The 226,668-nt window shown below is 64.7% G+C and carries 203 protein-coding genes, 1 tRNA gene and 1 riboswitch (2 of these 205 cut by a window edge); of the genes, 99 read left to right on the forward strand and 105 right to left on the reverse strand.

Annotation, left to right across the window (positions count from 1 at the left end):
• The 3 genes from AC1DSJ_RS06660 to AC1DSJ_RS06670 all read left to right on the forward strand — a co-directional run.
• Positions 1–887 carry the 3' portion of a DMT family transporter gene (locus AC1DSJ_RS06660; protein ID WP_441371150.1) on the forward strand. Its footprint begins 28 nt before the window's first position, so the window shows 887 of its 915 coding nt (coding positions 29–915); its start codon lies beyond the left edge, outside the window; it ends in the stop codon at positions 885–887.
• Positions 888–1,045: 158 nt separating this feature from the next.
• Positions 1,046–2,098: a proline dehydrogenase family protein gene (locus AC1DSJ_RS06665; protein ID WP_441371151.1), complete on the forward strand. Its 1,053-nt coding sequence runs from the start codon at positions 1,046–1,048 to the stop codon at positions 2,096–2,098.
• A gap of 18 nt (positions 2,099–2,116) precedes the next feature.
• Complete coding sequence (locus AC1DSJ_RS06670) at positions 2,117–2,929, forward strand: helix-turn-helix transcriptional regulator (RefSeq protein WP_441371152.1); 813 nt, start codon at positions 2,117–2,119, stop codon at positions 2,927–2,929.
• Here the strand turns inward: AC1DSJ_RS06670 and AC1DSJ_RS06675 are convergent.
• A complete protein-coding gene (locus AC1DSJ_RS06675; protein WP_175169878.1) occupies positions 2,869–3,543 on the reverse strand; it encodes a flavodoxin family protein in 675 nt (224 codons plus the stop codon). The genes AC1DSJ_RS06670 and AC1DSJ_RS06675 overlap by 61 nt on opposite strands.
• Before the next feature lie 160 nt (positions 3,544–3,703).
• Here AC1DSJ_RS06675 and AC1DSJ_RS06680 point away from each other — a divergent pair, with 160 nt between their 5' ends.
• A complete protein-coding gene (locus AC1DSJ_RS06680) occupies positions 3,704–4,600 on the forward strand; it encodes a LysR substrate-binding domain-containing protein (RefSeq protein WP_175169879.1) in 897 nt (298 codons plus the stop codon).
• Here the strand turns inward: AC1DSJ_RS06680 and AC1DSJ_RS06685 are convergent.
• Positions 4,557–5,888 carry an MFS transporter gene (locus AC1DSJ_RS06685; RefSeq protein WP_441371153.1) on the reverse strand — a complete coding sequence of 444 codons (1,332 nt, stop codon included), beginning with the start codon at positions 5,886–5,888 and terminating at the stop codon, positions 4,557–4,559. The genes AC1DSJ_RS06680 and AC1DSJ_RS06685 overlap by 44 nt on opposite strands.
• A gap of 123 nt (positions 5,889–6,011) precedes the next feature.
• On the opposite strand from AC1DSJ_RS06685, the gene AC1DSJ_RS06690 reads away from it, so the two are divergent.
• From AC1DSJ_RS06690 to AC1DSJ_RS06705, 4 genes are all read left to right on the forward strand, one after another.
• Positions 6,012–6,902: a LysR substrate-binding domain-containing protein gene (locus tag AC1DSJ_RS06690; RefSeq protein ID WP_441371154.1), complete on the forward strand. Its 891-nt coding sequence runs from the start codon at positions 6,012–6,014 to the stop codon at positions 6,900–6,902.
• A 24-nt stretch (positions 6,903–6,926) separates the two neighbouring features.
• On the forward strand, positions 6,927–7,832 hold the full coding sequence (locus AC1DSJ_RS06695) for a LysR family transcriptional regulator (RefSeq protein ID WP_054422250.1): 906 nt from the start codon (positions 6,927–6,929) through the stop codon (positions 7,830–7,832).
• Between the two features lie 120 nt (positions 7,833–7,952).
• Positions 7,953–8,582 carry a glutathione S-transferase family protein gene (locus AC1DSJ_RS06700; RefSeq protein ID WP_054422249.1) on the forward strand — a complete coding sequence of 210 codons (630 nt, stop codon included), beginning with the start codon at positions 7,953–7,955 and terminating at the stop codon, positions 8,580–8,582.
• A gap of 41 nt (positions 8,583–8,623) precedes the next feature.
• Positions 8,624–9,604: a pyridoxamine 5'-phosphate oxidase family protein gene (locus AC1DSJ_RS06705; RefSeq protein WP_441371155.1), complete on the forward strand. Its 981-nt coding sequence runs from the start codon at positions 8,624–8,626 to the stop codon at positions 9,602–9,604.
• Here the strand turns inward: AC1DSJ_RS06705 and AC1DSJ_RS06710 are convergent.
• The 3 genes from AC1DSJ_RS06710 to AC1DSJ_RS06720 form a co-directional block, all read right to left on the reverse strand.
• Positions 9,588–11,018: a type VI immunity family protein gene (locus tag AC1DSJ_RS06710; protein WP_441371156.1), complete on the reverse strand. Its 1,431-nt coding sequence runs from the start codon at positions 11,016–11,018 to the stop codon at positions 9,588–9,590. The two genes, AC1DSJ_RS06705 and AC1DSJ_RS06710, sit on opposite strands and share 17 nt — an antisense overlap.
• Positions 11,015–11,848: a VRR-NUC domain-containing protein gene (locus AC1DSJ_RS06715; RefSeq protein ID WP_054422247.1), complete on the reverse strand. Its 834-nt coding sequence runs from the start codon at positions 11,846–11,848 to the stop codon at positions 11,015–11,017. Before AC1DSJ_RS06715 ends, AC1DSJ_RS06710 begins: the two co-directional genes overlap by 4 nt.
• Before the next feature lie 173 nt (positions 11,849–12,021).
• Positions 12,022–12,477 (reverse strand): winged helix-turn-helix transcriptional regulator, encoded by a 456-nt coding sequence (locus AC1DSJ_RS06720; RefSeq protein WP_054422246.1) that lies wholly within the window; start codon positions 12,475–12,477, stop codon positions 12,022–12,024.
• Between the two features lie 116 nt (positions 12,478–12,593).
• Here AC1DSJ_RS06720 and AC1DSJ_RS06725 point away from each other — a divergent pair, with 116 nt between their 5' ends.
• On the forward strand, positions 12,594–13,817 hold the full coding sequence (locus tag AC1DSJ_RS06725; protein ID WP_346552727.1) for an MFS transporter: 1,224 nt from the start codon (positions 12,594–12,596) through the stop codon (positions 13,815–13,817).
• Positions 13,818–13,849: 32 nt separating this feature from the next.
• Here the strand turns inward: AC1DSJ_RS06725 and AC1DSJ_RS06730 are convergent, their stop codons facing one another.
• The 6 genes from AC1DSJ_RS06730 to AC1DSJ_RS06755 all read right to left on the reverse strand — a co-directional run bounded on the left by AC1DSJ_RS06730 (position 13,850) and on the right by AC1DSJ_RS06755 (position 20,569).
• Positions 13,850–14,143, reverse strand: a complete 294-nt coding sequence (locus tag AC1DSJ_RS06730) for a hypothetical protein (protein ID WP_441371157.1) — start codon at positions 14,141–14,143, stop codon at positions 13,850–13,852.
• A gap of 1 nt (position 14,144) precedes the next feature.
• Positions 14,145–14,885, reverse strand: coding sequence for an ABC transporter ATP-binding protein (locus AC1DSJ_RS06735; RefSeq protein WP_346552729.1), 741 nt, complete (start codon positions 14,883–14,885; stop codon positions 14,145–14,147).
• The gene (locus AC1DSJ_RS06740) at positions 14,873–15,703 is read right to left on the reverse strand and encodes an ABC transporter permease (protein WP_441371158.1); all 831 of its coding nucleotides are present in this window, start codon (positions 15,701–15,703) and stop codon (positions 14,873–14,875) included. Before AC1DSJ_RS06740 ends, AC1DSJ_RS06735 begins: the two co-directional genes overlap by 13 nt.
• Positions 15,700–16,710, reverse strand: coding sequence for an ABC transporter substrate-binding protein (locus AC1DSJ_RS06745; protein WP_476760284.1), 1,011 nt, complete (start codon positions 16,708–16,710; stop codon positions 15,700–15,702). The genes AC1DSJ_RS06740 and AC1DSJ_RS06745 overlap by 4 nt, the downstream gene beginning before the upstream one ends.
• Positions 16,711–17,032: 322 nt before the next feature.
• Positions 17,033–18,802, reverse strand: a complete 1,770-nt coding sequence (locus AC1DSJ_RS06750) for an acyl-CoA dehydrogenase (protein ID WP_441371159.1) — start codon at positions 18,800–18,802, stop codon at positions 17,033–17,035.
• 39 nt (positions 18,803–18,841) lie between these two features.
• Positions 18,842–20,569, reverse strand: a complete 1,728-nt coding sequence (locus AC1DSJ_RS06755; protein WP_441371160.1) for an acyl-CoA synthetase — start codon at positions 20,567–20,569, stop codon at positions 18,842–18,844.
• Positions 20,570–20,737: 168 nt separating this feature from the next.
• Between AC1DSJ_RS06755 and AC1DSJ_RS06760 the strand changes: the two genes are divergently transcribed.
• Positions 20,738–21,448, forward strand: a complete 711-nt coding sequence (locus AC1DSJ_RS06760; RefSeq protein ID WP_175169892.1) for a Crp/Fnr family transcriptional regulator — start codon at positions 20,738–20,740, stop codon at positions 21,446–21,448.
• On the opposite strand, the gene AC1DSJ_RS06765 is transcribed toward AC1DSJ_RS06760, so the two are convergent.
• Entirely contained in the window at positions 21,445–22,188 is a 744-nt protein-coding gene (locus tag AC1DSJ_RS06765; protein ID WP_175169893.1) for an aspartate/glutamate racemase family protein, read from the reverse strand. The genes AC1DSJ_RS06760 and AC1DSJ_RS06765 overlap by 4 nt on opposite strands.
• Positions 22,189–22,204: 16 nt before the next feature.
• On the reverse strand, positions 22,205–22,663 hold the full coding sequence (locus AC1DSJ_RS06770) for a MarR family winged helix-turn-helix transcriptional regulator (protein ID WP_054422237.1): 459 nt from the start codon (positions 22,661–22,663) through the stop codon (positions 22,205–22,207).
• Positions 22,664–22,881: 218 nt separating this feature from the next.
• Here AC1DSJ_RS06770 and aceE point away from each other — a divergent pair, with 218 nt between their 5' ends.
• Complete coding sequence (aceE, locus tag AC1DSJ_RS06775; protein WP_441371161.1) at positions 22,882–25,575, forward strand: pyruvate dehydrogenase (acetyl-transferring), homodimeric type; 2,694 nt, start codon at positions 22,882–22,884, stop codon at positions 25,573–25,575.
• A gap of 156 nt (positions 25,576–25,731) precedes the next feature.
• On the opposite strand, the gene AC1DSJ_RS06780 is transcribed toward aceE, so the two are convergent.
• Positions 25,732–26,355: a LysE family translocator gene (locus AC1DSJ_RS06780; protein WP_175169896.1), complete on the reverse strand. Its 624-nt coding sequence runs from the start codon at positions 26,353–26,355 to the stop codon at positions 25,732–25,734.
• Positions 26,356–26,529: 174 nt separating this feature from the next.
• Here AC1DSJ_RS06780 and gorA point away from each other — a divergent pair, with 174 nt between their 5' ends.
• Positions 26,530–27,888 carry a glutathione-disulfide reductase gene (gene gorA, locus AC1DSJ_RS06785; RefSeq protein ID WP_441371162.1) on the forward strand — a complete coding sequence of 453 codons (1,359 nt, stop codon included), beginning with the start codon at positions 26,530–26,532 and terminating at the stop codon, positions 27,886–27,888.
• A gap of 156 nt (positions 27,889–28,044) precedes the next feature.
• Here the strand turns inward: gorA and AC1DSJ_RS06790 are convergent, their stop codons facing one another.
• Positions 28,045–28,866 carry a DUF72 domain-containing protein gene (locus AC1DSJ_RS06790; protein ID WP_054422458.1) on the reverse strand — a complete coding sequence of 274 codons (822 nt, stop codon included), beginning with the start codon at positions 28,864–28,866 and terminating at the stop codon, positions 28,045–28,047.
• Between the two features lie 228 nt (positions 28,867–29,094).
• Between AC1DSJ_RS06790 and AC1DSJ_RS06795 the strand changes: the two genes are divergently transcribed.
• Both AC1DSJ_RS06795 and AC1DSJ_RS06800 read left to right on the forward strand, forming a co-directional pair.
• Entirely contained in the window at positions 29,095–29,727 is a 633-nt protein-coding gene (locus AC1DSJ_RS06795; RefSeq protein WP_054422234.1) for a LysE family translocator, read from the forward strand.
• Positions 29,727–30,023, forward strand: coding sequence for a hypothetical protein (locus AC1DSJ_RS06800; protein WP_054422233.1), 297 nt, complete (start codon positions 29,727–29,729; stop codon positions 30,021–30,023). The genes AC1DSJ_RS06795 and AC1DSJ_RS06800 overlap by 1 nt, the downstream gene beginning before the upstream one ends.
• A gap of 129 nt (positions 30,024–30,152) precedes the next feature.
• Here the strand turns inward: AC1DSJ_RS06800 and pdxR are convergent, their stop codons facing one another.
• Positions 30,153–31,853 carry a MocR-like pyridoxine biosynthesis transcription factor PdxR gene (gene pdxR, locus AC1DSJ_RS06805; RefSeq protein WP_441371163.1) on the reverse strand — a complete coding sequence of 567 codons (1,701 nt, stop codon included), beginning with the start codon at positions 31,851–31,853 and terminating at the stop codon, positions 30,153–30,155.
• 123 nt (positions 31,854–31,976) lie between these two features.
• Here pdxR and AC1DSJ_RS06810 point away from each other — a divergent pair, with 123 nt between their 5' ends.
• The gene (locus AC1DSJ_RS06810) at positions 31,977–32,705 is read left to right on the forward strand and encodes a GNAT family N-acetyltransferase (protein WP_441371164.1); all 729 of its coding nucleotides are present in this window, start codon (positions 31,977–31,979) and stop codon (positions 32,703–32,705) included.
• Positions 32,696–33,586, forward strand: coding sequence for a DMT family transporter (locus tag AC1DSJ_RS06815; protein ID WP_054422231.1), 891 nt, complete (start codon positions 32,696–32,698; stop codon positions 33,584–33,586). Before AC1DSJ_RS06810 ends, AC1DSJ_RS06815 begins: the two co-directional genes overlap by 10 nt.
• A 124-nt stretch (positions 33,587–33,710) precedes the next feature.
• On the opposite strand, the gene AC1DSJ_RS06820 is transcribed toward AC1DSJ_RS06815, so the two are convergent.
• The 4 genes from AC1DSJ_RS06820 to AC1DSJ_RS06835 form a co-directional block, all read right to left on the reverse strand.
• On the reverse strand, positions 33,711–34,616 hold the full coding sequence (locus AC1DSJ_RS06820; RefSeq protein WP_441371311.1) for a DMT family transporter: 906 nt from the start codon (positions 34,614–34,616) through the stop codon (positions 33,711–33,713).
• A 68-nt stretch (positions 34,617–34,684) separates the two neighbouring features.
• The gene (locus tag AC1DSJ_RS06825) at positions 34,685–35,020 is read right to left on the reverse strand and encodes a thioredoxin family protein (RefSeq protein WP_006226863.1); all 336 of its coding nucleotides are present in this window, start codon (positions 35,018–35,020) and stop codon (positions 34,685–34,687) included.
• Positions 35,021–35,176: 156 nt separating this feature from the next.
• Positions 35,177–36,451: a Zn-dependent hydrolase gene (locus AC1DSJ_RS06830; RefSeq protein ID WP_175169900.1), complete on the reverse strand. Its 1,275-nt coding sequence runs from the start codon at positions 36,449–36,451 to the stop codon at positions 35,177–35,179.
• A 148-nt stretch (positions 36,452–36,599) separates the two neighbouring features.
• Positions 36,600–36,782, reverse strand: a complete 183-nt coding sequence (locus AC1DSJ_RS06835; protein WP_441371165.1) for a hypothetical protein — start codon at positions 36,780–36,782, stop codon at positions 36,600–36,602.
• A gap of 100 nt (positions 36,783–36,882) precedes the next feature.
• Between AC1DSJ_RS06835 and AC1DSJ_RS06840 the strand changes: the two genes are divergently transcribed.
• Positions 36,883–37,359: a hypothetical protein gene (locus AC1DSJ_RS06840; RefSeq protein ID WP_342066476.1), complete on the forward strand. Its 477-nt coding sequence runs from the start codon at positions 36,883–36,885 to the stop codon at positions 37,357–37,359.
• 888 nt (positions 37,360–38,247) lie between these two features.
• On the forward strand, positions 38,248–45,090 hold the full coding sequence (locus tag AC1DSJ_RS06845) for an autotransporter outer membrane beta-barrel domain-containing protein (RefSeq protein ID WP_441371312.1): 6,843 nt from the start codon (positions 38,248–38,250) through the stop codon (positions 45,088–45,090).
• Between the two features lie 126 nt (positions 45,091–45,216).
• Here AC1DSJ_RS06845 and AC1DSJ_RS06850 read toward each other — a convergent pair whose 3' ends face one another.
• The gene (locus tag AC1DSJ_RS06850; RefSeq protein ID WP_175169904.1) at positions 45,217–46,464 is read right to left on the reverse strand and encodes an MFS transporter; all 1,248 of its coding nucleotides are present in this window, start codon (positions 46,462–46,464) and stop codon (positions 45,217–45,219) included.
• A 57-nt stretch (positions 46,465–46,521) separates the two neighbouring features.
• On the opposite strand from AC1DSJ_RS06850, the gene AC1DSJ_RS06855 reads away from it, so the two are divergent.
• The 7 genes from AC1DSJ_RS06855 to AC1DSJ_RS06885 all read left to right on the forward strand — a co-directional run bounded on the left by AC1DSJ_RS06855 (position 46,522) and on the right by AC1DSJ_RS06885 (position 53,186).
• The gene (locus tag AC1DSJ_RS06855; RefSeq protein ID WP_441371166.1) at positions 46,522–47,514 is read left to right on the forward strand and encodes an AraC family transcriptional regulator; all 993 of its coding nucleotides are present in this window, start codon (positions 46,522–46,524) and stop codon (positions 47,512–47,514) included.
• 171 nt (positions 47,515–47,685) lie between these two features.
• Positions 47,686–47,808: a zinc-binding dehydrogenase gene (locus AC1DSJ_RS06860; protein WP_080564215.1), complete on the forward strand. Its 123-nt coding sequence runs from the start codon at positions 47,686–47,688 to the stop codon at positions 47,806–47,808.
• 202 nt (positions 47,809–48,010) lie between these two features.
• Positions 48,011–49,369, forward strand: a complete 1,359-nt coding sequence (locus tag AC1DSJ_RS06865) for an MATE family efflux transporter (protein WP_441371167.1) — start codon at positions 48,011–48,013, stop codon at positions 49,367–49,369.
• 120 nt (positions 49,370–49,489) lie between these two features.
• Entirely contained in the window at positions 49,490–50,440 is a 951-nt protein-coding gene (locus AC1DSJ_RS06870; RefSeq protein WP_006385423.1) for a GlxA family transcriptional regulator, read from the forward strand.
• Between the two features lie 128 nt (positions 50,441–50,568).
• Entirely contained in the window at positions 50,569–51,327 is a 759-nt protein-coding gene (locus AC1DSJ_RS06875) for an SDR family oxidoreductase (protein WP_441371168.1), read from the forward strand.
• A 57-nt stretch (positions 51,328–51,384) separates the two neighbouring features.
• The gene (locus AC1DSJ_RS06880) at positions 51,385–52,578 is read left to right on the forward strand and encodes an MFS transporter (protein ID WP_088589717.1); all 1,194 of its coding nucleotides are present in this window, start codon (positions 51,385–51,387) and stop codon (positions 52,576–52,578) included.
• Between the two features lie 68 nt (positions 52,579–52,646).
• Positions 52,647–53,186, forward strand: coding sequence for a carboxymuconolactone decarboxylase family protein (locus tag AC1DSJ_RS06885; RefSeq protein ID WP_441371313.1), 540 nt, complete (start codon positions 52,647–52,649; stop codon positions 53,184–53,186).
• Positions 53,187–53,274: 88 nt separating this feature from the next.
• Here the strand turns inward: AC1DSJ_RS06885 and AC1DSJ_RS06890 are convergent, their stop codons facing one another.
• The gene (locus AC1DSJ_RS06890; protein ID WP_441371169.1) at positions 53,275–53,859 is read right to left on the reverse strand and encodes a nucleotidyltransferase family protein; all 585 of its coding nucleotides are present in this window, start codon (positions 53,857–53,859) and stop codon (positions 53,275–53,277) included.
• Positions 53,860–53,970: 111 nt separating this feature from the next.
• Positions 53,971–54,837 (reverse strand): NmrA family NAD(P)-binding protein, encoded by an 867-nt coding sequence (locus AC1DSJ_RS06895; protein ID WP_441371170.1) that lies wholly within the window; start codon positions 54,835–54,837, stop codon positions 53,971–53,973.
• A gap of 251 nt (positions 54,838–55,088) precedes the next feature.
• Between AC1DSJ_RS06895 and AC1DSJ_RS06900 the strand changes: the two genes are divergently transcribed.
• A complete protein-coding gene (locus AC1DSJ_RS06900; protein ID WP_441371171.1) occupies positions 55,089–56,003 on the forward strand; it encodes a LysR family transcriptional regulator in 915 nt (304 codons plus the stop codon).
• A gap of 58 nt (positions 56,004–56,061) precedes the next feature.
• On the opposite strand, the gene AC1DSJ_RS06905 is transcribed toward AC1DSJ_RS06900, so the two are convergent.
• Together AC1DSJ_RS06905 and AC1DSJ_RS06910 are read right to left on the reverse strand one after the other, a co-directional pair.
• Entirely contained in the window at positions 56,062–57,684 is a 1,623-nt protein-coding gene (locus tag AC1DSJ_RS06905) for a putative bifunctional diguanylate cyclase/phosphodiesterase (RefSeq protein WP_175170019.1), read from the reverse strand.
• A gap of 319 nt (positions 57,685–58,003) precedes the next feature.
• The gene (locus AC1DSJ_RS06910) at positions 58,004–58,861 is read right to left on the reverse strand and encodes an enoyl-CoA hydratase/isomerase family protein (RefSeq protein ID WP_441371172.1); all 858 of its coding nucleotides are present in this window, start codon (positions 58,859–58,861) and stop codon (positions 58,004–58,006) included.
• Between the two features lie 137 nt (positions 58,862–58,998).
• Here AC1DSJ_RS06910 and AC1DSJ_RS06915 point away from each other — a divergent pair, with 137 nt between their 5' ends.
• On the forward strand, positions 58,999–59,985 hold the full coding sequence (locus AC1DSJ_RS06915; protein WP_441371173.1) for an SDR family oxidoreductase: 987 nt from the start codon (positions 58,999–59,001) through the stop codon (positions 59,983–59,985).
• On the opposite strand, the gene AC1DSJ_RS06920 is transcribed toward AC1DSJ_RS06915, so the two are convergent.
• Positions 59,910–60,674 (reverse strand): TetR/AcrR family transcriptional regulator, encoded by a 765-nt coding sequence (locus AC1DSJ_RS06920; RefSeq protein ID WP_054426314.1) that lies wholly within the window; start codon positions 60,672–60,674, stop codon positions 59,910–59,912. The two genes, AC1DSJ_RS06915 and AC1DSJ_RS06920, sit on opposite strands and share 76 nt — an antisense overlap.
• A 103-nt stretch (positions 60,675–60,777) precedes the next feature.
• Between AC1DSJ_RS06920 and AC1DSJ_RS06925 the strand changes: the two genes are divergently transcribed.
• The 9 genes from AC1DSJ_RS06925 to AC1DSJ_RS06965 all read left to right on the forward strand — a co-directional run bounded on the left by AC1DSJ_RS06925 (position 60,778) and on the right by AC1DSJ_RS06965 (position 71,262).
• The gene (locus AC1DSJ_RS06925; RefSeq protein WP_441371174.1) at positions 60,778–62,400 is read left to right on the forward strand and encodes an acyl-CoA synthetase; all 1,623 of its coding nucleotides are present in this window, start codon (positions 60,778–60,780) and stop codon (positions 62,398–62,400) included.
• Positions 62,401–62,541: 141 nt separating this feature from the next.
• Positions 62,542–64,398, forward strand: coding sequence for a phosphoenolpyruvate carboxykinase (GTP) (locus tag AC1DSJ_RS06930; RefSeq protein ID WP_054426312.1), 1,857 nt, complete (start codon positions 62,542–62,544; stop codon positions 64,396–64,398).
• Positions 64,399–64,567: 169 nt separating this feature from the next.
• Positions 64,568–65,197 (forward strand): class I SAM-dependent DNA methyltransferase, encoded by a 630-nt coding sequence (locus tag AC1DSJ_RS06935; protein ID WP_441371175.1) that lies wholly within the window; start codon positions 64,568–64,570, stop codon positions 65,195–65,197.
• Positions 65,198–65,384: 187 nt separating this feature from the next.
• A complete protein-coding gene (locus AC1DSJ_RS06940; protein ID WP_441371176.1) occupies positions 65,385–66,203 on the forward strand; it encodes an SDR family oxidoreductase in 819 nt (272 codons plus the stop codon).
• A 68-nt stretch (positions 66,204–66,271) separates the two neighbouring features.
• Entirely contained in the window at positions 66,272–67,522 is a 1,251-nt protein-coding gene (locus AC1DSJ_RS06945; protein WP_441371177.1) for a styrene monooxygenase/indole monooxygenase family protein, read from the forward strand.
• Positions 67,519–68,037 carry a flavin reductase family protein gene (locus AC1DSJ_RS06950; protein ID WP_054426308.1) on the forward strand — a complete coding sequence of 173 codons (519 nt, stop codon included), beginning with the start codon at positions 67,519–67,521 and terminating at the stop codon, positions 68,035–68,037. The genes AC1DSJ_RS06945 and AC1DSJ_RS06950 overlap by 4 nt, the downstream gene beginning before the upstream one ends.
• Positions 68,038–68,067: 30 nt before the next feature.
• Positions 68,068–69,690, forward strand: coding sequence for a phytoene desaturase family protein (locus tag AC1DSJ_RS06955; RefSeq protein WP_441371178.1), 1,623 nt, complete (start codon positions 68,068–68,070; stop codon positions 69,688–69,690).
• Positions 69,687–70,583 carry a SphA family protein gene (locus AC1DSJ_RS06960; protein ID WP_441371179.1) on the forward strand — a complete coding sequence of 299 codons (897 nt, stop codon included), beginning with the start codon at positions 69,687–69,689 and terminating at the stop codon, positions 70,581–70,583. The genes AC1DSJ_RS06955 and AC1DSJ_RS06960 overlap by 4 nt, the downstream gene beginning before the upstream one ends.
• Before the next feature lie 79 nt (positions 70,584–70,662).
• Complete coding sequence (locus AC1DSJ_RS06965) at positions 70,663–71,262, forward strand: LysE family translocator (RefSeq protein WP_441371180.1); 600 nt, start codon at positions 70,663–70,665, stop codon at positions 71,260–71,262.
• 52 nt (positions 71,263–71,314) lie between these two features.
• Here AC1DSJ_RS06965 and AC1DSJ_RS06970 read toward each other — a convergent pair whose 3' ends face one another.
• Positions 71,315–72,346: an AraC family transcriptional regulator gene (locus tag AC1DSJ_RS06970; RefSeq protein WP_054426303.1), complete on the reverse strand. Its 1,032-nt coding sequence runs from the start codon at positions 72,344–72,346 to the stop codon at positions 71,315–71,317.
• A 194-nt stretch (positions 72,347–72,540) separates the two neighbouring features.
• A complete protein-coding gene (locus AC1DSJ_RS06975; RefSeq protein ID WP_054426301.1) occupies positions 72,541–73,404 on the reverse strand; it encodes a pirin family protein in 864 nt (287 codons plus the stop codon).
• A 289-nt stretch (positions 73,405–73,693) separates the two neighbouring features.
• Here AC1DSJ_RS06975 and AC1DSJ_RS06980 point away from each other — a divergent pair, with 289 nt between their 5' ends.
• The 5 genes from AC1DSJ_RS06980 to AC1DSJ_RS07000 all read left to right on the forward strand — a co-directional run bounded on the left by AC1DSJ_RS06980 (position 73,694) and on the right by AC1DSJ_RS07000 (position 80,072).
• Positions 73,694–73,816, forward strand: a complete 123-nt coding sequence (locus AC1DSJ_RS06980; protein ID WP_276325561.1) for a hypothetical protein — start codon at positions 73,694–73,696, stop codon at positions 73,814–73,816.
• A 75-nt stretch (positions 73,817–73,891) separates the two neighbouring features.
• Positions 73,892–74,425 carry a DNA-deoxyinosine glycosylase gene (locus AC1DSJ_RS06985; RefSeq protein ID WP_346553111.1) on the forward strand — a complete coding sequence of 178 codons (534 nt, stop codon included), beginning with the start codon at positions 73,892–73,894 and terminating at the stop codon, positions 74,423–74,425.
• A 517-nt stretch (positions 74,426–74,942) separates the two neighbouring features.
• Positions 74,943–75,704, forward strand: coding sequence for a sulfate reduction electron transfer complex DsrMKJOP subunit DsrO (dsrO, locus tag AC1DSJ_RS06990; RefSeq protein ID WP_054426297.1), 762 nt, complete (start codon positions 74,943–74,945; stop codon positions 75,702–75,704).
• Positions 75,705–75,723: 19 nt separating this feature from the next.
• Positions 75,724–76,758, forward strand: a complete 1,035-nt coding sequence (gene nrfD, locus AC1DSJ_RS06995) for an NrfD/PsrC family molybdoenzyme membrane anchor subunit (RefSeq protein ID WP_342067336.1) — start codon at positions 75,724–75,726, stop codon at positions 76,756–76,758.
• A gap of 116 nt (positions 76,759–76,874) precedes the next feature.
• A complete protein-coding gene (locus tag AC1DSJ_RS07000; RefSeq protein ID WP_441371314.1) occupies positions 76,875–80,072 on the forward strand; it encodes a tetrathionate reductase subunit A in 3,198 nt (1,065 codons plus the stop codon).
• A gap of 66 nt (positions 80,073–80,138) precedes the next feature.
• On the opposite strand, the gene ccmI is transcribed toward AC1DSJ_RS07000, so the two are convergent.
• The 16 genes from ccmI to AC1DSJ_RS07080 form a co-directional block, all read right to left on the reverse strand.
• Positions 80,139–81,503, reverse strand: a complete 1,365-nt coding sequence (gene ccmI / locus AC1DSJ_RS07005; protein WP_054426295.1) for a c-type cytochrome biogenesis protein CcmI — start codon at positions 81,501–81,503, stop codon at positions 80,139–80,141.
• A complete protein-coding gene (locus AC1DSJ_RS07010) occupies positions 81,500–81,979 on the reverse strand; it encodes a cytochrome c-type biogenesis protein (protein WP_175170022.1) in 480 nt (159 codons plus the stop codon). Before AC1DSJ_RS07010 ends, ccmI begins: the two co-directional genes overlap by 4 nt.
• Before the next feature lie 62 nt (positions 81,980–82,041).
• Positions 82,042–82,563 carry a DsbE family thiol:disulfide interchange protein gene (locus AC1DSJ_RS07015; protein WP_054426293.1) on the reverse strand — a complete coding sequence of 174 codons (522 nt, stop codon included), beginning with the start codon at positions 82,561–82,563 and terminating at the stop codon, positions 82,042–82,044.
• A complete protein-coding gene (locus tag AC1DSJ_RS07020; protein WP_342067334.1) occupies positions 82,563–84,590 on the reverse strand; it encodes a heme lyase CcmF/NrfE family subunit in 2,028 nt (675 codons plus the stop codon). The genes AC1DSJ_RS07015 and AC1DSJ_RS07020 overlap by 1 nt, the downstream gene beginning before the upstream one ends.
• Positions 84,587–85,075, reverse strand: coding sequence for a cytochrome c maturation protein CcmE (ccmE, locus tag AC1DSJ_RS07025; protein ID WP_175169924.1), 489 nt, complete (start codon positions 85,073–85,075; stop codon positions 84,587–84,589). The genes AC1DSJ_RS07020 and ccmE overlap by 4 nt, the downstream gene beginning before the upstream one ends.
• Entirely contained in the window at positions 85,072–85,287 is a 216-nt protein-coding gene (gene ccmD, locus AC1DSJ_RS07030; protein ID WP_082387181.1) for a heme exporter protein CcmD, read from the reverse strand. The genes ccmE and ccmD overlap by 4 nt, the downstream gene beginning before the upstream one ends.
• Positions 85,284–86,057, reverse strand: a complete 774-nt coding sequence (gene ccmC / locus AC1DSJ_RS07035; protein ID WP_054426390.1) for a heme ABC transporter permease CcmC — start codon at positions 86,055–86,057, stop codon at positions 85,284–85,286. Before ccmC ends, ccmD begins: the two co-directional genes overlap by 4 nt.
• 56 nt (positions 86,058–86,113) lie before the next feature.
• Positions 86,114–86,779: a heme exporter protein CcmB gene (gene ccmB, locus AC1DSJ_RS07040; RefSeq protein ID WP_441371181.1), complete on the reverse strand. Its 666-nt coding sequence runs from the start codon at positions 86,777–86,779 to the stop codon at positions 86,114–86,116.
• Complete coding sequence (ccmA, locus tag AC1DSJ_RS07045) at positions 86,745–87,497, reverse strand: heme ABC exporter ATP-binding protein CcmA (protein WP_054426285.1); 753 nt, start codon at positions 87,495–87,497, stop codon at positions 86,745–86,747. The genes ccmB and ccmA overlap by 35 nt, the downstream gene beginning before the upstream one ends.
• Positions 87,484–88,119 carry a cytochrome c3 family protein gene (locus AC1DSJ_RS07050; protein WP_054426283.1) on the reverse strand — a complete coding sequence of 212 codons (636 nt, stop codon included), beginning with the start codon at positions 88,117–88,119 and terminating at the stop codon, positions 87,484–87,486. The genes ccmA and AC1DSJ_RS07050 overlap by 14 nt, the downstream gene beginning before the upstream one ends.
• Positions 88,120–88,135: 16 nt before the next feature.
• Positions 88,136–88,624, reverse strand: coding sequence for a nitrate reductase cytochrome c-type subunit (locus AC1DSJ_RS07055; RefSeq protein WP_054426281.1), 489 nt, complete (start codon positions 88,622–88,624; stop codon positions 88,136–88,138).
• Between the two features lie 19 nt (positions 88,625–88,643).
• Entirely contained in the window at positions 88,644–91,139 is a 2,496-nt protein-coding gene (gene napA, locus AC1DSJ_RS07060; RefSeq protein ID WP_054426279.1) for a periplasmic nitrate reductase subunit alpha, read from the reverse strand.
• Positions 91,123–91,437 (reverse strand): chaperone NapD, encoded by a 315-nt coding sequence (locus AC1DSJ_RS07065; protein WP_054426277.1) that lies wholly within the window; start codon positions 91,435–91,437, stop codon positions 91,123–91,125. Before AC1DSJ_RS07065 ends, napA begins: the two co-directional genes overlap by 17 nt.
• Before the next feature lie 21 nt (positions 91,438–91,458).
• Positions 91,459–91,617 (reverse strand): periplasmic nitrate reductase, NapE protein, encoded by a 159-nt coding sequence (napE, locus tag AC1DSJ_RS07070; RefSeq protein ID WP_054426275.1) that lies wholly within the window; start codon positions 91,615–91,617, stop codon positions 91,459–91,461.
• A gap of 270 nt (positions 91,618–91,887) precedes the next feature.
• Complete coding sequence (locus tag AC1DSJ_RS07075; RefSeq protein WP_054426273.1) at positions 91,888–92,742, reverse strand: beta-keto acid cleavage family enzyme; 855 nt, start codon at positions 92,740–92,742, stop codon at positions 91,888–91,890.
• Positions 92,739–93,701, reverse strand: coding sequence for a 3-hydroxyacyl-CoA dehydrogenase family protein (locus tag AC1DSJ_RS07080; protein ID WP_054426271.1), 963 nt, complete (start codon positions 93,699–93,701; stop codon positions 92,739–92,741). Before AC1DSJ_RS07080 ends, AC1DSJ_RS07075 begins: the two co-directional genes overlap by 4 nt.
• A gap of 122 nt (positions 93,702–93,823) precedes the next feature.
• Between AC1DSJ_RS07080 and AC1DSJ_RS07085 the strand changes: the two genes are divergently transcribed.
• The gene (locus tag AC1DSJ_RS07085) at positions 93,824–94,732 is read left to right on the forward strand and encodes a LysR family transcriptional regulator (protein ID WP_054426269.1); all 909 of its coding nucleotides are present in this window, start codon (positions 93,824–93,826) and stop codon (positions 94,730–94,732) included.
• Positions 94,733–94,736: 4 nt separating this feature from the next.
• On the opposite strand, the gene AC1DSJ_RS07090 is transcribed toward AC1DSJ_RS07085, so the two are convergent.
• The 3 genes from AC1DSJ_RS07090 to AC1DSJ_RS07100 form a co-directional block, all read right to left on the reverse strand.
• Positions 94,737–95,312, reverse strand: a complete 576-nt coding sequence (locus AC1DSJ_RS07090; RefSeq protein WP_441371182.1) for a hypothetical protein — start codon at positions 95,310–95,312, stop codon at positions 94,737–94,739.
• A 95-nt stretch (positions 95,313–95,407) separates the two neighbouring features.
• Positions 95,408–95,608 carry a hypothetical protein gene (locus AC1DSJ_RS07095; protein WP_441371183.1) on the reverse strand — a complete coding sequence of 67 codons (201 nt, stop codon included), beginning with the start codon at positions 95,606–95,608 and terminating at the stop codon, positions 95,408–95,410.
• A 110-nt stretch (positions 95,609–95,718) separates the two neighbouring features.
• On the reverse strand, positions 95,719–96,489 hold the full coding sequence (locus AC1DSJ_RS07100; protein ID WP_441371184.1) for a hypothetical protein: 771 nt from the start codon (positions 96,487–96,489) through the stop codon (positions 95,719–95,721).
• A gap of 190 nt (positions 96,490–96,679) precedes the next feature.
• Between AC1DSJ_RS07100 and AC1DSJ_RS07105 the strand changes: the two genes are divergently transcribed.
• A complete protein-coding gene (locus tag AC1DSJ_RS07105; RefSeq protein ID WP_175169930.1) occupies positions 96,680–96,916 on the forward strand; it encodes an AbrB/MazE/SpoVT family DNA-binding domain-containing protein in 237 nt (78 codons plus the stop codon).
• Positions 96,909–97,346 (forward strand): PIN domain-containing protein, encoded by a 438-nt coding sequence (locus tag AC1DSJ_RS07110; RefSeq protein ID WP_175170023.1) that lies wholly within the window; start codon positions 96,909–96,911, stop codon positions 97,344–97,346. The genes AC1DSJ_RS07105 and AC1DSJ_RS07110 overlap by 8 nt, the downstream gene beginning before the upstream one ends.
• 28 nt (positions 97,347–97,374) lie before the next feature.
• Here the strand turns inward: AC1DSJ_RS07110 and AC1DSJ_RS07115 are convergent, their stop codons facing one another.
• Complete coding sequence (locus AC1DSJ_RS07115; protein ID WP_054426262.1) at positions 97,375–98,058, reverse strand: GntR family transcriptional regulator; 684 nt, start codon at positions 98,056–98,058, stop codon at positions 97,375–97,377.
• Between the two features lie 52 nt (positions 98,059–98,110).
• The gene (locus AC1DSJ_RS07120) at positions 98,111–99,886 is read right to left on the reverse strand and encodes an IlvD/Edd family dehydratase (RefSeq protein WP_476760285.1); all 1,776 of its coding nucleotides are present in this window, start codon (positions 99,884–99,886) and stop codon (positions 98,111–98,113) included.
• Between the two features lie 222 nt (positions 99,887–100,108).
• On the opposite strand from AC1DSJ_RS07120, the gene AC1DSJ_RS07125 reads away from it, so the two are divergent.
• The gene (locus tag AC1DSJ_RS07125) at positions 100,109–101,104 is read left to right on the forward strand and encodes a Bug family tripartite tricarboxylate transporter substrate binding protein (RefSeq protein ID WP_054426258.1); all 996 of its coding nucleotides are present in this window, start codon (positions 100,109–100,111) and stop codon (positions 101,102–101,104) included.
• 338 nt (positions 101,105–101,442) lie between these two features.
• Entirely contained in the window at positions 101,443–103,440 is a 1,998-nt protein-coding gene (gene pdeR, locus AC1DSJ_RS07130; protein ID WP_054426255.1) for a cyclic di-GMP phosphodiesterase, read from the forward strand.
• Positions 103,441–103,574: 134 nt separating this feature from the next.
• Here pdeR and AC1DSJ_RS07135 read toward each other — a convergent pair whose 3' ends face one another.
• Positions 103,575–104,459 carry a crotonase/enoyl-CoA hydratase family protein gene (locus AC1DSJ_RS07135; protein WP_054426253.1) on the reverse strand — a complete coding sequence of 295 codons (885 nt, stop codon included), beginning with the start codon at positions 104,457–104,459 and terminating at the stop codon, positions 103,575–103,577.
• Positions 104,460–104,845: 386 nt separating this feature from the next.
• On the opposite strand from AC1DSJ_RS07135, the gene AC1DSJ_RS07140 reads away from it, so the two are divergent.
• The gene (locus AC1DSJ_RS07140; RefSeq protein ID WP_441371185.1) at positions 104,846–106,945 is read left to right on the forward strand and encodes a TonB-dependent receptor; all 2,100 of its coding nucleotides are present in this window, start codon (positions 104,846–104,848) and stop codon (positions 106,943–106,945) included.
• Between the two features lie 158 nt (positions 106,946–107,103).
• On the opposite strand, the gene AC1DSJ_RS07145 is transcribed toward AC1DSJ_RS07140, so the two are convergent.
• Positions 107,104–107,847 carry an SDR family oxidoreductase gene (locus tag AC1DSJ_RS07145; RefSeq protein WP_441371186.1) on the reverse strand — a complete coding sequence of 248 codons (744 nt, stop codon included), beginning with the start codon at positions 107,845–107,847 and terminating at the stop codon, positions 107,104–107,106.
• A gap of 117 nt (positions 107,848–107,964) precedes the next feature.
• Here AC1DSJ_RS07145 and AC1DSJ_RS07150 point away from each other — a divergent pair, with 117 nt between their 5' ends.
• Complete coding sequence (locus AC1DSJ_RS07150; protein WP_346553089.1) at positions 107,965–108,876, forward strand: LysR family transcriptional regulator; 912 nt, start codon at positions 107,965–107,967, stop codon at positions 108,874–108,876.
• Here AC1DSJ_RS07150 and AC1DSJ_RS07155 read toward each other — a convergent pair.
• From AC1DSJ_RS07155 to AC1DSJ_RS07185, 7 genes are all read right to left on the reverse strand, one after another.
• Positions 108,855–110,249 (reverse strand): GntP family permease, encoded by a 1,395-nt coding sequence (locus AC1DSJ_RS07155; protein WP_441371187.1) that lies wholly within the window; start codon positions 110,247–110,249, stop codon positions 108,855–108,857. The two genes, AC1DSJ_RS07150 and AC1DSJ_RS07155, sit on opposite strands and share 22 nt — an antisense overlap.
• Before the next feature lie 66 nt (positions 110,250–110,315).
• On the reverse strand, positions 110,316–111,125 hold the full coding sequence (locus AC1DSJ_RS07160) for an aminoglycoside phosphotransferase family protein (RefSeq protein WP_441371315.1): 810 nt from the start codon (positions 111,123–111,125) through the stop codon (positions 110,316–110,318).
• A 15-nt stretch (positions 111,126–111,140) separates the two neighbouring features.
• Positions 111,141–111,644: an NUDIX hydrolase gene (locus AC1DSJ_RS07165; RefSeq protein WP_441371188.1), complete on the reverse strand. Its 504-nt coding sequence runs from the start codon at positions 111,642–111,644 to the stop codon at positions 111,141–111,143.
• 156 nt (positions 111,645–111,800) lie between these two features.
• Positions 111,801–113,063 carry an ABC transporter substrate-binding protein gene (locus tag AC1DSJ_RS07170; protein ID WP_441371189.1) on the reverse strand — a complete coding sequence of 421 codons (1,263 nt, stop codon included), beginning with the start codon at positions 113,061–113,063 and terminating at the stop codon, positions 111,801–111,803.
• 136 nt (positions 113,064–113,199) lie between these two features.
• Complete coding sequence (locus AC1DSJ_RS07175) at positions 113,200–113,943, reverse strand: GntR family transcriptional regulator (RefSeq protein ID WP_342067753.1); 744 nt, start codon at positions 113,941–113,943, stop codon at positions 113,200–113,202.
• Positions 113,944–113,945: 2 nt separating this feature from the next.
• Entirely contained in the window at positions 113,946–115,562 is a 1,617-nt protein-coding gene (locus tag AC1DSJ_RS07180; RefSeq protein ID WP_441371190.1) for an AMP-binding protein, read from the reverse strand.
• Between the two features lie 3 nt (positions 115,563–115,565).
• Positions 115,566–116,606 (reverse strand): cyclase family protein, encoded by a 1,041-nt coding sequence (locus tag AC1DSJ_RS07185; RefSeq protein WP_054426240.1) that lies wholly within the window; start codon positions 116,604–116,606, stop codon positions 115,566–115,568.
• A gap of 169 nt (positions 116,607–116,775) precedes the next feature.
• On the opposite strand from AC1DSJ_RS07185, the gene AC1DSJ_RS07190 reads away from it, so the two are divergent.
• Both AC1DSJ_RS07190 and AC1DSJ_RS07195 read left to right on the forward strand, forming a co-directional pair.
• The gene (locus AC1DSJ_RS07190) at positions 116,776–117,783 is read left to right on the forward strand and encodes a Bug family tripartite tricarboxylate transporter substrate binding protein (RefSeq protein ID WP_441371191.1); all 1,008 of its coding nucleotides are present in this window, start codon (positions 116,776–116,778) and stop codon (positions 117,781–117,783) included.
• Positions 117,780–118,502: an SDR family oxidoreductase gene (locus tag AC1DSJ_RS07195; protein ID WP_175169939.1), complete on the forward strand. Its 723-nt coding sequence runs from the start codon at positions 117,780–117,782 to the stop codon at positions 118,500–118,502. The genes AC1DSJ_RS07190 and AC1DSJ_RS07195 overlap by 4 nt, the downstream gene beginning before the upstream one ends.
• Positions 118,503–118,670: 168 nt before the next feature.
• Here the strand turns inward: AC1DSJ_RS07195 and AC1DSJ_RS07200 are convergent, their stop codons facing one another.
• Positions 118,671–119,114 (reverse strand): hypothetical protein, encoded by a 444-nt coding sequence (locus tag AC1DSJ_RS07200; RefSeq protein ID WP_254600555.1) that lies wholly within the window; start codon positions 119,112–119,114, stop codon positions 118,671–118,673.
• Positions 119,111–119,998: a GlxA family transcriptional regulator gene (locus AC1DSJ_RS07205; protein ID WP_054426233.1), complete on the reverse strand. Its 888-nt coding sequence runs from the start codon at positions 119,996–119,998 to the stop codon at positions 119,111–119,113. The genes AC1DSJ_RS07200 and AC1DSJ_RS07205 overlap by 4 nt, the downstream gene beginning before the upstream one ends.
• A gap of 102 nt (positions 119,999–120,100) precedes the next feature.
• Here AC1DSJ_RS07205 and AC1DSJ_RS07210 point away from each other — a divergent pair, with 102 nt between their 5' ends.
• The gene (locus tag AC1DSJ_RS07210) at positions 120,101–120,775 is read left to right on the forward strand and encodes a DJ-1/PfpI family protein (RefSeq protein WP_441371192.1); all 675 of its coding nucleotides are present in this window, start codon (positions 120,101–120,103) and stop codon (positions 120,773–120,775) included.
• 23 nt (positions 120,776–120,798) lie between these two features.
• On the opposite strand, the gene AC1DSJ_RS07215 is transcribed toward AC1DSJ_RS07210, so the two are convergent.
• Complete coding sequence (locus tag AC1DSJ_RS07215; protein WP_441371316.1) at positions 120,799–121,266, reverse strand: Lrp/AsnC family transcriptional regulator; 468 nt, start codon at positions 121,264–121,266, stop codon at positions 120,799–120,801.
• A gap of 157 nt (positions 121,267–121,423) precedes the next feature.
• Here AC1DSJ_RS07215 and AC1DSJ_RS07220 point away from each other — a divergent pair, with 157 nt between their 5' ends.
• On the forward strand, positions 121,424–122,047 hold the full coding sequence (locus AC1DSJ_RS07220) for a LysE family translocator (protein ID WP_245636414.1): 624 nt from the start codon (positions 121,424–121,426) through the stop codon (positions 122,045–122,047).
• Positions 122,048–122,142: 95 nt separating this feature from the next.
• Here the strand turns inward: AC1DSJ_RS07220 and AC1DSJ_RS07225 are convergent, their stop codons facing one another.
• Positions 122,143–124,029: an ABC transporter ATP-binding protein gene (locus AC1DSJ_RS07225; protein ID WP_441371193.1), complete on the reverse strand. Its 1,887-nt coding sequence runs from the start codon at positions 124,027–124,029 to the stop codon at positions 122,143–122,145.
• Between the two features lie 473 nt (positions 124,030–124,502).
• A complete protein-coding gene (locus tag AC1DSJ_RS07230) occupies positions 124,503–125,753 on the reverse strand; it encodes a flavin-containing monooxygenase (RefSeq protein WP_054426225.1) in 1,251 nt (416 codons plus the stop codon).
• Between the two features lie 361 nt (positions 125,754–126,114).
• Here AC1DSJ_RS07230 and AC1DSJ_RS07235 point away from each other — a divergent pair, with 361 nt between their 5' ends.
• The 5 genes from AC1DSJ_RS07235 to AC1DSJ_RS07255 all read left to right on the forward strand — a co-directional run bounded on the left by AC1DSJ_RS07235 (position 126,115) and on the right by AC1DSJ_RS07255 (position 130,400).
• Positions 126,115–127,236: an ABC transporter ATP-binding protein gene (locus AC1DSJ_RS07235; RefSeq protein ID WP_175169944.1), complete on the forward strand. Its 1,122-nt coding sequence runs from the start codon at positions 126,115–126,117 to the stop codon at positions 127,234–127,236.
• An 82-nt stretch (positions 127,237–127,318) separates the two neighbouring features.
• A complete protein-coding gene (locus tag AC1DSJ_RS07240) occupies positions 127,319–128,317 on the forward strand; it encodes an NAD(P)H-quinone oxidoreductase (protein ID WP_054426223.1) in 999 nt (332 codons plus the stop codon).
• Positions 128,318–128,332: 15 nt separating this feature from the next.
• Positions 128,333–128,947: a glutathione S-transferase gene (locus AC1DSJ_RS07245; protein WP_175169945.1), complete on the forward strand. Its 615-nt coding sequence runs from the start codon at positions 128,333–128,335 to the stop codon at positions 128,945–128,947.
• Positions 128,948–128,957: 10 nt separating this feature from the next.
• Positions 128,958–129,428 (forward strand): type II 3-dehydroquinate dehydratase, encoded by a 471-nt coding sequence (locus AC1DSJ_RS07250; protein WP_441371194.1) that lies wholly within the window; start codon positions 128,958–128,960, stop codon positions 129,426–129,428.
• 12 nt (positions 129,429–129,440) lie between these two features.
• Entirely contained in the window at positions 129,441–130,400 is a 960-nt protein-coding gene (locus AC1DSJ_RS07255) for a 2-hydroxyacid dehydrogenase (RefSeq protein WP_054426217.1), read from the forward strand.
• Positions 130,401–130,443: 43 nt separating this feature from the next.
• On the opposite strand, the gene AC1DSJ_RS07260 is transcribed toward AC1DSJ_RS07255, so the two are convergent.
• The 8 genes from AC1DSJ_RS07260 to AC1DSJ_RS07295 all read right to left on the reverse strand — a co-directional run bounded on the left by AC1DSJ_RS07260 (position 130,444) and on the right by AC1DSJ_RS07295 (position 137,233).
• Positions 130,444–131,265, reverse strand: a complete 822-nt coding sequence (locus tag AC1DSJ_RS07260; RefSeq protein WP_054426215.1) for an ABC transporter permease — start codon at positions 131,263–131,265, stop codon at positions 130,444–130,446.
• A 1-nt stretch (position 131,266) separates the two neighbouring features.
• On the reverse strand, positions 131,267–132,121 hold the full coding sequence (locus AC1DSJ_RS07265; protein ID WP_175169947.1) for an ABC transporter permease: 855 nt from the start codon (positions 132,119–132,121) through the stop codon (positions 131,267–131,269).
• Positions 132,122–132,199: 78 nt separating this feature from the next.
• A complete protein-coding gene (locus tag AC1DSJ_RS07270) occupies positions 132,200–133,225 on the reverse strand; it encodes an ABC transporter substrate-binding protein (RefSeq protein WP_054426213.1) in 1,026 nt (341 codons plus the stop codon).
• Positions 133,226–133,250: 25 nt separating this feature from the next.
• A complete protein-coding gene (locus AC1DSJ_RS07275) occupies positions 133,251–134,036 on the reverse strand; it encodes an amino acid ABC transporter ATP-binding protein (RefSeq protein ID WP_441371195.1) in 786 nt (261 codons plus the stop codon).
• Positions 134,037–134,073: 37 nt separating this feature from the next.
• Complete coding sequence (locus AC1DSJ_RS07280) at positions 134,074–134,763, reverse strand: ABC transporter permease (protein WP_054426209.1); 690 nt, start codon at positions 134,761–134,763, stop codon at positions 134,074–134,076.
• Positions 134,753–135,466 carry an ABC transporter permease gene (locus tag AC1DSJ_RS07285; RefSeq protein WP_054426207.1) on the reverse strand — a complete coding sequence of 238 codons (714 nt, stop codon included), beginning with the start codon at positions 135,464–135,466 and terminating at the stop codon, positions 134,753–134,755. Before AC1DSJ_RS07285 ends, AC1DSJ_RS07280 begins: the two co-directional genes overlap by 11 nt.
• Before the next feature lie 122 nt (positions 135,467–135,588).
• Positions 135,589–136,380, reverse strand: a complete 792-nt coding sequence (locus AC1DSJ_RS07290) for a transporter substrate-binding domain-containing protein (protein ID WP_054426205.1) — start codon at positions 136,378–136,380, stop codon at positions 135,589–135,591.
• A 55-nt stretch (positions 136,381–136,435) separates the two neighbouring features.
• Entirely contained in the window at positions 136,436–137,233 is a 798-nt protein-coding gene (locus tag AC1DSJ_RS07295) for a maleate cis-trans isomerase family protein (RefSeq protein ID WP_342067766.1), read from the reverse strand.
• 318 nt (positions 137,234–137,551) lie between these two features.
• On the opposite strand from AC1DSJ_RS07295, the gene AC1DSJ_RS07300 reads away from it, so the two are divergent.
• The 6 genes from AC1DSJ_RS07300 (at position 137,552) to AC1DSJ_RS07325 (ending at position 142,111) form a co-directional block, all read left to right on the forward strand.
• Positions 137,552–137,965 carry a RidA family protein gene (locus tag AC1DSJ_RS07300; protein ID WP_054426203.1) on the forward strand — a complete coding sequence of 138 codons (414 nt, stop codon included), beginning with the start codon at positions 137,552–137,554 and terminating at the stop codon, positions 137,963–137,965.
• 20 nt (positions 137,966–137,985) lie between these two features.
• Complete coding sequence (locus AC1DSJ_RS07305) at positions 137,986–138,657, forward strand: DUF1028 domain-containing protein (RefSeq protein ID WP_054426200.1); 672 nt, start codon at positions 137,986–137,988, stop codon at positions 138,655–138,657.
• Between the two features lie 175 nt (positions 138,658–138,832).
• Entirely contained in the window at positions 138,833–139,858 is a 1,026-nt protein-coding gene (locus AC1DSJ_RS07310) for a LysR substrate-binding domain-containing protein (protein ID WP_245636413.1), read from the forward strand.
• Between the two features lie 47 nt (positions 139,859–139,905).
• Entirely contained in the window at positions 139,906–141,081 is a 1,176-nt protein-coding gene (gene argE / locus AC1DSJ_RS07315; RefSeq protein WP_342067768.1) for an acetylornithine deacetylase, read from the forward strand.
• Positions 141,082–141,220: 139 nt separating this feature from the next.
• The gene (locus AC1DSJ_RS07320) at positions 141,221–141,607 is read left to right on the forward strand and encodes a DUF6152 family protein (RefSeq protein ID WP_054426198.1); all 387 of its coding nucleotides are present in this window, start codon (positions 141,221–141,223) and stop codon (positions 141,605–141,607) included.
• Between the two features lie 18 nt (positions 141,608–141,625).
• Positions 141,626–142,111 (forward strand): DUF6644 family protein, encoded by a 486-nt coding sequence (locus tag AC1DSJ_RS07325; RefSeq protein WP_441371196.1) that lies wholly within the window; start codon positions 141,626–141,628, stop codon positions 142,109–142,111.
• A gap of 61 nt (positions 142,112–142,172) precedes the next feature.
• Here AC1DSJ_RS07325 and AC1DSJ_RS07330 read toward each other — a convergent pair whose 3' ends face one another.
• The 4 genes from AC1DSJ_RS07330 to blaOXA all read right to left on the reverse strand — a co-directional run bounded on the left by AC1DSJ_RS07330 (position 142,173) and on the right by blaOXA (position 145,897).
• A complete protein-coding gene (locus AC1DSJ_RS07330; protein WP_476760286.1) occupies positions 142,173–143,045 on the reverse strand; it encodes a PhzF family phenazine biosynthesis protein in 873 nt (290 codons plus the stop codon).
• 12 nt (positions 143,046–143,057) lie between these two features.
• A complete protein-coding gene (locus AC1DSJ_RS07335) occupies positions 143,058–143,411 on the reverse strand; it encodes a RidA family protein (protein WP_441371198.1) in 354 nt (117 codons plus the stop codon).
• A gap of 124 nt (positions 143,412–143,535) precedes the next feature.
• The gene (locus tag AC1DSJ_RS07340; protein WP_175169955.1) at positions 143,536–144,465 is read right to left on the reverse strand and encodes a LysR family transcriptional regulator; all 930 of its coding nucleotides are present in this window, start codon (positions 144,463–144,465) and stop codon (positions 143,536–143,538) included.
• Positions 144,466–145,006: 541 nt separating this feature from the next.
• Positions 145,007–145,897 carry a class D beta-lactamase gene (blaOXA, locus tag AC1DSJ_RS07345; RefSeq protein ID WP_441371199.1) on the reverse strand — a complete coding sequence of 297 codons (891 nt, stop codon included), beginning with the start codon at positions 145,895–145,897 and terminating at the stop codon, positions 145,007–145,009.
• 275 nt (positions 145,898–146,172) lie between these two features.
• Between blaOXA and AC1DSJ_RS07350 the strand changes: the two genes are divergently transcribed.
• Entirely contained in the window at positions 146,173–147,633 is a 1,461-nt protein-coding gene (locus AC1DSJ_RS07350) for a hypothetical protein (RefSeq protein ID WP_346553059.1), read from the forward strand.
• Here AC1DSJ_RS07350 and AC1DSJ_RS07355 read toward each other — a convergent pair.
• A complete protein-coding gene (locus AC1DSJ_RS07355) occupies positions 147,615–148,562 on the reverse strand; it encodes a LysR family transcriptional regulator (protein WP_476760287.1) in 948 nt (315 codons plus the stop codon). The two genes, AC1DSJ_RS07350 and AC1DSJ_RS07355, sit on opposite strands and share 19 nt — an antisense overlap.
• A 154-nt stretch (positions 148,563–148,716) precedes the next feature.
• On the opposite strand from AC1DSJ_RS07355, the gene AC1DSJ_RS07360 reads away from it, so the two are divergent.
• A complete protein-coding gene (locus tag AC1DSJ_RS07360; protein WP_441371201.1) occupies positions 148,717–151,320 on the forward strand; it encodes a penicillin G acylase in 2,604 nt (867 codons plus the stop codon).
• Here AC1DSJ_RS07360 and cydC read toward each other — a convergent pair.
• Positions 151,292–155,167 carry a thiol reductant ABC exporter subunit CydC gene (gene cydC, locus AC1DSJ_RS07365; protein ID WP_441371202.1) on the reverse strand — a complete coding sequence of 1,292 codons (3,876 nt, stop codon included), beginning with the start codon at positions 155,165–155,167 and terminating at the stop codon, positions 151,292–151,294. The two genes, AC1DSJ_RS07360 and cydC, sit on opposite strands and share 29 nt — an antisense overlap.
• 93 nt (positions 155,168–155,260) lie before the next feature.
• Between cydC and AC1DSJ_RS07370 the strand changes: the two genes are divergently transcribed.
• On the forward strand, positions 155,261–156,205 hold the full coding sequence (locus AC1DSJ_RS07370) for a LysR substrate-binding domain-containing protein (RefSeq protein WP_441371203.1): 945 nt from the start codon (positions 155,261–155,263) through the stop codon (positions 156,203–156,205).
• Between the two features lie 72 nt (positions 156,206–156,277).
• On the opposite strand, the gene AC1DSJ_RS07375 is transcribed toward AC1DSJ_RS07370, so the two are convergent.
• Genes AC1DSJ_RS07375 through AC1DSJ_RS07385 form a run of 3 tightly spaced genes read right to left on the reverse strand, consistent with a single transcriptional unit; the run spans position 156,278 to position 158,837 of the window.
• Positions 156,278–157,066, reverse strand: a complete 789-nt coding sequence (locus AC1DSJ_RS07375) for an ABC transporter ATP-binding protein (protein WP_054426187.1) — start codon at positions 157,064–157,066, stop codon at positions 156,278–156,280.
• A complete protein-coding gene (locus AC1DSJ_RS07380; RefSeq protein WP_054426186.1) occupies positions 157,054–157,824 on the reverse strand; it encodes an ABC transporter permease in 771 nt (256 codons plus the stop codon). The genes AC1DSJ_RS07375 and AC1DSJ_RS07380 overlap by 13 nt, the downstream gene beginning before the upstream one ends.
• A gap of 14 nt (positions 157,825–157,838) precedes the next feature.
• On the reverse strand, positions 157,839–158,837 hold the full coding sequence (locus AC1DSJ_RS07385; protein WP_054426184.1) for an aliphatic sulfonate ABC transporter substrate-binding protein: 999 nt from the start codon (positions 158,835–158,837) through the stop codon (positions 157,839–157,841).
• Between the two features lie 263 nt (positions 158,838–159,100).
• Between AC1DSJ_RS07385 and AC1DSJ_RS07390 the strand changes: the two genes are divergently transcribed.
• The 4 genes from AC1DSJ_RS07390 to AC1DSJ_RS07405 all read left to right on the forward strand — a co-directional run bounded on the left by AC1DSJ_RS07390 (position 159,101) and on the right by AC1DSJ_RS07405 (position 162,699).
• Complete coding sequence (locus AC1DSJ_RS07390; RefSeq protein WP_342067436.1) at positions 159,101–160,288, forward strand: NAD(P)/FAD-dependent oxidoreductase; 1,188 nt, start codon at positions 159,101–159,103, stop codon at positions 160,286–160,288.
• A gap of 4 nt (positions 160,289–160,292) precedes the next feature.
• Positions 160,293–160,862, forward strand: coding sequence for a HutD/Ves family protein (locus AC1DSJ_RS07395; RefSeq protein WP_441371204.1), 570 nt, complete (start codon positions 160,293–160,295; stop codon positions 160,860–160,862).
• 158 nt (positions 160,863–161,020) lie between these two features.
• On the forward strand, positions 161,021–161,770 hold the full coding sequence (locus tag AC1DSJ_RS07400) for an electron transfer flavoprotein subunit beta/FixA family protein (RefSeq protein WP_175169964.1): 750 nt from the start codon (positions 161,021–161,023) through the stop codon (positions 161,768–161,770).
• Positions 161,770–162,699 carry an electron transfer flavoprotein subunit alpha/FixB family protein gene (locus AC1DSJ_RS07405; protein ID WP_476760288.1) on the forward strand — a complete coding sequence of 310 codons (930 nt, stop codon included), beginning with the start codon at positions 161,770–161,772 and terminating at the stop codon, positions 162,697–162,699. The genes AC1DSJ_RS07400 and AC1DSJ_RS07405 overlap by 1 nt, the downstream gene beginning before the upstream one ends.
• 7 nt (positions 162,700–162,706) lie before the next feature.
• Here AC1DSJ_RS07405 and AC1DSJ_RS07410 read toward each other — a convergent pair whose 3' ends face one another.
• From AC1DSJ_RS07410 to AC1DSJ_RS07420, 3 genes are all read right to left on the reverse strand, one after another.
• Positions 162,707–163,720: a LysR family transcriptional regulator gene (locus tag AC1DSJ_RS07410; RefSeq protein ID WP_054426174.1), complete on the reverse strand. Its 1,014-nt coding sequence runs from the start codon at positions 163,718–163,720 to the stop codon at positions 162,707–162,709.
• A gap of 61 nt (positions 163,721–163,781) precedes the next feature.
• Positions 163,782–164,585: an N-formylglutamate deformylase gene (hutG, locus tag AC1DSJ_RS07415; protein ID WP_175169966.1), complete on the reverse strand. Its 804-nt coding sequence runs from the start codon at positions 164,583–164,585 to the stop codon at positions 163,782–163,784.
• 242 nt (positions 164,586–164,827) lie between these two features.
• Positions 164,828–165,763, reverse strand: a complete 936-nt coding sequence (locus tag AC1DSJ_RS07420; RefSeq protein ID WP_441371206.1) for a LysR family transcriptional regulator — start codon at positions 165,761–165,763, stop codon at positions 164,828–164,830.
• Between the two features lie 122 nt (positions 165,764–165,885).
• Between AC1DSJ_RS07420 and AC1DSJ_RS07425 the strand changes: the two genes are divergently transcribed.
• Positions 165,886–167,088 (forward strand): MFS transporter, encoded by a 1,203-nt coding sequence (locus tag AC1DSJ_RS07425; RefSeq protein ID WP_441371207.1) that lies wholly within the window; start codon positions 165,886–165,888, stop codon positions 167,086–167,088.
• 8 nt (positions 167,089–167,096) lie between these two features.
• Here the strand turns inward: AC1DSJ_RS07425 and AC1DSJ_RS07430 are convergent, their stop codons facing one another.
• Positions 167,097–168,491, reverse strand: a complete 1,395-nt coding sequence (locus AC1DSJ_RS07430) for a lysozyme inhibitor LprI family protein (RefSeq protein WP_441371208.1) — start codon at positions 168,489–168,491, stop codon at positions 167,097–167,099.
• Between the two features lie 106 nt (positions 168,492–168,597).
• On the opposite strand from AC1DSJ_RS07430, the gene AC1DSJ_RS07435 reads away from it, so the two are divergent.
• On the forward strand, positions 168,598–169,281 hold the full coding sequence (locus tag AC1DSJ_RS07435; RefSeq protein WP_054426164.1) for a MarC family NAAT transporter: 684 nt from the start codon (positions 168,598–168,600) through the stop codon (positions 169,279–169,281).
• Positions 169,268–170,290 carry an Lnb N-terminal periplasmic domain-containing protein gene (locus AC1DSJ_RS07440; protein ID WP_441371209.1) on the forward strand — a complete coding sequence of 341 codons (1,023 nt, stop codon included), beginning with the start codon at positions 169,268–169,270 and terminating at the stop codon, positions 170,288–170,290. The genes AC1DSJ_RS07435 and AC1DSJ_RS07440 overlap by 14 nt, the downstream gene beginning before the upstream one ends.
• On the opposite strand, the gene AC1DSJ_RS07445 is transcribed toward AC1DSJ_RS07440, so the two are convergent.
• Positions 170,287–170,922 (reverse strand): TetR/AcrR family transcriptional regulator, encoded by a 636-nt coding sequence (locus tag AC1DSJ_RS07445; RefSeq protein ID WP_175169972.1) that lies wholly within the window; start codon positions 170,920–170,922, stop codon positions 170,287–170,289. The two genes, AC1DSJ_RS07440 and AC1DSJ_RS07445, sit on opposite strands and share 4 nt — an antisense overlap.
• 188 nt (positions 170,923–171,110) lie before the next feature.
• Here AC1DSJ_RS07445 and AC1DSJ_RS07450 point away from each other — a divergent pair, with 188 nt between their 5' ends.
• Positions 171,111–171,314 (forward strand): hypothetical protein, encoded by a 204-nt coding sequence (locus AC1DSJ_RS07450; RefSeq protein ID WP_175169973.1) that lies wholly within the window; start codon positions 171,111–171,113, stop codon positions 171,312–171,314.
• 95 nt (positions 171,315–171,409) lie between these two features.
• Here AC1DSJ_RS07450 and AC1DSJ_RS07455 read toward each other — a convergent pair whose 3' ends face one another.
• From AC1DSJ_RS07455 to AC1DSJ_RS07465, 3 genes are all read right to left on the reverse strand, one after another.
• Entirely contained in the window at positions 171,410–172,546 is a 1,137-nt protein-coding gene (locus tag AC1DSJ_RS07455) for a porin (protein ID WP_054426155.1), read from the reverse strand.
• Between the two features lie 495 nt (positions 172,547–173,041).
• A complete protein-coding gene (locus AC1DSJ_RS07460) occupies positions 173,042–174,328 on the reverse strand; it encodes an LLM class flavin-dependent oxidoreductase (RefSeq protein ID WP_441371210.1) in 1,287 nt (428 codons plus the stop codon).
• 5 nt (positions 174,329–174,333) lie between these two features.
• Positions 174,334–175,116 carry a 3-oxoacyl-ACP reductase gene (locus AC1DSJ_RS07465; protein WP_054426378.1) on the reverse strand — a complete coding sequence of 261 codons (783 nt, stop codon included), beginning with the start codon at positions 175,114–175,116 and terminating at the stop codon, positions 174,334–174,336.
• Positions 175,117–175,223: 107 nt separating this feature from the next.
• Positions 175,224–175,329: riboswitch (TPP riboswitch) on the forward strand.
• A gap of 101 nt (positions 175,330–175,430) precedes the next feature.
• On the opposite strand from AC1DSJ_RS07465, the gene AC1DSJ_RS07470 reads away from it, so the two are divergent.
• Entirely contained in the window at positions 175,431–176,882 is a 1,452-nt protein-coding gene (locus AC1DSJ_RS07470) for a sodium:solute symporter family protein (protein WP_441371211.1), read from the forward strand.
• Between the two features lie 93 nt (positions 176,883–176,975).
• Here the strand turns inward: AC1DSJ_RS07470 and AC1DSJ_RS07475 are convergent.
• Positions 176,976–177,051 (reverse strand) — tRNA-Ala (locus AC1DSJ_RS07475).
• A gap of 68 nt (positions 177,052–177,119) precedes the next feature.
• Complete coding sequence (xth, locus tag AC1DSJ_RS07480; RefSeq protein WP_054426376.1) at positions 177,120–177,902, reverse strand: exodeoxyribonuclease III; 783 nt, start codon at positions 177,900–177,902, stop codon at positions 177,120–177,122.
• 541 nt (positions 177,903–178,443) lie between these two features.
• On the opposite strand from xth, the gene AC1DSJ_RS07485 reads away from it, so the two are divergent.
• Positions 178,444–178,857, forward strand: a complete 414-nt coding sequence (locus tag AC1DSJ_RS07485; RefSeq protein ID WP_441371212.1) for a type II toxin-antitoxin system VapC family toxin — start codon at positions 178,444–178,446, stop codon at positions 178,855–178,857.
• On the opposite strand, the gene AC1DSJ_RS07490 is transcribed toward AC1DSJ_RS07485, so the two are convergent.
• Positions 178,858–179,661 (reverse strand): FadR/GntR family transcriptional regulator, encoded by an 804-nt coding sequence (locus AC1DSJ_RS07490; protein ID WP_441371213.1) that lies wholly within the window; start codon positions 179,659–179,661, stop codon positions 178,858–178,860.
• A 410-nt stretch (positions 179,662–180,071) separates the two neighbouring features.
• Here AC1DSJ_RS07490 and AC1DSJ_RS07495 point away from each other — a divergent pair, with 410 nt between their 5' ends.
• Positions 180,072–181,508 carry an aldehyde dehydrogenase family protein gene (locus AC1DSJ_RS07495; RefSeq protein WP_391569192.1) on the forward strand — a complete coding sequence of 479 codons (1,437 nt, stop codon included), beginning with the start codon at positions 180,072–180,074 and terminating at the stop codon, positions 181,506–181,508.
• Between the two features lie 113 nt (positions 181,509–181,621).
• Positions 181,622–182,326 (forward strand): riboflavin synthase, encoded by a 705-nt coding sequence (locus AC1DSJ_RS07500; protein ID WP_054426143.1) that lies wholly within the window; start codon positions 181,622–181,624, stop codon positions 182,324–182,326.
• A 106-nt stretch (positions 182,327–182,432) separates the two neighbouring features.
• Here AC1DSJ_RS07500 and AC1DSJ_RS07505 read toward each other — a convergent pair whose 3' ends face one another.
• Positions 182,433–183,926: a M81 family metallopeptidase gene (locus tag AC1DSJ_RS07505; RefSeq protein WP_441371214.1), complete on the reverse strand. Its 1,494-nt coding sequence runs from the start codon at positions 183,924–183,926 to the stop codon at positions 182,433–182,435.
• Positions 183,927–184,221: 295 nt separating this feature from the next.
• Here AC1DSJ_RS07505 and speG point away from each other — a divergent pair, with 295 nt between their 5' ends.
• A complete protein-coding gene (speG, locus tag AC1DSJ_RS07510; protein WP_006218930.1) occupies positions 184,222–184,806 on the forward strand; it encodes a spermidine N1-acetyltransferase in 585 nt (194 codons plus the stop codon).
• 34 nt (positions 184,807–184,840) lie between these two features.
• Here speG and AC1DSJ_RS07515 read toward each other — a convergent pair whose 3' ends face one another.
• Positions 184,841–187,366 carry a heavy metal translocating P-type ATPase gene (locus AC1DSJ_RS07515; protein WP_441371215.1) on the reverse strand — a complete coding sequence of 842 codons (2,526 nt, stop codon included), beginning with the start codon at positions 187,364–187,366 and terminating at the stop codon, positions 184,841–184,843.
• Positions 187,367–187,464: 98 nt separating this feature from the next.
• On the opposite strand from AC1DSJ_RS07515, the gene cadR reads away from it, so the two are divergent.
• The 9 genes from cadR to lpdA all read left to right on the forward strand — a co-directional run bounded on the left by cadR (position 187,465) and on the right by lpdA (position 197,947).
• Positions 187,465–187,899, forward strand: coding sequence for a Cd(II)/Pb(II)-responsive transcriptional regulator (gene cadR, locus AC1DSJ_RS07520; RefSeq protein ID WP_054426138.1), 435 nt, complete (start codon positions 187,465–187,467; stop codon positions 187,897–187,899).
• A 125-nt stretch (positions 187,900–188,024) separates the two neighbouring features.
• On the forward strand, positions 188,025–188,618 hold the full coding sequence (locus AC1DSJ_RS07525) for a nitroreductase family protein (RefSeq protein ID WP_054426136.1): 594 nt from the start codon (positions 188,025–188,027) through the stop codon (positions 188,616–188,618).
• A gap of 16 nt (positions 188,619–188,634) precedes the next feature.
• Positions 188,635–189,153 carry a sigma-70 family RNA polymerase sigma factor gene (locus AC1DSJ_RS07530; RefSeq protein ID WP_175169978.1) on the forward strand — a complete coding sequence of 173 codons (519 nt, stop codon included), beginning with the start codon at positions 188,635–188,637 and terminating at the stop codon, positions 189,151–189,153.
• Entirely contained in the window at positions 189,150–190,118 is a 969-nt protein-coding gene (locus tag AC1DSJ_RS07535) for a FecR family protein (protein WP_441371216.1), read from the forward strand. Before AC1DSJ_RS07530 ends, AC1DSJ_RS07535 begins: the two co-directional genes overlap by 4 nt.
• Before the next feature lie 65 nt (positions 190,119–190,183).
• Positions 190,184–192,589, forward strand: a complete 2,406-nt coding sequence (locus AC1DSJ_RS07540) for a TonB-dependent siderophore receptor (protein WP_441371217.1) — start codon at positions 190,184–190,186, stop codon at positions 192,587–192,589.
• Positions 192,590–192,794: 205 nt separating this feature from the next.
• A complete protein-coding gene (locus tag AC1DSJ_RS07545; RefSeq protein WP_054426129.1) occupies positions 192,795–194,027 on the forward strand; it encodes a 3-methyl-2-oxobutanoate dehydrogenase (2-methylpropanoyl-transferring) subunit alpha in 1,233 nt (410 codons plus the stop codon).
• A gap of 2 nt (positions 194,028–194,029) precedes the next feature.
• Positions 194,030–195,073, forward strand: a complete 1,044-nt coding sequence (locus tag AC1DSJ_RS07550; protein WP_054426127.1) for an alpha-ketoacid dehydrogenase subunit beta — start codon at positions 194,030–194,032, stop codon at positions 195,071–195,073.
• Position 195,074: 1 nt separating this feature from the next.
• On the forward strand, positions 195,075–196,541 hold the full coding sequence (locus AC1DSJ_RS07555; protein WP_441371218.1) for a dihydrolipoamide acetyltransferase family protein: 1,467 nt from the start codon (positions 195,075–195,077) through the stop codon (positions 196,539–196,541).
• A gap of 2 nt (positions 196,542–196,543) precedes the next feature.
• A complete protein-coding gene (gene lpdA / locus AC1DSJ_RS07560; protein ID WP_342067420.1) occupies positions 196,544–197,947 on the forward strand; it encodes a dihydrolipoyl dehydrogenase in 1,404 nt (467 codons plus the stop codon).
• A 45-nt stretch (positions 197,948–197,992) separates the two neighbouring features.
• On the opposite strand, the gene AC1DSJ_RS07565 is transcribed toward lpdA, so the two are convergent.
• Both AC1DSJ_RS07565 and argH read right to left on the reverse strand, forming a co-directional pair.
• Positions 197,993–200,050: a PEP/pyruvate-binding domain-containing protein gene (locus AC1DSJ_RS07565; protein WP_441371219.1), complete on the reverse strand. Its 2,058-nt coding sequence runs from the start codon at positions 200,048–200,050 to the stop codon at positions 197,993–197,995.
• 495 nt (positions 200,051–200,545) lie between these two features.
• Positions 200,546–201,967, reverse strand: coding sequence for an argininosuccinate lyase (gene argH, locus AC1DSJ_RS07570; RefSeq protein ID WP_169272684.1), 1,422 nt, complete (start codon positions 201,965–201,967; stop codon positions 200,546–200,548).
• A gap of 148 nt (positions 201,968–202,115) precedes the next feature.
• On the opposite strand from argH, the gene AC1DSJ_RS07575 reads away from it, so the two are divergent.
• The 3 genes from AC1DSJ_RS07575 (at position 202,116) to AC1DSJ_RS07585 (ending at position 206,106) form a co-directional block, all read left to right on the forward strand.
• A complete protein-coding gene (locus tag AC1DSJ_RS07575) occupies positions 202,116–203,483 on the forward strand; it encodes a mechanosensitive ion channel family protein (protein ID WP_054426114.1) in 1,368 nt (455 codons plus the stop codon).
• 79 nt (positions 203,484–203,562) lie between these two features.
• The gene (locus AC1DSJ_RS07580) at positions 203,563–205,629 is read left to right on the forward strand and encodes an NAD(+) synthase (protein WP_175169985.1); all 2,067 of its coding nucleotides are present in this window, start codon (positions 203,563–203,565) and stop codon (positions 205,627–205,629) included.
• A 138-nt stretch (positions 205,630–205,767) separates the two neighbouring features.
• Positions 205,768–206,106 carry a P-II family nitrogen regulator gene (locus AC1DSJ_RS07585; protein WP_006218942.1) on the forward strand — a complete coding sequence of 113 codons (339 nt, stop codon included), beginning with the start codon at positions 205,768–205,770 and terminating at the stop codon, positions 206,104–206,106.
• Positions 206,107–206,279: 173 nt separating this feature from the next.
• Here AC1DSJ_RS07585 and gspF read toward each other — a convergent pair whose 3' ends face one another.
• A complete protein-coding gene (gene gspF, locus AC1DSJ_RS07590) occupies positions 206,280–207,485 on the reverse strand; it encodes a type II secretion system inner membrane protein GspF (protein ID WP_054426370.1) in 1,206 nt (401 codons plus the stop codon).
• Positions 207,486–207,686: 201 nt separating this feature from the next.
• Here gspF and gspD point away from each other — a divergent pair, with 201 nt between their 5' ends.
• Positions 207,687–210,074, forward strand: coding sequence for a type II secretion system secretin GspD (gene gspD / locus AC1DSJ_RS07595; RefSeq protein ID WP_476760289.1), 2,388 nt, complete (start codon positions 207,687–207,689; stop codon positions 210,072–210,074).
• Positions 210,071–211,498: a type II secretion system ATPase GspE gene (gene gspE / locus AC1DSJ_RS07600; RefSeq protein WP_441371221.1), complete on the forward strand. Its 1,428-nt coding sequence runs from the start codon at positions 210,071–210,073 to the stop codon at positions 211,496–211,498. Before gspD ends, gspE begins: the two co-directional genes overlap by 4 nt.
• A gap of 224 nt (positions 211,499–211,722) precedes the next feature.
• Here the strand turns inward: gspE and AC1DSJ_RS07605 are convergent, their stop codons facing one another.
• From AC1DSJ_RS07605 to gspG, 8 genes are read right to left on the reverse strand one after another with little or no spacing between them, the layout of a single operon-like run.
• Positions 211,723–212,481, reverse strand: coding sequence for a type II secretion system protein N (locus AC1DSJ_RS07605; protein WP_441371222.1), 759 nt, complete (start codon positions 212,479–212,481; stop codon positions 211,723–211,725).
• On the reverse strand, positions 212,481–213,086 hold the full coding sequence (gene gspM, locus AC1DSJ_RS07610; protein WP_441371223.1) for a type II secretion system protein GspM: 606 nt from the start codon (positions 213,084–213,086) through the stop codon (positions 212,481–212,483). Before gspM ends, AC1DSJ_RS07605 begins: the two co-directional genes overlap by 1 nt.
• Positions 213,083–214,075, reverse strand: coding sequence for a type II secretion system protein GspL (gene gspL / locus AC1DSJ_RS07615; protein WP_441371224.1), 993 nt, complete (start codon positions 214,073–214,075; stop codon positions 213,083–213,085). Before gspL ends, gspM begins: the two co-directional genes overlap by 4 nt.
• On the reverse strand, positions 214,072–215,109 hold the full coding sequence (gspK, locus tag AC1DSJ_RS07620) for a type II secretion system minor pseudopilin GspK (RefSeq protein ID WP_441371225.1): 1,038 nt from the start codon (positions 215,107–215,109) through the stop codon (positions 214,072–214,074). The genes gspL and gspK overlap by 4 nt, the downstream gene beginning before the upstream one ends.
• A complete protein-coding gene (locus AC1DSJ_RS07625) occupies positions 215,106–215,732 on the reverse strand; it encodes a PulJ/GspJ family protein (protein WP_054426102.1) in 627 nt (208 codons plus the stop codon). The genes gspK and AC1DSJ_RS07625 overlap by 4 nt, the downstream gene beginning before the upstream one ends.
• On the reverse strand, positions 215,729–216,130 hold the full coding sequence (gene gspI / locus AC1DSJ_RS07630) for a type II secretion system minor pseudopilin GspI (RefSeq protein ID WP_054426100.1): 402 nt from the start codon (positions 216,128–216,130) through the stop codon (positions 215,729–215,731). The genes AC1DSJ_RS07625 and gspI overlap by 4 nt, the downstream gene beginning before the upstream one ends.
• Positions 216,117–216,605: a type II secretion system minor pseudopilin GspH gene (gspH, locus tag AC1DSJ_RS07635; RefSeq protein ID WP_054426098.1), complete on the reverse strand. Its 489-nt coding sequence runs from the start codon at positions 216,603–216,605 to the stop codon at positions 216,117–216,119. The genes gspI and gspH overlap by 14 nt, the downstream gene beginning before the upstream one ends.
• Positions 216,577–217,005 carry a type II secretion system major pseudopilin GspG gene (gene gspG / locus AC1DSJ_RS07640; protein ID WP_054426097.1) on the reverse strand — a complete coding sequence of 143 codons (429 nt, stop codon included), beginning with the start codon at positions 217,003–217,005 and terminating at the stop codon, positions 216,577–216,579. Before gspG ends, gspH begins: the two co-directional genes overlap by 29 nt.
• Positions 217,006–217,047: 42 nt before the next feature.
• On the opposite strand from gspG, the gene AC1DSJ_RS07645 reads away from it, so the two are divergent.
• Positions 217,048–217,278 carry a hypothetical protein gene (locus tag AC1DSJ_RS07645; RefSeq protein ID WP_342067412.1) on the forward strand — a complete coding sequence of 77 codons (231 nt, stop codon included), beginning with the start codon at positions 217,048–217,050 and terminating at the stop codon, positions 217,276–217,278.
• A 190-nt stretch (positions 217,279–217,468) separates the two neighbouring features.
• Here the strand turns inward: AC1DSJ_RS07645 and AC1DSJ_RS07650 are convergent, their stop codons facing one another.
• Positions 217,469–217,912: a general secretion pathway protein GspC gene (locus AC1DSJ_RS07650; protein WP_054426095.1), complete on the reverse strand. Its 444-nt coding sequence runs from the start codon at positions 217,910–217,912 to the stop codon at positions 217,469–217,471.
• 227 nt (positions 217,913–218,139) lie between these two features.
• Between AC1DSJ_RS07650 and AC1DSJ_RS07655 the strand changes: the two genes are divergently transcribed.
• The 5 genes from AC1DSJ_RS07655 to AC1DSJ_RS07675 all read left to right on the forward strand — a co-directional run.
• Positions 218,140–220,119: a PhoX family protein gene (locus AC1DSJ_RS07655; protein WP_441371226.1), complete on the forward strand. Its 1,980-nt coding sequence runs from the start codon at positions 218,140–218,142 to the stop codon at positions 220,117–220,119.
• 365 nt (positions 220,120–220,484) lie between these two features.
• Positions 220,485–222,434 (forward strand): PhoX family protein, encoded by a 1,950-nt coding sequence (locus AC1DSJ_RS07660; protein WP_441371227.1) that lies wholly within the window; start codon positions 220,485–220,487, stop codon positions 222,432–222,434.
• Positions 222,435–222,581: 147 nt separating this feature from the next.
• Positions 222,582–224,591 carry a LamG-like jellyroll fold domain-containing protein gene (locus tag AC1DSJ_RS07665; protein WP_476760290.1) on the forward strand — a complete coding sequence of 670 codons (2,010 nt, stop codon included), beginning with the start codon at positions 222,582–222,584 and terminating at the stop codon, positions 224,589–224,591.
• A 21-nt stretch (positions 224,592–224,612) separates the two neighbouring features.
• A complete protein-coding gene (locus AC1DSJ_RS07670) occupies positions 224,613–224,807 on the forward strand; it encodes a hypothetical protein (protein WP_054426089.1) in 195 nt (64 codons plus the stop codon).
• A gap of 35 nt (positions 224,808–224,842) precedes the next feature.
• On the forward strand, positions 224,843–226,668 hold the 5' portion of the coding sequence (locus tag AC1DSJ_RS07675; protein WP_441371229.1) for a phosphocholine-specific phospholipase C. It continues 346 nt past the right edge of the window; only the first 1,826 of its 2,172 coding nucleotides appear in the window; it begins with the start codon at positions 224,843–224,845; its stop codon lies beyond the right edge, outside the window.

Consider the following 226,668-nt stretch of genomic DNA (forward strand, 5'->3'; position numbering starts at 1 on the left):
TTCTGTTCTGGGCGGGCAATGTCATCGTGTCGAAGATGGCCGCCAGCGCCATCTCGCCCACCGCCATTACCTTCTACCGCCTGGTGCTGGCGCTGTTTCTGATGGGCCTGTTCACGGCCCGCCCGGCCTGGCGCAACCGCAAGGTCATTCTTCGCCACTGGCCCAAGCTGGCGCTGTACGGCGCACTGTCGTCGGCGGTGTTTCAGGCGCTGTCGTATCGCGCGGCCGAAACCACCACCGCCACCAACATGGCCATCCTGACGGCGCTGATTCCGTTGCTGAGCATGCTGCTCAGCGTCGTGATCCTGCGCGATCCGCTGACGCTGGGGATGGCGGCGGGCGGTGTGATGTCGTTTCTGGGGCTGCTGTACCTGGTGGGGCAGGGCGACATGCTTAGCGTGTTTCAGCACGGCATTCACGTGGGCGACGGCCTGATGCTGCTGGCCGCCTTGTCTTATGCGCTGTACGGCGTGCTGCTGCGTCATTGGAAGGTGCCGGTCCCGGCCTGGCAGTCCACGTTCGTGCAATCGATTTTCGCGCTGCTCTACATGCTGCCGCTGTATCTGCGCGTGCCGGCGGCGCAGGCCGCGCTGGATGTGAACACGATTCCGCTCATTCTCTACGCGGGCATTTTCTCGTCGGTGCTGCTGTCGTACCTGTGGATTGAAGGCGTGCACCGGCTTGGCCCGAACCGTTGCAGCATCTTCATCAACCTGCTGCCGCTGTTCACGGCGCTGGCGGCCTACCTGATGCTGCGCGAGCAACTGCACGGCTATCACTTGCTGGGCGGCGCGGTGACCTTGGCGGGCGTGCTGTTGGCGCAGACGGTGCAACGCCCGCTGTTCGGCCGCCCGCCGGCCACGACGCTGGCCAGTGGCAAGGTGTAGGCGGAGGCGGTTCGATAACCGCGGCTGAACCACGGGGCGTCCCGCTGCACGAGCGTCCCGCTTCACGGGCGTCCCGATTAGCCGGGCGACCCATTCACGGGCGTTCAATACGGACGCCCGCCAGCCCGCCATAGTGGTGCTCTCTAGCGGGAGCACCCATGAGCATTTTTCAAAGAACCACTATCGCGCTGGCGCGCAGCCCCCTGATGGGCCGCACGATGCGGGCGATGGCGGCCCGGACGTCACTGGCGCGCCGCTTTGTTGGCGGCGCGGACGTCGATGCGGCCGTCCAGACCGCCTTGCGGCTGCGCGACGCGCACGGCATCCGCGCATCACTCTTCTATCTGGGTGAGTACGTGGCCGAGCCGGTCGCGATCAAGCACAACGTGTCGCAAGCCATCGAAGCGTGCCACGCATTGGGCGCGGCGGGCCTGGATGTGCATGTCTCCATCGACCCCACTGCCATCGGCTTCATGGCAAGCGACGCACTGGGCACGGAAAACGCCCGGCGTATTGGGGCGGCGGCTAGTGCAGCGGCCAGTGCGACGACTGGTGCGGCGGCCAGTGCGGCGGGGTGGGCGGCTGATGCGGCAGCTCGTGCGACAGCTGACTCGGCCGCTCCCCACATCGGCGGCGCCGCCCGCAATTGGGTTGTGCTGGACATGGAAGACTCGGGCATCCGCGACCGCACCTGCGCGCTGCATCGCGACTTGCTGCAAGCCGGGCTACCCGCCGGGCTGACCTTGCAGGCGCGCCGCCGCCGCACGCCGGAAGACCTGGCCTGGGCGATCCGGCAACGCACGTCGCTGCGTCTGGTCAAAGGGGCATTCCCCGAGCGCGCGCTTGACCACGCGGGCCGCGCGCGCATCGATCAGGCCTATCTGGATGCGGCCGGCATCATGTTGTCGCGCGAGGCCCGCGAGTCCGGCTTCTACCCCGTCTTCGGCACGCATGACGACCGCTTGGCGGGCGCCATCATGACGCTGGCGCGCGAGCGTGGATGGGCGCCGGACGCGTTCGAATTCGAGATGCTTTACGGCGTACGCCCCGACTGGCAACTGGCCCTGCGCGGCTTGGGCTATAACGTCAGGGTCTATCTTCCTTTCGGCGCCGATTGGTGGCCCTACGCCATCCGCCGGGTGGGAGAAAATCCTCGTAACGCGTGGCTGCTGGCCCGGTCGCTGACCTCCGACGGGCACTACTTCGGCTAGCCCCAAGATGGCGGTTTCATGGCGGTTTCCCAACATATCTGGCATTGCGGCGCGGGCCTGCCCGGCGACGTGCTGATCGCCGATCTGCGCGCGTATCGCTACGCGCCCCATTTTCACGACGCCTGGTCCATCGGCGCCATCGAACAGGGGCGCTGCTCGTTCACGGTGCATGGGCAAGCCCATGTGGCCGGCGAGGGCGATCTGGTGGTGATTGCGCCCGGCCAGGTCCACACCGGCGGCACGTCGGCCGCGCCGCTGGCGTATCGCATGGCGTATATCGACGCGGCCTGGTTCAACGACCATGCGCGCGCCTTGTTCGAAGGCGATGTGCAACTGCCCGGGCCGGTGATCAGCGCGCCCGCTTTGTGTGCGCAGTGGCTGGCGGCGTTGGCGCCGGATGCCATGGCCGGGGCGGAGCGGGGCAAACAGCTATCCGCCGCCTTGTTCAGCTTGTTGGCGGCCCATGCCCATTGCGCCGACACCGCTTCCACGGATACCCCCGACGTTTGCGAGCTGCTGCGCGCGCGCATGGCCGCCGATCCCGCTTGCGCGCCAGACTTGGAAGCCTTGGCGCGCGCGCAGCACCGCCATCGCACCACGCTCGTCAAACAGTTCGCGCGCCGCTATGGCCTGCCGCCACAGGCATGGCTGCGCAATTGGCGGGTGGCGCGCGCCCGCGTGTTGCTACGCGATGGCTTGCCGCTGGCGCAGGCGGCGCACGCGGTGGGTTTCGCGGATCAAGCCCATCTGACCCGCGTCTTCAAGCAGGTTTACGGCAGCACGCCCGGCGTGTTGCTGCGCGCGGGCGCGGCCGCTTCCCAGACGTTGTGAGGGCGGGGCGTTTCAACGCGGTAGTCTGAATACTTCCGTTCAAAGAACGACGCGCCCAATTGCTCGGCCGCCAGCAGCGGCTGGCGCGGGTCGGCCGCAATTTCACCCCGGTGGTTGCCCGCGCCATGCACGTAGCCAACAAAATCCGAATGCGTGTAGCGCGAAAATTCCTGCAACTGATGCACGATGCCCAGCGCTGCGCCGGGGTAGGTTTCCTCGGACGCCACCGCCAGCCCCAGCCGCTTGCCCGTCATGCGGGCCTTGACCCGTTCCGGCTCGGGCCCCGCGCCCGCGTAGTGGCTGAACGAGCGGTCAAAGAACGCCTTGGTCTGCGCCGACATCCCGTACCAGTAGATTGGCGTGCAGAACAACACGCCGTCGGCGGGCAGAAAATGTTCCAGGAATAGCTCGTCGTAGCGGTCGGCGGGCACGGGCCGGTGGCGCAGGTCGGGCAGGAAGCCCTGGATGTAATCGTCCAGGAACAACAGGCTGGCGGGCGTGCCGGCCGCCTCGGCGCCGCGTTGCGCAGCGGCGCCCAATGCGGCGCTGTTGCCGTCTTTCCGGGGGCTGCCCACCAGGATGAGCAGGCGCTTTGATTGATGATGTGAATTCATGTCGGGGTCCTTGGTTTCGTAAGGCGCGCCGCGAAAAGGGGCGGGATGCCTTGGTGTCGATGAATCAATATCGATGCCCCAATGTAGAAAACCCGGTCCGCCGCGACAAATGACGATTCCTTGATTAAGATGAATTCACTTCATCTATATAAGCCGCCTCATGTTCGCCTCATTGCCCGTGACCGCCTTGCGCGCTTTTGAAGCAGCCGCCCGGCTGCGCAGTTTCAAGCTGGCGGCGGCTGAGCTGTCGGTCACGCCGACGGCGGTATCGCATCAGATCAAGGCGTTGGAGCGCCAGGCGGGATGCGCGCTGTTTGACCGCGTGCCGCGCGGCGTGCGGCTGACGGACAAGGGCGCGCGCCTGTTTGTCAGCGTGCATGGCGGCTTGCTGGACATTGCGCAGACGCTGGACGCGCTGCGGCCCGCGCCGGCATCGGGGGCGTTGACGGTATCCACCACGCATTCGTTTGCAGCCTTGTGGCTGGTGCCCAGACTTGGCCGCTTCTATCAGGCCTTTCCGCAGTACCAGCTGAATCTGAATGCCAGCGCCGAGCCGGTGGATCTGCTGCAAGACGCCAGCGTGGACGTCGCGGTGCGTTACAGCCCGCATAGCTACCCGGCGTTGCACACCGCCTGTGTATTGCAGGAATGGTTTGGCGTCTACGGCGCGCCCGCGTTGCTTGCCCACATGGGCAAGCGCAGCGCAAATCGCGCACCCGCGTTGGTGACCGTGCGCTGGCGTGATTCCGAGCTGTACGAACAGGGCTGGCAGGCATGGTGCGGTGCAGCCGGCTTGCCCGCCTGGCGCAAGCCGTCGGCCGTGCATGCCTATGCGGAAGAGCACTACGCGTTGCAGGCGGCCATTGCCGGGCAGGGGCTGGTGCTGGCCAGTTCCGTGATGGTGTCTGACAGCGTGGGCGCGGGCACCTTGGCCGCCGTGCGGCCAGACGTGCGCGTGCCGGGTTCGGCGTACACGGCGCTGTGCGCGCCGGGCCGCGAACGCCATCCGCCGGTCAAGGCGTTTCTGGGCTGGCTGAACCAGGAATTTCAGGCGTAGCGCGCGATCGGGCAGGCGCGGCTGGCCGGGGCAGCAAGGGCAACGCGGCCAGCATGCACAGGCCAGCCACCGCCCAAACCAAGGGCCACGAACTTGCCGCAACGCCATGCGCAATGGCAAGCGGCGTCAGGAACAAACCCAGGTAGACGCAGGTGTTGGCCAGCCCCAAGGCGGTGCCTGCGCGTTTGGCACCCGCCAGCGTTGCCAGTTCCGTGTACGCCACCCCGTGCCAGGCCGACGCGCAGATGCCCGCCACCGCCAGCAGGCACGCCACTGCCGTTACGGCCAACGGCGCCGATGCCGTGTCGTTGATGGCCCAGGCCAACGCGCCCAGCGCGGCAAACAATACAAAGCTCAACTGCACGCATCGGCGGAGAAAGGCGCGCCGGTTGCCATGGCGGTCGGTCCACCGGCCCGCGGCAATGCGCGCCACCATTGCACCCAGTTGGACGGCCACCATCACCGCCGTCAATGTGCCGATGCCGGCGTGGCTGAAGTCGTGGAGGAAGACGGTGGCGAAGGTCAGCACGGCAAATTGCGGGCAGCACATCACTCCGATGGCGACGGCCGCCCGCCAGACGCGAGCATCGCGTAACGGCGAGGCAGGGGCGGGGCCTGCATCGCGTGCTGACGTGGCGGTGGGCGAGCCGCCGTCAGAGGGCGCCACGCTGCCCGGCCTGACGGGTTCGCGCAGCCAGCAGACCGCAAGCAGCGCCGCCGTGGCGCACATCCCGGCCAGCACGCCATACACCGCCGCGAAGCCGGCGTGCGCCGCCAGCCACGGCAGCAACAACGCGCCCAGGCCGCCGCCCAACGGCACGGCGGTTTGCCGGATGCTCATCGCCAGGCCGCGTTCGCCTTCGTCGAACCAGGCCATCACCGCGCGGCCACTGGCGCCGTTGACGCTGCCGCCCAGCATGCCCACCAGTAACAGGCCCAGCGCCAGCAGCCACAAGCCAGGCACGTCGGCGCCGGCCGGGGCGGCGTACAGACTCATCCAGGCCAACGCCGCAGCGGTGGCGCCCAGGCCGGTCAGCAGCACCGGGCGGTCGCCCCAGCGGTCGGTCAGCAATCCCCATGGCAGTTCGAATAGCGCCACGCCCAGGCCCATCAAGCCCAATGCCAAGCCCAGTTGATCGTTGTCCAGCCGGTAGCCGGCGCGCATGTACACGGCGGTGGTCGGCAAGCCTGCGGCGGCGGCGGAAAAGGCGGCGTTGGCGGCCACGCCCACGGCCAGCACTTTCCAGCGGTGGGCGGGGCGTTCGGCGGGGTCAAGGGTGAGAGGCATGCAAGGCTCCAGCAGACAAATCAAAAAAAGACCCGGCCAGTCTGCGCCTCTGCTATCGTTCTGAAAATCAGGAAATATTGATTCAATAGTTTTGAAAACCAGGACTATTCATTGAGGACAACCATGCGGCAGATCACTTTCGACCTGGACGTGTTGCGCAGCTTCGTCGCAGGCGTGGACCTGGGCAGCTTCGGCCGGGCGGCGGATCGGCTGGGCCGGTCTACGTCAGCGGTCAGCGCCCAGATGAAGAAGCTGGAAGAACAGGCCGGCGTGCCGCTGCTGCGCAAAGAAGGGCGTGGCCTGGCGCTGACCGACGCCGGTGAAACGATGCTGGCGTATGCGCGCCGGTTGCTGGACTTGAACGATCAGGCGGCTCGCGCCGTGCGCGGGGTCGAGCTGCAAGGCATCGTGCGCCTGGGCTTGCAGGAAGACTTCGGCGAAATGCTGTTGCCCCAGGTGTTGGGGCAATTTGCGCGGGCGCATCCAAAAGTCAGGATCGAAGCGCGGGTCGCGCGCAACACCGACTTGCTGGAACGCATTGCGCTAGGCCAGTTGGATCTGGCGTTGGCGTGGGATCACGACGCGCGGGTGCCGCACGCGCAGCATTTGCTGGACTTGCCGATGTGCTGGATCGGCCCCGCACAACCCGTGTCCGCGTCGCTGCGGGACGACGCAGGCGAGGTGCCGCTGGTGGCCTTCGAGGCGCCTTGCCTGTTCCGCAACTGCGCGACGGGCGCGCTGGACCGCGCCAATCAGCCGTGGCGCGCGGTCTACACCAGCCCCAGTCTGGCGGGGTTGTGGGCGGCGGTGGCGGCGGGCCTGGGGGTAACGGTGCGCACCCCGCTTGGGTTGCCCGCATCGGTACGCGCCTTGGCCCCGGGCGAGCACGATTTGCCGGCGCTGTCATCCATAGCGCTATCGCTGTATCGCAGCCAGGCGCAGCCCGATTCCGTTGCGGCCGCGTTAGGCGATATCGTTCGCCAGAGCATCCAGGACAGCGCCGCCCGCCTGTAGGCCGCGCAAGACCGAGACCCCACCATGAATCAATTCCATGAAATGACCGTGTTCCTGGCCGTGGCCGACGCGCAAAGCTTCGCCGCCGCCGCCCGGCGTCTGGCCATGTCGGCGCCGACGGTGACGCGCAGCGTGGCGGCGCTTGAACGGCGGCTGGGCGCGTTGCTGCTGGTGCGCACCACGCGCAGCTTGCGTCTGACCGAAGCGGGCCAGCGCTATGCCGCCGACTGCCGCCGCATTCTGGACGAGGTCGAGCAAGCCGACGACGCCGCCGCCGGCGTGATGGCCGCCCCGCGTGGCGCGCTGCACATCACCGCGCCCGCGCTCTTCGGCGAGCTTCACGTGATGCCGGCGGTGCTGGGCTACTTGCGCGCGCATCGCGAAGTGTCGGTGCGCACCTTGCTGGTGGACCGCGTGGTGAATTTGATGGACGAGGGCGTGGACGTGGCCGTGCGCATCGGCCCCTTGCCGGATTCGTCATTGACGGCGGTGCCGGTGGGGCAGGTGCGCCGCGTGGTGTGCGCCTCGCCTGCCTTCCTGCGCGAACACGGGGTGCCGGAAGATCTGGAAACGTTGCAACGGCGCTGCACGATCACCGCCGCCATGGAAGGGCGCAGCGCGCAATGGCGCTTCATGCAAGACGGCGAACTGCACCGTCTGAGCATGGAGTCGCAGCTGACGGTCACGTCGTTTCAGGCCGCTGTGCTGGCCGCGTGCGAAGGGTGGGGGCTGACGCAGGTGGTGTCGTATCAAGTGGCCCGCCACCTGCAAAGCGGCGCCTTGCAGGTGGTGCTGCGCGAATTCGAAGCGCCGCCCATGCCGGTGCATGTGGTGTATCCCGAGGGCCGGCGCAGCTCGGCCAAGGTGCGCAGCTTTGTGGAATTCTGCGTTGAAGCCTTGCGCCGGGATCTGGCGGCGCTGCCGGTATAGGAGCCGCGCGTCCGGCGTTCTTTCAGTTTCTGTAATAGTGTCTTGCCGCCGCTGGCGGTTCACGGCAGGCGCGCATCGGCTCAAGATGCAGACATCGCTTATCCATTTGGAAACTACGCCATGTCTGCCGCTCCGTTGACCTTCTACAGCTTCCCCTTGTCTGGCCACGCGCACCGCGTCGCGCTGATGTTGTCTTTGCTTGACGTGCCCCATCGTTGCGTTGACGTCAATTTGCGCCAGGCCGAACAGAAGCGTCCCGAATTCCTGGCGCTGAACGCCTTCGGCCAGGTGCCGGTGATTGACGACAACGGCACCGTAGTGGCAGATTCCAATGCCATCCTGGTCTATCTGGCCAAGCGCTACGGCGGGGCTGCGTGGTTGCCCGAAGACGCCGTGGGTGCGGCTGCGGTGCAGCGCTGGTTGTCAGTAGCGGCCGGCCCCTTGGCCAACGGCCCCGCTACGGCCCGCCTCGTGACCGTGTTCGGCGCGGCATTCGATATCGACGCCACGCTGGCGCGCGCACATGCCTTGCTGGCGGTGATGGACAGCGAACTCAGCCGCCGCGACTTCCTGGCGGGCGACACCCCGACCATCGCGGATGTGGCCTGCTACACCTATGTGTCGCATGCGCCCGAAGGCAATGTGGCGCTGACGGGGTATCCGAACATCCAGCAGTGGCTTGCCCGCATCGAGTCCCTGCCGCGCTTCGTGCCGATGGCGCGCACGGCGGCCGGCTTGCAAGCGGCTTGAACGGCATGTACCCCGGCCCCCGCGCCGGCAAGGAGCGCATCATGATTCCCGCTGATTCCCTACCCGAAGCCTCGCCCTGGCATGCCGGCGAACGCGCGCTGCATGCGCATGTCGGCATGGCCGAACGCATGGCGCAGATCGGCCCCAAGCTGCTGCGCGACTACATGCCGGACCAGCACCGCATGTTCTTCGCGCAACTGCCTTTTCTAGTGATGGGAACGGTGGACGAGCAGGGCGACCCCTGGGCGGGCGTGCTGGAAGGCCAGCCGGGGTTTGCGATGTCGCCGGACCCCCACCTGCTGCGCGTGGCGGCCGTGCCGGATGCCGACGACCCGCTGCGCGCGGGCCTGGCCGATGGCAAGTCGGTTGGCCTGCTGGGCATAGAACTGCATACCCGCCGGCGCAATCGCATGAATGGCCGGATCGCAGCCTGGGACGACAAGCGTTTCGACGTGGCGGTGGCGCAGTCCTTCGGCAATTGCCCGCAGTACATCCAGTCGCGCGAGTTTTATTTTTCGCGCTCGCCCGCATTGCGATTCGCCGCCCCGCCGCAAGAAAAATCGCAGCTGGACGACGCCGCCCGAGCGCTGATCCAGGCGTCCGACACGTTCTTCGTGGCGACCTATGTTGATGACGCGAATGGCGGCCGCTCGGTCGATGTGTCGCACCGGGGCGGCAAGCCGGGCTTCGTGCGCGTAGACGGCAACGTGCTGACCATTCCCGATTTTTCAGGCAACCGGTTCTTCAACACGCTGGGCAACATCGTGGCGAACCCGCGCGCGGGACTCGTCTTCATCGACTTTGAACGCGGTGATGTCTTGCAGGTGTCAGGCCAGGCGGAAGTGGTGCTGGACAGCCCCGAGATCGACACCTTCGCCGGCGCGGAACGGCTCTGGCGTGTGGACGTGCGCCGCGTGGTCCGGCGGCCCGGCGCGTTGGCGCTGCGGTGGAAATTCGACGCGTATTCGCCGACGTCGCTGGGGACGGGGGCGTGGCCAGCGGGCCTTATCGCAGGAATTTGACCATGGCCCAGCAGACGTCGCGGCCATTCACCTGCGGCATCGGGGTTTGGTACGCGAAGGGTTGCGGGGCGCCGGGCTCGTCTTCACAGACCCAGATTCCCGGATAAGGGCAGGGCTCGCCTGAGCGTACGCGAACCGCGCCAGGCGACGCCAGACTTGGCGGTTCAGCCTTCGCGGCGTCTTGATCGATGTCGCGTTGCCAGATGACTCGGCCCCGTGATGCGCCCTGCGAGATTTGCGGGGCTAGATCGCCTGCCTTGAAATGCTGGCGCGAGCCGTGCTTGGCCAGCGTGTACCACCAGCCTTTGGTCGGGATCGGTTCCCCGGCGATGACGTGTGAGGGCGTAGGTTCGATCAAGGGGTCGCGGGGCGCCAGGCCACGAATTTCCGGTGTGGGCCAATCGCTGTCGTCGTCGAATCGGGCAAGCCAGCGTTGCGTATCGCGGCGGTTGAAGCGTTCGTTGGGGTCCCCATCCCATTCGCCGGAACCGATCAAATCCAACTGCGGATGGCGGATGCGGCGCAGCATGCGATTGAGCATAACGGGCAGCTCGGGCAAGCCATTTTCAACGGGATAGAGGTCGGGTTGCTGGCCGAGCTCTATCCATTGCCCGGCGCTTAGCGTGTCGATGCGGATACGCGAGTCGTGCAAATGGGCGGCCACGTCCTCGCGTGTCATCGAGAGTTTTTTTCGCCACACGTCAGACAGGAAGAACCCCCACGTGGGCGGGCGGATGCCAGAAGGCAGGTCGGGCGTGAACATCATGCCGAAGGGATAGTCGGTGTCCAGCCCATAGAAGTGCGGGGCCAACGCCCGGTCCCAGACCGCGACCTCCGAACGCATGCCGAATTCCAACGGGTTTGCCATGGAGAAGCCGCTGTAGACCTGCGCGGGTTTCAATCGGGCGATCGTGTCCAGAACGAATTTGCGCCACGCCTCTTTGTTGTCCAGCCACCATTGCCAGCGGTAGTAGAACTGGATTGAGGAGTAGCACTGCTCACGTTGTCCAAGAGTCGGTTCGCGCCAAAGATAGGCGGCATGAGTCGGCGAGCTTTGATGGTTTTCTTCGTCTGTAAATTTGACGGTGAATGTCTCTTCCACGGGTGTCTTTTTTATCCACTCCCGCAGGTCTCCCAGCTTCTTTGATCCGTAGGGATGCGGACGTTCAGAGTCCGGGTGGGTAGCGATCAAATACGGATTGCCCAGTAATGCTTCGAAGGCCGTATGGACATCGACCATATCCAAGGTGGCTTGTAGGAAATGTACGGGCTCGTAGGTGAAATAGAAGGTGAGGTAGGGCGTGACCGCGAGTTCAAAAGGGCCATGGTCAATCGCTACGTTGGGCCACCGTTTCAGGTCGGTCACCATGCCCGATAGGTCGTCTTCGTCTAGCAGAGGATGGCTGGTGCTCATCGGTCTCTCCGGGGGCGCGCGCCGCGCTCGGGTTTTCCATCGGCGCTGGGCTTATATCCCGTGCAATCTTCTGGAACCCGCAACAGGGCCACTTTGGTCTTGTCTTCGTTCATCAGACGCGCGTAGTCTCCCATCTGCTTCCCTTTCACCCAGTCATTCGGAAACTTGATCTCGATCGCAGCAAACACGTTGTTCACCTCAAACGGCTGCTGCCGATACTCGACGATGACGAGGTCCGGCGCCAGGCTGCCTCTGGGGCGGGGCCAGAAGGGGAAGTATTTGCTGATCCGCTTGGGGCGTGTCGCCGGTTCGCCCAGCAGCGCTACGCGAGACGCCGCGTCGTAGTTCGGCTCTGCCTTGAGCGGGCTTTGCCAAGTCAGCAAGTCATCTACCGCTTCAAACACCAGTGACGCGGTGGTCTGCTTCAGCGCGATATCGATCGTGGTTTCAATGACCTCGCCAGGAATTCTCTTGCGTATCCGGCGAGGCACTTTCAGCGGCGATTTCAACGCCCATTGGCACACGGTGCTGATGATGGGACGGAATGGAATCTTGCGTTCTATGTATTGCCGATAGGTCACGTTTTCGCTTCGGCCGCGCGACACCGTGACGTTGCCGCCGGTACGGACGAACGTGGAGCTTTTGATGTCGATCTCTTCCTTCATGCCTTTGATGACATCCTTCAGAAGCGCCTCAACGTCTTTCTTGCGCTGCTGAATCTGCGCCAGTGTTTCCGCCGATTCGATGGCGGTCTGTGCGGTTTCGTAGGCGGCGTAAGCGCGATAGGCCCGGTAGCCCCAGATCAGCGCGGCCGCAACGGGGGCGGCCATCAGGCGTCCCCGAGCTGGGGAGAAAAACGCAGGTCATTGAAATGCGATGGCACGGCCACCCCCTGACAGGACAAGGCGGGAGAGGCAATCTTGCGTTGCGGGGTGCGCGCGCGTCTATAGAAGAAGTCTGATATTGAAAGCGCGGGGCCGCAGTTGTCAGCGGCTTAAGCCACCTACGCCGGCTGCGCTGTCTTCTGCACCAGCGTGTCGTCCGGCTCCAGCAAGCGTCCGTCTTGCGCGCGGATTTCCAGGCGGCGTACCGGCTGGCCGCGCTTGCGGTCGATCAGGGTGGAATGGGCTTCGGACGGGCCGTAGTAATGGTCTTCGCCCCATTGGCGCAAGCCCACGATGACGGGGAAGAGCGCGCGGCCTTTGTCCGTGAGCACGTATTCCTGATAGGCGCTGCCGTCCGACGCGGGAGCCACGGCAAGGATGCCGTGGGCGACCAGGGTGCGCAGCCGGTCGCTCAGGATGTTCTTGGCCACGCCCAGGCTTTTCTGGAATTCGCCAAAGCGCCGCAATCCATCAAACGCATCGCGCACGATCAACAGCGACCACCAGTCGCCGATCGCGTCTAAGGAACGCGCCACCGGACAGGCGGCGCCTTCAAGGCTGGTGCGTTTGACCATGTCGAACCCTTAAGCAAGTAGAAGACGGGGGACTGCGCATCGGAGTTAACGGTTGCATTATAAAACCTTAAGATCTAGCATTCTGGTTTCGTAATAAAACCACAAGAGGAAACCTGATGCTGCCCCAATCTGACCCTGCAAGGGGGGAACCCGAGGTTCGCCTGCCCACGTCGACGGTGATGCTGCTTGCCGTGGCTTGCGCGTTGAGCGTGGCCAACGTCTATTACGCGCAACCTTTGCTGGATGCGATCGGGCGCGAGTTCGCGCTGGACGACGCCGCGGTGGGCGTCGTTGTCACCGCCACGCAATTGGGCTGCGCACTGGCCTTGCTGTTCGTCGTGCCGCTGGGTGATTTGCTGGACCGGCGCCGCTTGATGATCGGGCAATTGGGCTTGCTGGTGCTGGCGTTGATGGCGGTGGCGCTGTCGTCCAACACGCCCTGGCTGCTGACCGGCATGGTGGCGCTGGGATTGCTGGGAACGGCGATGACGCAGGGCTTGCTGGCGCTGTCTGCCGCGTTGGCCGCGCCGGGTGAGCGCGGGCGTGTCGTGGGCGCGGCGCAGGGCGGGGTGGTGATTGGTTTGCTGCTGGCGCGCACGGTGGCGGGCGTGGTGGCGGATGCTGCGGGATGGCGCGCCGTGTATGTCGTGTCAGCGGTGATGGCCGCCGTGCTGTCGATGGTGCTGATGCGCCGCTTGCCGCAACGCCGCTTGCCCACGGCGAACCTGTCGTACTGGGCGCTGCTGCGTTCGCTGTACACGTTGCTGGCCACCGAACCGGTGCTGCGCGTGCGCGGCATGATCGCCTTGCTGATGTTTGCGGCTATCAGCGCATTCTGGACGGCGCTGGTGTTGCCGCTGAGCGCGCCGCCGCATGGCTTGTCGCACACGGCGATTGGCGCGTTTGGGCTGGTCGGCGTGTTGGGCGTGTTGATGGCGGCGCGGGCCGGGCGTTGGGCTGACAGTGGGTTCGCGCAGCGCACCACGGGCGCGGGCTTGCTGCTGTTATGCCTGGCGTGGGCGCCCATTGCGTTGCTGGACCACAGCCTGTGGGCGCTGGCGCTGGGCGTGCTGATTCTGGACGTGGCGCTACAAGCGCTGCACGTGACCAATCAGACGATGATCTTCAGCATCAGCGCGCAGGCGCACAGCCGCCTGGTCGGCGCCTACATGATGTTCTACGCCGTGGGCAGCGGGCTGGGCGGCATTGCCTCCACGGCGGTGTATGCGCGCGCAGGCTGGCTGGGGGTGTGTGCGCTGGGCGCGGGCATCAGCGCGGCGGCGTTGCTGTTCTGGGTGGCGACCTTGCCGCGCAAGGTCTCGCAGCCGCTGCGGTGCTGAATCAAGCCCGTGATTTCAAGCCCGCATGTACGTCAAGCCCGCATGTACGCCCAGCCGTCCGCCTGACGCTGCGCGATATGCAGCACCGCGGCAGGCGCCGTTCGCACATGGACCGGCGCGGTGGCGCCCGTCGCGGACAGYGTGTTCTGGCACAGCACCAGATGTTCGTCCGTGGGATGCGGTTCGGCCAGCGCGGCGGCCACGGCGCCGGCGTTGGCTACGATCTCCACCCGGGCTTGCGGGTCGGCCTTCTTCAGGTTCGCGGCGTTGCGGCGGGCGCGGTCCAGCGAGGCGGGAGTCGGGGCGTGTATCAGCAGTTGAATCATGTCAGTGGTGTTCCAGCGTGTGGGCGATGGCCCCCACCTGCGCGGCGAAGGCCGCCGCGCCACGGTCGCGGGGGCGCGGCAGGCCGATATCGTAACTGCCCACGATATTGGCGGGGTGCCCGCCCAGCACCACGACCTTGTCGGCCAGGAACACCGCTTCTTCGATGTCGTGCGTCACGAACAGCACCGCCGCGCCAGAAGCCTGCCAGACGCGGATCAGCTCTTGTTGCAGGTTGCGGCGCGTGATGGCGTCAACCGCGCTGAAGGGTTCGTCCATCAGCAGCAGGTCGGGCTTGACCGCCAGCGCGCGGGCAATGCCCACCCGCTGCGCCTGGCCGCCCGACAGCTGATGCGGCCAGCGCCGGCCGTAGTCGGCCATGTCCGTCAGTTGCAACGCCGAGGCGATGCGTTGCGATTTTTCTTCGCGGTCCAGCCCCAGGCCTTCCAGCCCATAGCCCACATTGCCGCCCACCGTGCGCCACGGCATCAGGCGGCTGTCTTGAAACACCACGGCGCGTGTGCGGCGGCCCGGGCGCGGCTGCGCCTGGAACTGGACGTCGCCGGAGGTCGGCTCGGTCAGCCCGGCGGCCGCACGCAGCAGGGTGGACTTGCCCACACCCGAGCCGCCCACCACCGCCACAAAACTGCCCGCTTCAATCTGCAACGACAAGCCCTGGATGACCGGCGCGGCCGCGCCCGGATGCTGATAAGACAGCTTCGAAAACTCAATTACGGACGCCATTGCAGCACCTTGCTTTCGACGGCGGAGAACGCCAGGTCGCAGATTGTGTAGACCAGCGAAATGATCAGCATGTAGACGACGACGGCGTCGTAAGCGCCGACGCCTGCCGCAGCGTTCATCTCTTGGCCCATGCCCGGCACGCCCAGCAGTTCGGCCGCGATCAAGGTCATCCAGGCCTGGCCGATGCCGGTGCGCACGCCCGACAAGGCGCCGGGCGCGATGGCGGGCAGCGTCACGGAAAACGCGCGCGCCAGATAGCCGCCGTGGCCAAACGCGCGGGCCAGTTCGTAATAGCGCGGGTCTACATTGCGCACGGCGCTGTAGGTGGCGAAGTAGTTCACCCAGAACACGCCGATGGCGATGACGAAGGCCGCGCCCGCGTGGCTGACCTTGAACCAGGCAATGGCGAACACCACCCAGGCCAGCGGCGGAATCGGGCGCAGGATGCGGGCCAGATACGCCTGCATCAAATCAAAGCGCGGCAGCGTCGCCGCGGCCAGCCCCACGCCGAAGCCCAGCGCAGTGCCCAGCGCCAGCCCCCAGAAATAGTGCACCAGGCTGGACCCGATGGCGGGCAGTAAACGGCCCGATTGCCATTCCTGCGCCAAGGTGCCGGGCAGCGCGAACGGATCGGGCAGGGTGCCGCGCGGCGCCCATTCCCAGATCAGCGCGGCTTTCCAGATGCCTATGAAAATGATCAGCCCCGCAATGCCATAGGCCGCCCGGCGCGCGGCGGCCAGCCAGGGCGGTGGGCCGTTGCGGGGGGATGACCGCGGCGATGATTGCGGTGTGGCGATCGCGTGCGCGCCCTGGCTCATGGCTTGGCGGCCTTGTCGTAGTAGCGGGTGTCGAACAATTGCTTCACATCCACGGGCGGCGCTTCCACCGTGCCAAGCGTGGCCTGGAACGTTTGCAGCTCGGCCGTCGCATTGACGATGGCGTGCGGGTTGGCCTCGAATTGGTCGTGCGAGCTGCGGATGGCTTTCTCGACCAGCGCGCGGTCCAGGCGGCCGCCACCCACGTATTTCTGTACGTAGCCTGCGGCCTTGGCCGGGTCGTTCTTCAACAGCGCCGTGGCCGCCAGATGCGCGTTCACCAGTTGCTGCACGGTGTCGGGATGGTCGGCGATGAGCTTTTCACGCACCAGCAGCACAGCGCCCGGCTGCTTGGGAAACAGCTCGGACCCCCGCGCCACCACGCGCGATTCCGGGGCGCGGGTCAGCACGGTGGTGACGGTGGGTTCCAGGATGGCCGCGCCATCAATGGCGCCCGTCAGCAGCGATTGCTGGATCTGGGCTTCGCCTTGATAAATGAGTTCGACGCTGGCCGGGTCAGCCTTGATTTGATTGCGCAGCCAATATTGCAATGCGGCTTCCGGCACGGCGCCCTTGGGATAGCTGGCGATGACGGGCTTGCGGCCGTGATCCTTGGCGAAGCGGGCGAAGGCGGTGGCCGGATCGCCCGACGCGAAGTAGGGCGCCAACGGGCCCAGCGCCACCACGTTGACCTGTTCAACGATGTTCGACGCCACGACCTTGATCGGCGCGCCCTKGGCGCGCGCCACCAGCGCCGGCCCAATGCCCACGTAGGCGGCGTCCAGCTGGCCGGCGATCAGCGCTTGCGTCAGCGCCGGGCCGCTCTGGAATTGCACCAGCTTGGGCGCGGGGGCGCCCTTGGCTTGCAGCGTGCCTTCTTCCAGTCCGACGAACAATTGCGCGTCGGGCAAGATCGGCAGATAGCCGATTTCCAGGACGGGCGGGGCGGACAGGGCGGGGGCAGTGGCGGCAGCGGAAAGCAGGGTGGCAATCAAGAGCTTGCGGAACATGGGGAATCCTGTGAATCGCGCCTTGATACGGCTGGCGCTTTGCCTACGGGCAAAGGGTTTTCCGGTGTCCGTTTAATGATTTTAAATATGTTTATTCTCGTTCTTTATTCTTTCTGGTTATATGCTTAATGACGGGGCCAGAGCGGATTCTGACCGCCCGCGCATGCAAAGAGACCGCCCTGAAGGCGGTCTCTTTGGGTAGCACACGCTGTCACGCTGGCTATTGCGCTCGTTGTCGCACGAGGGGCAAGCCAAGTGTCCAGCTGCTGCGCTCGTTATCCTTCCGGGCGCAAACCCCGTGCCGAGCCGGCCGCTTGCTGGCTTAAGGCTGGACCTCGTAATCCTTCGAACCCAGCACCACCGCTGCCAAGCCCGGCGCCTGCGTCAGCTTGTGCAAGGCGTAGCACTGCACGGTGGCGATCTTGGCGTCGTGGAACGCCGGGTCTTCCTGGCGATGGTCCAGGCTCGCGAGCAACGCGCGCGCCATCTGCCAACCGGCCAGCGTCGTGCCCGCCAGCAGCAGATACGGCACGGCCGAACCGAAGACGGCGTTGGGCGCGCCGGCCGCGTTGGCCAGCACGAAGTCCACCACATTCGCCAACGCCATCCGTGCCTGGCGCAGCGGCTTCAGCACCAGAGCAGCGGCCGGTTCGCTGCGCGATTCCAGCTCCTTTTCCGTTTGCTGGATGCCGGCGAGCAAGGCCTGCGCCACCGCGCCGCCATCGCGCAAGGTCTTGCGGCCGACCAGATCATTTGCCTGGATGGCGGTGGTGCCTTCATAGATGGTCAGGATGCGGGCGTCGCGGTAGTACTGCGCGGCGCCGGTTTCCTCGATGAAGCCCATGCCGCCGTGCACCTGCACGCCCAGGCTGGCGACGTCGATCGACATTTCGGTGCACCAGCCTTTCACGATGGGCACCAGAAATTCCTGGATGGCCAACTGGTGTTTGCGTTCGGTGGCGTCTGGGCTGGCGTGCGCCAGATCGGCATGGCCGGCGGTCACATAGGCCAGCGCGCGGCCCGCTTCGGTCAGGGCGCGCATCGTGCCCAGCATGCGGCGCACGTCGGGGTGCTGGATGATGGGCACGGCCTCGCGCGATGAACCATCAACCGGGCGGCTCTGCACGCGTTCGGCGGCGTAGGCCAGCGCATGCTGGTACGCGCGGTCAGCGATGGCGATGCCCTGCACGCCCACCGCGTAGCGCGCGGCGTTCATCATGATGAACATGGCGTCCAGCCCGCGGTTTTCCTGGCCGACCAGATAGCCCAGCGCGCCGCCCGCATCGCCGAATTGCAGCGTGGCGGTGGGGCTGGCCTTGATGCCCAGCTTGTGCTCAATCGACACGCACTCGACGTCGTTGCGGGCGCCCAGCGAGCCGTCTTCGTTCACCAGGAACTTGGGCACCAGGAACAGCGAAATGCCCTTCACGCCTTCGGGCGCGTCGGGCAGCCGGGCCAGCACCAGGTGCAGGATGTTCTCGGTCAGATCGTGGTCGCCATAGGTGATGAAGATCTTGGTGCCGGACAGCCGGTACGTGCCATCGCCTACGGGCTGTGCGCGCGTGCGGATCATGGCCAGGTCGGAACCGGCCTGCGGCTCGGTCAGGTTCATGGTGCCCGTCCACTGGCCCGAAATCATGGGGCCGATGAAGCGCGATTTCAGTTCGGGCGAGCCGGCCGTCAGCAGGGCTTCGATGGCGCCGTTGGTCAGCAGCGGGCACAGCGCGAACGACAGGTTGGCGGCGTTCAGCATTTCAGAGCAGGGCGAGCCGATCAGGCCGGGCAGGCCCTGGCCGCCGTACTCAACGGGATGCGACATGCCCTGCCAGCCGGCTTCCGTGTATTGACGGAAAGCCTGCTTGAAGCCGGGCGAGGTCGTGACCTTGCCGTCGCGCCAGGCGCTGGGTTCGCGGTCGGCGGCGTGGTTCAGCGGCGCCAGCACATCGGCGGCGAAGTGGGCGGACTCTTCCAGCACAGCTTGGGCGGTGTCGGGCGTGGCCTCCTCGTAACCGGGCAGCGCGGCAACTTGCTGCAGGCCGGCCAGATGGTTCAACACGAACAACATGTCTTCCACGGGGGCTTGGTACGTCATGGCCTCGGAGCTCCTGATTAGGGTTGTTGGCGCCGGCGTTCAGACGGCTTTCTTGGGATTGGCCACCGCGGTGGCGTCGGGATTGGCGTCGGACTTCGCATCGGACTTCGCATCAGACTTCGCGCCAGGATTGGTCACATCAATGGCCTGGGTCGCGCCGACCGCGGCGCGCAGTTCAAACTTCTGAATCTTGCCGGTGGACGTCTTGGGCAGTTCGCCAAAGCGCACCGCGCGCGGGACCTTGAAGCCCGGCAGCAGCAGCTTGCAGTGCGCGATGATTTCTTCGGCGGTAGCCGTGAACCCGGGCTTCAGTTCGACGAAGGCGCACGGCGTTTCGCCCCACTTCGGGTCGGGCATGGCCACCACCGCCACGGCGGCAACCGAAGGGTGGCGGTACAACGCGTCTTCAACCTCGATGCTCGAGATGTTCTCACCGCCCGAAATAATGATGTCCTTGCTGCGGTCTTTGATGCGCACGTACCCGTCCGCCGTCATCACGCCCAGGTCACCGGTGTGGAACCAGCCGCCCGCAAACGCATCGTCGGTGGCGCGGTCATTCTTCAGATAGCCCTTCATGCAGATGTTGCCGCGGAACATGACTTCGCCAACGGTCTGTTCGTCGGCGGGCACTTCTTCCATGGTCTCGGGGTTGCGCACCGACACGCCCGCCTGCAAGTGATAGCGCACGCCCTGGCGCGCGGTCAGCATTGCGCGTCGTTCGTCGTCCAACGCGTCCCACGCTTCCTGGCGGGCGCAGACGGCGGCCGGGCCATAGACTTCCGTCAAGCCATAAACGTGCGTCAGCTCGAAGCCGATGTCGCGCATCTTGGCAATGACGGCCGGCGCGGGTGCGGCGCCCGCGACCATCGTGCGCACGGTATGCGTGATGCCGGCGCGCATCTCGGCGGGCGCATTCGCCAGCGCGCTTTGCACGATAGGCGCGCCGCAGTAATGCGTGACGCCTTCGGCACGGATCAGGTCGAACACGGTCTGGGGATCAAACTTGCGCAGGCACACGTTCACGCCCGCGCGCGCGGCCACCGTCCAGGGGAAGCACCAGCCATTGCAATGGAACATGGGCAGCGTCCACAGATAGACCGCGTGCTTGGGCATGTCCCATTCCAGGATGTTGCTGATGGCGTTCAGGTAGGCGCCGCGGTAGTGGTAGACCACGCCCTTCGGGTCGCCTGTGGTGCCTGACGTGTAGTTCAGCGCGATGGCGTCCCATTCATCAGCGGGCGGCTTCCAGTCGAACGTGGCGGGCGCGTCGGCCAGGAAGGCTTCGTAGTCGGTCGCGCCAGGCAGGGTGGCGGGCGCGGACACCAGGTCGTGCACGGACACGATCTTCAGATGCGGGAATTCGGCGCGGGCGCGCTGCGCGACGTCGCCGTATTCGGTGTCAACGATCAGCGCGCGGGCTTCGCCGTGGCCCAGCATGAACAGCACGCTGGGCGTATCGAGCCGGGTGTTCAAGGTGTTGAGCACGGCGCCCAGCATCGGCACGCCAAAGTGGGCCTCGACCATGGCGGGAATGTTGGGCAGCATGACGGCGACGGTATCGCCGCGCTTAATGCCGGCCTGCGCCAGCGCGTTAGCCAGCCGCTGGGCGCGTTCATAGGTCTGGCCCCAGGTGCGGCGCACGTTGCCATGCACCACGGCCAGGCGGTTGCCGTAGACCTCGGCGGCGCGCGCGATGAAATCCACGGGCGTCAAGGCTTCGTAGTTGGCGTCGCGGCGCGCCAGGCCATGGTCGAACATACTGCTCATGCGTTGTCTCCGAATGGAACGCACAAGGCGCCCCTTATTTATTTCGGGGAAAAGGTTGATCCCCGTCGCTTGCGTGAGCGTAGGGCCGGCCGGAAAATACTGTCTGTCGTCTGCATGACAGACCGCCGTCTGAGCCCGCAATCTTCCAGTTTTACACGGTTTCCACCCATGTCCGATGTTTTAAACCCTGTTTCCGCCACGGAGCTTGCCCGCCTGTTTCGGGCCTGTGCCTGGTTCGGCGCGCTGGACGCCCGCCACCAGGATCTGGTGCTGGCGACGGCGCGCGCCGAACACGTGGGAAGTGGCGCATGGATCGCGCGGCGCAATGCGCCGTCTGATTACTGGCTGGGCGTGCACACGGGCTTGCTGAAGCTGGCGATCTACAACGAATCGGGACGCAGCTGCACATTTTCCGGCGTGCCGCCGGGCGGCTGGTTTGGCGAAGGCAGCGTCATCAAGCGCGAGCTGCGCAAGTACGACGTGGTGGCGATTCAGCCGTCGCTGGTGATGTCGGTGCCGGCCGCCACCTTTCACGCGTTGCTGGCGGCCAGCCTGCCGTTTTCGCACTTTGTCATCGGCCAATTGAATGACCGCATGGGCGAGTTCATTGCGTCCATCCAGAACCATCGGCTGTTGGATGCGGATGCGCGCGTGGCGCAATCGCTTGCGCAGTTGTTCAACCCGCAGCTGTATCCGTCTACGGACTTGACGCTGGCGATTTCGCAGGAAGAGCTCGGCTATCTGACCGGCCTGTCGCGCCAGCGGGTCAACCAGGCGTTGCAGCTGCTGGCTGACCTGGGCATCCTGGCGCTGGCGTACAACCAGATCAAGGTGATGGACTTGAGCCGGCTGCGCCAATACGGCCTGGACCAGATTTAGCCGCAGTCAGCGAAGGAGTGGGCGCCGGGCAACGCCGAGTTGATGGCCGCCGTGAGCGCCGCGCGCGCCAGCAGCCGGGTGGAATCCAGCGTGGGCAGCTCCGAATTCGTGTCGTTCAACACCAGCGGCAGTTCCGTGCAGCCCAACACCACCGCATCGCAACCGGCATCGCGCAAGTGTTCGATGATGGTTTGCAGCCGCGCCACCGACTCCGGCTTAAACTCGCCATAGACCAGCTCGTCCATGATGATGCGGCCCATCGCGATGCGGTCGTCTTCCGAAGGCCGCACAGCCTCCAGCCCCACCGCGCCCAGTTTTTCCGGGTAGACCTCGCTATCCACCAGCCAGCGCGTGCCCAGAATGCCGATGCGCCGAAACCCGCGCGCCACGGCGTCGGCGGCCACCGCTTCGGCGATGTGCAGCCAGGGCAGCGGCGACGCCGGCAGCACATGGCCCAGCGCCTGATGGATGGTGTTGTCGGGGCAAATCAGGAAATCGGCGCCGGCACGCGCCAGCTTGCCGGCAGACGACAGCATCAGCGCGCCCACGCCGGGCAGGTCGCCTTGATCCAGGCAGACCACGTAGTCGGCCAGTGAATGCGTGTGCAGTGAAATTTCCGGATGCGCGTGCGGCCCCATGCGCGCGGCGCCCTCCGCGCACAGCGTGCGATARCAMAGCGCCGCGCCTTCGGCGGAGCAGGCRACGATGCCAATATGCAGCGGGCGGGCGTGGGAGGTCATTGCGAGAATTCCTGGTTCACATTGTGGGTGGTGCGCTTTTGGCCCGCACGTGGCGGGCGATGTGGCGAAAGCTCTCGGCCATGGCGGCTTGTTGCGCTTCGGGCAATTGCGACAGGAACAGCTCGTCGATGGCGGGGCCGTAAACCTTCCACATTTCGCGCCGCAGAGCGCGGCCCTTGGGCGTCAGCCGCGCATAGGTTGCGCGCCGGTCTTCGTCGGAACGAAAGCGTTCGACCAGGCCAGCCGCTTCAATGCGGTCCATCAGACGCGTCAGGTTGTAGCGCGCGATCACCATGCGTTCGGCCATTTCGAACATGCGCGCCGTGCCATCGGGCGCGCGTTCCAGCGCCCACAGCGCGTCGTACCAGGCCAGCGGCGGCAGGTCGGCGGCCGACAGCCGCTTTTCAATTTCCTCGACGACCAGCGCATGCGCGGTCAGAAAGAGGCTCCACGCGTCAGGCTTGCCCGTGGCCATGCGATCCATTCCTTTTGATTCAGAGGTGCAGCGGCGATTGTAAGAGGCTGGCGTTCGGCCGTCCGCGCAGATTTGTCCTGAAGTAGTTGCACTTGCAATTGTTCAAGAACCTTTTTACGATTGCAATTGCACATTATGCAATTGCAATTCACGATGTGAAATGCGAGCGCCGTTGGACCTGATCCCGGCGCCGCCCACGCACCCGAAGGAGGACGCCCATGGATACCCCGCTCGACCCGATTGACGCTGACCCGATAGCCGCTGACCCGATTGACGCCGACCCGCAGGAAACCCAGGAATGGCTGGAAGCCATGCAGGCCGTGCTGGCGCATGAAGGCCTGCCGCGCACGCACTATCTGCTGGATCAACTGATCAATCAGGACCGCGCCGCCAACGGGCGCTATGCCGCGCCCGGCGTCACGCCCTACGTGAACTCCATTGCCCCGGCCGCGCAGGGCGCGTTCCCGGGTGACGTGGGCATCGAGCTGCGCCTGGACGCCTACCTGCGCTGGAACGCCATGGCCATGGTGCTGCGGGCCGGCAAGACCTCGGGCGTGGGCGGGCACATCGCCACCTACGCATCGGCCACCACGCTGTACGAAACCGGCTACCGCCATTTTTTCCGCGCCGCGACGCCGGAATTTCTGGGCGACATGCTCTACATCCAGGGCCATTCGGCGCCCGGCATCTATGCCCGCGCCTACCTGGAAGGCCGCATCTCGGAAGCCGAGCTTGACCGCTTCCGGCGCGAGATCGGCGGGGGCGGGCTGGCCTCGTATCCGCATCCGCGCACCATGCCGTCGTTCTGGCAGTTTCCGACGGTGTCGATGGGGCTGGGGCCGTTGATGGCGGCGTATCAGGCGCGCTACATGCGCTATCTGGAAGACCGCGAACTGATCCCTGCACAGGGCCGAAAGGTATGGGGCTTTCTGGGTGACGGTGAACAGGATCAGCCTGAAACGCTGGCGGCGGTGGCCATGGCTGGCCGCGAGAAGCTCGACAATCTGATCTTCGTCGTCAACTGCAATCTGCAACGGCTGGATGGGCCGGTGCGCGGCAACGCCAAGATCATCCAGGAACTGGAAAGCGTGTACCGCGGGGCGGGCTGGAACGTCATCAAGGTGATCTGGGGCGCGGGCTGGGATGCGTTGCTTGCCCAAGACCACGACGGCCGCTTGCGCCGCCGGATGATGCAGTGCGTGGACGGCGAATACCAAGTGTTCAAGGCACGCGGCGGCGCTTATGTGCGCGAGCATTTCTTTGGCGCCGACCCGGTGCTGCGCGAACGGGTGGCGCATCTGTCCGACGACGAGATCGGCGCGTTGAACCGCGGCGGGCACGACCCGGCCAAGGTTTACGCGGCCTATGCCTCGGCAGTGGCGCATCGCGGCCAGCCTACGGTCATTCTGGCCAAGACGGTCAAGGGCTACGGCATGGGCGCGGCGGGCGAGGCCGCCAATACCAACCACCAGCAAAAGAAAATGGCCGACCCGGCCGTGCGCGCGTTTCGCGATCGTTTTTCGATTGCCGTGCCTGACGACCAACTGGAACAGATTCCTTACATCAAGCCTGCGCCGGGCAGCGCCGAACAGGCCTACTTCGATGCAGCCATCGCGCGGGCGGGCGGCCATTTGCCGCGCCGCGCGGCGGGCCCCGGCCCCTTGGTCACGCCGTCGCTGGACGCGTTTGCATCGCACCTGAAAGGCAGCGACGGCCGCGAGTTTTCAAGCACGATGGCGTTCGTGCGGGTTTTGGCGCAACTGCTCAAAGACGCCGTGATTGGCCAGCGCGTGGTGCCCATCGTGCCGGATGAGTCGCGCACGTTCGGCATGGACGGCATGTTCCGCCAGGTGGGTATTTATTCGCATGTGGGCCAGCTGTATACGCCACAGGACGCGGACCAGCTAAGCGTCTATCGCGAAGACCGCAAAGGGCAGATCCTGCAAGAAGGCATCAATGAGTCGGGCGCGATGTCGTCATGGATTGCCGCCGCCACCGCGCACAGCACCCATGGCGTGGCCACGATTCCGTTCTACATCTTCTATTCGATGTTCGGTTTCCAGCGCGTGGGTGACCTGGCCTGGGCCGCAGGCGACATCCGCGCACGCGGGTTCCTGTTAGGCGCAACGTCGGGGCGGACCACGCTGGAAGGCGAAGGCTTGCAGCATGACGACGGCCACAGCCAGGTGCTGGCCTCGGTCATTCCGTCGTGCCGCGCGTATGACCCGGCCTACGCCTATGAAATTGCCGTGATCGTGCAGGACGGCATGCGCCGCATGTATCAGGAGCAGGAAGACGTCTTCTACTACCTGACGCTGATCAACGAAAAGACCGCGCACCCGCCCATGCCGGAAGGCGCGCAGGACGGCATCCTGCAAGGCATGTACCGTTTGCGCGAAGGCGCGCCGGGCACGCTGCGGGTGCAACTGTTGGGCAGCGGCGCGATTCTGCGCGAGACCCTGGCCGCGGCCGATTTGCTGCAACAGGATTTTGGCGTGGCCGCCGACGTCTGGAGCGTGACCAGCTATTCGGAGCTGGGCCGTGACGGGCAGGAAGCCGAACGCTGGAACCGTCTGCATCCGCTGGAAGACGCGCGGCGCGGTTACGCCGAAACCGCGTTGTCAGCCAGCAGCGGGCCGGTGGTGGCCGCCACCGACTATATGAAGACGGTGCCTGAACAGATTCGCCCGTTCATGGCCGGGCGGCGGTATGTGACCTTGGGTACCGACGGTTTCGGCCGGTCAGACACGCGGCAGGCGCTGCGCGCGTTCTTCGAGGTAGACCGCCACCACATCGCACTGGCGGCCTTGAAGGCGCTGGCGGATGACGGCTTGATCGACCGGACTCGCGCCGCCGAAGCCATCACCCGTTACGGGATCGACCCTGAAGCGGTGTCGGCGGCGCTGCCGTAACGAGAGGGCAGTGCACTGCCGCCGTGCGGCGGTGCAGTGCGGTGCAGCAGTGCAGCAGTGCAGCAGTGCCGCAATGCAGCAGTGCAGCAATGCAGTCGTGCAGCAATGCAGCCGTGCGGCGATGCGCTGCCCGCCGCGCCGTCCGCGGTTCGCCTTCTACACCCGCCGCGCCAGCATCGCCCAGACGCCGGCGGCTGACAGCATGGCGCCGCCGCCCAGGTTGAAGCCACGCTGCGCGCGGGGCGACGACAGCAAGCGGCGGGCCGATCCGGCAAACACCGCATAGGCCGCGGCGTTGATCCCCGCGCAGGCGACAAACGTGGCCGACAGCATCCAGAGCTGGCGCGTCACGTCGCCTGCCGGGTCGATGAACTGCGGCAGGAAGGCCACGAAGAAAATCATGCCCTTGGGGTTCAGCGCCGTCACCAGATAGGTGTTGGCGAACAGCTTCCAGCGCGAGCCCACGGCTTCCGTCTTGGGCAGGGTGGCGGGGGCCACGCCCGCGCGCAGCAGCTTGAAGCCCAGGTACAGCAGATACAGACCGCCCACGGTTTTCACGACCGTGAACCAGAACGCGGACGCCGCCAGCAGTGCGCCCAGGCCCAGCAGCGACAGCACAAGCGCAGTGGAATCCCCCAGCGCCACGGCCAGCACCAGCGGCAGGCGGGCGCGTTTGCCATGGGTAATGGAATAGCTGATGACGGTAAGGATGGTGGGGCCAGGCAACATCACAAGCAGGGCCGACGCGCCTAAAAAGGCCAGCCAGGTTTCAAGCGACATGAGTGAAACGCTCCGGTGATTGGGGCGGCGTGATGCCACCGTGGCAACGACTGTAGGCCAATCGTCATACCTTGGGAATGCCCGGCGTGACCAATCCGCCACGCCGGGTAGTGTTAAATACGGTTTTCCCGGACAGTGAACGCGGGCCCGCAAGGCGCACGCGAAGGAAACAACATGGCATTCGATTTTGATCTGTTTGTAATCGGCGCGGGCTCGGGCGGCGTGCGCGCGGCCCGCTTTGCGGCAGGCTTTGGCGCCCGCGTGGCCGTGGCGGAAAGCCGTTACCTGGGCGGCACCTGCGTCAACGTGGGTTGCGTGCCCAAGAAGCTGCTGGTCTACGGCGCCCATTACAGCGAAGACTTCGAACAGGCCCACGGTTTTGGCTGGACGACGGGCAAGCCGTCGTTCGATTGGCCCACGCTGATCGCCAACAAGAATCGCGAAATCGAACGTCTTAACGGCATTTACCGCAACTTGCTGGTCAATAGCGGCGTGACGCTGCTGGAAGGCCACGCCCGCATCGTCGACCCGCACACGGTCGAGATCAATGGCCAACGCCACACGGCCGCCAACATCCTGGTGGCAACTGGCGGCTGGCCGCAGGTGCCCGATATCCCCGGCAAGGAACTCGCCATCACGTCCAACGAGGCCTTCTTCCTGAAGGCGCTGCCGCGCCGCGTGCTGGTGGTGGGCGGCGGCTACATCGCCGTGGAATTTGCTTCTATTTTCAATGGCTTGGGCGCGGACGTCGTGCAGGCTTATCGCGGCCCGCTGTTCCTGCGCGGCTTTGACCAGGGCGTGCGCGAACACCTGCGCGACGAGCTCGTGAAGAAGGGCGTCGACTTGCGCTTCTTCACCGACCTGACGCGTATCGACAAGCAGGCCGATGGGTCGCTTGTGGCCACCTTGAAGGACGGCTCCGTCATCGAGACCGACTGCGTGTTCTACGCCACCGGCCGCCGTCCGATGCTGGACAACCTGGGCCTGGAGAACACCGGCGTCAAGCTGAAAGACGACGGCTTTATCGACGTGGATGACGAATACCGCACGGCCGAACCGTCCATTCTGGCCATTGGCGACGTCATCGGCCGCGTGCCGCTGACGCCGGTTGCGCTGGCCGAAGGCATGGCGGTGGCCCGCCGTCTGTTCCGCCCCGAGGAATACCGCAAGGTCGATTACAAGCTGATCCCGACGGCCGTGTTCAGCCTGCCGAACATCGGCACGGTGGGCATGACAACCGAAGAAGCGCGCGAGGCCGGCTACGAGGTCAAGCTGTTCGAAAGCCGCTTCCGTCCCATGAAGCTGACGCTGACCGAATCGCAGGAAAAGACGCTGATGAAGCTGATCGTGGACGCCAAGACCGACCGCGTGTTGGGCGTGCACATGGTCGGCCCGGACGCAGGCGAGATCGTGCAGGGCATTGCCGTGGCGTTGAAGGCCGGCGCCACCAAGCAAGTGTTTGACGACACCATCGGCATCCACCCGACGGCGGCTGAAGAGTTCGTCACGCTGCGCACGCCGGTCGCGCAGTAAGTGGCGTAATCCACCGTGCAATAAGCGGCGCAATCAGCCGTGCAATAAGCGGCGCAATCAACCGTGCAGCAAGCGGCGCAATCCACCGCGCAATAAGCGGCGCCATCAACCGCAGCATCGACGGTGCAATCGCGGCGGCCATGATGGCCGCCGCCGTCACGAAAGCCGTTCAATCATCGCGCGCGCCGCTGCCGGCGCGCGTTCTTTTGCCCCATTGATGAAGAACGCGTACACGTCTTGCGGCCGCGCCGTACCCGATGGCGGCTGGCCGATGCACGGCAAATCCGCCGGATCGGCCCCTCGCGCCCACGTGCGCAGGCGGTCGGCCCAGGCGTCCAGCACCTTGGGCGCGTAACCGGCCTTGAACGTGGTGCTGGCCCGCATCAGGCGCGCGTAGACGAAGTCGGCGGTGCGGTCGGCAATGGACGGAAAGTCTTCACTGTCGGTGTAAACCGTGGCCACGCGGTGTTTTCGCGCCAGCGCCAGATAGTCTTCGCAGGCAAAGCTGGCGTGGCGCACGTCCACCACATGGCGCAGCGGCAAGCCGTCGACCTTGTCTGGCAATAGCTCAAGAAAGGCGCCGAAGTCGGCCGCGTTGAACGTTTTGGTAGGCGCAAATTGCCACACCACCGGCCCCAGCTTCGGGCCGAGTTCGGCGATGCCGCTATGCACGAAGCGGTGGATGGAATCTTTGGCGCCCGCCAGTTCGCGGCGGTTGGTCGCGTAGCGCGACGCCTTCAACGAAAAGACGAATCCGTCAGGCGTTTCGTCGCGCCATTTGGCGAACGTGGCCGGCTTCTGCGTGCTGTAGTAGGTGCCATTGATTTCGATGGCGCTGAGCTGCTGGCTGGCGTATTCCAGCTCCCGAGCGTGGGGCAGGCCTTCGGGATAGAACGGGCCGCGCCAGGGGGCAAACGTCCAGCCGCCGATGCCGACGCGGATGATGGGGGAAACGTTGGGCCGATGACGATGCGGCATGTCCAGGCGCTCCATGCAGACGAACGAACCGGTTCACTGTATTCCTGTGCAGAGGCGGGCGTAAAGCCCACGCCGCGGGATTCGCACCGCTTGATCCGGGGTTTGTCGTAGCGGTGATACGGACCGTTGGCCGTTGCCGCCGTGCACAAAAAAACACCTGTTTCGATACAGTTTTGCGATAACGTGTGCGAATCTCTTCCGATATCGCCCGGCGCGCGCCGGCTCATCATGCCCGATCTGACTCATCTGCTGACGTTCGCCCTGGTTGCGCTGGGCATGGTGCTCACCCCCGGGCCCAACATGATTTACCTGGTGTCCCGTTCCATCTCGCAAGGCCCGCAGGCTGGCTTGATTTCCCTGGGGGGCGTGGCGGTTGGCTTCATCTTCTATGTGTGTTGCGCGGCGTTCGGCATCACGGCGCTGCTGCTGACCGTGCCGGTGGCCTATGACGCGCTGCGTATCGGCGGCGCGCTGTATCTGCTGTACATGGCGTGGCAGGCGATCCGGCCCGGCGGCCGCTCGCCGTTCCAAGTGCGCGAACTGCCCAAGAGCAGCCCGCGCACGTTGTTCACGATGGGGCTGGTGACCAATCTGCTGAACCCGAAGATCGCCGTCATGTATGTGTCGTTGCTGCCGCAATTCATTCAGCCTGATCATGGCAGCGTCTTCACGCAGTCGCTTGTGCTGGGCATGACGCAGGTTGCCGTCAGCCTGTCGGTGAATGCCGTTATCGCCATCACCGCCGGCTCCATCGCCGGTTTCCTGGCGGGCCGCCCCTTGTGGATGGTGATTCAGCGCTGGCTGATGGGCACCGTGCTGGCCGGTCTGGCCGTGCGCATGATCATGGACACGCGCCGCTGATGCCGAAAGAAGACGGTTTCTTTGCATCGCTGGGCGTCATGCTCGGCGAGGCCCTGCGCGCCATCGTCGCGGGCATCAAGTGGTTGCTGGGCGGCCTGGGCGGCGCGTTGGGCGACTTCTATTCCGGCTTGTCCAAGGCAATGGGCATGAGCCCGTCGCTATTCAACTTTGTGCTGCTGGTGCTGGGGCTGATGTTCCTGTGGGCGGCCGTCAAGGCATTGCTGCGCCGCTCCATCGTGGGCTTTCTGTTCTGGCTCGTGCTGGCCGTGCTGGTGCTGGGCGGGCTGGTCGATTAGGACCGGCAGCCGGCGTTCGCGACGGCCGAGTCGATTAGGACCGGCAGCTGGCGTTCGCGACGGCCGAGCCGATTCGGACTGGCAGCCGGCGTTCGCGACGGCCGAGTTGATTCCGACTGGCAAGGGCGCTCAGGCCGTTCTCCGCGCCTGACGCGCCACGTCACCCAGCCGCTTGATCAAGGCAGGAAAGCGGTCGGCGCTGGTGTTGCCATAGCCGATCACCACGCCGTTATCTTCGGGCCGTGGCGTCACGGCGAACGACGACAGCGAACTGGGGTTCATGCCCAGCTTGCGCGCGTCGTCCACAATGCGCTGATCGGGAAATTCAGGCGGCAAACGCACCGTCAGATGCAGCCCGCTATGCCCGCCCAATACCTCATGCTCCACGCCCAAGTGCGCCGCCAATGCGTCGCGCAGCGCCGTCTGGCGCTGGCGGTACAAACGGCGCATGCGGCCCAGGTGGCGTGAGAACTGCCCGTTCTCAATGAAGGCGGCCATCGTCAGCTGCTCCAGCCGATGGCCGCCGCGCAGCATCTCGATGATGGACGGCATTGCGGGCTTGGCGATGGCTTCGGGCAGCACCAGAAAGCCCAGTCGCAGAGCGGGGAACATCGTCTTGCTGAAGGTGCCCACGTACAGCACGGGCGCGTCCGGCAGCAGGCCCTGCATGGCCGCGATGGGTTCGCCTTGATGGCGGAATTCGCTGTCGTAATCGTCTTCGATAATCCACGCGCCCGCCTGCCGCGCACGTTCCAGCAATTCCAGCCGGCGCGCCACCGACAGCACCGCGCCCGTCGGATATTGATGCGTGGGCGTGGTCTGGATCAGGCGCGGCGGGTTCGACAGCCACGCGTCAGCCGGGATGGCAATGCCGTCGGCATCCACCCGCATGGCCACCACGTTCAGGTCGCCGGCATTGAAGGCGGACTTGGCGCCCCGATAGCCGGGTTCTTCGAGCCAGGCCGTGTCGCCCGGGTTGGTCAGCAACTGCACGCAGAGCGCCAGCGCCCCTTGCGCGCCTTCGGTGATGATGATGCGCGAGGCATCGCAATGCACGCCGCGCGACACGCGCAGGTATTGGGCGATGGCTTCGCGCAAGGCGGGTTCGCCGATGGGATGGCCGTAGCCCAAGGTGGCTGCGGGTGCGGCTTGCAGGGCGCGGTCTTGCGCGCGGCGCCACGCGTTGATGGGAAACTGGGTCAGCGCGGGCGTGCCGGGCGTCATCGGCAGGGAACTGTCAACGGGTGAACGCGTGGAGACGATGCGGGACAGCCGGGTGGCGGTCGCCAGCGCGTTCGCGGCTGGCGGCGATGAGGAGTCGGGCGTGCGGGCGGCGCGGGCGGCACGACCCGCGGGTTCGCGGGCGGCGGACAACGCGGCGGTCGATACCGCGGCGGTCGATACCGCGGCGGTCGTCACCGCGGCGGTCGATACCGAGGGGGTGGACAACGCCGCGGTGGACAACGCGGCGGTCGACACCGCGCCGGTCGTCACCGCTGCGGCCGACAAGGGCGCGGCCGACAACGCCGCAACCCGTGTTCCTTGCCGGTCGGCGATGACGTAGCCTTCGGCCGTCAACTGCTCGTAGGCAATCAGCACGGTGTTGCGGGAAATCTCCAGGTCTTCGGATAGCGCGCGGGACGAGGGCAGCTTGCCGCCCGCAGGCAATTGGCCGGCCAGGATGGCCTGCTTGAGCCGCTGGATCAACTGGCGCTGGCGTGGCGGCGCGCCGGGGCCGCGCTGCAATGGGCTGGAAAGCAGGGGGCTGGACCGCAGTGGGCTCGCAAGCGCAGCAGGGTCGGCAGGATGGCCCGGGGGTGAGGGTGTCATGGCCCTATTAAATTCAGTCGTCGTGGTGCTTTTTATGATGCCACGATTCCGATATCGTGAGGCCATGCGTGTTGCGTCCGCCACGGCCGGCGGCGCGCGCTAACCAGGATGAGGCTCCGTCGCATGCAACCCCGCGTCAATGCATTTCAACAACCGATTGGCCCCGATCTACCCGGCTGGACCCCGCGCGCGCGTCCGCCGCTGACCCCCGCCGTGGGCCGGTATTGCCGGCTGGAACCCTTGTCCGCCGAGCGCCACGCGGCTGACTTGTACCAAGCGTTCAGCCAGGCGCCGGACGATAGCGACTGGACTTACATGGGCGTCGGCCCCTTTGCCGACGAGGCCGCGTACCGCGCGTTCGCCGAGTCCGCTCAAGCGGGCAACGACCCGCTGCACCACGCCATCATCGATCTGGAAACCGGGCGCGCCATTGGCACGCTGGCGCTGATGCGCATTGACCCGGCCAACGGTGTCATCGAAGTCGGCTTCGTGTCATTTTCGCGCCAGCTCAAGCGCACCCGCATCGCCACCGAAGCGCAATTTTTGCTGATGCAGCGCGCGTTCGATGAACTGGGCTACCGCCGCTACGAATGGAAATGCGACAGTCTGAACGCGCCGTCGCGCAAGGCGGCGGCACGGCTGGGCTTTCAGTTTGAAGGTGTGTTCCGCCAAGCCACGGTCTACAAGGGCCGCAGCCGCGACACGGCGTGGTTTTCGATCATCGACACCGAATGGCCCGCGCTGCGCGCCGCCTACCAACGCTGGCTGAGCCCCGAGAATTTCGATGCCGAAGGCAATCAGCGCGTGGGTCTGGCTGAACTGGCCGCCAAGGAAAAGGCCGCGTGCGCCTGATCCCGGTTGCGCTCGCCCTGTTCTGGGGGCTGAACTGGCCGGCGGTGAAGATCATCCTGTCGATCTTCCCGCCGTTTACGTTGCGGCTGCTGGGCCTGGGCAGCGGCGCCGTGCTGCTGTTGTTGCTGGCGGGCGCGAAGCGGGTGGCCTTGTTGCCACCCCGCGCGTCGTGGCCCGGCATTATCGTCGGCGGCGTGCTTGCCGTGGCGGTGTTCAACCTGGCGGTGGCCTGGGCGCAGCTCAGCACCAGCACGTCGCGCGCGGCGGTGCTGACGTTCACCATGCCCATGATGTCGGCACTGCTGGCCTGGGCCGTGCTGGGCGAACGCCTGGACCGGCGGCGCGCGCTGGCGTTGCTGCTGGGCGCGATGGGCGTGGCGATTCTGGCGTGGCCGGTGCTGCAGGCGGTCTTCGGCGAACATGACCCGGCAGCCGCCAAGGGGCTGGTGTTTCCGCTGGTGGCGGCATTTGGCTGGGCGGCTGGCACCGTCTATCTGAAGCGCTGGCCGGTGGCGGGCAACCGCATCGTCATCACGGCATGGCAATTGGTTGTGGGCGCCACCTGCGCGCTGGCGGGCATGCTGATCGCGGGCGAATCGTTTCCCACGCAGGGCTGGAATGGACGGGTCGTGGCGGCGCTGGCGTTCCACATCATCTTGGGAACGGCGGTGGCGTATTGGCTGTGGTTCGTGCTGAGCGAACGCGTCAGCGCGACGGTTGCCGCGTTGACGACGCTGATGGTGCCCGTGGTGGGCGTGCTGGGTGCGATGGCCTTGGTAGGCGACCGGCCCGGCGCAGCGGATTGGTGGGGGTTTGCGCTGGTGTTGGCCGGCGCGGCGTTGATTGTGTTGAACCTTGGGGCGGTGCAAAAACGCGCCTGAGGTGGGTTTGACCCGGGTCCGCTGCGGGCCTGACGCGGCGGTTGCCTCTGGCCTGAAGCGGGCCTGCCTCGGGTCTGAAGCGGGTCTCGCCTCGGGCCTGAAGCAAGCCCGAGGGATATCCACTTCACCGCCTGCGCAGCTTCTCGCGCAGCAAGCCCGCGCCGCTGACCAGTGTGATCCCCGCCAGCACCATGACCGCGCCCAGCACGAAATGGCGGTCCAGCGGTTCGTCCAGAATCAGCACGCCAAAGCTCACGCCAAACAACGGTGTCATGAACGACAGGATCGACAGGCGCGACGCCAGATACCGGCGCAGCAGCCAGAACCACGCCAGATAGCTCGACAGCGCCACCACCACCGACTGAAACGCCACGCTGAGCACGGCGGCCTGCGTGTAGCGGATGCCGTGCTGGCCCGTGAAGGCCGCGTAGGCTAGAAGCACCACCGAGGCCACGGCCATTTGATAGAACAAGGTCTTCGACGGCGCGGCTTCCGACAGCGAGGTCTTGCGGATGGCGACCGTGGTTGCGCCCCACAGCAAACCCGCCGCCAAGCCCATGGCGTCGCCCAGCAGCATGTTGATGCCGGCCGCCGCAGTGCTGCCCGCCACAGTGCCGCCCGCCGCATCACTGCCTCCGCCCAGGAACGCCACCCCAATTCCCCCGAACGCCACCGCCACGCCCAGCCATTGCAACGGCTGCATGCGCTCTTCGGGCAGCAGCCAATGCAGCCCCAGCGCGGCGAAGATGGGCGCGGTGTACAAGAACACCGACATATGCGAGGCCGTCGTGTACAGCAACCCCTGCGCCACAAACAGGAATTCGCCCGCGAACAGCAGGCCCACGATCAGGCCGGGCAGGGCAGTGCCGTCGCGGAACGCGCGTCCGCCTTCCGCGCGGCCCACCACCACCGCCAGCACCAGCGCCGCGAACGTCGAACGCAGGCCAATCTGCATGATCGGCGCGATGTCGCCCGCGACGAGCTTGATGGCGATCTGTTGAAAGCCCCAGCACACGCACAGCGCCAGCATGCCGGCGGTGGCCAGCGTGTCCAGCGGCAGACGCAGCGGTTTGGAGGAGGGGGCTGAGAGCGGCGCGCTCACGGCAGTTCGGCGGGGTAGCTGTCCAGCGCCAGGCCGATCTGCTGCCGAAGATCCCATTCGGCAAGCGTCGATTGCACCGGACCAAAGAAAGCGCCGTCGCGCGTGACGAACATGGCGGGCAGGTGGAAGACTTCGTAGCGTTCCACCAGGCCGCGGTTGTCGCCTGCATCCACCCAGCAAACGCGTTCGACGGGTAATTCCAGCGCAGGCAATTGCTCACGCGCGATGCGGCAGGTGCCGCAGGTGCGGCTGTGAAAGACCAGCAGCGTCAGGCCGGGGGCGTCCAGCAGGAAGCGGTCGGCGGTGCTGTCGTTGAGTTCTATCTGTTCCATGGGCGGCAAGATTACGTGCGGTGGGCGCCGGGCGAACCCTGCGCAAGGCGTCCATTATGGCAGCGCACCGCCTGCCGCCCGGCGATAACCGCAGCGGCGGCAGGGGTCTGCCGATATCGGGGCTGCCGAAGCCGGTCTGCCAGCAACAAGCCGGCCTCAGTTGCCGCGCAGCACGCGGTCAAGCTCCAGCACCGATTGATACAGCACGCGCGTGCCGTCCAGCAACTGCGCCGGTTCAATCCACTCTTCCGGGCAATGGCTGCGGCCGTTCAGGCAGGGGATGAAGATCATGCCGATGGGGCCGGTGGGCGCCATGTACACCGCGTCGTGGCCCGCGCCGCTGGGCAGGCGCATGGACGCGTAACCCAACTGGTCGGCGGCGGCCTTCACCGCGTCCATCACCAGTGGCGAACAGTCGGTGGGCTGGGCGCGGCTCAGCTGCGAGAAGTGAGCCGTCAGGCGCAGCGCCTTCAGGTCGTCGGCCACGCCCGCCATCAGCGTTTCGGGAAAGGCGTCCAGCACGGCATTGCTGTCGCTGCGCATTTCAAGCGTCAGCTCGACGCGGCCCGGCACCGCGTTGGCGGCGTTGGGCGTCATCGACAAACGGCCCACCGTGGCCACCACGTAATGCGGATTGCCGCTGGCCGCGCTGGCCTGGCGGCTGGCGGCATCAATAATGCGCGCCGCGCCCACCAGCGCATCGCGCCGGATATCCATGGGCGTGGTGCCCGCGTGGTCGGGCTGGCCTTCCACCACAATCAGCACGCGGCGGATGCCGACGATGTTGGTGACCACACCAATCGGCAGCCCACGGCTTTCCAGCACGGGGCCTTGTTCGATATGCAGTTCAACGAACGCCGCCGTGTCGCCCGCGCGGCGCAGCGGCGCACTCAGCGCGGCCGGGTCGCCGCCGATGCGGGCGATGCCTTCGGCCAGCGTTTCGCCTTCCGGGTTGCGAGCGGCCAGCATGTCGGCCGAGAGCTGGCCGCACAGCGCGCGGCTGCCCACGCACGAGATCCCGTAGTCGCTGGGCTCTTCAGACAGGAAGTCGATGACTTCAAACGGATGGTCCAGTTCGATGCCGTGTTCCTGCATCGTGTGCGCAACTTCAATACCCGCCAACACGCCGATGATGCCGTCAAAACGGCCGCCTGCCATGACGGTGTCGCAGTGCGAGCCGGTGGCGATGGGTTTGCCGCCCGGGTTGCGGCCGGCGCGCGTGCCGACCAGATTGCCGCCCGCATCCAGGCGCGTGGTCAGGCCCGCCGCTTCAAACTCGCTGCGCAGCCAGGCGCGCGCGTCGTTGAACAGCGGCGAAAACGCGCGGCGCGTCCAGGGGACGTCGGGCAGGGTGAAGCGGGACAGGGTTTCAACGCGGGCCCAGAGGCGTTCGGCATTGAGAGGGGGAAAAGCGGGGGAGGGGTGCGGCATGAGAATTCCTGAACGATGCGCCAGGGATTATGTCATGACGAACTTCCGGTCTGGGCTGCGTTGCGGACGTCACGGTATCCCGCGTGCAAATGGCGCATGACGTCACGCTGACGCAAGGCGCTGGCGTCAGCGTTCATGTCTGCTCGATTCAGCGCATGATGCCGCTGCCGGACATCAATGCCAACTGCGTACCGCTGATCTTGCCTTCCTCCAATTGCCGCACCGCCTCGATTTTGAACTCTCGGCTGTGGTGCTGGCGCTTGGCATCGCTCGGCTTGGCTTCGGGTTTGGATTTGGATTTGGATTTGGGTTTGGGTTTGGATTTATCCATGGGACACCTCCTTCAAGTATTGCCTACGTCTTAGGGTGTCCGGAAAACCCGGGTTCGCTAAGACTGAAATATCATAGATAGCTCATCCGAGGAAACCGACATGACATCGCAACAACGCTTCCTGGATCATCTCGCCGCTCATGGCTGGACGGTGCTGCGGACCACGCCCACCTCGACGCCAGCGGCCGCGCCGGGCGAGGCGTACGGCTATGACGCTTTCTTGGCGACATTCACCGAATTGCACAACGCAAACCAGACACGCTGGTTCTTGAGTGCAGCCGACCATGACTGCACGGCGGACAGCGCCTTTCCCTGGCACACCCTGCGCGATATCAGCCTGGAGGCCGCGCTGGACGACGCCGGCCGGCAGGCGGTCCTGGACTTCTGGCAACAGCACACGCCGATCTACATGAGCGTTGCCGGCGATTACGAATTCCTGGCGATAGAACGCGACTCGGGCCGCATCGTGCACGGCATCGAGCCGGAATTCGAGGACACCCGCGACGTCGCCCCGAATCTCGCGGCCCTGTTCGAAGACATGATTGCGGGCCGCGCCATGGCGGCGCTACTGACGTAACGTCGTATGCAACAGCCTACGCAGCCCCATATGCCGCCCGATCTCAAGGCGTATACCCACGACGATATTCCGGCTCAGGAAACTGGGTTGGACTGTGCAACCGCCGACGTCTTCCGGCCCGTTGCTGCCGTTGAAACTTCGTCGAGCAAACGCTGATTCGTAGCGGATGATCCTGCGGCATGTTGCTTGACGCGCTACTTCTTCGCGAGAAACGCCGCCACTAAGGCGTTTGCGTGACCGAGACCAATCTGGTGCTGTCCCCAACGCCTACGCGGCCATTGGCGCGTCACGGGTTCGTGCATCCCGTTGATTGGCTGGCTGCCCAGTGCCGCACCCCCCCCGAATCTCCACATGGGTGGGATTTGTTCTACTGATGGCGCCTACGACTTTAGTCTGATGCGGGTCTCGCCAGATGCTGGTCCAATCGGCCCCTATTTCTTTTGAATGTCCCCTAGGCATCCACGACTTGCCATCCATCTTCGGTGGCCTGTGGGGTGGCGCTTGGCGGGGCAGTCAAAGAAGCATCTAGGCATTTATTGCCAGGTCGACCATAAGATCTATTCGAAGAGTGGCCCCCCGGTTTGGAAACACGGCTTACCTATAGGCATCGCGTGTCACACCACCGTGTGAGCATTCGCGACGTATGAGCGACCTGCAATTGATTTACGCCGGCTACACAAGGACGGAATCGACATGACGGATCGCCAGTTTCCCACAGTGCTGACTGCACTCAGCGCCGCTATTGCAGGCGCGTTGCTCTCGGCCACGGCGTCGGGCCAGACGACGCTGCCCTGCTCAGGTAGCACTGCACTCAATTGCCAGGTGTCTGGGACCTATTCCCAAGAGATATTCGTCCATCCCACTGGAAATAATTCGCCGGTGCCCACGATGACAGTTGGCGCGACGGCCGACATTACCGTTTCGGTGCAGGCGTCGACCACGGCGGCGCTGAAGATCTTGTCGTTCGGTGATAACGGCAACCCCAGCGGCACGCTGACCGGTGGCGATACGCAAGGTTTAACCGTTACCAACAGCGGAAATCTGACGCTTCAAGGTAGCTCGACCGCCATCAGCGGGGACTTCTATGGCCTGTTTGCCCAGATGCTGGGCGGCAACGGCGTGAGCAGCAATGATGGACATGATGGGGGCAATGGCGGCGTGGCAGGCCGGTCGCCGGCACAGATTTTGTCGCTGACCAATAGCGGCGCGATCACCATGACGATGCCAAGCGTGAGCGTCACCCAAGGCGCAGCCTTATCTGCACTGTCCGAAGGCGGTGTGGGTGGCGAGACGTCGGAAGGCAGCGGGGGCGCAGGCGGTCAGTCTATGGGTGTCACGTTGGTCAACACGGGCGGCATCAATGTCACGCTGACGGGGACCGGTAGTTACGCAGGGATTCAGGCCGTCAGCAAAGGGGGCTCAGGGGCGTCCAATAGCGAAGGCAACGGCTTGGACGGTGGCGGTGGGGGCGCCGTGTCCGTGATTAATTCCGGCGCGGTCGCACTGAATTGGAATTGGAATAGCGGCAGTGACAGCGGCTCCACGCTATACGGCATACAGGCTCAGGCGCAATCGGGCAATGGCGGCACCGCAAGCCTGGACGGCAATGGCGGCAACGCGGGGCAGGGCGCCGCGCAATTGATGAGCGCGTCGATGACGTTGAATGCGGGTGGAAACGTCAAGGTGACCCAAACGGGCGCGCCGCCCGGCGCGGGGGCGGGAGCCGCAGTCATCATCAAGGGCGGAAAAGGGGGGGATGCCCCCTCCAATCACGATGACGTGATTGGCGGCAACGGCGGCGATGCCGGTCAGATTCAGTCTGGCAAACCCGTGTCATCCGCGTCGGCGCAATTCACGGACACCGATGCAAGCGTGACCACATCCGGCGACAAGGTGTCGGCGATTGTGGTCACCACGACAGGCGGTAACGGTGGCGGCAATTTCAGCACGGGAAGCTACCACGACTTGAACGGCGGACGCGGCGGCATCGCAGGCGATGGCAGCATCTTGGTCTCTGCATTGACGACTGCCATCACCTTCTCGACTGACGGCTCAACGGCGCCTGGCGTCGTCGCCTTGCTGCAGGGTGGGGCAGGAGCCGCTGGCGGTTTTTACGGCGGTGACATTGCGGGCCTGGGTTCCAGCAATGCGGGTAATGGCGGCGCTGGCGGCAATGCCGGGCAAATCAATATTGCGCTGAACGGGCAGTCCCAACTGCCGATTACCGTCAAGACAACCGGTAGTGACTCGGCGGGCGTGTATGCGTTCACGGGCGGCGGCAAGGGCGCGGATGGCGGCGCGTTGTCGGGCACGATCGGCGGTGGGGCGGGCGGCATCGGAGGCGCGGGCGGCCGCAGTGGTGACGTGAACGTGACCTTGGCGTCGACGGTGCTTACCACGCTGGGTGACAACTCCCCCGGCGTGGTGGCCCAAAGCATCGGCGCCAGCGGGGGAACAGGCGGCACCGCCTCTCAAACAGTGGCCAATGGCGCGCCGGGTGGCGCGGGCGGATCGTCCGGCAACGTCAGCGTGTCGATCGATGGCGCCTCCAGCATCACGACGCAAGGAGTTGACGCGATTGGCATATTGGCGCAGAGCGCCAGTGGAGGCGGAGGTAATGGCGGGGGCAGCGATGGCGAATTGGGCGGAACCGGGGGGGCGGGGGGCGCGGGCGGCAACACCGGGGCGGTCACCGTCAGCAATAACGGTGTCATCACGACGTCGGGCAACACCGCACGCGGCATTCTTGCGCAATCGCTCTCCGGATCAGGCGGGGCGGGCGCCGATGGATACGGTGTCTTCTATAGCGGCGCGGGAACGGGCGGATCAAGCGGCGACGTGGGTACCGTCAACATCACCAACATTGGCACGATCTCGACCGCGGGCAGTAATGCGCAAGGCATTCTGGCGCAATCGGTTGCGGGCGGGGGCGGTGCGGGCGGTCAGGCGGGCGGGCTGATTTGGTCGGTTGGCGGCAACTCGACAACCAACCCGTTTACGGCCAATGGCAACTTGGTTTCGGTGAACGGTTCATCGGGCAGCATTACGACCACGGGCACCGCCGGCATCGGCATTTTGGGGCAGTCCATTGGCGGGGGCGGCGGTGACGGCGGCGGCTCGACCGGCATCGTCAGCATCGGGGGAACAGGCGGTCTGGGCGGCGCGGGCGGGGTCGCCTCTGCCAACCTCAGCAGCGTCAAAATCGCCACGAGTGGAGACGGCGCGCACGGCATCGTCATGCAGTCGGTGGGCGGCGGCGGCGGGAATGCCGGCAACGCCGGCAGCACGGGGCTGTTTGTATCGGTCGCCTTGGGCGGGACGGCGGGCGACGGTGGAGCCGGCGGCAATACGTCGGCCAATCTGACCAATACCACTATCAGCGCATCGGGAACCAAAGCCGCCGGGTTAATCGCGCAGTCTGTCGGTGGCGGGGGCGGCACGGGCGGGCAGGCATTTGCGAGTTCGGTCGGCATGGGATTTTCCGCTTCTGTCGCACTCGGCGGCACAGGCGGATCAGGGGGAAATGGCGCCCCGGTCTCATCGCAAATGATTGGGGGAAGCATCGCCACTGGCCAAAATCCGCTATTGATATTTGGCGCTGGCGCGTGCGGCGGATCTTGCGCCCCGATTGCCTACAACACACTGCCGGTTGACGCCTATGGCGCGGTGGTTCAAAGCATTGGTGGCGGCGGTGGGCTGGGCGGCTCGGCATCTGCACAAGCGCTGGCGTTGTCGGTTCCTGTCGTCCCAAGCGGCAGTGTTCAGTTTGCGCTCGCGTCGGCGGTCAGCATGGGCGGCGCTGGCGGCAGCGGTGGCGACGGTGAATATGTCACTTTTGCGGCGTCTCAAGGGGCGCAAATCACCACCAGCGGGCAAGGCGGAACCGGCGTACTGATTCAAAGTATTGGCGGAGGCGGCGGTGCAGGCGGCGATTCGTCGGCGCTTGCTGCCAGCGCGGGCTACGGGACTCTGCCGGACGAGGCGATCTCGCTTTCCGTGACGCCTACGTTCACGGTGGGCGGGTCGGGCGGCGTGGGCGGCAATGGCGCTGCGGTCTCGATGGCGCTGGGTGGCTTGATCAATGTCTCAAACGGCGTAGCAAGCTTCACGCCGGATGCGGCGGGCACGTCCACATCCCGTATCACCACCTTTGGCGACTACGCGAATGGCGTCAAAGCCCAGTCGATTGGCGGGGGCGGGGGCGATGCGGGCTTCGGCACGGGAAATACGCAGGCGTTTGGCAGCGGCTATAGCCTGACGGCCAATGTGTCACTGGGTTCGACGGGTGGCTCAGGCGGTGACGGCGGCGCGGTGCAGGTGCAAGTCCTTCCCACCGCCGCCATCACCACCTATGGCTCGGGTGCGATCGGTGTCATTGCACAAAGCATCGGCGGCGGGGGCGGCACCTCGCAAGGCGGATCGATCAACGTCGGCATCAGCGCCAGCAATATTTCGCCGACCGCGAACCTCGCAGTGGGTACGAAGGGCGGTGGCGGAGGCAGTGGCAGTACCGTCATCGTCGACGTTGATGGAAGCATCATCACAAGCGGGGGCGACGCGGTGGGGGTGTTGGCGCAATCCATCGGTGGGGGCGGCGGCCTGGGTGGTTCAGCCGGCTCAGATGCGTCAGCCGACAACCCGGTCATTGCAGCTACTTTCGTGCGCGCAGGGGTGACCAACATCACCAACGCAGCCGTTGCCGATAGCGCTAGCGGCGCGCGGGTATTCAAGGGCTCGTTCAGCGTGGCCCTGGGCGGCACGGGAGGCGCCGGCAATACCGGGGGCGCTGTGACCGTGAACCTGGGCGCTGGCGGCTTCATTCAAACGGCGGGCGACTGGGCCAGCGGCATCGTGGCCCAGAGTGTTGGGGGTGGCGGTGGCAAGGGCGGCATCGCCGCTGCAACCGGCATCGCCCACCTGCCGGACGTGACCATCAATTCCAACGTCACCCTTGGCGGATCGGGCGGTTTAGGCGCCGATGGCGGTCAGGTCACGACCAACCTGTCGGGTGGCGTGATCAAGACGGCGGGCTATGCGGCGTCGGGCGTGCTCGCGCAAAGCATCGGCGGCGGTGGCGGCTGGGGAGCCGACGGGTCGGACAAGTCTGGCGGGCTGTTTTCAGTGGGCAGCGGTAACGGCGGCAGCGGTGTCGCTGGCGGAGTCGGCGGCAATGTCACCTTGGTCACCAAGAACAGCAATACGATCACGACCACAGGCGAAGGGGGCTTTGGCGCGGTGCTGCAGTCGGTAGGCGGCAGTGGGGGTTATGCCGGTTCGGGCAGCGGGCAAACGCTTGGCCTGGGGCCGCTTGCCATGCCGGCCACCCAGTTGGTTAGCGGCAGCCAGGCAAGCTATAACTCTGGCGGCGGCGGCACTGTGGCCTTCCAGGACCAAGGCAGCATTACCTTCAACACCTATGGCAATAACGGTTTCGGCATATTGGCGCAGAGCATCGGGGGCGGTGGCGGCATCATTGCCAATTCCCAAGCCCAGCTTGCATCCAGCGTTCAAACCAGCATCTATGGTTCCAAGCCGTTTTCAGATAGTGTTTCTGACGGTGGCGCGGTCAACGTGACCTTGGGCGCGGCCAGCAGAATCAACACATCGGGTACCGGTGCTCACGGTATCGTCGCGCAATCGGTGGGCGGCGGGGGCGGCATCATCGGTCTGCCGAACACCGGGGCGATATTGACAATCGACCGCAGCAAAGTCGGTACATTGACGCCGGGGTCTGGAAGCGGCGGAGATGTCACCGTGACGGTGCCAGGCACCATCTCGGTCACGGGCGATGGCGCAGTAGGCATCCTGGCGCAAAGCGTAGGCGCTGGCGGTGGCCTGCAACTGGGCACTGATGGCAACTCCGTCTACGCGGGCTCCGCCATGAGGGGCGTCATGAACGATGCCACCGTCACGGTGAATGTGCCCGCCAGCGGCTATATCGGATCGCACGGCATGAACAGTGTCGCTATCTTTGCGCAAAACACCAATGGCAGTGGCGGTGTCAAGATGACGATCGATGGCCTGGTCGTGGGCGGCGGCGGCCCCGGCGCAAGCGTATGGATCGACAGCGTTGTCGACAGCACGCTTACCATCGGTCAAGGCGGTGAGCTGACACAGGTACAAGAGAACGCCATTCTTGCAACGGGTAGCGCGCTTGGGGTCACCAACAATGGAACGATCCAAGGCTCCGTGGCGTTGAATGGGGGCAAGATGGTCAACAACGGCAGTGTGATGGCCGGCGTGGAATTTGAAGGCGACCTCGTCAACAATGGCCTGGTTGCACTCGGTGGCAAGGAAGGAAGGCTGCTGGGGTATCAACGCACACGGTTCGCGCAAACCACGTTGACGGGTGACTTCTCGCAAAGCGCGTCGGGCGTCTTGCAAGTGGGTGCGGATTTCAACGCGCTGGTGTCCGACAAACTGCTCATCAACGGCCCGGCCACGCTTGATGGCGGCGTGCTCATCGCGCCGCGCGCGTTGCTGCCCAAGCGTGAGCTGTCGGTATTGACGGTGAATGGCACGCAGGCCGGCGCGCTCACGGCCGTGGATTCACCCGTGTTCGATTACTCCGCCCGGCAAAGCGGCCAAGAGACGTATGTGCATGTGGCTAGCGCCAACTTCAACGCCAACTCCATGGGACTGGCGGGGAATCAATCCGAAGTGGGCAAGCACCTGCAACAAGGTTGGGATCTGGGTGGCAGCAGTGCGCTCTCGACGCTGTACGCCGTCTTGGACACCGCATCCAGAACCGGCGCGGGCGAATACCAGGCGCGCCTGACGGACTTGTCGCCCGGCGTGGCCTTGGCGCCGGCTGCGCAGATGCAGTTTGCGATGGCACGGTTCACCGGCGCGATGATGTCTTGCCCCACGTTCAATGCCGCGGACTCGTCTACCAAAGAACAGAACTGCTTCTGGGGTGAAGTCAGCGGCCGCCGCACGAAGCAGGATGGGGTCGACCGCACATCAAGCTTTAGCTACGACAGCACAACGTATCAGTTTGGCGGTCAGCGCGAGATTGCACCCAACACATTTCTGGGTGGTTCCATGGCATACCAGAACTCCCGTCTGGCGGGTGATGACCGTCGTGTCAGCGGATCGGGCGATGCGGGTTACGCCGGTATCGTGCTCAAAAGGCAAGTGGATCAGTGGACGTTTTCGGGTGCACTGGGCGGCGGGTATGGCTCGTACGATATGGACCGGAACCTGAACATTGCGCGCTACGGCAATACGGCCAAGAGCAGCCCGAATGTGTATAGCTTTGGCGCACGGCTGCGAGCCGCGCGCACCTTCGCGCAAGGCAGCTTCTATCTGAAGCCCTATGTAGACCTGGATGCCACGTACTCCCGCATGCCGGGCTACACCGAGTCGGGCGACGCGTTGCGCTTGAAGGTCGATGGCAGCGACCAGTTCGTGCTGGGCGTGGCCCCGACGCTGGAGCTGGGTGGGCGAGTCGACCTGCCCAAAGGCGCAATGATGCGGCCGTTTGCATATGCCGGCGTGTCGTTGCTGTCGGAAGACGGCTGGAAGACCAAAGCGCGTCTCGACGGGGCGCCTGCGGGCGCGGGTTCGTTCACAACCTCCATGCCAACTGACAACGTGATCGGACGCGTGGGAGCCGGCTTCCAAGTATTGAACGCAGCCGGTCTGGACTTCCGCTTGCAGTATGACGGCGAGTTCGCCTCCAAGGGCAGCAGCCATGCGGGAGCTCTGAAGGTATCGATGCCGTTTTAGGCAGTGTGCCGCTGCGGGAGTATGCGCCGCATGTTCATCGTGACCAAATAGCGCATGTGTGGCGGTGAGCCAGCACCGGTTCACCAGGGGCGACGGCTAGGAAGGCGGCCTTTTCTGGCAACCGGGTCACAGATGAATGGCGGGCGGCGCGGCTGCACCGATCGAAGGCGAGGGTACTTTTACGCGCATCCAGATGAAGAGGCCGGCAAACAGCATGAGACACCCTCCTGCAACGAAAACGCCTTCAATGCCTCTCAGGCTGAACATTGCACCGCCTGCTGCGGCGCCTATGGCGATTGAGGACTGCACCGACGCTACGACCATCCCGCCCGCACTTTCGGCTTGATCCGGCACGGCGCGCGCGACCCAGTTTGACCATGCAACGGGAACGCCTCCGAACGCGAGGCCCCACGCTGCAATCAGCGTTGCCTGACCCGGTATGGACGCCGGGAAAAGCGCCATCGCCAAGGCGCTCCCGCCGACGAGGGCCGGCATCAGAGCCAAGGTGACATACAAGCTACGCTGCATCAGCCAACCTGCCAGCATGGTGCCTGCGAAGTTCGCAATGCCGAAGCCAAGTAGCATCAGCGCCAGGCCGTTCGTTCCAACGCCCGCAGTGCTTTCCAGGAACGGCCGGATATAGGTAAAGAGAGCGAAATGGCCTGTATGCGCCAGAATGCAGCCAAACATTCCAAGGGCAATTCCGGGCCGCAAGAGCACGTCCAAAATCGTTCTGAGCCGGGCAGGCCGGCGCGGCGCCATGCGCGGCAACGTGAACCATTGGAACGCCAGCGTCAATACACCCACTGCCGCAGCGGCGACAAAGGCGCTGCGCCATCCGAACTGGCCGCCAAGATAGCTCCCCAACGGTACGGCGACCACTGTCCCCACGGCAATGCCGCTAAAGATGATGGATAACGCGCGTGGCAGGAGCGCCGCCGGTACCAATCGCATGGCGACAGCTGCCGCCATGCTCCAGAACCCTCCTAAGGCGATCCCGAGCAGGACGCGCATCAAGAGCAGCACCCACATGCTCGACGACGCCGCAACCAGCAGGTTGGACACAATCATTAAAGTGGAAAAGCCCAGCAGAACCGTACGCCGATCGAGGCTGCGCGTAAGACCGGGCACGAGCAAGCCTGCGAAAAGCGCCACCACCGCAGTAACCGTCACTGCCTGACCCGCCATGGCTTCTGATACGCGTAAAGCTTCCGCCATGGGCGTCAGGAGGCTTGCCGGCAAGTACTCCGCGGTCAATAGGCCGAATACACCCATCGCCAGCGAGAACACTGCGGTCCATGCGGCTGACACCGGCTCAATGTCCACCGGGCTGGCTGAACCTTCGGGGTTGGAAAGATCAACAAAACTACGCATTGCACTCATCCAAGAAAATCAGTGAGTGCAGTCTAGGACTTAGGATCGGGATGATCTATGATGTTCCGTACTGAATTTTTGACAGAAAATCCGATGTCGTTGTCGCACGATTACGCTCTTCCTCCGCACTTGATCAGTGAGTTGCTTACCGGAATGCGTCTGCGCGGGGTGCAGTACCGGCGTGTGCAGACCGGGCCCAGTTTTGGACTGAGCTTTGACGCGAAGGCTGGCCACGGTTTTTTCTACTACTTGGCTGTGGGCTCGGCCGTACTACGTACCGAGGCGGGCGGCTTGCACAAGTTGAGCGCCGGCAATGCGGTGTTTCTGCCTCATGGGCAGGCTCATCAATGGCTTTCCGCCGAGGACGCCGACTTGCAAGATATCGAGACGCTTGAAGCCGCCTTGATCGGCAATTCCGTGACCGATGTGGATGCCTGCCCAAGTACCAGCATCGTACCCAGCGCAATCTTCTTTTACGGTTGCATGGAGTTCGACCTTGGCGGCATGCGGGCTCTGGGGCAACTGATGCCGGACGTCATGTGCGTGAATGCCGACAGCGACCGCTTTCCTGGCATGGTCCCAATTCTGTCCGCGATGAAAGGCGAAATCTGTTCCCGACGCGTGGGGTTTGCGGACATTCTGGCCCGATTAGCCGAAGTGGTCGCCGCGATGATTGTCCGGGGATGGATCGAGTGCGGTTGCGACAATGCCTCCGGCCTGGCCGCAGCGCTGCGTGATCCAAGGCTTGCTCGCGCCATTCTCGCCTTGCATCGCCAACCAGCCCGAGATTGGAAATTGGCTGAGTTGGCGAGCGAGTGCCATATTTCTCGCTCTGTTTTTGCCGAGCGATTTCATGCCACGGTGGGAACGCCACCTTTGCGCTACGCCAACGAGTTGAAGATGCGTCTTGCCAGGCAATGGCTGACGCACGACAGGTTGCCGATCGACACGGTAGCGGAACGCTTGGGATACACGTCGCAGGCAGCATTCAGCCGTGCGTTCAAGCGTGTTACCGGTCTTCCCCCAGGCTCTAGCCGAAATGCGCGTTGAACTTCCACGTAAGGGCCCACGCAGACAGCGTTGGCCGGAACGGCGGTGGATAGCAACGCATCACGCATCACGCATCGCCTTCGCCCTATGTTCGGCCAAGGAAGTCTAATGGACAGCATGCGACCAACGTCCGATTCTGGCCGATTAACGTCGTAGCGGAAGTTCGATTGGATAGCCGAAGGCAAGCTCAGAGTGCTTATCGGAGGCGAGTATCCACTTGCCGAAGCCGCAAGGGCCCCCGTAGAGATGGCAAGCCGTTTCACCGTGGGCAAGCTGCTACTGCACATGGCTTGAAACTGAAGACGCTTCAGCGCGTGGGCGCATGAGTCAGATGTGGGCTGGTTTGAGCAACCGGGGAAATCCGGGTGAGTCCAGCCTGACCCCATTGTTTCGCATCTGACTATCAGCATGGCGCGAATTGCCGTGTATTCGACATTCCCGCCAACACGACATTGGCCTATTCTGCGCTCGCCCAGAACCGTCTTCGAGTGCCGTCATGACCGCGCAGACCGATTCCCGCAGCCGTGACGTCCAGACCGAGCGCCTGCTGACCGCCCCGATTTTGCCTGTGATGTTGTCGCTTGCCGGCCCGACACTGCTGGTGATGCTCAGCCAAACCTTTGTCGGACTGATGGAGGTGTGGTTTCTCTCCCAGCTCGGTGAAGACGTGCTCGCTGGCGTGTCGGTTGTGTTTCCACTGCTGGCATTGACGACGGCGCTTGCGACCGGCGCGGTCGGTGGGGGAATGCTTGGCGCAGTTGCGCGGGCGCTGGGGCGCAACGACCGCGTGCAAGCCAACGCGCTGGTTTGGCATGCTGTCGCCATTGCGGTGGCGTTTGGGCTTGTCACGGCAGGGCTCGTCTTGGCTTTTGGCTCCGCGGCGTTCCGTGCCATGGGAGCTAGCGGCGAAGCGCTTGCGCACGCCGACCACTATGCCGCCGTCGTCTTTGGCGGCGCACCGCTGATATGGCTGTTCAATGCACTGCTGGCGGTCATTCGGGGCAGTGGCAATGTGCGCTTGCCGATGCGGGTGGTGTGCGGCGGCGGCGTCATCCTGATACCGGTATCGTGGCTGCTGATCTTTGGCGCGGCAGGCTTTCAGGGGCTGGGCGTGACAGGCGGCGCGTTGGCAATGGTTTTGTATTACGCCGTTGGTAGCCTGGTTTTCGCAATATATCTTTGGCGTGGCCAAGGGGTGCTGCAGCCGGCCGCCAGACCGGTGCGGCTGCAACGTCGGCTATTTGCCGAAATTCTCAAGGTCGGCGGCGTGTCGGCCCTTATCGCGACAAGTACCAATCTCACCATCGCCATCGTTACCGGCTACGTTGGGGCGTACGGTCTGGCGGCCGTGGCCGGATACGGCGCGGCTGCGCGATTGGAATTCTTGTTGGTGCCGCTCAGTTTCGGCATCGGCGGGCCTGCCGCGATCCTGATTGGCACCAACGCGGCGGCAGGCAGGATCGATCGCGCACGCCGCGCCGCGTTGATCGCAGCCTGTCTGGGGTTGGGCGTTGCCGAGACTATTGGGTTGGTGGTTGCGATATGGCCCGAGTTATGGCTGGGCGCGTTTTTGACGGACCCCGAAAGTGTGGCGACGGGAAGCGTTTACCTGCGCCATGTTGGCCCCTTTTTTGGCTTCTTCGGGCTTGGATTCACCCAGTACTGCGCCGCGCAAGGCACCGGAAAGATGGCGGTACCGTTGGCGGGGGCCTTGGCGCGCACGGTGGTGGCGTTGGGTGGGGGGCTGATCGCCACCACGCAGACCGGGCTGTTCGTCAGCGTGGGCCTGGGTATGGCGGCTTTTGGTGCGGCGGGGCTTTATGCGCTGCTGCGCGATTGCCGGAAACAGGAATAACGAAGGATGGCTTTCGACGTCCAAATGGCGCAACAAAGTGGGCCGATATTTTTCAACAACGTGGATGCCGTTCCCCGTGCCGGATTAAGCTGATCTTTCATTGCCTGAAAAGGAAGCATGATGCGGCACGTTGGTTTAATCCTGGAAGATGGCTTCCAGCTGATGGGTTTGGCGGCGCTCTCTGCCTTTGAGCTCGCCAATACTGAGCTGGGCGATAAGGGCTATCGGCTGACGGTGCTCTCTGAAAAAGGCGGCACGGTCAGGTCGTCCATGAACGCAGGTATCGAAACGACGCCGCTAGGTGTCATACCCGATACCCTGATGGTTGCCGGCCAATTGGCGCCCCAGGATATTTCGCCCGGGCTGCGTGCGTATCTCGCCCGTGCGGGGGAACAAGCCCGCCGGGTGGCTGGGGTATGCACAGGCGCTTTTGTGCTGGCGCACGCCGGTCTGCTTGACGGCCGTACCGCCACCACGCACTGGGCGCATGCGCCGGCGCTTCGGGCGCGCTTTCCGAAGGTCAGGGTCGAAGAGGACCGAATTTTCATCCGTGACGGCAACATCTGGACGTCGGCGGGAATGTCATCGGCCATCGACCTGACGCTTGCGCTGATCGAGGACGACCATGGGGCTGCGCTTTCCCGGGCACTGGCTCGTAGGCTTGTCGTCTACCATCGTCGCCACGGCGGGCAATCGCAATTTTCGGCGATGCTTGCGCTGGAGCCTCGCTCTGACCGGGTAAAGCGCGCGCTGGCCTACGCCCGTGAAAACCTGCGCAATCCCTTGTCTGTCGAAGAGCTTGCCGAGGCTGCCAGCCTGTCACCGCGTCAGTTCAGCCGGGTATTTCGCGAAGAAACCGGGCGGTCTCCGGCCAAGGCCGTGGAAATGCTGCGCTTGGAGGCTGCGCGCGTCATGTTGGAAGACGGTCGTCACCCTTTGGAAATCGTGGCGCGTGACACGGGTTTTGCTGACCGTGACCGAATGCGGCGCGCCTTTCTGCGCAACCTTGGCCAGCCCCCGGCCAGCGTGAAGCGGAGCCTGGTGTCGATGCAAGACCGCGACGCCGCCTGACTGACCTTGGGCGGCCTGCTTATAACCCGTGTCCGTTTTTGCCGGATCTATGGCATTTGAGACTTCACCCGACCCGCGCATAGTACGTCCATCGAAGGCGCCATCCAGGCGCAACACAAGGACAAATCATGCAGATGACGGGCAACACAATCTTTATCACGGGCGGCACCTCGGGCATTGGCCGCGCGCTTGCCGAACAGTTTCATTCCCTGGGTAACAAGGTCATCATCGCCGGGCGCCGTCAGGCGCTGCTGGATGAAGTGGCGGCGGCCCGTCCGGGGATCGAGGGCGTCGCCCTGGACATCTCGGATGCGGCCGACATCGACCGCGTTGCCGCGCAACTGATCCGCGACTACCCGACGCTGAATGTACTGATCAACAATGCGGGGATCATGCCGTTCGACGATCCTTCGGGCCGGATCGATGATGCCGTGTCGCGCCAGATTCTCGACACGAACCTGCTTGGCCCGATCCGGCTGACCTCTGCGCTGATCGAACACCTGAAGGCGCAGCCGCGCGCGACGATCATTCACAACACCTCGGTTCTGGCCTACGTGCCTATCGCCACCAATGCCGTCTATTCCGCCTCGAAGGCGGCGCTGCACTCGTATGCCTTGTCGCAGCGCTTCATGCTCAAAGGCACCAGCGTGTCCGTCCAGGAAATCGCGCCTCCGTGGGTCGACACCGACCTGATCAAAAAGAGCGGTGATCCTCGCGCCATGCCGCTCGATGCCTTTATCGCCGAAACGATGAAGGGGCTGGCAACCGACGCACCGGAAGTATTTGTTGAGGCGATTCGTGCCCTGCGCGACAACCCCGGCATTGACGAACATGCGCTGATTGACGGTTTCAACACTGAAATCGCCGCCAATCCCATCCCCGTCTAAGACGCCTGATAGGCGGGCTTGCGCCCGCACAGACTGCATTTTTAGGAGAGTTGCGTCATGACCGCAACGCTTGCCGACGATTCGCGCACGGTGTTGCTGCCGGCGGGATTCCTGGCCTTGGGAACGTTCGCCATTGGCACCGAAGGCTTCATGATCGCGCCCTTGCTGCCGGTCATGGCGAAGGACTTTGCGCTGCCCGTTCCCACGGTCGCCCTGTTGGTGATCGTGTTCACGCTGGTGCTGGCATTGTCGTCGCCGGTGACCACCGTGGCCACCGGCCGCATGGCGCGCAAGCAGGTGCTGCTGATTGCGATGGCCCTGTTCGCCATTGGCAACGTCGTGGCCGCGCTGTCTTCGTCGTTCACCGTGCTGATCGCCGCGCGCGTGCTGATGGCCATTGCGGCGGGGCTATATGTGCCCGCCGCCAATGGCCTGGCCGGCGTCATCGTCCCACCCACGATGCGGGGGCGTGCGCTTGCCATTGTCAGCGGGGGGCAGACATTGGCCATCGCATTGGGCCTGCCGCTTGGCGGACTGATCGGCCACGCGTTCGGCTGGCGGGCAACCTTTCTGCTGGTCGGCGCGATGAGCCTGGTGGCCATTGCAGGCATTTTGACTGGCATCGACCGTGACGCGGGGCAGGGCATCGCGGTGGCCAGTTTGCGCGAACGTGTTTCGGTGGTGGCGCAGCGTTCCGTGTTGCGCTTGCTGGCGGTCAGCCTGTTCTGGTCGATCGGCGCCTTTGCTGCCTACCCGTATATCGCCGAGTATCTGAGCGCCGTGTTGGCCTTTGGTCCATTGGAGATCACAGCGTCTGTCTCGCTCTGGGGGCTTTGTGCAGCGGCTGGGGTCATGACGGGTGGGGTCCTCAATGATCGCTTCGGGGCTGACACGGTGGTGCGCGGGTCGCTCGTGCTGTTGGCGTTGTCGTTCCTGGCTTTGGCCGTTGCAACGACGCTGCCATCGGGCGTTTCGTTGGGTCTGGTGATGGTCGCCGTGGCTGTGTGGGGCTTCACCGTGTGGTCATTCTTTCCCGCGCAGATGGCACGGCTTATCGGCGCGGGCGTCCCCTCGCAAGCGCCCGTTGCGCTAGCGCTTAACACCTCGACGATGTATTTCGGATTTTCAATCGGTAGCGCCCTGGGGGCCACCGTGTTGGGCGCTGGCGCCATTTGGGCAATTGGCGTCGTGGCGGCCATGGCGGAACTGATCGCCTTGGGCCTGAACGCCGCCATTGCGCGTAGAGCTTGAATTTCTCTGGATCGGCGGGTTCACCGCTGCCGGTTTTCAGCAACACCACTTTGAAAGGAACCAAGAAAATGACTTCCCGTATCAATACGCCCGCCGCCGCTAGCGCCTCCGGCGAAACCGCCGACGTTTTCGCCGCTATCCGCAAAGCGGTGGGCATGGTCCCCAATGCCTATGCGGCCATTGGCGCCTTGAATACGCCCGCACTTAAGGCGATGCTGTCCGCCGACGCGGTGCTGGCGCAAGGTGTCCTGTCCGCGCAGGACCGGGAAACTATCAAGTTGGCGGTGAGCGCGATTGCCGGTTGTGACTACTGCGTCGCTGCACACAGCTTGGCGGGCAAGGCGTCGGGCCTGCCCGTGGACACCGTGCGCGCCATCAGGGCGCTGCAGCCGACCGGCGATGCAAAGCGCGATGCGCTGATCCAGTTTGTCCGGCACCTTCAAGAAGGCCGAGGCACCCTCGACGCCGAGCAACTCACGGCCTTGCGCTCGGCGGGCTTTCCAGACGCGGCCGTCGTGGATATCGCATTGGCCATCGCCGTCATCACGTTTACGAACGTGTTCAATCGTGCGAATGACACCGTGGTGGACTTTCCAGAACTGAAGTGATGGGAGTGACGGGGGAACGAGAGCAGTAAGGAGGGGCGGCCGAGTCGGGTCGATGACCGTTCCCGACCCGGAGCGGTCCTATGTGCGGTCAGGGTGTATTGATTGAAAGCCGAGGCCATCGGTGGCCGAATCGCTTGGAATTCACGCGGTGCATAAACGTTGAGACGCTCGCCCGCCGAGGGTTGTGCCGAACTCGCAGTTCAAACAGGTCATTCAATCCGTACGGCGCTATGACCTTCAATGATTCATCACCGTCCAGGCAAATGCCAACGCAAGTGGCAAACTCTGGCCAAGTGGCCAGCCCATCTTCCAAAGACGTTAGGGGTGAAACCGCCTGACCGAGCGCTTCTGCGAACCACTCGTGCACTCTGGCCTGGTTTGTCACTTCCCAAGTGAGCGAGGGAAGGAGCCAATGCAGCCGCTCTTGAAGTTCGGCATCCAGAGCTAGAGGCGCTTCGGCATCAAAGTACGCAACGTCCACGTCATCCAAGTTCGAGGGCTCCTGAAAGCCATGCAAGCTATCCCAAACCAAGGATCTGATGGCCCCTGCACCGATGCACCACGAGGGCAAACCAAGGCAGCGAACCGCCCGCAGCGCAGCCATCAGTTGCTCAGAGGATTCGACGAGGTCGCATAGTTGTTGCTCATAGCCCGCTCGAACGTTTGTCATCATTTCGCCAGGAACTAGAATTTCCGGTTGCTTGTATGTGGAAACAGCATATCCGGAATCGTCGGCTGTCCGCTTCTGGCCGTAAGCAGTCCTCAATGTGCCACATCGCGTCGTTCAGACCCGACGTGACACAAGCTCGGCCAGAACCGTTTCAAGCTCGACCTCGCCGTGGGTGATTTCATCAGGGCGCCCTTCGAAATCGATCCAACCTTCGTTGAACCCATCCAGCATGCGCATCCGTGGCAGCGGATACTTCATGCCCTGTGAGCGGAACAGCGCTTCCCAGGTCTGCCTGTGGACACGCTCGGCGCGGACGGGGCGATCGAGCACGCGAGCGAAAGCCGACGCGAGATCGTTGGGTGACACTCGGCGCGGGCCTTCGAGTTCGACAATGCGTACGCCGGCCCACGTCTGCTGGAGAAGTTCGGCCGCAACGCGCCCGACGTCTGCGGTAGCGACCATGGGTACGGGCTTGTCGAGCGGCAGCAGGTAACTGGCGATAACGCCATCGTCACGCGCGGACGCGACGTCCCATGCTGCGTTATCCATAAACCAGCCCGGCCGCAGGAAGGTCACCGGCATGGGCATCTTGCGCAACGCCTGCTCCATCAATGTGCGCTGAGTGAGCAGATTGCTTTCTTGCGCCTGGGCTCCGATCGTCGACAGGCAAACCACTTTTTCGGGCCGTGCCTTTGCAATCGCCGTTGACACGGCGTCGATCACCGCCTGCGCCTCGGGAAACCCTGGCTCGGGATCGAACTCGGAAGGAGGCAGGATGAAAACACCTTTTGCGCCTTCGAACGCAGCGGTGAGCGACGCAGCGTCTTCCATGCGAGCCATCGCGATTTCACAGCCTAGCTCTGCCCACGGACCCGCTCGTGTTGTGTCGCGCAACACCGCACGCACCGGTTGACCGGCTGCGAGAAGCTGGCGGGCGACTGCGCCGCCGACTTTGCCTGTGATCCCCGTAATTGCAAACATTGCCACTCTCCTTACATGGATAAATAACGTGGCGCCGCAAAGGCGCCGTTCATCGACGAAGCGTCGGTGAAGTGCATTCTGCGGAAATGCCAATCAAAACAAAATGACAGGGATAGCACTAGATAAGTGACATAGAATCACTAATTAGGCATGATTGAAATCGGTTTGAAGCATGGCCGTCCGGGGCGAGGATGCCGTGCTGACCTGTAGCCAATCACTTGTGACCCATCATCCGTCCTACGAGCGCGACCATGAAATACAGTAGCGAGAAGCTGTCCGGCGGCATTGGCGTGTTTGCAGCGGTAGTCGATGCAGGGACGTTTGCCGCCGCTTCGGAAGTGCTGGGAATGTCGCCGCCAGGCGTCAGTCGGGCGGTTGCGCGGCTGGAAGAGAAATTGAAGATCCGGCTCTTTAACCGGACGACGCGCTCCGTCTCCCTGACAGAAGAAGGCCGCCGGTTTTACGAACAGGTCATGCCTCATCTTGCAGGGCTGGAGGAAGCAGCCGCGGCCGCGGCAGGTGGCGCGTTGGCGGTGCGGGGAAAGCTGAGAGTCAATCTGGACCCCGTGTTCTACCGGATCATTCTTGGGCAGCGGCTCAATGCGTTCATGGACGCGCACCCGGAGCTCGAAATCGAGTTCATCGCGCGAGACAGTCTGGGTGACCTTGTCATGGACGGTTTCGACCTTGCGCTACGGTTTGGCGAGCCCAAGTCATCCACCCTGATCGCGCGGAAACTGCTGGATAGCGGCATTGTGACGGTCGCCGCGCCGTCGTACATCGCGCGTTGGGGGCGACCAGCCAAACCGGAAGAACTTGAAAGCGGCAACCACCGATGCCTTGAATTCCGCAATCCGGGGACGGGCAAGCCGTTTCCTTGGGAGTTCCACCGCAGGCGAAAACGCATCTTGGTCGACACCCGAGGCCGCCTCACGGTCAACGATCCCAGCGCGCTTCTCAATGCATGCCTGGCCGGCTCAGGGATTGCGCAGATGCTTGTCCTGGGCGCCGAGCATCTGATTGCCGAGGGCCGCTTGGTTAATCTGTTTCCCGAATGGACCGACGAGCGATATCCCTTTTACGCCTACTACCCGTCGCGCCATCACATGCCGGCAAAGACCAGGGCGTTTCTTGACTTCGTTATCGAGCTGACCCGCAATCAATGACGCGCCGGCACAGGCTGGCGCTGCGACGGCGTGACCGCGTCAACGCCGTTCTGTGCCGTTACGCACGTCGCACAAACTCCACAAAGGCGTCTGAGCTAAGCGGCCGGCTGACGAGATAACCCTGGATGGCGTCGCAGCCCGCGTCCTTTAACTCATCGGCCTGATGTTGGTGCTCGACCCCTTCGGCGATTGTTTTCATGCCCAGCGAACGAGCAAGACCGACGATGCCTCGAATTACCGCCGAGGCCTTCTCTGACGCCGCCAGCCCGCGGACAAAGGATTTGTCGATCTTGAGCGTGTCAACAGGCAGCCGGACCAGATAGCTCAAACTGGAGTATCCCGCACCGAAGTCGTCGAGCGACGTGGATAGTCCGGCTTGTTTCAGCGTGGCGAGAACGGAAGTCGCCATTTCGATATCGCTGACCAGGCAGTCTTCCGTGATTTCCACATCGAGCATGGCGGCAGAGATGCCGTGTTTCCGGACGGCATGGTGAATGCGATCTGCCAGCCCCATATCGAGTAGTTGCCGAGCCGATAGATTCAGGCTGATTCGCGGTACGTTGACGCCCATCTGTTGCCATGCGGCGATATGCAGGCAAACCGCATTGAGCAGCCAATCGACAAGGACGCCCTCGTAGGGGGACTCAAGCAGCAGCGCCAAGAATGCGTCAGGTGTCAGCAAGCCCCGTTCGGGATGACGCCAGCGAAGAAGCGCCTCGGCACCGATCAGGGTGGCGTCCGCGAGAGATATCTGGGCCTGGAAATGAAGCTCGAACTGGTTCTGCGCAAATGCCGCACGCAGATCGGAGCGCAACGCGACCCGGTTGCGCACGCCCCGGTCCAGTATCACGTCATACGTGCGTACTTGAAGCCCGCCAGCCGACTTGGCCGCGTACATGGCCGTATCGGCCTGACTCAGCAACGTCTCGGCGGTTTCGGGGTCTTCTCCCATCAGGGCGATACCAATGCTGGCAGACAAAGATATCGCTCGACCGCCTATTTCGAACGGCATGGCAAGCGCATTGAGCACCGCGAAGGCGCACGCTTCTGCGGCGCTTTTTGTGGTGTTGCGCAACAGTAGAACAAACTCGTCGCCGCCTACGCGCGCAGCAAAAAAGGCAGGTCCGAGACTTGCGGTAAGCCTTACCGAGAAATTACGCAGCAGTGCGTCACCGGCAGCATGGCCGAACGCGTCGTTGACTTCCTTCAGATGGTCCAAGTCGATAAACAGCACCGCGACAGACACGTCATTCGGCGTGCTTGGCAAAGCAGCGCCAGCGACGGCACGAGACAGGGCTTCCATGCAACTGCGTCGATTCGCCAACCCCGTCAGATAATCGTGACTCGCTTCAAACTCCAGTTGGGCAGCGTGCTCGTGTTCGCGCGTGACGTCGCGAAAAAGCACCGTAATACCCTCATCGTGGCGAAATGAGCGCGCTTCAAACCAAGTGCGGAGCGGGGCGTAATAGCCAGTGTGGCAGCCGGGACGTCCTGTGGCCGCTGTGTGCCGGTAGATCCGGTAGTAGCCGGAGTTCACCAAGTCCGGGTAACACTGCCAGATTTCGCGTCCGAGGAGGTTTTGTCGCTCCTGCTGCAAATATCGCTCGGCGGTGTTGTTGAGGTACGTAAAGCGCCAGGACTTGTCTATCGACATGAATCCGTCGCTAAGGCTATCAAGCATTTCCGCCAGGTGAGCCGGTGCCGGCTGGTGGGCGCCAGCAGCCGGTGGATCTTGCGTATGTCGTGCCATTTTTCGGACCTATGTTCGCGTGGAACTTAAGAGCCATTGTTGGCCCGCAAACTGTGCGTCCGCGCATTTTAACGGCCTTTGTGCAGCACAAAAATCGCGGTTTCTCGGGCCCCAGCCACCGCTGATGTTCAGTGACCGGCCCTCAGAGTCCCCGGATGGATATGGACCTAGCGGGCGCCAAGGCCGTCTGCGAAAACGGCGTGCTTGTTCTGACGCTGCCGAAAGCGGCAGGCAACCAGAACAAGACCCTTCAGATTGAATGAGTTCCGGACTCCACCCGCCACGACGGCTCGCGCTTTTCCAGGAACGCCGCGACGCCTTCGCGGGCCTCCTCCGTGCTGCGGCAAGCCGCGATGCGTTCGACGGTGTCGTTGATGAGCGCAGCGTTGACGGGTTGCCCCGCGAAGTCTCGCACCAGCCGTTTGCTGGCCTGCACGGCGTCGGGGCCGTTGGCGCATAACGTGCGGCAGATGGCGTTGGCGGTGTCGTGCAATTGTTCTTTCGGCACCACCTCGTGCAGCAGGCCCAGGCGCAGCGCGGTGGCGGCGTCGAAGCGCTCGGCCGTCAGGAAGTATCGGTTGGCCGCGCGCTCGCCCATGGCGCGGATCACATACGGGCTGATCGTGGCGGGCAGCAGGCCCAGCCGGGTTTCAGACAGGCAGAAGTGCGCGCTGTCAGCCGCCACCGCGATGTCGCAGGCCGACAGCAAGCCCATGCCGCCCGCGTAGGCGTCGCCGTTCACGCAGGCGACGACGGGTTTGGGGCATGACCAAATGGTGTGCAGCATGTCGGCCAGCCGGGCGGCGTCGGCACGGTTGTCGGCGTCGGAGTAGGTGGCCATTTTGCGCATCCAGTTCAAGTCGCCGCCCGCGCAGAACGCCTTGCCCGCGCCCGTCAGCAGCAGTACGCGCACGCCGGGGTCTTCGCCGGCCTGCTTGACGGCGGTGGTCAGCGCGGCGATCAGCGTCTCGTCAAACGCGTTGCGCATGTCGGGGCGGTTCAGCGTCAGGCGGACGATGGCGCCGTCGTGGGTGATGTCCAGCGGGGCAGACAGCGAGGCAGAGTGCGAGGCAGACAGCGGGCCAGACAGCGGGGTGGTCACAGTCATGCGGAACCTCCGGATATTTTGAATTTGGCTCAATAACGTTGGATGATAAAGCTGATGATTCCAGCCGTAAATCGGGCCATCCAGGATGACTTCTATAAAAATATTGAGTTATCCTCAAAAAAATAACGGAGCGAGACATGAATCCACTTTCCGACGGCCAAGCTGCCGGTGCGCGCACTGATTCCCACGCCAATGCCGGCGCGGATTCACGATACGCGTCGGTTTTTCGGCCCGGTTTGTTCGACGGCAAGACCGTTGTCGTCACGGGTGGCGGCAGCGGGTTGGGGCGCTGCACCGCGCACGAACTTGCGGCGCTTGGCGCCCGCCTGGCGCTGGTGGGCCGCAAGCAGGACAAGCTGGATGCGGCGGCCGCTGAGCTTGCACGCATCTATCCGGAAGCCGCCGAGCGCATCAGCCTGCACGCCTGCGATATTCGCGATGAAGCCGGCGTGCGCGCCACGGTGTCTGACGTGCTGACCCGCCATGGCGCCATCGACGGGCTGTTCAATTGCGCGGGCGGGCAGTTTCCCGCGCCGCTGGACCGCATCAGTTTCAACGGCTGGAATGCCGTGGTGCAGAACAATCTGCACGGCACGTTCCTGATGGCGCGCGAGGTCTATACGCAGCACATGCGCCAGCACGGCGGGGCCATCGTCAACATGTTGGCCGACATCTGGGGCGGCATGCCGGGCATGGGGCATTCGGGGGCGGCGCGCGCCGGGGTGTGGAACCTGACCGAAACTGCCGCCTGCGAATGGGCGCATGCCGGGGTGCGGGTCAATGCGGTGGCGCCCGGCTGGATCGCGTCCAGTGGCATGGACAGCTACGACGACCACTACCGCGCGGTGCTGCGCGAGCTGAAAACGAAGGTGCCGCTACAGCGCTTCGGCACCGAGGCCGAGCTGGCGGCAGCGGTGGTGTTCCTGCTGTCGCCCGCGGCGGCCTTCATCAACGGCAGCGTCATCCGGGTGGATGGCGGGGTGCCCAACGCGCGCCATTCGTGGACGTTGCAGCCCGCCGAACGCGGCGAGGTCTACAACGGTTTTCCTCAGTACGTGGCGCCGTCCTTGTTTGCAGAACCCGCGCCGGGTTCGTCTGATTCGTCCGACGCTTCGGACGCCTGAAGCCGATGCAGCGCGTCGCGCACTTCGCCGCGGAACCGGGCCAGCGCCAGCGTGTCCTGGCGCGGCGGCTGCAAGGCCTGCCACAGAAAGCCGACCAACTGGTCGGCGGTGGCGGCCACGTCCACGCGCGCGCCGCGCAGAATGGCGTCCCACAGCACATGCTCCATCGGGCCATACACGGTGGACCGCAGCAAGCGCAGCGGCATGTCGCGCCGAATGTCGCCGTCCGCCTGGCCCTGCGCCAGAATTCGCATCAGCGGCGCGGTGTAGCGGCGTTGCAGCCCGGCGTAGACCTCGCCGAAATCATCGTTGCGCGCGCGCCCCTCGGACAAAATGAACGCGCACAGCCCCGGCCCTTCGGCCAGCAGATGCCGCAAATGCGCATGCACCAGATAGTGCAATTGCGCGCGCGCGCCCTGCACATGGGGCAGGCTGTCTTCCACCTTGGCGATGATTTCGTCATACCAATCGCTGATCACCCGCACGCACAGTTCACGCTTGCCGCCGAAGTACGTAAAGATGGTGGCTTCGGACACGCCCAGCCGCTGGGCGATGTCGGTCGTCGTGGCGGCCTGGAAGCCGGCCTCGGAAAAGACCTGGCGGGCCATGTGCAGGATGTCGCGTATCCGCTGCTCGGACTTGGCGCTGGCAGGCGGGCGGCGTATCGGTACGGCGGGGGTTTTTTCCATGCGGACGGCGGTGGGGCGGGTAGGCGGAGCTTATTATTGAGCCAGGGTCAAGCCGGTAGAGCAAGCCCCTGGATGAATCCATAACAACATCAGAGACAAAATCATGCTGTCCCGAGCCGGATCTTATAAGCAGCTTGTGTCCGAATTCCAATGGCAGGTGCCGGCGGCGTTCAACATCGGCGTCGACGCCTGCGACAAATGGGCAGACGGCAGCGGCCGCCTGGCCCTGATCTTCGAAAAGAGCGACGGCGCGCAAACGCGCTACTCGTTTGACGACATCAAGGAACAGTCCAACCGCCTGGCGCACAGCCTGGCCCGCCACGGCGTGCGGCGCGGCGACCGCGTGGCGGTGTATTTGCCGCAGGCGCCTGAAACGGCCATGACCCATATCGCCGTCTACAAGATGGGCGCGGTGGCGGTGCCGCTCTTTACGCTGTTTGGCGTGGACGCCATTCAGTACCGGCTGGCCAATAGCGGCGCGGCCGCGCTGGTGACGGACACGGAAGGTTGCCGCAAGCTGCGCGAGATTCGCGCGAGCCTGCCGGATTTGAAAGTCATCTATTGCATTGATGGTGACGGTGACGGCGAGGCCGTGCCGTTTCACCCGGCGCTGGCCGCCGAGTCCCCCGACTACACCCCGGTACAGACGGCGGCCGACGACCCGGCCGTGATCATCTACACATCCGGCACCACCGGCAAGCCCAAGGGCGCGCTGCACGCGCATCGTGTGTTGTTGGGCCATCTGCCGGGCGTGGAGATGTCGCACGAATTTTTCCCCGAGAACGCCGCCCTGATGTGGACGCCTGCCGACTGGGCCTGGATTGGCGGGCTGCTGGATGTGTTGCTGCCCGCCTGGCACCACGGCGTGCCGGTGCTGGCGCGCCGCTTCGAAAAGTTTGACGGCACGTCTGCCCTGGAGCTGATGGCGCGCCACGGCGTGACGCACACCTTCCTGCCTCCCACCGCGCTGAAGATGATGCGCGGGTCGGCTTACCCGGAAGGCGCGGGGCCGCTGGCGCTGCGCTCGGTGGCAAGCGGCGGAGAATCGCTGGGCGCTGAACTTATCGACTGGGGCCGCCGCGTGCTGGGCGTGACCATCAACGAGTTCTACGGCCAGACCGAATGCAATATGTTGGTGTCGTCGTGCTCGTCGCTGTTTGACCCGGAAATCGGGTCAATCGGCCGCGCCGCGCCGGGCCATCGGGTGGTTATTGTGGATGACCAAGGCGTTGAAGTGGCCGATGGACAAGAGGGCAACATCGGCGTACTGCGGCCGGACCCGGTCATGTTCCTGGGCTACTGGAACAACCCCGAGGCCACCGCCGAAAAATTCGTGGGCGACGTCTTGCTGACAGGCGACTTGGGCGTGCGCGACGCCCAGGGCTTCATCCGTTTCGTGGGCCGCAACGACGACGTCATCACCAGCGCGGGCTACCGCATCGGCCCGGCCCCCATCGAAGACTGCCTGATCGGCCACCCCGCCGTGCGCATGGCGGCGGTGGTGGGCGTGCCGGATGCGCAGCGTACCGAAATCGTCATGGCCTATGTGGTGCTGAATGAGGGCGTCGAGGGCAATGACGAACTCGTCAAAGCCTTGCAGGCGCATGTCCGCACCCGGCTGGCCGCCCACGAGTACCCGCGCGCCATCCGGTTTGTAACCAGTTTGCCAACCACCGCCACCGGCAAGATCATCCGCAGGGAGCTGCGTGACGGCACCTATGCTTGAGCCGTCTCAACCCGTGACAATCTCGTCCATGTGGATGGGTTGACGGGTTGCCCAGCGCTGCAAGTATGATGGCGCAAATTGCATACGGCCCCACACAATTGGGGCCGTATCACCATTAGTCAAAGCATGGAGATAGCCCCAATGAATAAGCCATTGGATGGGGGTTTGGCCGCGTTGAACGTGCCAGCCTACGTCAAGCATCGCGGCCTGGTCGACTGGGTAGCCAGTTTTGTTGCACTGGCCAAGCCGGATCGCGTCGTGTGGTGCGACGGCTCGCAAGAAGAATATGACCGCCTGTGCGAACAGATGGTCCAAGCCGGCACCATGCGCCGGCTCAACCCCGCCAAGCGGCCCAATTCTTTCCTGGCGTGCTCGGACCCGTCCGACGTGGCGCGCGTGGAAGACCGCACCTTCATCTGTTCCGACCGGCCGGAAGACGCCGGCCCCACGAACAACTGGGCCGACCCGGCCGAGATGCGCGACACCTTGAACGGCCTGTTCGACGGCGCCATGCGCGGCCGCACGCTGTACGTCGTGCCGTTCTCGATGGGCCCGCTGGGCTCCGACATTGCCCACATTGGCGTTGAACTGTCTGACAGCCCGTACGTGGCCGTGAACATGCGCATCATGACGCGCATGGGCAAGCAGGTGTATGACGTGCTGGGCGCCGATGGCGACTTCGTGCCTTGCGTGCATTCCGTGGGCAAGCCCCTGGCCGACGGCGAAGCCGACGTGGCCTGGCCGTGCAACCCCACCAAGTACATCGTGCATTTCCCCAAGAGCCGCGAAATCTGGAGCTTTGGTTCCGGCTACGGCGGCAACGCGCTGCTGGGCAAGAAGTGCTTCGCGCTGCGCATCGCGTCCACCATGGGCCGCGACCAGGGCTGGCTGGCCGAACACATGCTGATTTTGGGCGTGACTTCGCCCAAGGGCCGCAAGTACCACGTGGCGGCGGCGTTCCCGTCCGCCTGCGGCAAGACCAACTTCGCTATGCTGATTCCGCCGCAAGGCATGGACGGCTGGAAGGTCACGACCATTGGCGATGACATCGCCTGGATCAAACCCGGCCCCGACGGCCGCCTGCACGCCATCAACCCGGAAGCCGGCTATTTCGGCGTGGCCCCGGGCACCAGCGAGCAGACCAACTTCAACGCCATGGCCACCTTGAAGGCCAACGTCATCTTCACCAACGTGGCGCTGACCGATGACGGCGACGTCTGGTGGGAAGGCATGACCGACACGCCGCCCGCGCACCTGATCGACTGGCAAGGCCAGGACTGGACGCCCGCCATCGCGCGCGAAACCGGCCGTAAGGCCGCGCACCCGAACGCGCGCTTCACGGCGCCCGCCGCGCAATGCCCGTCCATCGACCCCGAATGGGAAAACCCGAAGGGCGTCGTCATCGACGCGTTCATCTTCGGCGGCCGCCGATCCACCACCGTGCCGCTGGTGACCGAAGCGCGCAACTGGGTCGAAGGCGTCTACATGGCCGCCACCATGGGCTCGGAAACCACCGCCGCCGCCGCCGGGCAGCAAGGCGTGGTGCGCCGCGACCCGTTCGCCATGCTGCCGTTCTGCGGCTACAACATGAGCGACTACTTCAACCACTGGCTGAAGCTGGGCAAGCAACTGGAAGCCACCGGCGCCACCTTGCCGCGCATCTACTGCGTCAACTGGTTCCGCAAGGGCCCGGATGGCAAGTTCGTGTGGCCGGGCTTTGGTGAAAACATGCGCGTGCTGCGCTGGATGCTGGGCCGCATCGACGGCCAGTCCAAGGGTGTGGACCAGGTGTTTGGCGTGTCGCCCAGCTACCAGGACATCGACTGGACCGGGCTGGAATTCACGCCCGACAAGTTTGAGCAAGTCATGTCGGTGGATGCGGGCGCGTGGCGCGACGAGCTGGCGCTGCACGACGAGCTGTTCACCCAGCTGGCGGCGGGCTTGCCTGAAGACCTGCCATCCACCAAGACGAAGATCGAAGGACGCCTGGCGGCCTGATCTGCCAGGCTTTGACCGGTGTGCTGAATGTGTAGCTGAGCGTTTAGCCGGGGCCGGTTAGCTGAACCGCACTCTGATCTGCCCGCGCGCCCCATCGGCGCGCGGGCTTTTTCTTTTCCGCTGGGCGGATCGCACCACCCCGCCGCAGATCACAAGGCACAATGCGTTCATGAAACTCGATCCGGAAGACCTGGCCAAGATCTCCTCATTGACCTTGGCGCATTACGAAGAGAACGCGGTGTCGTTTGAAGCGGGCACGCGCGACCACGATGTCAGCCAGAACATCGCGGCCTTGCTTCGGCATATCCCGGGCGCACCACCCTACGACATCCTGGACCTGGGCTGCGGCCCCGGCCGCGATCTCAAGACCTTTGCCGCCTTGGGGCACCGGCCGGTGGGGCTGGACGGCACGCCCAGTTTCGTCGACATGGCGCGGGCAGCTAGCGGCTGCGAGGTTTGGCAGCAGGACTTCCTGCAACTGGCGTTGCCCGCCGAGCGCTTTGACGGCATCTACGCCAACGCGGTGCTGTTCCATGTGCCGGGCCAGGAACTGCCGCGTGTGCTGCGCGAATTGTGGACGGCGTTGCGGCCAGGCGGCGTGCTGTTCAGCTCCAACCCGCGCGGTGGCAACCAGGAAGGGTGGAATCGCGGGCGCTATGGCGCGTATCACGACCTGGACGGCTGGCGCGCGTTGATGACAAACGCGGGCTTTGAAGAGCTGGAACACTATTACCGGCCGGATGGCTTGCCGCGTGATCAGCAGCCTTGGCTGGCCAGTGTGTGGCGGCGGGTGGGGTAAGGCGGGGCCGCGCGCTTGCAGGAATCGGACAGGCGCCGCGAATTTCGGCCAGGTCCGTCGACATAGATCAGACTTTCATCGAATAGCCGCAGTCGGCGGATAGCCGCCGCCGGATCTGGCTACCGGGGCGGCCGTCCGCAGCGCCAGTATTCACCTCATCCAATCAGCACTGCGATGAGGTGATGCGATGAAAGGTCTGGAAAACAAAGTCGCCATTGTGACGGGCGGCGCCACGCTGATCGGCGCGGGCGTCGTTCACGCGTTGCGCGCCAAGGGCGTGCGCGTGGCGCTCTTCGATATCGACGCCGCCAACGGCGAACGCGTGGCCGCGGCTGACAAGGCCGGCGAACGCGTCGCCGCGGCCGGCAAGACCGGCGCGCGCTTCTGGCCGGTGGACATCACCGACGACGCACAACTGGCGCGCGGCGTGGCGGATGTGGCGGCCCACTTCGGGCGCATCGATTATCTGGTCAACCTGGCCGCCACCTATCTGGACGACGGCGCTGCATCCGGCCGCGCCGACTGGTTGCGCGCGATGGACATCAACGTGGTCAGCGCCGTGATGGCGGCGCGTGCGGTCCACCCCCATCTGGTCGCCGCAGGCGGCGGCGCCATCGTCAACTTCACCAGCATCTCGTCGCGCGTGGCGCAGACGGGCCGGTGGCTTTATCCCGTATCCAAGGCCGCGCTGCTGCAAGTGACCCGCAGCCTGGCGATGGATTACGCCGCCGACCGCATCCGCGTGAATTCCGTGTCGCCGGGTTGGACATGGTCGCGCGTGATGGACGAGCTGACCCAAGGCGACCGCGCCAAGACCGACCGCGTTGCCGCCGACTACCACCTGCTGGGCCGCGCGGGCGACCCGGCGGAAGTTGCCGAAGTCGTGGCGTTTTTGCTGTCCGACCATGCCAGTTTCGTGACCGGCGCCGACTACGCGGTGGATGGCGGCTATTCCGCCATGGGCCCGGAGCAGGCGCGTCCCGCCATCCCGCGTCTGGCCGAGTAAGCGCGCCGCCTTGCCACTACCGGCCCGCGCGCGCAGCGGCGGAGCCAGCAATCCAAAGGAGAGTAATGATGCGTCGAATCGCAATCGTGGGCGGCGGGCAGGCCGGACTGCCCCTGGCGTTGGGCCTGCTGGACAAGGGATACGCGGTGACGGTCGTCACCAACCGCGACCCCGACAACATCCGCAACGGCAAAGTGATGTCCAGCCAATGCATGTTTGATGCGTCGTTGCAGGTGGAGCGCGACCTGGGCCTGAACCTGTGGGAGGCCGATTGCCCCACCGTCGACGGCATCGGCCTGGCCGTGCCGCATCCCGAACAACCGGGCCAGAAGGTGATCGACTGGGTGGCGCGGCTGGACAAGCCGGCGCAAGCCGTGGACCAGCGCATCAAGATGCCGGCGTGGATGGAATTGTTTGAAGCGCGCGGCGGCAAGCTGCTGATCCAGGACGGGGGCGTGGCCGAGCTGGAACTGCTGGCGGCGTCACATGACCTTGTGCTGCTGGCCGCAGGCAAGGGCGACGTCGTCAAACTGTTCGAACGCGATGCGCAGCGCTCGCGCTTTGACCGGCCGCAACGCGCGCTGGCGCTGACGTATGTCAGCGGCATGCGCCCCGCGCCAGACTATTCCCGCGTGGCGTTCAACCTGATTCCGGGCGTGGGCGAATACTTTGTGTTCCCCGCGCTGACCACTAGCGGCCCCTGCGAAATCATGGTGTTCGAAGGCATTCCCGGCGGTCCGATGGACTGCTGGCGCGACATCAAGTCACCGCAGGAACATCTGGCGCAAAGCCTGAACATTCTGCGTACCTATCTGCCGTGGGAAGCCGAACGCTGCGGTGCGGTGGAACTGACCGACGCGAACGGCATTCTTGCCGGCAGCTTCGCGCCCACCGTGCGCAAGCCGGTGATGACCCTGCCGTCGGGCCGGCTCGTGTTCGGGCTGGGCGACGCGGTGGTCACCAACGACCCGATCACGGGGCAGGGGTCGAACAACGCCACCAAGGCGTGCGCCGTTTACCTGGATGCGATTGTGGCGCACGGCGACGGTGCGTTCACCGCGGACTGGATGCAGCGCACGTTCGAACGCTTCTGGGAATACGGCGAAGCGGTCGTGGAATGGACCAACTCGATGCTGATGCCACCCGCGCCGCATCTGTTGAAGCTGCTGAAGGCGGCCGAGGACTCGCCCGCGCTGGCCAGCGCCATCGCCAACGGCTTCAACCATCCGCCCGCATTTTTCCCGTGGTGGCGCGACGATGTCGCCTGCGACGCGTTCATCGCCTCGAATGCAGCCCGGGCAGCGCGGGCGGCCGCATGACGGCCCCGCTGGACTGGGGCAGCACGGACCTGCATCCCAAGGTCCTGCGTGGCGTGCTGGGCAGCTACCCGACGGGCGTGGCCATTGTGGCCACGCGTTGCCCGGACGGGCGCAATGTCGGGCTGACCATCAATTCTTTTGCCTCGCTATCGCTGGACCCGCCGCTGGTGTTGTGGAGCCTGGTGAACCACTCGCCAAACCTGGCGGCGTTTCGGGATTGCCGCCACTTCACCATCAGCGTGCTGGCCTGCGGGCAGGAAGCGCTGGCGATGCGGTTTGCGAGTTCCGCCGTGCCGGACAAATTCGACGGCACACCGCTGCATGAAGTGCCCGAAGGCGTGCCTGCCATCGCCGGGGCCGTCGCCACCTTGGTCTGCGCCAACGATCAGCAAAGCCCGGCGGGCGACCATCTGCTGCTGTTTGGCCGCGTGCTGCGCGTGGCCAGCGCGGCCAGCGCCGTGGCAACACCGCTGGTGTTTCATGCCGGGCGCTTCACCGCGCTGACCGCCGCCTAGCAGCCCCCCCACTTCACGTTGGAGCAAGTCATGGCGACCCCGTCAGCGGCGCAGATCATCATCGTCGGCAGTGGCATGAATTCATTGGTGTGCGCGGCGCTTTTGGCGCAGCGCGGCAAATCCGTGCTGGTGCTGGAACGCAACGACCGGCTGGGCGGCTGCATTCGTACCGAAGAACTTTTCCCCGGCTATCGGCACGACGTACTGTCTTGCTGGTATCCGCTGTTTGTGGGAAGCCCCGCCTACGCGGCGTTGAAACCCGCGCTGCATGCGGCCGGTTTGGAATTCATGCAGGGCGATTACACGACGGGCCTCGTGCTGCCCGACGGTTCCGGCCTGGCGCTCAGGCAAGACATCGAAGACACCGCGCGCCGGCTGGACGCCTGGGCGCCGGGCGACGGCACGGCCTTTGCGCACATGGCGCAGCGTCTGTTTGGCGAAGACGCCGCGCTGACCTTCGGCCTGTTGGGGCAGAACCCCTACGGCGCCGGCATGGTGAAGCTGTTGTTCAAAGAATGGCGCAAGCGCGGTGCAGACGGCTTGGCCGCGTTTGCCGCGGATTCAATGGAGCCGTTTCGCCGCTGGGCCGAACGCGCATTGCAGTCCGACGCCGTGCGCGCCCTGATCGCACCGTGGGTGTTGCACACGGGCCTGGGTCCGGATGACGCCGCGTCCGCGCTGATCGGCAAGCTGACGTTTGCGGCCGTGGTGGCGGGCGGCATGCCGGTGGTGAAGGGCGGAGGCAGCGGCATCGTCGCCGCGCTGGCCAAGGTGATCGAACAACACGGCGGGCAGTTGCTGACCGGCACGACGGTCGAACGCATTCTGACGCGTGGCGATGGCCGCAAGCGCCACGCGGTGGGCGTGGTGGCGAACGGCCGTGAGTACGCCGCGTCCGACGCCGTGGTGTGCAACGTGACGCCGGGCCAGTTGTATGAACAGCTGCTGCCGGATGCGCCCGCGCCCGTGCGCCAGCGCGCCGCCGCGTATCGCTACGGCCGGGGCGGCATGCAGATTCACTTCGCGCTGAATGCGCCGCCTGATTGGCTGACGCCGGAACTGCGCCACGTGCCGCTCGTGCATCTGACGGAAAGCATGGAGCAGGTCTGCCTGTCAGTCACCGAGGCCAACAACGGCCTGTTGCCCGCGCGGCCCACCTTGGCCATCGGCCAGCCCGTTGCCGTGGACCCCTCGCGCGCGCCGGAGGGTGGTTGGATCTTGTGGGTGCAGATGCAAGAGCTGCCGGTGCGCGTCAAGGGCGACGCGGCGGGCCAGATCACCGTGCCGGCGGACGGCCGCTGGACCGATGCGCTGCGCGAAGCCGTTGCCGACCGCGTGCAAGCGCGTCTGGAAGGCGTGATGCCGGGCCTTGCCGGCCGCATCGTGGGCCGCCGCAGCTATTCACCCGCCGACCTTGAAGGCATGAACGTCAACCTGGTTGGCGGCGATCCGTATTCAGGGGTGTGCTCGCCCGACCAGTTTTTCTGGCTGCGGCCCTTTGCCGGCAGCCACGGCGCGCGCGGGCATCGCACGCCGCTGCGCAACCTCTTTCATATCGGCGCTTCTACCCATCCCGGCCCCGGCCTGGGCGGCGGCTCCGGCTATCTCGTCGCGCAACATCTGGCGCCCCGTGCGGGCAGGAGCGGAACATGAGCACACACTTTGAACCCCGGCGGCAGGCTTGTGCCGTGGCATTGGCGCTGGCCAGCGCGGCGGCGTCGGCTACCGAAGGGGGCGGGTTGGGCATCTACCCCGATGGCCTGGAAAACTTCATGTCGGGCGCGCTGCCGCCGCCCGGCGTGCACATGCTGGTCTATGGCGGCGGAGCGCGCTACGACACGCTGCGCGGCAACGATGGCCAACGTGTGCCGGTGCCGGGCTTCAAGGTCGACGTCAACGTGCTGGCGCCGCGTTTGATCTGGGTGACCGAGCAGCAGATGCTGGGCGGGCAACTGGCCTTTCACGCCATCGCCCCCTTGCTGGACGTGACCTTCAAAGCGGCCGGCGAACGCTACCGCAGCACGGGCCTGGGCGACATGACGCTGGGCGTGGCGCTGGGCTATCACGTGTCGCCGTCGCTGCACTACGTGGTTGGGCTGGACATGTACGCGCCCACCGGCGAGTACAACCGCAACGACCCCTCCAGCCTGGGCAAGAACTACTGGACGGCGCAGCCCGTGTTCGCGTTGAGCCGCATCAGCCCCGATGGTTTCAACGCGGACCTCAAGCTGATGTACGACTTCAACTTCACGAACTCGGCCACCAACACCCGTTCCGGCCAGGCCATCCACGCCGACTACGCGCTGGGTTGGGGCGTGGGCAAGGGCTGGGTGCTGGGCGTGGGCGGCCACGCCTTCCAGCAGGTCACGGACGATAGCGGGCCGAACAGCGCCGCCGGCCGCGCCCGCGCGTTTGGTGTCGGGCCGGCGGTGCGATACCTGAACGACAAGGGCTGGCTGTTCACCGCCAAGTGGCAGCAGGAATTCAAGGTGAAGAACCGGCCCGAAGGGTCGCAGCTTTACGTGAAGCTGGCGATTCCGTTCTGATGGCCGGGCGGCCAGGGTTTGCCCGCCGCCGCGCCCGCGTGATACAAGACGGGCCTCTTCAGCTGTCTGCCTTGGTTTCATGGTCTCCGCTTCGACGCTTGGATTGTTCCTGGCAGGGGTCGCCGTCATTCTGGCGATGCCCGGCCCCACCAATACCTTGTTGGCCGCGGCCGGGTTGCGCCAAGGCTTCCTGCGGTCAGCACGCTTGACCGGCGCAGAACTGGCCGGCTACCTGATCGCCATCACGGTCTGGGGCCGCTTTCTGGAACAGGCGGCGCAGGCGTTCCCGTGGCTGCCAGCGGTGGTGCGCGTGGCGGCCAGCGTGTACATCGCCTATCTGTCCATCCGCATGTGGCGCGCGGCGCAAACGGTGCCATCGGCCGCGCAACAAATGATCGGCATGCGGACGCTGTTTGTGGCGACGCTGCTGAATCCCAAAGGCATCCTGTTCGCCAGCGCCATCTTCCCGCCTGCGGCCTTTTTGACCTTGTCCACGTACCTGGTCTTCATGGCGATATTCGCGGCGCTGCTGGTGCCGATCGGACTGATGTGGGTGGCGTTCGGCGCGTCGCTGGGCAGCCAGAAAATCAAGTGGATCAGCCCGGCGCAAGTGCAGCGTGGGGCCTCTGTGGTGCTGGGTCTTTTTTCGTTGAGCCTGGCCTGGGCGGCGTTCCGATAGCGCGGCGCTCCATCGCGCCGCGTTCCGGTAGGGCGCAGTGAGCAGGGCGGTCTTATTCGCCCAGCCGCCGCAAGCTCTCGCTTGGGCTTTCGCCATAGCGCGCCTTGTATCCGGCGCTGAACCGCCCCATGTGCGCAAACCCCCAGCGCAGCGCCACGCTGGCGATGTTCTGGCTTTCGCCCGACAGCAGCTCGGCGCGCGCGCGTTCCATGCGCAGGTCACGCAGATAATGCATGGGGCTCACGTCCAGGAATTCCTTGAACCCTGCATACAGGCTGCGCACGCTGACGCCCGCGATGCGCGCAAGATGCTCGGCGCTGACTGGCTCATGCGCGTGCGCTTGCAGGTAGTCTTGCACGCTGCGCACATGGCGCGGCAGCACCGCGCCGCGACGGCCAGGCGGCACGCCCGTGTAATTGTGGGGATGGGCCGACAGCAGGGTGGCGGCCACCAGTTGCTCCATCTGATGCACGATCAGCTTGTGCGTGGCCAGGTCCGCGTGCTGCGAAGAACAGTCCAGCAAATACGTCATCAGGCATCGCCATGCCGGACAATCGCGCCAGCGGAACCCCAGTTGAAAACGCAGCGGCCGATCCAGCGTGCCGCCCAACTGGCCCACCAGCGTGCGCTCCAGCAACGAACGCCCCACGCGCAGCATGAACTGATCGTTGTCGCCGCTCCAGCACATGGCCAGATCGTCGTCAGGGCTGACCACGGAAGCCAGCTCGGATGTGGAATCCACTTGTTGCGGGCCGCTGCGGATACAGGCAGAACCCGACAACGGCATCTGCACCAGAAAGAAATCTTCCAACGGCCCGGGCCGAATCTCAACCTGCGCCCCGTAGCGCAGGCGGTTCAGCGAGACCTCGCCTAGCGGCAGATGATGCATGCGCGCGTCCAGCCGCTGCGCCGCGCCCACCACCCCCAAATGATGCGGCCGCATCACGCGGCCAACCATGGAACGCGCTTCGTCCAGATCGCCCGACGCAAACAACTGCTGCGCCGGCAAGCCCAGCACCGACTCGATCCGGGGGCCGGCGGGCGGCCAGGTCGTGCTGAAGGCGGACGATGTCGGGTTGAGCATGGCGGGGGCGTCCTTGCGGGGTCTCACGGGCCTTGAAGGCTCTGATAGTAAAGCGGTGCCGGTCCCGGGTGACTGGTGGAAAACCCGTCCCGCAGCCCGGGAGCCTGTCCGCTTTTTGCGTACGCTGTCCGCAAAATGCAGAAAACCGCGGAGGGCATCCGCGGTTTTCTGACGATGGCAACAATGCCGGCAGGTCAGTGCATCTGGCCGTAGCGTCCGGCGTTGAAGTCCTGGATGGCTTCAACGATTTCCGCCTGCGTGTTCATCACAAACGGGCCGTACCCCACCACAGGCTCATCAATTGGCTCGCCGCTCAAGATGAGGAACACGGCGTCGTTGTTCGCTTCGACCGTGATGCTTTCCCCATCCTGCGAGAACAGCGCCAGCTGCGCATCACGCGCCACCGTTTCCCCATTGACCAACACCGTGCCGCGCAGCATCACCAGCATGCTGTTGCGGCCGGCGGGAATGGGAAACGCCGCCGACTTGCCCGCATTCAAGCGCACGTCCCACACGTCAATCGGCGTGAACGTATGCGCCGGCCCGGCATGACCCGCGAAACTCCCCGCAATCACCCGCACGCTGCCCGCGCCATCCGGCAATTCCGCCACCGGAATATCCGCATTGAGGATGCTCTGGTAACCCGCCGCCGCCGACTTGTCCTTGGCCGGCAGGTTCACCCACAACTGCACCATCTCAAGCTCACCACCCGTGCGCGTGAACGCGTGCGAATGGAACTCCTCGTGCAGAATGCCGGACGCTGCCGTCATCCATTGCACATCGCCCGGACCAATCACGCCGCCGTTGCCGGTGGAATCGCGGTGTTCCACTTCGCCGCTGTAGACAATCGTCACGGTCTCAAAGCCGCGATGCGGATGCTGACCGACGCCGCGCGGATGGTCGGCCGGCTCGAACTTTGCGGGGCCGGCGTAATCCAACAGCAGAAACGGGCTCACGTTCTTGCCCTTGTCGTTGTAAGAGAACATCGAGCGCACGGGAAAGCCGTCGCCCACCCAATGGGGGCGAGGGGCTGCATGCAGGCCGAGGATCTTCTTCATGTTTCAACTCCTATTGCGCGGCCCCATCGGAGCCGTTCGACATAGCAATAAAGATAAGGGCGGAACGCTCGTTTCGGTAGACCCGGAAAGTGATAAGGACTGTTCCATGAATCGGACGATGACTATCAGTTCACATCTACAACTTTATGGCATCGGCCAGATGGATGACAGCCTGTTTTTTAGGAAAAGTCCGATATTTCAATCGGTTGGGCAACCGTAGAGTTCACCCATGCCGCCGGCAGCGCCGGCATCCCACCTACCGCCCACGCTCCAATTGCCTTCCGATCCCATGACGTCTACCACTCCCTTTCGCTTCCGCTCCGTCGCCACGTTTCTGTCCCTGGCCGCCGTCGGCATCGCCTCCGGCCTGCTAGCCGGCAAGCTCTACCTGCTGTGGCAAACCCTGGCGTGATGCGGCAAATCCTGGTGTGACGCGGCAAACCCTGGTGTGATGCGGCAAATTTCCGCCTGACGTATCCTTCCCGGCATGAAACAACGCGTGGACCCCGCGCCCGCCGGGCGCATCGAACCTGTCACCGGCTTTGCCCCCGTCGCCACCCCCGACGCGCGAGTGCTTGTCCTGGGCTCCATGCCCGGCGTGGCGTCACTGAAGCAAGCCCGCTACTACGCCCACCCCCGCAACGCGTTCTGGCCCATCGCCGCCCAGGTCCTGGGCTTTGACGCCACCGCAGACTACCCCCAGCGCCTGCAAGCCCTGCAAGCCGCCGGCGTCGCCCTATGGGACGTCCTGCAAACCTGCGAGCGCCCCGGCAGTCTGGACGCAGACATCCGCCACGACACCCTGATCCCCAACGACTTCGCCGCCTTCCTGCAAGCGCACCCGGCCATCACCCGCATCTGCTTCAACGGCGCCAAAGCCGCAACACTCTTCCGCCGCCACGTGATGCCCACCCTGACGGCCACCCTGGACTACCAAGACCTGCCGTCCACCAGCCCCGCCCACGCCGCCGCCTCATTCGATAAGAAACTGGCAGCCTGGAGCAGAGCGCTGAAAATCTAGGCAAGCACCCCGGCACCGGCATCGTTATCCCGCAGCCCGCGCCCCAAAGCCCATCCGTTCAGCAGRCACCCCCAAAGCCAAAAAAGGCCGCGCAGGGCGGCCGTCTTTGGCGACCCTGCACGATCTTGCCGCAGCCTCCGCCCCTGGCCAAAACGCCAAGCACCCCGCTCGCCCCAGCGGCGGTGGCTCAGCACTGACGCAGCCGGGTGTCCCGTGGGCGGGGCGGGCGCGGCCGTTCGGTGACGCCCGACGGAATCCGAAGGAAGCCGAAGGCGACGAGGATGAGGACGGGGCAGTCCGGCCCCGGCGGGCCGGACCGTCATCGTTGGCCGCGCCCGCCCCGCCCACGGGACTCCCGGCGGCCCAAGAACACCGGCCCCCGCTAGCAATCCCCAGCCCCCAAAAACAACACCCCCAACATCTCCGTCCCCAATTGACCCATATCAACTCCCTATATAACCAGGAGTGATAAGTTCATAACAACTAATAGCTACCCGTCACGAACACCTCAAACCCCATGCCTCCCGCACCCGACCACCCCCCCTCCAGCAAACGCGGCTTCCTTAAAGGCCTTCTGGGCTTAAGCGCCGCCGCCACCATCATCCCCATCCACGCCGAAGCCACCGGCCTGAACGGCCAACCCCCACGCCGCCCCGGCATCCCCGGCAAGCGCTACGGCATGGTTGTCGACATGCGCAAATGCATCGGCTGCCAGTCATGCACCGTCAGCTGTTCGCTAGAAAACCTGCCCCCCATCGGCCAATTCCGCACCACCGTTCTGCAATACGAAGTCACCCCCGACGACGGCGGCCCCTGTGCCATGGTCATGTTGCCGCGCCTTTGCAACCACTGCGACAACCCCCCGTGCGTCCCCGTCTGCCCCGTACAAGCCACCTTCCAGCGCGAAGACGGCATCGTGCTCGTCGACAACGAACGCTGCGTCGGCTGCGCCTACTGCGTCCAAGCCTGTCCCTACGACGCCCGCTTCATCAACCACGACACCCAGACCGCCGACAAATGCACCTTCTGTGAACATCGCCTGGAAGCCGGTCTGCTGCCCGCTTGCGTCGAAAGCTGCGTCGGCGGCGCGCGCGTCATCGGCGACATGAACGACCCCGACAGCGCCATCTCCAAACTGCTCGTCGAACACAAGGCCGACATCAAAGTCCTCAAGCCCGAAATGAAAACCGACCCTCACGTCTATTACATCGGCCTGCCCGATGCATTCGTGCACCAGGTCGACGGCCAAGCCGGCGTGCGCCTGGCTGGCGGACATTGAGCCACTGAAGGGGACATTCATGCAGATCTCGGAATTGCTCACGCCGGTCTATGACGCCGCCTGGCTGCCTTGGGCCGTGCAGTATTTCTTTCTTATCGGCATCGCCGCCACCACCGCACTGACCGCCGCCTTCGCCGCATTCGGCCACGCCGGCTCGCCCGCGCGCCAACTGCTGCCCGCCGCCGCGGCCGTACTGCTCGTCACCGCCATCGCAGCGCCTGTATCGCTACTTGCCGACTTACATCAGCCCGGAAGATTCTGGCACTTCTACGCGCACCTCACGCCCTGGTCATGGATGTGGCTTGGCGCCTTGCTGCTGCCCGTCTTCGTCGGCCTGTCCGTGCTGTTCTGCGCCGCCTGGTGGTGGGGCCGAATCGCGTGGGCTCGCCTGCTGGCCGTTGCCCTGGCCCTGTCCGCCTTGTCCATCCTGGTCTACACCGGCGCCGAAGTCATGGTGCTGCGTTCACGGCCCTTGTGGCACACCGTGTTCCTGCCCATCAACTTCGCGCTGACCGCCTGGCTCGGCGCATTGGGCGCCATGTTCCTGGTGGGCCGCTGGCTGCCGGGCGGCCTGAAGGCGGTGCCGGTGGGCCTGCTGCGCCGCCTGAGCCTGACTGCGGTTGTCATGATGACGCTGGGCGCAGGCGCCTGGAGCCTGCTCGGCATGCTGGGCCTGGACCCGTCGTTTGACGCCGCGCTGCGCCTGTTCGCCGAATTCCCCATCTGGCGCATCAGCCTGGCCGGCGCCGTCATCACCGGCTTCTGCATGATCGCCTTACTGCAACGGCCCGCATCGTCGCTGACCGCGCCGCTGCCGTCCGCCACGCTTGCGCTCACGATGCTGGCCGCCGCATGGATCTTCCGCTGGGTGGTCTTCATGAGCGTCCAAGGCGTACCCAAGTACGGCGCCGGACTCTATTTGTACGAGATGCCATGGGGCAGCGACGGCCTGCTGGGCATGGTCGGTGTGCTGGGCCTGTGCGTGGCGCTGGTCACCATGGTGACCTGGGCCTTGGAACGGTTCCCCGCTCGCGCACGTGGCATGGCGGCCTGAGGCGGCCGCCACATCAGGCCGCTAAATGATGCCGCCAAATCAGGCCAGCCAAATGAGGCCAGCCGAATAAGGCCAGCCAGATGAGCCCGCCCGAACAAGACATGGAAGACAACACAATGAACAAGCTCCCCGATCACGACAAGCCGGACCCTACGGCTGACGACCCCCACGAAAACTCCCCGCAAGACGCCGCCCGTCGCAAGCTGATGGTGCGCGGCGGCCTCGTCGCCGGCGGCATGGCCGCCTTTGCGGCCGGCTACGGTGAAACCGTCACGCGCGCCGTCAAAGGCCTGGCCCACGGTACGGCCGGCGTCCCCACCGCCCACGCCGTGCGCGGCAACTCGCTGACGCCGGAATTCCGCATCGACCCGCTCACCGGCCTGCTCAACGCCCAACCCGGCCAGACCGTCAGCCCCTCCAGCTGTCTGGGCTGCTGGACGCAATGCGGCGTGCGCCTGCGCATCGACACCAAAGAAAACCGCATCCTGCGCGTGGCGGGCAACCCGTATCACCCGCTGGCCACGACGCGGCCCGCCGCCATGGAAGCGCCCGTGCGCGACGTCTACGCGCAACTGGGCGGCGACAACGGCCTGGAAGGGCGAGCCACGTCCTGCGCACGCGGCTCCGCCATGCTGGAACAAATGAACAGCCCGTTCCGCGTGCTGCAACCGATGAAGCGCGTCGGCGCCCGCGGCGAAGGCAAGTGGCAAACCATCTCGTTCGAACAGCTGGTGCAGGAAGTCTGCGAAGGCGGCGATCTCTTTGGCGAAGGCCATGTGGACGGCCTGCGCGCCATCTACGACCGCGACACTCCGCTGGACCCCGACAACCCCGAGTACGGCGCACGCGTCAATCAGTTCCTCTTTACCGATGCCTCCAACGAAGGCCGCACGCCGCTGATCCAGCGCTTTGCCGCGCAGTCGTTTGGCACGGTCAACTTCAGCAACCACGGCTCGTATTGCGGACAAAGCTTTCGCGTCGGCGCGGGCGCGGCGTTGGGCGACTTGAAAGGCATGCCGCACGGCAAACCCGATTGGGACAACGCACGCTTTGGCCTGTTCATTGGCGCGGCCCCGGCGCAGGCCGGCAACCCGTTCCAGCGGCAAGCCCGCCAGTTGGCCGAAGCCCGCGTGCGTCCGGAAGAAGACAGCTTCACCTACGTCGTCGTGTCGCCCATGCTGCCCGCATCATCCAGCTTGTCGGCAGGGTCGGGCAACGAGTGGCTGCCCGTGAACCCCGCCGGTGACCTCGCGCTGGCCATGGGGCTGATCCGCTGGATTCTGGATCACGAACGCTTCGACGCCCGCGCGTTGGCGCAGCCCGGCCCCAACGCCATGAAGGCGGCGGGCGAAGCCACCTGGACCAACGCCACGCATCTGGTCGTGGCCGAACGCGGCCATCCGCGCCTGGGCAGTTTCGTGCGCGGCGCAGACATGGGCTGGCCGCGCCCGGCCGACGCCGATGACAAGTGGGAAGACGTCTACGTCGTGCGCCTGGAAGACGGCACGCTGGCGCCGCACACGACGGCGTCGCCCGCCACGCTGTTCGTGGACGACGCCATTGCCGTACCCGGGCTGTCGGCGGACCCGCTGCGCGTCTGCTCGTCGCTGGCCCTGCTGCGCGAAGAATCGCACCGCAAGTCGCTGGACGAATACGCCACCTTAAGCGGCGTGCCGGCCGACAAGATGGCATCGCTGGCGGAACGCTTCACCAGCTACGGCAAACGCGCCGTGGCCGATGCGCATGGCGGCACCATGAGCGGCGCGGGCTTCTACACGGCCTACGCCATCGCCATGCTCAACACGCTGGTCGGCAACTTGAACGTGGACGGCGGACTGGTGCTGGACGCCGGCCCGTTCCCGCCTTACGGCCCCGGCCCGCGCTACAACATCGCCGGCTTCGCCAACCGCGCCACGCCCAAAGGCGTGGCCCTGTCGCGCAACCGTTTCCCCTACGAGAAATCCAGCGAATTCAAGCGCAAGAAGGCAGCCGGCCAGCCGGTGTACCCGGCGTCGGCGCCCTGGTATCCGGCAACCGGCGGCTTGAGTTCAGAGATGCTGGCATCCGCCTTGGCCGGGTATCCCTACCGCGCCAAAGTCTGGTTCAACCACATGAGCAACCCGGTCTACGGCATTGCCGGCTTCAAGACCGTGCTGGCCGACAAGATGAAAGACCCGCGCATCTTGCCGCTGTCGGTGTCGATCAACCCCTTCATCAACGAGACCAACGCGCTGGCCGACTACATCGTGCCCGACACCGTCACCTATGAAAGCTGGGGCGTGTCGGCGCCGTGGGCGGACGTGGTCGCCAAAGCGTCCACCGTGCGCTGGCCCGCCGTGCAACCCCGCGTGGCGCGCACCGCCACCAACGAACCCGTGTGCCTGGAAACATTCCTGATCGCCTGCGCCAAGCGCCTGGGAATGCCAGGCTTTGGCGCCAACGCCATCTCGGATAAAGACGGCGGCAAGCACGCGCTGGACACGCCGGAAGACTTCTTCCTGCGCGGCATGGCCAACATCGCATTTTCTGCGGGCCGCCCCGTGCCGGAAGCCAGCGACGACGACATGGCGTTGACTGGTGTGGACCGCTATCGCGGCCTGCTGGAGCAAAAGCTCAAGCCCGGCGAATGGCGGCAGGTGGCAATGCTGATGAGCCGGGGCGGGCGCTTCGACAAGATGGAAGACGCCTGGGTGCAAAACGGAGAATCGCGGCAGACGCGTCTGGCCTACGCCAAGCCTCTGCAAATCTGGAGCGAAGAACTGGCCGGTTTCCGGCACGCGATGACGGGCGAACGCTATAGCGGCTGCCCCACGTGGTATCCCGCAAGGCTGGCCGATGGCCGCGACGTGCGCGCCGAGTATCCCGCGCAGCAGTGGCCGTTCCTGCTTAGCTCGTTCAAGTCGAACCTGATGAGCTCGATGTCCATCGGCGTGAACCGCTTGCGCCAGGTGCATCCGCATAACCCGGTGTCAATCAACCGGCAGGATGGTGAACGCCTGGGCATCCGCAACGGCGACGCCGTGCGCATCGTGACGCCGGGCGGCGCGGTGACGGGGTTGGCGCTGCTGCGCGACGGCATCCAGCCGGGCGCGGTCGGCATCGAGCACGGCTATGGCCATACCGAACTGGGCGCGCGCGTGCACGTGGTGGACGGCAAGCCCATGCCGCATGACGCGTCGCTGTCGGCGGGCGTCAACCTGAACGACTTGGGCTTTGGCGACACGACTCGGGGCGAGCACGCCAACGTGTGGATCGATTGGGTGTCGGGGGCGGCGGTGCGCCAAGGCTTGCCGGCGCGCATCGAGCGGGTGTAGGGAAGGGGGGCCGATGCCCCAGCCTGACGCGGAAAGCCTCGCGTCAGTGCCTGAGGCTGGACGTCATCACGGCGTGACCGTGTCGGCCACCAGTTCCAGCCCGTCGGCAGGCACTGCCACGTCAGGCAGCATGCCGCTCAAGTCGCCAGGCTGAGCGGCGGCCGTGCCAGACCGGCTGATCCGGATTTCCACCCGGACCTTGCTGGCGCGGGACAGCGTGGCGTCGGGCGACATCGCGTTGCTGTCATCCAGTACGAAGGCGCGCGGCAAGTCCGACACGCGCATGCGCAGAATAGCCAGAGGCATGCGCGAGCCTTCAACGGGCCGCGCCAGAATGAACACGGTATCGCCGGGCCGCACGTTGCTGCGCAGCGATTCGGCGATGCGTGCGTGGCCGCTCAGGCGGGGCGTGGTGGCGGCGGTGCTGGCCTGCGGCGCCGGTGTTGCGGGTGCGCCGGCAGCCGGGCTGCCCGAAGCCGGTATGCCCGCAGCCGGTATGCCCGAAGCCGGTACGCCCGCAGCCGGTATGCCCGCAGCCGGTACGCCCGCAGCCGGTATGCCCGCAGCCGGTACTCCCGTCGCCGCCATCCCCCGAGCTTGCGCGATGTTCGATTGAATCTGACGTGCGGCTTCCGAATCCGGGGGCAGCAGCGTTTGCAAGCGTTCCCAATGCGCCAGCGCTTCGGCCGCGTCGCCCCGGCGCAGCGCCATCATGCCCGCCAGCGCCAAGGCTTTGGGCTGGTCGGGTTGTGCCGCCAACGCTTGCGCCACGGCCGCGATGGCGTTCGCGTCTGGCACGCCCTGATTGGCTGAAAGCAGTGCGTCGGCCAGATCGGCCAGCACGGCGGGTTGCCCCGGCACCAGACGCAGCACCTGCTGATACGCCGCCACCGCATCCGTGTAGCGGCCCAGCGTTTCGTAAGAGCGCGCCAGCGTGTACCAGCCGTCGGCGTCATCCGGCGTGGCGCGCAGGCGCTGCGCCAACGCGTTGATGGCTAGCGCCATGTCGTCGCCCGAGTCCTCGGCATGCGGTTCGGCCGCACGCGTCATGGTCACATCCGCCGCCGCCCGCGGGTTGCCCAGCTTGCCGTACAGCAGCACGGCGGCCACGGGAATCAGAACGCTTAACAGGCAGGCGGCGGCGATGCCGGCGCGCTGCCCACCGGCCGGCGCCGCTTGCGATTGGCGCAGCGCCAGGTCTTGCAACAGGTCACGCTGCAACTCCTCTTCCGCCCGCACACGTGCGGCCGGACTGAGACTGCCGTTGTTCAGGTCGCGCTGCAATTGTTCGCGCTGAGCCAGATAGAAGGCGCGCACATTGGCGTCTGCCGTGGCGGACGGCCGCGTCGGCGGACGGCGCACCAGCGGCGGGATCAGACACAGCAGCGTGGCCAGCAACAGCAACAGCACAACGAGCCATAGCGTGGTCATGAGCCAGTGTCCAGAAAGCGGGCGGCGCGGGCGCGTTCGTCGGCGGTCAGCGGCGCGCGGGCGCCGGCGCGCCGTTTGAGCGTACGCAGCAACACCCAGAAGCCCAGCGCCAGCAGGGCAAAGGGGCCTAGCCACAGCAACCAGGTGATGGGTTTGAAAGGCGGGTCGTAGCGCACGAAGTCGCCGTAGCGGTCTTCGAAGAAACGCATGATCTGGGCGTCGCTACGGCCTTCGGCCAACTGCGCATGGATCAGGTTGCGCATGTCATGCGCCAGCGGCGCGTTGGAGTCGGCCAGCGTCTGGTTCTGGCAGACCAGGCAGCGCAAGCCGTGCGCGAGTTTGTCGGCGCGCTGCTGATCGGCGGGCGATAAGGCGGGCAGGGCGGCAGCCGGAGGCGTGGCGGCAAAGGCGGCGGGCAGCGCATTCAACGCCGTCGCCAGGGTCAAGGCCAGCGTCAACGCCAACGCCAGCCTCATGCCCACCCGCAACGCCAACCTCTCCCTCAGCGTCAGCGCAGTCATCCCTTGCCGGCGCGCCGTCATTTCAGCTCCTTGATCAGCGGCTGAATCCGCGTGCGCCAGATCTCCGGGGTGATCAGCCCCAGCTGCTTGTAGCGAATACGCCCTGCGCCATCGATCACAAACGTTTCCGGCACGCCGTAGACGCCGTATTCGATCCCGACGCGGCCATCGGTGTCGGACGCCGACGCGATGTACGGGTTGCCATTGCGCGCCAGCCAGGCCAGCGCGTCGTCCGGTTTGTCTTTGTAGTTCAACCCATACAACGGCACGCCGTGGCGCTGGGCGGCTTCGCGCAGCACGGGCAATTCTTCGCGGCAGGGCGCGCACCACGACGCCCACACGTTCAGCAGCCACACCTGCCCGCGCAGCGATTGCACATCCAATTGTTGGCCCGGCGCTTGCAGCAGCGGCAGGCTGATTGCGGGGGCGGGCTTGTCGATCATGGCGGACGGCACGGCGCGTGGGTCACGCGACAGGCCCATCGCCAGGAAAATGGCCATCGCCATGAACACGCCCAGCGGCAGCAGGTAGCGCAGCATCAGACGCCCTCCCGCGATGCGTGGTGAACTGGGCGGCTATCGGGGGGCAAGGTTTTCGGATCGCGCACCCCCGCTTCTTGCGTGCGGCGATAGCGCTTGTCGCCCGCCGCCAGCAATCCGCCCAGCGCCATCAGCAGGCAGCCCGTCCAGATCCATGTCATGAAGGGTTTGACCTGAATACGCACCGTCCACGCCGTGTCGCCCACGGGTTCGCCCAGCGCCACGAACAGGTCGCGCGTGAAGCCGCTGTCAATATCCGCCTGGCTCAGCGCCATGTCCTGCACCGTGTACAAGCGCTTTTCCGGGTACAGCGTCACCACCGGCTTGCCGTTGCGCGTGACGGGAAACACCGCGCGCTGCGCACTGTAGTTCGGCCCGGTTGCTGGCGCGAGGCTGGCGAATGTGAATTGGTAGCCGCCCGCTTCCTGCGTGGCGCCCAGCTCCAGGCGTAGCTCGTGCTTGACCTCATAGCCGTTGGCCAGCGTGACGCCGGCAATGAAGATGCCCACGCCCGCATGCGCCAGCAGCATGCCGTACCAGCTGCGCGGCTGCCTGCCCAGGCGGCGCAGCCATTGTCCGCGCCCGTCGGTCTTGTCGTTCAGACGTTGCCAGGCGTGGACGGCGGCGCTGGCGACTGCCCACGCCGCCAGCCACAGGCCCAGCATGATCATCGGCGAACCCAGCCGCAGCGGGCCGGGCATGGCCAGCGGCAACAGCACGGCGGTGGCTACACTGACGGCGAAGGCGGCGCGCAAGCGGCGGGCCAGTTCTGGCACCTCGGCCTGCTTCCAGCGCGCCACAGGTCCGACCCCCATCAGAAAAATGGCGGGCGTCATCAACGGCACGAACACGGCTTCGAAGTAGGGTGGCCCGATCGAGATCTTGCCCCAGTCCAATACGTCCAGCACCACGGGATACAGCGTGCCCAGCAGCACGGAGCCGGCCGCTACCGTCAACACCACGTTGTTCGACAGCAACAGCGATTCACGCGACAGCAACGCAAAGCCGCCGCCCAGTCCGACCGTGGGCGCGCGCCAGGCATACAGCATCAACGACCCGCCGACGATCACCGTCATGAAGGCCAGGATGTACAGGCCGCGCCCCGGGTCTACGGCGAACGCGTGGACAGACGTCAGCACGCCCGAGCGCACCAGGAACGTGCCCAGGATGCTGAGCGAAAACGTGCAGATCGCCAGCAACACCGTCCAACTGCGAAACGCGCCGCGCCGCTCGGTGACGATCAGCGAATGAATCAGCGCGGTGCCTGCCAGCCAGGGCATGAACGACGCGTTCTCCACCGGGTCCCAGAACCACCAGCCGCCCCAGCCCAGCACGTAGTACGCCCACGCGCTGCCCAGCAAAATGCCGACGGTCAGAAATGTCCACGCCGCCAGCGTCCAGGGCCGCACCCAGCGTGCCCACAGTGCGTCCAGCTCGCCCGACAGCAGCGCGGCGATGGCGAAGGCGAAGGCCACCGAAAATCCCACATACCCCATGTACAGCATGGGCGGATGCACGATCATGCCGGGGTCTTGCAGCAACGGGTTCAGGTCGCGGCCGGCCATGGCGGGGGGCATCAGCCGTTCAAACGGGTTGGACAGAAACAGCAGAAACAGCAGAAAGCCCACGCTGATCCCGCCCATCACCGCCAGCACGCGGGCGGCAAAGGGCAGCGGCAGGCGGCGGCTGAAGACGGCCACGGCCAAGGTCCAGGCGGTAAGCAAGTACAGCCATAGCAGCAGCGAGCCCTCATGCCCGCCCCACACAGCGGCGAAACGGTAGGCGGCGGGCAGGTCGGCATGCGAATTGCCCGCCACGTACAGCACCGAAAAATCGTTATGCACGAACGACCAGGCCAGGCAGCCAAAGGCCAGCGTCGTCAGCGCGAATTGGCCGACAGCGGCGGGCCGGGCCACGCGCAGCCCCGCTTGCCAGCCAGTGGCCGCGCCAATCAGCGGCAGCGTCGTTTGCGCCAGCGCCACCAGCAGCGCCAGGATCAGGCTGAAAAGGCCGATCTCGGGAATCATCGCGCCTCCGCCCGCATGGCGCTGTTGGCCGTGGCCGTGGCGTTGGCGTTGGCGGGACCTTTGTTGCCCGCCCGCTTCAACGCGTCGGCGGCTTCGGGCGGCATGTAGTTTTCATCGTGCTTGGCCAACACCTCGGTGGCGCGGAATACGCCGTCGGCATCCAGCTTGCCGGCGGCGACGACGCCCTTGCCCTCGCGGAACAGGTCGGGCAACAAACCTTGGTAGGTGACGGGTACGGTGTGCGCGGTGTCCGTCACGATGAAGCGCAAGGTCAGGCCGTCGGCGTCGCGGCGGACCGAGCCTGGCTCCACCAGCCCGCCCACGCGGAAACTGCCGGTGCGCGGCGCTTCCTTGGCCGCCACTTGAGACGGGCTGAAGAAGAACACCAGATTGGATTGCAATGCGTTGAGCACCAGCGCGGTGGCCAGCGCCAGCAGGCCGAGCCCGCCCGAGATGGCCAAGGCGCGACGCTTGCGCGGGGTCATGGGCGGTCCTCATCGGGGCGGACGGTACCGGGGCGGTCCATACCGGGGCGGTCCACACCGGGGCGATCCGCACCCGCGCGCCTATCGCGGCGAACGCGTGCGCGGCGCCACAGCAGCATGACTTCCACGCCCATCAGCACCGCCGTCACGCCATACGCGCCCAGAATGTACGGACCATGCCCCTGAAGGGAAAAGATCGCATCCCAAGTCATCGGGCCTCCTTCGCGTTGGCGTGCAGCACGCCCGGCTCACGCTCCGCGATGATGCCGCGCACGCGCGCCAGCGCCACGGCCGCGCTGTATAGCCAGAACGCCGCCACCATCAGCAGCATGGCGGTGACCATGATGCGCGCCATGCTGGGCGCGGCCGTCAGATTGATGGACGCGCCTTGATGCAGCGTGCTCCACCAGCGCACCGAGAAATAGATGATGGGCACATTCACCACGCCGGCCAGCAGCAGAATGGCGCCGCCGCGATCGGCGCGCCGGATGTCGTCGGTGGCGGCCTGCAAGGCCATGAAGCCCAAATATAAGAACAGCAGAATCAATTCCGACGTCAGGCGCGCATCCCACACCCACCACGCGCCCCACGTGGGCTTGCCCCACAACGCGCCTGTCCACAAGGTCAGGAAGGTGAACAGCGCACCCGTGGGCGCCAGCGCACGCATCATCATGAACGACAGCCGCGTGTTGTAAATCAGGCCCAGCGCGGCATACCCGGCCATCACCAGATACAGAAACATCGACATCCACGCCGCCGCCACATGGATGAAAAGAATGCGGTAGACCTCGCCCTGCTGGCTGTCGGTAGGCGCAACCGCCAGCCCCACCACCAGGCCCGCGGCGGCGAATAACGCGGCGGCCAGCGCCAGCAGCGGAATCAGCCGCCCGGCCAGCGGGTAAAACACCGCCGGCGATGCGTAACGCATCCAGCCCGAGCCAGACGCGGCGGCGTGCGCTGAGCCCGGCAGCGACGGTGACATGGACCCCGGCGAGGGCTGAGGCGAATGGAAGGCGGGAAGCTTCTGCATGGGGCCTCTTAGTCCAGCGCCACGCGCAGCGCGGCGGACGCGCTCCAGGGGCACAACAGAATGGCCAGGCACAGGCAGGCGCCCAGCAGCGACAATTGCGGCCCGGCGGCCAAGCCCGCGTGCGTGGCCGACACCGCGCCCGCGCCAAAGATCAGCACGGGCACATACAGCGGCAGCACCAGCAAGGGCAAGAGCGCGCCGCCGCGCAAACCCAGCGTCAGCGCCGCGCCCAGCCCGCCCACCAGCGCCAGCGTGGGGGTACCCAGCAGCAGCGATAGCGCAAGCACGCCAATTGCCTCGGGCGGCAAGCCGAATTGCAAGGCCAGCACGGGGCTGGCGAGTATCAGCGGCAAGCACACGCTGAACCAGTGCGCGGCCAGCTTCACGCCCACCAGCAAGGGCAGCGGATGCGGTGACACCAGCAACTGTTCCAGCGCGCCGCTGTCATGGTCTTGGGAAAACGGACGATGCAGGCTCAGCAGGATGCCCAGCAGCGCGCAGACCCACAGCACGCCTGGCCCGATGGCCAGCAGCAACGCGGGGTCCGGGCCTATTGCCAGCGGGAACAACGAGCCCGCAACGATGAAGAACAGCGTGGCGCCCAACGTATCGGCGGGCCGGCGCCAGGCGAGCCGGATATCACGCAGCGCCAACTGAGACAGCGTAGCCAGCATCCGCGTAGTCATCCAGGTTGAGGGTTTGCGTGCGGGTTGCGGCCGCTGCCACCGCATTCGGCTTGCGGTGCGACGCCACCACCGCTGCGCCGCCGGCGTCCAGGTGCGCATCCAGGGCCGTCCACAACTGATCCAGGCTGGCCGCGTCCAGCCCCGCATCGGGTTCGTCCAGCAGCCATAACGGCTTGCCGCCCAGCACCACGGCGGCCAGCGCCAGCCGGCGGCCCTGGCCTTGCGACAGGCGCGCGGCAGGGGTGTGCAGACAGGCATCCAGGCGCCAGGTGCGCAAGGCGCTTGCGATGGCGTCATCGTCTTGCGGCGTGCCTGCCACGTGCAGGCTATACCGCATGTTCTCCAATGCGCTCAACTCGCCGGTCAGCCCATTGGCGTGGCCCAGAAACGCCACGCGGGCGAAGTAGGCGGATGGGTCTTGCCGGAAGTTGCTGCCTTGTGCATACAAGTCGCCGGACAGCGGGCGCAGCAGCCCCGCCAGCATGCGCAGCAAGCTCGTCTTGCCGCTGCCGTTGGCGCCTTGCACATGCAGCAGCTGGCCGGCGTGCAGATCAAAGCTGACCGCGCGTAAGCCATCGGGTTCGCCATGGAGTGGGCCACTGCGTTCGCCATGGGGGCCGCCAACCTGTCCGCCGTTCAGTCCCCCGCGCGGGCTGCGTAGCGCGCAAGCCGCCAGCATCGGCGGCGGGGCGTCAGCGGGCCGCATTCGCAACCTCTTTGGGCGCGCCGGGCGGTGTTGCATCGGAAGTCTGGCCCGGTGGAATGTGCGGCAGCGTGTGGGCAATGCCCTTGTGGCAATCGATGCAGGTCTTGGACTTGTCCGCCAGATACGTGCTGTGCATGTTCTGCGCACGCACGCTCTGGCGCGTGAAGTCCATGTATTCGTAGTTATGGCAGTTGCGGCATTCCAGCGAATCGTTGGCCTTGAAGCGCGCCCATTCGTGCTGCGCCAGTTCCAGCCGCTTGTCCACAAACTTTTCCCGTGTGTCGATGGTGCCGAAGATCTTGCCCCACACTTCCTTGGACGCCTGCATCTTGCGCGCGATCTTGTCCGTCCAGTTGTGCGGCACGTGGCAGTCGGAACACAGCGCGCGCACGCCTGACCGGTTGGTGAAGTGGATGGTGCCCTTCAATTCGGCGTACACGTTGTCGCGCATTTCGTGGCAGCCGGTGCAGAATTTTTCGGTGTTGGTCAGTTCCATTGCGGTGTTGAAGGCGCCCCAGAACAGGATGCCGCCAATAAAGCCGCCGATCGTCAGAAAGCCCAGGCTGAAATGCACGCTGGGGCGGCGGATGATGTTCCAGTAGCGCTTCAGAAGCTTGAACATGGCGGCGTCCTCTTCCTTACTTCTTCTGGGACGCCGGGGCGGTCAGGCGCTTGAGGATCACGTCGATGTCTTCATACGTGTTCGACACCAGCGGTTTGGCCTCGGCCTGCGGCACGTGGCATTGCACACAGAAATAGCGGCGCGGCGACACCTCGGCCAGCACATTGCTGTCGCGGTCCATGTAGTGCGTCACGCTTAAGGGTGGCGCCTGCGTTTCCTCGGTGTTCACGCGGGCATGGCAGGCCAGGCAGCGGTTGTAGTTCTTGTCGATCTGATAGCCGTCGATCTTGTGCGGAATGGTGGGTGGCTGCATCGAATACGTCCGCATCCGCTTGATGTCCTTGTTTTCAATCGGGCTGATCAGCGGCGGATTGGTTTCCTCGGCAATTGGCGTAGGGCCGCGCATGGGGTCTTCGACCTCAAGCGGCGGGGCGGCCCAGGCGGCCGAACTCAGGGCCGAGCCGATGGCGATCACGATGGCGATGGCGGTAGCGCGTACGTTCATGGCTGTCTCCCGGGCGCCTTCAGACCTTGACGATCTTGACCGCGCACTTCTTGAAGTCGGTCTGGAACGAGATCGGGTCGGTGGCGTCCAGCGTGACCTTGTTGATCAGCTGGCCGGCGTCAAACCAGGGCACGAAGACAAGGCCGCGCGGCGGCTTGTTGCGCCCGCGCGTCTCAAGCCGCGTGCGCATCTTGCCGCGCCGCGACACGATCTCGACTTCCACGCCGCGGCGCAGGCCCATCGCCTGCGCATCGTCGGGGTGCATGAAACAGACCGCGTTGGGAAAGGCGCGATACAGCTCAGGCACGCGCCGCGTCATCGAACCCGAATGCCAGTGCTCCAGCACGCGGCCGGTGGACAGCCAGAACGGATATTCCTGGTCTGGCGATTCCGGGGGCGGCTCGTAGGGCAGGGCGTAGATGACGGCGCGGCCGTCCGGGTTGCCGTAGAACTCGAAGCCCGCGCCGGCTTTGACGTAAGGGTCGCTGCCTTCGCGGTAGCGCCACAGCGTTTCCTTGCCATTGACGACCGGCCAGCGCAGGCCGCGCGCTTCGTGGTAGGTGTCAAACGGCGCCAGGTCGTGGCCGTGGCCGCGGCCGAATTCCGCGTACTCCTCGAACAGCCCTTTCTGCGCATAGAAACCGAACGCCTTCGCTTCCTGGTTTTCGTAGTCGGCGTTCAATTCGCTGTTGGGGAATTTGTTGACCTTGCCATTGGCGAACAGCACGTCGAACAGCGTCTTGCCGCGGTACTCGGGCTTTTTCGCCAACAAGTCCGCCGGCCACACTTCTTCCACCTTGAAGCGCTTGGAAAACTCCATCAGCTGCCACAAATCAGAGCGCGCATCGCCCGGCGCATTCACCAGCTGATGCCAGAACTGCGTGCGCCGTTCTGCGTTGCCATAGGCGCCTTCCTTTTCCACCCACATCGCGGCGGGCAGGATCAGGTCGGCGGAAATGGTGGTGACGGTGGGGTAGGCGTCCGACACAACGATGAAGTTGTCGGGGTTGCGGTAGCCGGGCAAACCTTCATTCATCAGGTTGGCGGCGGCCTGCATATTGTTGTTGACCATCACCCAGTAGGCGTTGATCTGCCCGTCTTTCAGCATGCGGTTTTGCAGCACGGCGTGCGCGCCCACCTTGTCGGGGATGGTGCCGTCGGGCAGTTGCCACAATGCTTCGGCATGCGCGCGGTGCTTGGGGTTGGTGACCACCAGGTCGGCGGGCAGGCGATGCGAGAACGTGCCCACTTCGCGCGCGGTGCCACAGGCCGAAGGCTGCCCCGTCAACGAGAACGGGCTGTTGCCCGGCGTGGAGATTTTGCCCGTCAGCAGGTGGATGTTGTAGACCATGTTGTTGGCCCACACTCCGCGCGTGTGCTGGTTGAAACCCATTGTCCAGAATGACGTCACGCGGATTTTCGGGTCGGCGTAAAGCTCAGCCAGATCCTGCAATTGCTTTTGCGGCACGCCGGTCAGTTTGGACGTGTATTCCAGGTCGTACTTTGAGACGAACTTCGCAAAGTCGTCATAGGTGATGGGCTTGGAGCCGCCGGCCTTGTCGGCGTTCTTGGCGGCCTTTTGCAAGGGGTGGTCGGGCCGCAAGCCATAGCCGATGTCGGTATTGCCTTCGTGAAACACCGTGTGCTTGTCCACGAAGTCGCGGTTCACGCGCTTGGTCTGGATGATGTAGTTGGCGATGTAGTTCAGAATGGCCAGGTCCGTTTGCGGCGTGAACGTCAGCGTCAGGTCGGCCAGTTCGTACGAGCGGTGCTCGAAGGTGGACAGCACCGCCACCTTGGTCTTGGGCGCAGACAAACGCCGGTCGGTGACGCGCGTCCACAGAATGGGGTGCATCTCGGCCATGTTCGAACCCCACAGCACGAAGGCGTCGGCGTTCTCGATGTCGTCATAACAGCCCATGGGTTCGTCGGCGCCGAAGGTGCGCATGAAGCCCACGGCGGCCGACGCCATACAGTGCCGCGCGTTCGGGTCCAGGTTGTTTGACCGGAAGCCCGCCTTCATCAGCTTGAGTGCGGCGTAGCCTTCCCATACGGTCCATTGCCCTGAACCGAACATGCCCACCGCAGTCGGCCCTTTGTCCTTCAACACCCGCTTGAACTGTTCGGCCATCACGTCAAAGGCCTGGTCCCAGGACACCGGCGCGAACTCGCCGTCCTTGGCGTACTTGCCGTCTTTCATCCGCAACAACGGGGTCGTCAACCGGTCGTTGCCGTACATGATCTTCGACAGGAAATAGCCCTTGACGCAGTTCAGGCCCTTGTTGACCTCGGCGTTGAAATCGCCATGCGTGGCCACGACCTGGTTGTCTTTCACCGCGACGTTCACGCCGCAGCCGGTCCCGCAGAATCGACAGGGCGCCTTCGACCATTTCAGTTTGGCGGCCTCGGATTCGGTCACGATGTTCTGCGTGTAGCCCACGATGGGAATGCCGGCCACGGTGGCGGCGGCAGCCGCTGCGGATTGCTTGATGAAGTCTCTACGAGCCATGGACATCGCCAATCTCCTCGTTCATCGCGGCGAGCGTGTCGGCGTGCTGGTAGACCAGCGCCGAAGCCAACACGCCATCCAGGCGCTGGATCTCGGAGATCCGCGCCATCATGTCGTCGGTGGAGGGCGCTTCCAGCGTGACGACCAGCTTGCCGGTGTCGGACGCGCCATGGATTTCCGATCCCGCAATCGCCAATATCGCGGCGCGGACCTCGGGCAGTCGTTGGGGCAGGGCGTGCACCACCAGGCTCGCGATGTGCAGCTCGGGCGCCGCAGCGGGCGCAAGGGGGGGAAGCGCGGACATGGAGGGTTCCGTCGCGTCTGTTCAGCTGCCCGGAGGGCCGGCAAGCAGCTGGTAGAACCAGACGATGAAACCGTATCCCGCCACGATGATGACCGTAAGGACGGGGGCCATGACTGCCGTCAGGAACAGAAAGCTTCGCAGCTCCTGCGGCTTGGTATAGCCATCAGACTCGTTTTGCACACACCACCTCACTTTGACAGTTGGGGTATTGCATTGAACGTGCGGATGTCGAAGTTTTTAGCAGTGCTTTTACATGCCGTCAATGTTGCATCACGGCGAAACAATCATGAATTGGCGCTGTATAGGCAGGTGCCTGACGCTTGCCCGGACGGGTGTCCGGGGCAAGCGTCAGGCAGCCGTACTGATTCGCGTTGCTAATCAGAAGAAGGGTGACGGCTTCCAGTAGGAAGGGTGAGGGCTTCCTACTGGAAGGGCGAGCGCTTCGCTGGATCAGCCGATTGCGCCGTAGATGCGGCGCGCATCTTCTGCCGTGGCCAAGGGCCGGCCCAGCGCGCGGGCGCCTTCGGCGGCTTGGCGCACCAGGTCGGCATTGCCCGGAGCAATGCCGCCGTCGCGCAGCTTCAGATTATTTTCGAAGCCCACGCGCATGTGGCCCCCGAACGCCGCCGCCGTCGTGACGCAGGCGTTTTCCTCGGGCCCGAAAGCGCAGATCGCCCACGGCAGCGAATGATCGTAGGCAGCCAGAAAGGGCAGCAAGTCATACGCGGATGAGGTCTGGCCCACGCTGTACCGGCCCAGCACGAACAGCACTGACCACGCGCCGGGAGGCACCAGCCCGCGCGCGCGCAGCGACAGCCAGCGCCGCACATCGCCTTCGTCATACAGAATGATCTGCGTCATGATGCGGCGCTCGGCAATCCAGGCCAGGAACGCCGCCAGTTCCGCTTCGGGAATATCCGGCACGGCAATTTCACGCAGGCCGATCGACACGGCTTCGGGTTGCAGTTCACGCACCAGCGCGATTTGTTCCGCGGCCTTGTAGACGCCCGCGGCTTCGCTCGTGACCTGCACCAGCAGCTCGCGGCCCACGGCGCGTTCCACGGCCGCCAGCGCGTCGCGGTACGCCTGCGCGTCCAGCAGATGGCTGCCGTCGGGCTTGCGCACGTGCATGTGCATCATGCCGGCGCCCGCGTCCAGGCAGGCGCGCGCTTCACGCGCCAGGTCGTCGGCCGTCAACGGCACGGCGGGGTGGTCGGCGGCCTTCTTGTAGGCGCCGTTGGGCGCCACGGTGATGATGACGGGGGAATCGGCCAGCGCGGCGCGCGGCAGGGCGGGGGCGTTCAAGGTTGAATCTCCGGCAGCTCGGGGTTGATCAGGTCCAGGCCGGCGCGCAGCAGGCGGTCATAGCGCGCGCGCTCGGCGGCGATGGTCTCGGGCGTCCAGGTGTAGAAGCCTTCGCCCGCCTTCATGCCATAGCGGCCGTCAGCGGCGCGCTCGGTGAGGCAGCGCGCGGGGTGGTCCGCGTTGCAGAAGGTGGGATACATCGTCGCGCCCGCGGCGGCGTGCACATCAATGCCCGCGTGGTCGCGCTGCATGACGGGGCCGGCGGCCAGAAAGCGGAAGCCGAAACCAAAGCGCACGGCGGCGTCCACGTCTTCCGGCGAGGCGATACCGCGGTCGATCAGGTCGAACGCTTCGCGCGACAGCGCGTGCTGCAAGCGGTTGGCCAGAAAGCCCGGCAGGTCCTGCTTGACCTTCACCGGCACACTGCCGCAACGGCGCATGAAGGCGATCAGTGAATCTGCGCACGCGTTGTCGCTGGCCTCACCCAGCACCACTTCCACTAGCGGCACCAGATGCGCCGGCATGAAGAAGTGCAGGCCCAACATGCGGCCGCGCGTCTCCAGGCCCTGGCCGATGGCGCTGATCGGGAAGCTGGAACTGTTGCTGGCCAGGATCGCGTCCGGCCGCGCGCGGCGCACCAAATCCGCAAACAGCGCCTGCTTGATGTCCAACCGTTCGGGAATGCACTCGATGACGAGGTCAACCGTGGACCAGTCCACCTCGTCCAGGCTGGGCGCGGTGGCCAGCAGCGAGGCATTGGCTTCGCGGCCTATCGTCTTCAGGTTCTCGGCCACGCGGGCGGGCAGGCCCGCCGCGCGCTCGGTGTTCGATTCGATCACGGTCGTACGGCAGGCCGCGCGGGTCAACACCACCGCCACGTCAGCGCCCATCGTGCCGCCGCCCACCACCACTGCATGCGCCGCGCCCGGATTGGGCAGCGCTTTTGCGTCCGTCTGCATGGTTTGCTCCTATGTCTGGATCATCATTGGGGGCGAGTGTAGAGAACCCGCTTTGATTGATGAATCAGATTTTTTGGATAGAATGATCGCCAAATCAGATCAATAGGGCGGGGCGGCAAACCATGCAGATCAATCTTTCGATGCGCGATATCGACACCACCCTGGTGCTCGGCCGCACGCTCAACTTCCGCCAGGCGGCCGCGCAGCTGCATTTGTCGCAATCGGCGCTGTCCACCCAGATTCAACGCATTGAAGAGGCGCTGGGCGTGCGCCTGTTTGACCGCACCACGCGCACCGTGCGGCTGACGGCGGCGGGCGAAGTCTTCATGCAGCAGGCCGCGACCTTGCAGGTGGCCTTCCGCGACGCCATTGCCGCCGTCAGCGGCGTCACCAGCGCCGAGCAGGGCCAGGTGTCGGTCGCCGCCTTGCCGTCGCTGGCCGCGCGACTGCTGCCGCGCGTGCTGATGGCCTATCGGCAAGACCATCCCAACGTCGCCCTGAAAGTGCGCGACACCTTGTCTGGCCCCGCGTTCGACCTGGTGCGCGCAGGCGAGGTCGACTTCGCGCTCACCGCCGCCGACCCCCAACACGCCGACCTGCACTACGTGCCGCTGATGTCAGACAGCTTTCTGCTGCTGATCCCCGAGTCGCACGCCCTGGCGAAAACGCGTGGACCGTTGCGCTGGGCCGACACCGCCACCGCCGCGCACGTATCGATGGTGCAGCCCAGCAGCGTGCGGCAGTACACAGAGTGGGCCTTCCTGCAAAACCGCATCCGCTTCACGCCCGCGTTTGAAGCCGAACACCTGACCACCATTGTTGCGATGGTTGAATGCGGTTTCGGCGTGGCGGCGCTACCTGAGATTGCCGCGGGCGCAGTGTCGCAAACCGCCATCGTTCAGCGCCCGCTGATCGGGCCGGTGGCGGAACGGTCGATCGGCTTGGTCACGTCACGCAACCGCAGCCTGTCGCCCGCCGCGGCAGCGCTGGTGCAAACGCTGCGGGAGTATCTGGCGGCGCAGGTGCGGTAGGCGGTCAACGGTCGCGATTCTGCCAGCGTCCTTTTAGCGAGAATCGCTTGGGACGCGGCGGCGGCGAACCCGGCTTGACGACCCAGCGGTGTAGGTTCTCCAGCAGCGCCGCCCGAACCTCCGGCGGATAGTCGTCGATGGTCGTCAGCGGCGGAATCGGTTTGTCCGGCAGGCCCGCTTCCTGAATGATTTTCGGCCAGCGCGGCCGCCAGCACAGCAACAGTGACGCCCAATGCGCCAGGCCCAACACCACCAGCGCAGGCGAGATCAGCAGCATCCCGAACCAGGTAATCGGGCCGCTGTGCCGCAGGTACGGGCCTAGCGCCTCGAACTGTGCGGCGAACGCGGGCCAGGGCAAAGGCAGGTGCGAGCTGATACGCGGCGGGTCAACGGCGTCTAGGCCACCTTCGTCCATGTAGCGGCGGATGTATTCCCACTCGGCTTTCATCTCGGCTTCGCTGACGCTTTTCTTGCCGACAAAAACCATGTTGGGGAATGGCAGCGGAGAGTAGGGGGGGTACCAACCGACGATGAGATTCACACCCGGGACTTCATCGTGATGGATGTCGTCCCAAGGCAATACCGCAATGCCGCCGCAACTGGGCGGGCGATGGAGATAGACCTGGCGGGTGATGCGATTGAAGCGGATGAGGAGGTGGCGAGAGGTGAAGGATTCTAGGCGGGTGAAGCGGAAGAGGTATTTGAATCGTCGCTGGCCAGCTCAAGATTCAGGATGAAAGGCTCGGAAAGCGCTTCCTCCAGCGTGAACTCGACGACCTCGAACACCATGCCGCCGACGATGCTGAAACTGAAGTGCAGGTCGCGCTGTCCGGTCACGATGCCCCCCCGAAATTTGGTGCCGATATGGTCGGCCACATTCCGGCAAGGGGCTATAGGAGGACTATGAAAGTCGGGGACTTGGAGCCCGGCGACCCCATGATGAGCGCGCACCCGGACGTCAGCAGCAATACGGACGCCGCCTCCGCCTACTCGGCTGCAACCGGCTCGGCAAAGCGGAATATCTCGGTGTAAACCGGCTCGCTCCAATAAGTGAGCCTGGCGCCCAGCTCGTCCCGCGCGGCCTTGTAGTCGCCCAGTAGCCCCGCGTACGTCATGTAGGTCTTGTCCGACTCGCCGTAGAACCGCGTAAACGCGCGCGACATCAGCGGGGTGCCTTCCGAGTCCTTCAGCGCGTACTCGATGATCGTCACGGGCTTGTACGAGTCGGTGGCCGACGTGGCCCCATAGCCCGTGCTGACGCGCAACATCAACTGCATGTAGCCATCCGAGGCCACCAGATCATTGGAGGTGCTTTGCGCCAGTTCGCCGCTGCCGCTGGGCCGAGTCACCTGCGTCACCTTCACCTGGCGGCCGTCCTTTTCAAGCAAATCCCCAATCTGCCGGGCGAACCTCTCGTTGAGGCTCTCGCCGGGCAGATTGTCGGTAATCAGTGCGGAGAATTCTTCCGAGCGCCGTTCGGTGCGTGACTTGACATCCAACTTGTGCGCGGCGTCGGCGCCAAGGCCGGCCAATAAACCGATCGGCCCCAGCAAGCCCAGCAGGCTGAGCGACTTGGAACCGCCTAAATCCATCACGACGTATTCGTCAGCGTGGTAGAAAATCTCGACCTGCTTGCCGGACTGGATCGCCGTCCGATTGGCTTGCTTATCTAACTGGTATCTCGGGCTGGGCTGTTTGACTGCGCAACCACAAAGTGCCATTGCTGCAACGACTGCAACTGCGGAAAGCTTCTTCATTTCTTATTCCAAGCCTGACCGTTACTTTGACGGTATGGGTAAAAGGGACGTGCAATGGGGCCCGCAATGGTCGGCCACATTTCAGAAAGGGGCTATAGGACGACTATGAAAGTCAGGGGATGGCTTCTCTGCTTCGCGCTCGACTATCATGGATATACTTTTTATATGTATATCCAAGGAGGGGCTTACGATGCGAGTCGCCAAATGGGGTAACAGTCTGGCCGTGCGTCTTCCGGCCAGCGTGGTGGAGGCGTTGGATCTGCAAGAAGGCGACGATATCGAGATTCACGTGCAGGGTGACCGTCGCTTCGAAGTGCGTAAGACGGCGGGCGAAGAGGGCGTGCTGGCCAAGCTGCGCGAATTTCGTGGCAGGTTGCCCGCGGACTTTGTCTTTAACCGAGATAAGGCGAACCGCCGTGATGGCTAACGCGCGCGTGTTTCTCGATAGCAATATCGTGGTCTATCTCTTGAGCGCGGATTTGGCCAAGGCCAACGTCGCCGAGGTTCTGCTCAGAAGCAAACCCGTCATCAGCGTGCAGGTGTTGAATGAAGTCGCCAACGTCTGCGCGCGCAAGTTGAAAATGGGCTGGGGCGAGATCGACGAATTTCTGGCGATGGTCAGGGTGTTCTGCCGTGTCGCGCCACTGACGGTAGAGACGCACGACAAGGCTCGGCAATTGGCCGAACGCTATCAATTGTCTTTATATGATGCGTGCATCGTGGCGTCGGCGCTGGCGGCGGACAGCGAAATTCTTTACACCGAAGACATGCAAACTGCGATGTCGATTGACGATCGGCTGACGCTGATCAACCCGTTTGTTCAACAGCGTTCACGCCTGGCCGAACCGGGGGCTTGAGCCGCATTGGCGCCACTGGCCTCAAGCATCACGCCCGCAACCGCATCTGCTCCGACGCCAGATACGCGTCTCTCGACGGCAGCAGATGGTCCCGGCAGATGGTCATCAGCGCATTTCGGTCGCCGTCGCGCAGCGCCTGGATCATGGCCCAGTGTTCTTGTCTGGCGCGTTCTCTGTAGCCAGCGGCAACCAGCGTACCGAAGCGGATCGGGTGGGTGCGGCGGGCGTATTCTTCGATGGCCTGGCCTAGCACGGCGTTGTCGAGCAGGCCGAAGAATTCGCGGTGAAAGCGCTGGTTGCTGCGGAACACGCGGCGCGCATCGCCGTCGGTGACTGCGGCGTCGTGTTCGCGCTGCACCGCCACCAGCGCCGCCAGCCGGGCTTCGGGCACGGGTAGCGGCATCTGGCTGGCGGCGTGCACTTCCAGCACTTCGCGCAGCGCGTACAACTCCATGACTTCGCGCGCGGAGAACGTCCGCACGACGGCGCCGATGTTGCGCTTTTTCTCGACCACGCCCAAGAGTTCTAGCTCGCTCAGCACTTGCCGCACGGCATGGCGCTTCATGGAAAAGCGCGCCATCAGCTCGTCCTCGGTCAGGCGTTCGCGCGGGTGCAGCCGGCCGAAGACGATGTCTTCTTCCAGGGCGGCCACCGCGGATTGCGTGGCGTCGGGGGCCTCTGCTTGCAGGGCGTCGGGCGTGATGGCGTTCATGGCGGCGGTTGGGTTGCGGGGGCCTGTGGCGTGGGGGTTGACAGCGTGGGGCTTACTTCTTGGGCACGGTGTCGTGCGTAACGCCGGCGCGCAGGAAGTCGAAATCAACGCCCTGGTCGGCTTGCGTCACGGTTTGCAGGAACAGCTTGCGGTAGCCGCGGTCGGCGGTGGGGCGGGTGATGGGCTTTTCCGCCGCGCGGCGCGCGAGTTCGGCATCGTCCACCAGCAGGGCAATTTCACGTTGCGCCACCGACAGGCGGATGCGGTCGCCATTTTGCACGTAGGCCAGCGGGCCGCCAATGGCGGACTCGGGCGTGACGTGCAGCACGATGGTGCCGGCCGCCGTGCCGCTCATGCGTCCGTCGGAAATGCGCACCATGTCTTTCACGCCCGCGCGCGCCAGCTTCTTGGGGATCGGCATGTAGCCTGCTTCGGGCATGCCCGGCGCGCCGGTCGGGCCAATGCGCTTGAGCACCAGGATGTCGTCGGCGGTCACGTCCAGCGCGTCGTCATCGATGCGGCGCGCCATGTCTTCGGCGTCTTCGAACACCACGGCGCGGCCTTCGTGTTCCATCAGCTTGGGGTTGGCGGCCGATTGCTTGATGATGGCGCCGCCCGGGGCCAGGTTGCCGCGCAGCACGGCCAGGCCGCCCACGGGGTAAATCGGCGACGCGGCCGTGCGGATCACGTCCTGCTTAAAGGGGGCGGGCGCGGCGTCCAGTTCTTCGCCCAGCGTGCGGCCGGACACGGTCATCACGTCCAGGTGCAGGTAGGGGCGCAGTTCGCGCAGCAGCGCGAGCATGCCGCCGGCGTCGTGGAAGTCTTCCATATAGTGCTGGCCCGACGGCTTCAGGTCGACCAGCACGGGGGTTTCGCGGCTGATGCGGTCCAGGCCCGCCAGGTCGATGTCGATACCCAGACGGCCGGCGATGGCGGTCAGGTGGACGATGCCGTTAGTGGACCCGCCGATGGACAGCAGCACGCGCAAGGCGTTTTCGATGGACTTGCCGTTGATGATCTGGTCGGGCGTCAGGCGCGACGCGGCCATGGCAACCGCCGTGGCGCCGGTGCGTTCGGCCACGCGCACTCGGTCGGCGGTGACGGCCGGGGCGGACGCGCCGCCCGCCACCATCATGCCCAGCGCTTCGGTGATGCAGGCCATGGTGCTGGCCGTGCCCATCACGGAACAGGTGCCCACGCTGGCGACCAGCTGATTGTTGACGTCGGCGATTTCCGGCGCGTCGATTTCGTCGGCGCGGTAACGGCCCCAGTAGCGGCGGCAGTCGGTGCAGGCGCCCACGCGTTCGCCGCGATGCGAACCCGTCAGCATCGAACCGGTAACCAGTTGAATGGCCGGCACGCCGGCCGATGCCGCGCCCATCAGTTGCGCSGGCACCGTCTTGTCRCARCCGCCGATCAGYACSACCGCATCCATSGGCTGGGCGCGRATCATTTCCTCGGTGTCCATGGACATGAGGTTGCGCAGGTACATGCTGGTSGGCKSSGAGAAGCTYTCRTGCACCGAGATGGTSGGRAAGTCCAYCGGCAGSCCGCCCGCCAGCATGACGCCGCGCTTGACCGCTTCGATCAGTTGCGGCGCGTTGCCGTGGCAGGGGTTGTAGCTGCTGCCGGTGTTGACGATACCGATGATGGGACGAGCCAGCGCGTCGTCGGACAAGCCGGCGCCCTTGATGAATGCTTTGCGCAAAAACAGCGAGAAACCCTTGTCGCCGTAGTTCGTCAGCCCGCGGGCGACGCCGTGCGCGGTGGCGCTGTCGCTGTCAAAAGGGCCCATCGCGGGCTTGTCGCCCTTGGTCTCGTCCGTCATTTTCAGTCCCGATAATATTATTGATAATCCAGGTGCAAGATCATATCCAGCCTTTGAAATGCACCGCAAGCGGTTTGTGCGCCCCGATATATTGATCTATTTATCAGATCAGTCGATAGAAAAATTCTGATTCTTCTATCAAGTTTGCACTCCTACACTGGCGCGGTTGACGAGCCGGGCGTCCGTCCTATTCCAATACTCATCCCGGCTGGAGAGACCCCTATGTCAGACCTGCGTCTGCGGCCGCGCCGTGCCGTCCTGCTTTCCCTGCTGGCCATCTGTGCCGGTGTGTCCGCCCCGGCGATGTCCGCCGATGCCTACCCCGACAAACCCATCCGCCTGATCGTGCCGTACCCGCCCGGGGGCGCCACTGACGTGATCGGCCGCGTGCTGGCGCAAGAGCTGACGGGCGCGCTGGGCCAGTCGGTGATCGTGGAAAACCGCGCAGGCGCGGCGGGCAATATCGGCGCCGACCAGGTCGCCAAGGCGCAGCCGGACGGCTACACCTTGCTGATGGGCGCGCTGACCAGCCACTCCATCAATGCCGCGCTGTACCGTGGCCGCGTGACGTATGACGTGGAAAAGAGCTTCGCGCCGGTGTCCATCGTTGGCACGGTGCCGCTGGTGTTCGTCGTGAACCCGTCGGTGCAGGCCAAGACGCTGTCGGAATTCATTGCGCTGGCCAAGTCCAAGCCGGGCTACATCACGATGGCGTCGGCCGGCAACGGTTCGCCGCAGCAYCTGGCSGGYGARATGTTCAAGCGCACCGCAGGCGTCGACATCCTGCACGTGCCGTACAAGGGCAGCGGCCCGGCCATGACCGACCTGATGGGCGGCCAGGTGCTCAGCATGATCGAAACCGTGCCTGCCGCACAGGGCAACATCAAGGCCGGCAAGCTGCGCGCGCTGGCGGTGACCTCGCCCCAACGCGTGGATGCGCTGCCGGATGTGCCCACTGCCGCCGAAGCCGGTTTGAAGGACTTCGAAGTCAGCTCCATGTTCGGCATCGTCGCGCCCGCCAATACCCCGGCGCCGGTGATCGACCGCCTGAACGGCGAGCTGAAGAAGATTCTGGCCAAGCCGCAAGTGCAGGCATCGCTGTTGAACCAGGGCGCCATCGCCACGTGGACGACGCCGGCCGACGCCAGCGCCCGCGTGTCGGCAGAACTGGCTCGCTGGACGAAGGTGATTGATGAAGCCGGCGTGAAGGGCGACTGACCGCCTGCTCGCGCTGCAAACGGCTCCGGGCGCTGATTATTCGCCCGAGTCCTCGCAAAATTGCGCCATTTACGCCACACGCCAGAGATTTCCCAAGGAATCTCTGGCGATATTTTTTGTGCGTTGCGTAGATGCTTGACGCAACAAGCAATTCAAACGCCGGTTCGCAGACGCATTAAATGGTCGGGAATGGCAAGAGTATTACGCGGCGCATCACAACGCCGATGCAATAATCCGTAATACAGCGTTTGACGCCCCTTAAGCGGGTATTGACCCCATTCGGACTAGGCCGTAATGTACTTTTCGGTCCAGGCCTTGGACAGTGGGGGGATACCACGATGACTGAGAATCAGGACGAAAAGTCGATCCTGTACACGCATTTCGGTACGCATAGCCCTTATTGGAGGCTGGCGGCCGATAGCGATGCCATAGAACTGGCTGCCATCAAGGGCGCAACGAATGTCGCGATGGGATTGCGCCCGGATCAGGCGGACATCATCCGCGCGCTGACGGGCATTACGTCCAGCGTGCGCATCGATATTGCGTTGTACGGCGATCTGCTCAGGCTCCATCTGGTGGGCCGCAAGATCAACCCGAATGAATGGGCCGGCACCGCATCGGCGCATTCCGATACCGAATCGGTTGCCAAGGACCTGGTCGAAGGCTTGTCGTTTGCCGAAACCGTGGTGTCCGAAGCCAACTCGGTGATCGTCATCGTGGACCAGAACGGCCGTGTGCAGCGCTTTAACAAGCTCAGCGAGGAATACACCGGCAAGCGCGAACAGGACATCGTCGGACGCAGCGTGTTCGAGATGTTCATGACGCGCGAAGAGGCCATGGCCTCGCGCCGCAATATCGCCGAGTTCTACAAGCGCGGGCAGTCCTATGAAGTGGAACGCCTGATCAACACGGTCAAGGGTCCGCGCCTGTTCCTGTTCCGCAATAAGTTCGTCACCAGCGGCAGCGGCGAAAAGCGCGTCTACCTGATCTGCTCGGGCACCGACATCACCGAAGAACGCGCCGCGCAGGAACGCCTGCGCGTGCTGGCCAACACCGACATGCTGACCAATCTGCCCAATCGCCACGCCATCACGGCGCGGTTGAAAGAGGCGCTGGCGGTGGGCAAAGACGGGCACGGCGGCGTGTTGTTCCTGGACCTGGACAACTTCAAACGCATCAACGACCACTACGGCCACGGCTTTGGCGACCGCCTGCTCAAGGCCGTGTCGGTGGCCATTTCGACTTGCCTGGCAGAAGGGCAGACGCTGGCCCGGCTGGGCGGCGACGAGTTCATCGTCTTGCAGGAAAAAGCGCAAGCCTGGGAACTGGAAGCCACGGCCGAACGCATCATCGAACGCCTGCGCGAGCCGTTCCGCCAGGGGCTGATCGAGGTCTACACCAGTTGCTCCATCGGCATCGCCATGTACCCCGACCACGGCGCGGACCTGGACAGCGTGGTGCGCAGCGCCGACATCGCCATGTACGTGGCCAAGGAAGCCGGGCGCCACACTTACCGCGTGTTCCAGCCCGAGATGGACCGCCGCAACGCCGACTACGTGTGGCTGGACACCAACCTGCGCAAGGCCTTGGCCGAAAACCACCTGATGCTGTACTACCAGCCCAAGCTGGCAGGGCGCACGGGCGAAGTCGACAGCGTGGAAGCCTTGCTGCGCTGGCGCTCGCCCGAGCGCGGCATGGTCTGCCCCAGTGTCTTCATCCCCTATGCCGAAGAATCGGGGCTGATCTCGCCCTTGGGCGTGTGGGTCATGCGCGAAGCTGCAAGGCAGGCGGCCGCATGGAAGCGCGACGGCCTGAACATCCGTATCGCCATCAACATGTCGGCGCGGCAGCTGGACGACAAGGGCGTGGTCAGCGACTTCATGCGCGCCATCAACGACGCGGGGATGGGCCCGTGCATGCTCGACATCGAGCTCACGGAAAGCTGCCTGATCGAAGACGAGGGCGCCGCCATCGACCTGATCAAGCAATTCCGCCAACTGGGCGCGCGCGTGCACCTGGACGATTTCGGCACGGGATATTCGTCGCTGTCGCAGCTGGCGCGCATTCCGTTGGACGCCATCAAGCTGGACGCGAGCTTTGTGCGCGGCGTGAATGAAAATCCGGTGTCGCAAGCGTTGGCGCGGGCCATCGTGGCGGTGGCGCGCACGCTGGAATTGAAGGTCATTGCCGAAGGGGTTGAGACGGTTGAGGAAACCACGTTCCTCGATACCCTGGGCGTGGACGCCAAGCAGGGCTATCTGTACGCCAAGCCCATGCCCGCCGCCGAGCTGTCGGCGTGGCTGGCGCATCGGCGCCGGCTGCATCTGATCGCATGACGTTTATTGCTTGACGCACATCGCCTGATTTAATCGCGTGATGTCTGCGCGTTGCGATCGACGGGGCCGGACGCCGGACGCCAGCCCCGTTATGCCAGTAGCGGCAATTCAATGCCGTGCTATCGGCGGCGGTATCAATGCATCGTCGCCTCCTGCACGGCGTCCGTGCTGGAAGCGCTGCGGCGGTTCTGCGCCAGCACCAGGCGTTCCATATAGGCGCGGTCCTTCGGATCGATCGAGAACGCGGCTTCGACCCAGTCTTCGGTAATGTCCATCAATTCGGAGCGTGACAGGTTCAGCACGCGCTGGCGCGCCCGCAGCATGGCCCGCATGCCGTTGAGCTTGGGCCGCATGACGTCGATGAAAGTGCGCGTGGCGCGGTACGCCTCGCCTGGTTCGAACAGTTTGTCGACCAGGCCCTTGCCGTGGAACCATTCGGCCGTGTGCGATTCGCCGGAGCTGATCAGCTCTTCGGCCAATTGCATGCCTGACCGGCGCGCCACCAGCGAATAGCCGCCCATGCCCGGGAACAGGTTGAACGCCATTTCCGGGAAGCCCATGCGGGCATTGTTCTGCGCCAGCACGAAGTGGTGGGCCAGGGCGGCTTCAAAGCCGCCGCCCAGCGCCGTGCCTTCGATCATGGCCAGCGAAATGGCGCCGGTGTCGAAACCGCGCGACGCGGCATGCACGCAGTCCACGCAAGCCCGCGCATAGGCGCGCAGCGCTTCGCGCTTGCCCGTCCGGATGGCTTCGGCGAAGAAGTTCAGGTCTCCGCCCACGTTGTAGATCTGCGGCACCAGCGAGCCCGTGACCCAGAAGTCGATGGGCAGGCCCGAATCCTTGGCGGCGCGCGCCAAGGTCATGATTTCGTCGATAAGTTCGTGGTTAAAGCAAGGCCGCGGCTGCGCCCGGAGCATCATCCACATGACACGACGTCCTTCCTCATAAAACGCAGAAATCTGCTTCATGTTGCCGGCTGCGGTAAAGGGGTGGCAGTCTGTATGAATGAGTTGATTCATGTGCTTTCGTCCAATCGATCAAGGTGAGTCGGAGTACTGCCGGGTCAGCCTAATACAGAGCTTCCGGCTGTCGTCTCATGCAAACCTCGTCCGGCTGGCCAGACTTGTCCGTAGGTCAAAGGCCCGAGTGATGAATGCGAAAACCGTGCGAACGGCGTTGCCGGCTCAACCGGTCGAACGAGCCGCGCATCGGCGCAACGGATGAGCACCTTCGCAAACTCAAGAAGATCCGGGCGTTCCCGGATGACCCGCTGAAATCAACAGGACTCATGCGTTGGGATGACTCTGTGGCGGAATGCCGACACAAAATAATTCTCATTTGCAAACAAAATTCGTTCTCGTTAGCATCGCGGCTTTCATAAACCTGAATTGTTGAAGGCGTTGCGATGTTTCCCCCGTTTGTTCCGCGCTCCCTGTCGTTGAGCGTTGCGCTTGCGCTGTCTTGCGCCTTGCCCCAAGCCGTTGCCCAGACGGCGCAGTTGCCCGCGATCAGCGTCGAAGGCGCCAATGCCGACGATCCCCGCGTGCCAGAAGTCACCACCGCCACGCGCACGCAGACGCCGGCCCGCTACGTGCCGCAGACGATCGACACCGTCAAGGTTGAAAACGTGCAGAACTACGGCGTTTCGACCATCAGCGATGCGCTGTCCGGCATGCCCAACGTGTCCAGCGCGCAAGACACGCGCTTTGACTCCGTGCGCATCCGCGGCTTTGACGCCAGCAATGACTTCTATCTGGACGGCATTCGCGACGACAGCCAGTACGTGCGCGACCTGCACAACATTGAACGCATCGAAGTGCTGAAAGGCCCCGCCGCCGTGTTGTACGGGCGGGGCAGCCAGGGCGGCATCATCAACCGCGTCAGCAAGGCGCCCACGCCGGGCCGCGAGTCCACCGTGGAAGCGCAGACGGGCAGCTGGGACCTGCGCAGCGTGTATGGCGATCTGAGCGCCGACCCCAGCGACAACGTCAGCGTGCGCCTGAACGTGGGCCAGGAAGACACGAACAGCTTTCGCCACAAGATCGGTGGCACGCGCCAACTGGTGGCGCCCGCCATCAACTGGCGCATCACGCCCAACCTGGACTGGCTGGTGCAGTACGAGTACAGCCGCTATGACCGCACGCCTGACCGCGGCATCCCCAGCGTTAACGGCCGCCCCGCCGACGTGGGCCGCAGCACCGTCTATGGCGACCCCGACCGTGACTACATCGACGACCGCGCCCAATCGTTCCGTTCACGCTTGGCCTACACGCTGGCGCCCGACTGGCAACTGCGCTACACGCTGGGCGTCTTCAAGCTGGATAGTGATTTCGACAACACCTACCTGACCGGCTACAACGCCGCCACCGGCAAAGTCACGCGCACGCGCTGGCAGCAGAACCTGTCCACCCGCAACATCACCAACAACCTGGAAACCGAAGGCCTGTTCCACACGGGCAGCCTCGAACACCGGGTGTTGTTCGGCGTTGAGCTTTCGCACCAGGACCGTTCGCCCACGCTGTATTCGGCGGCCACCAGCGGGCCGGGCGCGCAGCCCGTGCCGGCGCTGGACCTGGTCGATCCGAACCTGTCCTTGCAGCACAACGGCCGCATGGCGGTCAGCAGCGATGCGCGCCACAAGGTCAAGAGCCAGGGCTATTACCTGCAAGACCAGATCAAGCTGAACGACGCGTGGCAGGTGTTGATGGGCGTGCGCATGGACCGTTTCAGCATTGATTCCACGAACAAGCTGCTGGACGCGTCGGCCTCGCATGACAGCAGCGGCGTCAGCCCGCGCGTGGGCCTGGTGTGGACGCCGGTGCGCGACCATTCCTTCTATGCGTCCTACAGCAAGACGTTTTCCCCCACGGGCGGCGGCACCATCGGCATCACGCCGAATGCGCGCGGCAATACCAACGACCTGGACCCGGAACACACGCGCCAGACGGAAGTGGGCGTGAAGAGCGATTGGCTGGACGGGCAACTGAGCACGACGCTGGCCGTCTATCAGCTTGAGCTCTACAACCGCCGCACGACGGACCCCAATGATCCGACCCTGGTGCTGCTGACGGGCAAGCAGCGTTCACGCGGGGTCGAGCTGACCGCGGCGGGCCGCCTGACGGGCAACTGGTATCTGCGTGGGGGCGTGGGCTTGCAGAACGCGTCCATCGTGGAAGACAACAATGGCCTGGCCGGCAACCGCATCAGCAACGTGGCGCGGCGTAACGGCAGCGTGTTCCTGACGTACAAACCCGCTGAAGGCTTGTACGGCGAAACCGGCCTGACCTTTGTGGGCGAACGCTATGCCGACAACACCAACCTGACGACGCTGCCGGGCTATGCGCGCTGGGACGCGCTGCTGGGATACCGTACGGGCAAATGGGATTGGCGCCTGGCCGTGCGCAACATTACCGACAAGACCTACTACAGCTCGGCCACCAGCGCCGGCCAGATCCAGTTCGGCGAACCGCGCACCGTTGTCGCCACGGCGCAGTACCGGTTCTAGGCAAGGCGGGCAGGGCGGGCCCGCGTCAGTAGCCCGCATTCATGGCACGCAGCGTTGGCACGGAGCGTTGGCACGCAACCATGGCCCGCATTCATGGCCCGCATTCATGGCACGCAACCATGGCCCGCGCTGCCCGCTACCCGCTACCCGCCAAGCGGTCAGGCGATGCCGCCGTTGGCGCGCAGAATCTGGCCGTTCACCCAGCCGCTGTCCGGCCCCGCCAAGAACGACACCACGCCCGCGATGTCGTCGGGCTGGCCCAAGCGTTCCAGCGGCGGCAGCTTCGTGAAGTGTTCGATCAGCTCCGGGCTTTTGCCTTTCAGGAACAGCTCGGTGGCGACGGGGCCGGGGGCCACGGCGTTCACGGTGATCTGGCGGCCGCGCAGTTCTTTTGAAAACACATGCGTAAAGCTCTCGACCGCCGCCTTGCTGCCGATGTAGATCGCGTAGCCGGGCAGGTTCAGCGCAATGGTGGTGCTGGACACGTTGACGATGCGGCCGCCATCGGCCAGCCGGGTCGCCGCCGCGCGCAGCGTGTTGAAGGTGCCGCGCGTGTTGATGTCGAAGGTGCGTTCGAACTGTTCGTCGGTGGTGTCGGCCAGCGGTTGCACGCTCAGCACGCCCGCGCTGTTGACCAGCACGTCGATGCGGCCGAGTTCGGCCTGCACCTGGTCAAACAGAGCGGTGACGTCGGCCGCCTTCGACACGTCAGCGCGCACGGCAAGCGCGCGGCCGCCGGCGTCTCGGATCTCAGCGGCCAACGCATCGGCCTCGGACGCGCTGGCGGCATAGTTGATGGCCACGGCAAAACCGTCGCGGGCCAGGCGGCGCACGATGGCCGCGCCAATGCCGCGCGAACCGCCGGTCACCAGCGCGACACGTTGGGGGGCTTGTTGGGTCATGAGGCTAACTCCGTCTACAGGGTGGGGATGGAACGAATCATGAACTATTCCAAACAGAAGATAATTACCCTATATTCGCGAACATAATTCCATCTGCATTAATAATGGGCCGCCGCTATGGATCGTTTTCAAGAAATGCAGGTGTTTGTGCGCATCGCCGAACGCCGCAGTTTTTCGCAGGCGGCCGAAGACCTGCAAATTCCCCGCGCCACCGTCACCACGCTGATCAAGCGCATGGAAAAGCGCTTGGGCGCGCGCCTGCTCGAACGCACGACGCGGCAGGTGCGCATGACGCACGATGGCGAAGCCTATTACCAACGCTGCGTGCGCCTGCTGGCCGATCTTGAAGAAGCGGACGGCGCCTTTCTGAACACCGCGCCCAAGGGCTTGCTGCGGGTCAATGCGCAAGGCACGCTGGCCAAGAATTTCGTCATGCCCGGCTTGCCTGGCTTTCTGGCGCGCTATCCCGATATCGTTCTGCACCTGGGCGAAGACGACCGCCTGGTGGATCTGGTGCGGGAAGGGGTCGATTGCGTGTTGCGCGCGGGGGCCTTGCAGGACTCATCGCTGGCAGGGCGGCAGATTGCGCAGATGCCGCAAGTGACGGTGGCCAGCCCCGCCTACCTGGCGCGTTTCGGCGTGCCGGCGCGGCTGGAAGACCTGGCCCATCATCAAACCGTGGACTTCCTGTCCAGCGCCACCGGCCGCGGCATTCCGCTGGACTTCATGGTGGATGGCCGCAACGTGCAGGTGCGTGCGGCGGCGATTGTCAGCGTGACGGGGGCCGAACTCTATACCAGCGCAGCGGTGGCCGGCTTGGGGCTGGTGCAGGTGCCGCGGTATCGGGTAGAGCAGGAGCTGGCGGCGGGGCAGTTGCAGATCGTGCTGCCAGACTGGCCGCCCGCGCCCATGCCCGTGTCGGTGCTGTATCCGCAAAACCGCCAGGTGTCAGCGCGCGTGCGCGTCTTCACCCAGTGGCTCGCGGAGGTCTTCGCCAACGCCTTCGGTCAGACGATGCCGGTCAGGTAGTACACGGCGATCACCACGAACACAGACATCGTCGATATCAATGTGATGGCGAAGATGTCGCCGTAGGACTGCCGGTGCGTCAGCCCCGTCACCGCAAGCAGCGTGATGACCGCGCCGTTGTGCGGCAGCGTGTCCATGCCGCCGCTGGCCATGGCGGCGATGCGGTGCAGCACGTCCATGGGGATGCCGGCGGCGTGCGCGCCGTCGATGAACGTCTGCGCCATGGCCGCCAGCGCAATGCTCATGCCGCCGGACGCTGACCCGGTGATGCCCGCCAGCGACGTCACCGCAATGGCTTCGCCCACCAGCGGATCGGGAATGGACTTCAATGCGTCGGCCACCAGCAGGAAGCCGGGCAACGCGGCGATGACGCCGCCAAAGCCGTATTCCGCCGCCGTGTTCATCGATGCCAGCAACGCGCCCGACACGGCGCTCTTGCTGCCTTCGGCAAAGTGCGCCTTGATGCTTCGAAACGAGAACAGCAAGATCGTGAAGATGCCCGTAATCAGTGCGCCCATCACCGCCCACAACGCCACCTGGTCTTCCACATTGACGGCCATGGGCTTGGGTAAGCCGGGCAGGTTCACTTCGGAACCGGCCGGATACCAGCCCGGAATCCAGCGCGTCAGCAGGTAGTTCATCACGCCCACCACCACCAGCGGCAGCAGCGCAATCAGCGGATGGTGGTTGCGTTCGTTGGCGGGTGTGACCGGCTCATTGCGCAGTTCGGTGCCATAGGTTTCGCCCGCGGCGGCCGCACGCTTGCGCCGCCATTCCAGATACGAGACCCCTACCGTCAACGTGAACGCTGCGCCGATCAAACCCAGCCAGGGCGCGGCCCAGGTCGTGGTTTCGAAGAAGGTGGTGGGGATGATGTTCTGGATCTGCGGCGTGCCAGGCAGCGCCGTCATCGTGAAGGTGAAGGCGCCCAGCGCAATCGCGCCCGGCATCAGCCGCTTTGGAATGCCGCCTTGGCGGAACATCTCGGCCGCGAACGGGTACACGGCAAACACCACCACAAAGAGCGACACGCCGCCATACGTCAGCACCGCGCACACCAGCACGATGGCGACAATGGCGCGCTCCGCGCCAATCATGCGCAGCACCGCCTGCACGATGGCGCGTGAAAAGCCTGATAGCTCGATCAGCTTGCCGAACACGGCGCCCAACAGGAACACGGGGAAATACAGCTTGGCGAAGCCCGCCATGCGTTCCATGAACACGCCTGAGAACATGGGAGCCAATGCCGACGGGTCCGTCAGCAGCACCGCGCCCATGGCAGCAATGGGCGCGCACAGAATCACGCTATAGCCTCGATACGCCGCCAGCATCAGGAACGCCAGCGCCGCCACCACGATAAACAATCCGGTCATTCATTGCTCCTGGAATGAAGAGATAAGGGGTGCAGGGGCTACACCTTACCCGATCAAGCCGGGAGATCAGACCCGCAGCAGCGCGAGGGCCTGATGCGCGATGTTCAGGTCGACCGCGGCGTCGTCGCCGTCGCCCAGATACCAGGCGGCCGACAGCCCGCACCAGGCCACCACCCATTGCAGCAGGCGGCGGCGCTCCAGGCCGGACTCGTCCACCACGATCTGCAAGCGGCGTTCGAAGCAGCCGGGCACGGTGGCTACGGGCGGCACGGGGTCAGACAGGTCGGGGTTGCAGAAGATGTTGGCGTAGTCGAACGTGCGTTCGCCGGTCAGGCGCTTGGGGTCGATGACCAGCCAGCCGCGCTCGCCGAAATCCAGCACGTTGTCGTGATGCATATCGCCGTGCAGCACGGAGACGTCGCGGGGGTCGTCCAACAGGGCGCGCGCGTAACGGGCGCTTTCGGCCAGGATGCCGCCGTGCGATTGCGCCATGGGCCAGAGATCGGTAAACCATTCCTCCAGCCCGCGCAGAGGGGGCAGCGGCTTGGCGCGCGGCGCGTGTAAATCGTTGAGCACGCCGCAAAGAATGCGCGTGGCTTCGTCGTCGCGGCCGGTGCGGGCATAGGCGGCGAGCGAGCGCGGACCCATCGCGCGCTCAAGCAGGATGGCGTCGTCGTCGTGCGCCAGCACACGGGCCGCGCCGTGGCCGTCCCACCAGCGCATCAGCACGCCGCCTTGCCGTTCGTCTTCTTGCAAGGCGATCTTCAGCATGGCGGGCGCGCCCTGATGGATGACGGGCAGCAGCCGCGCCGCATGCGTCTCGATAGGCGCGCCGTCGGGCGTAAGGTTCCAGCGGGACAGGTAGGCGTCGAACATTGTGGGGACCATCGCTCAGCAATCCGAAGCGGAATCCGAACCGGAATCCGAACCGGAATTCAAACCTGAACTCGAACCGGAATCCAACGCCGCAGTCAGCGCCGCCGCCTTGCGCGCCAGCCTCGCCACGCCAAAGCTTGTGGCCAGTTCATGGCCTTCCAGATCGGCAAGCGGTATCCAGCGTGCGTCCCGCGCATCGTCGCCCGCCACGGGCTCGCCCGATTGCCAGCGGCACAGCACGGCGATCAGGATGAAATGCCGGCGTAATGCACCCGCTTCGTCGCGGTCGAAGACGTCAACGGCGTCGAACACATGCAGGGGTTCGGCCACCACGCCGGTTTCTTCGAGCAATTCGCGCGCCGTCGCCGCTTCGATGCATTCACCGGCGTCAATCTTGCCGCCTGGAAATGCCCAGCAGTTTTCATCAGGCGGGTTGGCGCGGCGAACCAGCAGCACGTGGCCGTCTCGGACGACGGCGGCGATGGTGGCGGGAATGGGGCGAGCGGGGACAGTGGTCATGAGGGCATCCAGCGGCAATGCGTGCAGTGTAGAACGCGGACGGGCAGGCGCCCGTCCGCGTGTCTATTGATGGCCCATGCTGATGCCGGGTGTCCATGCTCACTGCGGATGCTCAGTACCGAGCCTCCTTCCCGAGCCTCCTTCCTGAGCCTCCGCTTACTTCTTCACCAGCGGGCAGGTCGACTTCGACAAGGGCATGAAGGCTTGATCGCCCGGCAAGGTCGCCACCAGCTTGTAGTAGTCCCACGGCCGTTTGGATTCTGACGGCTGCTTCACTTCAAACAGGTACATGTCGTGCACCATGCGGCCGTCTTCGCGGATGCGGCCGTTGGTGGCGAAGAAGTCATTGATGGGCATGGCCTTCATCTGCTTCATCACGGCCTCCGGCGCATCGGTGCCCGCCGCCTGCACGGCCTTCAGGTAATGCATCACCGACGAATAGGTGCCCGCCTGGCTCATGTTGGGCATCTTATTCAGCTTGTCGTAGTAGCGCTGCGACCAGGCACGCGTCTGGTCGTTCATGTCCCAGTAGAAGGCTTCGGTCAGCGTCAGGCCGGCCGCCGCGTCCAGGCCGATGGCGTGGATGTCGTTGATATACAAGAGCAATCCCGCCATCTTCTGGCCGCCCTTGGTCAGGCCGAATTCGCTGGCGGCCTTGATGGCGTTGACCGTGTCGCCGCCGGCATTGGCCAGCCCTACGACCTGCGCTTTGCTGGCCTGGGCCTGCAACAGATAAGAGGCGAAGTCGCTGGAGCCCAACGGGTGGCGCGCCGCGCCCAGCACCGTGCCGCCATTGGCCTTGACGACCTCGGTGGCGGACGCCTGCAAGGTGTGGCCGAAGGCGTAGTCGGCGGTCAGGAAGTACCAGCTCTTGCCGCCTTTTTCGACGGTGGCGCGTGCGGTCGTGTTGGCCAGCGACCAGGTGTCGTAGGTGTAGTGCACGGAATAGGGCGAGCACAGGTCGTTGGTGATGCGTTCGGTGCCGGGGCCGCTGAAGACCACGATCTTCTTTTTTTCGCGGGCCACTTCCAGCACGGCCAGCGCGGGCGCCGAGCCTGCCACGTCCATGATGGCGTCGACTTTCTGCGTGTCGTACCATTCGCGCGCCTTGGCGGCGGCGATGTCGGCTTTGTTCTGGTGGTCAACCACCATCAGGTCAATCTTCTTGCCCAGCACCGTGCCGCCGAAATCTTCAATGGCCATCTGGGCGGCGGTGGCGCTGCCCTTGCCGGTGACGTCGGCGTACACGCCGCTCATGTCCAGGATCAGGCCGAGCCGGACGATGTCGTCAGAAATGGCGGCGGGCTGCTGCGCCCAGGCCGGTGCGGCGGCCGCCGCCGATAGGGCGGTGGCGGCGAACAAGCGGGTAATCGTGCTGCGGCAATGCATGGAAATCCGGGGCGTGTTGGCGTAAGCCATGGTTTGTCTCCTCTTGTGCCGGATCTGTCTGAAACTTGCTGGCGCTTCAATGGCGCTCTGGTTTGGGGGCGGGCCGCGCAAATGGACGTGGCGGTGGGGTGGGGCTCCTTGGGCGGTTGAACGAAGGGCGCGCGAATCAGCGATGGGCCAGCAGATCGAATTCCATCCGCACCTTGCGGAACGGGAATTCCAGCCGCGCGAAATACACCACGCGGCCGTCGATGCAGGCATAGCGGCGCAGCTCGGCCACGGGCGACGACACGGGAATTTGCAGAGACTCGGCGGATTCCTGGCCCGCTTCGATCACGTTCAGCACCTGACGCGCTTCGGTGATGCGCGCGCCGTAGAACTGATCCAGCACCGGGGCCACCGTGCTTTTCTGGATGCGGGTGCGATGCTTGCGGAACAGCCCGCTTTCCAGAAAGACTTCGCTGTAGCAGAAGGGGCCGGCGTCGGTCGTGTGCACGCGGCGCAGGTATTGGAACAGCCCGCTGCGGTCGGCCTCGCAAGGCATGCCCAGCGAGTCAGGCAGCGGAGAATCAGCGCTGGATTCCACCAGCGACACCGTGCCCAGCTGATTGCTCAGCTCGACGGTTTCCGCCCAGGTTTTTGGAATCAGCAAGGTTGGCGTTTCGGGCAGCTCGGCATTGACGAACGTGCCAGACCCGCGCGACCGCCGGATCAGGCCGTCTTGTTCCAGCAGCCCAAACGCCTGACGGATGGTCGCCCGCGAGATTCCATAGGTTTCCATCAGCGATTCCAGCGGCGGGATCTGCTGGCCCGGCCGCCAGGTGCGGTTCTGGATATGGCTGCGGAACAGCGCCGCCGCTTGCAGATAAAGCGGCTGGGGGCTGCGCGAGAAAAGCTTGCGGGCGGGCATGGTCAGGGGGCGGCTGGTGGGGAAAGATCCGAGAGCATAGCCTCCGCCATGTCGCGCAGGCGGTGTTTCTGAATCTTGACCGAGTTGGCGCTTTCCACGGACGGGAAGGCGTCCAGCACGGTAAAGCCCACGGGCGCCTTGAAACCGGCCATCGCCGCCTTGCACGCCGCCGTCCAGCCGGCGGGGTCGGCCGTGGCGCCGGCTTGCAGCAGCACAAACGCATACGGCACGATTTTGCCGTGGCGGGTGGCGCCCACCACCTGGCAGGCGCGCACGCCGGGCAGGGTTTCGACGACCTGCTCGATTTCCACGGGGTTCACCAGAAAGCCGGATAGCCGCAACGAATCGCCCATGCGCGTCTGGAAGACGAATTGGCGCGGGGTCAGCGTGTAGCCCAGGTCGCCTGTCTTGAAATAGCCGTCATCCGTGACCGCGTTGCGCGTGGCGTCGGGGTTGTCCAGATAACCCTGCATCAGGCTGGGCGACAAGATTTCGATTTCGCCCGATTGGCCGTGCGGCAGCACTTGCCCGGATTCAGGGTCGCGGGCGCGCACGCGGGCATCAGGATAAATCAGCGTGCCGCCGGGCTGATGGCGGGCCGACACGTCACCCTCTTGCGGGTCGCGCGGCTGGCCTGCCACCAGCGCGATCAGTTCGCTGGAACCGTACAGCCCCGTCAGCGGCACGCCGGCGTCGCGCGCCAAGTCCAGCATGTTGTCCAACGCGGGGGTGAAGCTGGCGAAGCCGAAGAGGCGCGCCGACGCAAACGTGCCGGGGGCTGCCGCCTGCATCATGCCCACCAGCGCTTCGTTGTTCGCATAGGTGTGCGTGACGGCGTAGCGGGCAACGGCCTGCGCGGATTCCGCCGCATTGAATACCGGCGCGCACACCACGGGCACGCCTTGCGCCAGCCCGCCCACCAGCGTCGCAAAGCCGAACGCCCCGCAGAACGGGGCGCTGGCCAGCACGCAGCTGTGGTCATCGTAGCCAAACGCCTGCGCCACCGCCGCGCCATGACGCAGCAGCGTTTGCTGGTCGTGCAGCACAAACTTGGGCTTGGACGTGGTGCCTGACGTGGTGAAGCACAGCACGCCCGCGTTGCCATGCGGGGCGGGCGGCGGAGTTTGGGTGGCGAGCAGGTCTGCGTAGCGATGCGCCGGTTTGTCATGCAGGGTAGCCGGCGCATGTTCATCGTCAGCCCCCAGAGTGACCACGCCTTGCAAACGCGTCAGGTGTTCCGGGGCGACGCCGTCAAGAATCCCGGCGAAGTCGATGCCCTTGAAACCCGGCCAGAACACCAGCCAATCGGCCTGGCCGCGGCCAAGGATATCGGCCACTTCCAGCGCGCGAAATCGCGTGTTGACGGCCAGCACCAGCGCGCCCAGATGCGCGCAGGCCAGAAACGATTCCACCCAGGCCGCGCAGTTGGGCAGCCACACGGCCACGCGATGGCCGGGCTGCACGCCGATGCGTGCAAGGCCTGCCGCCAGGGCGCGGCTTTGTGCGCGCAGCTGTGTGGCGCTGATCCGCTGGTCTTGATCGATCAGCAGCGTGGCGTCGGGACGGCGGGCGGCAAGCGCGTCCAGGTGCGCGGAAAAAGTCGACGTGGGTGCGGTCATGGCTTACACCGTGGCAATCGGCGTTACCGGAGAACCCACGGCGCCGGGCATGCGCAAGGGCGGGGCGGTCAACAGGAAGCGGTTGCGTCCCTGGGCATGCAGCCAGTCGGCCAAGTCCTTCAAGTACCAGAGCTCGGCCAGCGGCACGCCCAGCTTGAACAGGCAATGGTGATGCAGCGGCAAGATCGAATGGCCGGGGCCGGACGTGCGCGCAGGGTAGGACTCCACGGCGTAGTTGTCGGCGCAGATGGCGGCGATGCCGCTGGCGGTGATCCAGTCCAGCAGGGCGGAGTCGGCGCCGTCCAGCACCGCGCCCGTCTGTTCCAGTTCGTGGGGATCGGGCTGGCCGTTCATGGCGACGACGCGCTCGGCGAAGCCTGTGCGCAGCACCAGCATGTCGCCGGGTTCGACGACGACGTTCTGGTCACGCATGGCGGCTTGCAGTTGTTCGTGGCCGACGAGTGTGCGGCCAGGGCCGAAGGCGCGCGCCAGATCCACCAGCACGCCGCGCCCTTGCATGCCTTTTTCGGCGTAGCGGCTGACGCTGAGTTTGCGCGCATACGAGCCGCCGGGCGGGCAGCAGGCGTTGTCGGACGTGTCCGGGTCCACGCCGCCAAAGACGTCAACGCCCGCCGCAAAGCCGTTGTAGTAGACGCGGCGCGGCTCGCCGTCGCCTTGGATATCGAACATTGCGCCCACATGGCACAGGCCGTCCCACTGCGTGGAATATTGCATCGACAGCGTGACCTGATCGTCCGACAGCACGTCAACGGCCTCGGGCTGCACCTGCGACATCGCAAAGTTCAGGTAGGGCGTGCCTTCGCGGAACGTGGGTTTCAACGTGGGCGCATGACGGCGCGGGTTCAGCACGTTGCCGCCGGGCAGGTCCAACGGCAGCGACAGGCAGAACACCTTGCCCGCCTGCACTTCACGCACGCCCTGAAGCACCTTTTCTTCGGTCAGCAGGTTCAGCCTGCCGAGCTCGTCGTCCGGCCCGAAGTCGCCCCAGGTGGAACCTTCGGGGCGTTGCGTCCAGCGTTTCATCTCTTGTCTCCTGGTTATGTTCTATGTTTTTATAACTATAGTACGTATTTACGTACTTTGAAGTGCTTTGAATATTCCGCAGGCTGGAATTTTCCCCGATGTTGCCGAGTTGTACCCACAAGACTTAAGAAGAAATCCGCAGTCAGCGGATTCAAGAGGAGACAGATTCATGACCCAAGCCGTACCCCCGCGCGCCGGGTGGCGCAGCGTTGCCGTGGCCGCGTTGGCCACGCTGGCGCTGCCCGTCATTCACTCCGCCGCGCATGCCGCCGGCTACCCCGAGCACCCCGTCACAGTCGTCGTGCCGTATCCGCCCGGAGGCGGGGCCGACATCTTTGGCCGCGCCATCGCCAACGCGCTGCAGCCGGGCTTGAAGCAAACCGTGCTGGTTGAAAACAAGCCCGGCGCGGGCGGCAATATCGGCATGGCCTACGTGGCGCGCGCCAAGCCGGACGGCTACACGCTGGGCTTGGGCACCATCGGCACGCAGACCATCAACCAGTTTCTGTACAGCAACATGACGTTCGACCCGGAGCGTGATCTGGTCCCGATTGCGCTGGTGTCGACCACGCCGAACGTGATCGCCGTCAGCGCAAAGTCGCCGTACAAAACCGTGGCCGATGTCATCAAGGCTGCCAAGCAATCGCCCGACAAGAAGCTGACTTACGCATCGCCCGGCATTGGCTCGTCGGTGCATTTGACGGGCGCGTACTTCGAGTCGATGGCGGGCGTGACGATGCTGCACGTGCCGTTCAAGGGCACGTCCGCGTCATTGCCTGCTGTGGCGGGCGGGCAGGTGGATCTGTTGTTCGACAACCTGCCGGGCGCGCTGGCGCAGATCAAGGACGGCAACCTGGTGCGCGGCGTGGCGGTAACGTCAGGCGCCCGCGACCCGTCGGTGCCCAATCTGCCCACCGTGGCGGAATCCGGCTTGCCCGGCTTTGACGTCACCGCCTGGTTCGCGTTGTACGCGCCGCGCAATACGCCGGCGCCGGTTGTCCAACAGCTGATCGACGCGGCACGCAGCGGTCTGCAAAGCCAGGCCATCGCCACGAACTTCGCCACCATGGGCGCGAAACCCGGTACGCTTTTCGGCGCCGACCTGGCCGCCTTCGAATCCGCCGAGCGCAAGAAGTGGGGCGGGCTCATCAAAGACAAAGGAATCACTGCGCAATGACAACCCCCATCGCACTGGTTACCGGCGGCAGCCGGGGCATTGGGCGCGCCATTGTGGCGCGCCTGCTCAAGGACGGCTATCACGTCGTCAACTTCAGCCGCCGCGCGCCCGATGACACGCTGCCGGGCGAAACCTTCCGCTCGGTTGACCTGGGCGATGCCGCCGCAACGCGCGCCGCCGCAACGGAACTTGCGGCCGAGCGCCCCGTGCTGCATCTGGTGAACAACGCCGGCATGATCCAGGTGGCCGATATTGAAGACGTGACTGAAGCCGACCTGCTGCGCACGATGGCGCTGAACATCACCGCGCCGGTCCTGCTGATGCAGGCCTTGCTGCCGGGCATGCGGCAGGCGGGCTACGGACGCGTCGTCAACATCGGCAGCCGCGCGGCGTTAGGCAAAGGCGGGCGTTCGGTGTACGGCGCATCCAAGGCAGGCTTGGCGGGCATGACGCGCACCTGGGCGCTGGAACTGGCCGCCCACGGCATCACGGTGAACACCGTGGCGCCAGGCCCCATCGCCACGGAACTGTTCAATCAGTCCAACCCGCCGGGCGCGCCCAAGACGCGCGCGCTGGAAGCGTCCATTCCCGTGGGCCGTGTCGGAACGCCGGACGAAGTGGCCCACAGCGTCGCCATGTTCCTGGACAAGCAGGCGGGCTTCATCACGGGGCAATTGCTGTACGTGTGCGGCGGCATGTCGGTGGGGCTGGCGGGGTAGGCGTGGCGGGGTAGGCGTGGCGGGGTAGAGGCGGCGGGGTAGTGGCGGCGGGGTAGGGGCGGCGGGGTAGAGGCCGCGGGGCAGAAGGCGCGGGGTAGAAGGCGCGGGGTAGAAGCCGCGGGGTAGAGGCCGCGAGGCAGAAGCCGCGGGGGCGCGGCTTGCTGCGGTTTACTTCGGTTTCCAGTGGCGCCCGTCGGTGGACCGGAACACGCCGCCCGTTGCGCAGCAGCCGCCCGCGCCCATCGCCATTTCACCGATCTCGGCTTCCACGGTGTTGCCCTTGCGGGTCAGCGATTGGCGCTGGCACGCCATGAACGACGGGTAGAACTCGGGTTCCAGCACGATCGTCCAGCGGCGCGCGCCGGTCGAAGATTCCGGGTCCGCCTCGTTCAGATACACGTCGCAGTCGTGGACGATCAAATGCACGGGCTGGCCGTTGAGATCACCCTTGAACTCGCGATGGGGAGCCAGGTCTTGAAACAGCTTTTGCTCCAGCGTCAGCTTTGGCTTGGAAGGCGTATCGTCGCAGGCGGTCAGCAGCGTCAGCGTCAGCAAGGCGGCCGCAACAGCGGTCCAGCGGGCAAGGCATTCGCGGTGATTCGGTAGCGTCATTGGGGTGGCCTGTTGGGTACCGGCCCCACGTGATGTTGGACCGTTTTTTTCGACATCTTACCGGTGCTCTGTAGCGCGCTGGCGCGTTCTTCTCGCAGCCGCCGCAAGACTTCCGTGGGCGCCACACCAAAGTGCACCGCAAATTTGCGCTGGAAGGTGCGGCGCGACATATGGCAGGCGTCGGCCATGTCGTCCACGGACCAGCGGGCCGACAAGTGCGCTTCGATTTTTTCCACCAGATCGCGAAAGGGCGCCGCCACACGGTCTTGCAGGCGCAGGCTTTGGCTGTATTGGCGCTGGTCGCCATCGCGGCGCATGAAGACGACCAGCCGCCGCGCCACCTGCTGCGATAGCGCGGCGCCATGGTCACGTTCAATCAGCGCCAGCGCCAGGTCGATGCCGGCGGTCACCCCCGCCGACGTCCAGTACTTGCCGCTTTCAATGAAGATGCGGTCGTCTTCCACGCGCAGCGCCGGGTACAGTTGGCGCAGCCGGTCGGCCGACCGCCAGTGCGTGGTGACGGCGCGGCCATTGAGCAGATCGCAGGCCGCCAACAGAAAGGCGCCCGTGCAAACGCTGCACGTGCGCGGCGTCGTTGCATCCCGGCGGCGCAGCCATGCGCGCGTTTCCGCGTGCGCGCTGGCGCGGTCCACGCCGGGGCCGCCCGGCACCAGCAGCATGTCGATGGGCGTATCGCCATCGGCCTCGAATGTGTTGTCAGCCTGCATGCGCAAGCCCTGTTCCCAGGTGCTGACGACAGGCGTGGCGGCGATGGTGCTCAACTGATACAGCACGCGCCCGGCTTCTTCGTTGGCCGAGCTGAACGCCTGCCACGGGCCCGCCAGATCCAGCGGCTGGAAACCGTCGTACAACACGAACACCACGCGCTGTGGCGCGCGTTCTGGCGCAATCTCTGCATTTTTTGGCACACGCGGCCGGGCGCGTCCGCCTATGCTGGGCGTTGGCGTTCTTGAGGGAGCATCGTCATGCATGTGAATATTCTCTTGTTCGAAGGGCTGACCCAGCTGGATATGACCGGCCCCTACGAGGTCCTGGCGAATGCGCCGCGGTTTACCGTGGATTTTGTCTCAAAAAGCCTGGACCCGGTACGTTGCGACCGCGGCCTGAAATTTTTGCCGACTCAGACGCTGGCATCCGCCACGCAATGCGATCTGCTGGTGGTGCCGGGCGGGCCGGGCACGGATGATGCCATCGTTGACGCCGATTGGGTGGCGTTCACCCGGCAGCAAGGCCTGGCGGCGCAATATCTGTTTGGTATTTGCACGGGTTCTCTGCTGCTGGGCGCGGCCGGCTTGTTGCGCGGCAAACGGGCGTCCAGCCATTGGCGTGCGCGCGAATTGCTGTCGCGCTTTGGCGCGATTCCTACCGACGAACGCTTGTGCGTGGACGGCAACACCTACACCGCGGGCGGGGTGACGTCAGGCATCGACATGGGCTTGAAAGTGGTGGCGGCGCTGTGCGGCGATGACGTCGCCAAGCTGATCCAGTTGCAGATCGAGTACGACCCGAAGCCGCCGTTTCCGGGCGGCACGCCCGCGACGTCGGAACCCGCTATCGTCGAGCGCTATCTGGCCATGTCGCAGGCGCGTTTTGACCGGCGCGCGGCGTTGGTGGACCGGGCGGCGGCGAATATGCCGTAACCCGCCACGAGGTGCGGCGCGGGCTACTTGCCCAGATGGTCCAGCGGCAGCGGGCTTTGCCGCTTGACCGTCTGAATGGCGAAGTTGCTGCGGATGTCTTTCACGCCGGTCAGCTTCAACAGCGTGCCCAGCAGAAAGCGCTCGTAGCCGCGCAGGTCCGGCACCACCACTTGCAGCAGAAAGTCAGACTCGCCCGACACCAGATGCGCCGCGATGACTTCGGGCAGGGCGCTGACCTCTTTGCGGAACTGTTCGGCGTCGCGTTCGTGGTGCCGTTCCACCTTCACGCCGACGAACACGGTCAGGCCCAGACCCACTTCGTCTGGCGCCAGCCGCGCTTCGTATCCCTGAATCACCCCCGCTTCTTCCAGCATGCGCACGCGCCGCAGGCAGGGTGAGGGCGACAAGCCAATCTGCTCAGCCAGCTCCACATTGGTCAGGCGGCCATTCTGTTGCAATGCTTCCAGAATGCGGCGGTCGTAAGCGTCCAGTTCATGTTATGGCATGGAATTAGGAAAAGTGTTTTTCTGCTAGTGGAATGTGCCAATCATCATAATTCCATTGGCATGAATCGCAAGCACATGCCAGCCCGATTTTCCTAGAATGACCGCCTTGAAGAGCATGCGTGGGAGCGCGGATATGGCGGATATGGCGTTGTTTCTTGGGGCCTTGCTGATTGTGTACGTGGTGCCCGGGCCGGACATGATCCTGTTACTGGAAACCGGCGTCCTGCGTGGGCGCGGGCAAGCGCTGGCGGTCGCGGTGGGGCTGGCGATTGCGCGTGCCGCGCATGTGACCTTGGCGGCGCTGGGTTTGGCGGCCTTGTTCAAAACCCATCCCTGGGCCTTCGACGCTGCGCGCACGGTAGGCGGCTGCTATCTGGTGTGGTTGGGGGTGAAGTTGTTGCGCGCGAAGCCGGTGGCGCTTGATGCGACGGGCCAGCCGGCGGCGGGCGGCAAGGGGCTGGGCGGCGCGTTGCTCAGCGGCGTGCTGACCAACGTGCTCAACCCCAAGGCCTTGCTGTTTTGCTCGGTGCTGCTGCCGCAATTCGTGTCGCCTGCGCACGGGTCCATCGGACAACAATTTGCCGTGCTGGGCGTCATCCTGGTCAGCCTGGGGCTGACGTTCGACGTGATCTGCGCGTTGGCAGGCGGGGCAGTGGGGCGCTGGATGTCAGCCAGCCCCCGCGCTCAGAAAGTGCAAAGCGTGATCTTCGGCACGGCGCTGATCGGCTTCGGCTTACGCCTGACGTTGGCGCAGCGCCCGGCGTGATGCCGGGCGCTGTATGGCGAACGGGTTTTGGCAGAGCCTATTTGCCAAAATCTATTTGCCGGCCGCGATCTGCCACCCCTTAGATCTGCCACCCCTTACTTACCGAACGCAAACTCACCGGCGTCCACGTCTTCGTCTTTAGCGGGAGGCGGCGTGGCGCCGTCTTGCAACATCTCGGCTGCCGTCATGCCCTTGGTCAGTTCCAGCGCCTGCCGTTCGAACAAGCGCCGATACAGGCCGCCCTTCAAACGGACCAGCACATCGTGGCTGCCTTCTTCGATGATGCGGCCGCGGTCCATCACCAGCAGACGGTCCAACGCGCGCACGGTAGACAGCCGGTGGGCCACCACCAGCGTCGTGCGGCCCACCATCAGACGGTCCATGGCCTGCTGGATCAGCACTTCGCTTTCGCTATCCAGGCTGGACGTGGCTTCGTCCAGAATCAGGATGGGTGAGTCCGCCAGGAACGCCCGCGCGATCGCCACGCGCTGGCGTTCACCGCCCGACAGCTTCACACCGCGTTCACCCACCAGCGTGTCGTAACCCTTGGGCAGCGACATGATGAACTCGTGCGCGCTGGCCAGCCGCGCCGCCTGCTCGATCTCGGCTTGCGTGGCGCCGGGCCGGCCGTAGGCAATGTTCTCGGCCAGCGTGCGGTGAAACAGCACCGGGTCCTGCTGCACGATGGCGATCTGGCTGCGCAACGATGCCTGCTTCACCTGGGCGATGTCCTGCCCATCGATGGTGATGCGGCCGTCGTTCACGTCATACAGGCGCTGAATCAGCTTGATGAACGTGGTCTTGCCCGAGCCCGAATGCCCCACCAGGCCGACGCGTTCGCCCGGCGCAATGCGCGCGGAGAATTTGTCGTACAACGCGGTGTTGTGCGAGCCATAGCGGAACGTCACGTCCTCAAAACGGATTTCGCCCGCGGTGACCTGGATGGCGCCTGCGCCCGCGCGGTCAGCCACGCCCAGCGGCTGGCGTTCCATCGCGACCAGTTCTTCCATGTCGTTGACCGAGCGTTGCAGGTTGCGAATATGCATGCCCACGTCACGCAGATAGCCTTGAAGCACGAAGAACATCGTCAACGTGAACGTGATGTCGCCCACCGTTGCCTGGTTGCGTGACCACAGCAGCAGCGATGCGCCCAGAATGGCGGCCTGCATCGCCACCAGCATCGCACCCTGAATGCCGCCGTTCAACGTGGCGCGCACCCAGGTGCGGCGCGTGCGGTTGCGCCACTTGTTCACCACGCGATCCAGCCGCGCTTCTTCGCGGTTTTCAGCGCCAAAGGCCTTGACCACCGCATTGCAGCTGACGGCGTCGGCCAGCGCGCCGCCCATGCGCGTGTCCCACGCGTTGCCCAGGCGCGCGGCGGGCGCGACAAACCCCAGCGACAACGCGGCGGTGACGGCGATGTACAACACCGAACCCAGGCCCACCACCAGCCCCATCAGCGGCCAATGCGCACCCAGCAATGCGGTGGCGCCCACCAGCATCACAACGGACGGCAGCAGCGCAATCAGCAGCGTGTCGTTCAGGATGTCCACGGCCCACATGCCGCGCGTGATCTTGCGCACCGTCGAACCGGCGAAGCTGTTGGCATGCCAGTCCGTGGACAAGCGCTGCACGCGATGAAACGCGTTGGACACGATGCCGTTCATCATCTTCAACGTGAAGGTGATGATGTTCTGGAACACGGCCTGGCGCAGCAGCGTGCCGCCCACGCCCAGCGCCACCAGCAGCCAGAAGGCGGTGATGGCGGCGCTCCAGGCCAGCTCGTTGCCGGATGAGCCAGAGGCCACTGCGTCGACCAGTTTGCCGGCGTACATCGGCGTCAGGATATCGGCCACAGCCGACAGCAGCGCCAGCAGCACGATGACAAGCGTGCGCCAGGGTTGCAGGCCCCAGTGCCGAAAGGTAAAGCCCAGAACATCCTTAAAGGCCTGTCCTCGAAAGTCGATTTTTTTTCTAGCCATAACAATGGCCTGGCGGCACAAGACACGCCAGGATGTCCTTGTGATGAAAGAGGGATAACAAGCCATGCGCCGAATGGGCACAGGCGACTGCGTTCAGGTTTTTGGAACAGGCACGGAGGACCAGTCGCTAGGTAACGGTCTAGCGATGGGTCCGCGCGGGCGACGACTTAGTGGCGTCGCGGGGACACGCGCGGGACGGCGTTCGGCATGGGTTGAATCATCATGCAGCCTCCCTGACGGTGAGTTGAGTGGACGAAAAGAAATGGGCACACGCCCGAATTGCTGATTCTATAGAAATGAGTTATGGGAATCAACGGGGCCAGAATGCGGATCGGGTCTGCTGTGGGTTTTTTTCAACGATCAATGTTCCAGGGTCAGCCAGAGCATCGGAGCATCTGCAAAAAAAACCCGCCTCCTGATCCAGGGTGCGGGTTTTTTGCGTCAGGGCCGGAGCACGCCTGTTGCGGATTCCGTCATTCCTTCTTGTACGCCAGGTAGTCCAGATGGATTCCGATATGGTCGGCGATGTAGCGGGCGTCGTGCCAAACCCCCCAGATGAACGAGGAACTTCGGTTGGTGAGGTTGGGCAGGCCGAGGAAGTAGATTCCTTTTTCGGCGGAGATGCCGCGCTTGTGGATGGGGTAGCCGTTTTGGTCAAACGTGTCGACGTCGATCCAGCTGAAGTCGACCTTGAAGCCGGTTGCCCACAGGATGGTCTTGATGCCGGCCTCGGCCAGGTTCAGGCTTAGGGTGGGATAGGTCAGGCACTCCGGGTCGGGCAGCAGTTTCCAGGCATCCGGCTCGGGCGGAAGGTCCAGGCCATTCTGCTCGATGTAGGCGTCGGCTTCGCGCAGGACTTCGAAGTAGTCGGCATCGCCCTGGGCGACATCGCGGCCAAGGTTGTCGGCGAAGTGCAGCACCCCGTTTTCATACGATGTCGTGATGCCGACCAACTGGATGCCGTCGTGGGCAAGGCGCCGGAAGTCGATGGTCTTGCCGTTCTCGTAGCCGCTCACGGCGAAGGCGACGTGCTCGCGCTTGGGCTTTTTCTTCACTTCGTCCCACATGCCCAGCGCGCCCAGCCACCAGCAGTAGTCGCGTCCGCGGTAGGAGCGGGGCGGCCGGTAGTGTTCGCCCACGGACAGGTAGACGGTGCGGCCGGCCTGGCGGAGTTCTTCGGCGATCTGCGAGCCGGAGGCGCCCGCGCCGACGACGAGCACGGCGCCGTCGGCCAATTGCCCCGGGTTCTTGTAGGCCGAGGAATGAAGCTGCTGGATGCCGGCGCTTTCCGGCACGATTTTCGGATAGGTGGGGATCTGGAAGGGGCCGGTTGCGGCGACCACGTGCTGAGCTTCGATGGTGCCCGCAGAGGTGGTGACGGTGAAGCCCGGGCGCTTGTCGTTGCGCTGCACGCGCAGGACTTCGACGCCAGTGCGCACGGGCGCATTGAGCATCTTCGCGTAGTCTTCAAAGTACTGGGCCATGCGCTCCTTGGGCGGGAAGATATCAGGCCCGACGTCATCGAACTTCAAACCCGGAAAGCGGTCGTGCCAGGCGGGGCCGTTGGCCACCAGCGAGTCCCAGCGTTCGGAGCGCCAGCGTTCGGCGATCCGTTTGCGTTCGAGCACGATGTGCGCAACGCCCATCGCGCCGAGGTGCTCGCTCATTGCGATGCCGGCCTGGCCGGCGCCGATCACCAGCGTGTTGGTTTTTTCAATTGACATGTGAAGATCCTAAGGAATACCGAGACCCTGGTGCGTCTCGTGGCTGACACGACGATCCGATTGGCACGCAGTGTGACCCCGAAGCCTCAACTTGATAACTTCGTTTTTCGGACGGCTGACTTAGGAAAAAGCAAAGGTGTCGGTTTGCCCCGGGCGGCACACGCCATTGCGCTTGCGCCGTCATGATTTCTTTTTTCCGATGGCCCCCATCAGCATCGGCAATGCACTGGAAATAGGGCTTTACCGTATTCTTGACTGCACCAGAACGCTGGCGCCGCAGCACTTGCGTGCCATGCGGCCACCGCCTGTTTTTCCCGGAATTCTCGCGCCGGGAAACTGATCTTCAGTGAGTGCAGCAGCCATGCCGAATAGTCCCTATTCCTCCGATAGCTCCAGCGCGGTCAGCCTGGAGGGAGTGGTCAAGAAATATCGCGGTCACGCGGTGCTTCAACAGGTGTCCCTGAAGATCGAGCGCGGGGAGTTCCTGACGCTGCTGGGCCCGTCGGGCTGCGGCAAGACCACCTTGCTGAACCTGATCGCGGGATTTGCCGACGCGGACAACGGCGAGATCTTCATCGACGGCACGCCCGTCACGGCGCTGCCGCCGTATCAGCGCCAGATCGGCATCGTGTTCCAGAACTACGCGCTGTTCCCGCACATGACCGTAGAGCGCAATATCGCGTACGGCCTGCGGATGCGGCGCGTGCCGGCCGCCGAGATCGAGCGGCGGGTGCGTGAAGCCATGGCGCTTGTAAAGCTGGATGGATTGGGCGAGCGCAAGCCGCGCGAGCTGTCCGGCGGCCAGCAGCAGCGCGTGGCGCTGGCGCGGGCGTTGGTGATCCGTCCTAAAGTCTTGTTGCTCGACGAGCCATTTTCCGCGCTGGACAAAAGCCTGCGCGGCGCCATGCAGGTGGAAATCCGCGATATCCAGCGCAGGCTGGGCGTGACGACGATCTTCGTCACGCATGACCAGGGCGAAGCCCTCAGCATGTCGGATCGCATCGCCGTGATGAACCAGGGCGTGATCCGGCAAGTCGCCACGCCGGACGAGCTATACCGCAATCCGCAGGACCCGTTCGTGGCATCGTTCCTGGGCGACGTCAACATCCTGCCCGCGCACTATCACGGCACCAGCGCGGAAACCATCCAGCTGCGCCTGGGCGCGGGGCTGACGCATATCCCCCGCCAGCGCTTGGTGGGCGGGTCGCACGAGGGCCACCGGCTTGATCTTTATGTCCGGCCTGAACATATCAAGCTGGAAGCGCTGCATAGCGGATCGGTCCTGAGCGGCACGGTCGTCAACCACGTGTTCCAGGGTGATCACGTGGATCTGTACCTGGATGTGCACATTCCTGTGGAAGGGCGCCAGCACGTCATGGTGCGCACCTTCGACCTGAACTGCCTGCATGAATGGCCCGTGGGCGCCGTGGCGGGGCTTGCCTTGCCCGGCCACGGGGTCAGTGTCTTCAACGCGCCGTCCTGAATACGGCTTCACGCGATGCCCCTTCCTGGCGGCCGCGCCTGCGCAGCCGCCGAGTTTCCATTCGTCTGCGAGGCACAGTGCCATGAATCAAATCCCCGCTGAAATGCAAGCCATCATCGCCCGCGAGCCGGGCGACGCCACGGTGTTGACGCTGGCCGGCAGGCCAGTCCCGGCGCCGGGTCCCGGTGAAGTGTTGTTGCGCGTGCATTCGGCCGGCATCAACCGGCCCGACATCATGCAGCGCCAGGGCGTGAGCAAGCCGGCGCCGGGCGTGACCGACGTGCTGGGGCTGGAAGCTTGCGGCGAGGTCGCGGCGTGCGGACCCGGCGTGCCGGATTCCTTGCTTGGGCAACGTCTCATGAGCCTGCTTGCGGGCGGCGGCTATGCGCCGTGGTGCGTGGCGCGCGTGGATCATTCCCTGGCAGTGCCCAAGGCGCTGGACGACGCGCAGGCAAGCGCACTGCCGGAAGGCCTGTTCACCGTCTGGCACAACCTGTTCGAACTGGGCCGCCTGCGCATGGGTGAGACCGTGCTGATCCATGGCGGGGGAGGCGGCATCGGCACGCTGGCCATCCAGATGGCGCATGCCGCTGGCGCGCGGGTCATCGCCACGGACGGCGAACGCGATCGCTTGGATGCCCTGCGCGAACTCGGCGCCGACGAGGTGATCTGCTTTCATGACACGGATTTCGTGGAAGCCTGCGCGGCGTTCACGCAAGGCCGTGGTGTGGACGTCGTGCTGGATATCGTCGGCGGCGATTATGTGCGGCGCAATCTGCAGGCGCTGGCCTTCGGCGGGCGCCACGTGAGTCTTTCTTTTCTGCAGGGTTCGGCCGTCAACATCGAACTGCTGACCCTGATGCAAAAGCAGTTGAGCTTGCACTCATCGACCATGCGTCCGCAAACCGATGCCGAGAAGGCTCGGATGGCGGTCGCGCTCAGGCGCCACGTGCTGCCGTTGGTGGCCGCGGGCCGCGTCCGGCCCAGGATGGCGCAAAGCCTGCCCCTGGCCGACGCCGTGCGCGCGCATCAGTTGCTGGAAAGCGGCAAGGTGTTCGGCAAGCTGGTCCTCAAACCCTGACAAACGGAGAACGGATTGAAACTTCTCTATGCCCCGACGTCCCCCTTCGTGCGCAAGGTTATGGTGTGCGCGCACTTGACCGGCCAGGCCAAACAGATTGAATGGCTGGCCAGCGCCGCGCATCCGGTCAACCGCGACACGCGCATCGCCGCCCACAATCCGCTGGCCAAGGTGCCCACCCTGATCCTTCCGGACGGCAGAGCGCTCTACGACAGCCGCGTGATCTGCGAATACCTGGCCGAGGCCGCCGGCGATACGCAGTTGTTTCCGGCGGGTCCGGCTCGCTGGGTCGCGTTGACGCGGCAGGCCCTGGGCGACGGCCTGCTGGATGCCGCCTTGCTGGCGCGCTACGAGCACACGGCCCGGCCGGCCGAGATCCAGTGGCCGCAATGGCGCGAGGCGCAGCTCGTCAAAGTCCAAGCCTGCCTGGCGGACATCGAGTCGCAGGCAGACGACCTGCCGCGAACGCATCCCAGCATCGGTGACCTGACCCTCGCTTGCGCCTTGGGGTATCTGGATTTCCGCTTTCCCGAATTGGACTGGCGCACGGCGCATCCGCGCGCCGCCGCGTGGTTCTCCGTATTCAACGACTTGCCTGCCATGCAGGCGACCCTTCCTCACGAAGCCTGAGACTGCCTCCATGACGACGCCAAGCGCCACCCCTGCATCTTCCACGGTCTGGTTTCTTAACGGGCCGAACGCCAATCTCTACGGACTGGACGCCAACAAGACTTATGGCTCCGACAGTTTTCCCGTGTTGCAGCAGCGCTGCGAAAGCAAGGCCGCCTCGCTGGGCATCCAGTTGAATTTCGTCCAGTCCAACCATGAAGGCCAATTGGTCGACTGGATTCAGGAAGCGCGTGGCGCTGCGCAGGGCGTCATCATCAACGCGGCCGGCCTGACCTATTCGTCGGTGCCGATCCTTGATGCCTTGTTATCCTTTCCAGGCAGAATCATCGAAGTCCACATGAGCAACATCTGGCGGCGGGAATCGTTCCGCCATCATTCCTATATTTCCAAGGCCGCGGATGGCGTCATCGCGGGGTTGGGCGGCGATGGCTATGAGCTTGCCATCGAGGCCATGTCCCGCCTGATCCACCGCGGCGCCTGAGGCAGACCGGCCATGCACGCATCCTCCCGCCCCGCCGTGTCGGGTGCAATGATCTTCTATAGCGATTTCGACGACTACACGGCCTGGCGCGACGCCATGCAGGCGTGCCTGCCGGACTTGCGTGTGGTGCACGCCAACGACGCGCATGATCCGGCCGACATTCATTACGCGCTGATCTGGAAGGCGCCGTCGGGCTTCTTCAACCGCATGAAAAACCTGCGCCTTATCGTGAATCTGGGCGCAGGGGTGGATTCGATTGTCGGCCGCGAAGACCTGCCCGCCGAGGTGCCCATCACCCGTATCACCGATCCTAATATGGCGCGCATGATGGCGGGCTATGTGCTGTTTGCCGCCCTGCGGTATGCGCGTGATATTCCTTATTTCGAAGCGGCGCAGCGGCGGGGCGAATGGGCCTATCGCCATCCGCGCTCGCCGGAGGCGGTGCGGGTGGCGGTGCTGGGCCTGGGCGAACTGGGCGCCTATGCGGCGCGCGAACTGTCCCGCCAGGGGCTGAACGTGCTTGGCTGGTCGCGCAGCCCGCGCAACATCGAAGGCATCGAATGCCACGCCGGCATGGCGTCGCTGGATACGGTGCTGTCGTGCGCCGACATCCTGGTGGTGATGCTTCCGCTCACCCCGCAGACGCGCGGCCTGTTGAACCGTGAACGCCTGCAACGCCTGCCGCGTGGCGCGGCCCTGATCAATGTGGCCCGGGGCGCGCTGGTGGACCAGGCCGCCCTGACCGACCTGCTGCGTAGCGGTCATCTGGGCGGCGCGACGCTGGACGTCTTCGAGCGTGAACCTCTGCCGCCTGGCGACCCGCTCTGGGCCATGGAAAACGTGCTGATCACGCCTCACCTGGCATCGGTCGCCATTCCGGCATCCGCTGCCGGACAGATCGCCGACAACGTGCTGCGTGTCAGCCAAGGCTTGCCGCCCGTCAATCGCGTCGATGCCGCGCGCGGCTATTAAGCGGCGCCGCCCTGGCCCACGGGCCAGGGCATGTTGACCGGCTCTAGTGGTTGTCCTCGATATTGAGAATCCGGCCCAGCCCGAGGAAGCGGTTCGCGAAGATCAGCAGGCTGGCCGTCACCACGATATACACCACCGACAACGCGGCGAGCGTCGGGTCGGCGAACTCGCGCACATAGTTGTACATCGTCACGGGAAGGGTCTGCGTGCTCTGCGTGGTCACGAACAGCGACGCGGTGAATTCGCTGAACGACATGATGGCCGCGAACAGCCAGCCGCCGAACAAACCGGGCGCGAGCAAGGGCACGGTGATGGTGCACAGGACCCGAACCGGCGACGCGCCCAGGCTGGCGGCGCTTTGCTCCAGGCGCTCGTCCAGGTTCTCCATCGAGACATAGACGCTGCGCAACACGAAAGGCAAAACAAGAATGACGTGGCACAGGATCACGATGCCGTAGCCACGATCAATGTTCAGCTGCGCCACCAGAATCAACAAGCCCAGTCCCACCGTGAAGTGCGGGATCACCAGCGGCGAGAGCAGAATCGCCTGCAGGATGTTCTTGCCGGGAAACGCCATGCGCTTGACGGCAATGGCCAGGCCGGTGCCGATGACCAGCGCCAGCAACGACGACCAGAACGTGACGACCACGCTGGCGCGAAAGCCGTCGCGGAAATCGGAGTAGGTGAAAACACGCTCGAACCACCGCCAGGACCAGGCCTGCGGCGGAAACGTGAGCAAGGCTTTTTCATTGAAGGAAGCCAGCACCACCACCACGACGGGCAGCAGCACGAAGGCCAGGATAAGCGTGATCAGCACGGGCGCGCCGATGCGCAGCCATAGGGGCAGGGATTTACGAAGACCCATGTCAATGTCCTCCAATGACTTTGAGACGGCGCGTGACGCGGCCAAGCAGCATCAGCGCGATCGCCGTCAGGCCCAGGCCCATGACGCTCAGGCTGGCCGCCAGGGGAAAGTTCATGGACGAGAATCCCAGCTGGTAGACCAAGGTGGAAACCGTTGGAACGCGGCCTCCGCCAATCATTTGCGGCGTGGCGAAGGCGCTGAACGTCCAGGCGAATGAAGTCGTGATGCTGGCCAGGATGCCCGGCATAGACAGCGGAAGCGTGATGGTCAGGAACGTGCGGACCGGCCCCGCGCCCAGACTTTCGGCGGCTTTCTCATAGTCGCGGTCGATGTGGGAAATGGCGGTGGCCAGCATCAGCACGACCACAGGAACGGTAACGTGCACCAGCGCCACCAATACGCCAAGATGACTGAACATCAACGCAAGCGGCGTATCGATCACGCCTAGCTTGAGCAGCATCGAATTGATGAAACCCGTACTGCCCAGCACGATGATCCACGAATAGGTGCGCACGATCTCACCCAGAAAGAGCGGCGTGATGGAGACGATCAGGATGAAAGACTTGATGTAGCGGTTTCGCACCCTGACCAGCGCATACGCCAATGGGTACGCGACGAGCAAGGAGAAGACCGTGGTTTCCACGCTCAGGCGCAAGGTGTTCACAAAGGCATCGACGTAAATCTGCTTGCCCATGCCCGAGAAGTTCGAGAGCGTCAGGCCGCCGACATCCAGCGACCCGGGAATGAAAGTGCGCAAGCTGTACTGCAGCACGGCCGCCATGGCGACGCAGATGCATAGCGCGATGAAGCTGGCCGGGGATATCAGCCATCCTCTCAGGGTGGAACGCGCATCCATGTTGGACCCATCCTTCGTATAGGGTGAAAGCGTGGCGGCGCCGCGGCCGGCAAGGCCGCGAGGCCGCGATATCGGCAATCAGTTCATGATGTTTTCGGTAAACCACTTGCGCCACTCGGCGGTCTTTTCGGCGCGCAGCTTGTCATCGATGACGATGGCCTGGGTATCCCATTGCTGCTTGGTCGTGAAAACGCCCGGCAGCGCGGCGTCTTCGGGCGAGACCTTGGCGTCGTCGATGACGGGGCTGGCTTTCTTGGCGGCCACGATCTTGGCCTGCACGTCTGGCGACAGCGCGATGTTCATGAACTTGTGCGCCAGGTCGGACTTGGCGGTGCCTTTCATGATGCCCATGGTGTCCACCCCCAGCACCGCGCCTTCCTTGGGCATCGCCACCTTGATCGGCACGCCTTGGCCGATCATGTAATAGGCGTTCATGGACAGCACGATCTGCACGGGCGTCTCGCCGGCCGCGATCAGTTGCTGGCTGTTGGCATCGTTGGTGTAGAAGGCCTTGAAGTTGGGTTTCAGGGCCTTGAGTTTGTCCTGGCCCTTTTCCCAGGTGCTCGCGTCGCCGCCCGAGAGCAACGCCGACACGTCGATGATATGGCTGGGGTCGAAATCGGGCGCGGACAGCTTGCCTTTCAGCGCCGGGTTCCAAAGATCGTTCCAGCTGTTGAAGGTGATGCCGGCGGGAACCAGATCGGGGCGATAGCCGATGGTGTACACATACGCCCAGCTGCCGATATGGTACGGGCTGATCTTGGCGCGATCGACCAGGTGCGAGTAATTGGGAATTTTGCTCAGGTCCAGCTTCTCGTACAGGCCGCCATTGACGTAGAGCCAGCCGATGTGCGATGTCGTGAACGTGATGTCGCTTTCCGGCTTGGTGGCGAGCTTGGCCTTGTTCAGGCGGTCGATGGTGCCGCCCGTGATGTACTTCACCGGCACCCCTGTCTGCCGCGTGAACTCCTTGCCGATGGTCTCATCGATAAGGTCCCGGAAGCTGCCGCCCCAGGTGCTCACCACCAGGGCATCCTGCGCGTGCGCCGTGCCAGTGAGGGCCGCGCCGGCCAGCATGCCCGCGCCAATGAGTTTCTTGATCATGACATCCCCTTGTCTATGTTGTGAACTACAAAACCTGCTCTAGGAAATTCTTCAGGCGTTCGTTTCTGGGCGAGGCAAAGAACTGTTCGGTGGGCGCGGTTTCGATGATCTCGCCGCGCTCCATGAACACACAGCGGTTGGCCACCCGGCGGGCGAAGCCGATCTCGTGGGTGACGCAGATCATGGTGATGCCGGTCTGGGCCAGGTCTTCCATGATGCGCAGCACGGAACCCACCGATTCCGGATCGAGCGCCGATGTGGGCTCGTCAAAGAGCATGATGCGCGGGCGCAGGCAGAGCGCGCGCGCGATGGCCACGCGCTGCTGCTGCCCGCCGGAAAGCTGGATCGGATACTTGCCGGCCTGTTCGGTCACATTGACCTTGGCGAGGTACTCCCGTGCCGTCTGTTCGGCTTCGCTGGCCGGCGTCTTCAAGGCGATCTTCAGCGCGAAGGTGCAGTTTTCCAGCACCGTCATGTGCGGAAAGAGATTGAAGCTCTGGAACACCATGCCCAGCTGGCGCCGAACCTGCTCCACGCTTTCCGGGCTGCGGGTCAGGGCGGTGCCATTGACGTGGATATCGCCCGAATCATGCTGTTCCAGATGGTTGATGCAGCGGATCAGCGACGACTTCCCGGACCCCGAAGGCCCGCACAGGATGACGATTTCGCCGCTGGCTACCTCAAGGTGAATATCGCGCAAGGCGTGGAACGACCCGTAGAACTTGTTCAACCCCGAGATGGATACCGCGGGCGCGCAGTCAGCGCGAACGGAGGACAACGGCGGCGTGATGCTGGACAGGATGGCAGTCATGATGGTTCGCGCTCTGATAGACGGTCGGCCGGACGGTTCAGACTCTGACGAGATAGCGGTTCAACCTGCGATCCGCGATCGAGAATCCAAGACGTATGCAGTTGGTGATGCACCAGTAGATGGCCGCCGCCGTGATCAGCGGCGTGAACGGGTCATAGGTGTAGTCGAACACCGTGTTGGCGGCCGCGGTCAGGTCAACCAGCGTGATGGCGCTGACGGCCGCCGTGCTCTTCACCATGATGAGCAACTCATTCTGATAGGCGCGCAGCACATAGCGCGCGACCAGCGGGAGCCGCAAGCGGAACAGGATCTGGGCGGGCTTCAGGCCCAGGGTCTGCGCGGCTTCGATCGTTCCCTTGGGAATTGCCGCCAGCCCGCCGCGGATGATCTCCGCCATGAAGCCCGAGTGCGTCATCGACAGACCCAGCCAGGCGCAGACATAAGCGCTGGAAAAAATGTTCCACAGAAAGGTGTCGCGCACGAAAGAGAACTGCGGCAGTCCGCTATAGATCAGATACAGCAACACCAGGCTGGGCACCCCGCGGAAAAAGCCGATGTAGCTGCTGGCAAAGAGGGCGCGCGGGCCTGGCCGGAAGCTTGCTAGCGCAACCGGCAGCGCCAGCAGCAGACCGATGACCAGCACCGGCAGCAGCACCGCGAACGTTGTGCCGGCGCCGGCCAGCAGTTTGGGCAGGCTCTCCCAGGCCACCTGGAAATCAAAGTGCATGAGAGGCTCCCTGGGTCACGACGGGATGAAAGCCGCGCGCGGCCCACGTTTCAACGCGGCGGGCCACGAAGTAGGTCAGCCAGGTCATCATGAGAAAGAAGCACGCCGCCAGCATGTAATAGACGAAGGGCTCCTTGGTGACGCCAGAGGCGAGCTTGGCGTAGGCCATGATTTCCTTCAGGCCGATCAACGAAATGAGCGCCGTGTCCTTGAGCACGACGATCCACATATTGGTCATGCCGGGCAAGGCCAGGCGCAGCATCTGCGGCAGGATGACCTTTAACCAGATGGCGCTGCGCGGCACCAGCAGCACGCGCGCGGCTTCGAACTGCCCGTGGGGCACGTTCTGGATTGCGCTGCGTATCAAGTCGGCCAGGTAGGCGCCGTACACCATGCCCAGCGCCGCCACCGCCGCCATGAAAGGCGTGATCTCGATACGCTGGCCGATACCGAACGGCGAGAGCAAGCCGGCGACGATCTGCGAGCCGCCGTAATAGAACAGGAAGCCCACCAGCAGCGAAGGCACGCCCGTGAAGATGGACGCATACGGAAGCCAGATGATTCTGGCCAGCAGCGTTGGCCGTAGTGTGATCAGGGCAAAGAACGTCCCGATCGCGAGCGCCAGCAGATAGGCGCAGACGGCGACCTGGATCGTCATCATCGCGCCGGTCGCGAGTTGCTGCACGAAACCCATCGAAGGCATGAGGTATTCCTAAAGCCTGTTCACATTGAAAGGCGCCTTGCACAGACCTTGGCAAGCGTATGAAACATGCCGCCTGGTCCGCCGGCCTCGTGCCGGGCGGCTCAGGCAGGGCGCGGCTGCGGCTAGCGGCAGGCCGCTTCCTCGGGCAGGAGCTCCACGTCCATGTAGGGTTTACGCAGCTTGGTGAAGGTGCAGTCCTTGATGATGGTTTCCAGCGTGGCGTTCATGCGGCCGAGCAGTTCGCCGCTGTCCTTGCGGGCAATCCAGCTCGAGCCCGCTTCGCCGCCACCGGTCCACAAGTCGCCGCCCGCGAATTTCCAGCCTTTGCCCTGGGGCTTGGACAGGAACTCGTTGGTCCAGCTGATCTTGGGGCCCAGGCTCATGTCCAGCCGTCCGTTGGCAAGGTCAAGCCGGATCTGGTCGGGGTTGTCGTAGAACACGATCTGCACCGCGTTGCCGAACGTCTCGGACACGTATTTGGCTTGCGCCGAACCGCGTTGCAGGCCGATGCGCGCGCCCTTTAGGCCTTCGGGTGTGAAGGTGTAGTGCTTCGCTTCCGGCACCACGTAAGAGTCCGGATTGAACAGCACCGGACGGCCGAACAGCACCTTTTCCTTGCGTTCCGGCAGCGGCTTGGTCTGGCTGACCACGGCATCCAGTTTTTTCTGCAACAGCGCGGGAATCAGGGCCTTGAAGTCCATGACGACGATTTCGCAATCGACCTTCATCCGTTTGCATGTCTCGCGCGCCAGGTCGGGTTCGAAGCCCGTCAGGCGGCCCGAGGGATCGACCATGCTGAACGGGGGATAACTTCCCTCGTTGCCAAGCACCAGCTTTTCGGCATGGGCCGGCGCCAGGACGAATAACGAGGCGCTTGCGAGTGTCAGCGCCGTGATGGTTTTGTGCAGATGCATCTTTTTCCCCTTGTTTATTGGTTCTCCGCCGTGGCGAAGTGCTTACACGACGTCTTTACATCGTGTCGGCCTTGTTCAGGTTTCCGTTGAACAGCGACCCGTAGCCGGGCTTGGCGCCTGCCGCGCCGGTGAGTTCCAGGCAGTGCCAGAACGAGGCCTGGATGGCCGAGATCACCGGCTTGCCGAGTTTCTGTTCCAGCGCCTCGATGGCCCCGACAGTCCGGAAATTGGTGCACGACACGAAGATGGCTGTGGCATCCGGGTGGTCGACCGACATCACGTGGTCATAGACTTTTTCAAGCGAGACCTCGGCCAGCGCGTGGTCATCCGAGATGCCCAGGCAGGCGCTCCTGACGACCTCGTGGCCGTTTTCCTGCAGGAAGCGGATGGCGCGTTCGTGGATCTCGGGCAGATAAGGCGTGGCCAGCGCAACCTTGCCGGCCTTCACCTTCTTCAACGCCGCGAGCGTGGCGGTGGACGCCGTGGTGATCTTCGGCCCCGGCACCCATTGCCGCAGCTTCTGGATGAGCGCCTGGTCGTAGGCGGTGCCGTGCAGAAACGAAGCGCTGGTGCCGCCGAACAGCAGCACGTCGATAGGGGCCGCGCCCGCCAGGCGCGCCGCCTGCTCCAGCTCCGGGGCGTTCATCATTTCCTCGATGCCCTGCACGGTGACCTTGGGGAGCTTGATGCGTGCGGTATGAGTGGAAACCCCCGGCGCGGACATGGCCCACATCTCTTCTTCCATCACGACACTGGAGGCGATGTAGATCAGCCCGATGCGGGCAAGGTCGCCCGAGCCGTCGTAGCGGAATTGGGGATAGGCAGCGGGTGGGGGCATTGAGGCGGTGTTCATCCGGTTTCCCTGCAAAGAGAGGTTGCTTCGGCTAGCGAAAACCAATGATGAGAGACGCGATCCGAGCGACCAAGTCGCCTTTTCCGTTGGCATGAATAGATTTTCCTGATGGCCGGACGAGCCGCCCCGATGCATGGCGAAGGCGCATCGCCGCAGGCGCCGCCCGCGTCAGGATTTCCGAGACGGGACGCCGGAAAAAACAAATAGGCGGCCGCCCCGCTTGGGCCGACCATCAGCGGGCAGGTCACGGCCTTATGCGACGCCGCTTGCCAGGCTGGCGCGAGAGGCCCCGGATAAACCCTAATAAAGAGTCGAGCCATGAAGCACAAGCGCATACGCACCTTCAATACCAAGGCAACCTACCCGGAACAGAAACTCGACAACGATCTGTGCCAGGCCGTCGTCGCGCGCGGCAGCACGGTCTTTCTGCGCGGGCAGATCGGCCAGAACCTGGACACGTCCGAGAGCGTCTGCATCGGCGATGCCTCGGGCCAGGCGGAGCAGGCGATGAAGAACATCGACATGCTGCTCAAGGAAGCCGGCGGCGAACTGCAAGACATCTGCAAGATCACGATCTATCTCATTGATCCCCGTTATCGCGAGGCGGTCTATCTTGTGGTCGGCAAGTGGCTCAAGGGCGTGTTCCCCGTGTCCACCGGTATCGTGGTGTCGGCATTGGCGCGCCCCGAATGGCTGGTGGAAATCGACGCGACTGCTGTTATTCCGGATTGACGCCACAGGAGGCCCCCGTCATGACTTTCTCGATCATTGCCCGTTGTCCGGCCACCGGCCAATTCGGCGCGGCCGTCTCATCGTCGTCGCCCGCGGTCGCGGCGCGTTGCGTCCGGGCGCGTGCAGGTGTGGGCGCGGCGGTCAGCCAGAACATCACCGACCCCGCCCTGGGGCCGCTCATCCTTGACGCGATGAGCCAGGGCCATTCGCCCGAGCGCGCGCTGCAGTCGCTGGCCGAACGTCCTTTCATCAGCTACCGGCAACTGATGGCCATCGACGCCACGCAGGCGCCAGCCATCTTCACCGGGTCGAACGCGCTGGGCCGTCTGGCCAGTGCAAAGGGTGCGCACGCCGCGTGCGCGGGCAATATGCTGGCGTCGCTGGATGTGCCCGCCGCCATGCTGTCAGCGTTCGAGAAGACGCCGGGTTCGCTGGCCGAACGCCTGATGCAGGCCATGCTGGCGGGGCAGGCGGCGGGTGGCGAAGAGGGGCCGGTGCATTCGGCCGGCCTGCTGGTGGTGGCGGAGCTGGATTGGCCTATCGTCGACCTGCGCATGGACTGGGTGGAGCAATGCCCCGTCGAGACGCTTTACGAGGCCTGGAAGATCTACGAGCCGCAGATACAGGACTACATTACCCGCGCCCGGGACCCGCGCGCCGCGCCAAGCTTCGGCGTGCCCGGCAATCTGTGACAGGCGGTGGCAGGCGCCGAGTGCGAGAAAACCCGAGGAGCGTCCAGCCCGCTGTCCGGGCATAGTGGGACACTTTTTCCTCGGTGCGGCGCATGCCGGCGCCGGGCCATGGTGGCGGCCCGCCAGCCGGAACGCCACCTCCCTCCAGCCCGCTCCAGTTTTCTCACTTCGGACTATGCTCAATCGCATTTCGCTGCGCCAGATGGAGTACTTCGTCGCCACCGCCAAGCATGGCAGTATCGCCGCGGCATCCAGCCAGATCCACATTTCGGCGCCTTCGATTTCGGCCGCCATCGCACATGTTGAAACCGAGCTGGACGTGCAGTTGTTCGTCCGGCATCCGTCCAAGGGCCTGGCCCTGACGGTGCTCGGCCAACAGGTCATGAGCGAATGCGAAGACCTGCTCGAGCGCGCGTCGCGCCTCTACAAGATCGCGTCCGTCTCCAGCAACACCATCCAGGGCACTTTGCGCGTGGGCTGCTTCCAGTCGCTTACGGCCATGATCGCGCCCGAGGTGATCTTTGGATTCGCGCGTGCGTTCGACAAGGTCGAGCTGCACATGGTCGAAGGCGACCAGCAGTTGTTGATCGACAAGCTGCATACGCTGGAGATCGACGTTGCGCTGAGCTACGACCTGAGGCTGGGCGACGAGATATCGTTCGAGGCGCTGGCGCGTTTGCCGCCGCATGTGGTGGTGAGCGAACTGCATCCGCTTTCGCAGCAGATCGCGGTGACGCTGGAGGAGCTGGCCCGCCTGCCCATGGTGCTGCTGGACCTGCCTTTGAGCCGTGACTACTTCATGTCCCTGTTCGCGAAGGTCGGGCTGGAGCCGAACATCGTGGCGCGTTCGCGTTCCGAGGAAGTGGTGCGGTCCATGGTGGCCAACGGGATCGGCTATGCCTTGTTCAACGTGCGGCCGAAGTCCACCCAAGCGCTGGATGGCAAGCGGCTGGTGCGGCTGCGCCTGGTGGGTGAACACCGCCCCATGCTGCTGGGCCTGACGACCTACAAGCCGATGAAGCCGTCGCGCCTGACCGAGGTGTTCATGCAGCGCTGCCGCTCCTATATCTCGGATCAATACATTCCCGGCATGAGCGAAGGCAGCTTCTTCGATCCTTACGTACTTCCCGAAAACGTACTTCCCGAAAACGTGCTTTCCAAAACTGTGCTTCCCAAAACCGTGCTTCCCAAAAACAAATGAACGGACGGCGCGCCTGAGCGCCTTCCGCCTACTTGCAGGCCCATGCCATGAGCAAACCCACTCCGGACAACAGTCCCGACCTCTTGCGCGAATTGCTCGCGTTCCCATCCGTCACGCTGACGCCGAACATCGAACTCATCGAGCGTGTGCGGGAGCTGCTGGCGCAGGCCGGCATCGCGTCCACGCTGGTGGCGGACCCGCAGGACGCTGCGCGGAGCAATCTGTACGCGTCCGTTGGCCCGCAGGATGTGCCCGGCATCCTGCTGTCGGGCCACACCGATGTGGTCCCCGTGACGGGCCAGCCCTGGACCTCGCCGCCATTCGAGGCAACCCTGCGCGATGGGCGCATCTATGGGCGCGGCAGCGCGGACATGAAGGGCTTCGTCGCCTGCGCCGTGATGGCCATGATCCGCGCGGCCCGCCAGCCGCTTGCGCGCCCCTTGCATCTGGCGCTGTCGTTCGACGAGGAAATCGGCTGCGTGGGCGTGCGCCATATGCTGCGCGCGCTGGAACATATGGAACCGGCTCCGCTGCTCTGCGTCGTGGGTGAGCCCACGCTGATGAAGATTGGCACCGGCAACAAGGGCAAGGCGGCCTACCGGGCCTTGTGCTGCGGCCAGGCGGGCCACTCCGGGCTGGCGCCGCATTTCGTCAATGCCATCCACACGGCCAGCGATCTGATCAGCGCCCTGCGCGACGTGCAGCGCGACCTGGCCGAACACGGCCCGCGCGAATCCGGCTATGACGTGCCGTACACGACCGTGCACGCGGGCACCATCAAGGGCGGCACGGCGCTGAACATCGTGCCCGCGGAATGCGAAGTCAATTTCGAGATCCGCAACGTCGCGCAGGATGACCCGAACCAGATCCTTGAGCGGGTGTTGGCGCTCACCAGGACGAAAATGCGTGCCGCGGACGCCCGGCCCGATGCCGAGCCGCCCCGGGTCACGACCGTCAACACGTATCCCGGCCTGTCCACGGCAGACGACTCGGAGGCCGTCGCGCTGCTGGCCTCGTGGCTGCCGCCGGACACGCCACGCGTCAAAGCCGCTTTCGGCACCGAGGGCGGCTTGTTTCAGCAGCTGTGGGCGCAGACGTCGGTGCTGATTTGCGGACCGGGCAGCATCGAAGTGGCGCACAAGGCCGACGAGTACGTCGAGCTGTCGCAGCTGGAGGCGTGCGACGCCATGATGGAAAAGTTGACGCAGTATCTGATGGCCTAGGGCGGGCGGGCATCCGGGTCATTGCAGCGTTTCGGACGCCTTCAGGAACCGCTGTCCCGCTGCTATGCTTGGCTGACTGGTCGCCACGCCGCAGTGCCGGGCCATGGCGACAGCCAAACCGCAACCTAGGAGCATCGACATGAAGCTATCCAAACGCGCGTTGTTGACAGGGCTGGCGCTATCCGCGTTGTTGGCAGTGGCCCCCGCGGCCATGGCGCATCACGGTTGGTCATGGGCAGAATCCGAACAGATGACCTTGAAAGGCACGGTCGAGCAGGTGCAGGTCGCGCCTCCCCATCCGACGTTGAGGGTGCGAGCCGATGACGGTGTCTGGGTGGTCGAACTGGGCAATCCCACCCAGACGAAGGAAGCGGGATTCGTCGAGGATTCCGCCAAACCGGGCGATGCCATCACCGCCATTGGCAACCGCGACCAGGACGCCGGCAACAAGCGCATGAAGGCTGTCCAGATCATGGTGGGCGGCAAGACCTACGACATCTATCCCAGCCGCATCAAGAAACCCTGAATTCCATAGTCTTTATCCATGCCCGAACTGCTTCGGCTTGCCCTGGAACAGCTTACGGCCCTGCCGCCAGCGCTGTGGCTGCGACGGTCCGGAACCCTCTATCTTCTGGTCAACGCCGCCCATATCGGCGCCATCGGCCTGTTGATCGGTTCGATCGTTCCGCTGGACCTGCGGCTGCTCGGCGTCCTCAAGCCCACTTCCTTGGCGCTCCTGGCGCCTGTGCTCGCGCGCACGGCCGCGGTTGGCCTTGCGCTGGCCATACTGACCGGCGCCATACTGTTCACCGTGCGGGCACAGGAATACCTGCAGAACCCGGCATTTGTCGTGAAGATGAGCTTGTTGGGTGCGGGCGCAATCAACGCCTGGCTCGTGCGCCGGGGCGGGGCATGGGGGCAAGTATTACAGGGAGGCCGCCCCTCCAGCGCGCTGCGCTGCCAGGCCGCCGTCTCGCTGCTGCTATGGACCGGCTGCCTGGTAGCGGGCAGATGGATCGGGTTCCTGTAGCCCGCCTTTCGTCAAGACATCAATTTGATCAGGTAGGCGTCTGCGACGCTGGCCACCGCATTCAAGGTGGCGTCATCAGCCGAGCATTGCCAGAAACCTGGATGCCTTCGCCGCGTTGCGGGCCGATGTCGACGCGAATGCGGCAGGGGACACCCATGTCATCGCCTTGATCGATCCGGATGCTGCCCTCATGAGGCCAGCCCATATCGCGCAAATAGCCGCCCAGCGCGGCGGCGGCGGCGCCGGTGGCCGGGTCTTCGAACACCCCGCCCAATGGGAACGGATTGCGCACATGAAAATGTTGGTCCTGTTCCGCATGGATCAGGCAAAAGGTCGTCAGGCTTTCACGCTGGGCCAAGGCCTGGCCTTTGACGATGTCGTAGTCCATCTGGCGTAGCGCGTCGCGGGATTGCAAAGCCAGAACCAAATGGTCCGCCCCTGCATGCGCTAGCGCAGGCGGTATCCGACGGTCAAGATCCTCTTCCCGCAGCGCGAAGAGCTGCAGGGTTTCTTCAAGCAGCGCCGACCGCACGGCGCAACTTTTGGTGGCAGGCGACCGAAACGACGCGCTCCAGTCCGCCTTCGAGTAGCGCCCATCAACGGTGATCGTCGCCCGATTCAGTTGAAGCCTGAAGGTGCCCGAACCCTGCCGCTTCGCCAACGCCGCGCCAAGTGCGATCGTGGCATGGCCACAAAAATCCACCTCGACAAGCGGTGAAAAGTAGCGCACCCGCCAGCCGTCTTCCTGCGGCGCGGCGAAGACGGTTTCCGAATAGCCGACCTGCCGGGCGATACGTTGCATTTCGTCCGCTGCGGGCAGCGATTCGCCAATGACCACGCCTGCGGGATTGCCGCCGGAGGACGCGGCCGAGAATGCCGCGATGTGCTCAACGTCCATTTTTATCCTTTGTGTCACACGCCACCCTCGCGCCATGCGCTGACGGCGTCAGGCCTGAGCGTGTATGGGTTCGAAGGAAGCAATCAGGTCGATTTCGACTTTTGCGCCATTGATCGCCAGTTGGGATACGACCGTCGAACGGGTCGGCCGGTGCTGCCCAAATGACTTGCCGAAGGCTTGGTCGAACGCGGCGAAGTCCGCTTTTTCTGTCACCCAGGCGTTTGCTTTCACCACGTCTTCAAGCCCTAGCCCATGTTTGGCGAGAACGTCGGCATGGTGCGCCAGGATCTGGGACGTTTGGGCAGCCACGTCTCCGTGAATCTCGCCTTTGTCATCGAATGCCAATTGGCCGGACAGAAACAGCAGGGAACCGGTGCGCAGCGCGGTTGAGAGGTGAGGCATGAAGTCTTCCTTTATCTTGGTGTGGTGTGAATAAAGAAATTTTCACGCGAATGACCCGCTCGCCGCCATAGCCGCTGATTGCAGGTCATTGCTGCACTGAATGCAGCGATGGAAAACGGCGTTACTACGTTGGCGCGCCGCCGGACCAGGGGAGATGGCGAAAAAGGTCCGTGATCCATTCGGCAAACGCTTCGGTCCTGGCTGGCGCATAGCGGCGCGAGGGACGGACCAGATAGATGCCTCCCTCCCTGTCGAACGTCCATGCCGGAAGCACTCGCACCAAAGAACCTGCCGCCAAGTCACGGGCCACCAGCCACTCTCCGGCGCCTATCACCCCAACGCCCGCCCGGGCGGCCTCAAGCAGCGCGATCGGGTCGTTGGTGCGCAATGTGCCGTTGGCACGCACCGTTTCTACCCGCTGTCCATCCGAAAGCCGCCACATCGGAAACGAGTTCAGGCTGGGGTTGCCGAGGCAGTTTTGCTTTTGCAGATCGGAGGGCTGATTCGGCATGCCATGGCGCTCAATGAATTCAGGCGAGGCGGCAAGAATGCGTTCATGGCTTGCCAGCTTTCTGGCGACGAGTTGGCTGTCGGGCAAATGCCCGATCCGAATTGCCGCATCGAAGCCGCCCTCGATCAAGTCGATGACGGCGTCGCTGTATTGGGCGTCAAGCACAAGCTTCGGGTGCTGGTTCATGAAAGAGGGCAGGCGAGGCGCCAACCACTGACGCCCCATCGTCGCGGGTAAAGCGACTTTCAGGGTGCCGTGCAATTCGCTGGCTTGTTCGGCCGCATCTAACTGCGCTTCGTTCAGCAGGTCCATGGCAACCTTGAGCTTGTCGGCAAGCCTTTTCCCAGCCTCGGTTAACTGCACTTGCCTGGTGGAGCGTTCCACCAACCTTACGCCAAGGCGAACTTCCAACGAAGCGATTCGCTTGGAGATAATGGTCGGATGCCGACCCAGTGATCGACCTGCGGATGCGAAGGAACGTTCCGCGGCCACCGCCAGCAAGGCCGCGATTTCGTCGATGTGGCGACTTTCCAATTCGGTCATTCTAAAAGCTACAAATTTGTAGGGCAGGTAAAACGGGAACGGGGCGAGGTCCCGCATCTAGCGGCCGTGTGAGCGCGGCGATGCTTCGATGCTCCCCGACAGCGTTCAGCGTGCCGACATGCACCAAGCAGGCATATGCTCAGATGTGGCGGCGCAGCCCGGGTTTGAATGACATTGCCCAGTGTGAACGGCCTGGTTCCAATAGAGGCGGAGCCGACTTGGATAAGTGTCGCATGCGGCGCCAGTTGGAGGCTCCATTTTATCGCCGCAGCCCAGAATTAAGCTCGTCGAACCGCGATAGGCGGAGCACGCCCGACAGCCCGTAGGGGCTGGCGTTGGCGTTCTGAACGGTTGGACTCGTCTTGATTATCGCGGACATAGCACACGTGCCTGGTCGGCTCTTCCCTTCTGATACGTGCGGGTCGCGGATGAGCTACGACCGCTTCTGGCTGTGAGGACGCTCGAGGACGTCCGCTTCCGGCCCGAAGACCGTTAGGCCAACGCCTCGTGTGGAAATGTCGAGCCGACTCCGATGCTGGCGCTATCTGGAGGCGCCAGAAATCGCAGATTGCGCGCCCTGCGACGTTAAATCGGGAGGGGCGGTGGACAGCAAGCCCAGGTCGCCGAATACAGCGCGCACGATTTTCATGCGCGCAGCGGCATCCTGGCTTTTCTTAACGTCAATGTTGAGCGCGAAATAGAAAACCTCTCCCTGCCGTTCCAGATAGCCTACAAGCCAGCCCGTTTGCGGCGCGCCTGGTTCACCAAGCCCGGCCCATCCCGTCTTGCCACTCAGACGGTAGTCAGGTGTCTGTTCCAGGACGAGCATGTCTTTGGTCATCTGCACCGTCCGCTCGGCCAAGCCGAATTGATTGACATAGAACCGCCGCAAGAATTCCACCTGCTCGTTCGCGGAAATTCTGAGCGAACCGATTAGCCAAAATTGATCTATGCCTCCAGAAATGTTCCGGTTGCCGTAGTCAAAACGGTCGACATAAGCCTGCATACGTTCCGCGCCAATGCGCCTGGCGATTTCCTGGTAGTACCAGACTGCGGAGTTTTGTAGCGCCGATTCAAGCGTATGGTTTTGCGCCCATGCCGCCGGCCACCATGGCTGGCGAGGCGCGCGTTTACTGTCCCACTCGATTACGAAGTCCTTGCTTTTCGCTTCACCTGTTTCCAATGCAATGAGCGAATTGGGAATTTTGTAGGTGGACGCTGGCAGATACCGTTGAGCGGCCCTGACCTCGTCATAGCGCCGAAACTCTCCGGTCTGTCCGTCAAGAAGGACGAACGTGCCCTCTACTTGCTGCTCATGAAATCTCGCACCTATATCGACCACGGGCAGTTCGGCCTGAGCAGCTGCCGATCCGAGCAATGTCATTAGCAGCGGCAAGGCTGCTTTGGCAAACCGACGAAATTTCGACTTCATGTTGTCTCCTTGATTGTCATGCGGGATGCATGCGGGCGCCAGAATATGCGTGTGTCTCAAGAGCGCCAATCAAGTTGCCGTAACCTCTGTAACATGGCGGAATGACTCGGAAAATCCAAATCGATTTAGGCCGTCCACTTCTTGTGGACGGCATGCCTGCGCGGTATCAGTCGGTTTGGCTGCTGCTAAGAGTCTGGTACGCGCAGCAAACAGGTGAGGTGTCAGTGCCCGGGTCGTCATTGCAGGCCCGATACCCGGGGAACTCCAACCTTCGCATGCTTGTTTCCCGCGCGTTTCGTGATTTCGCAACGTGGGGGGTGGAGGTGGGGTGGGGAAATGCCATTGACCTGCCCCCTGCGCTGCTCAATGCATCACGCCGCAGCCAGGGACCATTCTGGATGACGCAAGCGCAGGCAGATAGGGTGATGTGCCGCCACGGCTCGGAGCCCGCAAGCCTGGACTTCTTAGCGAACTTTCTTGGCCTGAGGGGGCATGTATCCCCGCGCGCAGACCTTCTGCAATACGTGACCCAGGATGGGGACTACTGGAATCACCTGACCCAGGCCATGCGGCTCGCGCGAGATGGCATGGCGACGACGGGTATGAGTTGGGCTGCGAGTTATCGGGCCGCTGACCGAACGGCACTGGACGACTTTCAGCGAGCGTTGGCCATACTCAAAGAGAGTCTTGCATGGCGTCGTCACGGTAACGTAAGGCGCAGCGAGGCCGCGTTAAACAGGCTGGGGCGTATTCTCCAGTCAGAAGGCGTCGGCCCTTCCATGCCGACCTTGTCGGCAATGGCGTCGGTCGCCTCGGCCTGGAATAGCTATGCGCGCGGAGATATCAGGCAATCGCATGCCGGACTGGACCGTCTAGTGGCGGACCAGTTTCTGGCGCCTGTCATTCGCTACAACCCCCGCGTGCGCTTCGAATACCTGAATTTGCGTGCCTTGCTGCACAAAGGCAGCGCTCTCGAGGACAAGAGTGCTGATCGAGTCTTGAGAATGAATGAGGCGGAGAAGGCGATTTGCGCCTTGTCAGAAGCACTGCAGGCCGCTTACGAGGCGGACTCTGTCGAGGCCGCTCAGGATGTGGCGGCAAACATTGGATGGACGTTGTGGTTATTTTGGCAACAGCGGCTGCTTGCTGTACTCAACGACCAGGACGTTCATACGGTGCAAGGATTATCGCTACGCTGGCTGGGGCTATCGGAATGGATATGCGACCGCTTTGGCGTCGGCGGCAGTTCTGCCTGGAATACCGTGTTCGTACTCCGCATCGCTCGTGGCAGCTGTGATGACAGAAGCGGAGACTTGAAGCGCTTTCAAGCGCAGTCGCCCCTTCCTTTGGGCAAAATGTTAGAGGCAGTCAAGCCGTTCCAAGCCGCCTTTTCGCGTGCCAAGGGCTACGAAGACTGGTCGAATGTCGCGGCCTTCACGCTTGAGGAAAATGACGCAGGCCGAGTTTTCTACGGGGCTCATCAAGTGGCTAACTTGCTGCTTGAATTCGTTTGGTATCGCACCCATAGCGAGGGGCTGAGCCACCAAGTTTTCGCTGCGGTGGAGCGGTTTGCACACGTCGTGCAAGGTTTGGGTTCGGGGCAACGACGCTTTTTCAGGGAAAGCATCAAAGCCTTACCTGAGCCGCTCCAGATAGCCGCAAAGGATGCTGCGGCCTCACGCGACGCCGATTCGACAAGGCTCCCACGGCAAGGCAATCAGGCTGACGGAGGCTGAATGACAACGCCGCCGGACTGCCCCGACGCGAATTCCGACCAGCACGTTTGCGTGAACGTATACAACGCGTCTTGTGCCGTCAGCGGCGTGCGCCCGGCCAAGCGCGCCAGCACGTAGTGGCCTTGGCGTTGCCGGTCGGGCGCAATGGGCACTTCCACCAGATGGCCCGCGGCCTGCTCGCGCCGCGTCACGCAGRTCACGCCCAGCAGTAGCGTGTCGGTGTGCAGGGCAAGGCTTACCAGCGCGTCCAGATTTTCGCAGCGCGTGGTCACCATGGTTTCGGGCGCGCCGCCCGGCCCCAGCGTTTCGGCCAGCCGCAATGACACCTCGGGGCTGAGCGTGCTGGAGGCCACCGGGTACTGCCGGATCTGATCAATGCCCACGCGCTTGTGCGCCAGAATCGGATGCCCTTTGCGGCACACCATGCCCGCGCGCAAGGGCGCCAGCGGACGCGTGTCGATATCGGCGGCGTCGTACAGCATGCGCGCGTCGCACACCATGGCGTCGATGCGTTCGGCGCGCAGCATGTCCAGCAACGTGGCGGTGGCGCCGAGTTCGACGCCTACGCGCACGTGTGGGTGGTTGGCGGCCATGTGCGTGAGGAATGGGGAGAGCAACAAGGAGGCCGGCGTGGGACTTAGTCCTATATTCAGCGTGCCCGACTCGCCGCTGTGCAAGGTTTTGAGCTCACGTTGCAGCTCGGCCTCTTCGAATCGCATGCGGCGCGCACGTTCCGCGACGCAAGCGCCGTAGGGCGTCAGGCGCACTTGGCGCGTGCCGCGGTCCAAGAGCGGCAAGCCCAATTCGGCTTCCAGCGCCTGGATGCTGCGGCTGAGCGCGGGTTGCGACAGGTTCACTTTTTCTGCCGCGCGCGAGAACGTGCCGTGTTCCACAACGGCGAGCAGGTGTTTACGTTTCTGAAAGTCCATGTCGGAAAAGCATCAATGCTATGAAATAAATGCATTGGAATTATAGTTTGCGGCTCCGTATGATGGCCCGCAGACGGTGTCCGCCAGAGACGCCGCACCCCGCGCCGGGTGACTCGCACCGTGACGCGGTTTCAAGAAATTCGGAGACAGATTCATGAAGCAGCACTTGTTGATGGCCGCCATCCTGGCGGCCTGCACGGGCGCGTTCGCCGCCCACGCGCAAACGCCGGCCACCCCTTCGGCTACCCCTTCCACAACATCTTCCCCCGCCGAGGCCCCCGCAGAAACCCGCGCCACGCGCCCGGCCGGCGGGCAGGTCACGATCCGCCGCGATGACTACGGCATGCCGCATGTGTACGCCAACACCGTCTACGGCATCTTCTATGGCTACGGTTACGCCGTGGCGCAAGACCGCCTGTTCCAGATGGAGATGGCGCGCCGCAGCACGCAGGGCCGTGTCGCCGAGGTGCTGGGTGAAAAAATGGTGGCCTTCGACAAATCGATACGCGGCAATTTTTCGCCCGAACGCATCCAGCGCCAGTTGGCCGCGCTGCCCGCATCCGAACGCCAGATTCTGGACGGCTACGCCGCGGGCATGAACGCCTGGATTGCGCAGGTGCGCGCCAAGCCGGGCAGCCTGATGCCCAAAGAATTCAATGACTTGCAGTTTCAGCCGTCAGACTGGACGCCTTACGACGTAGCGATGGTTTTCGTCGGCACGATGGCCAACCGCTTTTCGGACGCCAACAGCGAGATCGATAACCTGGCGCTGCTGACCGCGCTGAAAGACAAGCACGGCGACGCGCGCGCCATGCAGATCTTCAATCAACTGCGCTGGATGACCGACAGCCGCGCACCGACGACGGTGCCGGAAGAAGAGGGGGTGTATCAGCCGAACGCGGCGAAAGCGCAGGCCACGCTGTCTTACGCTTTGCCGCGATACGACGGCACGCCGCCCATGCTGGAACGTATCGCCCGAGACCCGCAAACGCGTGGCGTGCTGGACGCTGCCACGGCCGACGCGCCCGCGCGCCTGTTGGCGCAGTTTGCGGAATCGGGCCAGCCCGGCATTGCCGGTTTTCCCACCACCAGCAATATGTGGATCGTCGGGCGCGACCACGCCAAGGACGCGCGGTCGATTCTGTTGAACGGCCCGCAGTTCGGCTGGTGGAACCCGGCCTACACCTACGGCATCGGCCTGCACGGCGCGGGGTTTGACGTGGTGGGCAACACGCCGTTCGCCTATCCCAGCATTTTGTTCGGCCACAACGCGCACGTCACCTGGGGTTCTACCGCGGGCTTTGGCGACGACGTCGACATCTACGCCGAAAAGCTCGACCCTGCCGACCACACCCGCTACTTCCACAATGGTGAATGGAAGACGATGGAAAAGCGCACCGAGCTGATCGCGGTGAAGGGCGGCGAGCCCGTGCTGATGGACGTCTACCGCACGGTGCACGGCATCGTCACCAAGTTCGACGACAAGCAGCACGTGGCCTACGCGAAGGCGCGCGCGTGGGAAGGCTATGAGCTGCAATCGCTGATGGCCTGGACGCACAAGACGCAGTCGAAAAATTGGGACCAATGGAAGCAGCAGGCCGCGCGCCACGCGCTCACCATCAACTGGTACTACGCAGACGACCGCGGCAACATCGGCTATGCGCACACGGGCTTCTACCCCAAGCGCCGTGCCGGCCACGACCCGCGCCTGCCCGTACCCGGCACCGGCGAGATGGATTGGGACGGCATGCTGCCGTTTGCCACCAACCCGCAGGTGTACAACCCGCGCCAGGGCTTCATCGCCAACTGGAACAACCAGCCGATGCGCGGCTACCCGTCCACCGACCTGTTCGCCATCGTCTGGGGGCAAGCTGACCGCTACGCCGAAATCGAAACCCGCATGAAGGCCATGACGGCCAACGGCGGCAAGGTCAGCCCGCAGCAGATGTGGGACTTGATCCGCACCACCAGCTACGCCGACGTCAACCGTCGCCACTTCCTGCCGTTCCTGCAACGCGCCGTGGCGGGGCTGCCCGCTGATGACGCGCGTGCGCGCCTGGTGGCGGGTCTGGCGTCCTGGGATGGCATGGGCACCAGCGACAAACAGCCGGGCTTCTATGACAACGCCGGTTCTGCCGTGATGGATGCCTGGCTGCGCGCCATGCTGAAGGCCACGCTTGCCGACGAGATGCCCGCCGACTTCTTCAAGTGGTACAGCGCCACCGGCTATCCCACGCCCGCGGCGCCCGCCACGGGCTCGGTCAACCTGACGGTGGGGGTGAAAGTGTTATTCAACGCGCTGGCCGGCCAGAATTCGGGGGTGCCGCAGCAATACGACTTCTTCAACGGCAAGCGCCCCGAAGCCGTTACGCTGGCCGCCTTGGACGAAGCCCTGGCCACGTTGCAGAAGACGTATGGCCAGGACCCCGCTGCATGGCGCATCCCCGCGCCGCCGATGGTGTTTGCGCCCAAGAACTTCCTGGGCGTGCCGCAGGCGGACGACAAGGCGGTGCTCAGCTACTCGGCCACGCAGAACCGGGGCACCGAAAACAACATGACGGTGTTCGATGCCAAGGGCGTGCACGCGGTGGATGTGGTGGCGCCGGGGCAGAGCGGCTTCGTCGCCCCGGACGGCACGCCTTCCGTCCACACCCGTGACCAGTTCGATCTTTACAACCGCTTTGGCAACAAGCGGGTCTGGTTCACGGATGCAGAGGTGCGCGCCAACGCTACGTCGGTTGAGACGTTGCGCTACTGACCGCGTAGCCGCCCTGGTGGCTGGCCAGGCGCGCATAGGCCCCTTGCTTTCGCAGCAATTGGTCGTGCGTGCCGGCCTCCGCCAGCGTGCCGCGTTCCAGCACCAGGATCAGGTCGGCGTCGCGGATGGTGGACAGCCGGTGCGCGATCACCAAGGTGGTCCGATGGCGCATCAGCGTGTCCAGCGCGCCGCGCACTTGCATCTCGGACAAGGTGTCCAGATGCGAGGTTGCCTCGTCCAGAATCAGCACGGGCGCGTTCTTCAGAAAGGCGCGCGCAATCGAGATACGCTGACGCTGGCCGCCCGACAACTGCATGCCGCGTTCGCCCACCTTGGTCGCCAGGCCCTCGGGCAGGGTGCGCACGAAGTCCGTCAAGGCGGCTTGCTCCAGGGCGCGCGCCAGCTCGTCGGGCGAGGCCTCGGGGCGGGCCAGCCGGATGTTGCCTTCCAGCGTGTCGTTGAACAGGTAGGTGTCTTGCGTGACCAGCGCCACCCGTTCGCGCAAGCCATCCAGCTGCAACTGGCGCACGTCCACGCCATCCAGTTTCACCACGCCCTGGCGCGGGTCCCAGAAGCGCAGCAGCAGGCTGGCGACGGTGCTCTTGCCCGCCCCTGACGCACCCACTACCGCCACGGTAGCGCCGGCCGGGGCCTTGAAGCTCAGGTCCTTCAAGGTGTCTTCCTGCTTGCCCGGGTAGGCGAAGCTGACGTGGTCGAACGCCAATGACAACCCATGCGTGGCGACAGGCGGCGCCAGCGGGCCGTCGGTAACGGGTTCCGGTTCGTTGGCCACCACATGCAGGCGGCGCGTGGCGGCAATGGTGTCGGCCAGTTGACGGCTGACCTGCGAAATTTCGGACACCGGCAGGAAGGTGGCCAGTGCAATCAGCACCAGCAACGGCAGCATGCTGGCCGACAACGTGCCAGCCGCCACCTGCAACGCGCCGACGACGGCCACCGCCAAGCCGCCCAAGCCCATCGCGATTTCGAACCAGGCCGTTTGCTTGGAGAGATCACGCAGGATGTCCAGGCGGCGCACGCGGTACTGATCGGCCACTTTCAGGAACTGGTCGCGGCGGCGGCCGGTGGCCTGGAACGCGGTCAGATCGGCCAGCCCCTGGATGGTGTCGGTGGTGTGCGCGCTCATTTCGCCCAGCGCCTGCCGGGCCTTGTCGCCCAAGGCGTCAACGTGACGGCGGCCCCGCACGGGCGACACCAGCGCATAGGCCAGGAAGGGCAGCAGCGCCAGCGCCACGGGCCAGCTGTACACGCCCAGGAAGCCCAGCACCGACAGCGGCACCAGCACCGACACGATGGCCGGCGCGATGGTGTGCGCGTAGAAGTATTCGACCATCTCGATGTCTTGCGTGGCCAACGCCACCAGGTCGCCCGAACGTCGTTGCAGCAGGTAGGCGGGCGCCAGGCGTTCCAGCTTGTCGTAGAGCTTGACCCGCATGTCGGCCAGCAATTGATACGCCATCGCATGCGCCAGCCACGACTCCAGCCAGTGGAACAGGGCGGCCAACGGCGCGGCGATCAGCAGGCCAACCACCAGGCTGGAAATGTCACGGCCATCGCGTATGGCCGCTACGATCAGCGCGCTGAAAACGCCCACGCCGATGAAGGCCGCCACGCGCGCCACGCCCAGCAAGATGGTGGCGATGAGCGTGCCGCGCCACGGGCGCACCACCGACAGCAGGGTGCCCAAGGTCGCGCGCCAGCCGACCTGTTCAGCGTCGGCATCCAGTGAGCGCAGCACCGGGCCTTGCTTGGTGTCGGGGTCTGCGGCGGGGGGCGAGTCAGCGGTCCGGGCGATGTCGGGCGCAGCGTTGGCCGCGTGCGGGGCGGACTTGGTTACTGGCCCGTCTGTCGGCCCCGATATCGACCCGGCCTCTGCCACCAAGGGCAGGCCCGCCGAGGGGTTCTCATGCGCCTCCGCCTGCTCGTGCATCAGGCGGTAGTACAACCCGCGTTGCTGCATCAATTCTGCATGCGGGCCCGCTTCCACCACCCGGCCCTGGTCCAGCACCAGGCTGCGGTCCGCGCCGATCACGCTGGCCAGCCGGTGCGCCAGGATCAGCGTCGTGCGTCCGGACATCAGCCGGTCCAGTGCCTGTTGAATGAGGGCTTCGTTTTCCGTATCGACGGATGACAGCGCTTCGTCCAGGATCAGGATCGGCGCGTCGCGCAGCAGCGCTCGCGCAATCGCCACGCGTTGGCGCTGGCCGCCCGATAGTTGCAGGCCGCGCTCGCCGATGCGGGTCGCGTAGCCGTCGGGCAGCGCCATGATGAAGTCGTCGATATTGGCCGCGCGCGCAGCGGCGCGCACCTGCTCGTGCGTGGCGTCGGGTCGGCCCAGACGCAGGTTGTCGTCTATGGTGCCGTGAAACAGCGTGATGTCCTGGCTGACCAGCGCCATCTGCGACAGCAGTGTTTGCGTGTCCAGCGTATTCACATCGTGTCCGCCCACGCGGATCACGCCCGCCTGCGGCACGCATTCCCGCAGCAGCAGACGCACGATGGTGGACTTGCCCGCGCCGCTAGGCCCGACGACCCCGACGCGTTCGCCCGCTGCAATGCTGAACGCCAGCCCCTGATGGGCGCGGCGTTCGGGCGTGTAGGAGAACGCGACGTTGTCGAATTCGATGGTCGGCGCCAGCCGGGCAGTCGTAGCGGGAATGGAGGAAGCAGCCGAAGCAGCGGAAGCAGCCGAAGCAGCCGAAGCAGCCGAAGTAGCCGAAGTAGCCGAAGTAGCGGAAGTAGCCGAAGTAGCCGAAGCAACCGAAGCAGCCGAACCAGCCGAAGCAGCCGAAGCCGCCGAAGCAACGGTAGCAACGGAAGTCGCCGGTGCAGCCGGCTTGGCCGCATTGGCGCCTGCGTCAGGCGCCGGCGTCAACGGCTGCGCGTCCATCAGGGCGTGAATGCTGACAGCCGCCGATTGGCCCAGCATGCCTCGGTGCAACACCGAGCGCAGGTCGCGCAGCGGACGGAAGATTTCGGTGCCGGCCATCAGCACGATCAGCAGCGCTTCAACGCTCATGTCGCCCGCCGCCACGCGCCACGCGCCCAAGGTCAGCGCCAGCGCGGCGCCCAGCGCCACGCCCAGGTCGCTGATGCCGCGCGTCAGCAGGCTGACCGACAGCACCCAGAACGTGTTGTCCGACAGGCTGCGAGCTTTGGCGGCCAGACGCTGGCCCCAGGCCTTGCCCTGGCCGTACGACTTCAACGTGGGCAAGCCTTGCACGGCGTCCAGAAAGTCTTCGCCGAAGGCGTTCAGCGAGCGCGTGCGCGCCTGGCTGGCGCGGCGGTCCAGCATGTGTACCGCCATCGGGCCGAACAAGGCGAACAGCGCCGCCGCGAGGAACACGAGCGCAGTGGGCACGTCCCAGAAGGCGATCACCGCAAAGATGGCGAAGGGCGCGGCGGCCGCAATGGCGACCTGCGGCAAATACTGGCCGAAGAACGTTTGCAGCTGCTCGACCCCGTCCACCACCGTCAGCATGACGCCGCCCGTGCGCTGGTTGGCAAACCAGGCGGGGCCAAGTGTGACGATGCGGTCATACAGCTTGCCGCGCAGCGTCTGCTGAATCTGGGCCGAGGTGTGATTCGCCTGCACGGTGCGCCAGTGGTCAAAGCCCGCGCGCAGCAGCACCATTGCGCCCACGCACAGCGCGGGGGTGATCCAGTCTTGCCACGGCGCGCCGTTGAACACGCGGGCCAGCAGCTGGCCCAGGAAGACATAGCGGGCAATGCCAGCCGCCAGCGCCAGCAGGCCCAGGAAGATGCCGCCCGCCATGCCGGCGCGCAAGCCCGCGGTTAACCGCCACAATCGAGAGTCGAAATACATATCAATGCTCCATCCAGAGCCTGCATGGTCACTGATCCGCCGCACGCGCGAAAGAGATAGTTTTTCAATCATGGGTTGAGATAAACTCAACCGATGCCCGATCTGCCCAACCACACGCCGCCGCTGGCAGCGTTGCGCGCCTTTGAAGCCGTCGCCCGCCTGGGCAGCCTGAGCCGCGCGGCTGCCGAATTGCACGTCACCAAGAGCGCCGTCAGCCATCAGCTGCGCGCGCTGGAAGCGGATCTGGGCGTGCCGCTATTGCGGCGGGGCGGCACAGTACGCCGCGCAGAGACAACCGCCGCGGGCACCGAGCTGCTGGCGTCCGTACAACAGGCCTTGACCCTGTTGGATACCGCGTGCCGCAATGTGCGCGCCTCGGCGCGAGGCCGCCGACGCTACACCTTGAACGTGTCCGCCAACCCGTCGCTGGCCGCGCTGTGGCTGGCGCCGCGCATTGGCCGCTTCATTGAATTGCATCCCGACATCGGCGTTCAGGTCTACCTGCACGCCAGCCAGGACCCGGCCTGGAAAAGCCAGGACATTGATCTGGCGTTTTTGCACGTGCGCGCGCGCGGGCCGCATCTGGCCGAGCCCGGCGATATTGCGTTGATGACCGAAACCGTCGTGCCCGTGTGCAGCCCCACGCTGATTGCCGAGGCGGATCGCAATGACCCTCGCGTTTTCCTGCGCCATCGCTGGCTTGAAGAAAAGCACATCGACAGCCCCGAAACCGATTGGCGCACGTGGAGCCCGCGGCTGGGCCTGGCCGAATCCGATTGGCAGGAGCCCATGGTGCTGAGCGGCCTGAGCACGGTGGTGGCGGCAGCTGCGGCGGGCGTCGGCATTGCGCTGGGCCGCGCGCCGCTCATCGATGAAGACCTGGCCAGCGGCCGGCTGGTGCCGCTGATGCCGCAACTGCGCATGCCGGGTTCGTGGGGCTACGTGATGCGCATCCACGCCAACCGGCCGATGGATGCGTCGTTGCCCGCGCTGGTGGAGTTTTTGGCGGAAGAGGGGCGCAGCAAAGGGGCGTGGTAACGCGGGACTGATCACCCGACCGCCCCACCTCCAGCCCGTCGGATCGCGGTGGGCGGCTTTCCTGGGGGCGTTTTAGTCGCTGGTCAGTTCCATGCTGCGAGTCACTTCTTCCTGCACGCGCTCCCAGATCGACCGCTTCAATTCCACAAAGCGCGGTGACAACTGCACATCAGCGCTGCGCGGATGCGGCAGGTCGTTCTGGATGTCTTGCACGATGCGCCCGGGTTTGGAACCCATCACCGCCATGCGCGTGGACAGCGTCAGGGCTTCGTCGATGGAGTGCGTGATGAAGACAATCGTCTTGCCGCTTTGCTCGTAGATCGACAGCAACTGGTCTTGCAGCACCTGACGCGTCATGGCGTCCAGCGCGGCGAAGGGCTCGTCGAACAGCATCACGTCGGGGTCATTGGCCAGCACCCGTGCAATCGACACACGCTGCTTCATGCCGCCTGACAGCGCATGCGGATACTTGTCCGCCGCCTGCTTTAAGCCGACCATTTCGATGAACTTGCGGGCAATCGGCGCGCGTTCCTGCTTGGACATGCCGCGCATCTTCAGGCCGAATTCCACGTTCTCTTGCACCGTGCGCCACGGAAACAGCGCGTACTGCTGAAACACCATGCCACAGGCGGCGGTTACGTCAGTGACGGTCTTGCCGTTGATGGCGACGGTGCCGGTGTTGGGCGTGATGAAGCCCGCCATCAGGTTCAGCAGGGTGGACTTGCCGCAGCCAGACGCGCCCAACAGCACCAGGAACTCACCGCGCTTGACCTCCAGGTTCACCTTGTCCAGCACGGTCACGTCGCCATAGGCCTTGGACACATCGGTCAGCTGGATCATCGTGTCGTTCATCGTTGCCATGCCAGCACCCATCGTTCAAGAAGCCGCAAACACAAGTCAGTTACCAGGACGGTGAAACTGATCAGGACCATGCCCAGCACCACGGTGTCGGTCTGGAAAAATTCCTTGCCGTTCATGATCATGAAGCCCAGACCTTCCTTGGACGCGACCAGTTCGGCAGAAATCACGCACGTCCATGACAGGCCCAGAATGATCTTCATGCCCGACAGAATCTGCGGCAGGCATCCGGGGAACAGCACTTCGCGCATGACCTGCCAGCGGTTGGCGCCCAGGTTGCGCGCCGCCCGCACCAGCACCGGGTCGATGCTGCGCGACGCTTCCATCACGTACAGCAGCGCTGGCACGAACGACCCCATGAACACGATGCTGTACTTCTGCGTTTCGGTAATGCCGAACCACAAGAGCGACAGCGGAATCCAGCTCATGGAGGGCAGCGGGCGCAGAAACGAAATGATGGGGTCGAAGACGGCGCGCGCCACCTTCGATGTGCCCAACAGAATGCCCAGCGGAATGGCCACGATGACGGCCGCCAGAAAGCCCACCATCACGCGGCGCGTGGAGGCCAGCACGTTGTAGAACAGCGTGCCCTGGTCCGACATCGACATGGCGCGCGCCAGCACCTGCGACGGCGCGGGCAGGAAGATCGGGTCGACCGCGCCGGCGCGGCACAGGCCTTCCCACAGCAACAAAAAGCTCAGAAGCGAAAACACGCTGACCCAGATCAGCCGTGTTTCCCTTGAAGACGAACGCGTGGACATGGCTTGTGTCCCGCTTACAGGTACGAGGCCTGGACCCAGTCCTTGACGGTGGGTGCGCGGTCGATCTGCTTGAGCGACACCAGCATTTCAGCCAGTTGCTGCATGCCGGTGACGAACTTGCCCGGCTCCACCATCAGCGCTTGCTGGTCCGCAGCCGAATACCACTGCGTCTGCTTGATGACGGCCAGCTGTTCTTCCTTGGACAAGCCCGTCAGCTCCAGCAGCACGCCTGCGGCCTCATCGGGCTGCTCGGTCAGCATGGTGTTGGCCTGGAACACGGCGTGCAGGAATTTCTTCACGGCGTCAGGGTTCTCTTTGCCCAGCTTCGTGTGCGTCAGCAGCACATCGGGGCCGGGGGTGATGCCGTATTGCTTGTAGAGCGAGAACGCCGTGTCGTCCAACAGCACGTGCGTGCCAGGCACGGCCTTGATGCGGTCGAACGCCGGGGTCCAGGCCACCGCCGCGTCGATCTGCTTGCCTTGGTAGGCAGACAGCAGGTTGGTCGCGGGCAGGTTGATGATGGACACGTCGCGGTCGGGATTCATGCCCGCCTGACGCAGCACGTCCAGCAACAACACGTGCGCGCTGGAGGCATAGGTGACGCCGATCTTCTTGCCCTTCAGGTCAGCCACCGATTTCACGTCTTCGCGCACCAGCACGCCTTCGGCGCGGCCGAAGTTGTTGGGCGTGGCAATCACCTGAAACTGGCGCGCGCCCGCCGCCATCAAGGCCAGCGACGACACTACGCCCGTGCCGGCCAGGTCGATGTTGCCGGCCATCACGGCGCTCATGCGGTCAGACGACGTGGCGAAGCTCTGCCACTTGATGTCCAGGCCCTGCTTGGCGAACAGCCCCGTCTTCATGGCGATGTAGGCCGAGTAATGCCCCAGCCAGGCCGAGCCGCCGTACGTGTATGACGCATTGGCGGCGCGGCCGATCATGGGAAAGCCCAGGGCGCTTGCGCCCGCCAACGCTGCGGTGCGCACCAACATGGCGCGGCGATTCATGTTCATATTTTTCCCCTACGTAAAGTAGATTGACTGATAGATGTCATGTCGCCGGCACTCTGTGGTGCGGCAGACGAGACTTTCACCCGGGCATCGCGCCGCAGCATGAATATAAGGATTGGCGATGGTCGAAATTTGTTCTGCTTAAACAAAGCGGGCGGAACGTCGGCGTTTCATCACGGCTTTTATTCAGTATTCGCGGTGCTTATATTGCGAAGCGCCAGACACGGCAGGTTCACACTCGCGCCACTTGTCCTTGGAGCCTTGTCGTGAAAAGTTATGACGTGATCGTGATTGGTGCCGGCGTGATCGGCAGTTCGGTGGCGTTCCACCTGGCGGAGCTGGGCGCCAAAAACGTGCTGGTGCTGGATCGCGCCACGATCGGGGCGGGTACGACCTCGCAGTCTTCCGGCATTTTGCGCACGCACTATTCGGTGCGCGAAAACGTGGAGCTGGCCCAGCGTTCCTGGAACGTGTTCAACAACTTTGCCAGCTATGTCGGCGACGACGAGGCGTCCTGCGGACTGGTCAAGTGTGGCTACCTGATTACGGCGGCCGACGACGACAAGCTGGAACCGTTGCGCGGCGCGCTGGATCAGCAACGCGCGCAAGGCATTGCGCTGGAATTGCTGAACCCTGCCCAAGCCCGCGAGCTGCTGCCGATTGCCTCGTTCGATGATGCCGCGCTGATCGGCTATGAACCCGAAGCCGGTTTCGCCGACGCCTATCTGGTGGCGACCAGTTTCGCGCGCGGCGCACGCCGCCGGGGCGTGACCATTCGCGAAAACGTCGACGTGCGAAAACTGCTGATTGAGAACGGCCGGGTGGTTGGCGTGTCCACGTCTGATGGCGACTTTGCCAGCCCGCTCGTCATCAGCACGCAAAACATCTGGACGCCCGAACTGGCCGGCTGGACCGGTGTGGCGATGCCCGTCGTGCCTGAACGCCATGCCGTGCTGGCGCTGGAATGCAGCGAGGCGCCCTATACCTATTCCATGCCGGTCTTCAAAGACCTGGCGTCGCCGGGCATGCTGTATTGCCGCAGCTATGGCGGCAACCAGATGCTGGTCAGCGAAGGCATCGTGGGCGAGGCGCTGCAAAAGAGCGACGCCGAGCAGGGCGATATTCCGCTGGACTACGTGGCCGAAGTGGGCGAACAGGTTGCCGCACGCTTCCCGGCGTATGAGACGGCAGGCCTGGCCTCGTCCTGGACCGGCGTGTATGACGTCACGCCCGATTGGAATCCGGTGCTGGGCCGCGTGCCCAGCGTGCAGGGGCTGATTGTGGGGTTCGGCTTTTCGGGTCACGGCTTCAAGCTGTCGCCGACCGTGGGCCGGGTGCTGGCGCAGGAAGCGCTGGGGCTGGCCACCGACGTGTCGCTCAAGCCTTACGACATCGGCCGCTTTGAAAGCGGCGCGTTGTTGACGGGCAAGTACGGCCTTGGCGCGGTGTCCTGATCCGATGCGCGCCGTGCACGCCAACTGGCAGGACTTGCCGCCTGAACCCTGGAAAAACGGCGGTGGCGTCACGCGCACCTTGGCGGTGGATGACGCCGCCAGCGCACGCATGATGCCACCGCGTTGGCGGGTTAGCGTGGCCGACATCACCCGTGATGGCGCGTATTCACGCTTCCCGGGCGTTGACCGCGTGTCGGTGGTGCTGTCGGGGGCGGGCGTGGCGTTGCGTGGCGACGGCGTGGACATCGCGTTGTTGCCGGGCAGGGCAGTCGCGTTCGCGGGCGATGTCGCCTTGCAGTCGCGCTTGCTTGAAGGCGCGGTGCGCGTGCTCAATCTGTTCGTTTTACGCGGTGCGGTTCAAGCGCAGGTTTGCTGCGGCGGCGCGCAGCCTGTCATCGTCAAGGCCGGATCGTTGGAAGACGCCGCCGGCCCCGCATCCCACGTGCGCATCGTGGTGGACGCGCAGAATTTTTATATCGACTCGTCCTGTCAGGACGATGCCGTGTCCGCAGACGCGTTGCCGCCGGACGTCGTGCGGATTGATCTGCACATGGCGGCGTTTGGCACGGCTTGATCGTTGCGTTTGACGCGTTTGATGCGTTTGATGCGTTTGACGCGGTTGATGGGTTTGTTTGTTGGGTTGCTTTATTGGGTTTGATTATTGGGTTTGATTATTGCTATTCGCGCCCCGCGCGGCGCGTTTTGTTGATTCCTTGATTCAGGAGTGTTCGCATGAAGGTGATAGCCGCGGTCAAGCGCGTGGTTGACTACAACGTCAACGTGCGCGTCAAGGCCGACCAGAGCGGCGTGGAGATCGGCAACGTCAAGATGTCGATGAACCCGTTTGATGAAATCGCCGTCGAGGCGGCCGTGCGCTTGAAAGAGCAGGGCGTGGCGCAAGACGTGGTTGCGGTGTCTTGCGGCACGGCGCAGTCGCAGGAAACCTTGCGCACGGCCTTGGCCATTGGCGCTGACCGGGGCGTGCTGGTGCAAACCGACGTTGCCCTGCAACCGTTGGCGGTGGCCAAGCTGCTGCGCGCGGTCGTGCAAAAAGAACAGCCCGCGCTGGTGATTCTGGGCAAGCAGGCCATCGACGATGACGCCTGCCAAACGGGTCAGATGTTGGCCGCCCTGCTGGGCTGGCCGCAAGCGACCAACGCCAGCGCGATTGATATCGACGGCGGTGTTGCGCGCATCACGCGTGAGGTGGATGGCGGCCTGGAAGTGCTGGAGCTGACCTTGCCCGCCATCGTCACCGCCGACCTGCGTTTGAACGAGCCGCGCTACGTCACGCTGCCCAACATCATGAAGGCAAAGAAGAAGCCGGTGGATATCGAGACACCCGAGGCGTTGGGCGTGGACCCCGCGTCGCGGCTGGAAACGCTGCGCGTGGAAGAACCCGCCGCGCGCGCGCCCGGCATCAAGGTGGCCGACGTGGCCGCGCTGGTCGACAAACTGAAGAACGAAGCGAAGGTGATCTGATGACGGTCTTGGTTATTGCCGAACACGCCAACCGCGCCCTGAACAGCGCAACGCGCAACGCCATTGCCGCTGCCGGCAAACTGGGCGCGCCCATTCATGTGTTGGTGGCGGGCGCGGATGCGCAAGCCGTGGCGGATGCTGYGGCCCGTACACCGGGCGTGGAGAAAGTGCTGTGGGCGGATGCGCCGCATCTGGGCGAAGGGCTGGCCGAGAACCTGGCCGCGCAGGCCGTGGCCGTCGCCGCGCCTTACTCGCATCTGTTCCTGGCCGCCACCACGCAGGGCAAGAGCGTGGCCCCGCGCATCGCCGCGCTGCTGGACGTGGCGCAGGTGTCTGACGTGATCGAGGTGTTGGCGCCCGACACGTTCAAGCGCCCCATCTATGCGGGCAACGCCATCGCCACGGTCAAGAGCGGTTACCCGGTGGTAGTGGCGACGATCCGCCCGACGGCGTTCGATGCCGTGCCGGCCGAAGGCGGCAGCGCGGCGGTGGAATCCGTTGCGGCGGTGGCCGATATGGGCCTGGCGCGCTTCAAGCGCCGCGAGATCGCCGTGTCCGAACGCCCGGAATTGGGCGGTGCGCGCGTGGTGGTGTCAGGCGGCCGGGGTCTGGGCAGCGCCGACAATTTCAAGCTGCTGGACCCGTTGGCTGAAAAGCTGGGGGCGGCACTCGGCGCCTCGCGCGCGGCGGTGGATGCGGGCTATGCGCCCAATGATTGGCAGGTGGGGCAAACCGGCAAGATCGTTGCGCCGGAACTCTACGTGGCCGTGGGTATTTCAGGCGCCATCCAGCATCTGGCCGGCATGAAAGATTCCAAGACCATCGTCGCCATCAATAAAGACGGCGATGCGCCGATCTTTGGCGTGGCGGACTACGGCTTGGTGGGCGACTTGTTCGACGCCGTGCCCGCGCTGGCCGCGTCGCTGTAACGCGGGCTTAACGCCGCATGCTGCGCCACAGCGTGGCAGGCGGCAGCCCGAGCGCCGGCGCGATGTCTTTCTGAATCAGGCGTTCTACCGCCATCAGGATCACGTCGCGCGCTTCGGTGGGCAGCTTGCCCACTTCCTGCTGACGCGCGGCCAGATACAAGGTGCGCGACAGGCTGGGGTCATCCGCGCGGGTCACGCCCAGGTACGGCCCCAGCGGCAACACGCGCAGCTGGTCCACAAAATGGCGCGACTGCCAGATGCACAGCGGCGTGCTGATCGCAAAGCCGATGCCGCCAGTAACCAAGCTGAGCAGCGGGTCGGTGTTGTCGAATTCAAAAGTGCGTTCGATCATCACATCGTGTGATTCGATCAGACGGTCGATCTCGGCGCCGATGAACGAACGGGCGCTATAGCGAATGAACTGCGTGCGCTTGCCCAGTTCCTTCAGCGTGGTGATGGCCGACATGTCCATCGACCGCGGCACGATCAGCACATAGGGTTCGCTGAACAAACTGTACTTCTTGATGGTGGGCTTGCCCGCGACTGCGCTGGTGGTCACGACCAGATCGAGCTGCCGGTCTTCCAGCTGCTTGTCCAGCACGGGCGTGATGCCCGACCACAGCCGGATCTGGCGCGATGCGCCCGACAGGCCGTGGATCAGCGTTGGCCCCAACGTACCCGCAAAGGAATCCACGCAGCCAAAGCGCACGATGTTGCGCTTGGCGCGGCTCAGGTTGCGCACGCTTTCCGTCATGTCGCCCGCTTGCGCGAGCAGGCGCGCGGCATGGTCGAACAGCAGTTCGCCTGCGGGCGTGGGCCGCGCGGGGCGGGTGCTGCGGTCAAGCAGTTCGGTCGACATCGCGGCCTCAAGCTGCTTCACGCGCTGCGATACCGCCGCTTGCGACAAGCCCAAGAGCCGCGCCGCGCCGGATACCGACGCGGCTTCCACCACCGCCACCCAGGTCAGCAGCAGGCTCCATTCCGGATAGTTTTCCGTCGTGCTGAAGGAAAAACGGTTCATCGCCTGACGGTGTCCTGAAGGGGGGCTTAGGGTGGGGCGTGCTGCGGGGGGCGCGTGTTGCTTAGCGCTGACGCGCCGTGGTTTGGCGCAGCGCGGCTTGCACCATGCCTTCAACGACAGGAATGACCTTGCCAGCCAGATCGGCGCGGTAGCCATAGGGATGCGTTTCGTCCATGTAGGTGGACTGGCACATTTCCAGCTGGATGGCGTGGATGTTGTCGGCCGGCGAGCCGTATTGGCGCGTGATGTAGCCGCCCTTGAAGCGGCCGTTGATGGCCCAGGTGTAGTCCGCGCAGCCGTCCAGTTGTTCGCGTACGGCGGCCAGGATGTCGGGCGCACACGCCGCGCCATCGGACGTGCCGATGTTCAGGTCGGGCAGCTTGCCGTCGAACAGACGCGGCAGCACGCTCGCGATCGAATGCGCTTCCCACAGCAGCACCGTGCCATGTTCGGCCTTGATGCGGTCGAGTTCTTCGCGCAGCTTGGCGTGATAGGGCTGCCAGTACGTTTGCAGGCGGTGCGCGCGCTCGGCGTCCGTCAGCACGGCGTCGTTCTGATAGAGCGCGTCGCCGCGGAACGTTTGCGTGGGGCACAGGCCGGTCTTGGTCTGGCCGGGGTACAGGCTTTCGTCGTTGGGCGGGCGGTTCAGGTCCACCACATAACGCGAATAGCGCGCGCCAAGCACGGACGCGCCCAGCGCCTGGGCAAATTGGTACAGCGTGTCCAGATGCCAGTCGGTATCGCCGGATTGCAGGCCCAGCGGCGTCATCTGTGCGCGTTGCGCATCGGGAATCTGGCTGCCGAGATGGGGAATGGAAATCAGCAGCGGCGAGGTGCCACGGCTGAAATGATAGAGGTCGCTCAAGGGAAAACTCCGGGTCACAAAGTCAGTGCGCTGCGGGCTCGGCCGCAGATGACGGGCGCTTGTATGCTAGGCAGCGCGGCCCGTCGCGGTAATTGCATCAGTTTAATGGATATTGATAATCAGGAAGGGTGATGCAAAAAAATGGGCTGGTGAAGCATGGGTTGCACAGGTTGCATTCATTGCATCGGTGGCATGGGTTGCATTGATTGCATAGGTGGCATCGGTTGCATGCCTCGCATCGGTTACGCGTACGGGCGCCACGGCAGGTCGGTGTTCCAGGCAGCGGCGATGTCATCGATCAGCACGCGCACTTTAGGCGATAGATGCCGCCGATGCGGATACACCGCATACACCGGCGCGCCCGCGCCCGCCACGGATTCCAGCACGGGGGCCAGGCGGCCGGCGCGCAAGTCGTCGGCCACCAGGAACGCGCCCAATTGCGCAATGCCGTCGCCGGCCACGGCCGCGTCGCGCAACGCCTCGGTGTGGCCCACCCGTAGCCGGCCCGCCACTGGCACCTGGCGTTCCTGTCCCTGAACGGTAAAGCGCCATGGCACTGGTTGCCCGGTATGCGTGAAGACCAGCGTCTGGTGCTGGGCCAGCGCGTCGAGGGTGGCGGGCGCGCCGTAGCGATGCAGATAATCGGGCGCAGCGCAGGTGATCAGCCGGTGGGGCGCCAGCACGCGCCGCACCAACCGGCTGTCTGCTTCGCCGCCAATGCGGATGGCGACATCGATGCCGTCGCGCACCAGATCGGAGTAGTCGTCCGAGAAACTGATGTCCGCGTCCACGTCCGGCCAACGCCGCAAGTAGCTGCGCACCAGCGGCATCACATGCAAGCGGCCCAACGAGACAGGCAGGTCGATGCGCAAGCGGCCACGCGGCGCCTGCTGCCGGCTGGCCATGGCGTCGGTGGCGTTGTCCACCTCGGACAAGATGCGTTGCGCGTGCTCGTAGAAGAGTCGGCCGTCGTCGCTCAGGCTGACGCTGCGCGTGCTGCGATGAAACAGCCGCACGCCCAGGCTTTGCTCCAGACGGGCAATGCACTTGCCGATGGCGGATCGGGACAGGCTCAGTTTTTCAGCGGCCGCGGTGAAGCTCTGCGCGTCGGCCACGCGCACGAAGGCGAGCACGTCGCCGATGTGATCGAGCCGTTGAAGCGGGGGCGGGTTGTTCACGAAAGATTGTCCACGGTTCGTCCCTTGTATTGCGCTTGTTGCCTGCTTTATCTGCAAATTGGAAACAGTAGACTGCATAAGGGTCGGCCCCGCAATGGGGCTTTTCTGGAACGCAACGCACGATGACCCAAACCTCTACCCCGCAAGCCGGCAGACCGGATTCGGCTTCAACTTCCCTGCGCGCCTGGTTGGGCGTCACCGCCGTGGGGCTGGCCACCTTCAGCGTGGTCACCACCGAAATGCTGCCGGTGGGCTTGCTGGTGCCGATCACGCACGAATTGAATGTATCGGTGGGCGAGGGCGGTTGGATGCTTTTCGTGCCGGCCATTCTGGCGGCCTTGTTTGCGCCGCTGATCGTCATCCGGCCCAAGGGCACCGATAGCCGTTGGCTGCTTTGCGGGCTGCTGGCCTTGCTGATGGGGGCGAATCTGGCCAGCGCGCTGGCGCCGTCCATGCCGTGGTTGTTGGGCGCGCGCGTGCTGGTGGGCATTTGCATCGGCGGCATTTGGGCGATCGCGGGCGGGCTGGCGGGCAGACTCGTTGCCCCGCACGCGGTGGGTGCGGCCACCGCCATCATCTTTGGCGGGGTTGCGGTGGCCTCGGTGCTGGGCGTGCCGCTGGGCGCCTTCATTGGTGAACTGGCAGGGTGGCGCGCCGCGTTTGGGACGATGGCGGTGTTGTGCGCAGCCGTGCTCGTGCTGATCTGGCTGGCCTTGCCGCCGCTGCCCGCACCGCGCGGCTTATCGGCGCGCGAACTGGCCGGGCTGCTTTCGAATCCGGCGTTGCGGCGGGGCTTGCTGATCACCTTGTTCATGGTGGCGGGCCATTTCATGGCCTACACCTTTGTGCGGCCGATGCTGCAAACGCAGGCGGGGTTTGGTCAGCAATGGATAGGCCTGTTGTTGTTCGCGTATGGCGTGGCGGGTGTGGCGGGAAATTTTCTGGCTGGTTCCGCCGCTGCACGCCGTCCCGCCGCCGTTTTGATGACAATTGCCGTCACCTTGCTGCTGATCCTGGCCCTGCTGGGCGGGCTGGGCCATTGGCCGCCGGCCAGCGCGCTGTTGTTGGTGGTGTGGGGGCTGGCGTATGGCGGCGTGTCGGTGTCGCTTCAGATCTGGATGCTGCGGGCGGCGCCTGACGCGGTGGACGCCGCCACGGCTTTTTTCGTGGCGATGTTCAACCTGGCGATTGCGGCGGGTTCCTTCTTGGGCGCGGCCAGCGTGGATGCGCTGGGCTTGCAGATGAACGCGTGGCTGGCGGCGGCGTGCATGCTGTTGCCGGTGGGCGCGCTATGGCGCCGGCCGCACGTGCTGAAAGCCGCGTGATGGCGCGATCAGTCGCCGCTGAACATCGGCCGCAACGACGTTTCAAGGCGGACGGCGTGGCGCCTGCCTTCTACCTGGAACTCGTCTTCTTTACCGTTGGGTTCCGGATCGCGCAACCACATCAAGGCCGACAGACCCGACTTCGCGTCGTAGCTGCCGAACCAGTCGATCAGCCGCCCGAGATGGCAGCGGGCGCCCACCTGCACAGGAAAGTCAGCGACGATCTCGATCGAATAATGTCCCGAGCCGTAGTGGTAGTAGGCATCCTGATCATCCGCTTTGACGCCCGCAGGGATGGGGCAGAGCGGGCGGGCGGGAGAGCCCGGCTCGCGGGCGGCGGCGGGCCCTTGCGCGGTTTCAGGATCAATGCGCGTCAACGCTTGCGTGAGCGCGGCGTGCAAGGTGTCGTCCAGCGTGCGGGCCGGTTCTTTGTCGGCGCGCTTCTGCTGTTTGGGAATGCTTAGCTGATAGCGGTAACGCACGGTCAGCGTGGGGGCGTCGCCGGGGTCACGGAAGGGGCGCAGCAGGTAGACATCGTCCGCGCCGAACCGGCTGTTGCGATAGGCCGCGTAGACGCGTCCGCGCAGCGTGATCCAGTCAGCCGCCTGGTTGGAGCCGCGTCCATTCAGCGTGTACAGGCCGGAGGCGGATTCGTTGTTGCCGTCGCCTGCGGTAGCGGTGAATTTGCCTTTGTCGCGGCGCAGGGCGCTGACGTCCGAGAACAGGCCCGTGCCGCCGGTGTAGGAGTCGATCACCACGTCGCGCAGGCCGTCGCCGTCCAGATCCATCAAGGTGTAGGACGCCACGCCGTTCTCGCCGCCTGACTCGATGCCGGAGGCCAGCAGCGCCGCCCATTCATCTTGCGATACGCCGTGGGGGCGTTTGGTGGGAAATTTGGCTTCATCATCATCGTCACTTCGAACATTGTCGAAGCGCGTCTTGCCGGTTTTCACCGACAGCGCGGCCAAGGTGGACTCCAGCGGAAACTCGGCATCCGTCTGGCTCGCGGTTTGTACGGCCTGGCGCAAATCTTCAAGCGCCTGCCGGTCGGTCTCGTCCGGCACATAGGCGTTGGCACGGCGCAAACCATCCTGCAAGGCGCTCAGGCGCAGCAGGGTTTGTTCGCGGATGCAGTCGGTGTTGCCGCCGCAGCGGTTGCGCGTGCGCAGCCAGTCGCGTTGTTCGTCGCGCAGCGCGGCGCGCCCGTCCGGCCGCGCAGCGCCAAGCTTGGCGTAAGCGTCCGACAAATCACTGTCTTGACGAAGCAGGTCGGCGTTGGCGCAAATGGCCAGTTCGGTCGGCGTTTTGGCTTGGGCGCAATTCATCCCGGCGGCAAGCGCGGGCGAGGCCAGGGGCAGCAAAATGAGCAGGCCGCCGAGCAAGAGCTTGGGAGTCGGGGTCAATAGGCACCGGGAAATGTGTAAGGTAGAGGGCATTACACGATTGAACGTTGAACCAGGCAAGCGGCCCGTCAGGTAAATGGGCCGCCTCCCTTTTTTTATGAGCCCCATGATTGACGATCTGATCCAACTCGCCAAACTCACCAGCCTTGGGCTGGCGCTGATGCTGCCCTTGGCCAACCCGCTGACCTCGATGACGCTGCTGCTGTCGCTCGGCGCGCAGATTCCTTATAAAGAGCGCGAACGCCAGGTGACGCAGGCGGCGTATTACGTGGTCGGCATCATGTTGGTGACCTACTACGCGGGTGCGTGGATCATGCATACGTTCGGCATTTCGATTCCGGGCTTGCGCATTGCGGGTGGCCTGATCGTGGTCAGCATCGGTTTCAGCATGCTGTTCCCGCCTGCCGAACCGCGCTCGCTGGCGGCGGAAGCGGCCGCCGACGCCAAGGCGCGCGACACGCCGAACATCGCGTTCGTGCCGCTGGCGCTGCCTGGAACGGCGGGGCCAGGCACCATCGCCATGATCATCAGCGGGGCGGCCTCGGTTGATGGCGCGATCACGCCACAGTATCCGACTTGGGTGGTGGCGGTAACGCCCATCATCGTGTTCGCCTTGCTGGGCGTGCTGTTCTGGATCTGCCTGCGTTCGGCGGGCCGCATCGTGGCGGTGATCGGGCAAAGCGGCGTGGAAGCCATTTCGCGCGTCATGGGCTTTTTGCTGGTGTGCATGGGGGTTCAATTCGTCATCAACGGCGTGCTGGAAATTGTGGGCAAGCATGTTGGTGGATAAGCCGGTGCGCCGCGCTGGACGCTTGCGTCGGGGGCTGGTGGGGGTGGGGCGCGTGCTGGTCACGCTGCTGGTGACCATGTCTGCACTCTGGGGTTGTCTTGCGCTGTGGTATCAGGCGCCGGGCGGCGTGTGGGGCAAGGGGGCGGCGGCCACTGTGTGGGCCGCGCTATGCCTGGGCGCGGCGGTGGCGTTGTGGCGCGCGGGGCCGTGGCGGCGGGCAGGGTGGGCGTATCTGATCGGGCTGGTCCTGCTGGCCGGCTGGTGGCAAACGCTTGCGCCGTCGAATGACCGCATCTGGGCCGACGACGTGGCGAAGATGCTGCGCGGCACGGTGCAAGGTTCGACGGTCACGCTCGAGAACGTGCGCAATTTCGATTGGCGCACGGACACCGACTACACCGCCCGCTGGGAAACGCGGCAATACGATCTGGACAAGCTCGTGTCCGTGGACATGGCGCTGTCTTACTGGGCGGGCCCGGCCATTGCGCACACGCTCGTCTCCTTCGGTTTTTCCGACGGGCGGCACGTGGTGTTCTCGGTTGAGATCCGCAAGGAACGCGGCGAACAATTCTCCGAGATCGGCGGCTTCTTCAAACAGTTCGAATTGAGCGTGGTGGCGGCCGAAGAGCGCGACATCCTGTATGTGCGCGCCGGACCTCGCGGGGAAAGCGTGTATTTGTACCCGGTGCACATGCCGGAGCGCGCGATGCGCGAGCTGTTTCTGTCCTACGTCAACACCGCCAACGCGCTGGTGACGACGCCGCGCTTCTATCACACGGTTACGGCCAACTGCACGACATTGGTCTACCGCATGGTCAACGCCATCGTGCCGGGCCTGCCGTTGGACTTACGCATCCTGCTGTCGGGCTATCTGCCCGAGTACCTGTACGACCAGGGCGGACTAGATACCAGCGTCCCGCTGGACGTGCTGCGAGCGCGGGCATCGATTGGCCATCAGGCCCCGCCGGGTGACGACCCGCTTGCCTTCTCCCGCCGGATTCGGCCTTAAACCTGATACGCGCGCAGCAACGTATCAATGCCGTAATGACAGGTCGCCAGCGCTTCGGCGGGCGGCCCGTCGGCATAGCCGCCGACCAGCCGCGCGTGGAACGCAATGCCGTTGATCAGGTTGCCGAGCGTCAGCGCCGCCTGGCGCGGATCGTCAATCTTCAGTTCGCCTTGTTCGCACGCGGCGCGCAGGCACTGTTCCAGCGGCGCATGAATTTGCGTGTCGACGGCCTGTTGCAGCGACGCCGCCAACTGCGGCATGCGATGGCATTCCGACACCAGCAGCCGGTGCAGCGCGGCCGATTTGGGTTGAACCGCATAGGTCAAGAGCCGTACCGCCAACTGCTGCAGCGCCGGCCCCACCGCCTGGCCGGGCGGCGCCTTCAGGAACACGGCGGCCCGCAAGTTGTCCAACTCGAATTGCAGCACGGCAGCCAGCATGCCTTCCTTGCTGCCAAACAGCTGATACGCCGTGGCGGCGGACCCGCCAGCCTGCTGCACGATGCGTTGGATGGACGTTTGTGCGTACCCAAGTTCCAGTAACAACTGACTGGCCACTTCAAGCAGCCGCAGCCGCCTGGCTTCGCCCTTGGTGGTCAGGGCGCGCGGCATCGGATCGGCCGAATCGCTCATCACCTGTTTCTCCCGGTTTCCATGGCATGGACATGACAGGGTTTTACCCCGTTTCGTCATGTAATGTGGAGTACATTTCATTTTTGAGCGCCGCAAAAGCGCGCCTCAAAAGAGTCAAAAGCGGGTATTTCCCACGCGAGTTGTTGACCCGGGACGAGTCCGGGCTGTTTTTGTAGGAGGGCGCCCGAATGTCCTGGCTGACCCTGAGCAGTGCCTTGATCATTGCGGCTGCCGCTGGCGCCGTGCTGTTGCGCCACCCCGGCGTGCTGTTGTACGACTGGATTGCCACTCGTAAGGCGGGCACCCGTACACGCGCAGCCCTGGTCGCCCCGAAAGCGCGTCCGCAAGCCGCCTCCGCCAAGCACGCCCCACCCGCCGCTCTGGCGGGGTAAAAAAATCCACACATAAAAAAAGCCACCCGTTTCCGGGTGGCTTAAGTCGTCAAGGGCGCCCCGACTCTGCTCAGTTGGGGCGGCCCGCAGCCTGCTTAGAAGCGATGGCGGATGCCGACGCCAACCGTGCTCATCTTGTCACCGTTGATGAAGGCGGCGCCATCGGCGTAGGACGCCAGAGCGTACAGGTTGGTCCGCTTGGACAGATCATACGTGTAGCCCAGGCTGTAGATGTCCATGGCGTACAGGTTCTTGTTCGGATCAGCACGCTGCCACGACGCGAAGACGTTGCTGGCGGCGCCGATGGGGGCGCTTACGCCGACCATGTATGAGTTGATGCGCAGGCCGTCCCACGTGAAGCGGCCATTCGTGAAGCCCTGGCCGTTGGCCGGGCCGCCTGCTTGCTGGCGGCCGCCCATCAACGAGAAATCCTGGCCGGCGAAAACGCCGTCTTCGGAACGGCCATAAGCCAGCGACAGCTTGACCACTTCGAAGTCGTAGGCGGCGCCGATAATGAACTGCTGCGGTTGCGGCTGGTTCGGCTTGCGGTATTGCACGTCATAGGACAAGGCCACCTTCAGCGGGCCGTTGTCGTAACGCACGCCGGCCGTCCAGGCGCGGTTGTTTTCCTTGGTCTTGAAGCCGGTCGGGCCTTCGACGTCATCGGTCGAGAACGAATAGCCCACGCCGCCTTGGAAGCCGCTCCAGACCGGGGTCTGGTACATGACCATGTTGTCGTAGCGGACCGTGTTGGCCGCGCTGAAAGCCATACCCATGTTGGCGTTCAGGTAGTCGAGCGAGAACGGATCAATGTCGCCGAAGTACTTGGACGCGATGTTGGTTTGGCGGCCCAGTTCCAGCAGACCGAACTGCTCGCTGTTCAGGCCGACGGTGGCTTGACGGCCGAACAGGCGGTCGCCTTGCGAACGGTTGCCATTATTGGCGGTGAAGCCGCTTTCCAACGTGAAGACAGCCGACAGGCCATCGCCCAGGTCTTCCGTTCCGCGCAGGCCAAAACGGGAACCGTTCTGGATGCCGTCGTTCATGCCGATCCGGGAGGAATAGTCGCCGCCGTTTACGCCACGGTTTGCGTCCGTGGTGCCAACCTTGCCACGTTGATAGGTCAGGCCCAGATCGACAATGCCGTACAGGGTGACAGACGTTTCAGCTTGGGCCGCACCGGCCATGCCAGCCAGAATCGCGCCTACGAGCAAAGTTTTCGTTAGTTTCATATCCACATCCGGTTCTAAGGCTTGTATTGCCTGCTTTCAGCATTGCGAAAGCAGCCCTGGTGTCCACAATAGGGAACACCGCCGGAATACATGAAACTGAAAACTACATAATGGTTCGGAATATACAAATTGGGGTCGTATTCCGATGGCTTACCCCTGACTCCTTCCTTAATGGCTAAGATTCAGTTACTTGAGACACATATGAAAACCTCCGATTTATTGCGAGATAACAACAGTTCTTTAGAGAGATGAACGGGCGTTAATCGCTAATGCAGGGAGGGTCACGATTTGAAGGGTGAATTTGAGCAGGGCCTCTTTCGTACAAATTGATAAATTGTGTCTATCATTTCGTTGCGATGAAGGCCCTGAAGGGTCGTTCAGCTGCCGTGCACGCGCGTTCGCGCAACTCGGGGGCGCTGGAGATGCCGCTACGGCAGCCCGTAACTTTCAAGAACGTAACGGTGCCGTCGCCCCTATGGCGCGCTGCGCAAGGTATTACCGGCCAGGTCTTTCCAGCCCAAGATGACCGCGCAGCGTGCGATGTTCGTACTCAGTGCGGAACAGCCCGCGACGTTGCAGCACGGGAATCACTTGTTCCACAAAGTCGTCGATGCCGCTGGGCAGAGACGGTGGCATCAGGTTGAAGCCGTCGGCGCCTTCGTTTCTGAACCAGTGTTCCATCTTGTCCGCGATCTGCTCTGGCGTGCCGACCATCGTGCAATGGCCACCGCCCGCCGCCAGTCGGCCAAGTAGCTGGCGTACGGTGGGTTGTTCGGTTTCGATGATCCGCAGAATGGTGCCGTACCGGCCTTTGGGCCCCTTGAAATCTTCAAGGGGCGGCAGTGGCGGCACGGGCGCATCCAGCTCCCACGCGCTGCAATCCTGAAGCACAAAGGTGCCAAGCTGGCGCAGCGACGCATCGCTGGGCAGCAGTACGTCCAGCTCGCGTTGCTTGGCGCGGGCCTCGGCCTCGGTGGACCCCACATACGTGACCAGCCCCGGCATGATCGGCACAAACGCGCTGCGGCCGGCCGCAAGCACGCGTTGTTTGATGTCGCGGTAATAGGACTGCGCGGCGGGCAGGTCGTAGGCGACCGCATAGATCGCTTCCGCGCGCCGGGCGGCCAAGTCGCGGCCCTGGTCCGATGCGCCGGCCTGGAACAGCACCGGATGGCCCTGCGGCGGGCGCGGCACCGTCAGCGGGCCGTCGACCAGAAAATGCTCGCCATGGTGATGGATGGCTTGCACGCGTTCGGGCACGCCATAGACGCCGTTGCGGTCGATGGCCAGCGCATCGTCGTGCCAGGAGTCGAACAAGCGCAACGCGACGTCGACGAATTCTTCAGCGCGCGCATAGCGCCATTCATGGCCGGGCATGGCTTCATAGCCATGGTTGCGGGCCTCGGCGTCGAACATCGAGGTGACCACGTTCCAGCCCATGCGGCCGTCCGAGATGTGATCCAGCGACGCCACCATGCGCGCCGCGTGAAAGGGCGTGAAGAAGGTGCTGGACACGGTGCTGATCAGGCCGATGTGCGTGGTGGCGCGCGCGATGGCGGCCATGGTCGTCAGCGGTTCCAGATACCAGCGCGGGCCGTCGCCGATGTTGTCCATCGACTGCCCATCCGCAAAGAAAATGGCGTCCAGCTTGCCGCGTTCGGCCGTGCGCGCCAGCGACTCGTAGTAGCTGATGTCGCCCAGCCGTTCGGCCGCCGAATCGGGATGGCGCCACGCCGCGCGGTGGTGGCCGCAGCCAAAGATGAACAGGTTCAGATGCAGCATGGCGCTTAGTTCTTCACGAGGCCGCCGTCGACGACCAGGTTCTGGCCGGTGACGCTGCGCGACCAAGGGCTGGCAAAAAACAGCACGGCGTCGGCGAACTGTTCGGGCGTGGTGACGGTGCGCAGCGGCGTGCTGGCGGCAATCAAATCGAACACCGCTTCGGGCGTTGCAGCCGACGCGTCGGTGGTGCGCAGCAGGCCGCCCGACACCATGTTGACCGTGATGCCATGGGGCCCGAGGTCATGCGACAAGGTCCGCGTGAACGACAGCAGCGCAGCCTTGGCGGCGGTGTAATCGTGATACGGCACGACCGGGTTCTGGACCAGGTTCGTGCCGATGTTGATGATGCGTCCGACCCCGGCCTCACGCATGCCGGGCAGCGCCGCCTGAGTCGTGTTCAACGCGCCGCGCACGCTACCTTCGATCTGCTGATTCAGGTTGTCCCACGTCAACGTGTCCGCATGCGGGCGGGCGTCGCCATTGAACTGGAACGCGGGCAGCGCGTTGTTGACCACGGTGGTGACCGGCATGCCGAAGTGGCTTTGCGCCTGCGCTACCAACGCCTGCACCGCCTGCGCATCACGCACATCGGCCTGGATAGCCAGCGCGCGGCCCGGTGCGGTGGCGGCCAGCGCCTGCGCGGCGTCAGCGCTGTTCAGGTAGTTGATGACCACGCGCGCGCCTTCACGCAGAAACGCGCGCGCGATGTGCGCGCCCAGTCCACGGGCGCCGCCCGTGACAATCACCAGTTGTTCGTTCAGGGCAGGGGCGGGGTGTGCAAGGGACATGATCGGCTCGTCGGTTTCACCGGCACGCATGCAATCGGGTGCCGCAAGCGGGCGAACTTAGCACATTCCACGCGTTGACATTGACGCGCCGCTCTCCTACTCTTGCGGTCAATTCCTGGGGGAGCCCTGTTGGGCTGAGATTCCGCTTCATTGCGGTAACCCTTTGAACCTGATCCGGGTAATGCCGGCGAAGGGAAGGACATCGCACGGTTCGTGCGCCCTCCCTAGACTTTTATTCATCAGCGGCCCCTGTTACCGGACGGGCCGCTGCGCTGCGCGTCCGGCTGTCCGCCGGACCAGGGAGGACCGACTTCATGCTGACCCAATCCACCGCCTTGATGTGGCTGCTGCTGTTCTCGGGCGGCTTCGCCGTCGCCAGCGTCCTGTACACCCGGCGCAAGCGCGGCTCGCTGGAAGACTACATCGTGGCCCGCAACAGCCAGGGCGCGTTCGGCACCATCCTGACGTTGATGGCGTCAACGCTGGGCGCATGGATTCTGTTCTCGCCCGCGCAGGCCGCAACCTGGGGCGGACTGGCCGCAGTGATCGGCTACGCGCTGGGCTCGATGTCACCGCGTCTGGTCATGATTCCGCTGGGCCGGCGCATGCGTGAACTGATTCCGCATGGGCATACGCTGACTGAATTCCTGATGGCGCGCTACGGCCGCCCGATGTACGGGCTGGCGCTGTTCATCATGCTGTTCTACCTGTTCATCGCCTTGTCGGCCGAGGTGACGGCGATTGCAAAACTGGTCACCATGCTGGCGCCCGTGCCGCTGTGGGCCACCGCCGCCATCGTGATGGGCACGACGCTGCTCTACACCACCTACGGCGGGCTGCGCTCGTCGATCTTCACCGATCAGGTGCAGATGATGGTCATCGTGCCGTTGCTGGTGATCTTGTGCGTGGTCGGCTGGCAAGCTGCGGGTGGTGCGCTGCCCACCATCGAAGCCCTGCAAGCGCGCGCGCCACAATTGCTGGACCTGACCGACCCCGTGGGCGTGAAAGCCGGCCTGACTTTCTTCGTGGCCATCTTGCTGACCGGCATCTTTCACCAGGGCAACTGGCAGCGCATTTATGCCGCAAAAGATGCCCGGTCGATGCGCAATGGTTTTCTGCTGGGCGGCATTCTGGCCGCACCGTTCATCTTCCTGATGGGCCTGTTCGGCCTGGCATTCGTGGGCCTGGCGCCGGAGGGTGACAGTTCCATCGCACTGTTCAGCGTCATCATGCCGCACGCGCCCGCGTGGTTCGTGATTGCGTTGATCCCGCTGGGCCTGTCGCTGGTGATGAGCACGGCCGACACGGCAATCAGCGCCGTATCGAGCATCGTCGCCGTCGACATGCGCCGGCTGATGCCCAACGCCAACGGCATGGACATGAAGCGCCTGGCCCGCTGGGCGGTCTTGCTGCTGGCGATTCCGGTGATGATTGTGGCCTCGCAAGGCTACAGCGTGCTGTACCTGTTCCTGCTGGCCGACCTGCTGTGCTCCGCCGCCGCGTTCCCCGTGTTCTATGGCCTGTTCAGCCGCAAGCACGATGGCGTGACGGCAACGACGGCGACCGTCGCGGGGCTGGCGGCAGGGCTGTTCTTCTTCCCGGCCCCGGGCGACAAACCCACGTTCCTGCTGGAATCGTTCCTGCTGGCGGCGTTTGTGCCGGTGGTCGTCACGGTGCTCATGCGCCTGGCGCGGCGCGGTATTCGGGAGTTTGATTTTTCGACGCTGAGCGCGGCGGTGCGGCGGCTGGATAAGGACGCGGTGTAAATCCGGCCTGCAACCCCCATCCCCGCAGACCGCCCGGAAAACAAAAAAGCCTTGGAACACGTTGTGGTGTCCAAGGCTTTCTTGTCTGGAATTTGGTGGAGCGGAGGAGGATCGAACTCCCGACCTTCGCATTGCGAACGCGACGCTCTCCCAGCTGAGCTACCGCCCCATTGAAGCAAGAGCAAAACTATACCTGAACTTTAAAGCGCCGTGCAATACGGCGCCAGGCAAAAATTTTCAGACGAATTCCAAGGTGGCGACGACAGGCGCGTGGTCCGACGGCTGCTCGTTGCGGCGCGGTTCCTTGTCGATCACGCAGGCGACGCAGCGCTTGACCAAGGGGGCCGACAGCAGGACGTGGTCGATCCGCAGGCCAGCGTTGCGGCGGAAGGCGAATTGGCGGTAGTCCCACCAAGAAAACGACTTTTCGGGCTGCTCGAACAGACGGAAGGAATCGGTCAGGCCCAGGTCGATCAGGCCTTGCAAGGCGGCGCGTTCCGGTTCGGACACCAGCACCTGGCCTTCCCATTTTTCGGGGTTGTGCACGTCTTCGTCGGCGGGCGCCACGTTGTAGTCGCCCAGCACGGCCAGACGCGGGTACTGCTTGATCTCGTCGGCCAGCCAATTGCGCATGGCGTCGAACCACGCCAGCTTGTAGACGTACTTGTCGGAATCCAGCGACTGCCCGTTGGGGCAATACGCGCACACCACGCGCACATCGCCTTCGGGGCTGGGGAAAGTCAAGGCCAGCACACGCTGCTGCGGGTCTTCATAGCCGGGAATGTTGCGCACCATGGACGTGCCCGGCACGCGCGAAATGATGGCGACGCCGTTATACGTCTTCTGACCGGCCCAGACGGCGTGATAGCCGGCTTCCTTGAAAGCGTCTTCCGGGAAGTTTTCGTCGGTGAGCTTCAGTTCCTGGATGCACAGCACGTCGACAGGATTGGCGGCCAGCCAGTCCAGCACTTGCGGCAGGCGCACCTTCAGGGAGTTCACGTTCCAGGTGGCTAATTTCATGTTCTGCGTAGACCGTTTGTTGATGCGGTTCTCAAAGGCGCCGCCTTCCAAAAACCCGGTCTAGCTACGTATCTGGCTACGAATCTGGCTATTCATCCGGGGCGTGACCGGCGGGCGCCGGGATAAGGGCAGATGATACCTGCTCGTGCGGACGGGTTGGCCACGGGGGCAGCTGGCATAACTCCTGGTGGAAGTGAATGCGTCCTATATGTCCCGCTGGAGCGGCCAAAGCTCGATGAAACTGGCTAGACTGCCTGAACGCTTCAAATGGAGGAGCCTATGAAGATTTGGCTTTTGCAGGACGTTAAAGCGCAGTACTCAGAATTTGTTGACGACGATTTATCCGTCGCGTCACAACTTATGACCGGGTGCCGTGTCAGAGTGCCGGTTATGGGCTCGGTAGCACCAAAACCGGCACTGATGGCGCCTCGGTCAACGCTCAAAGCGCTCTTGCTTACCGACTTTGCGCGGACTGAACACTTGGTGCCGCTGCGGGGCGAAGGGCGGCGATTGGCAGCTTTAGGGGGGCGCTGATGGGGTTATGTACCTGTTGGACACAAATGTCATTTCGGAACTGCGAAGGCCGAAGCCTCATGGTGCGGTAGTCGCTTGGCTCGAATCCGTGGATGACAGTCAGTTGCACCTGTCCGCGGTGACGCTAGGTGAGATTCAGATGGGTATAGAGCGAACCAGAATGCAGGATGCCGCCAAAGCCGAAGCGCTGTCGCATTGGTTGGGCGCTATCGAGGGCACCTATAGCGTGCTCCCGATGCCCGGGAAGGCGTTTCGGCTGTGGGCGCAATTGATGCATCGCCGGTCTGACACGCTGAACGAGGACGCCATGATCGCGGCTACTGCGAAACTTGGCGGGATGGTCGTCGTGACACGTAACGTGAACGACTTCCTCCCGTTCGATCTCCCGATCCTGAATCCCTTTGAATCCATCCCCGCCTGATTACCCCTCCGACCCGCTATTCAACATCCGGCTCTTCGCCTTTTCAATGTGCGCGCGCATGACGTTACGCGCGCCGTCGGCGTCTTGTTCCTGAATCAGCCGATAGATATGGCGGTGTTCGTCAATGGCGGCGCGGGTGCGTTTCCAGGGTTCGCTGTGGACCAGGTGGCGCATGACGTTGACGGCGTGGCTGACGTCGTATTCCAGCGATTTCAGCACTTGTACAAAGCGCTGGTTGCCGGTGGCGGCGGCGATGGCGCGGTGGAAGCCGTAGTCGTGGTGGTGCGCGATGGCGCCTGACGCGTCGGCTTCTTCGTAGCCGGTCAGCATGCGGTCCATTTCGCGCAGGTCGTCGGCGCTGCGGCGCAGGGCGGCCAGGTAGGCGCATGCGGGTTCAATCACCATGCGCAGTTCAAGGCCTTCCAGAATGTGGCCGACGCGGCGTGCCGGGTCGATGGCGGGCATGCCGCCCATCAGGTCGGGCTTGGCGCGCACATACGTGCCAGAGCCGCGAATGGAATCCACCAATTGGTCTTCGCGCAGCCGGTCCAGCGCTTGCCGGACCACGGGGCGCGATACCTCGAACAACGCGGCCAGTTCCAGTTCCGTGGGCAGCTTGTTGCCCGGTGCGATCTTGCCGGTGGCAATCGCGTAGAACAGGCTTTCATACACGCGCTCGGCAAAGCGTTCCGCGCGCACATAGCCCAGGCCCGACGCCACTTCGGCCAGCACGTCCAGTTCGGGGCGGGGGCGGGCGGCTGCCTCCAGCAGGGATTCCAACTGCGGGTCACGCACATTGCTCATTGGGGCGCGCTCTTCTATTAGTGAGTTGAAGCCGGTCCATCAATAGGACCGGGCTTGTCAGTCTTCCGAACAATCCCTGCGTCGTCGTAAATGGCTGAAATATCAGGGATTACCCGTATTCATATCCAAATATCCCGAAGCTTAGGACAAAAGCTGTCAATTCAATTGACAAGTTATAGGGGGCTCCCGTAACTTGCCATCAAACCACATCAGCCGCGCCTTTGACGCGCGGACGGCGTAACCGGCCTGCCGGGTACGCCGGGAGACATCACACAAATCCCCACAGCAATCCCTCTTATGGGCACCCGCACACACTTCGCTTTCCGGCACCTTGCTTCGTGCCTGGGAGGCTGCGCGCGCGTCGGCGCCTTTTCCGCAACTGGCTATTCGGCCGCTACTTTACTCCGCACATCGTGACTCAGAAGAACTTTATCGCCAACCAATGGGTGGCCTCGGCCACCGGTGAAACCATTCCCGTCCTGAACCCGTCCGATGGCAAGCCCTTCGAGTCGATCGCCCGCTCGGGCGAGGCGGATATCGACCGCGCCGTCACGGCTGCCCGCCAGGCGTTTGAAGGCGAGTGGGGCCAGATGGCGCCGGCTGCGCGCAGCCGTTTGCTGATGCGTATCGCCTTCGCGTTGCTGGACCGCCAGGAGGAATTGGCGCAACTGGAATCGGCCGATACGGGCAAGCCCATCAAGCAGGCCCGTGCGGATGCCGCCGCCGTTGCGCGCTACTTCGAGTTCTACGCCGGCGCTGTCGACAAGCTGCACGGCGAGACCATTCCCTACACCCCGGGCTTCACCGTGCTGACCGTGCGCGAAGCGCATGGCGTGACCGGCCACATCGTGCCCTGGAACTACCCGTTGCAGATCTTCGGCCGCAGCGTCGGCGCGGCGCTGGCCGCAGGCAATGCCTGCGTGGTCAAGCCTGCCGAAGACGCCTGCTTGTCGCTGTTGAAGCTGGCCGAAATTGCCGCCGAAGTGGGCCTGCCCGCGGGCGCGTTGAACATCGTGACCGGTTACGGCCACGAAGCGGGCGCGGCGCTGTCGGCGCACCCGGGCATCGACCACATCTCGTTCACCGGTTCGCCGCAGACGGGCAAGATGGTGGCCCACGCGGCGGCCGAAAACCATGTGCCGGTGACGTTGGAACTGGGCGGCAAGTCGCCCCAGGTGGTGTTTGACGATGCCGACCTGGACGCCGCCATGCCGGTGCTGCTGGCCGCCATCATCCAGAACGCCGGCCAGACGTGCTCGGCTGGCAGCCGCGTGCTGATTCAGCGTGGCGTTTACGAAACGGTGATCAAGCGCTTGTCGGAAGCCTTCGCGGCCACCGTCACGGGCCCGGCCGCGCAAGACCTGGACGTCGGTCCGCTGATCAGTGGCCGTCAACACGACCGCGTGCGCGGGTTCCTGGCGGAAGCCGAAGCCGAAGGCCTGAAGGTTGCTGCGCGCGGCAAGCTGAAGGACGGCGCGCCGGAAGCGGGCTATTACCAGCCGCCCGTGTTGTTCCGCGACGTGCCGCCCAACAGCCGTCTGGCGCAGGAAGAAGTGTTCGGGCCAGTGCTGGCCGCCATGGTGTTCGACACCGAGGAAGAGGCGCTGGAAATCGCCAACGGCACGCTGTACGGCTTGGTTGCGGGCGTCTGGACGCGCGACGGCGCCCGTCAGATGCGCTTGGCTCGCAAGCTGCGCGCCGGCCAGGTGTTCATCAATAACTACGGCGCGGGCGGCGGCGTGGAACTGCCGTTTGGCGGTTCGCGCCAGTCGGGCTACGGCCGCGAAAAAGGCTTTGAGGCGCTGTACGGCTTCACGACCTTGAAGACCATCGCCATCCGTCATTGATGGCACGCCGGGTGGCGCTCGCCACCCGCGTCCAGCGGGGCGGCTCCTGGCAAAATATCGGTTAACGTTGATGTTTTGCTTCAGGGGCCTGCCGCCCCGTTTTCAGGAACCGTATGTTCACCGGTATTGTTCAAGGCACCGCGACGATCGCGAAGATCGCGGATCGCGAAGGCCTGCGCACCTTCACGCTGGATTTTCCCCCTGGTTTTTGCGTTGATCTGGCCATCGGCGCCAGCGTGTCGACGGACGGCGTCTGCCTGACCGTGACCGAGCTGCTGTCGGACAACCAGGCGACGTTTGATGTCATGCTGCAAAGCCTGGCCATCACCACGCTGGGCAGCTATGCCGAAGGCGATCGCGCCAACGTCGAACGCGCCGCGAAAGATGGCGCCGAGATCGGCGGCCACCCCTTGTCCGGCCATGTGGACTTCACGTCTGAAGTGGTGATGGTGAAGTCGTCTGACACCAACCGACTGATGCGCTTCAGCATCCCCGAACCCTTCCGCAAGTACGTGTTCGCCAAGGGCTATATCGCCATCAACGGCGCGAGCCTGACCGTGTCGGAAGTGAACCGGGCGGAAGGCTGGTTTGAAGTCTGGCTGATTCCCGAAACCCGCCGCATGACGGTGTTCGAGGACAAGCAGGTTGGCGACTTCGTCAACATTGAAATCGAACGCAGCACGCAGGTGGTCGTGGACACCGTGCGCGAAACGGTGCAGGAAAGCTTAGGCAAGTTGCAGCCCTTGCTGGAAGCCATCCTGAAGGAAAAAGGCCTGACCCTGGAAGACTTCGTCAGCCCCCAGGGCAAGCTGAAGTAAGACGTGATCCGGGGCCACGGCCGGCCCCGGAGTCAAAGCCCAGGGCAGGTCGCAGAGGCTATGGCCATCCCTGACAGCGCTGGAATCCACGCTTACGCCAAACCCGTCAGCCCTCGAACGGCTGACCTTGCGGACGCACGCGAATGCCCGGCTGCAAGCGCGTCCACGGCAGATCCGCCGGGTCAGCCTGCATCGGCCCGGGCGCTTTGGCCACCAGCACTTCGTGCGCGATGGGCTGGAAGTCGGCACGGAAATGCACCGAGCTTTTCACCACCAAAATCCCCATTTCCTCTGGCTGCACGCCGCCCACGCGGAACAGGTTGCGGTCCAGCATCTGCGCCTTGCTGGCGCTGACCACGACGCGCACGCCGCCAATCCGCAGGCCAGCGACCGCGCCCAGGTCCACATCCATGCCATGCATCATCGGGCCGTCAAAGCGCAGCTTGCCGGGCGATAGCGTTTCGACGACGAAGTCGCCGGTAAAGGCGGAGTCGCCCGGCACGCCCGATTGCCCGCCCAGTTGCAGCGTGACGGTGCTGCCGATGCCGGCCGCAGTGGCGGCGCGCACGGCGTCGGGGTCGTAGAACAAGCCCAACGCGGCGTTCTGCGCATTGGCTTCGACCAGCGCGCGCAGCATGCCTGTGGTGTTGGCGTCGCCACCCGCGCCCGGGTTGTCTTGCGTGTCCGCAATCACAACAGGGCGGGATGCGCCGGCCGCCAGCGCCTGCGCGCGCCGCACGGCTTCGGCGGGTTCAAGAAAGTCGGGCGACCACTGCGGTTCCAACTCCAACACCTGGCGGTACAGCGTTTCGGTGACCTGTTCCACGGCCGCCGCATCGGTGCCGTACGCCCAGACCACGGGACCACATTCCGGAAAATCCGCCGCCGGAAAACCCGGCGCAAACGAGATGGACGCGACCCCAGGCGTTTGCTCCAGCTGCGCCAGCGTGTCGTACACGCCTTGCGACGGTTGCAGCATCGTGCACATGCCGTTGATCGGAATCAGGAAGGGCAGGCGGCGTTCGCTGCGCGCCCATTGCTTGCCCGCGGCGATGCGGGCCAGCAGCAACCGCGCCGCGTGCTCGCCGGTATCGGCCATGTCCACGTGCGGATAGGTGCGGAAGGCGGCCAGCGCGTCGGCCTCTTGCAGCATCTGCGCAGTGACATTCGCGTGCAGGTCCAGGCTGGCCACGACCGGCACGTCAGGCCCCACGATTTGCCGCACGCGCGCCAGCAATTCGCCTTCGCCATCGTCCAGGTGTTCGGTGACCATCGCGCCGTGCAAGTCCAGGTAGACGGCGTCGTACTTGCCCGCGCGCGCCGCATCAAGGATTTCACCCGCGATGCGCTCAAAGGCGTCGCGCGTGACATGCGCCGAGGGGCTGGCGCCCGCCCAGATCACCGTGTGCACGGTATGGCCTTGCGCCTGGATGGCGTTGATGAAACCGCCCGCTGGAATATTGACCGAGCGCAGCGCCAGCATGGCTTCGCCGCGCACCATGGCGGGAAAGCCCTCGCCGCGGACAAAGTTGTCATACCCCGCCTTGGACGGCGCAAAGGTATTGGTCTCGTGCTGGAAGCCAGCCACCAGGATGTGCATGTCGTTTCCTCTCGGTCTTGAGTCCGTGGATTCAGGGGTCCGGGAATTATTGGAGACGACGCCGGGATCAGCAATAGCGGCGCGCTGTTTTGTTTGATCAGCGGACGGCCGGTTTCAGCGACGTATGGCGTTACGCTTTTGAGACATTCTTTAGTTTTAGATCAAGCAATACCAATGCTTTCCAGCGTCTTCTAGTCTAAGACCCGCATAAACACTCAAGAAAATTCTGAATTTCCCATGTGACGGGCGTTTTGGGGCGGCTTCGAATACAATGACGCCACTTTCGGAGGTTTCTATGTCGGTCATATCCGATATCAAAATACGCCCCCTGGAGCGCGGCGACCTGCACTTTGTGCACAAGATCAACAACAACGACGTCATCATGCGTTATTGGTTCGAAGAGCCTTACGAGGCCTACGACGAACTGGTCGCCCTTTATGACCGCCACTTGCACGATCAGAACGAGCGGCGCTTCATCATCGAGCACGACACCGGCCAACCCGCCGGCCTGGTGGAACTGGTGGAAATCGACTACATCCACCGCCGTGCCGAATTCCAGATCATCATCGCGCCCAGCTATCAGGGCCGGGGCTACGCCAAGGCGGCAACCCGCATCGCAGTCGGCTACGCATTCCGCGTGCTGAACATGCATAAGGTCTATCTGGTGGTAGACAAAGACAACACCGCAGCCGTGCACGTGTACGAGCGCTGCGGCTTTCAGATCGAAGGGCTGATGAAGGAAGAATTCTTCTCGAACGGCGCCTATCGTGACGCTTACCGCATGGCGCTGCTGCAACACGAGCACCTGCGCGATGTCGGCCCCGGCGCACCGGATGCGCCCGTGCTGCGCGACTGGCCGCAGGAAGAACAAACGGGCTGACAAGGCCCGTCCGTCTCATTCCTGAAAGCTTGCGTCAATCTGCCCCGCGCAGCAGACGCAGGCCGTTGGCCACCACTAGCAGGCTGGCGCCCACGTCGGCGAACACCGCCATCCACAGCGTGGCGTTGCCGGTCATGGCAAGCGCCAGGAACACCACCTTGATGCCCAGCGCCAGCACGATGTTCTGGATCAGCACACGGTGCGTGGCGCGCGACAAGCGCAGGAAGGTGCCAATTTTTCGCAGGTCGTCATCCATCAAGGCCACGTCGGCGGTCTCGATCGCCGTGCCGGTGCCTGCCGCGCCCATCGCAAAGCCGATGTCGGCGCGCGCCAGCGCAGGCGCGTCGTTGATGCCGTCGCCCACCATGCCGACCTTGCCCTGGGTTTTGCCTTGGGGCGCCAACTTGCTTTCGATGGCGGCCAGCTTGTCTTCGGGCAGTTGATCGCCACGCGCTTCGTCAATACCCACCTGCTTGGCAATGGCTTGCGCCGTGGGCGTGTTGTCGCCCGTCAGCATCAGCGTGCGCACGCCCAGCGCATGCAGGTCGGCGATGGCGGTGGCGCTGGTGGGCTTGACGGTGTCGGCTACGGCGGCGAGCGTCAGCACGCGCGTGCCGTCGGTCAGCGCGATGGCGCTTTTGCCTTGGCGTTCCAGCTCGTCCAGCCGGGCTTCCAGTTTGTCGGTGGACACGCCAAGTTCACGCATCAGGCGGCGGTTGCCCAATTGATAGGTCACGCCATCCAGCGTTGCGCTGACGCCGCGGCCGGGCAGGGCGGTGAAGGCGCCGACTTCCAGCAAGGTCTTGCCGGCCTCGCGCGCGGCGTTGGCCACGGCGAGCGACACGGGGTGGTCGGACCGGGCCGCCAAGCTAGCAGCGATCAACGCAGCCGGCTGGCGGGGGGGGTCGGACACGTCCCAGTCTTGCAGATCGGTTTGCACCGGCTTGCCGTGCGTTAGCGTGCCGGTCTTGTCCAGCGCCAGCCATTTCAGGTTGCGGCCTTCTTCCAGATATACGCCGCCCTTGACCAGAATGCCGCGCCGCGACGCTGCGGTCAGGCCGCTGACGATGCTGACGGGGGTCGAGATCACCAGCGCGCACGGGCAGGCGATGATCAGCAGCGCCAAGGCGCGGTAGATCGCGTCAAACCAGGGCTGCGCCCACAGCAGCGGCGGCACCACGGCCACCAGCACGGCCACGCCCACCACGGCGGGGGTATAGATGCGCGAGAAGCGGTCGATGAAGCGCTGGGTGGGGGCGCGCGCGCCCTGCGCCTGTTCCACGGCGTGGATGATGCGGGCCAGCGTGGTGTTGCCGGCCGCAGCCGTAACGCGATATTCGAACGAGCCGGCGGCGTTCACCGTGGCGGCGAAGACGGGGTCGTCCTGCGCTTTTTCCACGGGCAGGCTTTCGCCGGTGATGGGCGATTGGTCTACGGTAGAGCTGCCGCTGACGATGATGCCGTCAGCCGCGATGCGTTCGCCGGGGCGCACGCGCACGACGTCGCCCACCTGCAATTGCGCGGCGGGTACGTCCCGCCACGTGCCATCCGCCTGTCGGACGGTGGCCGTTTCGGGCGCCAGGTCCAGCAGGCCACGGATGGCGTTGCGGGCGCGGTCCAGTGAACGCGCTTCGATCAGCTCCGCTACGTTGAACAGGAACATCACCATGGCGGCTTCGGGCCACTGGCCGATCAGCACCGCGCCGGTGACGGCGATGCTCATCAGCGCGTTGATGTTCAGGTTGCCGTTGCGCACGGCGATCCAGCCCTTGCGATAGGTGCTGACGCCGCACGCCAGAATCGCGGCGACAGCCAGCGCCGCCGTCACGGCCAGCGGCCAGCTTGCAAAGTGCGAGAGCTCGGACAGGGCGGCCAACACGCCTGAACCGCCAATCAGCCACCAGTTCACCGGCTTGGCGCCGGGCGCGGGCGTGCCGGGGGCGCCATCGGCAAGCGGCTCGGGCGTCATGTCCAGCGACTTGATGGCGGCCACGATGCGGTCCAGCGCGCCTTCGGCGTGTACCACCGTCAGCACGCGCTGCATCAGGTTGAAGTCCAGCGCATGCACGCCGTCCAGCCCGTCGAGCTTTTTGCGGATCAGGGTTTCTTCAGTGGGGCAGTCCATCTGGCCGATGCGCAGGCGCGCCAGCACCTGGCCAGGGCCGGCGCTGAGGGTGGCCGTGCCAGAGGCGGATGCCGTGAAGCCCTGCCCGCCGTGGTCATGCCCGCAGCAGGCAGCCGCGGCATGCGACTGCGCGGGGGCGTGATCGTGATGGCGGCTGGTGGGGTTGTGGCTGTGACCGTGGCTGTGGTCATGGCCGTGAGCCGCATGGTCGTGGCCCGCATGCCCGTGGTCCGCATGCCCGTGGTCCGCATGGGCGTGGCCGGCATGCCCGTGGCCGGCCTGTTCGTGGCCCGCATGGTCATGACCTGCATGCTCATGCGCAGCGTCTTGCCCCGTTTCCTTCTTCTGCCCGTGTGCATGCCCATGGCCGCCGCAGCAGGCGTCGCCCTGCGTTGCAGGGGAGGGCTGTTGGGATTTGACCGGAGGAAAAGCCATCGTTCTTCGCCTTGTTGAATCGGATGTTGGCATTCCACACCTTGGAGTTACTATAGGGTCAAGCCCAAATTTCAATCGGATGCGATCCAGGAGGCACGATGCGTATCGGCGAATTGGCCACAGCGGCCGGCACGACGGTCGAGACCGTCAGGTACTACGAAAAGGAAGGGCTGTTGCCCGCGCCCGACCGGGGCCTGAACAATTACCGCAGTTACGGGCAACCCCATCTAGAGCGTCTGCGGCTGATCCGCAACTGCCGGGCGCTGGACATGACGCAGGACGAGATCCGCGCAATTCTGTCCCTGGCCGACAACCACCAGACGGGTTGCGGCCCCATTAACGAACTGTTCGACGAACACATCTCGCACGTGGATGAGCGCATCGCCGAATTGCTGCAATTGAAGGGCCAGCTGACCGAATTGCGCCAGCGCTGCCTGTCGGCGCGGCCCGACGCGGAAGACTGCGGCATCTTGCACGGCCTGTCTGAAATGCAGGTTGAAGAACGCCAGGAACGGCACACGCACCTAGGTTGACGCCTAGGCGGAATCCGGCCCCAAAGTGGGCCGGATGTCCATGCTCGAGGCCGGGAGATACCCGACCCGGCTGCCGCCATCGATTAATATGAGAATCTATCTCTTTCACATTTGCGCCAGAATCAATGACCGCCACTTCTACTGCGACCCCGCTGCACGCCCTCACCACGCGCCGTTCCGTCAAGTTTCTGCGCGGCCCGGCGCCCAAACCCGACGAACTGGAACAGATCCTGCAAGCCGCCATGTCGGCCCCCGACCACGGCGCGTTGCGTCCGTGGCGCTTTGTCGTGATCCAGGGCGAAGCCATCGGCAAGCTGGCCGATGTGGCGCTGGAAGCGGTCAAGCGCAGCGGCGACCCGCGCATGACGCCCGAGAAAGAAAAATCGGTGCGTGAATGGATGGCTGGCGTGCCGCTGTTCGTGGCCGTAGCGCAGAAGATCGCGCACGACAACACCAAGATCCCCGAGCACGAACAATTGCTGGCCACGGGTTGCGCCGTCATGAACATCCTGAACGCCACCCACATGCTGGGCTATGGCGCCTTCTGGAGCACGGGCGTGGGCACCTACGTTGAAGACGTGCAGAACGCGCTGGGCCTGGATTCGCTGGATTACCGCTTCCTGGGCTATCTGGCCATCGGCACCCCGGCGTGCGCCGTGCCGCCCGCCAAGCGCCCCGACTTCCGCGACTTCGTCACGGAATGGACCGGCCCCGTCTAAGCCCTGCCGTTTTGCCATGACCGCATCCACGCAGCCTCCGGAGCATTCCGCCGCCGAGCTGTATGACGCCCACCATTCCTGGTTGCAGGAGTGGCTGCGGCGCCGGTTGGGGTGCCGCCATGATGCGGCAGATTTGGCGCACGACACGTTCGTGCGCCTGCTTGCTGGCAGGCACACCGACCCCATTCGCGAACCGCGCGCATTCCTGACCACGTTGGCGCAACGCACGCTGTTCAGCTTCTGGCGGCGCCGGGAATTGGAACGCGCGTATCTCGACAGCCTGGCCGGCTTGCCGCAAGCCAGCGCACCCAGCGAAGAAAGCCGCGCGCTGGTGCTCGAGGCCTTGATGCACATCGACCGCGCCTTGCAGCGCTTGCCGCTGAAGGCGCGCCAAGCCTTCCTGTACAGCCAGCTGGATGAACTCAGCTACGCCGAAATCGCCCAGCGTATCGGCACGTCGGTGATCACGGTGCGGCGCTACATGAAACAGGCCATCACGCTTTGCGTGGCGGCGCGCTTGTCTTTGCCCGTATGACGGCCCCGGCGTTGCCTGCCGATCTGGAATCGGCCGTGGACTGGATGGTGCTGCTGTCGTCAGGCAGTGTGGCCGCCGCCGACCGAACCCGGTTTGAGCAGTGGCGGCAGGCCGACCCCCGTCACGCCGCAGCGTGGGACACCGTCAACACCGCCGTCAAAGCGTCGTTTTCCATGCTGGAAAGAGGCGAGCAGCGCCAGGCGGCCGGCGCCGCCTTGCTGACCCCGCCCGCCCGGCGAAGAATGTTGCGCAATGCGCTGGCCCTGGCGCTGACGGCAGGCGGCGTCGCTGCAATGGCCGACCGCCAAACGCCCTTGCGCACGCTAAGCGCCGACCTGCGCACGGGGACCGGCGAGCGTCGCGCCTACACATTGGAAGATGGCAGCGAACTGACGCTGAATGCGCGTTCGGCCGTAGACGTGGACTTCAGTGCTGGCGTGCGCCGTGTTCGCCTGCGGGCAGGCGCGGTGTATGCGCGCGTGGCTGCCGATGCCGCGCGGCCATTCATCGTGTCTACCGCCGACGGAGAAGTGCAGGCGTTGGGCACCGTCTTCAACGTGGCGCGCGCGGATGGCGCAAGCCTGGCCAGCGTGGTCGAGCACAGCGTCGAAGTGCGCGCGGGCGGCCAGCGCCGGGTGCTGCAAGCGGGTGAGGGCGTGCGGTTTGATGCGCATGGCCTGGGCCAGCCGGACGCCGCGCTGGCCGATGCCGCCGCCTGGCACGACGGCATGCTCGTCGTGCACGACGAACCCTTGGGCGCGGTAGTGGACGCGCTGCGGCCATATCGGCGCGGCATTATCCGCATTACGCCAGCGGCCGCAAGGCTGCGCGTGTTGGGGGCGTTTCCGCTGGACGACATCCCGCGCACGCTGGAATCGTTGCGTCAGACGTTGCCGATCAGCATCAGCGCTGTGGGCGGATGGTTTGTCAGCATCGATCTGCGTGACCCCCGCGCTGAAAAATAAATGATCACTTTTGTGCGCGTCGTTGGACATCCCTCCTGAAACACCACACTGTTGCAGGAGCCTCCATGTTTCATCGCCACCCGCTGCGGCCGTTGACCGCCGCGCTGTTCATTGCCCTGGCCGCGCCCTACGCGCAGGCGCAATCTCAAAGCCAAAGCCAAACGCCGCCGCCCGCATCCGCCCGCGCCACCCTGCATTTTGATTTGCCCGCCGCAGCCTTGGGCGACACGCTGACGCGCATCGCACGCCAGAGCGGCCGCGCGGTGTCGGTTGACCCCGTCTTGGTCGCGGGCCGTAATGCGCCCGCCATCGCGGGCGATTACACCGCCGAAGACGCCGCGCGTCGTGCGCTTGCCGGTAGCGGCCTGGAACTGGCCGTCACCGCTAACGGCACGCTCAGCGCCCGGCGCGCACCCGACAGCACCGCGATGCTTGAGCCCGTCCGCGTGACGGGTTCCATCGAATCGCCCACCGGGCATGTCGACGGCTACGTGGCGCAACGCGCGTTGTCCGGCACCAAGACCGACACGCCCTTGATCGAGACGCCGCAATCGGTGTCGGTCGTAACCAGCGATCAGATCCGCGTGATCAAGGCGGGGTCGGTGGCGGATGCGCTGGGCTATACGCCCGGCGTGTCGTCGCAATCCCCCGCCTTCAGCCGCATGGTCGATGACCTGATGCTGCGCGGCTTCAACGTAGCGGCCGGCAACTCCGGGCAGTTGCGCGATGGCCTGAAACTGCAATCCAGCGTTTACGACGGCGGCCAGGAACCCTATGGCCTGGAGCGCGTCGAGGTGCTGCGCGGCGCATCCTCGGTGCTGTACGGGCAGCTTAGCCCCGGCGGCGTGGTCAACAGCGTCAGCAAGCGGCCATCGGCCGACACGCTGCGCGAACTGAATCTGGACGTGGGCAGCTATGGCCGCCGCCAGGTGTCGGGCGACTTTACCGGCGCGCTGTCCGAGGACGGCGCGTGGACGTATCGCTTGACGGGTCTAGCCCGCAACGCCGACAACTGGGTGGACCACGTGCCGGACGACCGAACCTATCTGGCGCCCGCGCTGACGTGGCAGCCGTCGGCCGCGACCTCACTGACCTTGTTGGCCAGCTATCAGCGCATCCGCACACGATTCGCTGCGCCCATGCCCGCCGCCAATACCTTGAACGGCCAGATCCCGCGCGACCTCTTCATCGGCGAACCGGATTTCGACCGCTACGACACCGACACCTACACCATCGGCTATGCCTTCGAGCACGCCTTCAACGACCGCGTGAAACTGCGCCAAAACGCCCGCTACTTCACGGCCGATGGCAACTGGGATTACTTGAGCTTCGGCGCGTTGCAGGCCAACGGCCAGACCCTGCGGCGCGGCGTGGTCAGCCGCAACGAACATTCGTATGGCGTGGCCACCGATACCTCGCTGGAGCTGAAGCTGGACGGCGGCCCCTTGCAGCACACGGTGCTGGCGGGCTTGGACTATTACCGCAGCGGCTACGACTCGCATCGCCATTCAGGCACGGTGGCGGCGCTGGCCGACATCTACCACCCCGTCTATGGCGCGGTGCCGGTGCTGAACACCGCCGCCGACTACGGCATCAACACGCGTTCCGATTCGCTGGGCCTGTACCTGCAAGACCAGATCAAGATCCAGGACAAGTGGGTGCTGGTGCTGGGTGGGCGCCAGGATTGGGCCGATACCGATCAGACCAACTACGCCAACGGCGCCAAGACCCGGCTGCGCGACACGGCCACGACAGGCCGCGTGGGCGTCGTCTACCTTGCCGACAATGGCCTGGCGCCGTATGTCAGCGCCAGCCAGTCGTTTGCGCCAACCATCGGTGTGGACCGCGCGGGCAATGCCTTCAAACCCACCAAAGGCACACAGTACGAACTGGGCCTGCGCTACGAGCCGCCGGGCGGAAACATGCTTTACAGCGCGGCCGTCTACGACCTGACGCAGACCAATGCGTTGACGAGCGACCCGGCCGACGCCACCTATTCCGTGCAGAGCGGCCGGGCGCGCTCGCGCGGGCTGGAGCTTGAAGCAAAGGCGCGGCTGGGCGCCATGAACCTGACGGCCAGCTATGCCTATACCGACGCGCGCACCACGCGCAGCACCGTGCCGTCGCTGGTGGATCAGCGCATCGCACTGGTGCCGCTGCACAGCGCCTCCGTCTGGGCCGACTACAACCTGACCGCCGCCGGCGTGGCCGGGCTGACCGTGGGCGCGGGCGTGCGTTACGCCAGCTCGACGAACCTGCCCGGTTACCCCGCCAATGTGCCGGGCCAATTCCTGGTCGACGCCATGGCCGCCTATGACTTCGGCGCGCTGGACCCGACGCTCTCGGGCCTGGCGTTGACGGTGAACGCGCGCAACCTGTTCAACCGCGGCTACCTGGCTTGCGCGGGCGCCACAGGCTGCCGTTATGGCGACCCGCGCACGCTCTATGCCACCCTGAGCTACCGCTGGTAAACCAGGGAAAAACCCCTAGTGCGATGCGGGTCAGCAGCACGGCTGACCCGCCTCAACGAGCCTGTCCCCTGTGCTAATCTCGTCGACGGCCACGCATATTTATCCCTATGCGCGGGCCGACGATGGCAGCGCTTAGGGTCACACGCCTTTGGCAATGTCTTGGTAGGAAGAAAACGCGTGACACGATCAAGCGTGGAGACAAAATATGAGCCAATATGGGCCGTTGAAGTTGCACGTCCCCGAGCCTACAGGGCGTCCGGGTTGCAAGACTGACTTTTCCTATCTGCATCTTTCGCCGCCCGGCGAGGTGCCCAAACCCCCCATTGATGTTGCCGCGGTTGATACCGGCGCCTTGGCGTACAGCCTGGTCCGGGTGATCGACGACGACGGCCGCGCGGTCGGCCCCTGGGCGCCCGAGATCAGCAACGATATGATGCGCGCCGGCATGCGGGCCATGCTGAAAACGCGCATCTTCGACGGGCGCATGCTGACCGCCCAGCGCAAGAAGAAAATCTCGTTCTACATGCAGAGCCTGGGCGAAGAAGCCATTGGCTCCGCCCATGCGCTGGCGCTTGAGCAAGGCGACATGTGTTTCCCCACCTATCGCCAGCAAAGCCTGCTGCTGTCGCGCGATGTGTCGCTGGTGACGATGATGTGCCAGCTGATGTCCAACGAGCGCGACCCCCTCAAGGGCCGCCAGTTGCCGGTGATGTATTCCGATCGCCCTAACGGCTTCTTCACGATTTCGGGCAACCTGGCCACGCAGTTCATCCAGGCGGTGGGCTGGGCGATGGCCTCGGCCATCAAGGGCGACACGCGCATCGCATCGGCCTGGATTGGCGACGGCGCCACCGCCGAAGCCGACTTCCATACCGCGCTGACCTTTGCGCACGTCTACCGCGCGCCGGTCATCCTGAACGTGGTCAACAACCAGTGGGCCATCTCGACGTTCCAGGCGATTGCCGGCGGCGAAGGCGCCACCTTCGCCGGCCGCGGCGTGGGCTGCGGCATTGCGTCGCTGCGCGTGGATGGCAATGATTTCCTGGCGGTCTATTCCGCCTCGCGCTGGGCCGCCGAACGCGCCCGCCGCAACCTGGGCCCGACCCTGATCGAATGGGTGACGTACCGCGCCGGTCCGCACTCTACCTCCGACGACCCTTCCAAATACCGGCCCGGCGACGACTGGGCGCACTTTCCGCTGGGCGACCCGATCGAACGCTTCAAGAAGCACCTGATCGGATTGGGCATCTGGTCAGACGCCGAGCACGACGCCGTGCGCGCCGAACTCGACGCCGAGATCGTCGCCGCCCAAAAGGAAGCGGAAAGCTACGGCACCCTGGTGGACGGCCACGTTCCCAGCGCCGCCAGCATTTTTGAAGACGTCTACAAAGACATGCCGGAGCATCTGCGCCGGCAGCGCCAGCAGCTCGGAGTTTGATCATGGCCATTGATAACAACGCTGGTCCGGCCTCTGCGCCGATGACCATGATCCAGGCTTTGCGCTCGGCCATGGATGTGATGCTGGAGCGTGACAACAACGTGGTGGTGTTCGGCCAGGACGTCGGCTATTTCGGCGGCGTGTTCCGGTGCACGGAAGGCCTGCAAACCAAGTACGGCAGCTCGCGCGTGTTCGACACGCCCATCTCCGAAGGCGGCATTGTCGGCGTCGCGGTGGGCATGGGCGCCTACGGCCTGCGGCCTGTGTGCGAAATCCAGTTCGCTGATTATTTTTACCCGGCGTCCGACCAGATCGTGTCGGAAGCCGCGCGCCTGCGTTACCGCTCGGTGGGCGAATTCATTGCCCCGATGACGATCCGCATGCCTTGCGGCGGCGGCATCTACGGCGGGCAGACGCACAGCCAAAGCCCCGAAGCCATGTTCACGCAGGTCTGCGGGCTGCGCACGGTGATGCCGTCCAATCCGTATGACGCCAAGGGCTTGCTCATCGCGTCCATCGAGAACGATGACCCGGTGATCTTCCTGGAACCCAAACGGCTGTATAACGGCCCGTTCGACGGCCACCACGACCGGCCCGTCACGCCATGGACCGGCCGGCCAGGCAGCGTGGTGCCCACGGGTTACTACACCGTGCCGCTGGATTCCGCCGCCATCGTGCGGCCGGGCAATGCGCTGACGGTGCTGACCTATGGCACGACCGTGTATGTGTCGCTGACGGCCGCCGAAGAAACCGGCATCGACGCCGAAGTCATCGACCTGCGCAGCCTTTGGCCGCTGGATCTTGAAACCATCGTGAACTCGGTGAAGAAGACCGGCCGCTGCGTGGTGGTGCACGAAGCCACGCGCACGTGCGGGTATGGCGCGGAATTGATTGCGCTGGTTCAAGAGCATTGCTTCCATCACCTGGAGGCGCCTGTGGAGCGCGTGACCGGTTGGGACACTCCCTATCCGCATGCGCAGGAATGGGCGTACTTCCCCGGTCCGCGCCGGGTCGGCGAAGCGTTCAAACGCGCGATGGAGGTGTGAGATGGGGATTCATATCATCAAGATGCCCGACATCGGCGAAGGCATTGCCGAGGTCGAACTGGTGGGCTGGCACGTCAAGGTAGGCGACACCGTCGCCGAAGACCAGCCGCTGGCCGACGTGATGACGGACAAGGCCACGGTGGAAATTCCATCGCCGGTCGTGGGCAAGGTGATTGCGCTGGGCGGCGACGTGGGCCAGGTGATGGCCGTGGGCGGGGAGTTGATTCGCCTGGAAGTGGAAGGCGAGGGGAATGTGCGCGCCGGGGCGGGCGCACCGCCGAAGCCTGCCGCGCCGGGACAAGGCGCGGACCCGTCCGCAACGCAAACCGCAGCACAAGGCGCAACGCAAACCGCAGCACAAGGCGCAACGCAAACCGCCACCCAGGCTGCAACGCCAGGGGCAACGCAAACGCAAACGCAAACGCAAACGCCAACGCAAACGCCTGCCGCGAAGTCCGCGGGCGGCATCGCCGGCCAGATTGCGGCGTCGATGACGCCCGCCGCGGCGTCCGCCAAACCGCAAGCGGCGCGCTCGTCATTCGCTGCTTCGTCCGCCACGGGCGGCTCGCCGTCCGTTCCCCGTCAGCCCGGCGACAAACCGCTGGCCTCGCCCGCGGTACGCAAGCGTGCGTGGGATCTGGGGATTGAATTGCGTTTCGTCGCGGGCAGCGGTCCGGCCGGCCGCGTCATGCACGAAGACCTGGACGCCTATCTGCAATCGCAAGGGGCGGGCAACGCCGCGCGCGGCGGCACGGCGTATGTCGAACGCCACGACGAAGATGCGGTGCCTGTCATCGGGCTACGCAGAAAGATTGCGCAGAAGATGGCCGAGTCCAAGCGCCGCATTCCGCACTTCAGCTACGTCGAGGAAATCGACGTGACGGAACTGGAAGACTTGCGCGTGCAGCTCAACCAGAAATGGGGCGAGTCGCGCGGCAAGCTGACCTTGCTGCCGTTGCTGGCGCGCGCCATGGTCGTTGCGCTGCGCGACTTTCCGCAGATCAATGCGCGCTATGACGATGAAGGTGGCGTGGTGACGCGTTACGGCGCTGTGCACATCGGCATCGCCACGCAAAGCGAAGGCGGTCTGATGGTGCCGGTGATGCGTCACGCCGAAGCGCGCGACCTTTGGTCGATGGCGGCCGAGATCGGCCGGCTGGCGCAAGCGGTGCGCAGTGGCACGGCCGGGCGCGACGAGCTGTCCGGGTCCACCATCACCATCACCAGCCTGGGCCCCTTGGGCGGCATCGTCACGACGCCGGTGATCAATCACCCCGAGGTCGGCATCGTGGGCGTGAACCGTATCGTTGAGCGGCCGGCCTTCCGCAATGGCGCCGTGGTGGCGCGCAAGCTGATGAACCTGTCGTCGTCGTTTGACCACCGCGTGGTGGACGGCATGGACGCGGCGCGCTTCATCCAGGCGGTGCGTGCGCTGCTGGAACAACCCGCGCTGCTTTTCGTGGAGTAAGCATGAGCCAGATCACAAAGACAACGACCTTGCTGGTGATCGGCGGCGGCCCCGGTGGGTACGTGGCCGCCATCCGCGCTGGCCAATTGGGCGTGCCGACCCTGCTCGTCGAAGGCGCGCAACTGGGCGGCACCTGCCTGAACATCGGCTGCATTCCGTCCAAGGCGCTGATCCACGCGGCCGAGGAATTCGACAAGGCGCGCCACTACGCAGGCAAGTCGGCGCTCGGCATTTCGGTGGCGACACCCGCGATCGACATCGCGCAGACGGTGTCGTGGAAGGACGGCATCGTCGGCAAGCTGACGGGCGGCGTCGGCGCGCTGTTGAAGAAGAACGGCGTGGAAGTGGTGCAGGGCTGGGCCAGCCTGCTCGACGGCAAAACCGCCGAAGTCACGACCGCAGACGGCAGCACCTTGCGCATCCAATGCGAACACCTGTTGCTGGCGGCCGGGTCCGAACCCACGCCGCTGGTGTCGATGCCGTTTGGCGGCATTGTGGAGTCGTCGACCGAAGCCTTGTCGCCCACGTCCATCCCCAAGCAGTTGGTGGTGGTGGGCGGGGGCTACATTGGCCTGGAGCTAGGCACCGTGTACCGCAAGCTGGGCGCAGAAGTCGCCGTGGTGGAAGCGCAGGACCGCATCTTGCCGACCTACGACGCCGAACTGACCAAGCCCGTTGCCGCCGCCCTGGTGAAGATGGGCGTGGCGCTGCACGTCAGCCGCAAGGTGCTGGGCCTGAACGGCGCGGGCGATGCGGTGCGCATTCAGGACGCTTCCGGCGCCGAAACCCTGTTGCCGGCCGACCGCGTGCTGATCGCCGTGGGACGCCGCCCGCGTACGCAGGGCTGGGGGCTGGAAAGCCTGCAACTGGATCGCAAGGGCAACGCGCTGCGAATTGACGACCAATGCCGGACGTCGATGCGTGACGTCTGGGCCATTGGCGACATTGCCGGCGAGCCGATGCTGGCGCATCGCGCGATGGCGCAGGGCGAGATGGTGGCCGAATTGGTGGCGGGCAAACGCCGTCACTTCCACCCGGCCTCTATTCCCGCCGTGTGCTTTACCGACCCTGAAGTGGTGGTGGCGGGCCTGTCGCCGTCGGAAGCGGAAGGCGCAGGGCTGGACTGCCTGACGGCATCCTTCCCGTTTGCCGCCAATGGCCGCGCGATGACGCTGGAGTCCACCGACGGCTTTGTCCGCGTGGTGGCCCGGCGCGACAACCACTTGATCGTGGGCTGGCAAGCGGTGGGGCGCGGCGTGTCGGAATTGTCGACGGCGTTTGGCCAGTCGTTGGAAATGGGTGCCACGTTGGAAGACGTGGCGGGCACCATTCACGCGCATCCGACCTTGGGTGAAGCGGTGCAGGAAGCAGCGCTTAAAGCGCTGGGCCACGCGCTGCACATCTAGTTCGGGTTGGGCTGATCGATGATCAGCCGGTGGCGGCAAGCGCCGCTACCGGCTGCCGTCGATGTACGGCCGGGCCTGCAAGACGATGATGTTGTCGCCTTGCACGGCCCATTCGATATCCTGATCCACATTGCCCAAGCGCAGCTTGATCTGGTTGCCCACGGCGGCCAGCCGCGCAACGAGCGCATCGTTCAGCACTTGTCTTGATCCTTCAATCGGCACCTCGCGCACGCCACCCGCGGCGTCGGCCACCAACTGCGTGTCCTCGGCGGAACGGCTCAGCACCTGCACCGCCTTGGACCAAGTGGAATACATCAGCTGCTCGGCTTGGCGCTTGCCTTCCACCACCTTGATGCCCAGCCCGCGCTTGGCGGAAATGTACGTGACGTAGCGGCGCGACGCGTCAAAGGGGTCACGCGTGATCATCACGCCCGAGCTGTCTGATGCGGCCGCCTGCTGCACCAGCACCGCCATCACCACGCCATCCTGGCCGATGCCGGCCGCGCGCCGCGCCTCATAGGCTTCGAAGTTATAGACCGACGCCCATACGGTTTGCACGGCTTTTGCCAACGCGTCGGCCTGCGTCACGTTGGGTACGGTGGTGTACAACCCTGCGCCGCTGAAGCCGGGCAGGTCTTCGGAATTGGACGAGCTGCGCACGAACACGCCGCGCCCGTGCAACTGCTTCGTCCAGCGTTCGCGCCACGCGGCGGCAAGCGCGGCGTCGGGCGGGGCCTGGATGATGTCTTGCCGCAATGCCGCCAATTCGGCGCGGCGCACGTTGGCGTCCTGGGCGAAGTCGGGCCGTTGTTCAAGCGCGGCGATGCGTGCCGGAATGCCAAGTTGCTTGATGAATGCCGCGTACTGGGCGAATGGAATGCAGAAGCCGTCGGGCACGCTGGCCAGCGGCGGCAGCGCCGATTTCAGTGCGCCCAGGTTGGCCGCCTTGACCCCGCAGTACCGGCTGTCGCGCGTGGCCATGCCGGTCAGGGATTTCAGCGCGCGCACCGATAGATCGGGCTTGGGCAGGGCAGCGGCTTTGGGCGGGTCGTTGGGTTTGCCGTCGGGGTTGGTCCCGGGCGTTGGATCGGGTTTGGCCTGCGGCTTGGCGATGGGCTGCACCTGGTAGCCGTTGCTGTTGACGGTCAGCTCCACCCACTGGCCGTCATACTGGCGCAGCGCCGAGACGGCGTCGCGCACGTAAGCGTTGGGAATGCGCCAGCCCTTGGCCAGCAGGTTCACATGCGACAACAAGGTGGACGGCCGCTGCGTGACCAGGCCCGCGACCGGCGAAATGGCGACAGGCACTTCGTCCAGCACCACGATATCGGTGGGCGCCAGATCCGGCGTGTCTTCGACCGACTTCACGATGCGAAGACGGCCCTGCGCACGGCCGGTGTTCAGCGGCAGAAACGTCTGTTCGCGCAACAGCGCCTCTTGCGTCACCAAGGCCAGCCCGGCGGTTTGCGCCGTCTGCTCTTGCGTCGTGGAGTTCGCCTTGAAGCGCACGGGGTCGTAGAACGTGGCGCGCAGCTTGTCTTCGGTCAGGCGCAACAGCGCGGGCGTGACGCGGTCGCCTTCCCAGAACTCGTAGGTGTAGCCGGGCAGATCGCGCTGCCAGCTCAGGGTGCCGAACAACAGACGCCGGTCGGGGTCTTTGTACTGGGCAATCAGCGTGGCCTTGTCCGCGTCCGGCAGCAACCGGCGTTCGCGCGCAAAGTTCTCGTGCAGCGTATAGCGCGGCGTGTCGATGTAATAGATGCGGTCGCCGCGGCGCCGGTCAATCACGAACAGCACATGCGGAATCTCAAGCGGCGTGCCAGCGTTATAGACGCGCGCCAGCTGCTGGAATTCCGCCTGCGTGCGGATCTGATTCAGATACGCCGGCCCGCCGTGCTTGGCATCTTCCGCTTGTTTGGCGGCCCGCTCGTCCGGGCGCAGCGGGCGGGCGTTCTCATAGGGAGAAGGCTTGCGTGCCGTCTGCGCCTGCGCGGCCGGGTGGATGCTGGCAGCCAGCAGGCCGAGGGCTGTCAGAACGATCAGGCTGGGTCGGCGCAACGGGCGTAGCGCGGGAAGGCGGCGGGTGGCGGGCGATAGGCGCATGAAGGGGGCGCAAAAAGGGGCGCAAAAAGGGCGCAAAAAGGGGAGGCGAGATGGGGACGCAAAAAAGGGGCAGGTCGCAAGGAGTTGCGATGATATCGGAGCCCCTGGCCCGGCCCGTAGTCGGATGTGACCGGATGTGCCCATTCCTGTACGAATCGCCTTTCGCGCCTTGAGCGCCTTGACGCGCCTTACACGGCTCAAGCCCCTTACAAAATACCCAGTTTCAGTGATACGCGGCCGCAAGCGATTCCCGTGTAATCCACCCCTGGCAATAAGCCGCGCCGGCGGCACGAGACCCAGCCCGTTTCTGCACGCGCGGACGGGCGCGGTGTCTCGTAGGGCCTTTCCGCAGGGGGAGCGAAAGCTGCCCCTGTTTTTTTTGGGGACTCCGATTTTCGGTATCGGCTGGCCCCACACGCAACAAGGCCCCCAATCGGGGGCCTTGTTTTAACTCGCTAGCCTGAGCCAGCCAGCCATTTCCAGCCAGAGCCGGAATCAGCCTTCGGCCGTTTCCGCCAGCACGCGTTTGGCTTCTTCAGCCACGCGTTCGGGGGCGGTGCCGCCGATGTGCTTGCGGGCGGCAACCGAGCCTTCCAGCGTCAGCACCTGGTGGACGTCGTCGCCGATCTGGGCGTGATAGGCCTTCAGTTCGTCGGTGGACAGGTCAGCCAGGTCGCAGCCGCGTTGTTCGCAATCGCGCACGGCGTGGGCGACCACTTCGTGGGCGTCGCGGAACGGCACGCCGCGCTTGACCAGGTAGTCGGCCAGGTCGGTAGCGGTGGCGAAGCCTTGCAGGGCGGCGGCGCGCATGTTGTCGGCCTTCACCTTGATGCCGGCAGCCATGTCCGCAAAGATGGTCAGCGTGTCGCGCACGGTGTCCACGGTGTCGAACAGGCCTTCCTTGTCTTCCTGGTTGTCCTTGTTGTAGGCCAGCGGCTGGCCTTTCATCAGGGTCAGCAGGGCGACCAGGTTGCCGTTGACGCGGCCGGTCTTGCCACGGGCAAGTTCTGGCACGTCGGGGTTTTTCTTTTGCGGCATGATCGAGCTGCCGGTGCAGAAGCGGTCGGCCAGGTCGATGAAGCCCACGCGCGGGCTCATCCAGAGCACGAGCTCTTCGGACAGGCGCGACACGTGCGTCATGATCAGCGCGCCGGCGGCGCAGAATTCGATGGCGAAGTCGCGGTCAGACACGGCGTCCAGCGAGTTGCGGCACACGCCATCAAAGCCCAGCGTCTTGGCGACGCGTTCGCGGTCGATGGGGAAAGACGTGCCGGCCAGTGCCGCCGCGCCCAGGGGCAGGCGGTTCACGCGGCGGCGGCAGTCGGCCAGGCGCTCGGCGTCGCGGCCGAACATTTCGGCGTAAGCCAGCAGGTGGTGGCCGAAGGTGACGGGCTGAGCGACTTGCAGATGGGTGAAGCCCGGCATGATGGTGCCGGCGTTGTCCAGCGCGACGGCGGCCAGCGCGTGGCGCAGCTGACGCAGCAGGTCTTGCAGGTTGTCGATTTCATCACGCAGCCACAGGCGGATGTCGGTGGCGACCTGGTCGTTGCGCGAACGGCCGGTGTGCAGGCGCTTGCCCGCATCGCCCACCAGTTCCACGAGGCGCTTTTCGATGTTCAGGTGCACGTCTTCCAGATCCAGCAGCCATTGGAAGCTGCCGGCGTCGATTTCAGACAGGATCTGGGTCATGCCGCGCTGGATGTCAGCCAAGTCCTGGGCGCCGATGATGCCCTGGGCGGCCAGCATGTCTGCATGCGCGAGCGAGCCCTGGATGTCGTGGCGCGCCAGGCGCTTGTCGAAATCCACGGACGCCGTATAGCGTTTGACGAGTTCGGAAACCGGTTCCGAGAACCGGGCGGACCAGGCCTGCGCCTTATTGGCGAACTGGTTTTGATCGGAGGAGGGAGTGTTTGCCATGATGGGCGGAATTATAGGGCCTGCCGAACCGGCGGCGCACGCAAGGGGGTAGCATGGCCCCAATATCGGCGGCTCGGAACCTCGGATGACGCCGACTTGTCGGATAATCCCCGGTTAGTTTCAAGACCTTAGAGCGAGTCAGAAGAATATGCCCCTGGAATGGGAAGAACTGGTCACCCAGCTTGATACGCACATGCCGCACGAGGCTTGGGCGCAAACGCTGGTCGGTATTGGCGCGCTGATCCTGACGGCGCTGTTCGTCCAGTGGGTGGTCGCGCGCGTCGTGCTGCTGCTGGCGCATCGCGTGCTGGTGCTGAGCGGCCGGGGCGATTGGGACAAGGCGCTGCAACGCCGCCGCGCCTATCAAAACCTTTGGTATGCCGTGCCGTTTGCGGTCGTGTCTATGGGCATCGACCTGGTCCCGCACGTGGAAAAAGCGGTGACGGTGGTGGGCCGGCTGGCGCATGCCGGCGCGTGGATCTGTGTGTTCGTGGCGTTCTCGGGTGTGCTGAGCGCCTGGCAAGACACGTATTCCGCCACGACGCGGGCGCAAACCCGGTCAATCAAGGGCTATATCCAGATCAGCAAGCTGGTGCTGATGGCGGTGTGCACCGTGCTGGTGCTGTCCATCCTGATCGACCGCTCGCCGCTGTGGATGATTTCCGGCCTGGGTGCGCTGTCGGCGGTGCTGCTGCTGGTGTTCAAGGACACGCTGCTGTCGCTGGTTGCCAGCACGCAGCTGACCAGCAACGACATGCTGCGCATTGGCGACTGGATCGAAATGCCGCAGTCCAACGCCGACGGCTTCGTCAAAGACATCGCCCTGCATACGGTCAAGGTGCAGAACTGGGACAACACCGTCACCACGGTGCCCACCTACAAATTGTTCTCGGAAAGCTATCGCAACTATCGCCACATGTTTGAATCGGGCGGGCGGCGCATCAAGCGCACCTTGCGTATCGATGCATCCAGTGTGCGGTTTCTGACCGACGAAGAAGCCCAGCGGCTGATGCGGTTCCGGCTGCTGCATGACTATCTGCAAGCCAAGACCCACGACATTGCGCAAGCCAATCAGACGATGGGCGAGCTGGCCAGCGTGCCGGCCAACCGCCGCCGGCTGACCAATATCGGCACGTTCCGCGCGTATGGGCTGGCGTTTCTGAAGCAGAACCCGGAAGTGCGGCAAGACATGGCGATGATGGTGCGCATGATGGAGCCCACCTCCGACGGCATTCCGGTCGAGGTCTATTGCTTTACCGCGGTGACCGCCTGGGTGGAATACGAGCGCATCCAGGGTGATATTTTTGACCACCTGCTGGCGATTCTGCCGGAACTGGGCCTGCGTCTGTACCAGCAGCCGTCGGGTGCTGACATCGGCGCCATGGGCAGCCAGCTGCGCGAAAACGCCATCCAGACGGCGCTGGCCGCCGAGCGCGACCGGCAAGGGCTGGCGCTGACGGACGGGCAGGGCATGCCGCCTGAGCGCAGCCCGGCTGACGGGATGATGCCGCGCTAGGGCGTGGCGGCCCCGGGGCGCCATGAGATAATCCGCCGGTTGGAACTTACGTCTTCATTGACTCCAGGCGATCACCCCGATGTCGAACCCGTTCTTCAACCTGTATTCCCACGGCTTCGCCCGGGTGGCGGTCGGCGTACCCGAATGCCGGGTCGCCGATCCGGCCTTCAACGCCGCGCAGACCATTGAATTGGCCCAGCAGGCCGCCCAGGGCGGCGCCGTGCTGGTGGCGTTCCCCGAGCTGGGCCTGTCCGCCTACACCTGCGACGATCTCTTCCACCAGAAAGCGCTGCTGGATGAATGCGAAGCGGCGCTGGCCCAAGTGGTGGCTGCCACGGCCGAGCTGGACATCGCCGTCATCGTCGGCGCGCCGCTGCGCGTGTCGCACCAACTGTTCAATTGCGCGGTGGTCGCGGCAAGCGGCCGCATTCTGGGCGTGGTGCCCAAGAGCTACCTGCCCAATTACGGCGAGTTCTACGAAGCGCGCCAGTTCAGCGCCGCCGATTGCGCGGCCGCCACTGAAATCCGATTGCTGGACCAGACGGTGCCGTTCGGCCCCGAGCTGCTGTTCCAGATGGACAAGCTGCCGCTGTTCCAATTCCACGTTGAAATCTGCGAAGACGTCTGGGTGCCGATCCCGCCGTCCTCGTTCGCGGCCTTGGCCGGGGCGACCGTGCTGGTCAATCTGTCCGCCTCGAACATCGTCGTGGGCAAGTCGGAATACCGCCATCAACTGGTGGCGCAGCAATCGGCGCGCTGCCTGTCTGCGTATATGTATACGTCAGCGGGGCGGGGCGAATCGTCTACCGACCTGGCCTGGGATGGCCAGGCGCTGATCTACGAAAACGGCGAGCTGCTGGGCGAATCCGAACGCTTTCTGAACCATTCCCATCTGCTGTTCTCGGACGTGGACCTGGACCGCCTGTCGCGCGAGCGCATGCGGCAGACCACGTTCGGCCAGTCGGTGCGCCGCCATCAGGACGAAGTGCGCAAGTTCCGCACCGTGGCGGTGCCGGTGAGCCCGCCGCTGGATGACGCCGAGCTGCCGCTTGAGCGGCGCGTGGCGCGATTCCCCTATGTGCCGGCGGACCCGCAACGCCGCGACGCCCGCTGCAAAGAGGTCTACAGCATCCAGGTGCAGGCGCTGGTGCAGCGCTTGTCGGCCAGCAAGATGGCGAAGGTGGTCATCGGCATTTCTGGCGGGCTGGATTCCACGCACGCCTTGCTGGTGTGCGCGCAGGCCATGGATACGCTGGGCCTGCCGCGTTCGAACATTCTGGCCGTGACCATGCCGGGCTTCGCCACCAGCACCCGCACGCTGCAACAAGCGCGCCGGCTGATGGCGGTGGTGGGCTGCACGGCGTCGGAAATCGACATCCGCCCCAGCTGCCTGCAAATGCTGAAAGACCTGGGCCACCCCTATGCAGACGGCAAGCCGGTCTACGACATCACGTTCGAAAACGTCCAGGCGGGTGAGCGCACCAACCACCTGTTCCGGCTGGCGAATTTCAGCAACGCCATCGTCATCGGCACGGGCGACTTGAGCGAGCTTGCACTGGGTTGGTGCACGTATGGCGTGGGCGATCACATGTCGCACTACAGTGTGAACGCCAGCGTGCCCAAGACCTTGATCACGCATCTGGTGCGCTGGGTGGCTGAGTCTGGCCGTCTGGGCGACGAGGGCGCCGCCGTGTTGCTGGACGTGCTGGGCACGGACGTCAGCCCCGAATTGGTGCCGGGCGGCGCGGACGACAAACCCGTTCAGAAAAGCGAAGACTCAATCGGCCCCTACGAATTGCAGGACTTCAACCTGTACTACACGCTGCGCTATGGCTTTGCGCCCACCAAGGTGGCGTTCCTGTCGCTGGCCGCCTGGCGTGACCGCGAGGCGGGCGCGTGGCCGGAAGCCGGGCATGTCGTGCGCAACCAGTACGACCTGGCCGCCATCAAGCGCAACCTGAAGATATTCCTGGACAAGTTTTTCCGTACCAGCCAGTTCAAGCGCACCTGCGTGCCGAACGCGCCGAAGGTCGGCTCGGGCGGTTCGTTGTCGCCGCGCGGCGATTGGCGCGCGCCCAGCGATTCGGAATCGGTGGTGTGGATGCGCGACGCCGAACGCATTCCGGACGCCGAACCGGACGCCTGATCGGGGTTCTCCCGCAATGACGCTGGCGGCCCCCTTGCACGGCGGGCCCCGGTGTTATTCTCTTATTCATCGCGCGCTGGCCGCCTTGCAAGCGGCGGCCCGGGCGCCGCAACAGATCAAACACCCAGGACGACCAACGTGAAACAAGTCACCGCCATCATCAAACCCTTCAAGCTCGACGAAGTCCGCGAGGCGCTGGCCGAAGTCGGCGTCAGCGGCTTGACCGTCACCGAGGTCAAGGGTTTCGGCCGTCAGAAAGGCCACACCGAACTCTATCGTGGCGCGGAATACGTGGTGGACTTCCTGCCCAAGATCCGTGTTGAAGTCGTACTGCCCGACGACCAGGTCGAAGCCGCCATCGAAGCCGTGGTCAAGGCCGCGCGCACCGGCAAGATCGGCGACGGCAAGATTTTCGTGTCGCCCGTTGAGCAAGCCATTCGCATCCGCACTGGCGAAAGCGACGAAGAAGCACTGTGATCCGCGCCGCCTGTTGACCGCCAGATCAGGCCGCCTGTTGACCGCCACTTCTGACCGCCATTTCTGACCGCCATTTCTGAACGCCAGATCAGGCCGCCGTATCTGAACTCCATATCGGCCACGTCATCTTCCAAGGCGCTCGCTCCGGCAASGGGGCGAGCGCCTTCGTACTTCTAGCGGATGAGCTGATTCATTTCCAGAATCGGCATCATCACCGCCAGCACAATCAGCAGCACAAATCCGCCCATCAGCAGGATCAGCGCGGGCTCCAGCAGCGCCGTCATCGCCATGGCGCGCCGTTCCAGATCGCGCGACAGGTTCTGCGCGCCGCGATCCAGCAGCTCGGGCAAGCGGCCGGTTTTTTCGCCGCTGGCGATCAAATGCACCAGCAGCGACGGGAACACTTTCTGCGCGCCCAATGACGCCGACAGCGCCGCGCCTTCGCGCACGCGTGCCGATGCTTCGTCCACCGCCAGGCGCAGCACATCGTTGCCCAAGGTGCGGCGCGCGGCTTCCAGCGCGGTCAACAATGCCACGCCGCTGCCGCACAAGATCGCCAACGTGGAGGCAAACCGCGCAGCGTTCACGCCCAGCACGAAGCGTCCGGCCAATGGCAGCTTCAGCACGCGCGCATGCCAGGCGCGCCTTGCGGCAGGCGCGCGCAAGGTATAGCGCCACAGCACAATGGCCGCCACCAGCGCCACGCCCGTCACCGCGCCCCATTCGCGCACATAGTCCGACAGCCCCAGCATCACGCGGGTCAGCAACGGCAGTTGCTGCTTGGCGTGGTTGAACGCCGACACCACTTGCGGCACCACATAGCCCAGCAGAAAAATCACGATGATGACCGACACGCTGGCCACCACCGCAGGGTAGATGAACGCCGTCATCACCTTGCTGCGCAAGGTGTTGCGTTCTTCGATGTAGTCGGCCAGCTTCTCCATCACTTGCGCCAGGTCGCCGGACTCTTCGCCCGCGCCGATCAGCGCGCGATAGATCTCGGGAAAGTCACGCGGCCGGGCGGCCAGCGCGGTAGACAGGCGATGGCCCGCGCGCACGTCGTCGCGCACGCTGCCCAGCGTTGCGGCGATATGTTTTTTTTCGGCTTGCTCAAGCGTGGCCGACAGCGCGGCATCCAAGGGCAAGCGCGCGGCCAGCAGGCTGGCCAGCTGACGCGTCAGCCACGCCAGATCCGCGTCCGACAAGCGGGTGCGCAGGCTGGCGCCAAGGCCTTCCGCGCGCGCCGCCAATGCCGTGGACAAGGGCAACAAGCCACGGCCGCGCAACTGGTTGCGGGCGCCGCGTTCGGTGTCGGCATCAATCGTGCCGCGCACGATTTTTCCTAACGCGTCAGTGGCTTCGTATCGAAAGGAAGGCATGGTGAAAGCAGGGGCTGCGCGAACGCAAAGCACATCAGAAAAATGCAAATGCAAAACGCGCAAAAGCCCCGAATTTAAAGGGTTTCAAGCCGATATGTTGCATGTCAAATATGACCGTAGTGTTGCACTGTCACCCCGTATACTCCGACGCGCTTTCACGTTTTTTCACACGATTTCACGTCTCCAGGCACCTACCTCGTCATGCGTCACATCGCGCAATTCAGCCTTGCAGTCTTGCTTGCGGCAAGCCAAATCGGACCGGCAATCAGCACGGCCCATGCTCAACAGGCGGACAACCGCGTCAGCCTGAATTTCGTCGACACCGACATCCCCGCCGTGCTGCGCGCGTTGTCGCTGTTCACGCAGCGCAACTTTCTGGTGGACCCGCGCGTCAAGGGCAAGCTCACGCTGGTGTCGGACCGGCCCGTGGACAGCGGGCAGGCCTTGTCGATGCTGACGGGCGCGCTGCGCTTGCAGGGCTTCGCCATCGTTGATGTGGATGGCGTGACGCGCGTGGTGCCCGAAGCCGACGCCAAGCTGCAAGGCAGCGCGGTGGTGGGCAACACGCGGCCAGCGACGAGCGTGGGCGGTGCGCCCGCAGGGGGCGCTGCACGTGGGCCGGTGCCGGTTTCGGCATTCGCCAAAGGCGGCGGCAACAGCGGCGAAATGCTGACGCGCGTGTTCCCCTTGAAGTACGAGAACGCGGCGAACCTGGTGCCCGTGCTGCGCCCGATGGTGCCGCCGAACAACCCCATCAACGCGTATCCCGGCAACAACACGCTGGTGGTGACGGACTACGCCGATAACCTGGAACGCATCGCGCAGGTCATTGCGCGCATCGACGTGCCCAGTTCGATCGACACGGACGTGGTGCCGGTGCAATCCGGCATCGCCACCGACATCGCAATTCTGGCGTCGCAGTTGCTGGACACGCAAAGCAGCGACCCCACGCAACGTATTGCGGTCGTGGCCGACCCGCGCAGCAACAGCGTGCTGGTGCGTTCGGGCAGCCCGGCGCGCACGCGTTTGGCGCGCGACCTGATCCTGAAGCTGGACGCGCAGCAGAACCGCGCGGGCAATCTGCACGTGGTGTACATGCGCAACGCGCAGGCCACGCGCATCGCCGAAGTGCTGGGCGGCTTGCTGACGGGGCAGGCGAACTCGGCGCCGGGCGCGACGGGCGGGGCAAGCGGCGGCTCGGGTGGCGCGCAAGGCGGCGCGCGCACGCAGAACACGTCGGCCAGCGGCATGCAGTCGGGGCAGGGCATGTCCGGCATGTCCAGCAATACTGGCTCGTCCAAGGGCGGCTTGTCGGGCGAGCAAGAGCGCATTGCGCGTGAAGACAACAGCACGCAGGCCGTGTCGTATTCGGCGGGCGGGGCCACCATTCAGGCCGACCCGTCCACCAATTCGCTGATCATCTCGGCGCCGGAACCGCTGTACCGCAGCTTGCGTGAAGTGATCGACCAGCTGGACCAGCGCCGCGCGCAGGTGCTGGTGGAAAGCCTGATCGTGGAAGTCAGCGAAGAAAAGGCCGCCGAATTCGGCATCCAGTGGATGACCGGCGCGGGCAACATCAACAGCAACGGCACCAGCTTCATCGGCGGCACCAACCTGGGCGGCAGCGGCATCACGGGCAACGGCCCGACGTCGATCGACGCCCTCGGCGGCGGCTTGAGCCTGGGCGTGGTCAAGGGCACGGTTGATGTACTGGGCAACAAGGTGATCAACCTGGGCGTCTTGGCGCGCGCCATGCAGAACACGGGCGAAGCCAACATCCTGTCGACGCCGAACCTGCTGACGCTGGATAACCAGTCGGCCAGCATCCTGGTGGGCAAGACGGTGCCGTTCGTGACGGGCCAGTACGTGACGTCGGGCAGCAATGGCAGTTCGAATCCGTTCCAGACGATCGAACGCGAAGACGTGGGCCTGAAGCTGAACATTCGTCCGCAGATTTCGGAAGGCGGCGCGGTGAAGCTGGACATCTACCAGGAAGTCAGCACCATTGATGAAAGCCGTTCCAATTCCACCACCGGCATCGTGACCAACAAGCGCGCCATCGACACCAGCGTGTTGATCGATGACGGCCAGATCATCGTGCTGGGCGGCCTGATGGATGAAAACGTGACGTTGACGTCCAACAGCGTGCCGGGCTTGGGCTCGCTGCCGGTGATTGGTTCGCTGTTCCGCTACGACACGCGCAAGCGCACGAAGACCAACCTGATGGTGTTCCTGCGTCCCTACGTGGTGCGCGACGCGAACCGCAGCGCCAGCGTCACGATGGACCGCTACGACTACATGCGCCGCGCGCAAGCCGCGGTGCAGCCGGGCGAACACTGGGCGCTGCCCGACATGCAGGCGCCGATGCTGCCCACGCCGGGTTCCGCGCCGACGGTATCGAACAATGYCTATGACCTGCGCCCCGAGCAGCAGGCGGCCACGCTGCGCCGTCCGCCGCCCGCCACCGTGGAATCGTTTGCGGTGCGGCAGTATCCGGGCATGACGCCGCAGCGTTCCGCGTCGGCGCCCATTCGCGTGTCGCAATCGCTTATGCATAGCGTGGCCGTGGACCCCGAGTCGCTGCTATGAGCGCGCATCCCTTGCCCTATGCCTGGGCCCGCGCCCAGCGCGCCGTGCTGTCGCTGCGCGCGGGGCAGGCGCAGTTGACGGTCAGCCCGCGCACGCCGGAATGGGCGGTGCGCGAGATTCGCCGCTGCCATGGCGATATCGCGCTGGCGCAGGTGGATGACGAGGCGCTGGAAACCTTGCTGACCGCCGCGTACAGCCATTCCGAAGACGCCGCATCGGTGATGGGCGTGGCGGAAAACGAGATCGACCTGGATCGCTTGTTGCAGGACATGCCCGAAGTGGCCGACTTGCTGGAAGCGCAGGACGATGCGCCCGTCATTCGCATGATCAACGCGCTGTTCGCCCAGGCCGCGCGCGATGGCGCAAGCGATATCCACATCGAGCCGTTTGAGATGCACTCGGTGGTGCGTTACCGCGTGGATGGCACCTTGCGCGATGTGGTGTCGCCGCGCAAGGCGCTGCACGCCGCGCTGATTTCGCGCATCAAGATCATGGCGCATCTGGACATCGCCGAAAAGCGTTTACCGCAGGACGGGCGCATTGCGCTGCGCGTGGGCGGCCGGCCAATTGATGTGCGCGTGTCGACGTTACCCACCGGCCACGGCGAACGCGCGGTTCTGCGTTTGCTGGATAAAGAAGCGGGGCGCTTGCAGCTGGAACGCCTGGGCATGTGCCCCACGGTGCTGACGCAGCTGGACCGCCTGATCCGCCAGCCGCACGGCATCGTACTGGTCACGGGGCCGACCGGCAGCGGCAAGACCACCACGCTGTATGCGGCGTTAAGCCGTCTGGATTCGGCGACGAGCAACATCCTGACGGTGGAAGACCCCATCGAGTACGACTTGTCGGGCATCAGCCAGACGCAGGTCAACGCCAAGATCGACATGAGCTTTGCGCTGGCCCTGCGCGCCATTTTGCGGCAAGACCCGGACGTGATCATGATCGGCGAAATCCGCGATCTTGAAACCGCACAGATTGCAGTGCAGGCGTCGTTGACGGGCCACTTGGTGCTGGCCACGCTGCACACCAACGACGCCGTGTCCGCCGTGACGCGCTTGACGGACATGGGCGTTGAACCCTTCCTGTTGGCCTCGTCCTTGCTGGGCGTGCTGGCGCAGCGGCTGGTGCGCAAGCTGTGTCCGGAATGCAAGAAGCCATCGATGCAGGACGGCATGCGTGTGTTTCATCCGGTGGGCTGCCCCACGTGCAACCACACGGGTTACAGCGGGCGTTCGGGCATCCATGAGCTGTTCACGGTGGATGATGAGGCCCGCAGGCTGATCCACGAAGGGCGCGACGAACGAGAACTGCGTCTGGCCGCCACGGCAGCCGGCATGCGCACCATGCGGCAGGACGGCCAGCGCTGGGTGGAAGGCGGGCAGACCTCGCCCGAGGAAATCGTGCGCGTCACGCGCGACGCGTAGCGCTGGGTCGGGCGGCGCTGGGTCGGGCGGCCGCTGTCGTGCCATCGGCAGGGACAGCGGCAGGGACAGCGGCAGGGACAGCGGCAGGGACAGCGGCAGGGACAGCGGCAGGGACAGCGGCAAGGGCAGCAGCAGGGGCAGCGGCAGGGGCAGCGGCAAAGGCAGCGACAAAGGCAGCGACAAAGGCAGCGACAAAGGCAGCGGCAGTAACGTTTGGCGCCGCCTTACTTCCCGGTGCCGAACGTCACGGTGTCGCCCGAACGGCGGCCTAGCGTAGACATCAATCCATCCAGCGCTGCCCGTTGTGCTTCATTGGCCGACGCCGCGTAGGTCGCCTGGCCTTCAAAGCTGACGCCGCGCGCACCGGCATTGCCTTGTCCCGTGACGGTCAGCAAGCCGCTTTCGGTCGTGAGCGCGAGCGTCGCACCCGCCTTGCCCGCACTTTGCACGCGCAGCAGATACGTGCCAACGGGCGTGACAGAGGTCAGCGCGGTGCCGGCATTGCGCCAGCGCAGGTCGGCAATGGGGCCGGCCGGCAAGTCACCGCCCAGCCGCAACGCCTGCCAGTTGATTTCCAGCATGCCTTCGGGCGCCAGCGTGTTCCACGGCGCGCCAAGCGCAGGCAGCACGGACGCAGGCACGCGCAACGACTGCGCCGGCACCGACAGGCCATTCCAGCTGACCCGCGCACGCAGCGGCCCTTGCAGCCAGGGGTGCGTAACCTCTAGCGCCATCGTGTCCCAACGCCATTGCCACTGCACGGCTTGCGGCAGCACGCGCTGTGCGCCTTGAGGCCCAAGCGCAATCCAGGCGCTGCCGCGCCATAGGGTGCCGCTGGCATCGGCCAGCGCAACGACGGACGCGTCCGATTGCAACGCCAGCAGCCAGCGCGCGGGCAGCACGCTGACGCCAGCCGCCACGGCGCATGCCGCGCCGGCCAGCCAGAGCGCGGCGGTACGTCTGTTCAAGCGGGGTATCGGCATCAGCGGGCTCCTGCCTTGTCGGGCAGCGCCAACGTCACGCGGCCGTTGACCAAGCCGGGCAGCGGCCTGCCGTTCGGATTGGCGGCGCGCGTCAGCGCCACGTTCTGCGTGGCCAAGCCCCAATCGCGGCCCGCGCCATCCAGCCAGCGCAGCAGCGCGGAAGACGGCGCCTGGTTCAACGTCAGTTGCACGCCCGTGCCGGATTCCGCTTGCGCTAGCGTCCACATGCCCGCGGGCAGCCCCGCGCGCTCCAGGCTCGCGCCGAGTTCAGCGGGGGACGGCATCGAGGCCGACGGCGCTGCCGAGCGCTGGCGCAACGTGCGCGCTTGGGTGGTCAGGTCGGCTACGGTGGCGGCCTGGCCGCGCAACACGGGCAGTTCGGCCTGTAGCTTGCGCATCGTGTTCAAGGGCGGCTCGATCAGCGTCACGAACACCACCGCAGCGCCCAGCAGCGCGGCGGCGCCCGTCACCAGACGCCGTTCGCGCGGCGCCAGGGCCAGATACCGCTGCCGCGCGCGGGCAAGCGCCGGGTCGATGGGTTTGCGCAGGGATTGCCAGGCGGCTTGCAGGCGCAGAATCGATGAATGAAAGCGTAGCGAAGTCATGGTTGCTTGCGCAGGATGCGCCAGGTGTTGTCGGTGTCACCCCGTTCCAGCTTCAGGCCGAGCGCGGCGGCTTGCTGGATCAGCGCGGGGGTTTCGGCGACGCGTTGGGCTTTGTCGTCGGCGTCCGCCAGTTGCAGCGTCAGCGCCTGATCGGCGTAGGTCAGCTTTGCGACCTTGTCGGCTGCAAACGGCAGCGTTTGCGCAGCGGCGCGCGCCAGCGGCAGGAAGTCCGCCGCGCTGGCGGCCCCCCGATTGGCTTGCAACGCGTCCAGGCCTTGCTGCGCCTGGCGCGGCGGGTCCAGCACCACGGGCAAGTCAGGAAAGGCGGCCAGCACCTGCTGGCGCATGCCGGCTTTCAACGCGTCGGCTTCGGCGTTCAACTGAGAGGCATGGATGTTCAGGCCTGCGATCCAGACCACCGCCGCCGCCGCGCCCCAGCGCCACACCGGCCGCCAGCGCGACACGCGGGCGGGCGCCAGCTGCGGCATGGCAAGCGACCACGACGGCGACGGCGCTTGCCAGCGCGGGTCGGCCGGGTCGCGTAGCGCAAGCGATGACGGGGGCGCCAGCGTTTGCGGCGCGATCAACGCGTAAGCGCGCAGGCCATGCGCGTTAAGCAGGCTCCAGGCGCGGCGCACGGGCTCGCGTGGCGACCAGGCCAGCGCGACGCTGCCATCGGCGGCACGTGGGCCAAACCCGATCGCCAACGCATCCAGGTCGCTCAACACCAGCGGTTCCAGCGCACTGTGAACCGCCGCGGCGTAGCGGGCGCGCGCCACGGCGGGAATCTGCACCGTCGTGGCGATGACATCGGCGGGATGCAGTACCGCTTCGCACGTGGCGTTGGGATAGGCGTTGCCCAGCGCGCGCAAGGTCAGCTCGCCTTGCTGCGCGCAACGTCCGCGCCGGTCGAACCAGGCAAAGGGCAGGGGCGAGTCGGCGGTGAACTCGTCCAAGGCCGGAAGCGCAATGCGCAGGGAATTTTTCAAGGGTTCTCTCTTGTCCAGATCGTGTCGGGCGCGGCGGGCGGGGCGCTGCGCACCAGGGCTTGCATCGACACCCGGGCGCGTTCATAGACCACGGTGCCGCTTGCCATGAACCAGCCACTGGCGGTGGTGACGGTGGGCGCAGCCCCTTCGATACCCGTGCCAGCCAGGCGGTTGGCGAAGTCGCCGGCGTTGTTGAACCAGTTGCCGCGGTCGCGCTCGCCGGTCATGGCGCGCGCCTGGGCAAGCGACAGGCCAGGCACCAGCGCCGCGATGACTTCGGCGGGCGCGGTGTTGACGTTGACGCTGGTGGCGGTGGGCAGCACGGTCATCGTGCGGCGCATTGCGTTGCGCTCGGGCGTGTCCAGACCCAGCTGCGCGGCAATTTCATCTACGCCCCGCGGCAGCGGCGCGCGCGCATTGGGCGTGGCCGTGGGCTGGCCGTTGGTGGATGACGGCGCGTCGGCCGCCAGCGCGGGGGGCTGGGCGGCGGCGATGATGTCGATCAGGTGGGCGGCCAGCGTGTCGGGCAGTTGCTGCACATTCAGCAAGCGGCGCAGCACTTTTTCCTGCTCGGGCTGCGGCACGCCATTGCGCGCCAGATTGCTCAGGTTGTACTTGCCCTGTTCGTCTTGCACGCGGCCCGAGAACACGGCCACGCGGTCGTCGCCCGGCCGTTCGATACGGGTGTCGAGCACAGGCGTCGCCCAGATCTGATCGCCGCGCGTCGTGGATTCACGCTTGCCGTGATCGCGGATGACCAGGCGCGCCCAGTCGATGCCGCCTGCCAGCATCACGCGGGCCTGCACGCGCGACAGCTCGTTTTCCATGCGGCGGGTGCTGGCGGTCTGGCGCTGGAACAGGCTGGTCGTCAGCGCGGCCACGATGGCCACGATGATCAGCGCGCTGATGACCGCGGCGCCACGCTCGCGGGGCGAGGGGGAGCGCGATGGTTGGCGTGATGTTGGCTGCGCGGGTGAGGGCGATGATAGTCGCGAAGGCGGACGCAACGCCGTGCGCGATGATTGGCTCGTCATGGCAGCTCCAGGATGCGCGTGTAGCGTTGCGGCGCCGCGGCCGCGCCGCGCTCAAGCGTAATTTCGATGCCGGTGGGCGCGGTGCCAAAGCTGGCGTTGACGTCGACCCAGCCGGTGCCGGGCACCCAGGCGCGCACGCTCAGCACCCGCACCCCCGGCAACAGCAGCACGCCATTCACGGCAGCCGGAAGCGGGCTGCGCGGGGCGGCCGGCCCGCTGGCGCGCCATAACCCATCTGCCCGCACTTGCCACTGCACGCGCTGCCACAGGCCGTTGCCATCGGCATCGGGACGCAGCAGTTCCAACGTCTGGCCGCCGCTGGTTCGCCGCAGCAGGCGCAGGCCGCTGGTCAAGGCCAGGGCGTCTTTGCCCGGCGAATCAAAACTTGGGCCGGTGTAAGACAGCTCTACATCGCGCGCCATCTGGCCCAGCGTACGCACGATGGCGTCGGTGTCTTCGGCCTGCTGTTCGATCCAGTCGCGTGCGTTTGACACACTGGCCAGCCCGCGCCAGGCCATCAGGCTCACCAGCGCCATCAGCGCCAGCGCCACCAGCACTTCAATCAGCGTAAAGCCGCCCTGCGCACGGCGGGCGGGAGTTGGGAACGCGCGGTGCATCGTCATCGCAGGCTGGACAGCAGCCCGTCCAGTTGCAGCAGCACGGCGTCGGGCCGCGGCGAGGCCGTGTCATGCACGTTGACCGACACCTGACGGAAGCTGCGGTTCATGGAATTGGTAAAGACCAGTTCGCATTGCAGCGCGCGCCCGCCTTGCGGGCAGGGCACCGTCTGCGAACCGGCGCGCGGCAGGCTTTGCTCCAGCCGCAGTTGCGTGAGCGCGTTCTGCGCGGCCAGCAAGGCCAGCGTCTTGTCCTGCAAGGCGCGATTGTTGGCCGACATCACGCCCGTCGCCCGCAGCGCGGCCGCCATCGCAACGGCAATGATGGCCAGCGCCACCAGCACTTCAATCAGGGTGAAGCCACGCTGGCGATCAGCGGGGCGGGGCGGTTCAGCGGATGTCATAGCGGCCGGAGGCGTCGCGTTGCAAGGTGACGGTGGCGTCCCCCGCGCGCAGGGTCAGTGTGATCGGGTCGGCAACCCATTCGGTGTTGAAGACAAGCGGGCGGTCAGGGGTCAGGCGCAGTTGCACCACGCCCGCCTGCCAGGATTGCGGGCGCAGCATCTCGTCGTGCTCCAGGCGGTCAACCGGCACAGGCACGTCTTCCTGTGCGCTGGGGCCGGGCAAGCGGCCCGCGCGTTCAAACGACCAGCCCTGGTCATTCGCCAGCCACCGGATGGCGCGGCCATCGCTGCGGGCTTCGCTTTGCGCCACGGTGAACGCGTCCGCCAGGCGCTGCGCGTCGGCCCGCAGGCCGTTGTCGCGCTTGCCGATGGACAGGCTCACCATGCTGGCGGCAATGGCCACGATCACCAGCACCACCAGCACTTCAACCAGCGTGAAGCCGCGCTCAGAGTTCCCAGGAACCGATGTCGGCATCGCCGTTTTCGCCCCCGGGCTTGTTGTCGGCGCCGAACGAGAACACATCGATATCGCCCTTCACGCCGGGGCTCAGGTACTGATAAGGATGACCCCAGGGGTCATTGGGCAGCTTGTCCAGATAGCCACGCCAGTTGTTGGCGCCATCCGGCTTTTCCGCCAGCGCGCGCAGGCCCTGAGCGGTTGTGGGGTAGCGCCCGTTATCCAGCCGGTACAGCTTGAGCGCCTGCATGATGCCCCCGATATCCTGGCGCGCGGCCACCTGCCGGGCCTGATCGGGGCGATCCAGCACGCGCGGCACAATCAGGGCCGCCAGAATCCCCATGATCACAATCACCACCATGATCTCGATCAGGGTGAAACCTTGCTGGCGGGCAAGCCCGCGCGGTAACTGACGCACTTTACAACTCCGGTCTTTCGGTAGAAGCCCGGAATTGTGGACATGAAATATGACAGTAATGCGGTGCGAATCGGCCGGCCTGCTACCATGGCCCTTCTACAAGGAGCGGTAATGGCTACAAAAGAGAAGTCTTCGACTGGTTTGGCGGCGTTGGTTGAAAAGGCGCTTCAACAGAAGAAGCTGGCTGCCGCCACGCAGAAGCCGACGGGATCATCCCTGTCGAACATGGCGGGACGCAAGCAAATGGGCCGGCCCGCTGGCCGCAAACGCTGATTGGCAGATTGGTTTGCGGATTGAAGGGCGCTTGAAAGGACGCGCCGCCTGATTCGCATAGACGGGGCTTTGAAGAACGCATCGTTCGACGACGCATCGTTCAACCAAGCATCGTTCAACCAAGCATCGTTCAACCAAGCAACGTTCAACTAAGCATCGTTCTACGACGCAAGGTTCGACCACTCAGCATTTAATTCACCTGCGCAATTCCCGCCGGCGCTACCAACGCGGCGGGGGTGGCCAGGCGATTCATTCTTCCCCCCTGTTCTACCGTCACGGCGTCCACGGCGATATCGCGCAACACGATACCCGGGGCGACTTCATCGCCTGTGCGCCACGCCAATGGCGGGCCGCCATCCACGCTTAGCACGGCCGCGCCATCGGGTCCGGCTGCGATCAAGCCCAGCACGCTGATCTGCGTGCGCATCACTTCGTCTTTGCCGAACCATAACGCTACCGGCGTGTTGTCGGCTGCGCGCGGCGCGCTCGCGGATACTGCGGGCGGCAGCGGGCCGGGGCGTGGGGCCAGCAGAATGGACGCCCACACGCCTACGCCTGCGGCGAAAGCCAGCACGGCAAGGACGCGCAGCGCGGCGGGTGCGGAGGGCAGGGCGGGGCGGAAAGACAGCGGCATGGGGCAGCGACGGCGCAAAAGAGGAAGCGAAAGAGGAAACGAAAGCAAGGCGAAAAGCGACGCGCCCGACTATAGCGGTTGTTCATGACAAGCCCGCGATGGTCTTTTGTTCCGGGATTCAGGTTCTGTACAGCTTTCTGTCATTGGCCTTACACGGCGCTTATCCAGAATGCGGTCACGCTTGGGCTTAACAGCCGGGCATTCATTCGATCCAACTGGGAACCCGCATGCAAGACACGAATCAAGCCAATCGCCGCCGACTCCTGAAGATGCTGGGAGGCGCGCCGATGCTGCCGATTGGCGGCGTCAGCATGGCTGCGCTGCTGGCCGGCTGTAATTCGAGCGATGACGATGATGACTCGTCCACCCCGCAGCCCAACCCTGATCCCAATGCGCCCGTGACGCCCGGTACGCCGGTGACGTTCACGTCTGCCTCGTTCACGCCGATGGCCGCGCCCACGCTGGCCAACCCGGAACTGATGGCGCGCACGACGGTGAGCTCGGCCTTGTCGCTGACGTTCAGCGATGGGTCCAAGCGCACGGTTGAGCTGGGCTACGAGCCGTTCTTCATGACGGGCGATACCGTGCCGGACGGCAAGGGCGGCACGATGGTCGCGGGCGGCTACTTCAACCTGGCCGGCGCGCCCATCATGGACAACTCGGTGCCGGCCAAGGCGCGCCAGTTCTTCTCGAACTGTCCGGATGGCACGTCGCTTCTGGCTTTGTCGGCGCCCACGACGGTGCCCGGCGTTGCTGGCAACGCTGTCTACGCCGTGGTGCAGTTCGAATACCAATCGATGGACCAGGCCGGCAATGACATGTATGGCCTCTTGCCGTCGCCGATTGCCGTGCTGACGCTGTCGCAAGACCCGAACACGGGCAAGCTCAGCCTGGTGAAGTACAGCAATGTGGATACGTCGTCGGTGCATGGCCTGTGGATCACCTGCGGCGCCAGCCTGTCGCCGTGGGGCACGCATTTGTCCAGCGAAGAATACGAGCCGGACGCCACCACCGCCCGCACCACGCCGTCGTTCCAGACCTATAGCTTGAACGTCTACGGCGATGCCACCAAGGCCAATCCGTACCACTACGGCCACATGCCCGAAGTGACGGTGCTGCCGGACGGCACCGGCACGATCAAGAAGCACTACTGCATGGGCCGCATCTCGCACGAGCTGGTGCAGATGATGCCTGATCAGCGCACCGCGCTGATGGGCGACGACGCCACCAACGGCGGTCTCTTCATGTTCGTGGCCGACCGCAAGGCGGACCTGTCGGCCGGCACGCTGTACGTGGCGCAATGGACGCAGACCTCGGGCACGGGCCCGGGCGCCGGCACGCTGAAGTGGATCAAGCTGGGCCACGCTACCAGCGCGGAAGTGAAGGAACTGGCTGACCAGCTGACGGCCGCCGACATCATGGACGTGCGCACCATTGACCCGGCTGACGGCTCGTTCACGAAGATCCGCTACAGCGGCAAGGACAACTGGGTGAAGCTGCAACCCGGCCGCCGCCAAGCCGCGGCCTTCCTGGAAACGCACCGCTATGCGGCGATGGTGGGCGGCACGCTGGCCTTCACCAAGATGGAAGGCACCACCGTCAACGCCAAGGACAAGATTGCCTACAGCGCGATGTCGCGTATTGAATCGTCGATGATCGACGGCAAGGTTGCGGGCCTGAAGGTCGAAGCGAACTCCGCTGGTGCGGTGTACCAGCTGCACATGAAGGCGGGCCAGGTGGATACCGACGGCAGCGCGATCGACAGCGAATGGGTGCCGGTGGACATGGGCGCCGTGACCGAGCTGATCGGCAAGCCCCTGGCCACGCCGGATGCGCTGGGCAACACGCACAACGCCGATTTCATCTCGAACCCCGACAACCTGAAGTTCTCGGAAAAACTGCGCACGCTGTTCGTGGGCGAAGACAGCGGCGGCCACGTGAACAACTTCATGTGGGCGTACAACGTGGACACCAAGGCGCTGTCGCGCTTGCTGTCCTGCCCGGTGGCGGCAGAATCCACCGGCTTGCAAGCGGTGGACGAGATCAACGGCTGGACCTACATCACCAGCAATTTCCAGCACGCGGCCGACTGGGGCAGCGTGCATGCGGTGGTGCGTCCCACGCTGGAACCGCTGGTCAAGGCCAACTACAAGGACGGCTTCGGCGCAGCGGTGGGGTATCTGACAGGCGTGAAGATCGGCGCATAGGATCGCGCATAAGACCGCGCAAAGGATCTCGCACAGGACCGCGCAAAACACCGCGCAAAACACCGCGCACAGGACCGCGCATAAGACCGGCACTCCGGCAGCGCACCGCGGCCTTGGCCCTGTCGGGTTGACGCCGTGATATCAGGGGGCCGGCTTGCCGGTCCCCTGATGCATTTTTAGCCCCGGCGTTGGCAGATCAGATGCCGGCAGGGACTCATTACATGCGTGTAACGGCGCACGCGGCCCCGAGGGCTGCCTCCTACACTCGGCGTCGAAGGCCGCGCCTCCGGCGCTCGGCCTCGCAGTTGCCCCACGTGTTGTCTCAGTTTTTTCACTGTTGGTTCGTTACCGCAAGGAGCGTACACATGAAAGATCCAAGCCATCCCGATCGCCGCCGAGTCCTCAAGATGCTGGGTGCTGCGCCGATGCTGCCAGTTGGCAGTACGGGCATCGCGGGCATCGCCGCGTTGCTGTCAGGCAGCCAGTCCGGCGCGTCCACCGACCATCAACCCGCCACCTTCCTGTCCGCCGAATTCATCTCGATGCCCGCGCCCACGCTGGCCGACCCGCAACAGCTGGCCCGCACGACGGTCGAGTCGGCGATGGACCTGGTGTTCAGCGACGGCTCGCGCCGCCGCGTGCAACTGGGCTACGAGGCGTTCTTCATGACAGGCGATGCCGTACCTGATGGCCGCGGCGGCACCGTTCTTGCGGGTGGCATTTATGACATCCACGGCGCGCCCATCCTGGACCGCTCGGTGCGCGGCCGCACGCGCCCGTTTTTCTCGGACTGTCCCGATGGCATGTCCTTGCTGACGCTGGACCGGTCCGAAGGCGAAGCCGACGGCGCGACCGGGCCGCCTGCGCGCACCGTGTACGCGGTGGTGCAGTTTGAATACGTCACGCGCAACCAAGCGGGCGCCGACATGTGGGTGCGGCTGCCGTCGCCGATGGCGGTGCTGACCTTGTCGCAAGAGCTGTCCACCGGCAAGCTCAGCCTGGTGAAGTACAGCAATGTGGACACCGCGCCGGTACATGGCTTGTGGAACACCTGCGGCGCCAGCCTGTCGCCCTGGAACACCCACTTGTCCAGCGAAGAGTACGAACCCGACGCCACCACGGCGCACGCGTCCGAATCGTTTCGCGACTTCAGCCGTCATGTGTTCGGCGATGCCAAAAAAGCCAACCCCTATCACTACGGTCATCTGCCAGAGGTAACCGTGCATGCCGACGGTACGGGCACGGTCAAGAAACACTATTGCCTGGGGCGTATCTCGCACGAGCTGGTGCAGGTCATGCCCGACCAGCGCACCGCACTGATGGGCGACGACGCCACCAACGGCGGCCTCTTCATGTTCGTGGCCGACCGCAAGGCGGACTTGTCGTCCGGCACCTTGTACGTAGCGCGCTGGACGCAAACCTCCGGCGTCGGCCCCGGGGCGGCCACGCTTACCTGGATTCGATTGGGCCACGCGACCAGTGATGAGATCGAAGACATGGCCGGCCAGCTTACCGCCGCCGACATCATGGACGTGCGCACGCAAGACCCTGCAAACGCCGCCTACACGCGTATTCGTTTTGACGGCAAAGACAACTGGGTCCGGCTGCATCCCGGACGCCGGCAGGCCGCTGCCTTTCTGGAAACGCATCGCTACGCGGCGCTTGCCGGCGGCACGCTGGCGTTCTCGAAGATGGAAGGCACGACGGTGAACGCGCGGGACAAGATCGCGTACACCGCCATGTCGCACATTGAATCTTCCATGACCGACGGCACCTCGCCGCACCTGCATGTGCAAGGCCCGGAAGCGGGCGCGGTGTATCAGATGCGCATGATGGCCGGGCAGGCGGACACCGAGGGGCGGGCGATTGCCAGCGATTGGGTGCCCGTGGACATGGCCGCCGTGCCAGAGCTGGTGGGCGAAATGCTGCCGCAACCCGATGCATTGGGCAACAGCCATCATACGGACCGGGTGTCAAACCCCGACAACCTGAAGTTCTCGGAAACGCTGCGCACGCTGTTCGTGGGCGAAGACAGCATGGGGCGCATCAACAGTTTCCTGTGGGCGTTCAACGTGGACACCCGCGTGTTGTCGCGCGTGCTGGCTTGCCCCGTGGCCGCGGAATCTACCGGCCTGCACGCGGTGGATGAGATCAACGGCTGGACCTACATCACCAGCAGTTTTCAGCACACGGCTGACTGGCACCCCGTGCATGCCACGGTGCGGCCGGTGCTGGAACCGCTGGTGAACGCCCGCTACCGCGACGGCTTTGGTGCGTCGGTAGGCTATTTGACCGGAGTGAAAATCACCCCTTGATTCACACGCGCAAGACAGCTTGAAGGGTTGCGCAAAAGAATCCTGATTCGACGATCAATCTTTCTGCCCTTTGTTTCATGGGTCTTTCACGTTGGGCCGCCACTATGTGCCCAGCGAAAAACCCTGTTCATGAAACGAGAAGAGAAGATGCAAGCATCGAATTGGAGAAGATGGTGCGCCATGTTGCTGGCCACCAGCGCATTGGCGGGCTGTGGGGGCAGCGATGACGACGGCGAGGACGCGACCCCCGCACCGCCGACGCAGCCGCCCGTTACCGAGCCGGGGCAGGCCAAGGTCGACAAGGTGTTGTTCATTGGTGTCGACGGCCTGACCTATGACGCCATGCGTCGCGGCGTGGCGGACAAGACGCTGCCGAACATTGGCCAGTTGACCGCCACGCGCGCCTGGACGGGCGGCGTCACGGGCAGTGTGACGCAGCAGGCCACGCTGGCCGCGCCCGGCTGGGCGACGCTGCTCTCGGGCCAGTGGGCCGACGTGCATGGCGTGCGGTCGAATGCCGCGGGCCAGGCGCTGAAGGCGGCCAGCCTGTTCCAGCGTGTGAAGGCGGCGCATCCTGAGGCGCGCACGGCCGGCGCGTTCAACTCGCCCTTGCTGGCCAGCCTGGTGGGCAGCGACCGCGATGCCGGTTACCTGCAAGCCTTGACCGATTGCGCAGGCGTGGACGATTGCGTCGCCACCCAGGCGCGCGACCGCATCACGGAAGGCTATGACCTGGTGGTGGCGCAGTTCGGCGCGCCGGAACGCGCGGCGTCCGATAACGGCTTTGGCGCCAACTACGACGCAGTCATCCGCCAGACGGACGCGGCCGTGGGCGTGCTGGCCAAGCAGATCGCCGACCGCCGTGCCGAACACCCGAACGAAAACTGGCTGATGGTGGTGACGTCCAGCCACGGCCTGGGCAAGACGGGCGTGGGCGACGGCCTGCCGCTGTCGGCCAACAAGACCATCGTGCTGGCCTCGAACCAGCCGGCGATGTTGGGTGGCACCGCGGACGACGCCTCGTTTGATGGCGTCTGGGACAACAATTGGTATGCGCTGCCCAGCGCCGCCGATGTGGCGCCCACGGTGCTTGCGCACTTGAGCGCGCTGCCCGCCGCGGGCCAGTACGACATGGCCGGCACGTCGCTGTCTGAAACCTTGGCGGTGCGCCGCGTTCAAGCGCGCACGTCCATGGACAACAAGACCGTGACCTTGTCGTGGGTGCGCGTGGGCGAGCCTGATGGCGACATCGTGGTCAGCCGCGATGGCGTTGAAGTGGCCCGCCTGCCCGGCACCGCCACGGACTATGCCGATACCGGCTTCACCTTCGACACCGAAGGCGTGCACACGCTGAACTACAGCGTGTCGGCCGGCCRCGCCGTCAGCGCCACACGCGCTTCGGTGCTCTACGCCAAGCCCGTGCCGCTGCTGGCTTCCTTGCGCACGGGCCTGACGATGTTGTTCCCGTTCGAAGGCAATGTGACCGACCTGGCGGCAGGCGGCGGCGTCATCACGCCGTACGACGGTGCGCAGGCCCCGGCGTTTGCGGATGCCGGCGTGTTCGGCAAGATGTTCCAGAACGAGCGCGGCTCGGCCGCCCTGGGCGCCTTCAAGCTGGACTACCCGGCAGGCATGCTGGACAGCGTGCAGGCGTTCACCATCGGCTTCTGGTATCAGTCGGACGGTACGGCGAACGACCGTTCCATTCTGGGCAACAAGGACTACAACTCCGGCGGCAACCCTGGCATCACCATTGCCCAGTGGGCCGGCCCCGAGCTGCGCTTCAACCTGGCGGGCGGCACGCGCGTTGATATCAACGGGGTGAAGTTCACGCCGAACAAGCCGGTCTACATCGCCATGGCCATCGACAAGACGGCCAAGACCATGACCGCCTACGTGTACGACAGCGAAATCGGCTTCTCGCGCCGCGTCACCGGCACGGCCGCGGTGAACCTGGCGCAGATCGCTGGCGTGTTCGGCCCGCACATTGGTCTGAACGAAGACGGCCGCGGCACCTACGGCATCTGCTGCGCCGGCACCAAAGGCCCGTACACGATGTATTTCGACGACCTGGCCTTCTGGTCCCGCGCGCTGACCGAAGACGAAGTGAAGTCGCTGGCCATGTCCGGCAAGTCCGTTTCCGAACTGTTTCCCTGATGTTTCCTGGATAGAAAAAACATGAGTCATTCCATGATCTTGCGCAACCTTCTGCGCGCTGGCGCGGTGCTGATGCTGACCGCCACGCTGGCCGCCTGCGGCGGTGATGACGGCGACGACAGCACGCCGCCCGACAACGGCGGCGGCACCGAAACGCCCACGCCCACGCCCGTACCGCCCACGCCGGCCAAGCCCGAACTGCGTTGCGCGCCTTGAGCCGCGCCTCTTACCGAGTCATAGGAAAAGCATCCGTGAAGTCCGAAAAAGACCCGATCCACGCCGGCAAGCGCCGCTTCCTGCGTAACGCCGCCGCTTCCACCGCCGGCCTGACCGCGCTGTCGATGTTCCCGCCCGCCATCCGCCGCGCGCTGGCCATTCCGGCCAACAACCGCACCGGCACCATCAACGACGTTGAACACGTGGTGATCCTGATGCAGGAAAACCGCTCGTTCGATATGTACTTCGGCACGTTCAAGGGCGTGCGCGGTTTTGGCGACCGCATCACGATTCCGCTGCCGCAGAACCGTTCGGTGTGGGAGCAGACCAATGGCACCCGCGTGGTGATGCCGTATCACCTGGACAGCACGCAGGGCAACGCCCAGCGCGTGTCCGGCACGCCGCATGATTACGTGGACGCGCAGATGGCGTGGGACGGCGGCCGCATGGACCAGTGGCCGCGCTACAAGCAGAACCAGTCGATGGGCTACTACCGTCAGAAAGAGGTGGCGTTCCAGTTCTCGCTGGCCGAAGCCTTCACGCTGTGCGACGCCTATCACTGTTCGTCGCACGGCGGCACCAACACGAACCGCTTGTTCCACTGGACCGGCACGAATGATCCGCTGGCGCAGGGCAACGGCCCGTCGACCCGCAACCAGTGGGACAGCCTGGGTGCGTCCACCACCGGCTGGACGTGGATGACGTACCCGGAACGTCTGCAAAAGGCGGGCGTCAGCTGGAAGGTTTACCAGAACCTGCCCGAGAACTTTGGCGACAACCCGCTGGCCGGCTTCCAGCAATACCGCCGCGCCAACGAGCAGGCGGGCAACGCCGCCAGCGGTTCGCCGTACCCGGCCTGGACGCCCAGCATGGACGCCGCCAACCCCTTGTACAAGGGCACGGCCAACACCATGCCCGACGGCGGCTTCCTGCAATCGCTGCGCGACGACGTCAACAACGGCACCTTGCCGCAAGTGTCGTGGATCGTGGCGCCTGCCACGTATTCCGAGCACCCCGGCCCGTCCAGCCCCATCCAGGGCGCGTGGTACATCCAGGAAACGCTGGATGCGCTGACGTCGAACCCGGACGTCTGGAGCAAGACGGTGCTGTTGATCAACTTCGACGAAAACGACGGCTACTTCGACCATGTGCCGTCGCCCGCCGCCCCGTCGCTGAACGCGGATGGGTCGATGGCCGGTGCGTCCACCGTCAACACCGACCTGGAGCGCCACACGCACGCGTCCGCTCAGGATGCGGCGGATAACCGCGTCTATGGCCCCGGCCCGCGCGTGCCGATGTATGTGGTGTCGCCGTGGAGCCGTGGCGGCTGGGTCAATTCCCAGGCGTTTGACCACACGTCGGTGCTGCGTTTCCTGGAAGCCCGTTTCGGCGTGGCGGAAGACAACATCAGCCCGTGGCGCCGTGCGGTGCTGGGCGACCTGACCTCGGCCTTCAACTTCGCCACGCCCAATGACGAGAAGCTGCCTGACTTGAATCTGTTGACCCGTTCGGGCTCGGACCAGGAGCGCGCGGCGCAGGAAGCGCTGACCGCCGTGCCGCTGCCGGACACGACGACGCAGGCCAAGCCGGTGCAGGAAAAGGGCTACCGCTACGCGCGCGCCTTGCCGTACGAGCTGCACACCAGCGGCCGCAGCCAGCCCAGCACGGGCAACATGTGGCTGCTGTTTTCCAACACGGGCAAGCAGGCTGCCGTCTTCCATGTCTATGACCGCCTGCATCTGGACCGCCTGCCGCGCCGCTACACGGTGGAAGCGGGCAAGCAACTGGAAGGCAGCTGGGACACGGCCGCTGACGGCGGCAAGTACGACCTGTGGGTGCTGGGCCCCAACGGCTATCACCG

The sequence above is a fragment of the Achromobacter sp. 01N37 genome (genome assembly GCF_056399725.1).

Bases quoted from the DNA above. Each gene is read 5' to 3' on its own strand.
- AC1DSJ_RS06665 (WP_441371151.1), top strand. From the start codon at position 1,046: ATGAGCATTTTTCAAAGAACCACTATCGCGCTGGCGCGCAGCCCCCTG.
- AC1DSJ_RS06670 (WP_441371152.1), top strand. From the start codon at position 2,117: ATGGCGGTTTCCCAACATATCTGGCATTGCGGCGCGGGCCTGCCCGGC.
- AC1DSJ_RS06675 (WP_175169878.1), bottom strand. From the start codon at position 3,543: ATGAATTCACATCATCAATCAAAGCGCCTGCTCATCCTGGTGGGCAGC.
- AC1DSJ_RS06680 (WP_175169879.1), top strand. From the start codon at position 3,704: ATGTTCGCCTCATTGCCCGTGACCGCCTTGCGCGCTTTTGAAGCAGCC.
- AC1DSJ_RS06685 (WP_441371153.1), bottom strand. From the start codon at position 5,888: ATGCCTCTCACCCTTGACCCCGCCGAACGCCCCGCCCACCGCTGGAAA.
- AC1DSJ_RS06690 (WP_441371154.1), top strand. From the start codon at position 6,012: ATGCGGCAGATCACTTTCGACCTGGACGTGTTGCGCAGCTTCGTCGCA.
- AC1DSJ_RS06695 (WP_054422250.1), top strand. From the start codon at position 6,927: ATGAATCAATTCCATGAAATGACCGTGTTCCTGGCCGTGGCCGACGCG.
- AC1DSJ_RS06700 (WP_054422249.1), top strand. From the start codon at position 7,953: ATGTCTGCCGCTCCGTTGACCTTCTACAGCTTCCCCTTGTCTGGCCAC.
- AC1DSJ_RS06705 (WP_441371155.1), top strand. From the start codon at position 8,624: ATGATTCCCGCTGATTCCCTACCCGAAGCCTCGCCCTGGCATGCCGGC.
- AC1DSJ_RS06710 (WP_441371156.1), bottom strand. From the start codon at position 11,018: ATGAGCACCAGCCATCCTCTGCTAGACGAAGACGACCTATCGGGCATG.
- AC1DSJ_RS06715 (WP_054422247.1), bottom strand. From the start codon at position 11,848: ATGGCCGCCCCCGTTGCGGCCGCGCTGATCTGGGGCTACCGGGCCTAT.
- AC1DSJ_RS06720 (WP_054422246.1), bottom strand. From the start codon at position 12,477: ATGGTCAAACGCACCAGCCTTGAAGGCGCCGCCTGTCCGGTGGCGCGT.
- AC1DSJ_RS06725 (WP_346552727.1), top strand. From the start codon at position 12,594: ATGCTGCCCCAATCTGACCCTGCAAGGGGGGAACCCGAGGTTCGCCTG.
- AC1DSJ_RS06735 (WP_346552729.1), bottom strand. From the start codon at position 14,885: ATGGCGTCCGTAATTGAGTTTTCGAAGCTGTCTTATCAGCATCCGGGC.
- AC1DSJ_RS06740 (WP_441371158.1), bottom strand. From the start codon at position 15,703: ATGAGCCAGGGCGCGCACGCGATCGCCACACCGCAATCATCGCCGCGG.
- AC1DSJ_RS06750 (WP_441371159.1), bottom strand. From the start codon at position 18,802: ATGACGTACCAAGCCCCCGTGGAAGACATGTTGTTCGTGTTGAACCAT.
- AC1DSJ_RS06755 (WP_441371160.1), bottom strand. From the start codon at position 20,569: ATGAGCAGTATGTTCGACCATGGCCTGGCGCGCCGCGACGCCAACTAC.
- AC1DSJ_RS06760 (WP_175169892.1), top strand. From the start codon at position 20,738: ATGTCCGATGTTTTAAACCCTGTTTCCGCCACGGAGCTTGCCCGCCTG.
- AC1DSJ_RS06770 (WP_054422237.1), bottom strand. From the start codon at position 22,663: ATGGCCACGGGCAAGCCTGACGCGTGGAGCCTCTTTCTGACCGCGCAT.
- aceE (WP_441371161.1), top strand. From the start codon at position 22,882: ATGGATACCCCGCTCGACCCGATTGACGCTGACCCGATAGCCGCTGAC.
- AC1DSJ_RS06780 (WP_175169896.1), bottom strand. From the start codon at position 26,355: ATGTCGCTTGAAACCTGGCTGGCCTTTTTAGGCGCGTCGGCCCTGCTT.
- gorA (WP_441371162.1), top strand. From the start codon at position 26,530: ATGGCATTCGATTTTGATCTGTTTGTAATCGGCGCGGGCTCGGGCGGC.
- AC1DSJ_RS06790 (WP_054422458.1), bottom strand. From the start codon at position 28,866: ATGCCGCATCGTCATCGGCCCAACGTTTCCCCCATCATCCGCGTCGGC.
- AC1DSJ_RS06795 (WP_054422234.1), top strand. From the start codon at position 29,095: ATGCCCGATCTGACTCATCTGCTGACGTTCGCCCTGGTTGCGCTGGGC.
- AC1DSJ_RS06800 (WP_054422233.1), top strand. From the start codon at position 29,727: ATGCCGAAAGAAGACGGTTTCTTTGCATCGCTGGGCGTCATGCTCGGC.
- pdxR (WP_441371163.1), bottom strand. From the start codon at position 31,853: ATGACACCCTCACCCCCGGGCCATCCTGCCGACCCTGCTGCGCTTGCG.
- AC1DSJ_RS06810 (WP_441371164.1), top strand. From the start codon at position 31,977: ATGCAACCCCGCGTCAATGCATTTCAACAACCGATTGGCCCCGATCTA.
- AC1DSJ_RS06820 (WP_441371311.1), bottom strand. From the start codon at position 34,616: ATGCTGGCGCTGTGCGTGTGCTGGGGCTTTCAACAGATCGCCATCAAG.
- AC1DSJ_RS06825 (WP_006226863.1), bottom strand. From the start codon at position 35,020: ATGGAACAGATAGAACTCAACGACAGCACCGCCGACCGCTTCCTGCTG.
- AC1DSJ_RS06830 (WP_175169900.1), bottom strand. From the start codon at position 36,451: ATGCCGCACCCCTCCCCCGCTTTTCCCCCTCTCAATGCCGAACGCCTC.
- AC1DSJ_RS06835 (WP_441371165.1), bottom strand. From the start codon at position 36,782: ATGGATAAATCCAAACCCAAACCCAAATCCAAATCCAAATCCAAACCC.
- AC1DSJ_RS06840 (WP_342066476.1), top strand. From the start codon at position 36,883: ATGACATCGCAACAACGCTTCCTGGATCATCTCGCCGCTCATGGCTGG.
- AC1DSJ_RS06845 (WP_441371312.1), top strand. From the start codon at position 38,248: ATGACAGTTGGCGCGACGGCCGACATTACCGTTTCGGTGCAGGCGTCG.
- AC1DSJ_RS06850 (WP_175169904.1), bottom strand. From the start codon at position 46,464: ATGCGTAGTTTTGTTGATCTTTCCAACCCCGAAGGTTCAGCCAGCCCG.
- AC1DSJ_RS06855 (WP_441371166.1), top strand. From the start codon at position 46,522: ATGATGTTCCGTACTGAATTTTTGACAGAAAATCCGATGTCGTTGTCG.
- AC1DSJ_RS06865 (WP_441371167.1), top strand. From the start codon at position 48,011: ATGACCGCGCAGACCGATTCCCGCAGCCGTGACGTCCAGACCGAGCGC.
- AC1DSJ_RS06870 (WP_006385423.1), top strand. From the start codon at position 49,490: ATGCGGCACGTTGGTTTAATCCTGGAAGATGGCTTCCAGCTGATGGGT.
- AC1DSJ_RS06875 (WP_441371168.1), top strand. From the start codon at position 50,569: ATGCAGATGACGGGCAACACAATCTTTATCACGGGCGGCACCTCGGGC.
- AC1DSJ_RS06880 (WP_088589717.1), top strand. From the start codon at position 51,385: ATGACCGCAACGCTTGCCGACGATTCGCGCACGGTGTTGCTGCCGGCG.
- AC1DSJ_RS06885 (WP_441371313.1), top strand. From the start codon at position 52,647: ATGACTTCCCGTATCAATACGCCCGCCGCCGCTAGCGCCTCCGGCGAA.
- AC1DSJ_RS06890 (WP_441371169.1), bottom strand. From the start codon at position 53,859: ATGATGACAAACGTTCGAGCGGGCTATGAGCAACAACTATGCGACCTC.
- AC1DSJ_RS06895 (WP_441371170.1), bottom strand. From the start codon at position 54,837: ATGTTTGCAATTACGGGGATCACAGGCAAAGTCGGCGGCGCAGTCGCC.
- AC1DSJ_RS06900 (WP_441371171.1), top strand. From the start codon at position 55,089: ATGAAATACAGTAGCGAGAAGCTGTCCGGCGGCATTGGCGTGTTTGCA.
- AC1DSJ_RS06905 (WP_175170019.1), bottom strand. From the start codon at position 57,684: ATGCTTGATAGCCTTAGCGACGGATTCATGTCGATAGACAAGTCCTGG.
- AC1DSJ_RS06910 (WP_441371172.1), bottom strand. From the start codon at position 58,861: ATGACTGTGACCACCCCGCTGTCTGGCCCGCTGTCTGCCTCGCACTCT.
- AC1DSJ_RS06915 (WP_441371173.1), top strand. From the start codon at position 58,999: ATGAATCCACTTTCCGACGGCCAAGCTGCCGGTGCGCGCACTGATTCC.
- AC1DSJ_RS06920 (WP_054426314.1), bottom strand. From the start codon at position 60,674: ATGGAAAAAACCCCCGCCGTACCGATACGCCGCCCGCCTGCCAGCGCC.
- AC1DSJ_RS06925 (WP_441371174.1), top strand. From the start codon at position 60,778: ATGCTGTCCCGAGCCGGATCTTATAAGCAGCTTGTGTCCGAATTCCAA.
- AC1DSJ_RS06930 (WP_054426312.1), top strand. From the start codon at position 62,542: ATGAATAAGCCATTGGATGGGGGTTTGGCCGCGTTGAACGTGCCAGCC.
- AC1DSJ_RS06935 (WP_441371175.1), top strand. From the start codon at position 64,568: ATGAAACTCGATCCGGAAGACCTGGCCAAGATCTCCTCATTGACCTTG.
- AC1DSJ_RS06940 (WP_441371176.1), top strand. From the start codon at position 65,385: ATGAAAGGTCTGGAAAACAAAGTCGCCATTGTGACGGGCGGCGCCACG.
- AC1DSJ_RS06945 (WP_441371177.1), top strand. From the start codon at position 66,272: ATGCGTCGAATCGCAATCGTGGGCGGCGGGCAGGCCGGACTGCCCCTG.
- AC1DSJ_RS06950 (WP_054426308.1), top strand. From the start codon at position 67,519: ATGACGGCCCCGCTGGACTGGGGCAGCACGGACCTGCATCCCAAGGTC.
- AC1DSJ_RS06955 (WP_441371178.1), top strand. From the start codon at position 68,068: ATGGCGACCCCGTCAGCGGCGCAGATCATCATCGTCGGCAGTGGCATG.
- AC1DSJ_RS06960 (WP_441371179.1), top strand. From the start codon at position 69,687: ATGAGCACACACTTTGAACCCCGGCGGCAGGCTTGTGCCGTGGCATTG.
- AC1DSJ_RS06965 (WP_441371180.1), top strand. From the start codon at position 70,663: ATGGTCTCCGCTTCGACGCTTGGATTGTTCCTGGCAGGGGTCGCCGTC.
- AC1DSJ_RS06970 (WP_054426303.1), bottom strand. From the start codon at position 72,346: ATGCTCAACCCGACATCGTCCGCCTTCAGCACGACCTGGCCGCCCGCC.
- AC1DSJ_RS06975 (WP_054426301.1), bottom strand. From the start codon at position 73,404: ATGAAGAAGATCCTCGGCCTGCATGCAGCCCCTCGCCCCCATTGGGTG.
- AC1DSJ_RS06980 (WP_276325561.1), top strand. From the start codon at position 73,694: ATGACGTCTACCACTCCCTTTCGCTTCCGCTCCGTCGCCACGTTTCTG.
- AC1DSJ_RS06985 (WP_346553111.1), top strand. From the start codon at position 73,892: ATGAAACAACGCGTGGACCCCGCGCCCGCCGGGCGCATCGAACCTGTC.
- dsrO (WP_054426297.1), top strand. From the start codon at position 74,943: ATGCCTCCCGCACCCGACCACCCCCCCTCCAGCAAACGCGGCTTCCTT.
- nrfD (WP_342067336.1), top strand. From the start codon at position 75,724: ATGCAGATCTCGGAATTGCTCACGCCGGTCTATGACGCCGCCTGGCTG.
- AC1DSJ_RS07000 (WP_441371314.1), top strand. From the start codon at position 76,875: ATGAACAAGCTCCCCGATCACGACAAGCCGGACCCTACGGCTGACGAC.
- ccmI (WP_054426295.1), bottom strand. From the start codon at position 81,503: ATGACCACGCTATGGCTCGTTGTGCTGTTGCTGTTGCTGGCCACGCTG.
- AC1DSJ_RS07010 (WP_175170022.1), bottom strand. From the start codon at position 81,979: ATGAGGCTGGCGTTGGCGTTGACGCTGGCCTTGACCCTGGCGACGGCG.
- AC1DSJ_RS07015 (WP_054426293.1), bottom strand. From the start codon at position 82,563: ATGCTGCGCTACCTGCTGCCGCTGGGCGTGTTCATGGCGATGGCCATT.
- AC1DSJ_RS07020 (WP_342067334.1), bottom strand. From the start codon at position 84,590: ATGATTCCCGAGATCGGCCTTTTCAGCCTGATCCTGGCGCTGCTGGTG.
- ccmE (WP_175169924.1), bottom strand. From the start codon at position 85,075: ATGACCCCGCGCAAGCGTCGCGCCTTGGCCATCTCGGGCGGGCTCGGC.
- ccmD (WP_082387181.1), bottom strand. From the start codon at position 85,287: ATGACTTGGGATGCGATCTTTTCCCTTCAGGGGCATGGTCCGTACATT.
- ccmC (WP_054426390.1), bottom strand. From the start codon at position 86,057: ATGTCACCGTCGCTGCCGGGCTCAGCGCACGCCGCCGCGTCTGGCTCG.
- ccmB (WP_441371181.1), bottom strand. From the start codon at position 86,779: ATGCTGGCTACGCTGTCTCAGTTGGCGCTGCGTGATATCCGGCTCGCC.
- ccmA (WP_054426285.1), bottom strand. From the start codon at position 87,497: ATGCGGCCCGCTGACGCCCCGCCGCCGATGCTGGCGGCTTGCGCGCTA.
- AC1DSJ_RS07050 (WP_054426283.1), bottom strand. From the start codon at position 88,119: ATGTTCAAGCTTCTGAAGCGCTACTGGAACATCATCCGCCGCCCCAGC.
- AC1DSJ_RS07055 (WP_054426281.1), bottom strand. From the start codon at position 88,624: ATGAACGTACGCGCTACCGCCATCGCCATCGTGATCGCCATCGGCTCG.
- napA (WP_054426279.1), bottom strand. From the start codon at position 91,139: ATGTCCATGGCTCGTAGAGACTTCATCAAGCAATCCGCAGCGGCTGCC.
- AC1DSJ_RS07065 (WP_054426277.1), bottom strand. From the start codon at position 91,437: ATGTCCGCGCTTCCCCCCCTTGCGCCCGCTGCGGCGCCCGAGCTGCAC.
- AC1DSJ_RS07080 (WP_054426271.1), bottom strand. From the start codon at position 93,701: ATGCAGACGGACGCAAAAGCGCTGCCCAATCCGGGCGCGGCGCATGCA.
- AC1DSJ_RS07085 (WP_054426269.1), top strand. From the start codon at position 93,824: ATGCAGATCAATCTTTCGATGCGCGATATCGACACCACCCTGGTGCTC.
- AC1DSJ_RS07100 (WP_441371184.1), bottom strand. From the start codon at position 96,489: ATGAAGAAGCTTTCCGCAGTTGCAGTCGTTGCAGCAATGGCACTTTGT.
- AC1DSJ_RS07105 (WP_175169930.1), top strand. From the start codon at position 96,680: ATGCGAGTCGCCAAATGGGGTAACAGTCTGGCCGTGCGTCTTCCGGCC.
- AC1DSJ_RS07110 (WP_175170023.1), top strand. From the start codon at position 96,909: ATGGCTAACGCGCGCGTGTTTCTCGATAGCAATATCGTGGTCTATCTC.
- AC1DSJ_RS07115 (WP_054426262.1), bottom strand. From the start codon at position 98,058: ATGAACGCCATCACGCCCGACGCCCTGCAAGCAGAGGCCCCCGACGCC.
- pdeR (WP_054426255.1), top strand. From the start codon at position 101,443: ATGACTGAGAATCAGGACGAAAAGTCGATCCTGTACACGCATTTCGGT.
- AC1DSJ_RS07135 (WP_054426253.1), bottom strand. From the start codon at position 104,459: ATGAATCAACTCATTCATACAGACTGCCACCCCTTTACCGCAGCCGGC.
- AC1DSJ_RS07140 (WP_441371185.1), top strand. From the start codon at position 104,846: ATGTTTCCCCCGTTTGTTCCGCGCTCCCTGTCGTTGAGCGTTGCGCTT.
- AC1DSJ_RS07145 (WP_441371186.1), bottom strand. From the start codon at position 107,847: ATGACCCAACAAGCCCCCCAACGTGTCGCGCTGGTGACCGGCGGTTCG.
- AC1DSJ_RS07150 (WP_346553089.1), top strand. From the start codon at position 107,965: ATGGATCGTTTTCAAGAAATGCAGGTGTTTGTGCGCATCGCCGAACGC.
- AC1DSJ_RS07155 (WP_441371187.1), bottom strand. From the start codon at position 110,249: ATGACCGGATTGTTTATCGTGGTGGCGGCGCTGGCGTTCCTGATGCTG.
- AC1DSJ_RS07160 (WP_441371315.1), bottom strand. From the start codon at position 111,125: ATGTTCGACGCCTACCTGTCCCGCTGGAACCTTACGCCCGACGGCGCG.
- AC1DSJ_RS07165 (WP_441371188.1), bottom strand. From the start codon at position 111,644: ATGACCACTGTCCCCGCTCGCCCCATTCCCGCCACCATCGCCGCCGTC.
- AC1DSJ_RS07170 (WP_441371189.1), bottom strand. From the start codon at position 113,063: ATGGCTTACGCCAACACGCCCCGGATTTCCATGCATTGCCGCAGCACG.
- AC1DSJ_RS07175 (WP_342067753.1), bottom strand. From the start codon at position 113,943: ATGCCCGCCCGCAAGCTTTTCTCGCGCAGCCCCCAGCCGCTTTATCTG.
- AC1DSJ_RS07180 (WP_441371190.1), bottom strand. From the start codon at position 115,562: ATGACCGCACCCACGTCGACTTTTTCCGCGCACCTGGACGCGCTTGCC.
- AC1DSJ_RS07185 (WP_054426240.1), bottom strand. From the start codon at position 116,606: ATGAAACGCTGGACGCAACGCCCCGAAGGTTCCACCTGGGGCGACTTC.
- AC1DSJ_RS07190 (WP_441371191.1), top strand. From the start codon at position 116,776: ATGACCCAAGCCGTACCCCCGCGCGCCGGGTGGCGCAGCGTTGCCGTG.
- AC1DSJ_RS07195 (WP_175169939.1), top strand. From the start codon at position 117,780: ATGACAACCCCCATCGCACTGGTTACCGGCGGCAGCCGGGGCATTGGG.
- AC1DSJ_RS07200 (WP_254600555.1), bottom strand. From the start codon at position 119,114: ATGACGCTACCGAATCACCGCGAATGCCTTGCCCGCTGGACCGCTGTT.
- AC1DSJ_RS07210 (WP_441371192.1), top strand. From the start codon at position 120,101: ATGCATGTGAATATTCTCTTGTTCGAAGGGCTGACCCAGCTGGATATG.
- AC1DSJ_RS07220 (WP_245636414.1), top strand. From the start codon at position 121,424: ATGGCGTTGTTTCTTGGGGCCTTGCTGATTGTGTACGTGGTGCCCGGG.
- AC1DSJ_RS07225 (WP_441371193.1), bottom strand. From the start codon at position 124,029: ATGGCTAGAAAAAAAATCGACTTTCGAGGACAGGCCTTTAAGGATGTT.
- AC1DSJ_RS07230 (WP_054426225.1), bottom strand. From the start codon at position 125,753: ATGTCAATTGAAAAAACCAACACGCTGGTGATCGGCGCCGGCCAGGCC.
- AC1DSJ_RS07235 (WP_175169944.1), top strand. From the start codon at position 126,115: ATGCCGAATAGTCCCTATTCCTCCGATAGCTCCAGCGCGGTCAGCCTG.
- AC1DSJ_RS07240 (WP_054426223.1), top strand. From the start codon at position 127,319: ATGAATCAAATCCCCGCTGAAATGCAAGCCATCATCGCCCGCGAGCCG.
- AC1DSJ_RS07250 (WP_441371194.1), top strand. From the start codon at position 128,958: ATGACGACGCCAAGCGCCACCCCTGCATCTTCCACGGTCTGGTTTCTT.
- AC1DSJ_RS07255 (WP_054426217.1), top strand. From the start codon at position 129,441: ATGCACGCATCCTCCCGCCCCGCCGTGTCGGGTGCAATGATCTTCTAT.
- AC1DSJ_RS07260 (WP_054426215.1), bottom strand. From the start codon at position 131,265: ATGGGTCTTCGTAAATCCCTGCCCCTATGGCTGCGCATCGGCGCGCCC.
- AC1DSJ_RS07265 (WP_175169947.1), bottom strand. From the start codon at position 132,121: ATGGATGCGCGTTCCACCCTGAGAGGATGGCTGATATCCCCGGCCAGC.
- AC1DSJ_RS07270 (WP_054426213.1), bottom strand. From the start codon at position 133,225: ATGATCAAGAAACTCATTGGCGCGGGCATGCTGGCCGGCGCGGCCCTC.
- AC1DSJ_RS07275 (WP_441371195.1), bottom strand. From the start codon at position 134,036: ATGACTGCCATCCTGTCCAGCATCACGCCGCCGTTGTCCTCCGTTCGC.
- AC1DSJ_RS07280 (WP_054426209.1), bottom strand. From the start codon at position 134,763: ATGCACTTTGATTTCCAGGTGGCCTGGGAGAGCCTGCCCAAACTGCTG.
- AC1DSJ_RS07285 (WP_054426207.1), bottom strand. From the start codon at position 135,466: ATGCCTTCGATGGGTTTCGTGCAGCAACTCGCGACCGGCGCGATGATG.
- AC1DSJ_RS07290 (WP_054426205.1), bottom strand. From the start codon at position 136,380: ATGCATCTGCACAAAACCATCACGGCGCTGACACTCGCAAGCGCCTCG.
- AC1DSJ_RS07295 (WP_342067766.1), bottom strand. From the start codon at position 137,233: ATGAACACCGCCTCAATGCCCCCACCCGCTGCCTATCCCCAATTCCGC.
- AC1DSJ_RS07300 (WP_054426203.1), top strand. From the start codon at position 137,552: ATGAAGCACAAGCGCATACGCACCTTCAATACCAAGGCAACCTACCCG.
- AC1DSJ_RS07305 (WP_054426200.1), top strand. From the start codon at position 137,986: ATGACTTTCTCGATCATTGCCCGTTGTCCGGCCACCGGCCAATTCGGC.
- AC1DSJ_RS07310 (WP_245636413.1), top strand. From the start codon at position 138,833: ATGCTCAATCGCATTTCGCTGCGCCAGATGGAGTACTTCGTCGCCACC.
- argE (WP_342067768.1), top strand. From the start codon at position 139,906: ATGAGCAAACCCACTCCGGACAACAGTCCCGACCTCTTGCGCGAATTG.
- AC1DSJ_RS07320 (WP_054426198.1), top strand. From the start codon at position 141,221: ATGAAGCTATCCAAACGCGCGTTGTTGACAGGGCTGGCGCTATCCGCG.
- AC1DSJ_RS07325 (WP_441371196.1), top strand. From the start codon at position 141,626: ATGCCCGAACTGCTTCGGCTTGCCCTGGAACAGCTTACGGCCCTGCCG.
- AC1DSJ_RS07330 (WP_476760286.1), bottom strand. From the start codon at position 143,045: ATGGCGCGAGGGTGGCGTGTGACACAAAGGATAAAAATGGACGTTGAG.
- AC1DSJ_RS07335 (WP_441371198.1), bottom strand. From the start codon at position 143,411: ATGCCTCACCTCTCAACCGCGCTGCGCACCGGTTCCCTGCTGTTTCTG.
- AC1DSJ_RS07340 (WP_175169955.1), bottom strand. From the start codon at position 144,465: ATGACCGAATTGGAAAGTCGCCACATCGACGAAATCGCGGCCTTGCTG.
- blaOXA (WP_441371199.1), bottom strand. From the start codon at position 145,897: ATGAAGTCGAAATTTCGTCGGTTTGCCAAAGCAGCCTTGCCGCTGCTA.
- AC1DSJ_RS07350 (WP_346553059.1), top strand. From the start codon at position 146,173: ATGCTTGTTTCCCGCGCGTTTCGTGATTTCGCAACGTGGGGGGTGGAG.
- AC1DSJ_RS07360 (WP_441371201.1), top strand. From the start codon at position 148,717: ATGAAGCAGCACTTGTTGATGGCCGCCATCCTGGCGGCCTGCACGGGC.
- cydC (WP_441371202.1), bottom strand. From the start codon at position 155,167: ATGTATTTCGACTCTCGATTGTGGCGGTTAACCGCGGGCTTGCGCGCC.
- AC1DSJ_RS07370 (WP_441371203.1), top strand. From the start codon at position 155,261: ATGCCCGATCTGCCCAACCACACGCCGCCGCTGGCAGCGTTGCGCGCC.
- AC1DSJ_RS07375 (WP_054426187.1), bottom strand. From the start codon at position 157,066: ATGGCAACGATGAACGACACGATGATCCAGCTGACCGATGTGTCCAAG.
- AC1DSJ_RS07380 (WP_054426186.1), bottom strand. From the start codon at position 157,824: ATGTCCACGCGTTCGTCTTCAAGGGAAACACGGCTGATCTGGGTCAGC.
- AC1DSJ_RS07385 (WP_054426184.1), bottom strand. From the start codon at position 158,837: ATGAACATGAATCGCCGCGCCATGTTGGTGCGCACCGCAGCGTTGGCG.
- AC1DSJ_RS07395 (WP_441371204.1), top strand. From the start codon at position 160,293: ATGCGCGCCGTGCACGCCAACTGGCAGGACTTGCCGCCTGAACCCTGG.
- AC1DSJ_RS07400 (WP_175169964.1), top strand. From the start codon at position 161,021: ATGAAGGTGATAGCCGCGGTCAAGCGCGTGGTTGACTACAACGTCAAC.
- AC1DSJ_RS07410 (WP_054426174.1), bottom strand. From the start codon at position 163,720: ATGAACCGTTTTTCCTTCAGCACGACGGAAAACTATCCGGAATGGAGC.
- AC1DSJ_RS07425 (WP_441371207.1), top strand. From the start codon at position 165,886: ATGACCCAAACCTCTACCCCGCAAGCCGGCAGACCGGATTCGGCTTCA.
- AC1DSJ_RS07435 (WP_054426164.1), top strand. From the start codon at position 168,598: ATGATTGACGATCTGATCCAACTCGCCAAACTCACCAGCCTTGGGCTG.
- AC1DSJ_RS07440 (WP_441371209.1), top strand. From the start codon at position 169,268: ATGTTGGTGGATAAGCCGGTGCGCCGCGCTGGACGCTTGCGTCGGGGG.
- AC1DSJ_RS07445 (WP_175169972.1), bottom strand. From the start codon at position 170,922: ATGAGCGATTCGGCCGATCCGATGCCGCGCGCCCTGACCACCAAGGGC.
- AC1DSJ_RS07450 (WP_175169973.1), top strand. From the start codon at position 171,111: ATGTCCTGGCTGACCCTGAGCAGTGCCTTGATCATTGCGGCTGCCGCT.
- AC1DSJ_RS07455 (WP_054426155.1), bottom strand. From the start codon at position 172,546: ATGAAACTAACGAAAACTTTGCTCGTAGGCGCGATTCTGGCTGGCATG.
- AC1DSJ_RS07460 (WP_441371210.1), bottom strand. From the start codon at position 174,328: ATGCTGCATCTGAACCTGTTCATCTTTGGCTGCGGCCACCACCGCGCG.
- AC1DSJ_RS07465 (WP_054426378.1), bottom strand. From the start codon at position 175,116: ATGTCCCTTGCACACCCCGCCCCTGCCCTGAACGAACAACTGGTGATT.
- AC1DSJ_RS07470 (WP_441371211.1), top strand. From the start codon at position 175,431: ATGCTGACCCAATCCACCGCCTTGATGTGGCTGCTGCTGTTCTCGGGC.
- xth (WP_054426376.1), bottom strand. From the start codon at position 177,902: ATGAAATTAGCCACCTGGAACGTGAACTCCCTGAAGGTGCGCCTGCCG.
- AC1DSJ_RS07485 (WP_441371212.1), top strand. From the start codon at position 178,444: ATGTACCTGTTGGACACAAATGTCATTTCGGAACTGCGAAGGCCGAAG.
- AC1DSJ_RS07490 (WP_441371213.1), bottom strand. From the start codon at position 179,661: ATGAGCAATGTGCGTGACCCGCAGTTGGAATCCCTGCTGGAGGCAGCC.
- AC1DSJ_RS07500 (WP_054426143.1), top strand. From the start codon at position 181,622: ATGTTCACCGGTATTGTTCAAGGCACCGCGACGATCGCGAAGATCGCG.
- AC1DSJ_RS07505 (WP_441371214.1), bottom strand. From the start codon at position 183,926: ATGCACATCCTGGTGGCTGGCTTCCAGCACGAGACCAATACCTTTGCG.
- speG (WP_006218930.1), top strand. From the start codon at position 184,222: ATGTCGGTCATATCCGATATCAAAATACGCCCCCTGGAGCGCGGCGAC.
- AC1DSJ_RS07515 (WP_441371215.1), bottom strand. From the start codon at position 187,366: ATGGCTTTTCCTCCGGTCAAATCCCAACAGCCCTCCCCTGCAACGCAG.
- cadR (WP_054426138.1), top strand. From the start codon at position 187,465: ATGCGTATCGGCGAATTGGCCACAGCGGCCGGCACGACGGTCGAGACC.
- AC1DSJ_RS07525 (WP_054426136.1), top strand. From the start codon at position 188,025: ATGACCGCCACTTCTACTGCGACCCCGCTGCACGCCCTCACCACGCGC.
- AC1DSJ_RS07530 (WP_175169978.1), top strand. From the start codon at position 188,635: ATGACCGCATCCACGCAGCCTCCGGAGCATTCCGCCGCCGAGCTGTAT.
- AC1DSJ_RS07535 (WP_441371216.1), top strand. From the start codon at position 189,150: ATGACGGCCCCGGCGTTGCCTGCCGATCTGGAATCGGCCGTGGACTGG.
- AC1DSJ_RS07540 (WP_441371217.1), top strand. From the start codon at position 190,184: ATGTTTCATCGCCACCCGCTGCGGCCGTTGACCGCCGCGCTGTTCATT.
- AC1DSJ_RS07545 (WP_054426129.1), top strand. From the start codon at position 192,795: ATGAGCCAATATGGGCCGTTGAAGTTGCACGTCCCCGAGCCTACAGGG.
- AC1DSJ_RS07550 (WP_054426127.1), top strand. From the start codon at position 194,030: ATGGCCATTGATAACAACGCTGGTCCGGCCTCTGCGCCGATGACCATG.
- AC1DSJ_RS07555 (WP_441371218.1), top strand. From the start codon at position 195,075: ATGGGGATTCATATCATCAAGATGCCCGACATCGGCGAAGGCATTGCC.
- lpdA (WP_342067420.1), top strand. From the start codon at position 196,544: ATGAGCCAGATCACAAAGACAACGACCTTGCTGGTGATCGGCGGCGGC.
- AC1DSJ_RS07565 (WP_441371219.1), bottom strand. From the start codon at position 200,050: ATGCGCCTATCGCCCGCCACCCGCCGCCTTCCCGCGCTACGCCCGTTG.
- argH (WP_169272684.1), bottom strand. From the start codon at position 201,967: ATGGCAAACACTCCCTCCTCCGATCAAAACCAGTTCGCCAATAAGGCG.
- AC1DSJ_RS07575 (WP_054426114.1), top strand. From the start codon at position 202,116: ATGCCCCTGGAATGGGAAGAACTGGTCACCCAGCTTGATACGCACATG.
- AC1DSJ_RS07580 (WP_175169985.1), top strand. From the start codon at position 203,563: ATGTCGAACCCGTTCTTCAACCTGTATTCCCACGGCTTCGCCCGGGTG.
- gspF (WP_054426370.1), bottom strand. From the start codon at position 207,485: ATGCCTTCCTTTCGATACGAAGCCACTGACGCGTTAGGAAAAATCGTG.
- gspE (WP_441371221.1), top strand. From the start codon at position 210,071: ATGAGCGCGCATCCCTTGCCCTATGCCTGGGCCCGCGCCCAGCGCGCC.
- AC1DSJ_RS07605 (WP_441371222.1), bottom strand. From the start codon at position 212,481: ATGCCGATACCCCGCTTGAACAGACGTACCGCCGCGCTCTGGCTGGCC.
- gspM (WP_441371223.1), bottom strand. From the start codon at position 213,086: ATGACTTCGCTACGCTTTCATTCATCGATTCTGCGCCTGCAAGCCGCC.
- gspK (WP_441371225.1), bottom strand. From the start codon at position 215,109: ATGACGAGCCAATCATCGCGCACGGCGTTGCGTCCGCCTTCGCGACTA.
- AC1DSJ_RS07625 (WP_054426102.1), bottom strand. From the start codon at position 215,732: ATGACGATGCACCGCGCGTTCCCAACTCCCGCCCGCCGTGCGCAGGGC.
- gspI (WP_054426100.1), bottom strand. From the start codon at position 216,130: ATGACATCCGCTGAACCGCCCCGCCCCGCTGATCGCCAGCGTGGCTTC.
- gspH (WP_054426098.1), bottom strand. From the start codon at position 216,605: ATGCCGACATCGGTTCCTGGGAACTCTGAGCGCGGCTTCACGCTGGTT.
- AC1DSJ_RS07645 (WP_342067412.1), top strand. From the start codon at position 217,048: ATGAAATATGACAGTAATGCGGTGCGAATCGGCCGGCCTGCTACCATG.
- AC1DSJ_RS07650 (WP_054426095.1), bottom strand. From the start codon at position 217,912: ATGCCGCTGTCTTTCCGCCCCGCCCTGCCCTCCGCACCCGCCGCGCTG.
- AC1DSJ_RS07655 (WP_441371226.1), top strand. From the start codon at position 218,140: ATGCAAGACACGAATCAAGCCAATCGCCGCCGACTCCTGAAGATGCTG.
- AC1DSJ_RS07660 (WP_441371227.1), top strand. From the start codon at position 220,485: ATGAAAGATCCAAGCCATCCCGATCGCCGCCGAGTCCTCAAGATGCTG.
- AC1DSJ_RS07670 (WP_054426089.1), top strand. From the start codon at position 224,613: ATGAGTCATTCCATGATCTTGCGCAACCTTCTGCGCGCTGGCGCGGTG.